207 protein-coding genes, 1 pseudogene and 2 riboswitches (2 of these 210 running past the window's edge) are annotated in these 230,686 nt (G+C 50.5%); of the genes and pseudogenes, 106 read left to right on the forward strand and 102 right to left on the reverse strand.

The annotated features are described in order from the left end of the window. Positions 1 to 315: the final stretch of a class I SAM-dependent RNA methyltransferase gene (locus tag BMZ51_RS03390; RefSeq protein WP_068006040.1), read on the forward strand. Its footprint begins 951 nt before the window's first position; the window shows 315 of its 1,266 coding nt (coding positions 952-1,266); the start codon falls outside the window, past its left edge; its stop codon occupies positions 313 to 315. Positions 316 to 853: 538 nt separating this feature from the next. Next, positions 854 to 1,144 (forward strand): DUF1330 domain-containing protein, encoded by a 291-nt coding sequence (locus BMZ51_RS03400; RefSeq protein WP_068006038.1) that lies wholly within the window; start codon positions 854 to 856, stop codon positions 1,142 to 1,144. A gap of 99 nt (positions 1,145 to 1,243) precedes the next feature. Here BMZ51_RS03400 and BMZ51_RS03405 read toward each other — a convergent pair whose 3' ends face one another. The 6 genes from BMZ51_RS03405 to fabI all read right to left on the reverse strand — a co-directional run bounded on the left by BMZ51_RS03405 (position 1,244) and on the right by fabI (position 7,151). Beyond that, the gene (locus tag BMZ51_RS03405) at positions 1,244 to 1,981 is read right to left on the reverse strand and encodes a class I SAM-dependent methyltransferase (RefSeq protein ID WP_068006036.1); all 738 of its coding nucleotides are present in this window, start codon (positions 1,979 to 1,981) and stop codon (positions 1,244 to 1,246) included. Between the two features lie 156 nt (positions 1,982 to 2,137). After that, positions 2,138 to 2,686 (reverse strand): hypothetical protein, encoded by a 549-nt coding sequence (locus BMZ51_RS03410; RefSeq protein WP_068006035.1) that lies wholly within the window; start codon positions 2,684 to 2,686, stop codon positions 2,138 to 2,140. A gap of 40 nt (positions 2,687 to 2,726) precedes the next feature. Then, positions 2,727 to 4,046: a 3,4-dihydroxy-2-butanone-4-phosphate synthase gene (gene ribB, locus BMZ51_RS03415; protein ID WP_068006369.1), complete on the reverse strand. Its 1,320-nt coding sequence runs from the start codon at positions 4,044 to 4,046 to the stop codon at positions 2,727 to 2,729. Between the two features lie 244 nt (positions 4,047 to 4,290). Continuing rightward, on the reverse strand, positions 4,291 to 5,382 hold the full coding sequence (aroC, locus tag BMZ51_RS03420; protein ID WP_068006034.1) for a chorismate synthase: 1,092 nt from the start codon (positions 5,380 to 5,382) through the stop codon (positions 4,291 to 4,293). Positions 5,383 to 5,505: 123 nt separating this feature from the next. Next, complete coding sequence (locus BMZ51_RS03425) at positions 5,506 to 6,132, reverse strand: histidine phosphatase family protein (protein WP_068006367.1); 627 nt, start codon at positions 6,130 to 6,132, stop codon at positions 5,506 to 5,508. Between the two features lie 206 nt (positions 6,133 to 6,338). Continuing rightward, positions 6,339 to 7,151, reverse strand: a complete 813-nt coding sequence (fabI, locus tag BMZ51_RS03430) for an enoyl-ACP reductase FabI (protein WP_068006033.1) — start codon at positions 7,149 to 7,151, stop codon at positions 6,339 to 6,341. A 176-nt stretch (positions 7,152 to 7,327) separates the two neighbouring features. On the opposite strand from fabI, the gene BMZ51_RS03435 reads away from it, so the two are divergent. Beyond that, positions 7,328 to 8,740 (forward strand): FAD-binding oxidoreductase, encoded by a 1,413-nt coding sequence (locus tag BMZ51_RS03435; RefSeq protein WP_068006032.1) that lies wholly within the window; start codon positions 7,328 to 7,330, stop codon positions 8,738 to 8,740. Positions 8,741 to 8,844: 104 nt separating this feature from the next. Here BMZ51_RS03435 and BMZ51_RS03440 read toward each other — a convergent pair whose 3' ends face one another. Then, complete coding sequence (locus tag BMZ51_RS03440) at positions 8,845 to 9,615, reverse strand: SOS response-associated peptidase (protein WP_068006031.1); 771 nt, start codon at positions 9,613 to 9,615, stop codon at positions 8,845 to 8,847. Positions 9,616 to 9,701: 86 nt separating this feature from the next. Here BMZ51_RS03440 and BMZ51_RS03445 point away from each other — a divergent pair, with 86 nt between their 5' ends. The 4 genes from BMZ51_RS03445 (at position 9,702) to BMZ51_RS03460 (ending at position 11,763) form a co-directional block, all read left to right on the forward strand. After that, positions 9,702 to 10,211: a hypothetical protein gene (locus BMZ51_RS03445; RefSeq protein ID WP_068006030.1), complete on the forward strand. Its 510-nt coding sequence runs from the start codon at positions 9,702 to 9,704 to the stop codon at positions 10,209 to 10,211. Further along, positions 10,208 to 10,615, forward strand: a complete 408-nt coding sequence (locus tag BMZ51_RS03450; protein WP_068006028.1) for an NUDIX hydrolase — start codon at positions 10,208 to 10,210, stop codon at positions 10,613 to 10,615. Before BMZ51_RS03445 ends, BMZ51_RS03450 begins: the two co-directional genes overlap by 4 nt. A gap of 171 nt (positions 10,616 to 10,786) precedes the next feature. Next, positions 10,787 to 11,224 carry a TIGR02301 family protein gene (locus BMZ51_RS03455; protein WP_175484984.1) on the forward strand — a complete coding sequence of 146 codons (438 nt, stop codon included), beginning with the start codon at positions 10,787 to 10,789 and terminating at the stop codon, positions 11,222 to 11,224. Between the two features lie 263 nt (positions 11,225 to 11,487). Further along, entirely contained in the window at positions 11,488 to 11,763 is a 276-nt protein-coding gene (locus tag BMZ51_RS03460; RefSeq protein ID WP_068006022.1) for a hypothetical protein, read from the forward strand. Positions 11,764 to 11,882: 119 nt separating this feature from the next. On the opposite strand, the gene BMZ51_RS03465 is transcribed toward BMZ51_RS03460, so the two are convergent. After that, complete coding sequence (locus BMZ51_RS03465; RefSeq protein WP_208979236.1) at positions 11,883 to 12,515, reverse strand: LysE family translocator; 633 nt, start codon at positions 12,513 to 12,515, stop codon at positions 11,883 to 11,885. 170 nt (positions 12,516 to 12,685) lie between these two features. Here BMZ51_RS03465 and BMZ51_RS03470 point away from each other — a divergent pair, with 170 nt between their 5' ends. Further along, positions 12,686 to 13,351, forward strand: coding sequence for a hypothetical protein (locus BMZ51_RS03470; protein WP_208979237.1), 666 nt, complete (start codon positions 12,686 to 12,688; stop codon positions 13,349 to 13,351). A gap of 61 nt (positions 13,352 to 13,412) precedes the next feature. Here BMZ51_RS03470 and BMZ51_RS03475 read toward each other — a convergent pair whose 3' ends face one another. Both BMZ51_RS03475 and BMZ51_RS03480 read right to left on the reverse strand, forming a co-directional pair. Continuing rightward, positions 13,413 to 14,153, reverse strand: a complete 741-nt coding sequence (locus BMZ51_RS03475) for a class I SAM-dependent methyltransferase (RefSeq protein ID WP_068006021.1) — start codon at positions 14,151 to 14,153, stop codon at positions 13,413 to 13,415. Positions 14,154 to 14,181: 28 nt separating this feature from the next. Beyond that, positions 14,182 to 15,444 carry a BtaA family protein gene (locus BMZ51_RS03480; RefSeq protein WP_068006357.1) on the reverse strand — a complete coding sequence of 421 codons (1,263 nt, stop codon included), beginning with the start codon at positions 15,442 to 15,444 and terminating at the stop codon, positions 14,182 to 14,184. 317 nt (positions 15,445 to 15,761) lie between these two features. Here BMZ51_RS03480 and ygfZ point away from each other — a divergent pair, with 317 nt between their 5' ends. The 5 genes from ygfZ to BMZ51_RS03505 all read left to right on the forward strand — a co-directional run bounded on the left by ygfZ (position 15,762) and on the right by BMZ51_RS03505 (position 20,643). Continuing rightward, positions 15,762 to 16,604: a CAF17-like 4Fe-4S cluster assembly/insertion protein YgfZ gene (gene ygfZ / locus BMZ51_RS03485; protein WP_068006019.1), complete on the forward strand. Its 843-nt coding sequence runs from the start codon at positions 15,762 to 15,764 to the stop codon at positions 16,602 to 16,604. Positions 16,605 to 16,758: 154 nt separating this feature from the next. Continuing rightward, on the forward strand, positions 16,759 to 17,400 hold the full coding sequence (locus BMZ51_RS03490) for a YfbR-like 5'-deoxynucleotidase (RefSeq protein ID WP_068006018.1): 642 nt from the start codon (positions 16,759 to 16,761) through the stop codon (positions 17,398 to 17,400). After that, on the forward strand, positions 17,400 to 17,924 hold the full coding sequence (locus BMZ51_RS03495) for a tyrosine phosphatase family protein (protein ID WP_068006016.1): 525 nt from the start codon (positions 17,400 to 17,402) through the stop codon (positions 17,922 to 17,924). The genes BMZ51_RS03490 and BMZ51_RS03495 overlap by 1 nt, the downstream gene beginning before the upstream one ends. 20 nt (positions 17,925 to 17,944) lie before the next feature. Further along, positions 17,945 to 18,970 carry an NUDIX hydrolase gene (locus BMZ51_RS03500; protein WP_082825629.1) on the forward strand — a complete coding sequence of 342 codons (1,026 nt, stop codon included), beginning with the start codon at positions 17,945 to 17,947 and terminating at the stop codon, positions 18,968 to 18,970. A 509-nt stretch (positions 18,971 to 19,479) separates the two neighbouring features. Further along, positions 19,480 to 20,643, forward strand: a complete 1,164-nt coding sequence (locus tag BMZ51_RS03505) for a cell wall hydrolase (protein ID WP_068006015.1) — start codon at positions 19,480 to 19,482, stop codon at positions 20,641 to 20,643. Between the two features lie 116 nt (positions 20,644 to 20,759). On the opposite strand, the gene acuI is transcribed toward BMZ51_RS03505, so the two are convergent. Both acuI and BMZ51_RS03515 read right to left on the reverse strand, forming a co-directional pair. Next, positions 20,760 to 21,755, reverse strand: coding sequence for an acrylyl-CoA reductase (NADPH) (gene acuI / locus BMZ51_RS03510; protein ID WP_068006011.1), 996 nt, complete (start codon positions 21,753 to 21,755; stop codon positions 20,760 to 20,762). Between the two features lie 130 nt (positions 21,756 to 21,885). Continuing rightward, on the reverse strand, positions 21,886 to 23,148 hold the full coding sequence (locus BMZ51_RS03515) for an MFS transporter (protein ID WP_068006354.1): 1,263 nt from the start codon (positions 23,146 to 23,148) through the stop codon (positions 21,886 to 21,888). 594 nt (positions 23,149 to 23,742) lie between these two features. On the opposite strand from BMZ51_RS03515, the gene nadA reads away from it, so the two are divergent. The 3 genes from nadA to nadC all read left to right on the forward strand — a co-directional run bounded on the left by nadA (position 23,743) and on the right by nadC (position 27,451). Beyond that, positions 23,743 to 24,849: a quinolinate synthase NadA gene (gene nadA / locus BMZ51_RS03520; RefSeq protein ID WP_068006009.1), complete on the forward strand. Its 1,107-nt coding sequence runs from the start codon at positions 23,743 to 23,745 to the stop codon at positions 24,847 to 24,849. A 107-nt stretch (positions 24,850 to 24,956) separates the two neighbouring features. Further along, a complete protein-coding gene (locus BMZ51_RS03525) occupies positions 24,957 to 26,591 on the forward strand; it encodes an L-aspartate oxidase (RefSeq protein ID WP_068006006.1) in 1,635 nt (544 codons plus the stop codon). Continuing rightward, complete coding sequence (gene nadC, locus BMZ51_RS03530; protein ID WP_068005999.1) at positions 26,588 to 27,451, forward strand: carboxylating nicotinate-nucleotide diphosphorylase; 864 nt, start codon at positions 26,588 to 26,590, stop codon at positions 27,449 to 27,451. The genes BMZ51_RS03525 and nadC overlap by 4 nt, the downstream gene beginning before the upstream one ends. A gap of 86 nt (positions 27,452 to 27,537) precedes the next feature. Here the strand turns inward: nadC and BMZ51_RS03535 are convergent, their stop codons facing one another. Next, complete coding sequence (locus tag BMZ51_RS03535; protein WP_068005996.1) at positions 27,538 to 29,217, reverse strand: electron transfer flavoprotein-ubiquinone oxidoreductase; 1,680 nt, start codon at positions 29,215 to 29,217, stop codon at positions 27,538 to 27,540. 389 nt (positions 29,218 to 29,606) lie between these two features. Between BMZ51_RS03535 and BMZ51_RS03540 the strand changes: the two genes are divergently transcribed. The 3 genes from BMZ51_RS03540 (at position 29,607) to BMZ51_RS03550 (ending at position 31,926) form a co-directional block, all read left to right on the forward strand. Next, positions 29,607 to 30,602, forward strand: coding sequence for a uracil-DNA glycosylase (locus BMZ51_RS03540; protein WP_203416157.1), 996 nt, complete (start codon positions 29,607 to 29,609; stop codon positions 30,600 to 30,602). 189 nt (positions 30,603 to 30,791) lie between these two features. After that, entirely contained in the window at positions 30,792 to 31,652 is an 861-nt protein-coding gene (locus BMZ51_RS03545) for a S49 family peptidase (RefSeq protein ID WP_068006352.1), read from the forward strand. A gap of 73 nt (positions 31,653 to 31,725) precedes the next feature. Then, complete coding sequence (locus tag BMZ51_RS03550; protein WP_208979238.1) at positions 31,726 to 31,926, forward strand: hypothetical protein; 201 nt, start codon at positions 31,726 to 31,728, stop codon at positions 31,924 to 31,926. Between the two features lie 96 nt (positions 31,927 to 32,022). On the opposite strand, the gene BMZ51_RS03555 is transcribed toward BMZ51_RS03550, so the two are convergent. Then, complete coding sequence (locus BMZ51_RS03555; RefSeq protein WP_342029897.1) at positions 32,023 to 33,678, reverse strand: FAD-binding protein; 1,656 nt, start codon at positions 33,676 to 33,678, stop codon at positions 32,023 to 32,025. 284 nt (positions 33,679 to 33,962) lie between these two features. Here BMZ51_RS03555 and BMZ51_RS03560 point away from each other — a divergent pair, with 284 nt between their 5' ends. From BMZ51_RS03560 to glyS, 3 genes are all read left to right on the forward strand, one after another. Further along, entirely contained in the window at positions 33,963 to 34,919 is a 957-nt protein-coding gene (locus BMZ51_RS03560) for a glycine--tRNA ligase subunit alpha (protein ID WP_208979239.1), read from the forward strand. A 254-nt stretch (positions 34,920 to 35,173) separates the two neighbouring features. Then, entirely contained in the window at positions 35,174 to 37,450 is a 2,277-nt protein-coding gene (locus tag BMZ51_RS03570) for a beta-glucosidase family protein (protein WP_068005988.1), read from the forward strand. A 204-nt stretch (positions 37,451 to 37,654) separates the two neighbouring features. Beyond that, the gene (gene glyS / locus BMZ51_RS03575; RefSeq protein WP_068005987.1) at positions 37,655 to 39,892 is read left to right on the forward strand and encodes a glycine--tRNA ligase subunit beta; all 2,238 of its coding nucleotides are present in this window, start codon (positions 37,655 to 37,657) and stop codon (positions 39,890 to 39,892) included. Positions 39,893 to 39,951: 59 nt separating this feature from the next. Here glyS and BMZ51_RS03580 read toward each other — a convergent pair whose 3' ends face one another. Further along, on the reverse strand, positions 39,952 to 40,863 hold the full coding sequence (locus tag BMZ51_RS03580; RefSeq protein ID WP_068005986.1) for a LysR substrate-binding domain-containing protein: 912 nt from the start codon (positions 40,861 to 40,863) through the stop codon (positions 39,952 to 39,954). Between the two features lie 108 nt (positions 40,864 to 40,971). On the opposite strand from BMZ51_RS03580, the gene BMZ51_RS24030 reads away from it, so the two are divergent. After that, the gene (locus tag BMZ51_RS24030) at positions 40,972 to 41,142 is read left to right on the forward strand and encodes a hypothetical protein (RefSeq protein ID WP_175484985.1); all 171 of its coding nucleotides are present in this window, start codon (positions 40,972 to 40,974) and stop codon (positions 41,140 to 41,142) included. A gap of 22 nt (positions 41,143 to 41,164) precedes the next feature. Here BMZ51_RS24030 and BMZ51_RS03585 read toward each other — a convergent pair whose 3' ends face one another. From BMZ51_RS03585 to BMZ51_RS03600, 4 genes are all read right to left on the reverse strand, one after another. Further along, entirely contained in the window at positions 41,165 to 41,659 is a 495-nt protein-coding gene (locus tag BMZ51_RS03585; RefSeq protein WP_068005985.1) for an Mpo1 family 2-hydroxy fatty acid dioxygenase, read from the reverse strand. Positions 41,660 to 41,807: 148 nt separating this feature from the next. After that, entirely contained in the window at positions 41,808 to 44,099 is a 2,292-nt protein-coding gene (locus BMZ51_RS03590) for an NADP-dependent malic enzyme (protein ID WP_068005983.1), read from the reverse strand. A gap of 100 nt (positions 44,100 to 44,199) precedes the next feature. Beyond that, on the reverse strand, positions 44,200 to 44,898 hold the full coding sequence (locus BMZ51_RS03595) for a ceramidase domain-containing protein (RefSeq protein WP_068005982.1): 699 nt from the start codon (positions 44,896 to 44,898) through the stop codon (positions 44,200 to 44,202). Between the two features lie 41 nt (positions 44,899 to 44,939). Further along, positions 44,940 to 45,524 (reverse strand): glycosyltransferase family 2 protein, encoded by a 585-nt coding sequence (locus BMZ51_RS03600; protein WP_068005981.1) that lies wholly within the window; start codon positions 45,522 to 45,524, stop codon positions 44,940 to 44,942. A 110-nt stretch (positions 45,525 to 45,634) separates the two neighbouring features. On the opposite strand from BMZ51_RS03600, the gene BMZ51_RS03605 reads away from it, so the two are divergent. Further along, positions 45,635 to 46,762, forward strand: coding sequence for a PA0069 family radical SAM protein (locus BMZ51_RS03605; RefSeq protein WP_068005980.1), 1,128 nt, complete (start codon positions 45,635 to 45,637; stop codon positions 46,760 to 46,762). Positions 46,763 to 46,815: 53 nt separating this feature from the next. After that, a complete protein-coding gene (locus tag BMZ51_RS03610) occupies positions 46,816 to 47,472 on the forward strand; it encodes a ribonuclease HII (protein WP_068005979.1) in 657 nt (218 codons plus the stop codon). Positions 47,473 to 47,483: 11 nt separating this feature from the next. On the opposite strand, the pseudogene BMZ51_RS03615 reads toward BMZ51_RS03610, so the two are convergent. Continuing rightward, a pseudogene (locus tag BMZ51_RS03615) lies at positions 47,484 to 47,783 on the reverse strand (GNAT family N-acetyltransferase); the annotation flags it as partial. A 15-nt stretch (positions 47,784 to 47,798) separates the two neighbouring features. Next, complete coding sequence (locus tag BMZ51_RS03620) at positions 47,799 to 48,014, reverse strand: GNAT family N-acetyltransferase (RefSeq protein ID WP_068005977.1); 216 nt, start codon at positions 48,012 to 48,014, stop codon at positions 47,799 to 47,801. 384 nt (positions 48,015 to 48,398) lie between these two features. Here BMZ51_RS03620 and BMZ51_RS03625 point away from each other — a divergent pair, with 384 nt between their 5' ends. Beyond that, positions 48,399 to 48,917, forward strand: coding sequence for a hypothetical protein (locus BMZ51_RS03625; protein WP_068005976.1), 519 nt, complete (start codon positions 48,399 to 48,401; stop codon positions 48,915 to 48,917). Positions 48,918 to 49,212: 295 nt separating this feature from the next. On the opposite strand, the gene BMZ51_RS03630 is transcribed toward BMZ51_RS03625, so the two are convergent. From BMZ51_RS03630 to BMZ51_RS03660, 7 genes are all read right to left on the reverse strand, one after another. Then, positions 49,213 to 49,698, reverse strand: a complete 486-nt coding sequence (locus tag BMZ51_RS03630; RefSeq protein WP_068005975.1) for a F0F1 ATP synthase subunit B family protein — start codon at positions 49,696 to 49,698, stop codon at positions 49,213 to 49,215. Between the two features lie 11 nt (positions 49,699 to 49,709). Next, positions 49,710 to 50,261, reverse strand: a complete 552-nt coding sequence (locus tag BMZ51_RS03635) for a F0F1 ATP synthase subunit B (RefSeq protein WP_068005974.1) — start codon at positions 50,259 to 50,261, stop codon at positions 49,710 to 49,712. Positions 50,262 to 50,361: 100 nt separating this feature from the next. Next, positions 50,362 to 50,589, reverse strand: coding sequence for a F0F1 ATP synthase subunit C (locus BMZ51_RS03640; RefSeq protein WP_008549639.1), 228 nt, complete (start codon positions 50,587 to 50,589; stop codon positions 50,362 to 50,364). Between the two features lie 74 nt (positions 50,590 to 50,663). Further along, a complete protein-coding gene (locus BMZ51_RS03645; protein WP_068005973.1) occupies positions 50,664 to 51,431 on the reverse strand; it encodes a F0F1 ATP synthase subunit A in 768 nt (255 codons plus the stop codon). A 52-nt stretch (positions 51,432 to 51,483) separates the two neighbouring features. Next, on the reverse strand, positions 51,484 to 51,858 hold the full coding sequence (locus BMZ51_RS03650; RefSeq protein ID WP_068005972.1) for an AtpZ/AtpI family protein: 375 nt from the start codon (positions 51,856 to 51,858) through the stop codon (positions 51,484 to 51,486). 196 nt (positions 51,859 to 52,054) lie between these two features. Further along, positions 52,055 to 55,513 (reverse strand): chromosome segregation protein SMC, encoded by a 3,459-nt coding sequence (gene smc / locus BMZ51_RS03655; protein ID WP_068005971.1) that lies wholly within the window; start codon positions 55,511 to 55,513, stop codon positions 52,055 to 52,057. Positions 55,514 to 55,602: 89 nt separating this feature from the next. Then, the gene (locus tag BMZ51_RS03660) at positions 55,603 to 56,244 is read right to left on the reverse strand and encodes a DsbA family protein (RefSeq protein WP_068006348.1); all 642 of its coding nucleotides are present in this window, start codon (positions 56,242 to 56,244) and stop codon (positions 55,603 to 55,605) included. Positions 56,245 to 56,751: 507 nt separating this feature from the next. Here BMZ51_RS03660 and BMZ51_RS03665 point away from each other — a divergent pair. Beyond that, positions 56,752 to 57,243, forward strand: coding sequence for a hypothetical protein (locus BMZ51_RS03665; protein ID WP_139201333.1), 492 nt, complete (start codon positions 56,752 to 56,754; stop codon positions 57,241 to 57,243). Positions 57,244 to 57,269: 26 nt separating this feature from the next. On the opposite strand, the gene BMZ51_RS03670 is transcribed toward BMZ51_RS03665, so the two are convergent. Further along, on the reverse strand, positions 57,270 to 57,806 hold the full coding sequence (locus BMZ51_RS03670) for a DUF721 domain-containing protein (RefSeq protein ID WP_068005967.1): 537 nt from the start codon (positions 57,804 to 57,806) through the stop codon (positions 57,270 to 57,272). A gap of 137 nt (positions 57,807 to 57,943) precedes the next feature. On the opposite strand from BMZ51_RS03670, the gene mutY reads away from it, so the two are divergent. Then, a complete protein-coding gene (gene mutY / locus BMZ51_RS03675) occupies positions 57,944 to 58,996 on the forward strand; it encodes an A/G-specific adenine glycosylase (RefSeq protein WP_068005966.1) in 1,053 nt (350 codons plus the stop codon). A 58-nt stretch (positions 58,997 to 59,054) separates the two neighbouring features. Here mutY and BMZ51_RS03680 read toward each other — a convergent pair whose 3' ends face one another. Continuing rightward, the gene (locus BMZ51_RS03680) at positions 59,055 to 60,533 is read right to left on the reverse strand and encodes an AMP nucleosidase (RefSeq protein WP_068005965.1); all 1,479 of its coding nucleotides are present in this window, start codon (positions 60,531 to 60,533) and stop codon (positions 59,055 to 59,057) included. A 267-nt stretch (positions 60,534 to 60,800) separates the two neighbouring features. Here BMZ51_RS03680 and BMZ51_RS03685 point away from each other — a divergent pair, with 267 nt between their 5' ends. From BMZ51_RS03685 to BMZ51_RS03710, 5 genes are all read left to right on the forward strand, one after another. After that, entirely contained in the window at positions 60,801 to 62,021 is a 1,221-nt protein-coding gene (locus BMZ51_RS03685) for a glycerophosphodiester phosphodiesterase family protein (RefSeq protein ID WP_068005964.1), read from the forward strand. Between the two features lie 425 nt (positions 62,022 to 62,446). Next, a complete protein-coding gene (locus BMZ51_RS03695; RefSeq protein WP_175484997.1) occupies positions 62,447 to 63,544 on the forward strand; it encodes a site-specific DNA-methyltransferase in 1,098 nt (365 codons plus the stop codon). Between the two features lie 197 nt (positions 63,545 to 63,741). Further along, on the forward strand, positions 63,742 to 64,611 hold the full coding sequence (locus BMZ51_RS03700; protein ID WP_068005956.1) for a hypothetical protein: 870 nt from the start codon (positions 63,742 to 63,744) through the stop codon (positions 64,609 to 64,611). 653 nt (positions 64,612 to 65,264) lie between these two features. Further along, positions 65,265 to 66,116 (forward strand): hypothetical protein, encoded by an 852-nt coding sequence (locus tag BMZ51_RS03705; RefSeq protein WP_068005954.1) that lies wholly within the window; start codon positions 65,265 to 65,267, stop codon positions 66,114 to 66,116. Positions 66,117 to 66,209: 93 nt separating this feature from the next. After that, a complete protein-coding gene (locus BMZ51_RS03710) occupies positions 66,210 to 66,617 on the forward strand; it encodes a cytidine deaminase (RefSeq protein ID WP_068005952.1) in 408 nt (135 codons plus the stop codon). Between the two features lie 45 nt (positions 66,618 to 66,662). Here the strand turns inward: BMZ51_RS03710 and tyrS are convergent, their stop codons facing one another. Further along, positions 66,663 to 67,934 carry a tyrosine--tRNA ligase gene (tyrS, locus tag BMZ51_RS03715; protein ID WP_068005945.1) on the reverse strand — a complete coding sequence of 424 codons (1,272 nt, stop codon included), beginning with the start codon at positions 67,932 to 67,934 and terminating at the stop codon, positions 66,663 to 66,665. Between the two features lie 467 nt (positions 67,935 to 68,401). Between tyrS and BMZ51_RS03720 the strand changes: the two genes are divergently transcribed. Further along, the gene (locus BMZ51_RS03720) at positions 68,402 to 69,304 is read left to right on the forward strand and encodes an alpha-1,2-fucosyltransferase (RefSeq protein ID WP_068005939.1); all 903 of its coding nucleotides are present in this window, start codon (positions 68,402 to 68,404) and stop codon (positions 69,302 to 69,304) included. 35 nt (positions 69,305 to 69,339) lie between these two features. Here BMZ51_RS03720 and BMZ51_RS03725 read toward each other — a convergent pair whose 3' ends face one another. Then, positions 69,340 to 70,023: an HAD family hydrolase gene (locus BMZ51_RS03725; protein ID WP_068005934.1), complete on the reverse strand. Its 684-nt coding sequence runs from the start codon at positions 70,021 to 70,023 to the stop codon at positions 69,340 to 69,342. A 210-nt stretch (positions 70,024 to 70,233) separates the two neighbouring features. On the opposite strand from BMZ51_RS03725, the gene BMZ51_RS03730 reads away from it, so the two are divergent. Continuing rightward, the gene (locus BMZ51_RS03730; protein WP_068005930.1) at positions 70,234 to 71,163 is read left to right on the forward strand and encodes an alpha-1,2-fucosyltransferase; all 930 of its coding nucleotides are present in this window, start codon (positions 70,234 to 70,236) and stop codon (positions 71,161 to 71,163) included. A 70-nt stretch (positions 71,164 to 71,233) separates the two neighbouring features. Here BMZ51_RS03730 and BMZ51_RS03735 read toward each other — a convergent pair whose 3' ends face one another. From BMZ51_RS03735 to BMZ51_RS03760, 6 genes are all read right to left on the reverse strand, one after another. Beyond that, positions 71,234 to 72,418, reverse strand: coding sequence for a glycosyltransferase family 61 protein (locus BMZ51_RS03735; protein WP_208979241.1), 1,185 nt, complete (start codon positions 72,416 to 72,418; stop codon positions 71,234 to 71,236). A gap of 196 nt (positions 72,419 to 72,614) precedes the next feature. Then, positions 72,615 to 74,204, reverse strand: coding sequence for an aminomethyl-transferring glycine dehydrogenase subunit GcvPB (gene gcvPB / locus BMZ51_RS03740; RefSeq protein WP_068005923.1), 1,590 nt, complete (start codon positions 74,202 to 74,204; stop codon positions 72,615 to 72,617). Further along, positions 74,201 to 75,550: an aminomethyl-transferring glycine dehydrogenase subunit GcvPA gene (gene gcvPA / locus BMZ51_RS03745; RefSeq protein WP_068005922.1), complete on the reverse strand. Its 1,350-nt coding sequence runs from the start codon at positions 75,548 to 75,550 to the stop codon at positions 74,201 to 74,203. Before gcvPA ends, gcvPB begins: the two co-directional genes overlap by 4 nt. A 179-nt stretch (positions 75,551 to 75,729) precedes the next feature. Next, positions 75,730 to 76,101, reverse strand: a complete 372-nt coding sequence (gene gcvH, locus BMZ51_RS03750; RefSeq protein ID WP_068005921.1) for a glycine cleavage system protein GcvH — start codon at positions 76,099 to 76,101, stop codon at positions 75,730 to 75,732. Positions 76,102 to 76,171: 70 nt separating this feature from the next. Next, positions 76,172 to 77,314, reverse strand: coding sequence for a glycine cleavage system aminomethyltransferase GcvT (gene gcvT / locus BMZ51_RS03755; protein WP_068005919.1), 1,143 nt, complete (start codon positions 77,312 to 77,314; stop codon positions 76,172 to 76,174). A gap of 199 nt (positions 77,315 to 77,513) precedes the next feature. Next, a riboswitch (glycine riboswitch) is annotated at positions 77,514 to 77,609 on the reverse strand. Between the two features lie 119 nt (positions 77,610 to 77,728). Then, on the reverse strand, positions 77,729 to 78,316 hold the full coding sequence (locus BMZ51_RS03760; protein ID WP_068006347.1) for a hypothetical protein: 588 nt from the start codon (positions 78,314 to 78,316) through the stop codon (positions 77,729 to 77,731). Positions 78,317 to 78,525: 209 nt separating this feature from the next. Here BMZ51_RS03760 and ispH point away from each other — a divergent pair, with 209 nt between their 5' ends. Genes ispH through BMZ51_RS03780 form a run of 4 tightly spaced genes read left to right on the forward strand, consistent with a single transcriptional unit; the run spans position 78,526 to position 81,893 of the window. Continuing rightward, positions 78,526 to 79,521, forward strand: a complete 996-nt coding sequence (gene ispH / locus BMZ51_RS03765; RefSeq protein ID WP_175484986.1) for a 4-hydroxy-3-methylbut-2-enyl diphosphate reductase — start codon at positions 78,526 to 78,528, stop codon at positions 79,519 to 79,521. Positions 79,522 to 79,523: 2 nt separating this feature from the next. Beyond that, positions 79,524 to 80,489, forward strand: a complete 966-nt coding sequence (locus BMZ51_RS03770; protein ID WP_068005915.1) for a homoserine kinase — start codon at positions 79,524 to 79,526, stop codon at positions 80,487 to 80,489. Beyond that, entirely contained in the window at positions 80,486 to 80,938 is a 453-nt protein-coding gene (gene rnhA, locus BMZ51_RS03775) for a ribonuclease HI (protein ID WP_068005912.1), read from the forward strand. Before BMZ51_RS03770 ends, rnhA begins: the two co-directional genes overlap by 4 nt. A gap of 25 nt (positions 80,939 to 80,963) precedes the next feature. Then, positions 80,964 to 81,893, forward strand: a complete 930-nt coding sequence (locus BMZ51_RS03780; RefSeq protein WP_068005910.1) for a diacylglycerol/lipid kinase family protein — start codon at positions 80,964 to 80,966, stop codon at positions 81,891 to 81,893. A 63-nt stretch (positions 81,894 to 81,956) separates the two neighbouring features. Here BMZ51_RS03780 and BMZ51_RS03785 read toward each other — a convergent pair whose 3' ends face one another. The 6 genes from BMZ51_RS03785 to BMZ51_RS03810 form a co-directional block, all read right to left on the reverse strand. Further along, positions 81,957 to 83,015, reverse strand: a complete 1,059-nt coding sequence (locus BMZ51_RS03785; RefSeq protein ID WP_068005907.1) for a D-alanyl-D-alanine carboxypeptidase family protein — start codon at positions 83,013 to 83,015, stop codon at positions 81,957 to 81,959. Positions 83,016 to 83,214: 199 nt separating this feature from the next. Beyond that, positions 83,215 to 86,145, reverse strand: a complete 2,931-nt coding sequence (locus BMZ51_RS03790) for an EAL domain-containing protein (RefSeq protein WP_068005905.1) — start codon at positions 86,143 to 86,145, stop codon at positions 83,215 to 83,217. 39 nt (positions 86,146 to 86,184) lie between these two features. Beyond that, positions 86,185 to 86,853, reverse strand: coding sequence for a GNAT family N-acetyltransferase (locus tag BMZ51_RS03795; RefSeq protein ID WP_068005903.1), 669 nt, complete (start codon positions 86,851 to 86,853; stop codon positions 86,185 to 86,187). A gap of 64 nt (positions 86,854 to 86,917) precedes the next feature. Then, positions 86,918 to 88,189, reverse strand: a complete 1,272-nt coding sequence (locus BMZ51_RS03800) for a M16 family metallopeptidase (RefSeq protein ID WP_068005901.1) — start codon at positions 88,187 to 88,189, stop codon at positions 86,918 to 86,920. Beyond that, entirely contained in the window at positions 88,189 to 89,595 is a 1,407-nt protein-coding gene (gene thrC / locus BMZ51_RS03805) for a threonine synthase (protein WP_068005900.1), read from the reverse strand. Before thrC ends, BMZ51_RS03800 begins: the two co-directional genes overlap by 1 nt. Before the next feature lie 191 nt (positions 89,596 to 89,786). Continuing rightward, on the reverse strand, positions 89,787 to 90,380 hold the full coding sequence (locus BMZ51_RS03810) for a YqgE/AlgH family protein (RefSeq protein ID WP_068005898.1): 594 nt from the start codon (positions 90,378 to 90,380) through the stop codon (positions 89,787 to 89,789). 184 nt (positions 90,381 to 90,564) lie between these two features. On the opposite strand from BMZ51_RS03810, the gene BMZ51_RS03815 reads away from it, so the two are divergent. Then, on the forward strand, positions 90,565 to 91,431 hold the full coding sequence (locus BMZ51_RS03815; protein WP_208979242.1) for a protein-disulfide reductase DsbD domain-containing protein: 867 nt from the start codon (positions 90,565 to 90,567) through the stop codon (positions 91,429 to 91,431). Positions 91,432 to 91,570: 139 nt separating this feature from the next. Further along, positions 91,571 to 92,056 (forward strand): peroxiredoxin, encoded by a 486-nt coding sequence (locus BMZ51_RS03820; protein ID WP_068005897.1) that lies wholly within the window; start codon positions 91,571 to 91,573, stop codon positions 92,054 to 92,056. A 70-nt stretch (positions 92,057 to 92,126) separates the two neighbouring features. Here BMZ51_RS03820 and BMZ51_RS03825 read toward each other — a convergent pair whose 3' ends face one another. The 7 genes from BMZ51_RS03825 to coxB form a co-directional block, all read right to left on the reverse strand. Further along, positions 92,127 to 93,176 (reverse strand): SURF1 family protein, encoded by a 1,050-nt coding sequence (locus BMZ51_RS03825; RefSeq protein WP_208979243.1) that lies wholly within the window; start codon positions 93,174 to 93,176, stop codon positions 92,127 to 92,129. Positions 93,177 to 93,490: 314 nt separating this feature from the next. Next, on the reverse strand, positions 93,491 to 94,372 hold the full coding sequence (locus BMZ51_RS03830) for a cytochrome c oxidase subunit 3 (protein ID WP_068005895.1): 882 nt from the start codon (positions 94,370 to 94,372) through the stop codon (positions 93,491 to 93,493). A gap of 57 nt (positions 94,373 to 94,429) precedes the next feature. Next, entirely contained in the window at positions 94,430 to 95,053 is a 624-nt protein-coding gene (locus BMZ51_RS03835; protein WP_068005893.1) for a cytochrome c oxidase assembly protein, read from the reverse strand. A gap of 9 nt (positions 95,054 to 95,062) precedes the next feature. Next, on the reverse strand, positions 95,063 to 95,218 hold the full coding sequence (locus BMZ51_RS24035) for a hypothetical protein (RefSeq protein WP_175484987.1): 156 nt from the start codon (positions 95,216 to 95,218) through the stop codon (positions 95,063 to 95,065). Between the two features lie 23 nt (positions 95,219 to 95,241). Then, complete coding sequence (locus tag BMZ51_RS03840; RefSeq protein WP_068005891.1) at positions 95,242 to 96,174, reverse strand: heme o synthase; 933 nt, start codon at positions 96,172 to 96,174, stop codon at positions 95,242 to 95,244. Positions 96,175 to 96,331: 157 nt separating this feature from the next. Then, positions 96,332 to 97,924 (reverse strand): cytochrome c oxidase subunit I, encoded by a 1,593-nt coding sequence (gene ctaD, locus BMZ51_RS03845; protein ID WP_068005889.1) that lies wholly within the window; start codon positions 97,922 to 97,924, stop codon positions 96,332 to 96,334. 86 nt (positions 97,925 to 98,010) lie between these two features. Continuing rightward, positions 98,011 to 98,934 (reverse strand): cytochrome c oxidase subunit II, encoded by a 924-nt coding sequence (coxB, locus tag BMZ51_RS03850; protein ID WP_068005888.1) that lies wholly within the window; start codon positions 98,932 to 98,934, stop codon positions 98,011 to 98,013. A gap of 428 nt (positions 98,935 to 99,362) precedes the next feature. On the opposite strand from coxB, the gene BMZ51_RS03855 reads away from it, so the two are divergent. Next, entirely contained in the window at positions 99,363 to 100,004 is a 642-nt protein-coding gene (locus tag BMZ51_RS03855) for an invasion associated locus B family protein (protein WP_420848491.1), read from the forward strand. A 99-nt stretch (positions 100,005 to 100,103) separates the two neighbouring features. Here BMZ51_RS03855 and BMZ51_RS03860 read toward each other — a convergent pair whose 3' ends face one another. Beyond that, a complete protein-coding gene (locus BMZ51_RS03860) occupies positions 100,104 to 100,682 on the reverse strand; it encodes a DinB family protein (RefSeq protein ID WP_068005886.1) in 579 nt (192 codons plus the stop codon). 242 nt (positions 100,683 to 100,924) lie between these two features. On the opposite strand from BMZ51_RS03860, the gene BMZ51_RS03865 reads away from it, so the two are divergent. Continuing rightward, positions 100,925 to 101,467 (forward strand): LysE family translocator, encoded by a 543-nt coding sequence (locus BMZ51_RS03865; protein ID WP_208979244.1) that lies wholly within the window; start codon positions 100,925 to 100,927, stop codon positions 101,465 to 101,467. 116 nt (positions 101,468 to 101,583) lie between these two features. Further along, positions 101,584 to 103,008 (forward strand): metalloprotease TldD, encoded by a 1,425-nt coding sequence (gene tldD, locus BMZ51_RS03870; RefSeq protein ID WP_068005885.1) that lies wholly within the window; start codon positions 101,584 to 101,586, stop codon positions 103,006 to 103,008. A gap of 67 nt (positions 103,009 to 103,075) precedes the next feature. Here the strand turns inward: tldD and BMZ51_RS03875 are convergent, their stop codons facing one another. Continuing rightward, positions 103,076 to 103,825, reverse strand: coding sequence for a transglutaminase-like domain-containing protein (locus BMZ51_RS03875; protein WP_068005884.1), 750 nt, complete (start codon positions 103,823 to 103,825; stop codon positions 103,076 to 103,078). Positions 103,826 to 104,041: 216 nt separating this feature from the next. Between BMZ51_RS03875 and BMZ51_RS03880 the strand changes: the two genes are divergently transcribed. The 5 genes from BMZ51_RS03880 to BMZ51_RS03900 all read left to right on the forward strand — a co-directional run bounded on the left by BMZ51_RS03880 (position 104,042) and on the right by BMZ51_RS03900 (position 110,184). Further along, positions 104,042 to 105,946 carry a monovalent cation:proton antiporter-2 (CPA2) family protein gene (locus tag BMZ51_RS03880; RefSeq protein WP_068006338.1) on the forward strand — a complete coding sequence of 635 codons (1,905 nt, stop codon included), beginning with the start codon at positions 104,042 to 104,044 and terminating at the stop codon, positions 105,944 to 105,946. Between the two features lie 87 nt (positions 105,947 to 106,033). Continuing rightward, the gene (locus tag BMZ51_RS03885; RefSeq protein WP_068005883.1) at positions 106,034 to 107,815 is read left to right on the forward strand and encodes a monovalent cation:proton antiporter-2 (CPA2) family protein; all 1,782 of its coding nucleotides are present in this window, start codon (positions 106,034 to 106,036) and stop codon (positions 107,813 to 107,815) included. Between the two features lie 148 nt (positions 107,816 to 107,963). Then, entirely contained in the window at positions 107,964 to 108,386 is a 423-nt protein-coding gene (locus tag BMZ51_RS03890) for a MerR family transcriptional regulator (protein WP_068005882.1), read from the forward strand. A 6-nt stretch (positions 108,387 to 108,392) separates the two neighbouring features. Beyond that, positions 108,393 to 109,757, forward strand: coding sequence for an MATE family efflux transporter (locus BMZ51_RS03895; protein ID WP_068005881.1), 1,365 nt, complete (start codon positions 108,393 to 108,395; stop codon positions 109,755 to 109,757). 202 nt (positions 109,758 to 109,959) lie between these two features. Further along, entirely contained in the window at positions 109,960 to 110,184 is a 225-nt protein-coding gene (locus BMZ51_RS03900) for a DUF2093 domain-containing protein (RefSeq protein WP_068005880.1), read from the forward strand. Here BMZ51_RS03900 and lpxK read toward each other — a convergent pair. From lpxK to BMZ51_RS03930, 6 genes are read right to left on the reverse strand one after another with little or no spacing between them, the layout of a single operon-like run. Next, the gene (gene lpxK / locus BMZ51_RS03905; protein WP_068005879.1) at positions 110,181 to 111,194 is read right to left on the reverse strand and encodes a tetraacyldisaccharide 4'-kinase; all 1,014 of its coding nucleotides are present in this window, start codon (positions 111,192 to 111,194) and stop codon (positions 110,181 to 110,183) included. The two genes, BMZ51_RS03900 and lpxK, sit on opposite strands and share 4 nt — an antisense overlap. A gap of 3 nt (positions 111,195 to 111,197) precedes the next feature. Further along, the gene (locus tag BMZ51_RS03910) at positions 111,198 to 112,487 is read right to left on the reverse strand and encodes a 3-deoxy-D-manno-octulosonic acid transferase (RefSeq protein ID WP_068005878.1); all 1,290 of its coding nucleotides are present in this window, start codon (positions 112,485 to 112,487) and stop codon (positions 111,198 to 111,200) included. 21 nt (positions 112,488 to 112,508) lie between these two features. Then, complete coding sequence (locus BMZ51_RS03915; protein WP_068005877.1) at positions 112,509 to 113,207, reverse strand: lysophospholipid acyltransferase family protein; 699 nt, start codon at positions 113,205 to 113,207, stop codon at positions 112,509 to 112,511. Positions 113,208 to 113,255: 48 nt separating this feature from the next. After that, the gene (locus BMZ51_RS03920; protein WP_068005875.1) at positions 113,256 to 113,498 is read right to left on the reverse strand and encodes a DUF4170 domain-containing protein; all 243 of its coding nucleotides are present in this window, start codon (positions 113,496 to 113,498) and stop codon (positions 113,256 to 113,258) included. Between the two features lie 50 nt (positions 113,499 to 113,548). Next, positions 113,549 to 114,343, reverse strand: a complete 795-nt coding sequence (locus tag BMZ51_RS03925) for a 3'(2'),5'-bisphosphate nucleotidase CysQ (RefSeq protein ID WP_068005874.1) — start codon at positions 114,341 to 114,343, stop codon at positions 113,549 to 113,551. After that, positions 114,330 to 115,673 (reverse strand): TldD/PmbA family protein, encoded by a 1,344-nt coding sequence (locus tag BMZ51_RS03930; RefSeq protein WP_068005872.1) that lies wholly within the window; start codon positions 115,671 to 115,673, stop codon positions 114,330 to 114,332. Before BMZ51_RS03930 ends, BMZ51_RS03925 begins: the two co-directional genes overlap by 14 nt. Before the next feature lie 316 nt (positions 115,674 to 115,989). Between BMZ51_RS03930 and BMZ51_RS03935 the strand changes: the two genes are divergently transcribed. Then, on the forward strand, positions 115,990 to 116,598 hold the full coding sequence (locus BMZ51_RS03935; protein ID WP_068005870.1) for a DUF6101 family protein: 609 nt from the start codon (positions 115,990 to 115,992) through the stop codon (positions 116,596 to 116,598). Here the strand turns inward: BMZ51_RS03935 and ubiA are convergent. Together ubiA and BMZ51_RS03945 are read right to left on the reverse strand one after the other, a co-directional pair. Next, positions 116,595 to 117,539 carry a 4-hydroxybenzoate octaprenyltransferase gene (ubiA, locus tag BMZ51_RS03940; protein WP_068005868.1) on the reverse strand — a complete coding sequence of 315 codons (945 nt, stop codon included), beginning with the start codon at positions 117,537 to 117,539 and terminating at the stop codon, positions 116,595 to 116,597. The genes BMZ51_RS03935 and ubiA overlap by 4 nt on opposite strands. Before the next feature lie 19 nt (positions 117,540 to 117,558). Continuing rightward, positions 117,559 to 118,047, reverse strand: coding sequence for a hypothetical protein (locus BMZ51_RS03945; RefSeq protein ID WP_068005865.1), 489 nt, complete (start codon positions 118,045 to 118,047; stop codon positions 117,559 to 117,561). Positions 118,048 to 118,166: 119 nt separating this feature from the next. Between BMZ51_RS03945 and purD the strand changes: the two genes are divergently transcribed. Beyond that, the gene (gene purD, locus BMZ51_RS03950) at positions 118,167 to 119,447 is read left to right on the forward strand and encodes a phosphoribosylamine--glycine ligase (RefSeq protein ID WP_068005861.1); all 1,281 of its coding nucleotides are present in this window, start codon (positions 118,167 to 118,169) and stop codon (positions 119,445 to 119,447) included. A 416-nt stretch (positions 119,448 to 119,863) separates the two neighbouring features. Here the strand turns inward: purD and BMZ51_RS03955 are convergent, their stop codons facing one another. Then, complete coding sequence (locus BMZ51_RS03955) at positions 119,864 to 120,628, reverse strand: helix-turn-helix transcriptional regulator (RefSeq protein ID WP_068005858.1); 765 nt, start codon at positions 120,626 to 120,628, stop codon at positions 119,864 to 119,866. Positions 120,629 to 120,841: 213 nt separating this feature from the next. Here BMZ51_RS03955 and BMZ51_RS03960 point away from each other — a divergent pair, with 213 nt between their 5' ends. Genes BMZ51_RS03960 through BMZ51_RS03970 form a run of 3 tightly spaced genes read left to right on the forward strand, consistent with a single transcriptional unit; the run spans position 120,842 to position 124,811 of the window. After that, entirely contained in the window at positions 120,842 to 121,687 is an 846-nt protein-coding gene (locus BMZ51_RS03960; RefSeq protein WP_068005854.1) for a patatin-like phospholipase family protein, read from the forward strand. Positions 121,688 to 121,705: 18 nt separating this feature from the next. Beyond that, on the forward strand, positions 121,706 to 122,470 hold the full coding sequence (gene fdhD, locus BMZ51_RS03965) for a formate dehydrogenase accessory sulfurtransferase FdhD (protein ID WP_244271380.1): 765 nt from the start codon (positions 121,706 to 121,708) through the stop codon (positions 122,468 to 122,470). A 46-nt stretch (positions 122,471 to 122,516) separates the two neighbouring features. Next, positions 122,517 to 124,811, forward strand: a complete 2,295-nt coding sequence (locus BMZ51_RS03970; protein ID WP_068005852.1) for an FdhF/YdeP family oxidoreductase — start codon at positions 122,517 to 122,519, stop codon at positions 124,809 to 124,811. A gap of 23 nt (positions 124,812 to 124,834) precedes the next feature. Here the strand turns inward: BMZ51_RS03970 and BMZ51_RS03975 are convergent, their stop codons facing one another. Both BMZ51_RS03975 and BMZ51_RS03980 read right to left on the reverse strand, forming a co-directional pair. Continuing rightward, positions 124,835 to 125,944, reverse strand: coding sequence for a PLP-dependent cysteine synthase family protein (locus BMZ51_RS03975; RefSeq protein ID WP_082825627.1), 1,110 nt, complete (start codon positions 125,942 to 125,944; stop codon positions 124,835 to 124,837). 278 nt (positions 125,945 to 126,222) lie between these two features. Beyond that, a complete protein-coding gene (locus BMZ51_RS03980) occupies positions 126,223 to 126,963 on the reverse strand; it encodes a helix-turn-helix domain-containing protein (RefSeq protein WP_068005849.1) in 741 nt (246 codons plus the stop codon). A gap of 242 nt (positions 126,964 to 127,205) precedes the next feature. On the opposite strand from BMZ51_RS03980, the gene yddG reads away from it, so the two are divergent. Beyond that, positions 127,206 to 128,102, forward strand: coding sequence for an aromatic amino acid exporter YddG (yddG, locus tag BMZ51_RS03985; RefSeq protein ID WP_068005848.1), 897 nt, complete (start codon positions 127,206 to 127,208; stop codon positions 128,100 to 128,102). Between the two features lie 16 nt (positions 128,103 to 128,118). On the opposite strand, the gene BMZ51_RS03990 is transcribed toward yddG, so the two are convergent. Beyond that, on the reverse strand, positions 128,119 to 129,540 hold the full coding sequence (locus BMZ51_RS03990; RefSeq protein WP_068005847.1) for an SEL1-like repeat protein: 1,422 nt from the start codon (positions 129,538 to 129,540) through the stop codon (positions 128,119 to 128,121). Between the two features lie 124 nt (positions 129,541 to 129,664). Beyond that, on the reverse strand, positions 129,665 to 130,096 hold the full coding sequence (locus BMZ51_RS03995) for a nucleoside deaminase (protein ID WP_082825619.1): 432 nt from the start codon (positions 130,094 to 130,096) through the stop codon (positions 129,665 to 129,667). A 304-nt stretch (positions 130,097 to 130,400) separates the two neighbouring features. On the opposite strand from BMZ51_RS03995, the gene BMZ51_RS04000 reads away from it, so the two are divergent. The 3 genes from BMZ51_RS04000 to BMZ51_RS04010 all read left to right on the forward strand — a co-directional run bounded on the left by BMZ51_RS04000 (position 130,401) and on the right by BMZ51_RS04010 (position 135,078). Continuing rightward, positions 130,401 to 132,452 (forward strand): pseudouridine synthase, encoded by a 2,052-nt coding sequence (locus BMZ51_RS04000; RefSeq protein WP_068005844.1) that lies wholly within the window; start codon positions 130,401 to 130,403, stop codon positions 132,450 to 132,452. Further along, a complete protein-coding gene (gene rsmD / locus BMZ51_RS04005; RefSeq protein ID WP_068005842.1) occupies positions 132,449 to 133,009 on the forward strand; it encodes a 16S rRNA (guanine(966)-N(2))-methyltransferase RsmD in 561 nt (186 codons plus the stop codon). The genes BMZ51_RS04000 and rsmD overlap by 4 nt, the downstream gene beginning before the upstream one ends. 734 nt (positions 133,010 to 133,743) lie before the next feature. Next, a complete protein-coding gene (locus tag BMZ51_RS04010) occupies positions 133,744 to 135,078 on the forward strand; it encodes a porin (RefSeq protein WP_068005840.1) in 1,335 nt (444 codons plus the stop codon). Between the two features lie 103 nt (positions 135,079 to 135,181). Here the strand turns inward: BMZ51_RS04010 and mutL are convergent, their stop codons facing one another. Beyond that, positions 135,182 to 137,167, reverse strand: coding sequence for a DNA mismatch repair endonuclease MutL (mutL, locus tag BMZ51_RS04015; protein WP_244271378.1), 1,986 nt, complete (start codon positions 137,165 to 137,167; stop codon positions 135,182 to 135,184). Positions 137,168 to 137,338: 171 nt separating this feature from the next. On the opposite strand from mutL, the gene BMZ51_RS04020 reads away from it, so the two are divergent. Then, positions 137,339 to 138,193: a TIGR01459 family HAD-type hydrolase gene (locus BMZ51_RS04020; protein WP_068005837.1), complete on the forward strand. Its 855-nt coding sequence runs from the start codon at positions 137,339 to 137,341 to the stop codon at positions 138,191 to 138,193. 121 nt (positions 138,194 to 138,314) lie between these two features. Here BMZ51_RS04020 and BMZ51_RS04025 read toward each other — a convergent pair whose 3' ends face one another. After that, positions 138,315 to 138,989: a protein phosphatase CheZ gene (locus BMZ51_RS04025; protein WP_068005835.1), complete on the reverse strand. Its 675-nt coding sequence runs from the start codon at positions 138,987 to 138,989 to the stop codon at positions 138,315 to 138,317. 180 nt (positions 138,990 to 139,169) lie between these two features. Continuing rightward, a complete protein-coding gene (locus tag BMZ51_RS04035) occupies positions 139,170 to 139,553 on the reverse strand; it encodes a response regulator (RefSeq protein WP_008552155.1) in 384 nt (127 codons plus the stop codon). A 280-nt stretch (positions 139,554 to 139,833) separates the two neighbouring features. Between BMZ51_RS04035 and BMZ51_RS04040 the strand changes: the two genes are divergently transcribed. The 9 genes from BMZ51_RS04040 (at position 139,834) to BMZ51_RS04080 (ending at position 151,221) form a co-directional block, all read left to right on the forward strand. Next, positions 139,834 to 140,280 carry a MaoC family dehydratase gene (locus BMZ51_RS04040; RefSeq protein ID WP_275078208.1) on the forward strand — a complete coding sequence of 149 codons (447 nt, stop codon included), beginning with the start codon at positions 139,834 to 139,836 and terminating at the stop codon, positions 140,278 to 140,280. Positions 140,281 to 140,410: 130 nt separating this feature from the next. Beyond that, complete coding sequence (locus BMZ51_RS04045) at positions 140,411 to 141,412, forward strand: bifunctional riboflavin kinase/FAD synthetase (RefSeq protein WP_068005831.1); 1,002 nt, start codon at positions 140,411 to 140,413, stop codon at positions 141,410 to 141,412. 20 nt (positions 141,413 to 141,432) lie between these two features. Further along, positions 141,433 to 142,362 carry a DMT family transporter gene (locus tag BMZ51_RS04050; protein ID WP_068005830.1) on the forward strand — a complete coding sequence of 310 codons (930 nt, stop codon included), beginning with the start codon at positions 141,433 to 141,435 and terminating at the stop codon, positions 142,360 to 142,362. A 161-nt stretch (positions 142,363 to 142,523) separates the two neighbouring features. Next, positions 142,524 to 143,501: a DMT family transporter gene (locus BMZ51_RS04055; RefSeq protein ID WP_068005829.1), complete on the forward strand. Its 978-nt coding sequence runs from the start codon at positions 142,524 to 142,526 to the stop codon at positions 143,499 to 143,501. A 338-nt stretch (positions 143,502 to 143,839) separates the two neighbouring features. Continuing rightward, the gene (gene ileS, locus BMZ51_RS04060) at positions 143,840 to 146,773 is read left to right on the forward strand and encodes an isoleucine--tRNA ligase (RefSeq protein ID WP_068005828.1); all 2,934 of its coding nucleotides are present in this window, start codon (positions 143,840 to 143,842) and stop codon (positions 146,771 to 146,773) included. Between the two features lie 28 nt (positions 146,774 to 146,801). After that, positions 146,802 to 147,308, forward strand: coding sequence for a signal peptidase II (gene lspA / locus BMZ51_RS04065; RefSeq protein ID WP_068006331.1), 507 nt, complete (start codon positions 146,802 to 146,804; stop codon positions 147,306 to 147,308). A gap of 198 nt (positions 147,309 to 147,506) precedes the next feature. Further along, positions 147,507 to 148,244, forward strand: coding sequence for a hypothetical protein (locus BMZ51_RS04070; RefSeq protein ID WP_208979247.1), 738 nt, complete (start codon positions 147,507 to 147,509; stop codon positions 148,242 to 148,244). Positions 148,245 to 148,430: 186 nt separating this feature from the next. Beyond that, the gene (locus tag BMZ51_RS04075; protein ID WP_068005826.1) at positions 148,431 to 149,840 is read left to right on the forward strand and encodes a M16 family metallopeptidase; all 1,410 of its coding nucleotides are present in this window, start codon (positions 148,431 to 148,433) and stop codon (positions 149,838 to 149,840) included. Between the two features lie 13 nt (positions 149,841 to 149,853). Beyond that, positions 149,854 to 151,221, forward strand: coding sequence for a M16 family metallopeptidase (locus BMZ51_RS04080; RefSeq protein WP_068005825.1), 1,368 nt, complete (start codon positions 149,854 to 149,856; stop codon positions 151,219 to 151,221). 41 nt (positions 151,222 to 151,262) lie between these two features. On the opposite strand, the gene BMZ51_RS04085 is transcribed toward BMZ51_RS04080, so the two are convergent. Next, positions 151,263 to 152,681, reverse strand: a complete 1,419-nt coding sequence (locus BMZ51_RS04085; RefSeq protein ID WP_068005823.1) for an EAL domain-containing protein — start codon at positions 152,679 to 152,681, stop codon at positions 151,263 to 151,265. Positions 152,682 to 153,060: 379 nt separating this feature from the next. On the opposite strand from BMZ51_RS04085, the gene BMZ51_RS04090 reads away from it, so the two are divergent. The 8 genes from BMZ51_RS04090 (at position 153,061) to BMZ51_RS04125 (ending at position 160,710) form a co-directional block, all read left to right on the forward strand. Beyond that, complete coding sequence (locus tag BMZ51_RS04090; RefSeq protein WP_208979248.1) at positions 153,061 to 154,515, forward strand: sigma-54-dependent transcriptional regulator; 1,455 nt, start codon at positions 153,061 to 153,063, stop codon at positions 154,513 to 154,515. A 177-nt stretch (positions 154,516 to 154,692) separates the two neighbouring features. After that, positions 154,693 to 155,268 (forward strand): hypothetical protein, encoded by a 576-nt coding sequence (locus BMZ51_RS04095; protein WP_068005819.1) that lies wholly within the window; start codon positions 154,693 to 154,695, stop codon positions 155,266 to 155,268. Between the two features lie 378 nt (positions 155,269 to 155,646). Then, on the forward strand, positions 155,647 to 155,934 hold the full coding sequence (groES, locus tag BMZ51_RS04100; protein ID WP_068005817.1) for a co-chaperone GroES: 288 nt from the start codon (positions 155,647 to 155,649) through the stop codon (positions 155,932 to 155,934). Positions 155,935 to 155,999: 65 nt separating this feature from the next. Then, the gene (gene groL / locus BMZ51_RS04105; protein ID WP_068005816.1) at positions 156,000 to 157,652 is read left to right on the forward strand and encodes a chaperonin GroEL; all 1,653 of its coding nucleotides are present in this window, start codon (positions 156,000 to 156,002) and stop codon (positions 157,650 to 157,652) included. A 94-nt stretch (positions 157,653 to 157,746) separates the two neighbouring features. Then, entirely contained in the window at positions 157,747 to 158,193 is a 447-nt protein-coding gene (locus tag BMZ51_RS04110) for a DUF4268 domain-containing protein (protein ID WP_068005814.1), read from the forward strand. 127 nt (positions 158,194 to 158,320) lie between these two features. Then, positions 158,321 to 158,983: an NAD-dependent epimerase/dehydratase family protein gene (locus BMZ51_RS04115; protein WP_068005811.1), complete on the forward strand. Its 663-nt coding sequence runs from the start codon at positions 158,321 to 158,323 to the stop codon at positions 158,981 to 158,983. Positions 158,984 to 159,504: 521 nt separating this feature from the next. Beyond that, positions 159,505 to 159,915, forward strand: a complete 411-nt coding sequence (locus BMZ51_RS04120) for a hypothetical protein (RefSeq protein ID WP_068005809.1) — start codon at positions 159,505 to 159,507, stop codon at positions 159,913 to 159,915. Positions 159,916 to 160,026: 111 nt separating this feature from the next. Then, the gene (locus BMZ51_RS04125; protein WP_068005807.1) at positions 160,027 to 160,710 is read left to right on the forward strand and encodes an HAD family hydrolase; all 684 of its coding nucleotides are present in this window, start codon (positions 160,027 to 160,029) and stop codon (positions 160,708 to 160,710) included. Positions 160,711 to 161,234: 524 nt separating this feature from the next. On the opposite strand, the gene BMZ51_RS04130 is transcribed toward BMZ51_RS04125, so the two are convergent. After that, complete coding sequence (locus BMZ51_RS04130; protein WP_068010715.1) at positions 161,235 to 162,587, reverse strand: sugar porter family MFS transporter; 1,353 nt, start codon at positions 162,585 to 162,587, stop codon at positions 161,235 to 161,237. A gap of 213 nt (positions 162,588 to 162,800) precedes the next feature. Between BMZ51_RS04130 and BMZ51_RS04135 the strand changes: the two genes are divergently transcribed. Next, positions 162,801 to 163,268 carry a GNAT family N-acetyltransferase gene (locus tag BMZ51_RS04135; protein ID WP_068010713.1) on the forward strand — a complete coding sequence of 156 codons (468 nt, stop codon included), beginning with the start codon at positions 162,801 to 162,803 and terminating at the stop codon, positions 163,266 to 163,268. 150 nt (positions 163,269 to 163,418) lie between these two features. Beyond that, positions 163,419 to 164,048, forward strand: coding sequence for a peptide-methionine (S)-S-oxide reductase MsrA (msrA, locus tag BMZ51_RS04140; RefSeq protein WP_068010712.1), 630 nt, complete (start codon positions 163,419 to 163,421; stop codon positions 164,046 to 164,048). A 52-nt stretch (positions 164,049 to 164,100) separates the two neighbouring features. Here msrA and BMZ51_RS04145 read toward each other — a convergent pair whose 3' ends face one another. Continuing rightward, entirely contained in the window at positions 164,101 to 165,342 is a 1,242-nt protein-coding gene (locus tag BMZ51_RS04145; RefSeq protein WP_068010710.1) for a PQQ-dependent sugar dehydrogenase, read from the reverse strand. Between the two features lie 284 nt (positions 165,343 to 165,626). Next, a riboswitch (SAM-I-IV-variant riboswitch) is annotated at positions 165,627 to 165,757 on the forward strand. 47 nt (positions 165,758 to 165,804) lie between these two features. On the opposite strand from BMZ51_RS04145, the gene BMZ51_RS04150 reads away from it, so the two are divergent. Beyond that, positions 165,805 to 166,185: a hypothetical protein gene (locus BMZ51_RS04150; protein ID WP_068010754.1), complete on the forward strand. Its 381-nt coding sequence runs from the start codon at positions 165,805 to 165,807 to the stop codon at positions 166,183 to 166,185. 51 nt (positions 166,186 to 166,236) lie between these two features. Here BMZ51_RS04150 and BMZ51_RS04155 read toward each other — a convergent pair whose 3' ends face one another. The 7 genes from BMZ51_RS04155 to BMZ51_RS04185 form a co-directional block, all read right to left on the reverse strand. After that, complete coding sequence (locus BMZ51_RS04155; RefSeq protein WP_208979249.1) at positions 166,237 to 166,686, reverse strand: group III truncated hemoglobin; 450 nt, start codon at positions 166,684 to 166,686, stop codon at positions 166,237 to 166,239. A gap of 73 nt (positions 166,687 to 166,759) precedes the next feature. After that, positions 166,760 to 167,188 (reverse strand): acyl-CoA thioesterase, encoded by a 429-nt coding sequence (locus tag BMZ51_RS04160; protein WP_068010708.1) that lies wholly within the window; start codon positions 167,186 to 167,188, stop codon positions 166,760 to 166,762. A 59-nt stretch (positions 167,189 to 167,247) separates the two neighbouring features. Beyond that, entirely contained in the window at positions 167,248 to 167,661 is a 414-nt protein-coding gene (locus tag BMZ51_RS04165; protein ID WP_068010705.1) for a group III truncated hemoglobin, read from the reverse strand. Positions 167,662 to 167,741: 80 nt separating this feature from the next. Then, positions 167,742 to 168,431, reverse strand: coding sequence for a Crp/Fnr family transcriptional regulator (locus BMZ51_RS04170; protein ID WP_068010704.1), 690 nt, complete (start codon positions 168,429 to 168,431; stop codon positions 167,742 to 167,744). A gap of 216 nt (positions 168,432 to 168,647) precedes the next feature. Beyond that, positions 168,648 to 169,445: a ChbG/HpnK family deacetylase gene (locus tag BMZ51_RS04175; RefSeq protein ID WP_208979250.1), complete on the reverse strand. Its 798-nt coding sequence runs from the start codon at positions 169,443 to 169,445 to the stop codon at positions 168,648 to 168,650. 81 nt (positions 169,446 to 169,526) lie between these two features. After that, a complete protein-coding gene (locus BMZ51_RS04180; protein ID WP_068010699.1) occupies positions 169,527 to 171,032 on the reverse strand; it encodes an ArnT family glycosyltransferase in 1,506 nt (501 codons plus the stop codon). 23 nt (positions 171,033 to 171,055) lie between these two features. Continuing rightward, a complete protein-coding gene (locus BMZ51_RS04185; RefSeq protein WP_068010750.1) occupies positions 171,056 to 172,204 on the reverse strand; it encodes a glycosyltransferase in 1,149 nt (382 codons plus the stop codon). Between the two features lie 235 nt (positions 172,205 to 172,439). Here BMZ51_RS04185 and hisS point away from each other — a divergent pair, with 235 nt between their 5' ends. The 4 genes from hisS (at position 172,440) to BMZ51_RS04205 (ending at position 177,859) form a co-directional block, all read left to right on the forward strand. After that, positions 172,440 to 173,963 carry a histidine--tRNA ligase gene (gene hisS, locus BMZ51_RS04190; RefSeq protein WP_068010696.1) on the forward strand — a complete coding sequence of 508 codons (1,524 nt, stop codon included), beginning with the start codon at positions 172,440 to 172,442 and terminating at the stop codon, positions 173,961 to 173,963. A gap of 1 nt (position 173,964) precedes the next feature. Further along, the gene (locus tag BMZ51_RS04195) at positions 173,965 to 175,086 is read left to right on the forward strand and encodes an ATP phosphoribosyltransferase regulatory subunit (protein WP_208979251.1); all 1,122 of its coding nucleotides are present in this window, start codon (positions 173,965 to 173,967) and stop codon (positions 175,084 to 175,086) included. Beyond that, positions 175,086 to 176,051, forward strand: coding sequence for an ATP phosphoribosyltransferase (gene hisG, locus BMZ51_RS04200; protein ID WP_068010694.1), 966 nt, complete (start codon positions 175,086 to 175,088; stop codon positions 176,049 to 176,051). The genes BMZ51_RS04195 and hisG overlap by 1 nt, the downstream gene beginning before the upstream one ends. A 695-nt stretch (positions 176,052 to 176,746) precedes the next feature. After that, positions 176,747 to 177,859, forward strand: a complete 1,113-nt coding sequence (locus BMZ51_RS04205) for a SagB/ThcOx family dehydrogenase (RefSeq protein ID WP_068010691.1) — start codon at positions 176,747 to 176,749, stop codon at positions 177,857 to 177,859. A gap of 108 nt (positions 177,860 to 177,967) precedes the next feature. Here the strand turns inward: BMZ51_RS04205 and BMZ51_RS04210 are convergent, their stop codons facing one another. After that, positions 177,968 to 178,867, reverse strand: a complete 900-nt coding sequence (locus BMZ51_RS04210) for a DMT family transporter (protein WP_068010689.1) — start codon at positions 178,865 to 178,867, stop codon at positions 177,968 to 177,970. A gap of 137 nt (positions 178,868 to 179,004) precedes the next feature. Here BMZ51_RS04210 and BMZ51_RS04215 point away from each other — a divergent pair, with 137 nt between their 5' ends. Continuing rightward, the gene (locus tag BMZ51_RS04215; RefSeq protein ID WP_068010687.1) at positions 179,005 to 179,580 is read left to right on the forward strand and encodes a bifunctional transcriptional activator/DNA repair enzyme AdaA; all 576 of its coding nucleotides are present in this window, start codon (positions 179,005 to 179,007) and stop codon (positions 179,578 to 179,580) included. A 31-nt stretch (positions 179,581 to 179,611) separates the two neighbouring features. Here BMZ51_RS04215 and BMZ51_RS04220 read toward each other — a convergent pair whose 3' ends face one another. Both BMZ51_RS04220 and BMZ51_RS04225 read right to left on the reverse strand, forming a co-directional pair. Continuing rightward, complete coding sequence (locus BMZ51_RS04220; RefSeq protein ID WP_068010686.1) at positions 179,612 to 180,268, reverse strand: DNA-3-methyladenine glycosylase I; 657 nt, start codon at positions 180,266 to 180,268, stop codon at positions 179,612 to 179,614. A 94-nt stretch (positions 180,269 to 180,362) separates the two neighbouring features. Further along, positions 180,363 to 181,112: a protein phosphatase CheZ gene (locus tag BMZ51_RS04225; protein ID WP_244271428.1), complete on the reverse strand. Its 750-nt coding sequence runs from the start codon at positions 181,110 to 181,112 to the stop codon at positions 180,363 to 180,365. Positions 181,113 to 181,566: 454 nt separating this feature from the next. Here BMZ51_RS04225 and BMZ51_RS04230 point away from each other — a divergent pair, with 454 nt between their 5' ends. Next, positions 181,567 to 182,274 (forward strand): L,D-transpeptidase, encoded by a 708-nt coding sequence (locus tag BMZ51_RS04230; protein ID WP_068010684.1) that lies wholly within the window; start codon positions 181,567 to 181,569, stop codon positions 182,272 to 182,274. A 52-nt stretch (positions 182,275 to 182,326) separates the two neighbouring features. On the opposite strand, the gene glcF is transcribed toward BMZ51_RS04230, so the two are convergent. From glcF to BMZ51_RS04245, 3 genes are read right to left on the reverse strand one after another with little or no spacing between them, the layout of a single operon-like run. After that, complete coding sequence (gene glcF / locus BMZ51_RS04235; RefSeq protein WP_068010682.1) at positions 182,327 to 183,637, reverse strand: glycolate oxidase subunit GlcF; 1,311 nt, start codon at positions 183,635 to 183,637, stop codon at positions 182,327 to 182,329. A gap of 3 nt (positions 183,638 to 183,640) precedes the next feature. Next, complete coding sequence (gene glcE, locus BMZ51_RS04240; protein WP_068010680.1) at positions 183,641 to 184,855, reverse strand: glycolate oxidase subunit GlcE; 1,215 nt, start codon at positions 184,853 to 184,855, stop codon at positions 183,641 to 183,643. Positions 184,856 to 184,882: 27 nt separating this feature from the next. Further along, the gene (locus tag BMZ51_RS04245) at positions 184,883 to 186,379 is read right to left on the reverse strand and encodes an FAD-linked oxidase C-terminal domain-containing protein (protein ID WP_068010678.1); all 1,497 of its coding nucleotides are present in this window, start codon (positions 186,377 to 186,379) and stop codon (positions 184,883 to 184,885) included. A 339-nt stretch (positions 186,380 to 186,718) separates the two neighbouring features. Here BMZ51_RS04245 and BMZ51_RS04250 point away from each other — a divergent pair, with 339 nt between their 5' ends. Then, on the forward strand, positions 186,719 to 187,117 hold the full coding sequence (locus BMZ51_RS04250) for a c-type cytochrome (RefSeq protein WP_068010677.1): 399 nt from the start codon (positions 186,719 to 186,721) through the stop codon (positions 187,115 to 187,117). A gap of 70 nt (positions 187,118 to 187,187) precedes the next feature. Here BMZ51_RS04250 and BMZ51_RS04255 read toward each other — a convergent pair whose 3' ends face one another. Beyond that, positions 187,188 to 187,634 (reverse strand): GNAT family N-acetyltransferase, encoded by a 447-nt coding sequence (locus BMZ51_RS04255; RefSeq protein WP_068010743.1) that lies wholly within the window; start codon positions 187,632 to 187,634, stop codon positions 187,188 to 187,190. A 63-nt stretch (positions 187,635 to 187,697) separates the two neighbouring features. After that, positions 187,698 to 188,354, reverse strand: coding sequence for an oxygen-insensitive NAD(P)H nitroreductase (nfsB, locus tag BMZ51_RS04260; RefSeq protein WP_068010676.1), 657 nt, complete (start codon positions 188,352 to 188,354; stop codon positions 187,698 to 187,700). A gap of 223 nt (positions 188,355 to 188,577) precedes the next feature. Here nfsB and BMZ51_RS04265 point away from each other — a divergent pair, with 223 nt between their 5' ends. Further along, positions 188,578 to 189,393 carry a heterodisulfide reductase-related iron-sulfur binding cluster gene (locus BMZ51_RS04265; protein ID WP_068010673.1) on the forward strand — a complete coding sequence of 272 codons (816 nt, stop codon included), beginning with the start codon at positions 188,578 to 188,580 and terminating at the stop codon, positions 189,391 to 189,393. Between the two features lie 377 nt (positions 189,394 to 189,770). After that, on the forward strand, positions 189,771 to 190,841 hold the full coding sequence (gene fbaA, locus BMZ51_RS04270) for a class II fructose-bisphosphate aldolase (protein ID WP_068010741.1): 1,071 nt from the start codon (positions 189,771 to 189,773) through the stop codon (positions 190,839 to 190,841). A gap of 78 nt (positions 190,842 to 190,919) precedes the next feature. Here the strand turns inward: fbaA and BMZ51_RS04275 are convergent, their stop codons facing one another. Beyond that, a complete protein-coding gene (locus tag BMZ51_RS04275) occupies positions 190,920 to 191,900 on the reverse strand; it encodes a DUF2332 domain-containing protein (protein WP_068010671.1) in 981 nt (326 codons plus the stop codon). Positions 191,901 to 192,098: 198 nt separating this feature from the next. On the opposite strand from BMZ51_RS04275, the gene BMZ51_RS04280 reads away from it, so the two are divergent. Further along, the gene (locus tag BMZ51_RS04280; protein ID WP_068010670.1) at positions 192,099 to 192,770 is read left to right on the forward strand and encodes a glutathione S-transferase family protein; all 672 of its coding nucleotides are present in this window, start codon (positions 192,099 to 192,101) and stop codon (positions 192,768 to 192,770) included. Between the two features lie 26 nt (positions 192,771 to 192,796). On the opposite strand, the gene BMZ51_RS04285 is transcribed toward BMZ51_RS04280, so the two are convergent. Then, the gene (locus BMZ51_RS04285; protein ID WP_068010668.1) at positions 192,797 to 193,621 is read right to left on the reverse strand and encodes an amino acid ABC transporter permease; all 825 of its coding nucleotides are present in this window, start codon (positions 193,619 to 193,621) and stop codon (positions 192,797 to 192,799) included. A 224-nt stretch (positions 193,622 to 193,845) separates the two neighbouring features. Beyond that, positions 193,846 to 194,637, reverse strand: a complete 792-nt coding sequence (locus tag BMZ51_RS04290; RefSeq protein ID WP_208979302.1) for a substrate-binding periplasmic protein — start codon at positions 194,635 to 194,637, stop codon at positions 193,846 to 193,848. A 257-nt stretch (positions 194,638 to 194,894) separates the two neighbouring features. On the opposite strand from BMZ51_RS04290, the gene BMZ51_RS04295 reads away from it, so the two are divergent. Next, on the forward strand, positions 194,895 to 196,079 hold the full coding sequence (locus tag BMZ51_RS04295; protein ID WP_068010664.1) for a Na/Pi symporter: 1,185 nt from the start codon (positions 194,895 to 194,897) through the stop codon (positions 196,077 to 196,079). A 199-nt stretch (positions 196,080 to 196,278) separates the two neighbouring features. After that, positions 196,279 to 197,217 carry a DMT family transporter gene (locus BMZ51_RS04300; protein WP_068010662.1) on the forward strand — a complete coding sequence of 313 codons (939 nt, stop codon included), beginning with the start codon at positions 196,279 to 196,281 and terminating at the stop codon, positions 197,215 to 197,217. Positions 197,218 to 197,268: 51 nt separating this feature from the next. Here the strand turns inward: BMZ51_RS04300 and BMZ51_RS04305 are convergent, their stop codons facing one another. After that, positions 197,269 to 198,168, reverse strand: a complete 900-nt coding sequence (locus tag BMZ51_RS04305) for a LysR substrate-binding domain-containing protein (RefSeq protein WP_068010660.1) — start codon at positions 198,166 to 198,168, stop codon at positions 197,269 to 197,271. Positions 198,169 to 198,362: 194 nt separating this feature from the next. On the opposite strand from BMZ51_RS04305, the gene BMZ51_RS04310 reads away from it, so the two are divergent. Further along, on the forward strand, positions 198,363 to 198,686 hold the full coding sequence (locus BMZ51_RS04310) for a DUF1127 domain-containing protein (protein WP_068010658.1): 324 nt from the start codon (positions 198,363 to 198,365) through the stop codon (positions 198,684 to 198,686). 175 nt (positions 198,687 to 198,861) lie between these two features. Here the strand turns inward: BMZ51_RS04310 and BMZ51_RS04315 are convergent, their stop codons facing one another. The 3 genes from BMZ51_RS04315 to BMZ51_RS04325 form a co-directional block, all read right to left on the reverse strand. Beyond that, positions 198,862 to 199,473: a hypothetical protein gene (locus BMZ51_RS04315; protein WP_068010656.1), complete on the reverse strand. Its 612-nt coding sequence runs from the start codon at positions 199,471 to 199,473 to the stop codon at positions 198,862 to 198,864. 143 nt (positions 199,474 to 199,616) lie between these two features. Beyond that, entirely contained in the window at positions 199,617 to 201,452 is a 1,836-nt protein-coding gene (locus tag BMZ51_RS04320; protein WP_068010654.1) for an adenylate/guanylate cyclase domain-containing protein, read from the reverse strand. 23 nt (positions 201,453 to 201,475) lie between these two features. Continuing rightward, entirely contained in the window at positions 201,476 to 202,204 is a 729-nt protein-coding gene (locus BMZ51_RS04325) for a 16S rRNA (uracil(1498)-N(3))-methyltransferase (RefSeq protein WP_082825752.1), read from the reverse strand. Between the two features lie 195 nt (positions 202,205 to 202,399). On the opposite strand from BMZ51_RS04325, the gene xseA reads away from it, so the two are divergent. Beyond that, positions 202,400 to 203,929 (forward strand): exodeoxyribonuclease VII large subunit, encoded by a 1,530-nt coding sequence (xseA, locus tag BMZ51_RS04330; RefSeq protein ID WP_068010653.1) that lies wholly within the window; start codon positions 202,400 to 202,402, stop codon positions 203,927 to 203,929. 24 nt (positions 203,930 to 203,953) lie between these two features. Here the strand turns inward: xseA and BMZ51_RS04335 are convergent, their stop codons facing one another. The 4 genes from BMZ51_RS04335 to BMZ51_RS04350 form a co-directional block, all read right to left on the reverse strand. After that, positions 203,954 to 204,847 (reverse strand): GNAT family N-acetyltransferase, encoded by an 894-nt coding sequence (locus tag BMZ51_RS04335; protein ID WP_068010738.1) that lies wholly within the window; start codon positions 204,845 to 204,847, stop codon positions 203,954 to 203,956. A gap of 92 nt (positions 204,848 to 204,939) precedes the next feature. After that, positions 204,940 to 206,307 (reverse strand): TRAP transporter large permease, encoded by a 1,368-nt coding sequence (locus BMZ51_RS04340; protein ID WP_068010651.1) that lies wholly within the window; start codon positions 206,305 to 206,307, stop codon positions 204,940 to 204,942. Beyond that, positions 206,304 to 207,032, reverse strand: a complete 729-nt coding sequence (locus BMZ51_RS04345; protein WP_208979253.1) for a TRAP transporter small permease — start codon at positions 207,030 to 207,032, stop codon at positions 206,304 to 206,306. Before BMZ51_RS04345 ends, BMZ51_RS04340 begins: the two co-directional genes overlap by 4 nt. Before the next feature lie 72 nt (positions 207,033 to 207,104). Further along, entirely contained in the window at positions 207,105 to 208,124 is a 1,020-nt protein-coding gene (locus BMZ51_RS04350; protein ID WP_068010649.1) for a C4-dicarboxylate TRAP transporter substrate-binding protein, read from the reverse strand. 448 nt (positions 208,125 to 208,572) lie between these two features. On the opposite strand from BMZ51_RS04350, the gene BMZ51_RS04355 reads away from it, so the two are divergent. Together BMZ51_RS04355 and BMZ51_RS04360 are read left to right on the forward strand one after the other, a co-directional pair. Further along, positions 208,573 to 209,403, forward strand: a complete 831-nt coding sequence (locus BMZ51_RS04355) for a universal stress protein (RefSeq protein WP_068010647.1) — start codon at positions 208,573 to 208,575, stop codon at positions 209,401 to 209,403. A 198-nt stretch (positions 209,404 to 209,601) separates the two neighbouring features. Then, entirely contained in the window at positions 209,602 to 212,319 is a 2,718-nt protein-coding gene (locus BMZ51_RS04360; RefSeq protein WP_068010646.1) for a bifunctional acetate--CoA ligase family protein/GNAT family N-acetyltransferase, read from the forward strand. A gap of 117 nt (positions 212,320 to 212,436) precedes the next feature. Here the strand turns inward: BMZ51_RS04360 and BMZ51_RS04365 are convergent, their stop codons facing one another. Further along, entirely contained in the window at positions 212,437 to 214,110 is a 1,674-nt protein-coding gene (locus BMZ51_RS04365; protein ID WP_068010644.1) for a thiamine pyrophosphate-binding protein, read from the reverse strand. Positions 214,111 to 214,375: 265 nt separating this feature from the next. Here BMZ51_RS04365 and BMZ51_RS04370 point away from each other — a divergent pair, with 265 nt between their 5' ends. The 9 genes from BMZ51_RS04370 (at position 214,376) to BMZ51_RS04410 (ending at position 223,547) form a co-directional block, all read left to right on the forward strand. Next, the gene (locus BMZ51_RS04370; RefSeq protein WP_068010641.1) at positions 214,376 to 215,944 is read left to right on the forward strand and encodes a bifunctional aminoglycoside phosphotransferase/ATP-binding protein; all 1,569 of its coding nucleotides are present in this window, start codon (positions 214,376 to 214,378) and stop codon (positions 215,942 to 215,944) included. 141 nt (positions 215,945 to 216,085) lie between these two features. Then, positions 216,086 to 216,406, forward strand: a complete 321-nt coding sequence (locus tag BMZ51_RS04375) for a FeoA domain-containing protein (protein WP_068010640.1) — start codon at positions 216,086 to 216,088, stop codon at positions 216,404 to 216,406. Next, the gene (feoB, locus tag BMZ51_RS04380; RefSeq protein WP_068010638.1) at positions 216,403 to 218,745 is read left to right on the forward strand and encodes a ferrous iron transport protein B; all 2,343 of its coding nucleotides are present in this window, start codon (positions 216,403 to 216,405) and stop codon (positions 218,743 to 218,745) included. Before BMZ51_RS04375 ends, feoB begins: the two co-directional genes overlap by 4 nt. Position 218,746: 1 nt before the next feature. Next, positions 218,747 to 218,980, forward strand: a complete 234-nt coding sequence (locus BMZ51_RS04385; RefSeq protein WP_068010636.1) for a FeoC-like transcriptional regulator — start codon at positions 218,747 to 218,749, stop codon at positions 218,978 to 218,980. Between the two features lie 118 nt (positions 218,981 to 219,098). Continuing rightward, a complete protein-coding gene (locus tag BMZ51_RS04390) occupies positions 219,099 to 219,476 on the forward strand; it encodes a DUF805 domain-containing protein (protein ID WP_068010634.1) in 378 nt (125 codons plus the stop codon). A gap of 245 nt (positions 219,477 to 219,721) precedes the next feature. Further along, complete coding sequence (locus BMZ51_RS04395) at positions 219,722 to 221,143, forward strand: cytochrome ubiquinol oxidase subunit I (protein ID WP_074881762.1); 1,422 nt, start codon at positions 219,722 to 219,724, stop codon at positions 221,141 to 221,143. Then, positions 221,133 to 222,140, forward strand: coding sequence for a cytochrome d ubiquinol oxidase subunit II (cydB, locus tag BMZ51_RS04400; RefSeq protein WP_068010632.1), 1,008 nt, complete (start codon positions 221,133 to 221,135; stop codon positions 222,138 to 222,140). The genes BMZ51_RS04395 and cydB overlap by 11 nt, the downstream gene beginning before the upstream one ends. Next, positions 222,140 to 222,271, forward strand: coding sequence for a DUF2474 family protein (locus BMZ51_RS23875; protein WP_139201336.1), 132 nt, complete (start codon positions 222,140 to 222,142; stop codon positions 222,269 to 222,271). Before cydB ends, BMZ51_RS23875 begins: the two co-directional genes overlap by 1 nt. Positions 222,272 to 222,728: 457 nt before the next feature. Next, positions 222,729 to 223,547 carry a phosphodiesterase gene (locus BMZ51_RS04410; protein WP_068010630.1) on the forward strand — a complete coding sequence of 273 codons (819 nt, stop codon included), beginning with the start codon at positions 222,729 to 222,731 and terminating at the stop codon, positions 223,545 to 223,547. 57 nt (positions 223,548 to 223,604) lie between these two features. Here the strand turns inward: BMZ51_RS04410 and panB are convergent, their stop codons facing one another. Then, positions 223,605 to 224,411, reverse strand: a complete 807-nt coding sequence (panB, locus tag BMZ51_RS04415) for a 3-methyl-2-oxobutanoate hydroxymethyltransferase (protein ID WP_068010628.1) — start codon at positions 224,409 to 224,411, stop codon at positions 223,605 to 223,607. A 490-nt stretch (positions 224,412 to 224,901) separates the two neighbouring features. On the opposite strand from panB, the gene BMZ51_RS04420 reads away from it, so the two are divergent. Beyond that, complete coding sequence (locus BMZ51_RS04420) at positions 224,902 to 226,284, forward strand: flavin-containing monooxygenase (RefSeq protein WP_068010626.1); 1,383 nt, start codon at positions 224,902 to 224,904, stop codon at positions 226,282 to 226,284. Positions 226,285 to 226,329: 45 nt separating this feature from the next. On the opposite strand, the gene BMZ51_RS04425 is transcribed toward BMZ51_RS04420, so the two are convergent. Next, a complete protein-coding gene (locus BMZ51_RS04425) occupies positions 226,330 to 227,643 on the reverse strand; it encodes an NAD(P)/FAD-dependent oxidoreductase (protein WP_068010624.1) in 1,314 nt (437 codons plus the stop codon). 141 nt (positions 227,644 to 227,784) lie between these two features. Beyond that, complete coding sequence (locus tag BMZ51_RS04430; protein WP_068010731.1) at positions 227,785 to 228,525, reverse strand: glutamine amidotransferase-related protein; 741 nt, start codon at positions 228,523 to 228,525, stop codon at positions 227,785 to 227,787. A gap of 714 nt (positions 228,526 to 229,239) precedes the next feature. Here BMZ51_RS04430 and BMZ51_RS04435 point away from each other — a divergent pair. Beyond that, positions 229,240 to 230,686, forward strand: the 5' portion of a protein-coding gene (locus BMZ51_RS04435; RefSeq protein ID WP_208979255.1) for a type I secretion system permease/ATPase. The gene runs 773 nt beyond the window's last position; only the first 1,447 of its 2,220 coding nucleotides appear in the window; the start codon lies at positions 229,240 to 229,242; the stop codon falls past the right edge of the window.

Genomic DNA, 230,686 nt, shown 5'->3' on the forward strand with positions numbered 1-230,686 from the left:
CTTAAGAAAGTGACGAGTGAGCGTCGCGATTTGTTCCGACGCCCGATCGTTGCCAAAGAGCTGGACAACTTTGGCAAGGGATATGACGGAGTGGTGTTTGATCCTCCACGCGCAGGTGCCCTTGCTCAGGCTCAAGAGCTTGCTAAATCACCGGTGAAGAAGATTGTCGCCGTGTCATGTAGCCCGGCCAGCTTTGCTCGTGATTTACGCGTACTGGTAGATGGTGGCTACAAAATCAAACGCGTGGTCCCGATTGATCAATTCCTCTACTCCCCTCATGTTGAGGTGGTCGCATTGCTGGAACGGGTTTCCTAACACCCTACAAGCTGGCGGCAAAGAAACGCTGATTTGCCGCCACACTCTCATATCTACTTAATACACGCCGCATGTGCGACTGCGTTACACAAGCTTCACAGCCGGTCACTATGCTTGTCTCGTGTTCAAAACGATCAGGCAGGCGAACCTTTGCTCAAAGGGCTTTCAGTTTTTGCAGCGGTACTATGCATTTTACTAGGCGTTCTAACGGTCTGGACGCCCATTCCAACGGGAATACCACTGCTGGCTCTCGGGATCGTTTTACTCATTGCCAGCAGCCGCAGTTTTGCGAAATTCATCAGGCGTCACCGGAAGAATTTCAGCTTTCTAAATCGTGCCCTGCACTGGGTCGAGGTCCGCACCAGTGGGCGGTTTAGCAAAATTATTCGCAGGACCCGCCCACGCTATTTCAAGAAACAACAGGGTAAAACCCCGCCCTCTTCAAAAGATAAATAAGCGTAGTGCCGCATAGCTTTATCGTATTTCCATCACCTGGACGACTCAGTTAAAGTCTCCTTCCCAAAAGCAGGAGCACATTATGCCAGCCTACATTGTTGTCGACACGAAAATAATCGATCCAGTTTCCTATGAAGATTATAAGTTACAGGCTCGTCCGATTGCTGAGCACTACGGTGGCATCTACCGGGCACGTGGCGGCGAGATGGATATCGTAGAAAACGATCTATGGACACCGCACCGGCTTGTTATTGTTGAATTTCCCGATATTGAGAAGGCTAGAGCGTTTCTCAATAGCCCGGAATACGCGCCTGTGGCTGCAATCAGGCATAAAGCTGCGGAGTGTAGCCTGACGATCATCGACGGGGTGTAACTTTGAAAATGTAAGGCTGACTGGAATGCTCTGCACCAGATACGAGCACCGGCAAACTCTTTGTCATCGTCATGGAGAAAAGCGCTTGAGCGTACTTATTTACGCACTCAGCCCACCACTAACGATGATATAGGGCGCAGTATCATTTTGGCTCATTGTCGCCCAATCGCCATAGGACATGGTTGCCTGCAACCCTACAGCCTCTAACAAGTCGCGGATGTGATCTCTGTGAACGAAGCGGCGCATATTGCTCTTTGAGATATGCCTTCCCCCGCTTTTGTAGTGGGTTTGCATAAACACCAGACCGTTCTTGTCAGGCCCGGCAGTATCTTGCCACAGTGAAACGTCCTGACCCTCTACAGAGCGCACTCTAAGCGGTTTACCTTTTTGCCCCCACTTTTCCCACGGACACGCTTTCGGGTTTTCCATACCAAATGCAAACTTACCGTTTGGCTTCAGGTGAGAGGCGATGGTTTGAAGAACAAGGATCTGATCGGTATTGGTTGCGAAGGCCTGAAACGCATTTCCTGTGATAATGATGCGGTCAAACTTTTGAGAGAGGCGCACCATCCGCGCATCGGCTTTCACCCACTTCACATCGTTTGTGCGCTTAACGGCCTGAGCGATTTTCTTTGGATTACGATCAAGACCAACAACACTTACCTTCTCTTGCGAGAGCGCTTCCGAAAGGGCACCGGTGCCGCACGCAATCTGTAGCACGCTTCCATCTGGCTGGCAGGCAAAGTTGAAGAGGTAATCATCATCAGCACCCCAGTCTTTATCAAGGCTTGTAAAGCTTGATGCGGAGTTTTCGATGTTTGTGCGGTTCAGCTGCATGATGATCTGCCTTCCAGCTCCTACCCTTCCTAATAAAAACTAGGTTAAGAGTATTAACGCCATGTAACAGGATAGCTGTATTTGCGGCTAAACGAAGATTTATGACCTACTTAAGTTACTTAACGAGTGTTTATAGATTAGTGTTGCAGATATGCATCATGCAGATTGATAAAATTGCCTAGTCCTTTGCAACAGGATCTCTGGATCACATGCAAGTAGATTTAAATCTAATTCAATTACTGGTGCATTTGACTTACCATTATTTAACCGCCAGTTCTTTCGCATGGCAGCTCTTAGCAATGACTTTTGGTCAGAATGATGCAAACACTCCTCAATCGGCCCTTTCAATTGAATACAAAGCTGGCGAAATTCCATTGACCTGACAGCCGTTGTTTGGATCGACAGGCCTTTGATCGCTGACCATCGTATAACTCCCAGACGCTCCAAATAGAGGCCGGTTTTATTTGCGCCCATTTGCGGACGTTTATCAATAAACGGATACTGCCAATACACGCTGAAAAAAACTGGCAAGGATGCGAGAACAGGGAGCAACATACCACTTACGATGCCGGTTCCAAGCAAAGCTGCAGCCAGCAAAAAACTACCAAGGACAACCGGTTCTGCCGTTCCCTTCTTGTAGCCCAGGGTAAACGGCTCTGGTTCATCATGGCTCTCCGGCCACGGATCAAGACTGAATTGGGACATGCTCCCGGCACTTTCTTTGTTGTGCCGGGAGCCCTGTTTCTTAGTCTGCCAGCGATTCTGTTGCTTCTACTTTAAGGCCAAAACCCTCAAGACCAACGTAATGGCGTGCGCGTGAAGCAATCACCCGGATCGAGTTTGCACCAAGATCCTTCAGAATTTGTGCACCCAAGCCAACTTCACGCCAATCTTCCGAGCGGCCCTGAGCTGAGACATGCTGCTCATCTTCGGCTGCTTCAAGGTTATCGCGTTGACGATGAGGTTTACTGGCAACACCGACTGCACCTTCACGCAGGTACACGAAGATACCACGCCCCCTCTTAGCAAAGTCTTCCAAGGTCTTTTCGATAGGCTTAACTTGCCCGGTCACCGCATCCAACACATTTTCAAGATGAAGCCGTACAGGAATGTTTTGGCCATCACGAATGTCACCATAAACCAACGCCAAGTGACCAATATTGTCAAACGGCGTGGAGTATACAATCGCCCGCGCTTTCCCCGCCGGTGTATCAACATCAAACTCATCAGTGCGCTTAACAAGGTTTTCGTGGCGCTGACGCCAAGCAATCAGATCTGCAACAGAAACCTTCTTCAGATTATGTTCACGTGCAAACTCTTCTACCTGTTCGCCTTGTTTGACAGTGCCATCATCGTTCACCAACTCACTAATGACGCCGACCTCAGGCAGGCCTGTGAGCTTACACAGATCGACCGCAGCTTCGGTATGGCCAGAGCGCATAAGAACGCCCCCTTCTTTCGCCACAAGCGGGAAGACATGCCCCGGGCGAACAAAGTCACCAGAACTAGCATTTGGATTTGCAAGGCCGCGTACCGTTGCACAGCGCTGCTCAGCAGAGATGCCAGTCGTCAAGCCTGGCGCGTAGTCAACCGAGACGGTGAACGCTGTAGCCAACGGTGCATCGTTCGAGCCAACCATAGGATCCAGATGTAAGCGCTTTGCTTCTTTGGGTGTCATAGGAGCACAAACAATACCGGAGGTATGGCGGACGATGAACCCCATTTGCTCCGGCGTAATCAGGCTGGCCGCAACAATGAGATCACCTTCATTTTCGCGATCATCATCATCAGTTACGACAACCATTTCGCCTTTTTCGAAGGCGCGAAGGGCTTCAGCCACTCTCGATTGAGACACGACGTACTCCTTGTTTTCTTTTAGTCCGAGAAAATCGTTTGGCGTCACCTGATGGTCCGTCGCAACTGCGATCTTTTGGGCCATTTCTCGAGAGATCCATGCGCTTGGATCGTTACATAAAGCGGTTACAGATGCAGGAGACAAACAAGCGCGACGTGCAAAAGCACTTCTACTTTCTCCAGTTTTTTCCAACCATTCGGTCAAGCGCATAGCTTTATCCCCTTTGCCATAGAATTTCAGTATCACTGAAATCAACCTTTTATTATAAAAAATCAAGAGGTAAAATTAAAAAGACCTAAGCTACAGTCCTGATCTTTAGTAGCAGATGAGTTCGATATGAATGAAAGGTTTATGGCTTCGTGACAGTCTAAGCTAACGGATAGTGGTTACAAAAAGGGCGTCGGTTCGCCCCAACGCCTTTTCAATAATAGTAAAACTTCAGGAAGTTTTGAGCTTAACGCTCTCCGCACTGGCCTCGGTCACGCAGCACGTGATCAGCCAGAACACAGGCCATCATCGCCTCTCCGACAGGCACGGCACGGATACCAACACATGGATCGTGGCGACCTTTGGTCATCACATCCACCTCTTCACCACTACGGGTGATTGATTTGCGCGGTGTGAGAATGGAGGAGGTCGGCTTTACAGCAAAGCGAACAACGAGTGGTGCACCGGACGAGATACCACCCAGCACGCCCCCGGCTTGGTTAGATAGGAAATCTGGCTTGCCATTCGCGCCCATACGCATTTCGTCAGCGTTTTCTTCGCCAGTCAGGCAGGCAGCTTCAAAGCCATTGCCAATTTCGACACCCTTTACTGCGTTTATGGACATCATAGCCGAAGCCAGGTCTTGATCCATTTTACCGTAAAGGGGGGCTCCTAATCCTACTGGTACATTTTCAGCAATAACTTCGATGACAGCGCCAATAGAAGAACCCGCTTTACGAAGGCCATCAAGGTACTCCTCATAGAAGGCAGCAGCTTCTTTGTCCGGGCAAAAAAACGGATTGTTATGTATCTCGTTCCAGTCCCAATTATCGCGATTGATCTTGTGTGGCCCCATCTGCACGAGCGCACCGCGCACCCGTATATTCGGGATAACCTTGCGCGCCAAACCACCTGCTGCCACACGCGCAGCAGTTTCACGGGCTGAAGAACGCCCACCCCCGCGATAGTCACGAATGCCGTATTTGGCGTCATACGTGTAGTCTGCATGACCGGGACGGTAGCGCTCTTTGATCTCGGAGTAGTCTTTTGAACGCTGATCGGTGTTTTCAATCATCAGTGAAACAGGTGTGCCGGTCGTGCGCTGCACACCTTCTTCATCCACCATCACACCGGAAAGGATTTTCACTTGGTCCGGCTCACGGCGCTGTGTGGTAAACTTGTTCTGGCCAGGTTTACGCTGGTCCAAATACACCTGTATCTCTTCGGCAGTAATAGGAAGAAGTGGCGGACAACCATCCACGACACAACCCAAAGCTGGCCCGTGGCTTTCGCCCCAGGTTGTTACACGAAACAGATGGCCAAAGGTGTTATGTGACATGTTCTACCGGTTCAGTTCTAAAAGGATACAGTGGTTTTAATTTGGTTCACTTGAGAGGTCAATTGAGAGGCTTGCAGCACTTGCGTAATTTTACCAAATGTACAACAGCTCTTCTGGCTACTGTCAGACCCAAGCCTCAGCGCCATCCCGCCATAGTAGGAACTGGTCCTGCGGAGTTTCCAGATCTGGAATCTCGGCTGGTGCGTAACCGCACAACAGCCCGCGCAAAACACGCATGACAACACCGTGCGCGACAATAATCATCGGCTCACTCTGCTCTGACATCCAGTCATTGATACGTTCGGAAACCATTTTATAGCTTTCGCCGCCAGGGTGAACATAACCCCACTTGTCATTGCGACGGTTTTCAATCACCTCTGGGCGCTTAATCTTCATCTCTGGGACAGTCAGCCCCTCCACCTCACCAAAAGTGATTTCGCGCAAACGTTCATCTACCTGGTAGCACTCTGGGTCAAGCCCCAGTTCCTTACGTAAAAGCTCCATAGTTTCGCGGGCGCGGATCATTGGAGAACACACGAAGGTAAACTCGTCAGAAGCCATATTCAGGTCTGACAGAAGGTCTTTCATGACCATGCCATTGCGCCGTGCCTGGTTGCGGCCAGTATCGTTAAGGGGAATATCCTGCCCCCCTTGCATCCGACCTTCAAGGTTCCAGTCTGTCTGACCATGGCGAACATATAAGAATGGGCTTGGCGCTATTTTCGCAAGGGGCATCAACGAACCTGTCATAAAATGGGCTTCCAGCGGTGGTCCAATTGGTAAGTAAGCAGCAATTGTCTCTTTTCTTATGCGGTACATGAGGCATTCATCTTTAGAAATCAACCGTTATGTCGATCTTCCTCACCTTGACCCTACATGTTTTGCGAAGGATTAACGCTAATAAAAAAGGCGCCCAGAAGAGCGCCTTTTCTTATAAGTTGAGTTATTTGGGCAAGCTAAACAACAGAAATGTCAGGCGCATCTACTGCCTTCATGCCAACCACATGATAGCCGCTGTCAACATGATGGGTTTCACCAGTGACCGAGCGGGACAGGTTGGACAGGAAGTAGAGCGCTGAGTTCCCTACATCATCAATTGAAACTGTTTCACGCAGTGGTGCGTTGTATTCGTTCCATTTGAGGATATAGCGGAAGTCGCCGATACCTGCCGCTGCAAGTGTTTTAATTGGGCCTGCAGAAATAGCATTTACGCGGATTTTCTGAGGGCCAAGATCTACTGCAAGGTACTTCACGCTTGCTTCCAGAGCTGCTTTTGCAACACCCATGACGTTGTAGTTCGGCATTACCTTTTCTGCACCATAGTAGGTGAGTGTCAGGATGGAACCACCTTCAGTCATCAGTTTTTCTGCACGCTTGGATACAGCTGCAAGAGAGTAGCAGGAAATCTGCATTGTTTTGTTGAAGTTCTCTGGGCTGGTGTCCAGGTAACGACCAGTCAATTCTTCCTTATCGGAGAATGCGATCGCATGAACAACAAAGTCGATTTTACCCCACTTTTGCTCAAGAACGTCAAATGCTGCATCAATGCTAGCTTCATCAGTAACGTCGCAATCACCCACAACAATTGCGTCAAGCCGCTCCGCCAGGGGCGCTACGCGTTTCTTAAGAGCTTCACCTTGGTAGGTGAGCGCAATTTCAGCTCCGGCATCGTGTAGTGCTTTCGCAATACCCCAAGCGATGGACCGATTGTTGGCCAGTCCCATGATGAGACCACGTTTACCGGCCATCAATCCTTGCGCTTCTGCCATGTTTTTCTCCTGAAGTGAATTTCACTTTATCTAGTAAACAGATCTAACGTGCTATGGCACACTGTTCATTTGGCTACAAGCCGCCGAAAAAAGTCCAATCTAACAATGGACGTGTTCTTGCGCTCCCATTATCTGATAGTGAGAGCCAGATCAACTTCCAACACTGTGATAGAAAAATGACTAATCCAAATTTGGTAAGTGCCTTTCAAGGTCTCATCGGAGACGCAAATGTATTGGTCGATGACCATGACAAGACCCCGTTTCTCGTTGAGTGGAGAGACAAGTTCAAAGGGGCGACACCCATGGTGCTGCGCCCCGGCTCCACATCAGAAGTTGCAGAGTGCGTGAGACTTGCAGCACAGCACGATCTTAAGGTGGTTCCACAAGGGGGGAACACGGGTCTTGTCGGGGGGCAAATTCCTAATCCAGACGGCAGTGAAATCGTCCTATCTCTTTCTAGATTAAACAAAATTCGAAATATTGACCCCGAAGGCTATACGATGGTCGCAGATGCGGGCATCACATTACAGGCCATCCATGACGCTGCGGAAAAACATGATCGTCTGTTTCCTTTGACGCTTGCTTCACAGGGGTCTTGCGAGATCGGCGGCAACATTGCAACCAACGCAGGGGGGACGGCTGTCCTGTCCTACGGCAACACCCGCGATCTTGTTCTTGGCTTGGAAGTTGTGCTTGCAAATGGAGAGGTTTGGCACGGCCTTCGAACCCTTCGCAAAGACAACACTGGTTACGATTTGAAACAAATATTTATCGGATCAGAGGGTACTTTGGGGATCATTACAGGGGCGAGCCTCAAATTATACCCAGCTCCAGCGATTGTTGAAGTGGCCCTTGTGGCGCTAGATTCGCCTTCAAAGGCACTTTCTTTGTTCTCATTGGCAAAAAGCCATGCTGGAAATATGCTGACTGGCTTTGAGTTGATACCTGACACCGGTATGCAATTCGTTTGCGAACATATGGAGCAATCTCGTTATCCGTTTGAAGCACCCCATCCATGGTATGTGCTTATCGAGATCTCAGCGGGAACGAAAGACATAGACGTTGCCAGCCTGACAGAGACAATCTTTACGGAAGCTTTTGAGAACGATTTGCTGCGTGATGGCTTACTGGCTCAAAGTAAAGCCCAGGCAGAGGACTTCTGGCGGTTGCGGCACGGTCTTTCTGAAGCGCAGAAATTCGAAGGCGGCTCCATCAAACATGATGTGTCAGTGCCGATTGCCAAAGTTCCTGAGTTCTTGGAGGACGCGATAGAAGCCGTCCAAAAAGCTGTCCCAGGATGTCGCCCGGTTCCATTCGGTCACATGGGAGATGGAAACATTCACTTTAACATTACTCAGCCGAAAGGTGCGGACAAAGCCGAATATCTCGCCAAGTGGGATGAGGTGAACCGGGTCGTCCACGGGATTGTTGCTCACTATAACGGCTCTATCTCCGCAGAGCATGGAATTGGTATTTTGAAGCGAGATCTGCTCGCTGAGGTGAAGAGTACTACAGAGATGAACATGATGCGCTCTATCAAAGCAGCGCTCGACCCGGCCAACATGTTTAATCCAGGTCGTGTGCTCTAACCTACCTGGATCAGGTGCTTTCAAATAATCTGGAAGCACCTGTCCTTCATCGAACCACAACCAATTCATCCAGTTTTCTTTTGGCACACGCTCCAAGGTCGTCGCTAGAACAAATCGAGCTGCCCACTTCCACTGGAAGATCCACCAGCCACCTTTTTCTTTCGCAGCTTCGGTTTTGCAGGTTCTTTACGTGGCACCGGCGGAACAGTGATTTCTTCTTTGGCCCATAGCGCGGGGTCATCATTCGTCACGCTGTTTACCCGTGTAGACACTGGCGTTGTGATAAGGAGCCCCTCCTGTGCTGGTTTAAGAAGCTGAACTGCCTCTTTGGCCATGACCGTTCCGTTGTCCAGCCACTCCTCAAAATGCTCAGGGGCGATGATTGCGGGCATGCGATGATGAATAGATTTCATCGTCATATTTGCTTCTACTGTGATCACAGCAGCCGTATCTATGTCCCCTCCATCGGGGTGAGAGTAAGTTTCCCACAGGCCAGCGAAGGCAAGTAGGCGTCCGTCTGACGGCGCGATCCAATAGGGTTGTTTTGCCGCTCCCTTGCGCTGCCACTCATAGAAGCCATTTGCAGGTATCAGGCATCTTCTGTGCCGAACTGCGGCGCGGAACGATGGTTTGTCCTCCAAAGTCTCGGCTCTGGCATTTAGCAAAAGAGTGAAACTTGATGGGTCTTTAACCCATGCTGGCACCAGCCCCCAGCGGGCTAACCCAAAGTGACGCCCACCATTTTCGTGTTTTACGAGTGCAATTGGCTGAGTCGGTGCTATGTTGTATCTCGGTGGAAAGTTAGGCTGTTCGATATAATCAAACAACGCTTTGACTTCTTCCGGAGACGCTGACAGGCTATATCTACCACACATGCAGATTACTCTGTTCGAATTTTAGTAAAATTGCAACCAATTGAAAGATAGGTTGCGCGCGACAGATAGGAAGCTGGGAGGCTCTCATGGATATGTATTGCGAGGAAATCGGCGTAGGAGATCTTTCTCCTGAGCTTTTGACGCATGCAAACATCAATCCATCCACGGGCTTAGCAACTGACTACCTCAATCATTTCAATGAAGTCGTCATGCTTCTTGAAATGCTTCCTGATATCCCCGAATGCGCAGAGGATGTCCTAGCATGGGCACCGGCAGACTATATCACACATTTCAGAGCCTCTAGTTTCTCAGAGAAAGAGCTTGCAATTCGCGCTTATGGGGCTGTTGAAGAGCGCCTGCGGAACGCGCTAGAAATGTGCATTGCCGAGATTGACCGCGAAGTTATCACCCTGCAAGAAATGCTTAGCTCAAGCGAACCATCAGAGGAACTGTTGCAAACCGTCCAGGGTAAGGCTGTAACCGCTATTCGACCATTGTTGTCGCAGGCTGGTTCGATAATCCACGGTCAGTTGCCCGACGACACATTCAACCTGCAAGAGAGCACGCAGGCGGATGTTGACGCCCTGTTCTCATGAGCAAAGAAAACGCTCCAACGTATATAGAGGCAGCGAGTGTTGCCTGCGTCCATAACAATCAAGTTCTGCTTATCAAACGCGGTCTTCCTCCCGGCGAAGGTCTTTGGGCCTTTCCTGGTGGCAAAGTTATGCCCTTAGAAAGCCCTGAGCAGGCAGCAAGGCGAGAGCTTCTTGAGGAAACCACCCTTTATGCGCAGGATCTAAAGAGCTGGACGGTAAGCTACCCCTCGCCAGAAGATTGCGATGTCCAATACCGCATTCATGTCTTTACCTGCAACTTGATGGTAGGCCGTGAAGAGGCTGCCTCTGATGCTGCTGAGCTGGGCTGGTATTCTTTGGAGGCATCGATGGGTCTTCCTTTGGCTCCCGGCATGCAACAACACCTCTTAAATCTTTTCAGGTAAAGCTGGCGGTGACCTCAGTTGTTCATCTAGGGAAAACTGAAAATCCCCTAGGTTCCATAGTGGACAGGCAACAGAGACATGGTCATTCTGAAAGAATCTTAAGGCAACCAGCTTACTGTGGGATGCAGCTTGAATGAGAATACAAAACTCAACGGTTGGATGCGACGCTTTATGAAGCCTTCTCGACTTAATGGATCTGGGATTTGTTTTGCACTTTTGCTTTTGAGCATAAATTGCATCCCTTCCGCGCTGGCGCAGAGTTCACCACAATCACCGGGAAAGCCAGATCAGCCAGAACTGAAAGAGCCGCCTTATGAGCAGCAGCTCATTCGTCTTTCTGAAATACTGGGCGCGCTGCACTACCTACGCCCGCTGTGTGGACATGATGAAGATGATGAATGGCGGCAGCGCATGTACTCGTTGCTTGGTGCCGAAGTTCAAAACGAATTGAGACGTCGGCGACTCGTTGAACGGTTCAACCAAAGCTACCGGGGATTCGCCTCCGTATACCAAACTTGCACACCAGCTGCTGTTGAGTCTTCGCGCAGATTCGCAGAGGAAGGCGTGATTATCACCCAAGAAGTCACAGGCAAGTACAGCCGAGATTGATAAAAAAATCTGGTTGCAACCGTTTTCCACAAACAATTATTGCGTGTTTTTTGGATAACTCAGCTTTTCTGCAAATATTAACCATAAGATACGGAAGCTCTGGACGAGTTTACCAAAACACCAGTGAGTCGGTTGTTCTTGCCTCTTTGCATGTTAAGTTCCGATTAACAGTTTAGGCATGCGACGCTTCATTTGTTTTTATTTGCCGTTTAAATACATCGGCACATAAAAGAAGCAGCACATAGAGGGACATGAGAGCCAGCATGATCAAGGACGACGTTATCGCCGGCGAATTTACTGAAGAGATCGATGCATCTGATGCTGACATCCGCCGACTGGCTCTGAGCTTCATTCAGGAAGCTTGGGAGGATGGCCTATCTCACGGCATCGACAGTACAGCGCTCGCACATGCAGCCCTGTTTTCTGCAATGATGGACCTCGTTTCTCTTTATGGAGAAGACGCTGTATCCAAGTTTGCTGAAGAATTGCCACAGCGCGTTGAGCGTGGCGACTATTCACTGGAGCGCCGACTGCACTAATTTCAGTTTAGTAGATTATTCAATGAGCCCCGATTAGTCGGGGCTTTTTTGTTTTTAAGACGCTGTATGGGCTGCACTTTTATTGGTAGGCGTAAGAATAAAGCTGCGTCATAAACTCCTTAGAAGAAGACGTCCTGCGCGACCTTAGCAAGAATGAGCCCAGCAAAGACCAGTAGCACAACACCAGCCGTGTGGTTGATTGCAGCAAGCCACTTGTCATTCATACGATTGCGCAGTTTGGAAACCAGCGCTGACAGGCACGCCCACCACAACAACGCCCCACTCAAGACACCCAGCACCAGCGCAAGCGCGCCGAAGTAGTCGCCCTTTGCCGGCGCGCGCTCACCAAGAGAGCCGAAAATGGCAATGAACCCCAAAATGACGCCCGGGTTTGTAACCGTCATTACAAAGGACAGGATCAGGCCGCGCCATACCGATCCACCGCCATTAATACTGCCTTTTAAGTGCGCTTGGGAGCGGTACACCACAATACCAAATATGATGAGCAGCACTCCACCTACAGTTTGAATATAGATTTCATGTTGTTGGACAAAATCGGAAATAGCCGTCACGCCAAATGCAGCTGCCGTTGCAAAAACACCGTCTGCCAGAAGAGCGCCAAACCCGGCAATGAGGCCCGGCAGAAAGCCATAGTGAACAGCCCTCCTGATCGCCAGCACGTTTACAGGACCAATCGGAGCCGATGTTAGAAGCCCGATGGCTATTCCTGTAATTAAGAGTTCAATGTTCAAAGATTCAATCCAAACTTCCAGTACGCAAAGAAGACTAGTCAGATCTTCTCTTAAATTCGCTAAAGGACCTCTAGCTTGTGCATAGGCAATCCTCCGTTTCTTCCTTGTTTCCCAACAAGGACTTAAACTAGGGGGCAAAATTCAAGCCCATTTCCGTTTCGGAGCACTTCATGTATTTTCGCCTACTCATCATAGGGTTACTTTGCGCCACGACTCCAAGTCTGGCGGCAACACAGGCAATTCAGACCGAAACGATTCGCATCCAACGACCCAAAGCCGAGCAGTTTCCCCTTTTGGATGAAGATTTCAACAGAGATACTAGCCAAGAAGACGACTTGGACAATGAATTTGCCGAGGAGCCCCCTTTACCGAAACTGGATATCTTTTACGATGACGCTGGCCTACCGGAAGCGGTAAAAGCGACACGCGATGCACTTATTAAAATTGCCCGCAGTGGTGATGTCGCAGCCCTGGCACCGTTGTTTGCTAAGCAAGACCAGTCGCCGGAACTTTCGTTTACCCCTGTGAGAGACCCGGTCAGCTTCTTAAAAGACAGTTCTGGGGATGGTGAAGGTCACGAGATCCTTGCAATCTTGCTGGACATTGTGACTGCCGGATATCTACGAGTGAACGAAGGGACAGAGGAAGAAACCTATGTATGGCCCTACTTTGCCCATTACCCTTTGCACGATCTAACCCCTTCGCAAAAGGTTGAAATGTACCAGATCGTCACAGCGGCTGATTACTTTGAAATGCTGGATTATGGCGCCTGGACCTTCTACCGCCTTGGCATTTCCAAGGATGGAGATGTGCGAAGCTTTATTGCCGGAGACTGATTGTCTCCGCCATAACAGCTCCCTGAAAACACAAGGGATTACCGGGTGGGCACCACTATATCTACCCGGCTTTTCGAATTTCACGGTGGCTTTCATTCTGCGTTTCCAGCAGGTCATGGTGCGCAGGCTTTTCCATGAACCGCGTGTAGAAACTGCTGTCCAGTTCCGCATAGCAGGCATATCCGCGATATAGTGGTAGAAAGCGGAGTTTGGCGCTGTTTGCTTGAGCCAGATCACTCATAACTTGCTGCAAGTTCGGGCGCGGCGTGACATGAAACCGGCTGAGCCACTTTTCCAGCAGCAACTTAAAGAAACCTGGCAATCTTTCTTGCTGACCAAAATCCACCAGTGAAAGCTGGCCGCCTTTTGCCAGCAGCTTGGTTGCGTTTTTCAATGCGTCTTCCCATGGTGAGATCATTGAAACACAATAGGAAAAGAACACCCGATCAAAGGTTTCAATACCAAACTTTTCAAATGGATCTACGCGCGTCGCATCCCCCTGGGCCAGATGTATCCTATGAGAGAGATCGGCTTTGTGGATGTTTGCCTCTGCCGTTCTTAACATCTGAGAGGAGATATCAACGCCAAAGAACTTGCAACTGGGGTATGCTTTGGCCGCTTCAATTAGGTTACGCCCTGTTCCACAGCCAAGCTCCAAAACAGTACCTCCACGCGGCGCAGATAGATTCCGGATCAGGTGATCTCGCCCGAAAAGGTAGTGCTTTCTTGTCAGATCGTAGAAATGTCGTTGGTTCTTATAGGTTTTATCCATCAGTGAGGCTGAGGACTTATCTATCGTCATTTCATTTCCCTCACATACTTCTTCTTGTTCAGTTATAGATGTAGAGGTGGAAACCACCGTAAATGGAAGAGCGATCCAACTTGCCGAGGCGCTTGCTTTCTGCCTCATCATAGGTCCACTGCCCCAATATTTCGTTATTCACCCGCCCCGGCAAAATATTGGACACACCGGCTGTCCTGAAGATGACGCGCGCACCTTTACGTGCACAGCGGGATATACCTGCCCATAAATCTTGTAGTTGCCTGTCTGTCATCCAGTCCTGAGCATCAAGCAGGACATAGGCATCAAGGCTGTTGGCATCCTGATTATCCAGATGCTCCGTGAAAGAGCGATTAACAACGCGAACACGAGAGCTTCTTTTACTGAGATCAGGGAAGTGCTCAGCCTGCAAATAAGGCGGCAAATTGCGTGGTAGACTGGATCTGCTGCTCACGTTCAGGGGCGCGTAGCCGCGTGTGAAGGCCTGCCATGCAAAGTAGTTTTCATCCAATGAAAAATCACAGGCCAGCTTTTGGAGGCGTTGCTTGAGAACGCCAGCCATATGACCTCCCCCTTCGGCGGCCAGGCTTTCATATTGTGCGGGCGGAATACCGAGGCCGTAAAGTGATATTTTCCGAGAAAATGCCCAGCGGATCAGTCGCTTATCAAACAATGGAGCGAGCTCCTCGTTAAAATAGCTACGCTGCTCGTTCAAGTCACGTGTTCGCGCAATTCTCGTAAGGTCTACTCCATAGGTGCGGGCAAGAAAGTGCCCCAGACCAATGAAGTTTCCGAGCACGCCATGACGGTACAGATCACGGGCAAACAGAGTGATCCGTTTGCGGCCGCGAGTTGTTACGCCTCGCCCCTCCCAGTAAGCCATCGTTTCTGCATCTATCGCCGGCTTCAGGTACTTTTCGTAGGCCTGAATATTGGCAGATGCATCTGCATCTCCGAAAAAACGGTAGAAGGTTGCGTAATTTGGGAACTCTTGTAGTGCCGTTAGCTTGAGGCGAACCAGGGCGACATGGGCATGGTTTAGATCGACCGCCGTGATTTCCTGTAGGTTCGTCGTTAGATAAGAAAGGACATTGCACCCACCTGACGCGATCGCGACCATTTTGGAGTGCTCTTTCAGTTGCAGTGCCTGCATATCCACCTCTGGGTCCTCCCAGATCTGCGGATATACCAGTCCCTTAAAAACAAAGGTGAACAAACGCTCTAACACACCGTCTATAGAACCCAGTTTTGAACGGTGAACGGCTTGTTTCAAACGCTTATTTGATTGGCTGATGGTTGATGTCACAGGCACCTCCGGAATCAGATACTCAACTGAAACCAAGGGTTACTTCACTTACAAGGCAAATTTACGACGACTTAACACTGACAATATTCAAAATTGAACCCTCTAATATATAAGTATACTTAATTTTACTAATAAGCGCACGCACATTATACGCTTTATATTTATCCAACTCATCTTTATTAATTTATTGCAGGGACCGTCGGTGACCCTTGAGGTGATGGTGTTTGCGTTCACCCACAGAAACTATTCTTTTTACGTGGTGTGAGAATAGCTGATAGGTTATGAAATATTCTTGTTGTTTTATCCATTGAAGGAGCAGGTCTATGGCGTCTCAACGCACCATTCTCACTTCACGTCGGCTCGTGAAGGTTTTTGGCGAAGATGCCAAAGAGTTCCTCCAAAATCTGGTGAGCTGCGATGTGAGCAATGTGAGTCCCACATCCAGCGCTTTTGGTGCGCTCCTCACGCCGCAGGGCAAACTCCTTTGGGACTTTTTTATCTTTGCAGATGAAAAGACAGGTGGGTTCTTGTTCGACGTCGACGCTGAGGAAATGGATGCCTTTGCCAAGCGCCTTGCCTTTTACAAACTGCGCGCCAAAGTTTTTGTTGAACCAGAAGCAGAAACGGTTCGTGTCGTTGCCCAATGGGGCGACACCCTGCGTGAAGACAAGCCTCACGATCCGCGTCATGCGTTAATGGGCTTGCGGTATGAATCCCGCCAAGAGGTTGAGGAAACAGCCAGTGAAGCGGATTATCACGCACACCGAATTCAGCTCGGCATCCCACAAAGTGGGCTGGACTTTAAACTTGCCGATGTGTTTCCCCATGATACGGACATGGACAGCCTGCACGGTGTCGCCTTTTCCAAAGGGTGCTTTATCGGTCAGGAAGTTGTGTCTCGCATGAAACATCGTGGTACCGCGCGCAAACGCATTATTCAGGTGTCTGCGGACCATCCTCTACCTGCTGCAGGTTGCGATATTTTGGCGGATGGCAAGAGCGTTGGAACTATGGGTTCATCTTCTGGCACGAACGGGCTTGCGCTTTTGCGGCTTGACCGGGTTAAAGCTGCAACGGATAAAGGCGCACCACTTACCTGCGATGGCACGGTTTTGACGGCGACTATTCAGGATTGGGCGGGGTTCGACTGGCCTTCATCTAACTAAGCGAGCAGATGAGCGTACCGCTGAAAAAAGTGCGCTCAAGCTCTTTATTCTAGCAGATATCCTTATCCGAAAACTGGTTTCCACTTTTCCAGAATATGCCTTAAGAGATATTGGTAGATACTCTTTTATTCCTGATGACTGGCTTGATTGACCTATGTGTGCTGAGCTTTCCTCTTCTTCACCACGTGCCTGGCAACGAATGCTCTCTGGCAAGAGATTAAACCTTCTCGCCCCTTCTTCTTTAGATGTGGAGCTGAGTGACATAGCACATGGTTTGGCGCGCGTTGCCCGCTGGAATGGACAGACCTTTGGTGATCATGCTTTCTCCGTTGCACAGCACTGCGTTGTGGTGGAAGAAATCGCGTTGATGCTTGAGCCAGACCTTGCAGTGCAGTGGCGGATTGCAATCTTGCTGCATGATGCGCCTGAGTATGTGATTGGTGACATGATCTCCCCCTTTAAAAATGTCATGGGCGGTACGTACAAATCTGTTGAAGAGCAGCTGCACCATGCCATTCATAAGGCGTTTGATCTGCCGGCAGACCTACCAGAGACCATTTCCAAGCTTAGTAAGAGAGCGGACATCATCAGTGCTTATCTGGAGGCAATCCATCTGGCTGGCTTCAGCCGCCAAGAGGCTAATAAGATTTTCGGAAAGCCTGACATGCTCAGCGATCGCCAGCTGGAGCGGCTTGAAGGAAGCCTGCAACCGCTGCCGACAAAAGACGCGCAAGAGGCCTTTCTTGCCAAATTTGATGAACTGAATCTGGCCCGCAAATCTGTCGAGTGTCGCTAATGTTGCATGTCTGCCCACTTTCCAGATTGGAAGGCACCTTAAACAGCGCAAAGCCGAGCCATGTGCTTTCCCTTGTTTCTCCCGGTACTGACGTTCCCTTAGTTGCAAAGCACCAACCCACTGCTCACCTGATCTTGGAATTCAATGATATTGCTGAGGAACGCGAAGGGTTGATTGCGCCATCTGTGATCCATTTGGAGCAGCTGCTTGGCTTTTCGAAGGATGTGGCTGTGCATGGCTCTTTGCTGGTGCATTGCTGGGCAGGTGTGAGCCGGTCCACCGCGGCAGCTTTCATAATCGCCTGCGCTGCTGTGCCTGAGGTTCATGAGCAAACGCTCGGCCAGCATTTACGCAGGATTTCACCAGTGGCAACACCCAATCCGCTGCTCATTTCTCTGGCAGACACGCTTTTGCAGAGAAACGGGCGCATGATACAAGCCATAAAAGAAATTGGTCGCGGGGCCGAAACATTTGAGGGTAACCAGTTTTCCATTGAGCCAAGAGCTTTGATTGAACTGGCATGACGGATACGGAGCAGAACTTGATGAGCAATGCACTGAAACCGGGAAATACGGCACAGCAAGGTGCTGATATGGCACCTGTTCAGCTTGGCATTGGCTTGAATGCCGTCATTGTATCGGTAAAGGATAAGGTTCCCTTTGTGCTCACCGTTCCGCAAAAGGTACCGAACGAACTTGCCGGATTACCCTCTGGCCCATTTGACCCGCGTGTTCATCGCACATTTGAACTTGGCCTACGTGCCTTTGTGGAGGAGCAAACAGCCCTTCATATCGGCCATGTTGAGCAGCTTTACACATTTGGCGATCGTGGACGTTATTCACTTGCAAAAGCTGGCGAGCCGCACATGGTTTCAGTTGGCTACCTTGCTTTGACACGCCAGACACCAGGATCGGAAAAGCTGCTTGCACGGCAGGGGGCGCGGTGGCGTCCATGGTATGATTTTTTCCCATGGGAAGACTGGCGCGGCGGACAGCCGAAGATGTTGGAGGCGATCATTCACCCCAGCATGGATGCGTTCAGCAAAACACCAGATGAGGATGCTAGAACCTATCAGGAACTGAGCCGAAGAGACCGCTATCAGCTTGCCTTCGGTGTGGGCTCACTGAAGTGGGATGAGGAACGTGTTCTGGATCGTTACGAACTGCTTTATGGTTCCGGGCTTATGTATGAGGCCCTGCGCGACAAACAGCCTACAGCGCTGGAGCGTGGTACCTTGCCTGATCTGGGAGAAGGCCTTGCCCATGATCATAGGCGCATTCTGGCAACGGCGCTTTCACGGCTGCGCGCAAAGCTAAAGTACAGACCTGTTGTGTTTGAACTCATGCCGCCAGAATTCACGCTGACCGATCTCCAGCAAACGGTAGAAGCCATCTCCGGCAGGCACTTGCATAAACAAAATTTCCGACGTCTTGTTGAAACCGGACAGCTGGTTGAGCCGACGGGTCGCACCTCGACGTATACTGGCGGACGCCCTGCCGCTCTTTATCGTTTCCGTCGAGACATTTTGAAAGACCGCCTCGCCCCCGGATTGCGTGTGAGTCTGCTTTGATTCACTTTTTGCCCTAGTTGCCGTTAGGTTATCTACATCTATTTTGCGCTTTTTTCCTAGAAGATCAGCATAACGAAAATGTAGTTGTGGATTTTGCGAGGGGGCCAATGGTTAACCTTGTTAAGATTTTGATTGTGTTGATTTCCTAAAACACACTGCATCGCCACTAATGAATTTTGTGGCGGCGTGCCTTTAATATCCTATGATTTTTGGCCCGTGAAAAGAAACACCCAAACAAAAAATAGCCCTCGTTTCTTAGTGAGCATCACACGGAGAAATTAACTATATGCTGGTTGCTAGCCGTGCGTGCTGTGGCAGAAAAACTGGGGTTTTGGTGAACTTAACTTTATATCAAGGTTAAGAGCCAAAAATGCACTCATCCGAAAAATTGACGGGTGGGGATGTGTTTATCGGGCTTCTTCATCCTGTCGACCTCAGAGTTTGGAGTTTCCTTGTTTAGGGAGCTCAGGGGCGCTGAGTTTTGGGCGTTGCTTTGGAGTAAATTGCGTATGTCGGGCCGTGGGATGAAAAAGAATACAGGGCGCAGTGCTGTCCTCATGTACTTTAAGTACCCAATTCTAGCTGCAGGGCTTGCAGTTGGAACGTTTGCCGCGACTCCAGTTGCGCTTCAGGACATTCCTGCACTGACCAGATCGCTGGACGAAGATACTCCGCGGTGGATGCAGTTTGTTTCCGCACAAGACATAGCAAAGCTCTCCAAGTATCTGGTGCCGTCTCCGGCACAGCAAAAATTGGCTCAGCAAGAGGTCATCAATCGCGGTGGTAAGGGTGATATGCAATTCACCAAACTCTCAAACCGGGCGGTTGCATTCATTCAAAATGCTGGCAAGCCAAGGACTTCTGATCGTTTCGTTTCCCAACTTCCACAAATGGCATTCAATGGCCATTATGGTGGGGATGCGCTTGCGGGGCTTTCGCACAACCAGCAGCTTGATATGTCCCCTCTTGGCAAAGCAGCGCGACGTGCTGCATTGGCTGCGCGAAAACATATGGCGCGGAAAAAGGTCGTAAGGCAGCCTGGAACGATTTCCATTGCCCAGCAAAATGCCGCTGCCATGACAACCGCATATGCGCCTGCAATCTCAAAGACAAACAAAGCTCCGTTTGATGCGTTGCTCAACAAGCCAAGGGTTTCCATCACCCCGTCGGGCAAGCCTGAGCTTTCAGATAAAGAACTGGCATCTTATTCAGAGACTAATCCTCACTGGTGGTACATGCGCAAGTTGCCAAGTTCGGCAAAGTCCAAACGTGACATGCGCTGTCTTGCAGAGGCTATCTATTTTGAAGCACGCAGCGAACCACGCGACGGGCAAATCGCTGTCGCGCAGGTTGTGCTCAATCGTTTAAAGAACCCCGCTTATCCAAACACAGTTTGCGGCGTGGTTTATCAAAACAAAGGCAGGAAGAACGCCTGTCAGTTCTCATTTGCGTGTGATGGTATCCCAGAGCGCGTGACAGAGCCAGGTCCTTGGGCGAAAGCGAAGAAAATTGCGCGGCAGATTGTAGATGGGGAAGTGAGCATTCCTGCTGTGGATGCATCCACCCATTATCACGCGACATATGTGCGGCCGAACTGGGCGCCAACGATGCAGCGTAAGAAGCGCATCGGCAAACACATCTTTTACAAAACTTACGGTGGCGGCTGGAGCTAATTTCTCACGGCACCGTGTTCAAGCGATTTTTGGTGGCCTGACCGCTTCCATTTAAGAAACCCGCATCAGCCGAGACGGATGCGGGTTTTTTGGATAATCCTGATAGAAAGCAGGCGCTATGCCACTTCTACGATTGTTCTTCCACGCACTTGCCCTTTGAGCAGCTTCGCAGCGCGCTCCTCAACATCAGCCAGCTTGATCACCTCGGATAGGGAATCCAGCTTCGCAAGGTCCAGGTCCTGCACAAGTCTTGCGTAGGCTTCTTCGCGAAGGGCCATCGGCGCCATCACAGAGTCCACACCCAGCAGTGCTACACTGCGCAGGATGAACGGCATTACGCTGCCTGATAGATCCATTCCCTGAGCCAGCCCACAAGCTGCGACTGCGCCGCCGTAATTAGTCTGAGCAATCAGGTTTGCAAGTGTGTGGCTACCAGCCACATCAACTGCCGCTGCCCATCGTTCCTTACCAAACGGCTTGCCCTTTTCTGACAATTGCGCACGATCCAACACTTCGCTCGCTCCAAGGCTCTTTAGAAAGTCCGTTTCTTCCAGACGACCCGTAAATGCAATGGTCTCAAAGCCAAGCTTGGAAAGAATGCTAATGGCAACAGAGCCAACACCGCCGGAAGCACCCGAGACAGCAACAGGACCTTGCTCAGGTGTGATCCCATATCTCTCCAATGCCATCACGCAGAGCATAGCCGTGTAGCCTGCCGTTCCAATGGCAGCAGCGCGTGCTGGGGAAAGCTCGCTTGGGCGATGCAGGAGGCATTCCGACTTCAAGCGTGCCACTTTTGCATAAGCGCCAGTGTGAACTTCGCCAACGCCATAGCCGTTAAGAATAACCTGATCGCCAGGCTTAAAACGATCACTATCGCTGGTCAGCACTTCGCCCACCACGTCAATTCCCGGTACCATAGGAAATTTGCGGACAATACCTGGAGCGCCAGCCAATGCCAGCCCGTCCTTATAGTTGATTGTCGAGTGAGTGACCTTAACAGTCACATCACCTTCTGAAAGCTGGTCTACCGTTACTTTGTTCCAGCGGGGAGGAAGGGGTTTGCGGCCACTTTCATCGGCTTCAATCCAAAGGGCTTCAAACTCATTCATGGCCACATCCTTTTAACGAAATAAGACGCCTGAAACCTGTCAGAAACCCCGTTTGTTAGCAAGTAAATAACGCTAGGTAACACCACTCAGATCGCGAAACCGAGCTTTCGTGGAATTTCAATTTTTATGTTTACGCTGGCGCGCGCACAAGAGCACTTTTAGAGGCAGATTGCTCGCGAATGGGCCAGTGAACGATTGCTGCAAAAATTCCAAGTGCAATGCCCAGCCACCAAATGGCGTCATAATTGCCGCTCTTTTCATAAAGCACACCGCCAAGCCAAACGCCAAGGAATGACCCGATTTGGTGAAACAGAAAAACGATCCCAAACAATGTGGCCATGAAACGCGGTCCGAACATGATTGCAACGAGGCCAGAAGTCGGTGGTACAGTCGACAGCCATAAGACACCCATTGTTGCCGCAAAGATCAAGGTCGAGGCTTCAGAGATTGGCAAACTGATGTAAAGCGTGATCGCAATTGCACGAGCAAGATAAATGACGGACAGCAGATACTGCTTGGGGACGCGGCTTCCCAGCACACCAGAAAACATGCAGCCAATGATATTGAACAAGCCAATTAGAGCAAGCGCCCAAGCGCCCAATGAAACGCTAAAGCCCTGATCGACTATAAAAGTCGGCATATGCACTGTGATGAATGCAACATGGAAGCCGCAGACGAAGAAGCCGAAAATGAGCAATATATAGTCTCTGGTTTTAAATGCTAATGCCAAAGCCTGAGATAGGGTCATGGTGTTTTGAGGGTCAACAGAACCGCCCGTTTTCGCGGCTGCAGACTGACCGCGCAGAAAGTATGCGAATAAAGGTACAAGGATCACCAGCGCTGCCATGTACACCAGAGCGTTGGACCAGCCGAAGTTGTCAATCAGCCCCAACCCGAGCGGTGCAAACAAGAACTGACCGAATGAGCTGGCTGCCGTTCCTATACCAAATGCAATACCATGATACTTTGGCTGTACTGAGCGGGCGAAGGCAGCCAGCACGAGTGAAAACGAAGTGAACGCAACCCCTAAGCCAACCAGAACGCCGGCTGAGACCTGAAGCAGTAACGGGGTATCTGACATACTCATAAGAAAGAGGCCTGTGGCGTAGATTGCCGCGCCAAGTACCAGAGTTCTCCCGGTACCGAATTTATCGGCCATCATGCCTGCAAAGGGCTGTGCAACGCCCCACATAAGGTTTTGAAGAGCGAGGGCAAATGCAAACACATCTCTGCCCCAACCAAATTCAGAGGACATTGGCGTCAAAAACAGGCCCAAGGTCGCGCGCGGACCGAAAGACAATGCACCAATGATACACCCACTCAGAATGATGAGGGGAACGTTGGGCTGATACCGGCGGGATGAACGTTCCGCAACTTGGGTTGCTTGAGGCATTGCAGCTTTCTTTCTTGTGCCCGGCTTTAACACTTCAAACCGACTTCAAATCTTTGGGGTGAGTTATCTCTGAGTTTAGAAACAATGCTCAGGTTTAAATGAGATTTTAGACTTGGAATAATTGAAATTAGTTATGCGATCCATCAGCAATTGGAATGAGCTTTTATCCTAGGGGCACTCTTTAAAAATGCAGCCTAGAAGCCCTTAGTTACCTGCAGAGAGCTTAGGTAAGTGGTTAATCCTGCCGTATTTCAGATGCACCCTATCTAGTAGGGGAACTTCACTTAGTTCTCAAAAGGTCATTTGCGGCCTGTTCGGTCTCAATGCGCTTTAAAAATGGGTATGCTCTGTTTATTTGTGCCCTGCAAATTTGAACTGATAAGTGGTTATTTTGTATAGAAAGTTTCCTCTAAAACGCCCCGACAATATGCATTGGGCAAAAGAATAGCTTGTTCGCCGCACCGAAGCGCTCTATAAAAAACTCAAAGTGAGCATAATTATCTGAACCGACTTTCCAGTCGCATTTTTTTAACAGCTCCTTATACTCAGTTTGAGTATATTGCGGTTTGAAACCGGAAGACAGAGGAAGAGCACATGTCCACCACCACACTCAGCACCGAAACCGGGGGCATTGCTGCCAATATTCGTGACATTGCTGCGCAATCAGGCTTACCGGCCCAGCAACGTTATGCACCTGTGAAGCGCCCTGATCTGACCTATACGCCAGAAGTCGCGGCAGCGACAGCTGGTGCCTATGAGAAGGTGAAGGACTTTATTCCCGCAATCGAGTGGGCAGCGCTTGCGCCATTAATACATGCGATCAACAAGCTGAAGAAAGAGCGCAACGCGGTTATTCTGGCTCACAACTACATGACGCCGGATATCTTCCACGGTGTTGCAGACATTGTTGGCGATAGCCTGCAGCTTGCCAAAGAAGCTGCCAAAACCGAAGCTGAAGTCATTGTACAGTGCGGTGTGCACTTTATGGCCGAAACATCGAAGATCCTATCTCCCGAAAAAACGATCCTGATTCCTGATATGGACGCGGGTTGCTCACTTGCTGAATCCATTACCGGTGCGGACGTGCGCAAACTGCGCGAAGCAAACCCTGGTGTTCCGATCATCACTTACGTCAACACCTCTGCAGATGTGAAGGCTGAATGCGATATTTGCTGTACCTCTTCCAATGCGGTTCAAGTTGTTGAGGCAATGGGAACTGATAAGGTCCTGCTGATCCCGGACCAGTACCTTGCAGCCAATGTGAACAATCAAACCGATGTGGACGTGCTGACCTATGCTGGCTCGTGCGAGGTGCATGAGCGTTTTACAGCTGAAGAGCTGCGAGATTACCGCGCGGTTGACCCGGACGTAAAAATCATTGCTCACCCTGAGTGCCCGCCAGAAGTTGTTGCTGAGGCTGACTTTACAGGCTCTACGTCCCATATGATTGACTGGGTCAAAGACAACAGTCCAGAAAAGGTGATGATGATTACCGAATGTTCTATGGCTGATAATGTTGCGGCATCAACGCCGGGTGTAAACTACATTCGTCCTTGTAACCTGTGCCCACACATGAAGCGCATCACACTTACTAAAATTCTTGACTGTCTTATCGACATGTCCGGTGAAGTGATTGTTGATGAAAGTGTGGCTGATCGCGCACGCGCAGCCGTAGAACGCATGATCAACTTGAAGAACTAGTGGCTTTCGTGTAGCTCGCTTACACAAAACTCATATGCTCCCCTGCTGCCAACCACAGGCAGCAGGCTTCGAGACCTGGTCCCCATTAGCCTGGAATAATCTCTGAAATGTCTAAGTCCGGTTCTTCTCTCGCCCCCGCTGTTGCCCTGAACGGCGTGGATGATGTTGTTATCTTAGGTGGTGGCCTTGCTGGCCTATTTTGTGCGCTCAAGCTTGCGCCAAGGCCGGTGACGATTGTTACAAACGCCCCAATTGGCGGCGGCACATCCTCCGCGTGGGCCCAGGGCGGCATTGCAGCTGCTGTGGCTGAGGGCGATTGTTACTCAGCTCATGCACAAGATACGATCATAGCTGGCGATGGTATTTGTGACGAAGCGATCGTTGAAGGCATGACACGGGAAGCCTCCGAGCGCATCCATGACCTGCTGGATTATGGCGTTCCGTTCGACAAGGACCTTGCTGGCAAGCTGGCTCTTTCGCGTGAAGCAGCCCACTCCAGCAACCGGGTTGTCCGCGTACGCGGAGACATGGCTGGCCAAGCCATTATGCAGGCGCTTGTTGAGGCCGCTTATAAGACACCGTCTATCCGTATCGTTGAAGGATATATCGGTTGCCAGCTTCTCACCGAAGGCCGGTATGTGACTGGAATTACGGCCCGCCGACGTGGTGGTACACAGCGTATTACCATTCCTGCAAAGGCGGTCGTATTGGCCTCTGGTGGTGTAGGCCACCTGTATTCCACTACAACCAATCCAAGCGAAGCAAACGGGCATGGCCTTGCGATGGCAGCACGCGCAGGGGCGCTGGTGTCTGATGCTGAATTCGTCCAGTTCCACCCAACTGCACTTGATGTTGAGCAGGATCCGGCACCGCTTGCAAGTGAAGCTATTCGGGGCGATGGCGCTATTCTTGTCAACTCCGATGGCCACCGGTTTATGGAGGGGAATCATGGCGACCTTGAGCTGGCTCCTCGTGACATTGTCGCCCGCGCGATCCACACGGAGATTGCACAGGGCAGAGGCGCTTTCCTCGACTGCCGTGAGGCAATCGGAGCAAGTTTCCCAGAACATTACACCCGCGTTTATGCTGCTTGTCAGAAAGCTGGCATTGATCCAGTGAATGGGCTTATTCCTGTTGCCCCCGCTGCGCATTACCACATGGGCGGTGTATTGACCGATGCTTCAGGACGCACCTCTGTAGACAATCTTTGGGCCGCTGGTGAAGTTGCATCAACTGGTGCACATGGCGCCAACCGTCTAGCTTCCAACTCTTTGCTTGAGGCTGTGGTGTTTGCAGCGCGCATTGCAGAAGATATCCAGGCTTTGATGCCTCATCAGCGCGTGCACCACTGGGCCGAGATTGATGACCGCGATGATCAAGCCTCAACACGCAACCCACAAGAACGTGCTGTGGTTTCTTTGGTTCGCTCATTGATGTCTCGTAGTGTTGGTGTCGTGCGTGATGCTGCTGGCCTGACAAACACGCTTGCTCGCTTACATGCAGCTGAAAAGCTCTGCCGAAGAGATTCAATCCTCAACATGGTGATTGCGGCAAAGTTGATTACCGGTTCTGCTCTGCTTCGCGAAGAAAGCCGCGGTGGACACTTCCGCCTCGACTTCCCGCAGAAGGCAGAGGCAGCCAAACGTTCTTACATCAAGCTTGCCCAAATCGAAGCACTTGCACAACAAGCAAGCGCAAGCGACATCGGCCAGAAAGCGATTGAAGAGGAAGACCTGCTATGAGCACCTCGTCCTTACCTGAACTCCCCTTGATCATGGTTGATAATGCCGTCAAGGCTGCATTGCTTGAGGACGTTGGCCGTGCCGGTGATATCACCTCGCAGGCTACTATTCCGGCGAGCGCTGTTGCTACTGGTGTGATCGCCGCTCGAAAAGAAGGTGTCCTGGCTGGCGTTGATCTGGCCCTTTCTGCCTTTCGTCAAATTGATCCGAACCTTGATGTTAATATATTGTCGTGTGACGGGGATAAACTAGAACCTGGGACAATCGTTGCGCGTATCCATGGATCAGCCCGCTCACTCTTGACTGCCGAACGTGTGGCTTTGAACTTCCTCAGCCATCTTTCTGGCATTGCGAGCGCTACCAACGCATTTCAACGCAAAATCTCACATACCAACGCAAAAGTGGTTTGTACGCGCAAAACCACTCCGGGACTTCGCAGCTTTGAAAAGTATGCTGTGCGTTGTGGCGGCGGTATGAACCACAGATTTGGTCTGGATGATGCGATCTTGATCAAGGATAATCACATTGCTGTTGCTGGTGGTGTTATCCCCGCGATTGAAAGCGCCCGCGCCTTTGCCGGACACCTGGTCCGCATTGAAGTGGAAGTGGACACACTGCAGCAGCTCAAAGACGCGCTGACTGCCAGGCCCGATGTGGTGATGCTGGATAATATGGGGCCTAGTCTTTTAAGGCAGGCGGTTGAGATAAATAATAGTCAGGCTGTGCTAGAAGCTTCTGGAACGGTTACGCTTTCAACCGTGCAGGCGATCGCAGAATCTGGTGTTGATATCATCTCTTCTGGCTGGATCACCCATTCAGCGCCCATACTTGATCTAGGGCTGGATATTGAAATCGGGTAGAGCGGTTTCGCAGGCTCATTGATTTAAATGAAAAAGGCCCGATCTGATGACCGGGCCTTTTTCTTGTTCTTATCTTATCCAACACCTTACATGTTTGGATAGTTTGGTCCGCCAGTGCCTTCCGGAACGGTCCATGTGATGTTGCCGTTCGGGTCTTTGATGTCACATGTTTTACAGTGTACGCAGTTTTGAGCGTTGATCTGGAAGCGCGGCGGCTCGCCGTTTTCTTCCACCCATTCATACACACCAGCTGGGCAATAACGGCTTGATGGTCCATCGTAAACATCGTGTTCTGAGAGCTTTTGCAAAGCTTCATCACGCAGCTTGAGGTGGATCGGCTGATCTTCCTCGTGGTTCGTGTTGGACAGGAAGACAGAGGAAAGCTTGTCGAAGGAAATCTTGCCGTCCGGTTTAGGGTAGTCGATCTTTTTACAATCCTTAGCCGCTTTAAGGCTCGCAGCGTCGGACTTGCCGTGTTTCACGGTACCGAAGAAGGAGAAGCCTAGCAGCTCGTTGGTCCACATATCGAAGCCACCGAAAACCATACCCCACAAACTGCCGAGTTTGGATTGCAATGGCTTGACGTTGCGGACCTTTCGCAGGTCTGCACCGATCTCAGAAGAACGCCATGCACTGTCGAACTCGTCCAGCTCCTGATGTGCTTCACCGCGCCCGAGGGATTCAACCACCATGTCAGCCGCCATGATGCCGGAGAGAACAGCGTTGTGCGAGCCTTTGATCCGCGGCACGTTCACCAAACCAGCAGAACAGCCGATGATCAGACCACCTGGGAAGGACAGTTTAGGTACGGACTGATATCCCCCTTCGGAGATTGCGCGGGCGCCGTAGGAAATACGCTTGCCGCCTTCAAACAATTCCTTCTCACCAGGATGGGTTTTAAAGCGCTGGAATTCATCAAATGGAGACAAATGTGGGTTCTGGTAGTTGAGGTTTACAACAAACCCAACCGCAACTTGATTGTCTTCCAGATGATACAGGAATGAACCGCCTTGGGTTTTGCTGTCCAGTGGCCACCCCATGGAGTGCTTCACCAGTCCCGGCTTATGCTTGGAAGGCTCAACTTCCCACAGTTCTTTGATACCGATACCAAATTTAGGGTGATCGCAGTCGCGGTCCAGGTCAAACTTGTCAATCAGGGTCTTAGCTAGAGAGCCGCGAACGCCTTCGGCAATCAACGTGTATTTGCCGAGCAGAGCCATCCCACGCATATAGCCATCTTTGTGAGACCCGTCGCGAGCAACACCCATATCACCGGTCGCAACACCAATCACTTTACCGGCATCATCGTAAAGCATCTCAGCTGCTGCAAAGCCTGGATAGATTTCCACACCGAGCGCTTCTGCTTTTTCGGCAAGCCAACGACAGACATTGCCCAAGGATACAATGTAATTGCCGTGGTTGTTCATCAGCTTAGGCATAAGGAAATTCGGGAGCCGAATGCCACCCGAAGGACCAAGCAGGTTAAACTGGTCTGAAGTGACGGGGGTTTTGATCGGTGCAGTCTCATCCTGACGCCAGTCTGGAATAAGCTTATCAATGCCCACTGGATCAATCACCGCGCCGGACAGAACATGGGCACCAATCTCAGAGCCCTTTTCCAACACAACAACGGAGACTTCCTCACCCTTCTCCTGTGCCTGCTGCTTGATGCGGATTGCTGCGGAAAGACCAGCTGGTCCTCCTCCCACAACGACCACGTCAAATTCCATGGATTCGCGCTCTGGCAGAGTTTCCCCTTCAGACATATTTTTCTCCCTTCACACTTTATCCACCCCATTTCCCAGGAAATGATGTGGCAGCGCACTATTTTTACGCGCATCAAGCGTCAAAACTTTATTTGATATCTGTGTAATTGACCGATTACTCTAGTGCAATGCGTTTTAAGGTGCATTCCTGTTGCTACCCCATCATAATATTTTCGGCCAACTTATGAAGTCATTATGATTTCCTCAATTCTCAGGAATGAATTGGGGGTGATGCGCGCATAGGCTCTTCAAACTTGTTTTTCCAATGGACACGCACGACATCATATAGAATATAGGAGAGGAAGGCGCGTTGCCCTCCCATGGTGCATTGCAAAAGAGCTATTCCCTTTGGCGTTTACCATGCTGTGTGTCACAACTAGTGAATGACTATGTCTGAAGTTCCTGTCGCAAATGCCGCCGAATTAGAGGCTTATCTGGAGTTCTTAAGTGCTGTCGGTGTCGACTGTGCTTTGGAAGATGCTCCAGTAGACCGCTTTGCACAAACGCAGGCGCAGCAGGTTAAACAGTCACCGCATCGTGCAACGCCTCAACAGGTACAATCAGAAGTACCCTCAGGAGCAGCTCCAGCACCGCAGCAGCCCAAAAACTTAAGCATTTCCCCTGCGGCCCTCGCCCGAAACATGCGCGAAAATGGCGTCCCACCAGAGGCAAAGCAGGAAGCGCGTAAAATTCTGGAACGCCAGAAGGCAGCGAAGGAAGCCTCCGTCACCTCCTCATTGCCAACGGCGGTGAGTGATGGAAGTGCTGTTGTTCCCGATGCCGCTGCAGTTGAGTCTGCTCGCAATGCTGCCAAATCCGCACAGTCGCTCGACGACTTACGCCGTATCCTTAGCAAGTTTGATGGCTGTAATCTGCGTTTAACCGCGAAGAACCTGGTTCTTGGAGATGGCAATCCAAATGCGAGGGTTATGTTTGTCGGCGAAGCCCCTGGCCGGGAAGAAGACCTCAAAGGGGTGCCGTTTGTAGGTCGGTCCGGATATCTGCTGGACCGGATGTTGAAAGCGATCAAGCTTAGCCGCTCAGATGTTTACATCACGAATATTGTGCCTTGGCGTCCTCCGGGAAACCGCACGCCAACGCCGCACGAGACCGAAATTTGTCGCCCATTTATTCAGCAGCAGATTGAGCTGGTTGACCCTGAGCTGATTGTTTTCCTTGGAGCAGCTTCTGCTAAGACGCTCAGCGGGACACGTGATGGTATTCGTAAACTGCGTGGACGCTGGTTGACCCTTGGTGAGGAAGGTTTTCAACGCAAAGCGATTGTGACGTACCACCCAGCTTACCTGCTTCGCAGCCCAGCGGAAAAGCGATATGCTTGGCGAGATTTCCTTCAAGCTCGTGCTGAGCTTGAAACAAACGTGTAGCGCTTAGGCCCAGCCCTGTGAGTTCTCATGGCGCCATTTTGTCATAGAGATCACACAGTTTCACTTTCTTGGATATTTTGCCACTTCTTTTGGTCAGCACTCTTCTTTCTTGCTCAATGCTATCTATATTGATTGAAGCTGGATAATCCGGCGATACGTATATGATTGACGTTTGAGGAGAGTTTTGAGTTGTTGAACAAGCTGCGCAGCTACATTCCGGGCAAATGGGGAGAAGTAAAGCCTGTTGTTCCTGTTGTCCGACTGAACGGTGTTATTGGAGCAGGATCTCCGTTGAAACCCGGTTTGAGTTTAAGCAGTGTTGAAGACGCGCTTGAGACAGCTTTTAGCTTTAAAGAAGCTCCTGCGATTGCGTTGAGTGTCAACTCACCTGGCGGCTCACCTGTTCAATCAAATCTTATCTTCAAGCGCATTCGTCAGCTGGCTGATGAAAACAACAAGCAGGTTCTTGTTTTCGTAGAAGATGTAGCAGCTTCCGGCGGCTATATGATCGCATTGGCTGGTGACGATATCATCGTTGATCAAGCTTCAGTCGTTGGTTCTATCGGAGTTGTATCTGCTGGTTTTGGCTTTACGGAGCTTCTCCAAAAAGCTGGCGTGGAACGCCGCGTTTATACCAGCGGAGACAAAAAAGTTACGCTCGACCCGTTTTCGCCAGAAATCAAAGAGGACGTAGAGCACCTCAAGACGTTGCAGCACGAAATCCATGAAATGTTCATCGACATGGTGAAGCGCCGCCGCGGTGATGTGTTAGGCGACGAAAAAGAGCTGTTTTCAGGATTGTTTTGGACAGGAGCCAAAGCACGGGATCTGGGTCTGGTTGACAGTATTGGAGACTTACACTCAACGATCCGGGAACGTTTTGGCAAAGAGACCAAAATCAAAGTTATTGGTGCCAAAAAGCGTTTCCTTGGACGTTTTATTCCCGGTGCAAGCCTTCAAGGCAACCTGACAGAGGCCGCAGGCAGCTTGCCCGCTGCAACTCTTGCAACTTTGGAAGAAAAAAGTCTTTGGGCAAAGTTTGGTCTTTAGCCAATCTCCATATGATTGACAAAATTGACCTTCAATAACAATGCTTCACATAAGTGATGGAAGGAAAATGCAGATGACTGAGGTATTGGGAACTGTTGCCTTGATTGCAGGCGGATACGCTCTTTACAAGGCTGTAAAAAAAGAAATCGCCAACATGGCATTCAAGAAACAGCCTGCCTATGCAACTGCTCGCAAGCGTGCGGTTGACCCAGCATACACTCGTCTGGTTGAAGATCCGGCCACCGGCAAATACCGACCAGTTAGCAACTACTAATATCGCAGTGGTTGCCTTCTTGCCTGACAAGTAAACCCCGCAAGACATTTGGTCTGCGGGTTTATTGTCGATGGGCTGCGCTATTGCGCAAGCGACTTAAAGGCTCCCATCAACCGGAATTGATTGAGCACTTGCAAACCAGTTGTGTGGATTCCAGTTTGATTTGATAGCTCGCAAATTCCGGTCCTGCGGCCCACTGTCATAGTTTTGTAAAAAATAAAGATACATGGCATTGGCGATTCCGGGTGAACTCTGGCCATTCACACCCAAACTACAGTCCGGATAATTGAAGTAACAGCCATCGACGATATCATCTGGGTCATTGCGTGGATCAGGGTAACCGCCATATTTGGCATAGACCGCCGAATACATATCGTTGATCCAAGTTACATGTGCGTGTTCACTTTGAACATCATCTTGCCCAATAGCAGTGTCGCTATCCCAATAGGTTTGATATTGTAGCTTCATTATAGAACTACGCTGAGCGATCGGAGTATCAGAGCTTCCAACTTGGTTGATGGCACACCCATAACTATCGATTTGGCATAAGCTTTGTCTCATATCGCTTAAAGACAGCCCATCAGGAACGCGTTGTAAATGTTCATGCAACGCTGCAACCATATCGGAAGTAAAGCCTTTTTTCATGTAAGCTGATTTGTACTTCCCAAACTGGTTCGGGCCTGAACCATTTGCATTTTGTACGCCTTCAAGAAAAGTAAAGTGACGTAGCTCAGATGAACTATTCACGGGCGTAATGGAGTGAGTTGTACCGTGCCATGGATGACCATTGATAGGTCCCGGCTGAACGGAAAGCTTTGTTATTTCGCTCAGAGATCTTCTTTGCTCTCTAAGCTTATCAGTCAGATACGATTCATATTCCTTGCCCTTTACTCCTAACGAGGGGGCATCAAAGTAATAGGACGCAAATACCATCTGACCAGCAGCTAAATGGTTTGCATGGAAGATTCCGAAGCTCGGCCATTTGGACTTATCCCCGTCCTGACCGTCTTCAGAAAACTTTGTAAACAGTTCAAGTAATTGGCTCATGACCTCTTCTGTGATGAGCAAGTTTCCGCCTGTATCTTTCCAATCAAATGAAAAAGCTGCGGTATACATATATTGAGGGGCTTTAGGTGTATTTTGAAAATAATAGCGTGTGATGATCCCGAAGTTTCCACCACCACCTCCACAAACCGCCCAGAAGATATCAGGATGGTTCACCGGAGAGATTTTTTCATAGAGTTCGGGGACTGACGCTCCTTTAGGTATCATCACAACATCAACCGCAGACAGGTAGTCGACTGTGAGACCAAATGCACGAGAGAGAAGGCCATACCCTCCTCCGGTTATATGCCCACCGAGCCCTACAGAATAGCAACTGCCAGCTGGTAAAGTTGTGTCAAACATGTTGTTAAACATGCGATACATCTCCCAGTTCCCATAGCCCACATCTATAAAATACCCATGATTAGCGTCACAACCAATCCCTCTCAGGCCCGTCAGATCAATGATGAACTTGGTCTCGTGGTTGTACACAAAGTTCTCATAGCAATGACGGCCACAGGTGATTTGCAAGTCACCGGCTCTCCCTCCCAAGGCGATAACTTCCTTCCATGCAACAGCCACCTCAGCTGCACTCGTGGGAGCAAAAACACGTTTCAGGTTATTCGCGTACCAACGTCTGTCAAACCCTTGTCTGTCACTTAATATTGGAAGGCGGGACGTAACCATAAGATGCTCCTCATCTGTCATGCAAACTGCTAAGACAACGCTCACTAGATACGGTTTCCCTCCCCTTCCCTAGCCCTTATATTTTGGAATGCTGTTCGCTGAGACCACACGTGAAATTCTACTTCCCCCCAAAACACCAACAGGCTAAAAAAAGAGTATTTCGCCTTAGTCCCCGCCATTTTTAAAAAATGTCTGTGATTTCTCAGGAATGCTTGACCTTCCCTGTTTGGCATGGCACCTGTGCACCACCTTGGATTTTGCGTAGTTTAAGCGCAGTACATTTTGGATTTTCAGGAAGCACTCCCATGTCTAGTGAAGCCGTTCCGGCACATATGCAGCCAACCAAGTCGTTTCAGGGTCTTCTCATGACCCTCCAGAGATTCTGGGCAGATCAGGGTTGCGTTATTGTGCAGCCTTATGACATGGAAGTTGGCGCGGGTACGTCGCATCCATCAACAACACTGCGCTCCCTTGGACCTCGTCCTTGGAAAGTCGCATATGTGCAGCCATCTCGCCGTCCCACCGATGGCCGTTATGGCGAGAATCCAATGCGCTTGCAGCACTACTATCAGTTTCAGGTTATGCTGAAGCCGTCCCCTGCAAATCTTCAGGAGCTGTACCTCGCGTCCTTACGCGCAATCGGCATCGATACTGACATCCATGATATTCGCTTTGTTGAAGATGACTGGGAAAACCCGACACTGGGTGCATGGGGCCTTGGTTGGGAGTGCTGGTGTGATGGTATGGAAGTCTCACAGTTCACATACTTCCAGCAGGTTGCTGGTTTTGAATGTAAGCCTGTTGCCGGTGAGCTGACCTACGGCCTTGAGCGTATCGCCATGTACGTACAGGGTGTCGACAATGTTTATGACCTGAATTTCAACGGTCTTGAGGGTGATGAAAAGGTAACTTACGGCGACGTGTTCTTGCAGGCTGAGCAAGAATATTCCCGTCACAACTTTGAGCACTCTGATACTGAAATGTTGTTCCGCCACTTCGCGGACCATGAGCGTGAATGTAAGCGCCTTTTGGCAGCAAGCGCAGAAGCAATGGACAAAGCTGGCGATGGCCTGCAAAAGGTTGTTCTTCCTGCGTATGACCAAGCGCTCAAATGCTCTCACGTGTTCAACCTGCTTGATGCGCGTGGTGTGATTTCTGTGACCGAGCGACAGAGCTACATTCTGCGTGTGCGCGAGCTTTCCAAAGCCTGCGGTACAGCTTTCCTTCAGACAGAAGCTGGCGGTGTGGGTTACAACCCATAAGCTTACCGATTACCTGAGTTGAATTTGAAATGCCGAGGCAGAGCTGTCTCGGCATTTTTTGTTGCTACACCTCCCAGCGCAATGACTCCTTGAAAGATGACGGCTGAAAATCAGTAGGTTTCCATGTGTGCTGCCAATTGGATATTTTCAATGCGATATCCTGACTGATTTGCAAGTCCATTCCCCTATTGCCAGCTGCCTGCGTATTGATGTGCAGATCCAAAATGGGGTGCATTCGCGGAGCTCTGTATTCCATGACTGTTGAAAGTGCCAAGGTGCTTGAAGAAGGCGGTGCGACTGCCTCTACTCATTCGTTGCCTGATGATGCGGCGCAGCCCTCTCCCATGCAACATTTGTCTGACGAACAGGTCGCGAGCGCTATTGTTTCCCGTTTGAGCCAAGACGATAAACTGTCGATGCGAGACGGTGACACAGCCTTTTGGCCTGGTGTACGCGAGATGATGAACACTGGCTCACAATCAGCGCCCTGGCCAGCTGGCGCCCTGCCTGAACACCACCTGCCCGGTATTCATTACACTGAAGGTTCTCGCGGTATTGTACATAAGGGAGCTACTACGTTCCCAACAGCAATTGCAAGAGCTGCAACGTTTGACCCTGAACTGGAAGAGCGCATTGGCTCTGTCATGGGTTATGAAATGCGTGCGCTTGGCGGAACGTTGTTCGGCGGCGTTCCTCTTAATCTCATGCGGCACCCTGCCTGGGGCCGCGCACAAGAGTCATATGGCGAAGATAGCTTTGTCATTGGGGCCATGGGAGCAGCTCTGGTGCGTGGTGTGCAACAGCACGGGATGGCCTGTGTCAAAAACTTCGCTCTCGCCTCGATGGAACATACGAAACTAACGTTGGACGTCACGATCGGACAGCGCGCCCTCTATGAGGTTTATCTACCCCACTTTCGCAAGGTGGTTGAGGCAGGCGTTGCAGCTATCATGACCTCTTATAGCTCCATTAACGGCGAACTTTGCGGGCATAACAAAGAGCTCCTCACACAGCTACTGAAGAAGGACTGGGGGTTCGACGGTTTTGTACTTAGCGATTTCATCTTCGGCATACGCGATGCCAAGAAAGCAGCAGCAGCTGGTGTTGATCTAGAGATGCCTTTCCAATTGCATTTCCACCAATCACTCAAGGAGTTAATTGGCGCCGACGAAGAAATCAAAGCGGCCTTGGATGATGCTTGCTATCGCCTCATTCTTCAGCAACTCAAACTGTTGCATCAAGGCACCTCTGAGAAGACGAAGGTCGGCTCCTCAGAGTTTCGTCAAATCGCGCAGGAGGCCGCTGAGAAATCTGGGGTACTGTTAAAGAACGAAGGTGGTATTTTACCTCTTAAGAACATCCAAAGCATCGGCGTTATTGGTCGATTGGCAAGTGTCGCAAATACAGGTGACAAAGGGTCCAGTGATACACAACCGATACATGTCATCACGCCCCTTGCAGGTCTGCGTTCCTGTTACAAGCATAAGGTTGATATCTGGCATGATAGAGGTCAGAACATCATTCGTGCTCTGCAGATTGCGAAGCGCGCTGATGCAGTGGTGCTTGTTGTTGGCTATGATCACTCCTGCGAAGGTGAGAGGGTGGCCACTGATCTGGCAGCGCAATTCCATAAGATGCTTCCCCAACCACGTAGCAGAGAAGAAGCGCAGATCGCCTCCCAGTTTTTGCGCGCCTTCGGTGGTAGCGGCTCCACAGGACGCTCTCAATCCTCCGAAAAAGCAGAGGAAGGGTATGGCGCTGGTGACAGAGACAGCCTTCGTCTGCCTCCTCATGATGTTGAACTGATTGAACAGGTTTGTGCTGTTAATCCAAACTGTGTTGTCGTTGTAATGGGGGGTGGCACGATCCTCATGAATGAATGGCAAGACAAACCTGCCGCGATTTTGCTTCACTGGTATCCTGGCATGGAAGGTGGGCGTGCACTTGCTCGTCTCCTCTCAGGAGAGGTTGCACCAAGTGGAAAGTTGCCTTTTGTCATCCCACGTCATGAAAGCGACCTGCCAGACTTTGACCGAAAGGCACGAAAGGTAATTTACGACCTCTGGCACGGTTACCGAAAGCTAGAGAGAGATGGTGTTACACCCGCGTATCCATTTGGTTTTGGGTTAAGCTATACCCAGTTCCATTATTCTGAGCTGGTTGTTACGCCCCCAGAAGAATTAATCAGCGGGCGTATTCAAGTTGAGTTCTCAGTTACCAATATTGGCAAGGTTGATGCTGACGAGGTTGCGCAAGTCTACATTGCCCCAAAAGGCTCATCCGCCGAACGCGCCAAGCAAGAGCTCAAAGGGTTTCAACGTATAAGCTTGTCTACCGGAGAAAGCCGACGGACTAGCATTTACATACCAATCGAAGAGCTTGCCATTTATGATGGTGAGCGCAACCAGATGGTGGTTGAGCGCATCAACTACGATGTCATCGTGGGCGGCTCTAGTCAGGACCCAAACAGCTTATCGAGCGAGTTAGACTTGTTTGGGGAGCCCCCCAAAAGCACTGAGAAGCCAGCATAATTGGTTCGTACACCTTTGAGCGACCTTTCACCTGAGGATCGACGGCAGCACACTCGCCTGTTGATGGGTGGTGTTGAGCTTGTGTTTTTTGCTCAATAACAGCCCCGTACTGTCTATTGGGGGTGACAATGTCCTTTAGTATTGCTAGGCACTACGCAATCTAGAATTCGCGATTGATTGACCAGTTAAAGGCGTCGTTCTCCAATGCCCGATCTTCTCCTCGAACTCTTTAGCGAGGAAATTCCCGCTCGTATGCAACGTCGTGCGGCGGAGGATTTGAAATCCCTCCTAACCAATGCTCTTGTTGATGCAGGTGTGACCTATGAAGGCGCAAAAGCCTATGCCACACCACGTCGTCTGGCGCTGCATATTGCCGGCCTTCCAGCAGCATCCAAAGCGACACGTGAAGAACGTAAAGGACCGCGCGTCGGCGCACCTGAGAAAGCATTAGCAGGCTTCCTTCGTGGCGCAGGCCTTTCTTCCATTGACGAAGCACAAGTACAAAATGACCCGAAAAAGGGTGATTTTTACGTAGCAGTCATCGAAAAACCTGGCCGCAAGACAGAAGACATTATTGCTGATGTGATGCCTGGCATTATTCGTAATTTCCCATGGCCAAAGTCTCAGCGCTGGGGCACAGGTAGCCTGCGCTGGGTGCGTCCGCTGCATTCGATTGTGTGTACCTTCGGTCCCGAGACGGAAGAGCCTGAAGTCGTACCGTTTGAAGTTGATGGTATTGTTTCTGGAAAAACGACATACGGACACCGCTTCATGGCACCTGATGCTATCGAAGTGCGTCGTCTTGAAGACTACATGTCCAAACTGGAAACTGCCAAGGTTGTTCTGGATGGAGACCGCCGTAAAGACATCATCGAGACAGATGCCAAAAATGCCGCTATGGCTCTTGGCCTTGAACTAGTCGAAGATGCGGGTCTTTTGGAGGAAGTGGCTGGCCTTAATGAGTGGCCTACTGTTCTCATCGGCTCTTACGACGAGAGTTTCCTTGAGCTGCCTGACGAAGTTACTCAGCTTACGATCAAAGTGAATCAGAAAAACTTTGTTCTGCGCGATCCAGCAACATCCCGTCTTTCCAACAAGTTTGCCCTGACATCGAACATTGTTGCCAAGGATGGCGGCACAACGATTATCGCTGGTAACGAAAAAGTTGTTTCCGCTCGCCTATCAGATGCAAAGTTCTTTTGGGAAACTGACCTGAAAACACAGTTGGAAAGCAACGTGACAAAGCTTCAGGATATCGTATTCCATGAGAAGCTTGGCACTGTTGCAGCTCGCGTAAAACGTTTGGAGCGGCTCTCTGCAGAGATCGCCCCACTTGTTGGCGCGGACATTGAACAGACAAAACGCGCTGCCTGTCTGGCAAAAGCTGATCTTGTTTCTGCAATGGTCTTTGAGTTCCCTGAGCTGCAAGGCCTGATGGGTCGTTACTATGCAGAAGCACAGGGTGAAAAAGCTGCTGTTGCTCAAGCGATTGAAGACCACTACAAGCCCGCTGGTGCATCTGATGATGTTCCAACTTCGCCGGTTTCAATTGCAGTAGCTCTGGCTGATAAACTCGACATTCTTGCTGGTTTTTGGGCAATCGATGAGAAGCCAACTGGGTCAAAAGATCCGTTTGCTCTGCGCCGTGCAGCGCTTGGCGTGATCCGCCTCATCTTGGAAAACGATCTGCGCCTGCCGCTTCGGGATGTTCTGATTCAGAGCTTGCGCCGCAACCTTGCAGACATTGCAACGGCTCGTGGAGAGACTGCGCTGTCTGACTTGCCATTCATCGGCAAAGGAAAAACCGGCGAAAGCGTTGTTAAAGACATTTTCTCCATGGTTTCCAAAGCAGCTGATGTCGTGCTTGCGAATGTATCTGACAAAGTCCCTGAAACCTCAATGGAATCAGGCCTTATCGACGACTTGATGAGCTTCTTTGCTGAACGTTTGAAGGTTGTTCTTAAGGACAAGGGCGTGCGTCACGATATGATTGATGCTGTGCTTGCTGTTGGCGGGCAGGATGACCTTCTTCTGATCGTTAAGCAAGCTGAAGCGCTTGCTGCCCTTCTTGGCACTGAGGATGGCGCAAACCTTCTTGCAGGTTATAAACGCGCTGCAAACATCTTACGTGCTGAAGAGAAGAAGGACGGCAAAGCGTTTGAAGGCAAGCCTGATGTGGCATTGCTGGAAGAACAGGCTGAAAAAGACCTCGTCGCAATATTGGATACAGTTCTGACCGAGTTGAAGCCACTTGTTGACGCTGCTGACTATGAAAGCGCGATGGGCGCACTGGCAAAGCTGCGCGGCCCGGTGGATGGGTTCTTTGAGAACATTCACGTCAACTCAGAAAAGGCAGAGGTTCGTGAGAACCGCCTGAAGATCCTGTCTGAGATCCGTGCTGCTGTTCATCAGGTTGCGGACTTCTCCAAAATTTCTGGCTAGCCCAGCCTTACAGAATAAGAAAAGCCCGGCACTCGCTTTGAGTTGCCGGGCTTTTTGTATCAGGACCCGCGAAGGGTTTCATAGTCGACAGCTGCTAAGGCGATTTCTTCCTTAAGCCAATCTCGCAGTTTTCTAACACTTTCGCTTCGTAATGCGCCCTGTCGGCAGAGAAACCAATAAAATCGACCAGTCGAACAGTAATGCGTGAAGGGAACCACTAGTTGCTCCTGCTTTACTGCGTGGGCAACCAATGTATCCCAGCCTAAGAACACCCCATAACCTGCAATTGCTGCATCCATGCAAAGAGACGCATTAGAAAACCCTGGACCTTTTGGAAGCTGGCTTTCTTTCAAACCAAATGGCTCCAACCAGTCACTCCACCTATAATAGGAGTTGTAATCTCGAATGATCACCTCATTTAAGAGATCTTTAGGGTCTCTAAGCCGTTTTGCGACCTCAGGGGAGCAAACTGGATAAATAAAATGCTCGCACAAGCGCTCGGAGTAAACGTCCTCTGGTGCTCGTTTATGGACCCTGACACAGGCATCTACATCTGAATGGTTAAGGTTCAGGAGTTGATCGTTCGCATCAAGCCTAAGATTGATGCCCGGGTTCGCCTCGATGAAGTTATTGAGCCGCCACACCAGCCACTTTTCGGCAAGAAGCGGGGCAACAGACAGAAAAAGGCTCTCCTCCCGGTCCCTGTCAGCTAAGGCCACAGCATCAGAGATCTGCTTCAAACCAAGCGTCAATTCACGACAGATTTCCGCGCCAAGACTAGTTAATTTGAGGCCTCCTGGTTCCCGCATAAAAAGGGGACGGCCTAGCTGGTCCTCAGTTTTGTGTATTTGCTGGCTGATAGCACCACTCGTGATCCCCAGCTCTTCTGACGCATTTTTGAGAGAGCCTAAACGGCCTACAGCCTCTACAACGCGTAGGCCTGCCAAGCTGACCTGACTGAGATTTTTCATCGAGAACGGTTCCAAGAAGTAATTCTAAACTGGGGTTTAGTTATTCCAGATAGCACTGCAAATGCAAATGGCGCATTGTCGCTTCATCAAAAACCAAAGGAATTGAATATGAAGTCTCTTCTGATTAGCCTACTGGGCGGCAAGCCTTCGCGCAGATCAAAAACTCCTGGTAAGGCAAAGCCTTATTGCTCTGATCCGCTTTCTCACCCAGATCTGCAGCGCATGGATCTTCGTGAGATTGGTGATATTTACATCAACCCTGAAAAAACGCAGCCTTAAAGACTGCGTTTTATTTTCTCCCTTAGTAAGGGATACCTACTTTTTTATAAAGAAAATGCATCAACCAGGCAGGTCCGACCATTAGGAACTGCACATCCTTGAAAAAGGAAGGTTTCTTTCCTTCGATGATGTGGCCAATAAACTGCCCTACCCAGGCAATCACGAAGATTGCCAACGCTGCCTGCCAGAGTGGTACACCAAGACCAAACTGTTCATAAGTCACTGTTATCCAAATCATAACGGCAGAGAAAACAGCCATTCCGACTGCCAGAGTGATGGATAGAGACAAATAGTAGATGATGGATAAACCGAGGCCGATCGTACACCAGTTCAGCCATGGTGAAATGGCAGAAAACCCACTGGGAACTGGAATAGACCAGAAAAGAGCTGTCACGGTCCAAAAAATGACCGGCACACAGATCCAGTGGATTGCTTTGTTTTTGTGGTTTTGATGGCTTTCGCCATACTCGCCAAGCAGGCGATCAACCCGACGGCCTGTCGCTTCAGATATGCTCATATCCTCCCCCGTAATATCAAGCAGCACTAATTTAGATAGCATGCCCTATAGGGAAGTCATTATCAAGCCGACAAACTTCGGCGGACACACGAAGCAATGCCCGCCGAAAGTCTAATTTATCGTATTAAAGCGCAGAAAAGGGCGCTCTTTACTTACGGCACTGGGCATCAACTGCAGAGAGCGCAGTCATATTCACGATACCGCGCGATGTTACAGACGGTGTAATGATGTGCGCTGCTTTCTTCGCTCCAAGCAGGATTGGGCCAACATGAAGAGCATCTGTCATTGCCTTGATCAGATTCATAGCAATGTTGGAAGCATCAAGTGTTGGGAATACCAGCAGATTTGCAGGTCCCGAAATATGCGCATTCGGCATATAACGCTTGAGGATCTCCGGCTTCAATGCCGCATCGCCATGCATCTCACCTTCCGCTTCCAGATCAGGTAGCTCTTTCCAAACCATCTGCAAGGCTTCCTGCATCTTCTTTGAGGTTTTGGAAGGCCTAGAGCCAAAGTTGGAATGGGAGAGCAACGCGACACGCGGCGTAATTCCAAATCGTTTGATCTGCTCAGAGGCCAGATGTGTGATTTCTGCAATTTCCTCAGCAGACGGGCACTCAGTTACGTAAGTATCTGCAAGGAAGTAAGCCCCGGTGGTATTGATCAACATCGAGAGGGTTGAGAAATCCGCGACACCTTCAGAGCAGCCGATGATGTTGGAGATATCACGCAGGTGCTTGTCAAAACGGCCTTCAAGGCCTGTTATGAGAGCATCTGCCTCTTCTCTGTGAAGTGCGAGGGCGCCGATAACTGTCGTGTTTGTGCGAACGATCGTTCGAGCTGCTTCCGGCGTTACACCTTTACGGCCCACCAATTGAATCAGCGTGTCGACATAGCTACGGTAACGCGGGTCGTCTTCTGGGTTTACAAACTCAAAATCTTGACCTGGACGAATGCGAAGGCCGAAACGTTCACAACGATTTTCCAGAACTTGCGGACGACCAATGAGGATTGGTGTTGCCAGTCCTTCTTCGATGACGACCTGAGCTGCACGCAAAACCCGCTCATCTTCACCATCGGCATAGATAACACGCTGCTTATCTGCTTTTGCGCGTGCGATGATTGGCTTCATCACCATGCCCGAGCGGAACACAAAGCGGTTCAGCTTGTCCATGTAAGCGTCAAAGTCTTCAATCGGACGCGCTGCAACACCCGTATCCATTGCAGCTTTTGCAACAGCAGGTGCAATACGTAAAATCAGGCGGTTATCAAACGGAGATGGAATAAGGTAGTTCGCACCAAATGTATGGGTAACACCGCCGTAAGCTTTTGCTACCACGTCAGTGGGTTCTTCGCGTGCAAGATCAGCAATTGCTTCAACAGCAGCCAGCTTCATCTCTTCGTTGATCGCCGTAGCGCCAACATCCAGTGCCCCGCGGAAAATATGCGGAAAACATAGAACATTGTTGACCTGGTTTGGGTAGTCAGAGCGGCCGGTGCACATCACAACGTCATCGCGCACAGACAAGGCATCTTCCGGCATAATTTCCGGGTTCGGGTTGGCGAGTGCCATGACCAATGGCTGTTTTGCCATTTTTGCGACCATTTCTGGTTTAAGAACACCAGCAGCGGACAGGCCTATAAAGACGTCTGCGTCTTCAATGATGTCATCCAGAGTACGCTTATCGGTTTTCTGCGCAAACACGGATTTCCATTCATCCATAAGAGCTTCACGTCCCTCATAGACAACACCTTGGATGTCAGAAATCCAGACATTTTCGCGCTTCACGCCTAAGGACACAAGCAAGTTAAGACATGCCAATGCGGCAGCGCCAGCACCTGAGGCTACAACTTTGATATCCTCTAACTTTTTGCCAGCAAGCTCCATGCCGTTTCGGACAGCAGCTGAAACAATAATCGCGGTGCCGTGCTGGTCATCGTGGAAGACAGGAATATTCATCTTCTCACGAAGACGCTTTTCGATCTGGAAACATTCTGGCGCTTTGATGTCTTCCAAGTTGATCCCACCAAATGTGGGTTCAAGAACGGAGACAGCGTCAACGAACTTATCAACATCAGTTTCATCAACCTCGATGTCAAAAACGTCGATGCCAGCAAATTTCTTAAAGAGAACTGCCTTGCCTTCCATAACCGGCTTGGATGCCAAAGGCCCGATTGCGCCTAACCCCAGTACCGCGGTACCGTTGGAGATCACTGCAACAAGATTTTGGCGGGCAGTGTACTCGGCAGCTTTGGCCGGGTCTTTGTGAATTTCTAAACACGGGGCTGCTACGCCTGGTGAGTAGGCGAGCGCCAAATCACGCTGGTTACCCAATGGCTTAGTTGCTTGAATCTCCAATTTACCGGCGCGTGGATACTCGTGATAGAAAAGAGCTTGTTCATCGAGTTCGCCAGAGGTAGGGCGTTTTTTGTCCGTCATTGTCTATTCTTGCCTGACCTAGTAAATGAGCGGCTCGCCACCGGGAATCAGTGTGACTACCGGCTCAGATGTCGCAGTTTGGCAAAACCTAGACCATTGCCTAGGATTCTGCACCGTCTAAGTACGTCTTAAAGCCTATAAATGCGCGAATTAGAATAAACAAAACGGTTGCATTCAAAATATGCCACAGAGAATGTGTGCCAGTTGGCAAAATTGGACAAATTGGTGCGTCTAAGAACCTGAACCCCATCGATATGGCGAAGACGATGCCTGCCAGAAGCAAAGCGCTGGAGGTTTTCCTGTTTTTGGTGTGAGTGAGAATTGCAAACAGCAGGATTGCGAGGAGTGCTGGAGCGTAACCCGCTGTTGAGCCCAGAAGACCTTCAAACAGCCCTGGGCCGACGATCATAGCACCAAGGAAAACAAGCGTTGCCCCCAGTGAGATCAACAGGTTAGCGCCAAGGTACCGTCTGGTTGCAAGGAAGAAATAGGTGAGCATAAAAAGAGCGATTGGGATGACGTCTGCGAGCATTGCCCACCGGGTCGCGAAGGTATGAAAGAGGAACGAGCCAATTCCAATAATGGTAAGCAAACCAATAAGAAACAGGCCTGCGAGGTCATTTGCGTTGGTTTGCGTGGAATGCGTTTTTTTTGCGTTGCTTCGTATTTTCAGCCAGATCTGTAACGCAAATAATGCTGCGATAAGAAAAGCAGCGTTGCTCACCGCGTTGAGTGGCTCAGACCAGAAAGCAGCTGACGTTCTTTCGCAGTACTGGTCCAGATGCTGTTTCCAATCCATGACACCTCCGAGGGTACCGGGCTCACTGTGCTTTCAAACTCTTACTTTTGGAAGACCACTGTAGCGTTCAACCAATGTATCCGGCTAGCCCTTAACACCTGCTTTAGTTGATCGTGTCGGCTCTGGTTCGACGTGGCTCTTAGACAGGATTGCAGGTGCATTTTCTGTATGAGCATTGGAAGATGTGCGCAGGAGGTTTTGATCAGCTTATGGCGCAGATTTTCAAACTTTTGTTTCAGCTGAGCAGTTGCTCCAAATTCTTGTGTGTAGCTTGGGTACATACCGACAAGATTAGATGCCGACTTCGCCGGCCCTGCCCGCTCGATAAAGGCTGTTGCATCATTTTGCCAGCCGCTCTGCAAAAGAGCACCGGGTTCAATTACCAATATCCAATCTGAACGGGTAGTTTGCTCAAGGCCTGCAATCAGTGTGCTGATGCCTGGGCCGGTGGATGTGACAAAGTTTGCTCCGCAGGCATCTGCGACGATTTGAGTTCCGTCGGTTGAGTTTTCGTCGGCAATGACAACTTCTCTTAGAATGCCTTCTGCGGAGGCTGAGACCAAAGCTGACAAGGTGTGTACGAGCTGGTGCTCGTTGTTTTTGGCGGGAATAAGTGCGCTAATCATTCCAACAGTTTACAGTGATTTGTATACCTGCGGGAAGTAATGGCTTGCAAATCTAGTTATTTTTAGTAATGTTCCCACTATGTTCTCATAAAGAGATGAAAGCACACCCCATGCCCACTGCACCCAATCGCAGTGCAAGTCCACAAGAGTCCACCTCTTCTGGATCTGCACTTCCGCTCAACATGACTGGCCGGGGGCGTGCAGCGCACTCAAACAAGGCTGGACGCTTTGAAACTGAGAGTCGTGAACTCATAGATGATGGTTGGGGCACGATTGACGAGCTGCCTCCGGTCAAGACTGAAGTCCAGAGCGAAACAGCGCGCCATGTCATTACCAAGAACACATCGCCTGATCTGCCTTTCGATCGTTCCATCAACCCTTACCGAGGGTGTGAGCATGGGTGTATCTATTGTTTTGCACGGCCAACGCATGCCTATATGGGACTCTCTCCCGGGCTCGACTTTGAGAGTCGGCTGTTTGCAAAACCTAATGCTGCACAAGTGCTTGAGCGCGAGCTGGGCGCTCCGTCCTATCAAGTCAAACCAATTGCAATTGGAACGAACACAGACCCTTACCAACCTATAGAACGACAGCACCAGATCATGCGTGGGATTTTAGAGGTGTTGAACAAAACAGGGCATCCGGTCACGATCGTCACGAAATCGGCGCTGGTCATGCGTGACATTGATATTCTCAGCGATATGGCGCAGCGCAATCTGGTGAAGGTTGCGATCTCGGTGACGACATTGGACCGGAAGATCGCACGAAGCCTTGAGCCGCGAGCGTCCACGCCGCAAAGACGCCTTCAAGCACTCGGAGCATTGTCTTCCGCTGGCATTCCAACAGCAGTCCTGGCGGCTCCAATTATTCCTGGACTTACTGACCATGAACTTGAAGGAATTTTGGAGGTCTGCAAAGAACACGGTGCGTCGGAAGCCAATTATATTCTCTTGCGTTTGCCGCGAGAAGTATCGGAATTGTTCAAAGACTGGCTCCTGCGGGAGGCACCGGGAAGCTATCGACGTGTTCTCAGCTTGCTGCGCTCAATGCGAGAGGGCAAAGACTATGATGCGCAATGGAACAAACGCTTCAAAGGAAAAGGCCCCTACGCCGACCAGTTAGCAAAACGCTTTCAGCTTGCCTGCAAGAGCAAAGGATTAACACCGCGATCTTTGAAGCTCTCCTGCGATCATTTCATTAAACCCACATGTGGCGGTGTCCAGCTTTCATTGCTGTAGAGGAGCGCAGATAGAGTGGTTGAATGCTGCCCGATCACGTGGCAAAGAGGGGCATGTCGTATTATGCAAATTCCCTCTTTGATATCGCCTTTCCTGATGCTCCAGACCTGCGCTTTGAACGCTCTGTTGAGCAAGACCTGAAGGGCCGCTTTGCTGGCATTGATGAGGCAGGACGCGGGCCATGGGCTGGCCCTGTGGTGGTTGCCGCTGCCAGCCTCGACTACAACAATCTGCCAGAAGGGCTGAACGATTCCAAGAAGCTCACAGAGGCCAAACGGGAGGCCCTGTTTGAGCAGATCCTTGAGACGGCGGACGTCAGTGTGTGTGTTCAAAGTGCGCGCACAATTGACCAATTGAACATTCGTGAAGCGACTTTACAGGGCATGCAAAGTTGCGCCCAATCTTTAAGCGTTCCGGTCAAGCAGTTCTTCATCGATGGAAAAGACGTCCCACATAATTTGCAAGAGCAAGGCCAAGCGCTCATCAAAGGGGATGGCCGCTGTCTTGCAATTTCTGCGGCCTCTATTGTTGCCAAGGTGACGCGAGATCGCCTTATGGTGAAAATGGACCGATTTTACCCGGAGTATGGCTTTGCCAAACACAAGGGCTACGGCACCAAACAGCATCAGGAAGCTCTTGCCGCGCACGGTGTCACACCGCTCCACCGCCGCTCTTTCCGCCCAATTCGCGTGATGATTGAGGGAAGCTAACAGAAGCAGCCCTAGTCGCCTGCCAGTCTTCCAAACAGATGAACATCGTGACGGGTCTTTCCAAGAAGGGTTTCTCCGCGTTGCCTGCCTTCCGACAAGGAGCCTGCTTTTTCAAGGACTCTGTTTGAAGCCAAGTTCCCGTTGACGGTCCAGGCTTCGTTGCGACAAAGGCCCATTTCGTTGTGGGCGTGGTCTGTTACTTCCATAAGCGCCTCCGTCATCAGGCCCTGGCCCCAATGTTGTGGGCTGAGTTCGTAACCGACTTCGGCGATGGATGTGCGCTTATCAATTGAGTTTAAGCGAATGCAACCACGAAGTTCCTCACTTCAAGCCTCTCGTATCATCCATGAAAATCCGTTTCCCTGTTCAGATATGCGGACCATCCAACGAAGAAAGCCACTTGCACGCTTTTCAGTCTTAGTACGTGGCAGATTTGAATATTCAGTGGTTTTCGGCGCCAGGAATATTGGAAGACAGCCTTGCAAATCATCTGGCTGAACCGGAGAAAGGCGCAGACGAGATGTGTTCAGTAGTTGCTTCATAATCCCCTCCCCGCAAATCCATATAACGGCGTAAGTTCCAGCTGAATGCAGCTCCTTTTTATAGGGTGCGATGCTTTTAAACCACCGTTGCTGCAAAACCAGAAGTACGCCGGATTGCTCATGCCCACACCTCCATAACGGCCCAAAACAGCGGTCGTGAGACACCGCTTTTGCGGGCTACTGGTCGGGTTTACGTTCCCAGCGAGTAGCATGGATTTCCGCTGGGTTTTCTGCACTAAAGGCCCATAAGTTTAGGTAGACTAGAGTTTAGGTTTCAAACACAATCAATGAACACTTTCCAATACTGATTGGTGCATTCCATCCATTAGGCTCTACGGGCCTGCATATTCACGCCCCGCCAAGTCATCTGAAGAGGTCTTGCATATGAACACACACGACCGACGCTTCGATGTGATTGAAGCTCTCCCCTCATTGGCGTTCCTGTCTTTGCTGCGCCTGGGAATGGAGCTTGAGTTAGCTGGTTGGATTGGAGCTGGCCTTGCTGCTGCAGCCCTGCTTTATCTGCACTGGGCAGGCGCCCGCTACAATCCAATCCTTTTGGGCATCAACGTACACTTGCTCATCGTCACTCCAGTGATCGTGGCTATATTCAAACTGAACGCGACCGCCTTGGGCGAAGCCCTAACGAGCTACTCTTATCAGGGTGTATTGATCACCATCTTCGTTGTTGGAGTTGCTCTCACCTTGACATCAAGACACGGCTTCATTGGTTTGGAAGGGGCGTCGTCCTCGGTAAAACGTCAATCTCTTTTCCTGCTGCTGGCAGCACTCTGCGGCATCGTTTGGAGCTTTACTTATGGCGGAGCCTCCTTTGTAGGTGTGGCTGTGCCGATCATATCGCTATTTGTGATCCAGCGGGTTGTGCGAGCACGGGTAACCTAAAGCCGTAGGAAGGCGCGCATCTGGGCCTTACAGCTTCAGATATCGCTCTTCAGGTGTATTGGTGGATTTATCCATTTCCTGCCAGACAGTCCTTATCTGACTGCCCAGCTGCATCACACCATTTCAATTCAAAGACAAAAATCACGGTTACCGGCAAAGAACATTAAAACACCTGCGCGCCGGTCTCATCGCTTACAGGGTTTACACCAGCAGATCTTTCCAAGCACGCCCACAAAAAAAGGCTCCCGAAATTCGGGAGCCTTTTTTAATATTCTCATCAGAAGTGTCTAGCAGGTCAGTTCAGGTTTGCAGAAACCTGGCTGATGCTCTGCTTGAGCACTTTGTCCTGAACTTCCGCGTTAACAGCGCTGGAAGCGACGATCGTTTCTGCTGCCTTAACTGCAACATCTGCAGCACGGGAGCGAACTTCTGCAATCGCATTTGTTTCAGCCTGAGCGATTTTCGCTTCGGCTGCTTTGGTGCGACGTGCAATCATCTCTTCGAGAGCCGCTTTTGCTTCGTTAGCCAGTCGATCAGCTTCGACTTTTGCGTCAGCAACAATTTGCGCTGCTTCTGCTTCAGCCTCTTTACGCTTGCGCTGGTACTCGGCCATAAGAGCCTGAGCTTCTTCACGCAGCTTGCGGGCACCTTCAAGCTCTTGCTTGATGTTGTCCGCTTGCTGGTCAAGCGCTGCACCAATCTTACCAGGAACCTTCAGGTACCATAGTAAGGCCAAGAAGAGGATGAGACCAACGAGTGCCCAAAGGCTTGCATCGAACATTCTGTCACCCCTTACTTAAGTGCTGCATCAACGGCTTTGGATACTTCAGCTTTTGCCGGAGCACGGCCACCGATGAGTGCCTTCACAAGCTCGCCTGTTGTCTCTGTGGCGATTTCGCCAACATGCGACAGGCTTTCAACTTTGATCTTGGAAATGCTCTGTTCAGCTTCAGAAAGTTTAGCTGCCAGCTGCTCTTCAGCGGCTGCGCGAACGCTTTCTGACTCTGCTTTTACCTTTGCGCGCGCATCCTGAGCCATCGAAGAGGCTTTTTGGCGTGCGTTGGCAAGAGCACTTTCGTAGGAAGCAATGGCATCATCTGTCTCTTGTTTGAGACGGGATGCTTCTGCCATATCTCCTGCGATACGATCCCGACGATCTTCGAGGATACCGCCGATGCGTGGAAGGACCACTTTCGACATTACCCAGTAGAAGACGCCGAACGAAAGAACCAACCACAACAGCTGAGACGGGAAAGTCGTGCTGTCGAACGGAGGAAAGCTACTGCTATCCTCTACAATGCCGACTTCGGCAGTTGTATTCAGGTTGCCTTGAGTATTCGACATCAACTTCTCCGTGAACGCTCTTCGTAACGCTTTGAGTTTTGTAGAGACGGCCTCTACAAGTAGAGACCGTCACTCAAATGCGCTCTAATCTTTTTGTCGATTAAACTGCGAACAGCAGAAGAAGTGCGACAAGAAGAGAGAAGATGCCGAGAGCTTCGGTCACAGCAAAGCCGAGGATGAGGCGGCCAAACTGTCCATCTGCTGCAGATGGGTTGCGCAGTGCGCCGGCAAGGAAGTTGCCGAAGATGTTACCAAGACCGAGAGCTGCACCACCCATACCAAGGCAGGCGATACCGGCACCGATGTATTTTGCTGCTTCTGCTTCCATGACAAGAGCTCCTAAACTAGCAATAGCGTCTATGACTTTGTTTTTGGGTACAAGACCCGGATTCTACACGTTACTTAGTGGCTCGGATGAAGCGCGTCTGCAAGATACATGCAGGTAAGAACGGTAAAGACGTAGGCCTGAAGGAAGGCAACAAGGAACTCAAGAGCCGTGATGGCAACTGTGAGCGCCAGAGGTAAGATCGCGGATGCGATGCCAACAGCACCTGCACCAGTGAGCATAACCACGAAGCCTGCGAAAACCTTCAGAGTGATGTGACCAGCAAGCATGTTTGCGAACAAACGAACGGACAAGCTAACTGGACGGGAAAGGAAAGAGATTACTTCAATGATGGAAACGAGAGGAATAACCCCAATCGGAACGCCACTTGGGACGAACAGCTTAAGGAAACCTGCGCCATGCTTGAAGAAACCGTAGATCGTTACAGTACCAATCACGAGCATTGCGAGTGCAAATGTCACGATGATCTGACTTGTAACGGTGAAGAAGTATGGGAACATCCCGAGCATGTTTGCAACGAATACGAACATGAACAGGGAGAAGACCAGCGGAAAGAACCGCATACCTTCATTTCCTGCTGATCCTCGTAATGTGGCAGCAACAAACTCGTAGGACATTTCCGCCATAAGTTGAGCCCGGCTAGGGACCAGGCCACGTCTGTTTGTAGACAGAACGAGGAACAAGGTCGCTACAGCGACGGTGACAACCATGAACAAGGAAGCGTTGGTAAAGGAGAAATCAACACCGCCAATCTCCACAGGAAAGATCTTGGAGATATGAAACTGGTGGATCGGATCGATCGCGTTGCCTGAATTTCCAGCCACAGGTAGTACCCCTGAAGTGCCAATTTACGAGCGCAAGAGCGCGATGAATTAGTTAGTCCTGCTTATTACCGGAGTTTATCCGTCTTTCAGGTTGGGCGACTTTACCCGCTTCCCGAAGGACGTTTAAAATTCCAGCTGCAAAACCAAGCAACAGGAGAACTATCATTCCCCAAGGCTTGGTTCCAAGCCAGCTATCCGCCATCCAGCCGAGTGCCCCCCCGACAAAGATAGCAGCAATAAACTCGGAAGAAATCTTCCAAGCCTGTGATAAACCCGACAACGCGCTGGTCTTGTTCGGCTCCTCTTTTCCAGAGGTTTCCTCCAAGCGTGTATCCAGCGTTTTACCTAGGTTTTCTAGCCGCTCAGACAGGTGACTATCAGTTTCTTTCATGCCTTCTTTTCTCTGCTCATTCTCGTCGGGAGACATCTACATTCTTCCTCCATAGCAGCAGATAGCTCAAAGACACGGACGCCCCTGAAAGTCGGGGGCACCATAATGCTCGTGATCTGCACTGTCAAGACTAGAGCTACTTAAGCTAAATGTCTGATATTTATAAATTTTTCAGAGTTTCTAACAGGGAATACGTATAAAGGATGCATTCAAGGCCGTATTGTACCCTATTTTAGGCTGTTTCTGTGAATCGCTCGGCGGTCTCAAGATCTACTGATACGAGCTGAGAGACACCCCTTTCGGCCATGGTCACACCAAATAATCTGGACATGCGCGCCATGGTAATCGGGTTGTGTGTGATCACGGTAAAGCGGGTTTGTGTGTTCGCCGCCATATTTTCCAACAGGGCGCAATACCGCTCTACATTTGCATCATCTAAAGGTGCATCAACCTCATCTAAAACACAAATTGGCGCAGGGTTTGTAAGGAAAACTGCGAATATAAGCGCCATGGCAGTGAGGGCTTGTTCCCCCCCTGAAAGCAAGGTCATGGTCTGCGGTTTCTTGCCTGGTGGGCGGGCGAAGATCTCCAACCCAGCATCGAGAGGATCTTCTGCATCCACGAGTTTCAACTCTGCGGTGCCCCCTCCAAACAAGTGTGTGAATAAACGCTTGAAGTGCTCGTTCACATGCTCAAATGAGGTGAGTAACCGCTCACGCGCGTCCCGGTTCAGACCCATGATTCCTGTGCGCAACTTCCTGATCGCCTCAATCAAGTCGTCTCTTTCGGTAATCAGAGTGTCTCGCTGCTCCGTTATTTCCTGCATTTCCTCATCAGCGCGCAGGTTTACTCCACCTAATCTTTCGCGCTCTGCCTTCAGGCGATCCAGTTTTCGCTCTGCCCCTTGTGCATCTGGCAACGGGGCATCTGGGGACAGGCCTGCCATTTCGTGAAGACGGGAGACTCTGGCTTCTAACAGCTCCTCCACCCGGCGCTCGATTTCCACGCGGCGCTCTTTTGCAGCTTCAAGGCGCTCTTCAGCACGGACCTTACGTTCACGCGCTCCTGCAAAGCCCTCCAAGGCTTCCCTGGCTTTTTGGTCGGCAATCAGTTGACGCTTTTCACCTTCGGCCAGCTTATCATCTGATGCCTTGCGGGCCTCTTCAGCCTTTGTAAGAGCGTTGAGCAAGTCCTGACGTTTGTGTTCGATTTCCTCAGGGCTTTCCAAAAGAATCAAACGCTCTTGTACCGCCTCATCTCTGCGTTGTCGTAAAACGGAAATCTGTTTATCTGCATTTTGGGTGCGCTGAACCCAGTTTTGCCGATCACGCTCGATCGTTTCCAATCTCTGTAAACGCAGCTCCCCTTCCCGCTTCACGGCTTCAACGGCACCATTGGCTTCTGCAAGTTTGCTGCGCATGCTGGAAACTTCCTTGGCGGCTTGTTCCAGCTCCCCCGTAACGCCTGCAATGTCTGACAGGTCTGCCAGGGTGTTCTGCGCTTCCTCTAATGAGGCTGCGGTATCAGTATAATCTTCATTTGCGCGGCGGGACTGCTCTTTGAGCGTCGTTTTGCGCACAGACAGTTCTGTCACCGCCCGTTCGGCAGCGGCAAGCTCTTCGCGCAGCGCAACAATGCGGGATTGTTCAAGACGCAGTTTGTGCCGGGTATCTTGTTCAAAAAGCTCGGCTTGTCGGCGTTGCTCCGTCGCGTTTTCCAGCGCTTCACGCTTATCTTCCACCAGCTCTGCGGTTTGCGCGACAAGATCTTCAAGCTCTGAAAGGCGGTTTCGTTGGGCAAGGCGCTGCGCTGCTGGTGTTGGCGCATCGGCTGCTATGATCAGCCCATCCCAACGCCACAAATCTCCCTGCTTACTCACCAACCGTTGACCAACCGCCAGCTCTATCATCAGTGCTGGACCATTTTGGGCCTCGACCAAACCAATTTGCGCAAGGCGGCGTGTGAGCTCATCCGGCGCTTTAACGAATTTGGATAGGGGCTCAGCCCCGTTTGGCAGTTGCGGATCACCTTGCTGCGCGCTGTTTAAGCTCCAACGGACAGGCGCGCTCTCTTCCATGGCAGCATCAAGGCCTTCGCCAAGGGCTGCGCCCAACGCAGTTTCCAGCCCCGGGTTGACGCTTATCCTATCAACTGCTGGCGTCCAATCTCCACTTTGCCCAGCAGAAAGGACGGCTTGAAGGGTTTTGGCTTCGGTTTCAAACCTTGATAAAGCTGAATTTGCTTCACTTAGTGGATTACGGCAGGTATTTTCATCTTCCCGCGCAGATGCAAGTGCCTCTTCGGCCTGGACGGAAGCTTCTTCGGCCTCAGCAAGTTCCTCTAGGGCCAGTTCTAGCTCTTCGCGCTTATCGTCAGGACCACTTGCAGCCTTTATATCTGCTTCGATCACGGCCAACTGCTCTTTAAAGCGCTCAGCCTCTTCCTTATAGCGCGCTGTTTTTTGGCGGATCGCTGAGATCTGGCTTTCCAGCTGAGTGTGTTTAGCAAGAAGGCTGGCATGATCTTGCGTGATGCGTGCATGGGTCATCTCACCGGCATCAAGATTGTCTTCAGCGATCAGAACATGTTCCTGCGCTTGCTCCGCCCGTTCCTCCAACGTTTCAGCCGCTTCAAGCAACTCCTGCTTTTCGGCTTCCAACTCTTCCAGCTGCGTCACATTTTCTTCTGTTAACTGGGCCTCGCGCTCAATGTCCTGCTCCATTTGCACAAGGCGCGCCTGAAGATCCGTCAGTTTTTCCTTAACCCGGCGATCTTCTGATTCAAGGTCATTCTTTGCAATAATCAAGTGTTGCAAGGCAGCAGCTGCAGCTGCGGATGCCTCTCTCAGCGCTGGAATTTCGTGTGCGGCCAGAGCCTGCTCTTTTGCGGTGGAGGCTTGAAGTCCAGCAACATCGCGCATACCGATTTCAGCTTCTGCATATTGCTTGCGCGCCGCTTCCAGTGCTGCTGTTGCTTCATGCCAGCGCAGATACAAAATCGTCGCTTCAGCCTTGCGGATTTCGGAGGACAGATTGCGATATCGTGTTGCCTGACGCGCCTGGCGTTTGAGACCGTCAAGCTGCCCTTCAATCTGCAGAACAACGTCTTCCAGTCGCCCCAGATTGGTTTCGGCAGCTCGAAGGCGAAGTTCTGCTTCTTTCCGGCGACTGTGCAGGCCCGAGATACCAGCAGCTTCTTCCAGAATTTTTCGCCGTGACGTAGGTTTAGCTGAGATCAGCTCGCCAATTTGTCCCTGGCGTACCATTGCCGGTGAACGTGCACCGGTGGAGGCATCTGCAAACAGAAGTTGGACATCTTTAGCGCGTACATCCTTGCCGTTGATTTTATAAACGGACCCGGCTTCGCGCTCAATGCGGCGTGTCACTTCCAGCGTATCGCTGTCATTGTAACCAGAGGGTGCAGTGCGATCTGAGTTTTCGAGGAAAAGGGTAACTTCAGCGGTATTACGGGCCGGACGGTTGAGACTACCTGAGAAGATCACGTCATCCATACCGGAGGCGCGCATGTTCTTATAGGAGTTTTCTCCCATAACCCAGCGCAGAGCTTCTACCAGATTGGACTTGCCACACCCGTTTGGGCCGACGACGCCCGTCAGGCCATCGTCGATAATAAACTCCATAGGTTCAACAAAGGATTTGAACCCAAGGACGCGAAGGCGCTCAAACTTCACAGAGCGCCTCCATACTTAAAGCCGTTAAGCGGAAATGCGCGCACAACTCTGTAGTCAGGTCATTCAGCCCAAATGGCTGCCTGCCGCTTTTACAGATTTTTGTCCACGTATTTGCTGAACTCCTCAATAGAGAGCGCTCCGCTTACTTTTTCACCGTTGATAAAGAACGTCGGTGTTGAATCTACGCCCAGCTTCTCTGAACCGTAGTCACGAACCTTTGTTACTCCGTCTAGTATTTCCTGATTCGTCAAGCAAGCCTTTACAGCATCTTCAGTAAATCCGATCTGCTTACCCAGATTTAACAGGGCGCTGTATGGATCATTTGTGAATGCCCAGTTGCGCTGCTGCGCGAACATCAGGCCTACAATGTCGTAATATTTGTCTTCTGGAGCACAGCGCGCAAGCATGAATCCTGCTGCAGCAACGGTATCAAGCGGGAACTCACGGAAGATAAAACGAACCTTGCCGGTATCAATGTATTTCTTTTCAATTTCTTTGAACGTGGTGTTGTGGAAGTTTGCACAATGACCGCACGTCAAGGACGCATACTCAATTACGGTCACTGGCGCATCTGCATCGCCAAGCACCTTTTCACTGAGTGGACCTGCTTTATTAAGGTCTGCCTCAGAGTAGCTCTGAGCAAGGGCAACAGATGGCATGGCAGCAAAGGCGAGAGATGCAGCTGTAAGCGCACTGGTGCGCTCAAGAAACTTACGGCGAGAGAGTGTCACGTTTTCCTGTCCCAACTTATAATAGTTTCGCCCTGTCCACTGGACTAGCGCTGTTTTATGTTCGCTAGAGGCAGCCAGAGGCTTAATGCGAGTATACACACGCTCTTCCAATAGCCTCAGATCACAAACTGGTGAGCAATCGATTACAAGAGCATCTACCCACAGCGCACTTTCCAACAACTATTGGTTTTCAGAAAACTATGTCAAATGCTTGTCGTAGGCTACCGATAATCCAGCATGGTTATATTAAATTTTTGTAAGGCAAAAATAATTGCGCATTTACGCTGTGAAAAAAGCAAAACCACTGAAATTAGGCGAAAATCTCCTAATTGAGCTCGGCTGCATCGACATTGCTGTATCTCCCACGGGTAAAATTGCGCAAACAAAACATACCCACAGAATTTATGCATGGAAAACAATAATAATTTTGCATGTTGTTTTGTTTTTGCCTCATTAATGAGTTATTAAAGATTTACTCAATTCGACAACAAGATGCTTGGAAACACCATGAAGCGCTTGACTACACTTTTGCTTCTCAGCACCCCACTTATTGCCTGCCAAGCGTCGGTATCCGAAGATTTCGTTGATGCTATACCTGAAACTACTCAGGATGCATCACTTAGCACAGCAGCTATACCTGCCGCCCCTAGTGCTTTCTATACAGGAACCGCAGACTTGGGCGCCCTGACCTCTACAAACTGGATCGTCAGTGAAGGCAGTGGAAACAGCTCTGCGCCTTGTCATGTGAGGTTTAACAAGTCCTCTCCTGCGACTGAGGCCTCTGGAGCTGCCATAACAAGCAGCTTCCGGGCTGGGGAAGCTGCGACAAGCGGATGTGCGAATGAAGAGCTGAGCAGCGTCACGGCCTGGGCGGTGAATGGTGACACGATCGAGTTACGTGATGCGCAGGAAACCACAACGGCCTACCTGCTCATGGAGCGCCCTGACCTGTTGCTTGGCTACACCGCAAAAGGGTACGATCTGGTTGTCAGCCATTAAGAGGTATGTGGGCTTGTAGCGGTCGATCAGGAATTGTTTGCAGGCGTGCGTGCGACAATATTCTTGCCCAGCTTTTCCAGCGCAGCCTTCAGGCGATCATCAGAAACATCAGCGACCTTCTGCTCAATCCGGCGACTTTCAATCTCAGAGAGTTCTCGGAGTGGTTTTGGTGTGGTTTTCTTCGTCTTGAGGGCCGGACGTTGCACAACTTTGATGCGTCCCACAGCATTCCAACCCAAAAAGGCGTTTATGCGGCTACGCAGCTGTGGCGCTTCGTGGGTGAAAAACAATGCGGTCGGACCATCAGAATGAACAAGAAGAGTGGCGGGCTCTGCAACTGGCTCGCCATCAGCGCTTTTGGTCCTTGGCCAGACAAGCCTACCAGGCTGAACCTTTCCGTGATACTGCTTCCCGACAAGTTCAGGCCATGCAGCAAGGAGGTCGGCACTGGCAAAACCGCGTTTGCGCGCGACAGGGTGCATGGTCTTACCGATCAGCTCGTTTAGCTGACGGCTAGATCTATTAGGAACCCGATTTTGCGCAGTTGCTTTCATCGTCTTCATCACGCCATGAGATTAAGGCACATATATGACCATTGCTTTATATTGGTTTTAAAACAGTCCTGTTTTTCGCGGTACCATGAATTACCAAGGGAACCCCAATTATTTAGGGATCAAAACCAAGGTTAACCCACAAAACCATGCAAGATAATCTAGTTCTTCTTTACTGGTATGACAGAAATTCTCGTCAACTACCATGGCGCACACCACCAACTGATATACTTTCCGGTGCAAAACCAGACCCTTATCATGTCTGGCTCTCCGAAATTATGCTGCAGCAGACTACTGTTGCAGCTGTAAAAAGTTACTTCGAGCTCTTCATAAGGACATGGCCAACACTTGCAGATATGGCTCATGCGGAGGAAGAGGACATCCTGAAAGCATGGGCGGGGCTCGGTTATTATTCCCGTGCAAGAAATCTCTATAAGTGTGCAAAACATGTCCAACTGCATCACAATGGACGTTTTCCGGAGGAAGAAGAGCGACTTTTAGCGCTGCCTGGCATCGGTCCCTACACAGCTGCAGCCATTACCAGCATTGCATTTGGCCGACATGCTGCGGTGGTTGATGGCAATGTAGAACGCGTTCTTTCTCGCCGCCATGCCTTATTGACAGAACTTCCTGCCCTCAAAGCGGAGGTAAAGCCACTCATGGCGGAAGTCACACCGCATGATCGCCCAGGTGATTTTGCGCAGGCCATGATGGACCTTGGCGCAACGATCTGCACGCCGAAGTCGCCTGCTTGTGGCATCTGCCCGTGGATGGACGTTTGCGAAGGGCGAAAGCAAGGCATTGCGGACACTCTTCCCCGCAAAGCGCCAAAGAAGGTAAAGCCGACGCGGCGCGGTATGGCGTATTTGCTTACAGATGACAGCGGGCGCCTTCTTCTACGTAAACGGGAAGATAAAGGGCTACTTGCTGGAATGAGTGAGCCGATGACAACGCATTGGGCAGATGATGCTGCACTTGAAGACCTGTCGTCCGCTCCCCTGTCAGCCGACTGGGTGCGGACGACAAAGGATGTAAAGCACACCTTTACGCATTTCCATCTTGAAATGAGCGTCTGGAAAGCGCAGGCCCCTGCTCATTATGCAAAACCAACTGGGTATTGGTGGTCTGCCCCTGAGGAACTGGAAGGGGAAGCCTTGCCGACAGTCATGAAGAAAGCACTGAAGGCTGGTAATCTGATTTAAATGCAAAAAGCCGGGTTGGTGCCCGGCTTTTCTTTTTCTTGCAAATGCTGATTGATGCTTATTGGAACGCTGTTTCCATAAAGCTACGGAGTTTTCTAGAATGGAGCCGTTCCAGAGGCATTTCCCTGAGGATCTCCATGGTCTTAACGCCGATTTCCAGATGCTGGTCGACCTGCTTGCGGTAAAAATCTGTCGCCATGCCCGGCAGTTTCAGCTCACCATGCAGCGGCTTATCGGAAACGCAAAGCAGCGTTCCGTAAGGCACGCGGAACCGGAAGCCATTGGCCGCAATGGTCGCAGATTCCATATCGAGTGCAATTGCACGCGATTGGGAGAAGCGCTGCACCGGTTCGCGGTGGTCTCGTAGCTCCCAGTTGCGGTTATCGATGGAGGCAACGGTTCCTGTGCGCATCACGCGCTTCAGATCATACCCGCTGTATCCTGTTGTCTGCTCAACTGCATTTTCCAATGCCACCTGCACTTCTGCCAGAGGCGGAATCGGCACCCAGGTCGGCAAGTCGGCATCCAGCACCTTGTCTTCGCGCACATACCCGTGTGCTAAAACGTAATCACCCAGCTGCTGGCTGCTTCTTAGGCCTGCACAGTGACCTAGCATCAGCCATGCATGGGGACGCAGCACTGCGATATGGTCGGTGATTGTTTTAGCGTTGGAAGGCCCCACCCCGATGTTCACCATGGTAATGCCAGAGTTATCCTCCCGAAGCAGGTGGTAAGCTGGCATTTGTGGCAACCGTGGCGGCGCCACACCTTCGCTTGGCTCTTTGTCACCTGCGTAGGTAATTACGTTACCCGGCTCCACATAGGCGATATAACCGCTGTTCGGGTCGTTGATCAGCTCTTTGGCCATCTGCGCAAAGCCATCAATGTAGAACTGGTAGTTTGTAAAGAGCACGAAGTTCTGGAAATAACTTGGTGCAGTTGCAGTGTAGTGCTGCAAACGATGCAGGGAATAATCGACGCGCGGAGCCGTAAATGGCGCTAGCGGTTCAAAGCCATCTTTTGCACGGTAAGTGCCATTGGAGATGGCATCATCCATCACAGCAAGGTCTGGCACATCAAAGACATCACGAAGCGGGCGCTCTTCCTTGGACGGGATCGCTCCTTCAACGTGTGTGCCTTCATAAAAAGCAAAATGAAGCGGAATGGTCTGATCACTCTCAGCAATCACCACTTCAAGGCCATGATTTTTAATGAGCAAATCGATCTGATGTTCCAGATATTGTTTAAACAGATCTGGGCGGGTGATCGTGGTTTTGTATTTGCCTGGTCTTGCCACAAAGCCATAGGACAGACGCGTATCAACACGGCTATGGCTGGAAACTTCAAACCGCAGTTCAGGGTAAAAAGCGCGAACCCTATTTGCTGGCATTTTGCCTTGCGATGCAGCTTTGAAGCTTTCGCGCAAAAATTCAGTTGCCCGATCAAATAGGTAAATCAGATGTTCAACAGCCTGCGTTGCATCGGTAAATGAGCGTGGGGGAATTGCTTCAGGCGTACGGATGGAACGGCTTTCCATCACAACGTCGCTATCGGATATAGTCGACACGTTCGGTTTCTCCTCTTTCGTGTCACTATATATCTGAGGGATGTTTGCGACAGGGTCAAGACAATGGGCCGACAAATGTGATTTATTTTTTAGTAACTGAGTAAATCTTCACGATCTATGCAAATTAAGTTCTTCGTGGATACTCGATATTTTATACTACATATTTTCACTTATATGCTTCACAATGTTTCGTATAGACATGAAACGAAAGTAAAAGGTGATCGGGAGGGATCTTTTATGCATTTTGTACGAAACCTTACTCTAGGCCTCATGGCAGGCGCCTGCATGACAGTTGGTGCACAAGCTGCCCAAGTGGGCCCTCGCCCTGCATTCCTCGTAGAGCAAATGCAGGATGGCCCACTTAAAGAAAAACTGCGCGCTTGCATCGGCAACCCTGCCGAAAGCTCCAGTTTCTCTATTGGGCACAGGGGTGCTCCTATGCAGTTCCCTGAGCACACCTTGCAGTCTTATCAGGCAGCCGCACTCATGGGTGCAGGTGTACAGGAATGTGATGTCACTTTTACGAAGGACAAAGAACTCGTCTGTCGTCACTCACAAAATGACATGGCGACAACGACCAATATCCTGACATCGGATCTGGCTGACACCTGCGTGAAACCTTTCACTCCTGCTGCCAATGGTGAAAAAGCCTCAGCAGAATGCAGAACCTCTGATATCACTCTTGCTGAGTTCGAAAGCCTGCATGGCAAGATGGATGCATCTGACCCGACAGCAACGACTGTTGAAGGTTTCCTGAAAGGTACACCTGACTGGCGCACAGACCTTTATGCAGGTGCTGGTGCTGGCGGTACTTTGATGACGCACGCGCAGTCCATTGAGCTCTTCAAAGCTCAGGGCGTTAAGTTTACCCCAGAACTGAAGCAGCCAAGCGTAGAGATGCCGTTTGATGGCTTTACTCAGGAAGATTACGCTCAGAAGCTGATCAACGAATATAAGGCTGCGGGCGTTCCTGCATCTGACGTTTTTGCTCAGTCCTTCTCACTGGATGATGTCCTTTACTGGATTAAGGCAGAACCTGAGTTTGGTAAGCAGGCTGTCTTTCTTGACGGACGTTACAATGACGAGAGCTTTGATGCTTCTAACCCGTCCACGTTCAAGCCTTCCATGGCTGAGCTGAAGGCAATGGGCGTGAACTACATTGCTCCTCCGCTTTGGGTGCTTGTCACTCTTGAAGACGGCAAGATCGTGCCATCTGCCTACGCGAAGGCAGCAAAAGCGGCTGATCTTAATATCATTACGTGGACGCTGGAACGTTCTGGCCTGCTCTCTCACAACAAGGGTGGCTGGTATTATAACAGCATCAGTGATGCAGTGACCAACGAAGGCACCGCGTTAGAGGTACTTGACGTTCTTGCACAGGATGTAAAAGTAACCGGCGTATTTTCTGACTGGCCAGCAACAGTCACCTTCTATGCCAATTGCATGGGATTGAAATAAACCCTCTTCAGAGGCATCTCAATTTGAGTTCGAAGAAGCGCGCCCTATGAGGTGCGCTTTTTTTGTTGCCCTTGCGAGAGGCCTGACCACATTGATTAACCAATTTACCCGCTGTCCCCGCTCTCATTTCCATAAAACGTTTTTCGGCACCAAAAGCTTGACTCTTTGCAAAAAAACTTTGCCGCCCACCTTCCGTCAAATTAACCCCTCATAAATACATTACCTTGGGGAATAGGCCCTCAAACGTTAACGGGCCTTAACTTCGAGACAAATATTCGAATCTGTAAATAAAGCGTTGATTCTAAAAGAATAAAAGATATCCACTATTAACCTCTAGTTTACCATAGTCGGTAACCATAGCACTCATGAATTGCGTGAGGTGTTGCGTCGCAATGAGAGTACAGCGTAAAGAAGGGGTGTCCTTGATGGCACCCCACATTTCCACCAAGCCAGACTGGCTTGATACAATAATTAAGGGCGACTGTGTGGAGGCTTTGAACAAGCTTCCGGACAACAGTGTGGATGTGGTTTTCGCCGATCCCCCTTATAACCTTCAGCTTGGCGGAGATCTGCGCAGGCCTGATCATTCAAAGGTAGATGCCTGCGATGATCACTGGGATCAGTTCTCCAGCTTTAAAGCTTATGATGAGTTCACTCGTGCTTGGCTGCAGGCGGTTCGCCGCGTGTTGAAGCCAAACGGGTCCATCTGGGTTATTGGCTCTTATCACAACATTTTCCGCGTTGGTGCGGCGATGCAGGACCTTGGGTTCTGGATCAACAATGATGTGGTTTGGCTGAAAACAAACCCGATGCCGAACTTCCGTGGCAAACGTTTTACAAATGCTCATGAGACGCTCATCTGGGCCTGCCCTTCGCAAGAGAGCAAGCCGACCTTTAACTACGATGCAATGAAGACGTTTAACGACGACCTTCAGATGCGCTCTGACTGGGTACTTCCTATTTGTACCGGGCATGAACGCTTGAAGGATGACAACGGCGACAAAGTGCATCCAACTCAGAAGCCGGAGAGCCTGCTTTACCGCGTTCTGCTCTCCACTTCGAACCAAGGCGATGTGATCCTTGATCCGTTCTTTGGCACAGGCACCACCGGTGCTGTTGCCAAGAAGCTTGGCCGCCACTTTGTGGGATGTGAGCGTGAAGACTCTTACATTAAGGCAGCGTCTGAACGGATTGATCGGGTTACGCCTGCTAATGATGATTTTCTGGCGATGACACAGGGCAAGCGCTCCCTTCCACGGGTACCGTTTGGCAATTTGTTAGAGACCGGATTATTGACACCGGGCGCGGAACTGACCGATGCCCGTGGACGCTTCAAGGCTACGGTTCGCGCCGATGGGTCTTTGATCTGCGGCGAGCATTCAGGATCCATCCATAAGGTGGGTGCGCTCGTTCAAGGTCAACAAGCCTGCAATGGCTGGACCTTCTGGCACATTAAAAAGGGTAAATCCCTTGAGCCAGTGGACGCGCTGCGGCAAGTCGTTCGCTCGCAAATGCCTAAATAGCGTTTGAAACAGTTCGTGCGGCGACCTCGCCTCACGGTTTACAGGGTTTGTCCCTGCTTCTTATCCATATGACTTGGCCCCTATCGCGACGCGGTGGGGGCTTTTTTTATGGTTCGGTAAGGATGTTTTGCCGCTGTTTTCACGATTGGGCCTACCAAAAGTCTAGCGAGTATCTGGATAAATAAGAGGACCATCAGATGCCAGTGGTACAGGACGATGCAACGCTACAGTTGATTAGCGCAGACAACATCATGTTTGGGACCATCGACTTTGATAAGGATGACCCCGTTCTGAGCAATGACTATACTGTAAAGCAACTTCAAATGCCCAGTATGTACATGGGAAATGACGCCGATGTTGAAGCATCTCGATATCGACCATTTCATAGTAGTGGTTTCATGGTTGGACAGGCACAACAGCGGGTTTTCGGGATGTACAGTGAAGCGGTTTACATACAGAAAGCAACCTTGAAATCTACAGTAGTGGACAACTCCAGCGACAAATCAGCAAGCTTTATTTTGGGAAAAACTCCTAAGGAAGTACGAGACAAGCTCACATCTTTTAAAGCAGTCACAATCAAAATTTCTGACTTGATTGCGGCAAATGACGAATCTCAACCGGAAAAGAAAGCCAAGCATCCACTGAACCAGATTGTTTACGTCGAAGACGGCGCATTTGCAGGAACTTTTTGGATTACTCTGAAAGATAATAAGGGAAATTCGAAATATAATAATCTGCAAATCATGGACTGGGACATTACATCAACAAGTGACATACAAAAATTCCCCAATGAAAGAGAAAAAATACACTGGGGCCATACTTGTATTGAACATAATAAGATCCGAGATTTTTATGCCGCTCTTCCTGACGTCGGATCAGACTCCTTTGACAACTTACTAAAACTTGGAAAATACCAGCAATTTCTGGTTTTGGTTTCTGGTAAGAACGACCTGAAAACCTGGGAAATTCTACCCAATGCAGAATGGCTCCCGCGATCTATGTATAATTTAAACGCAAAGGCTCAACTTGATGCTGTGAAGTTGATGGCGTCTGGATTTGAGAGCTAGGATACACTCCCAAAAAGATGCTGCCGACTTCCGAACTTAAACACTCGTAAAAACGATTACATAGAGCATGTCACGCGAGTGAATATGAATGCAACATGTGTTAGCTGTTAGACTTCAACACATCGCGTTGACACTTACTTTTCTTAGTTCTCACATTTGCGGTTACGTCAATCGGTTGATGTCAGGATACTACAGATAAACAAGCAGCCAGTGCACACACTGGCTGCTTGTAATCAGCATACATTAAACAAACTCCACCAGTACTATACGACATTTTCCGACTGCGCGTATTAGACGTTCGCCTGGCTCGAGGACGCCTTCAGATATTATGCGGTTTCTTCCAGAACGATGGATAAATTCAGGCTGACGCGTCCGCCTCGCGTTAGGCGGTAGGCTTCGCCGTCGCTGCTGGCAAAGCCGGTCTTTACCAGCAAGTTCAGCAGGCCGAGGCTGTGGACGAGAAGTGCTAGAGGAAACTCATGGCTGGCTGACTGAGATCCTCCTTCTTATCCATATGACATGGCCCCTGCCTTTATAGGTAAGGGCTTTTTATTGTTTGTTTACTCTGATCAAAAGGTGCGAGTTCTCCGCTTTCACTAAGTCTCTCCTCCACCGTCATTTTGGTGCGTTCAAAACAATTAAGAGAGATTTCAATGTCCAGTGAGCAAACAAATTCCAGCCTGAAACTCATACAGCCGAAGAATGTTATGTTCGGCTCCTTAGGCCTTACAAAAAGCGATGATAAGGCAGATCTTAAAAACATCAGCCCGACTACTCCGCAAATGCCTAGCCTGTATATCGGTGATAAATCGGCATCGCCAACACTGCGGTATCGCCCATTTCATAACAGCGGCTTTGTTGCCCTTACTAAAGAAGATCGGACCTACTTTATTTACTGCGAGAACCCTGATGTATCAAAACGCAAGATTGCAGAAGGTACATATAAAGACGATCAGAGTTTTGTAGACTATCTTGGGAACAGTGCGACAGAGATTACGCCAATCTTGAGAGACCTATCAACTCAATCCGTTACAAAGCAGCAGGTGTCTGGCTTTAATAACGGGATCAACACCGACGCCTTCTCTGAACTGAAAGAAATTGTTCAGGTGGTCAGTGATGATATCGCGGGGACTTTCTGGGCACTCGTGGAAACAGATAGTGGCAAACTGTATTGCCCGATCCGCGTTGTCGATACCAAAACAAGCAATGTTCAGGACGACAAACTGCCTAAAGAAAGTGGTAAAATTCACTGGGGACATTACCTTCTGCCCAGTGACTTTCTCGCCAACTACTATGAACGTAATACGGTCACGCTGGGATCTGAGCTCCTGCTCCATCTCTTTGGTCTTGGAAACTTCGCTCAAAACATGCCTGTCACATGTGACGGCCTGAGAGCAGAAGTAGTGCCCGGGAAGAAATTCCTTAGCCGCTCCAGTTGCAACAACGATATTGAAACTCAGTTTGACGCGATCAAGCAGGCGATCCTAGAGTTTGATATCGAGTAGAAATTGTGCACCGCCCTGCTAGGTTTTACTAGCAGGGTTTACTCCTGCTATGTTCAATGAACCCAATATATTTGATGAGTAAGTTTTCGCAGTATGACTATTGAGCAAACTCTATACGACGAAGCCAAGCGACTGGTTGAGCGTCGCTACCCCACTGGGTGGGGTGGTGCAGCCTCTATCATGACTGAGAGTGGCAAAATCCTGACAAGCGTTGCACCAGATACTAAAAATGACGGGCTCTCTTTATGCATGGAAGTTGGTGCCATTTTAGAAGCACATAAGCTGGATGAGGTTGTAACTCATTCAACGTGCATCTGCCGCGAAGACGAGAAAAGCCCCTTCGTTATCCTTACACCCTGCGGGATTTGTCAGGAGCGTCTGGTGCATTGGGGTGGGAATGTGCAGGCAGCTATATCCAACGTGGATAACACGCTGACCTTTAAAAGCCTGCGGGAATTGCAACCGTATCACTGGTCGATTGTGAATGGTGAGAGGTTATAGTTTGTGAAGAGGTGACCAACTCCAAGCTGGCCACCAATTTTTCATTTAAACAAACATCACCAGTGCCTTACGCCGTTTGCCGACTGCTAGTGTCAAGCGTTCACCCGGCTTAAGATCTCCTTCAGAAATCATGCGCGCTTCCTCAAGAACGATGGATGAGTTCAGACGGACGCCGCCACCTCGAATGAGACGCCGGGCTTCTCCGTTGCTTTCTGCAAATCCGACTTGGACCAGCAGCTCTAAAAGGCCAAGTGGTTTGGCGAGCAGTGTTAGAGGAAGCTCGTGGGTGGGTTGGCTTAGGTCTTCCTGTCCGCCGAACAAGGCTTCTCCCTGCTGAAGAGCTGCTTCTGCTGCGGCCAGACCGTGCACTATACCGGTGACCTGGGTTGCCAGTATCTTCTTGGCTTCGTTCAGCTCTGGCCCCTTCAAGGATGCAAGGCGGTCAATTTCACCCAGTGGAAGTTCTGTAAACAGTTTCAAGAAACGCGGCACATCGGCATCGTCTGCATTGCGCCAGAACTGCCAGAAGCCGAAGCTGGACAGGCGGGATGGGTTGAGCCAAACCGCACCTTCTGCTGTTTTGCCCATTTTGCTGCCCGAAGCTGTTGTCAGCAGTGGTAGCGTAAAGCCAAACAGTTGATTGCCTGACCGTCGACCGAGATCTACGCCATTGACGATGTTGCCCCATTGGTCTGACCCACCGATTTGCAGCGTACAATCAACCCGCTTGTTAAGCTCCACAAAGTCAACTGCTTGCAGCATCATGTAGCAGAATTCCAGAACAGAGAGCGGCTGCTGCGCTTCAAGGCGAGAGCGGACGCTGTCGAAGGTCATCATGCGGTTGACGGTGAAGTGGGTGCCGAAGTCACGCAGGAACTCAAGGAAGCGGAATTCATCTAACCACTCAGCGTTGTTGATGATTTGGCCCTGCCCTTCTGAAAGGTCAAAGAGGCGCTCTACAGTGGCACGGATGCCAGCAAGATTGTGCTCTATCTGCGCGTCATCGAGAAGCGGACGGCTTTCGCTTCGAAAGCTTGGATCTCCAACACGGGTGGTCCCGCCACCAACCAACAGGATTGGTCTATGTCCGGTTTTTTGGAGCCAGCGCATCGCCATCAGCGGCAGGAGGTGACCAACATGCAGACTGTCGGCAGTTGCATCAAAACCAGCGTAAGCCGTGATTGGGCCAGCGGTAAGCTTGGCGTCCAGCGCCTCAAGATCCGTGCACTGATGCAGGAACCCGCGATCAATCAGCAGCTGGAGGGCTTCAGATTTAGGGCGAAAACTGCGAGTTGTGTCGATAGTTGCGAGGTTCATTTATTCTCTCCTGGCGCCGCGCAGGAGAGCTAGAAACACTAAAGCCGCCTGACGCGGCGGCTTTTGGTTCTGATCTCAAAATTTACATGAGTTTATTGGAACGCGGCCGCCGATATGTCGATCGCATAATAATAAACGCCAGAAATGATGGTCAGGTGCTTGCTCATGGCCGATTGTATGACCTGACTTGCGCATCTGTGTCAAGCGAGTTTTTGGAGGATTATGCTCTTTGAACGCCCCTAAGCCTCGGTAGGGAGCAGATTCAACCCTTAAAAACCAATAGGTTCCTCGCATATATTCTTCTTAGGATGAGATGCCTAAATTTTTGTTTTTATTGTAGCTTTGAGGGAGCCGCGATGAATCTTCGTTAGCAACCGCAACTTTATATTGGCAGTTATCGCAGATAGCTGTGAGCTGGCGGATACACTAGGCTCTGCACTTCAAAACGACTTTGGGGTGAGAGCGATATGATCATTATCAACCTGAAAGGGCGGTTGGGGAATCAGCTTTTTCAGTGGGCTGCTGCCCGTTTTGTTGCTGAAAATCTACAAAGTGAGATTGTGGTTTGTTCAGGTGAAAGCAACCGAAAGGCAGGCATTACACCTTCCTTAATGGGTTTCAACCTGCCCACGCGCGTTGCTCAACCTAAGGACTTTCGAAAGGTCTTTTTTCCATTTCGTAAATTCTCAAAGCAATTGCAGCAGGTTATGCCGCATCTTCGCGCTTATGGCGGCAAACAAATACAGAGCATTGAGGAATTGGAGAAGGCTCGTCAGAATGCAAAAGCGCCGCATCTTTTTCTCAATGGGTACTTTATGTCCTCCCATATTGCTGAGAGGGTGCGGGATAAGTTGCTCATAGATTTGACCATTCCAGAACTCTCTCAGGCACGTCAGCGCTTCCTTGGTGTGGTGGAAGCACCCAATTCTGTGGCTTTGCATATCCGGCGCGGTGATTTTCTGGAAAACTCTACCCGCGAGGCCTATGGGCTTTGCAGCATAGAGTATTATCTACGCGCACTGAGCTATCTGGAAGGTAAGCTGGGGCCTCTAAAACCAGTTGTATTTTCAGATGACATCGCCTGGTGCAAGGAAGCTCTTTCCCATGTTGAAAGGGTTACATTTTTCGATGTTCCTTCAGATGGGAAAGATGTTGAGGATTTGGTATTGATGTCCCGCTGTGCGCATCAAGTGATTGCGAACAGCACCTACAGCTGGTGGGCTGCCTACCTGAACACATCTCCCAGCAAACTCGTCGTGGCGCCTTCTCCCTGGCACGCAAAGAATGATCATCGGAATACGCTCTTCTTGCCAAAGGGCTGGCACAAAATTCATAAATACGCCGACCCCGTCTTGAGCTCAGCATCTTAAATGAACCGATTGGGCAACCCAGGTCAGACGCTAACTTACTTGCTCAGATCTGCGAGAACTGAGGGCAACTGGGTCATACTCTCAAAGATAGCCAGAGGTTTTTGCTGTTGGAGACGCTGATGTAACCCCTGCCCTCCATGGGTTGCTCCCGTAAAGCCAAGCGCATCCATGCCTGCTGCACGAGCTGCTTGCAAACCCAGATGACTGTCCTCAATCACAAGGCATTTTTGCGGGTCAACATTCATCTGCTCAGCAGCTTTTAAAAAGACATCTGGCGCTGGTTTGCCTTTTGCCACCGTTTCCGCTGAATAATACCTGTTCTCAAAGCGGTCGTGAAGATCGGTGAGTTTCAGTGTGTATTCCAGTCTTTCCATAGAGCTACCAGACGCTATGCACATACGCATTTCAGGAAACTTGGTATCCAATTCGTGTAGTGCATCATGGATGCCTGCTATCGGCTGCAGGTGCTGCTCGAAAGCTGCCTGTAATGCCTGCTCTTGATTTATCAGGGCATCATGGAAGCGAATGTCTTTACCAATTTCAGCTTTGATTTGCCCAAAAACCTCTTGGGATGAAACGCCGCAAAAGCGCGCAATCATTTGTTCGGTGGTTATCGGGTATCCGGCTTTTGTGAAGCCTTCTGCCTCAACCTGGCAGCCGATCCATTCGCTATCGATCAGACAGCCGTCACAATCCCAAATAAGCAAGTCGTAGTTCATCACAAATCCACTAGGTTATAGAGTCCGACTCTTATCAATCAGAATGGCGATTTAATGGATAATTGCGTTCAAAATGCAACTTAAACTCGTATTCATCGCGGCCTGTCGGCATTCACTCAGAGATTTACTCCCAAAAACCTAGTAGTGAGCCTTTGACAAAGCTCGGTTAGGTTGAGACACAACAAAGCTGGTTTGTGTTTTGGGGGACGTATGTCAGTTGCTTCTCAAGTGCGAAAGTCTGGTGTTGTTCGTCGGCGAAAGCTCAAGCCTACATTAATTGTCCGTATTCGTGGGGGCATTGGCAATCAGCTTTTTCAATACGCGCTCGGACGTAAAATCACCCTTGAAACTGGGATGAAGCTCCGGTTTGACCGAAGTGAGTATGACAAATACTTCAATCGCTCCTACTGCCTCAACCTTTTGAAGACACAAGGTTTATCGGCGACTGAATCTGAAATACTATCAGTGCTCTGGCCTGCGCAATCCTTTGGGCAAACGGTACGGATATGCCGAAAGTTCTACCCGTTTTATCAACGCAGATACCGGCGGGAAGATGAGTTGTTGCAAAATAGGGAAGTCCCGGTGCTCAAGCAGAGCGCTTATCTTGATGGCTACTGGCAGAAATGGGAGATACCATTTTCGATCGAAGAGCTGCTGCGAAAAGAGATCGTCCTCAAGAAACCAATGGTTATGGATCGATTGAAGTTGTTGCAACGGATCAAGTCCGGCCCATCAGCTGCTCTTCACGTGCGTTATGGCGATTATAGTCAGGCCCATAATCTCCAGAACTTTGGGTTGTGCTCTCCTGGTTATTACAAGGGGGCTATGGATTTCCTGTCCGAACGAATCCCCGGACTGACCTTCTACGTCTTCTCAGACAGCCCTGAACGGGCGCGAGAGGTGATCCCCCAACAGGACAATGTTTATTTTGCAGATTCAATCCAAGATGGAAACGACTTTGAAGATCTTATGGTGATGTCATCCTGCGACCACATTGTAACCGCCAACAGCACCTTTAGCTGGTGGGCAGCATTTTTGAATGAGAATGAAGCAAAGCATGTGATCGCTCCGCTCAAGTGGTACAAAAACCCAAGGTTGGATGACAGTCTGATCGTCCCTTCCCATTGGCAGCGGCTTTAAGACCAATCGCGGTTGCACTTCGATGCCACAATTGGTTCGCGCACAACACGCCTGCGTCTTTTAAGGGTGCTTAAGCAAACTCTACTGCATCTACTTCATTCAAGATCTGCCCAATCGCATTTTGAGACAGAGAAAAATGCTGATGGGCTCTGCTCCTCTCCCCTATGACGGGGGCGTATTTCAGACCCCTGACATGCGCTAGCCATGCATAGGCACTTTGGATGTAGTCAGCTGGAAAAATCTCGATCAATTTGCTACCTGACTGGCAAAACAACACGTTTGTTAGCCCTGCACCATGGGTGCCGACCGTCACTTTCGCATTATTGAACACGTCTACCTGCTCTTCATGGCTTAACTGGCCGGGTATGATCGTTTGGAAACCCCGTGCTTCTAGTTGTTCGATAAGCGATTTTTCATTCAAAATTCTGCGGGTTTTTGCATCCTTGCGCGCAACATAGAGCTTTGTAAGTGGCGTTTTCTGTGAGTTTATGCTGTAGGCAGCAAGATAGTGGGAGGCAACCACAGAAGCTGCCTGTTCGCTGGCCGGGGCCCTGTGTTCGCAGTTTACTGAGGGGGTGCAATGGTACAAAACCTTGCAGTGAACTCGCTCGTTGGCTTTGCATTCTTCAATGGTGAGGCGGGGAAGCGTGCGGGCTAAATGGGCGTAAAACTCGCGTTGAAACTCTGGAAGTTTCTCGCGAACCAGAACCTTTATAGGAAACGATCTTGGTTCCAGATGCTCTAACAAGAACAGCAATGGAAAGACAACATCGCATAAAAAGTGGTAATAATGGCGGTGACCTGCCGCCATCCCGAGCATATTGATTGCCGCTGTCTCGATGGTTCTGTCTTTGAGCTTTGCAAAGCGCATAGTGTTTGGCGCAGCTGCCTCTATTTGGCGATGCTGAGCCTTCAACACCGTTGCACCGGTGCTTCCTAAAACCAGCGTTTCAGCCAGTTTATACAATCGCAGCTTTGTGTGTCCTGCCTGGGTTATTGGCAAGGGGTAGCGACTTTGCTCCAACGCGCCATGCTCTTGGAAAAACGACCGCAACTCAATGGGTAGGTCACGGGCGCTTGTTTCGTGTGTCGTGAGCAGAAGCTTATTAGGCGCGCGCTGCAAGTTAGCGTCATCTTGAAAATAGTTATAGCGATAACCAATGGAAGGGACGTTTCTGACAAGGCTTGATTGCATCGAAAACCGGAGCTGTCGGCCCGTTGGCAGCCAACTGCGCCACTTAGGAGCTTTGCGCATTTCCACCTCATCCATAGATCATTGTAAGGCAAGAAACGACCGTATACCTGCTCCAGCGTGACCAATATCCGCGCTTTATAACCCACGATTTTTCACAGGAGTAAAGCCAGTGACCTCCCTTGAGTTGTGTGGCCTACAAAAAAGCCCAGCCTCTTTGAGAAGGAGGCTGGGCTTTCGTTTTTTAAGTAGCGCTTCGTTAAGCGGTTTCAGGCTGCACTTTGGTTGGCTCTGGAGCCACCCACTTCAGGATTGGCTTGCGCGCTGCAGTGGTTTCATCCAGACGCCGACGCGGAGCAAGATAAGGAGCACCCTCGAAGCGGCCCGTGTCTCCAGCCTTTGCACTCATAACCAGATCGCGCATGGTTGCAACGAACAGGTCGAGTGAAGCCCGGCTTTCGCTTTCGGTCGGCTCAATCAACATTGCACCGCTTACAACCAGTGGGAAGTACATGGTCATCGGGTGATAACCTTCGTCAATCATCGCTTTGGCGAAGTCCAGAGTGGAAACGCCAGTGTCATTGAGGAAGCTGTCATCAAACAGAACTTCATGCATGCACGGCTTTTCGCCAAATGGCAGGGTCATCAGGTCTTGCAGGCCAACACGGATGTAGTTTGCATTCAGCACAGCGTCCTCTGATGCCTGTTTCAAGCCATCAGAGCCATGAGACATCATGTAGGAGAGTGCACGCACATACATGCCCATCTGACCAAAGAAAGCAGTCATACGGCCAAAGGGCTGTTCATTGCCTTGCAATTGATCAGTGGTCTCGACAACCTCAAGTTCCTCGTTATTCTTACGAATGAACGGAAGTGGTGCGTAAGGTGCCAGACGATCAGACAGCACAACCGGGCCAGAACCTGGACCACCCCCGCCGTGCGGCGTGGAAAAGGTTTTGTGCAGGTTGATGTGCATAGCATCGATACCAAGGTCACCGGGCTTTGCCTTACCAACAATCGCATTGAAGTTTGCGCCGTCGCAGTAGAAGTATCCGCCAGCTTCATGGATCGCATTTGCAATCTCAATTACTTCCGGCTCGAATAGACCACAGGTATTTGGGTTGGTGAGCATCAAAGCTGCGACCTGCCCCGCATGGGCTTCGATCTTTTCGACGACCGCATCCACGCTTACCGTACCATCGTCACGCGCTGGAATGGAAACAACCTTGTAACCAACCAAAGCAGCGGTTGCCGGATTGGTGCCGTGCGCACTTTCTGGAACCAGTACGATAGACCGTTCTTCACCCTTTGCAGCAATCGCATGTTTGATCGCCATCATGCCGCACTGCTCACCATGCGCGCCCGCTTTCGGACTCATCGCCACAGCGTTGGTTCCGGTGAGTTCCATCAACCAATCAGCCAGTTCCGAAATCAGCTCAAAAGCCCCTGGAACAGTTGAAATTGGCTGTAATGGGTGAATATCTGCAAACCCCGGTAAACGTGCCATCTTTTCATTGAGGCGCGGGTTATGCTTCATGGTGCAGGACCCAAGAGGATACAGGCCTGCGTCAATTGCATAGTTATTGCGAGACAAGCGCACGTAATGGCGCATCGTCTCTGGCTCTGAGAGCGCCGGCAGGTCGACAATTTCCTGGCGCATATGACTGCCTAAGCGAGGTGCAAAGTCTGCTGTCTCATCCAGATCCACACCACAATTGTCCATGTGGCCGATCTCAAAGATAAGCGGCTCTTCCATGTCCAGTGCGCGGTTGCCTGTAAAGGTCTGATGTGATGCAGAGCGACCAGCTTCACCAGCACTTGTCGAACGCCCCTGATGGTTCATAGTCATGCCAGCACCTCCTTCAGCGCGTCCACAAAGGCCGCACGATCTTCATCTGTGTTGACTTCGGTGTTTGCCACCACAATCAGGTTATTCAGCTCAGGATTGCCCTGTTCCAAGCGAGAGACCGGGACGCCACCAAGAACACCATTCACAGCGAGAGCTTCAATGACATCATTGGCATCTGCTGGTACACGAATGGTGAATTCGTTGAAGAAAGCATCGTTGAGCACATCGACACCCTCAACTGCATTTAACGCATCAGCGAGCTTTACCGCGTTCATGTGGTTGATACGGGCAAGTTTTGCCAAGCCAGAACCGCCAAGAAGCGTCATATGAATTGTGAACGCCAAACAGCACAGGCCGGAGTTGGTGCAGATGTTAGAGGTCGCCTTATCACGGCGAATATGCTGTTCACGCGTGGAAAGTGTGAGCACAAAACCGCGTCGGCCTTCTGCATCAACCGTTTCACCACACAGGCGCCCTGGCATGTTGCGGATGTATTTTTGGCGGGTTGCGAACAGACCGACGTATGGACCACCAAAAGTGAGTGGATTGCCGATGGACTGGCCTTCGCCAACCACGATGTCAGAACCCTGAGCACCCGGGCTTTCCAAAAGACCGAGGGAAACCACTTCGGTGAACACAGCAATAAGCAACGCTTTGTGGGCGTGTGCCTTTTCAGCAATCGGCTTTAAGTCAATCAACTGACCATAAAAGGAGGGAGACTGAACAACCACACAGGAGGTTTCGTCATCGATCTGCGCCAGAATATCTTCTGTACCCATTGGGTCGGCTGGCAGAGAAACAACTGAGCCACCTGGAAGTTTGCGCGTAATGCCTTCAACCACTTCACGGTACTGCGGGTGTAGTCCACCGGAGAGAATTGCCTTTTTCTTGCGGGTCACACGATGTGCCATCAAGACGGCTTCTGCGGTGCCAGTTGAGCCATCGTACATAGACGCATTTGCCACGTCCATTCCAGTCAGGTTTGCAACTTGTGTCTGGAACTCAAAGAGAGCCTGCAGCGTGCCCTGCGTAATCTCTGGCTGATACGGAGTATAGCTGGTCAGAAACTCAGAGCGCTGGATCAGGTGATCGACGGTCGCAGGAATGTGGTGTTTGTACGCCCCGGCCCCGACAAAAAACGGGAGTGATCCGGCACTGACATTCTTGTTCGCTAATGCGCTGAGCTGACGCTCAACCTGCATCTCAGTCTTGCGTCGCGGCAAGGTTGTCAGTTCTTCAAGGCGAACGGCCTCTGGGATATCGGCAAAAAGCTCATCGATTGAGTCTGCACCGATACGCGTCAGCATGTCGGCGCGGTCGTTGTCTGAAAGCGGAAGGTACCGCATGTTCTCTCTCCATCAGATCGTCTGATGCACAATGCAGCAAAAGCGCTCTTTCCACTTTTGCTTGGTCCTGCCACGCACTCACCGGGTTGGAGGCACGCGGCAGAAGATGAAAAGCTGTTCGCCTAGTGCGTCTTTGATCCCATTAAGTTGAGTTCACTTGCCGGGAATACGCGTGAGGCTTAAAGCGTTTCTACGAAGGCTTTGTAGTCGGCTTCGCTCATCAGTTCTTCAAGCTGGGTAGTATTTCCAAGCTTGATTTTAAAGAACCATGCAGCGCCTTCTGGCTCTTCATTTACTTTGGCTGGCTCATCAACGAGGAGTTCGTTGCCCTCGACAATTTCGCCGTCTACAGGTGCATATACTTCAGAGGCAGCCTTCACAGATTCCACAACTGCAACTTCATCATTTTGCGCAACGTTCTTGCCGCTTTCTGGCAGCTCGACATACACAACATCGCCCAACTGGCTTTGCGCAAAGTCGGTAATACCAACCGTTGCGACATCTCCCTCAACCAACAGCCATTCGTGGTCTTTTGTGAAATATGTGCTCATTTTAGTGTTCCCTACACTGTCGTAATTCTGATGAACATTGACACGGGGCAGGCTTGGGCCTGCTCCGTTATTATTTTGGTTTGCGGTAGTAACGCTGTGCCACAAATGGCATTGCAGAGACTTTGGCAGCAAGCGCACGACCACGCACCACGAGTTCCAATTCGGTCCCGATTTCTGCAAGGTTGGAGGGCACGTAACCCATCGCAATTGGGGCGCCCAGTGTCGGCGCGAAGCCACCTGATGTGACACGACCAATAACCTCTTGCGTCCCTGGAACGCGAATTTCTGCACCTTCACGTGCTGGAGCGCGACCTTCCAACTTCAAGCCGACACGAATGGTGTTGGTGCCTTCTGCCAGCTGTTTCAGCACGCGTGCTCCTCCTGGAAAATCACCGGCTTCTTTGCGGCGTTTTTGCATACAGAAGGTGATATTGCCTTCCACAGGAGTGGTGTTTTCGTCTATATCGTGGCCATAAAGGCAAAGGCCAGCTTCAAGGCGAAGGCTATCGCGTGCGCCAAGACCAATTGCCTGCACGCGCTCATCGGCGAGCAGTGCTTTTGCAACAGCTTCAGCTGCACCTGCAGGGATGGAAATCTCGTAACCATCTTCACCGGTGTAGCCGGAGCGCGAGGCGATAACGGAAATGCCATCAAATTCCAGTGGACGCGCTTCCATGAAGCCCATCTGTGCGGCTTCTGGAGCATGAAGAGCCATGACTTCCGCAGCTTTTGGACCTTGCAGCGCAAGCAAAGCACGGTCTTCAACAATCTCTAGCTTCACGTTGTCTGGAAGAGCGGCTGCTATGATTTTGTAATCGTTGTCTTTACAGGCAGCATTCACCACAAGCATGAGCCGGCCATCATCTTCTGCCGCCAAGGGACGAGAGACCATGAGGTCGTCAGTGATGTTTCCATAATCATTCAGCAGAACGGTGTAGCGTTGTTTGCCCGGCTTAAGCTCCTTCATATTGGAAGGAACGAGCGCTTCAAGTGCTCTGGCTGTGGTTTCGTGATCTGGTCCCACAAGCCATGCCTGCCCCATATGAGAGACATCAAAAAGCCCTGCACTCTCGCGGGTGAAGAGATGTTCTTTTAAAACACCAAGCGGGTATTGCACTGGCATCTGGTAGCCAGCGAACGGCACCATCTTAGCGCCTAATTCGTTATGTAGATCGAAAAGTGGTGTTTGTAGCAGATCAGCAGCTTCAGCCATACGGCCCTCTCAAGACAGTAGCGTACACATCATAAGCCGTTCCACAAATTGGAATGGCCGAGCACGCCCCCTCTGTCTCGACAACCTGAGAGATTTCCCGCTCTGATCACCTTTGACCAGAACGATTACTCCTTCGGTGAGTGCCTTGACGCGCGATCCAATTGGACTACGTGCGCCCGGCACTGCTTTCCAGAGTGTTGCTTACTGTGCGGTCCTTTTGCCTGAGAGTTTCCGGGGCGGTTGCTCCTTCGGCGATAACCCAGCTGTATGAGTTATTCTCTCCCGCGCAGTTTTACCACTCGCCAGCTCCTGAGGACCTGGCGAATGTCGTCCTCTCGATGACTGCAACATGTCACCAAGAGCTGCTTGTGCGACATTGTGTCGCCAAACAGTGATGTCTTACTATCCTATTTTTTAGTTTTCGTCGAATCCAAAGACAACACTTTGGCCTCTTTCACTCGGAAGGATAATGTTTTCTTCCACAAATGCCCAAGTAGCTGACGGGGATCCTGACCCCAAAGTTACAGGCACATTAAAGAGTTTGGAATAGATCGTTTTTTCTTCGCCGCCCACATCCTGTGTGACTGCTACTCGCAATGGTAAAAGGATTTCGCCACCCTTCCAAGCTGGGCCCGGAGTGATGTTGCCTGCGATACCAAGCTTCATTGCAGAGTTTGTTCCAGAACGCCGACAGGTGCGCGCCCAGTCCTTAATGATTGCCTGGTAGCTTAGGTTCTCAGGTGTTTTTTCCTTACCGCGCGGGTACTTCGTCAGAATGGTTGTTCCGGAGAGTTCCTGCAAGGTCGGGCACACGGCGGGTGCCTGCAACACGGATAGGTCAAAGGTATTTTCAGCTACAGGCGGTGTTGCTGATGACTTTTCCAATTCACCATCAGACGACATAAAGCTGCCGCAACCGGTCAAAGACACTCCAATTCCTGCCAGAAGAATTGCCTGTACTGTTTTCTTGAGCAGTGATTTTGCCACTAAATTGCCCACCATACGAATCCCAAATGTATCTGCAGTTTTTGTTTCTATATCAGCCACAAACACAATTGGCGAGATACATCAGGTCTCTGAAAGGCCTTGTGAGAAATTAACAGCATTAAAATTGGAGAAAATCGAAGGTTCATACCCGAAAAAAACTCTTTTTCTTGACAGAGGCAGTCAACATCCTTCAATTGCTCAAAGTCAAAATTCAGGGATACATCATGCAGGTTACGCCAACCCAGAAGGCACCGATCAAAATTCTTCTTTGCGCTCCACGCGGTTTTTGCGCCGGTGTTGATCGCGCAATCCAGATTGTTGACCTTGCTCTTGAGAAGTATGGCGCCCCTGTCTACGTGCGCCACGAGATCGTGCACAACAAGTATGTCGTTGAATCCTTGCGGAATAAAGGTGCTGTTTTTGTAGAGGAACTGGATGAAATCCTCGTGGATGATCGTCCTGTTATTTTCTCTGCACATGGCGTGCCGAAGTCCGTGCCAGAGGCTGCCCGGCTACGCAATCTATTCTTTCTTGATGCGACCTGTCCCTTAGTTTCCAAGGTGCACAAAGAAGCTATCTTGCATAACAAACGTGACCGGGAAATTCTGCTCATCGGCCATAAAGGCCACCCGGAAGTGATCGGCACCATGGGACAATTGCCGCACGGACGTGTGACTCTTATTGAGACCGCTGAGGATGCACGCCTGTTTATCCCCAAAACAGCCCGCCAATTGGCCTGGATATCGCAGACAACGCTGTCAGTTGATGACACCAAAGAAATTGTCGATATTTTAGAGCAGCGCTTCCCAACCATTACGAAGCCTCATAAGGACGACATCTGTTACGCCACGACCAATCGCCAGCACGCAGTCAAACAGATTGCGCCTGAGTGTGATGCGATGATCGTTGTTGGTGCGCCAAACTCATCCAACTCCAAGCGGTTGCGTGAAGTTGGCGAAAGAGCAGGTTGCAAAAACGCATATCTTATCCAGCGTGCCTCGGAGATCTCTTGGGGAGACTTTGAGGGTGTAAAGACGATTGGCATCACTGCTGGTGCATCTGCACCAGAAATCCTCGTTGAAGAAATTGTTGAATCATTCCGCGAGCATTTTGACGTGAGGCTAGAAACCGTTACAACTGCTGAAGAAGACATTTCATTCAACCTACCGAAAGAGTTACGGGAAGATCCAGCACCTCGCGGAACAAACCCGTCTGAATAGTTATGGCTGTATATACCGATGTTTCCGATGAAGAGCTGGGCGCCTTCATCGACCGCTTCAACATTGGCAATCTGCTCTCTTACAAGGGCATTGCTGAAGGCGTTGAGAATTCCAACTATCTGGTTCATACGCAGACGGGTTATTATATCCTGACACTCTACGAAAAACGGGTAGATCCAGAAGATCTGCCGTTTTTCCTCGGGCTTATGCAACACCTTGCAGCCAAGGGTCTCAACTGCCCTACTCCGCTGATAAACCGCGATGGGAAAATGCTGGGTGAACTTGCAGGTCGCCCAGCTGCCATGGTGACGTTTCTGGATGGTATGTGGGTGCGTAAACCACAGCTTGTACATTGTACTGAGCTTGGTAAGGGCATGGCACGTATGCATCTGGCTGGGGCTGACTTTGCAATCAAGCGGCCCAACTCCTTAAGCGTTGACGGGTGGGCACCTTTGCTTGATGCAAGCCGTGAGCGCGCTCATGAAGTCAAAACCGGTCTTGCAGAGGAGCTGAGTGCAGAGCTTGAGGAGCTACAGGCTCTTTGGCCTAGGGACCTGCCAAGCGGCGTCATTCATGCGGACCTTTTTCCAGACAATGTGTTTTATCTGGGCAAAGACCTTTCTGGTCTGATCGACTTCTATTTCGCCTGTAATGATGCGCTTGCTTATGATGTAGCGATTTGCATCAATGCATGGTGTTTTGAACATGATGGCATGTTCAATGTGACCAAGGCACGTGCTTTGCTGGAAGGGTATCGCAGCGTACGCCCCTTCAGCGCTTTGGAGTTCGACAATTTGCCACTGCTGTGCCGCGGGGCCGCTCTGCGTTTTCTGCTGACCCGTCTTTATGACTGGCTGTCTGTTCCTGAGGGTGCACTTGTTGTCCCTAAAAATCCACTTGAATACCTGCACAAACTCAGGTTCCATCGCGGCGTAGAAAACGCCAGCGCATACGGGCTGGACAAATGAGCGATACAAAACGTGTTGAGATCTGGACAGATGGTGCGTGCTCCGGCAACCCCGGCCCCGGTGGATGGGGCGTTCTGTTGCGCTTTGGCGAACATGAAAAGGAGTTGTGTGGTGGGGAACCTGCTACCACAAATAACCGAATGGAATTGATGGCTGCTATTCAAGCGCTGGATTCATTAAAACGCCCATGCTCTGTGGATCTTTACACCGATAGCTCTTACGTCAAAAACGGCATTACGCAGTGGATGCATAACTGGAAACGTAAGGGTTGGAGAACGGCCTCTAACTCTCCGGTCAAAAATGCTGACCTATGGCAACTTTTGGATGCCGCCGCGCAACGCCATGATGTTGCATGGCACTGGGTGAAAGGCCATGCAGGCCATGAGGAAAACGAACAAGCTGATGAACTTGCGCGCAAGGGTATGAAACCCTTCCAACCCGGAAAGTAAGTTGCAAAGTCGAGGACAGGTTTTTATGGAGAGCCAGCTTTCCGCCTCTGCTCAAGGTGAAGTGAGAAAGAACACGCGCAAAGCCAAGCGCGTGCTCATTCTTGCCAACCCGACTGCAACTTCTTTTCGGCTTAAAAAAATCACTCAAATTATAAAGTGCCTTGAAGAAGTTGGCATGAAGGTAGAGCTAAAGCTTACCGACCGCGCCAGTGAAATCTCAGAAACCTGCGTTGACCCAGATCTCAACACCGACATACTAGCGATCGCAGGTGGTGATGCTTCTGTCAGCGAGGCTGCTTCTGCCATGCTTGGCCGCGGAATGAAGCCACATCTGGCGATCATTCCCTTCGGCACCGCTAATGTACTGGCTCATGAACTCGGTGTACCCAGTACGCCAGAGGACATTGCGAAAACCATTATTGCTGGCAAGGTGCGCAAGCTTCACAATGGCTATGCCAATGGGCGTCCGTTCTTTCTCTCCACCTCAACGGGTTTTGATGCAGAGGTCGTCCATGTCGTTCCCTTGCGCTTGAAGCGAAAGTATGGACGATTTGCTTATCTCTTTATCGCCATGCAGCTGGCATTATCGCGTCGTAAAGGTAGCTTTAAAGTTCGCGCTGATGATGAGGAACTACAATGTTCCATGGCACTGATCACCAATGGCCAATTCTATGCTGGCAAGCATCTGGTAGCACCTGATGCCTCCATCTTGGAGAGGCAGTTGCACCTGCTCACCTTCAAAGATGATAGTTTGTGGGCATTGATCAAGTATGGGTGCCGCCTGTTGACGGGCACAATTGCAAAGTCGCGCAGTGTTGAATGTCGGAAAATCAAATCAGCTCGCATCGATGCATATCGCGCAGCGGCAGTTCAGATTGATGGAGAACCGTTTGGCGGCACGCCGCTTGAGGTCTCTGTGGGCGACTGCGAGTTGACGGTCATTTCTGGCAAATAGAATAATTCTTCCAGCAGGTTACAAAAAACACCTACCCGAACCGGCAGACTGTTTTACTTCGCGTTATTTCGGTTTGGGATTGGGTAGCGGGCCGCCAAAACCAACAGAGACCTTCCAAGTGTGGATGCTATGGCTTTTGTGCTTTGCTGCTGCTTTCAAGTAACTCTTGTTTCGCCCAATCCCCATTGGATAGCGTTTATTCTGCCGCACTTCGTAGGCGGCACTTTGGCTGCTACAAACCCGTTTACGCATGTCTTCAGGCTGTTGGTGCAGGTTGTTGGCAATTTGATCAAGCTGCCTGCCATCGGGGCTTAGTTCGCCATTTGTCGCTTCAGTTAAGAGCTTAGCTGCCCGTTCACTCCGCTCTCGGCCGGTCGTCGCGCCAAGAACAACAGTCAATAAACGCTGTCCGTTTTCATCTGTAAGCGCAACGATATTGCGGCCTGAGGAACAAACAAAGCCTGTTTTCATGCCAACTGTCCCCGGGAGGCGTGTCAGCAACTCATTGTAAGATTTAATCTCTACGCCATCAATGAGCACTTTTGATGTGGCGAACACATCACGGTACTGCGGGAAACCCAAATAGATTTCGCGCGCCAAAATGGCAAGATCACGTGCGGATATTTGCTGGGTGCGCTCGAACAAGCCATTGGCGTTGACAAAGTGGCTTGCAGTCATGCCAAGGCGCTGCGCTGTGGCATTCATGCGCTCTGCGAATGCATCTTCGCTCCCTGCAACACTTTCAGCGAGCGCTACCGCAACATCATTGGCTGACCCAACGAGCACCGCATAAAGCGCGTCCTCGAGCGTCATAACACTTCCGATTTCCAGCCCAGACTTCAAAGAGTCCTGCCTCATCGCTCTGGAAGACATCACCACTGATGTTTCAAGAAAGACCTCTTTGTTGGCAAGAGCTTCAAAAGTTACTAGGGCCGTCATCAACTTCGTTGTTGACGCCGGGTACCATGGATCGCCAGCATCTTCAGCATAAAGGACTTGTTGCGTATCCAGATTCAGCACCAGTGATGGTGTGGCGCTTGCTGGTATCAGGGCACCAGTTGAAATTAGGACGAAGCCCAAAGCAACGCGGAGTTTTTGACGCTCGTTACCAAAACAAAACATGCAGTTATTAATCTCAGATAGGGAAAAGAGAGCCCGAACAGATGCCCTAGAAATCCGCCTCGAGTATGTCTGCGTCTAAGTTAACAGTGGAAATCGGCATCAAGTGATTAAAAAAGTTTCTTCGGCAAGCATGTGAAAGCTGCGTGCCTACAAATTTTCTTTGAAACCACGCAAAACCTTTTTAAGTTCCCTGCTCGGTTTAGCTCTGACTGCTGCGGTCCTGCTGGGCGAATTGCTCTTTGAGCATACGGCCTGCTTCGGCAGCGCGCATTGGCTGGCCGAAATGGAAGCCCTGCACGTATTCGCAGCCAAGTTGGAAGAGCTCCAGCGCATCTGACTCTGTCTCTGCCCCTTCTGCTACCACCTCCATACCCAGATCATGACCCAGTGCCACGATGGTGCGCAGGATGACCGGACGAGCGCTCTGGCCGTTTGGCCGCACGAAGGACTGGTCGATCTTGATAGTGTCGAACTGGAAACGCTGCAGATAGCTTAGGGATGAGTAACCCGTCCCGAAATCATCCAGCGACAAGCCAGCGCCAAGACCCTTGAGTCGTTCCAGCACCTGGACTGAGAACTCCGGATTTTGCATGACGAGAGATTCTGTCAGCTCAAGCTTCAACGAACCAGGGGTCAGAGCCGTGCGGGCAAGAACGGCCTTCACGTCGTTGATCAAGTCTGGTTTGAGCAGCTGGCGAGATGAAATATTGACGGAAACAAACAGCGGCAGTGCGTGTTTAAACTCTCGCTGCCACTGAGCCAGCTGCCTGGCGCCTTTTTCCATGACCCTCAAGCCAAGTTCATTGATCAGACCGCTTTGCTCAGCAATCGGGATGAACTCAGATGGCGGCACAAGACCCCTGGTTGGATGATCCCAACGGGCAAGCGCTTCAAAACCTGCTGTGGTTTTATCAGCAAGGCGCACGATTGGCTGGAAGTAGACTTTGATCTCGTCCTTCTCCAACGCGGCACGCAAATCATTATCAAGCGTCAATGTATTGCTTGCAACAGGCTTTAGAGTTGGACGGAAGATCTCGATGCGGTCTCCACCAAGGCGTTTGGCATGGTTGAGAGCAATTTCAGCATCACGCATGAGATCGGTCGCCTTTTCAGGACCACCGTCGAAAATCGAAGCGCCAATGGAGGCTGTTAGGAAGACTTCCTGATCTCCAAACGTGACTGGAGTACGCAGGGATTTACGCAGCTCATCTGCAAAGGAGGCGATGCGGGTTGCGTCTTGTTCCGAGATCATCAAAACAGCAAAGGTATCGGCTGAAATCCGCGACAGAGAATCTTGAGGTTTAATCAAACGAGACAGACGCCGTGCGGCCGTCAGCAACATGGAATCGCCAGCTGTTTGACCAATGCTGTCGTTCACCTGCTTAAAACGATCCAGATCGATCAAAATTACGGTCGGATTGCCGCGGCCCTCTGCTTTATATCGCGCTAATGCTGCTACGAAGCGGTCCATAAACAGTTCGCGGTTAGGCAAGCCTGTCAGGTTGTCGTGCACTGCATCGTGCATCAGCCGCTCTTCAGCTGTCTTTTGTGAAGTAATATCCAGAAGTGTGCCAACACAGCGGATCACTTCGCCATCAGAGCCGAGAACAGGGCGCGCGCGCATTTTGAACCAACGGTAATGACCATCTTCGCCGCGTAGACGAAACGACTGGTTCACACGGCCACGACGATGGTCAATTACAGCGTCAAGGGTCCCGCGAAAAAGGTCGCGATCTTGTGGGTGCAAAATTTCCAGCCAAAGCCGTGCAGGACCGTCCAGTAAGCCCGGTTTAATACCGAGCGCTTCTTCCAGACCGCCGCTAGTATGGATCTTATCGCGGTCCACATCCCAGTCCCAGATGATATCACCAGAGCCCGTAAGAGCCAGTGCGCGGCGCTCTACATCGCTGACAACACTATGCGATAGTCCCGATCCGGCGAATGCATGTTGCATGACCGTGAAGCCTAAAAGCAGGACAAAAAGAACGAGGCCACCTGCCAGAGCTGGCTGGACCAGATCGCTTTGTAATATGCCCGTTGTCGCCATCCATGCAGCAAACAACCATGCCAGGAACAAGAACCAGGTGGGCAGCAGCATGATCGCGCGTTCAAAGCCACTTACGGTGAGCGTCAAGATCACACCAAAGCCCGCAATTGCTACACCTCCCATCAAGATGCGAGAGATGCCAGCAGCAATGGTCGGGTCCCAAAGCGCTAAGCCAAACAAGCTCAAAACGGTAATGAACAAACCGATGGCCAAGTGTGTATAGTGGATATGCCAGCGATTGAGGCCAAGGTAGGCGTAAAGGAAGACGACAAGTGCAGCCGTCAAGCTAATTTCTGCAACCGCACGATAAAGCTGATCATCTCCCAGCGTTCGCCCGAAAACGAGGTTCCAAAAGCCAAAATCGATACATAAGTAAACAAGAACAGTCCAGGCCAACGCCGCTGTCGCCGGAAACAGGATTGTTCCCTTCACCACGAACAAGATCGTAAGGAATAGCGCGAGCAGGCCCGCAATTCCAAGCACGATCCCGCGATACAAGGTATACGCGTTGATATTGTCTTTGTAGGCTTCAGGTTTCCAGAGCCGGATTTCCGGTAAGCTCGGAGTGTTCACTTCCGCGATAAAAGTTACGTTTGCACCAGGGTCCAACGTGATCCTGTAGATGTCGGCTTCTGTGCTGCGCTCGCGAATTGGTGAAATGCCCTGACTTGGCGTTAGAGAAACGATACGCCGCTGACCAAGGTCCGGGACGAGAACACCGCCGCCAGTCATTTTGTAGTAGGGCGCAACCAGCAAACGGTCGATTTGCTCCTCTCCCGGATTAGAGAGCGCAAACACGGCCCATGAACTGGCACTATCATCGACGGAGCGCACTTCGATACGGCGAACAATGCCATCTGAATCGGGCGCCGTCGAAACCTGAATGCTCTTGCTGGTATTTGGGTAGATATCGACCGAGCTGGTCAGATCAAGAGCATCAACATCCTTTGGAACAACGATCGCCTCCAAAGCCATCGCTTGCGATGCAACGACAATGAGCAGGAGAACGCTTAACAGAACGGCCTGAAAAATGTTCTGCACGCGCTGACAATAAGTCCCTGACACCGGCTTCTCCACGATCATATCAAGTTAATTGAATTCCTAGAGAAGATCATTACATCGTCACGACGTCGGTTTCATGGTTGAAGCTTCTGTTACAAGCAATTTATCCCCATCTGCCTCTGATTGTGGCAGGACTTTGGCAAATATTGGTTCTGAATCACGGATTTTCCCAAATAAAATATGGTCTTGCCACATTCCATTGATGAACAAATACGAGGGCGCATACCCCAGCTCAGAGAATCCAACCTTCTTCAGGAGTGCTTTGGAGGGTTCATTTGTTGGCAGGCAGGCAGCTTCAAGTCGGTGCAGGTGCAAAGTTTCGAAACAAAACTCGCAAACCCGCGCAACGGCTTCTTTCATAAAACCGTTTCCAGCAAACGAAGCCCCCATCCAGTACCCCATGGAGGTTGTTTGAGAAACACCGCGCCGAACGTTGGACAGGTTCAAACCACCAAGCAGTTCATCGTTCTCGTTGTTGAAGAGGAAAAATGGATATTGGCTACCTTCACGGATATTCCGGTTACTGCGCCTTATCCGCTTTCTAAAGGAGGCTTTTGTCAGATCATCCGAGGGCCATGTGGGTTCCCAGGGTTGCAGAAAGTCTCTGCTTTGAGAACGTAGCTCCGACCATTGCGCAAAGTCTGCCATAATGGGCGTGCGCAAGTACAGGCGCTTAGTGGTTAGTGTTGAAAGGGATTGGGGAGATGTGCTTGTTTTAAAGAATGACACGACTTATCTCCCCAATCCACTAAAGTTGTATTATGCAGAAAGGGTCACCAACTATGCAACAGCCTTATGCCGCTGTTCCTGACAAACGGGCTTTTAATTCAGTATAATCAAGCATCGGGGCTTTTGGGCCCACCTTCACAAATGTCGGGTTATCTGAGGTGAACAACGTTGCGGACAGTTTCTTTAGACGATCTGCTGAAACTGCATTCAAGCGGCGTTCCAACTCTTCCAAAGCCACAGGATGACCGTGAATCATCACCTGACGCGCAATTTGCCCTGCTCGGGCAGCCGGGCTTTCCAGCGCCATGAGCAGACCAGCACGTAACTGGGCTTTTGCGCGGGAAACTTCTTGTTCAGTGACGCCCTTTGCAATCTCTTTCAGCTGCTCAACCAACACGTCCGTGAGTTCTGCTGCATCGTTTGGTCCGGTTGCAGCATGCACGCCGAAGAAACCGGTGTCAGCGAAGGCCCAGTGGAACGCGTAGACTGAATAACACAGGCCGCGTTTTTCGCGCACTTCCTGAAACAAGCGGGAAGACATGCCCCCACCAAGAATCGAAGCCAGCACCTGAACTGCATAGTAGTCTTCGTGCTGATACGGCAGCCCTTCGAAGCCTAAAATGATCTGAAGCTCTTGCAGGTCGCGTTCTATCGAGCCTTCACCACCAACATAAGAGGCGGTGTTGTCTAAATCAGGTGCATCGGCGGAAAGCTTGGAGAAGCTGGAGTTTGCCAGTTCAACAAGGTGCTCATGGTCAACAGCTCCAGCAGCAGCCAACACCATATCAGAGGCGGTGTATTTGCGTGCTACATATTCACGAATGGCGTCAGCAGAAAAGCTATTGACTGTTTCCGGTGTACCCAGAATCGGGCGACCCAGCGGCTGTTTCGGCCACGCGGTTTCCAGCAGAATATCGAAGATCTGATCGTCAGGCGTATCTTGCGCTGCGCCAATTTCTTGAAGGATCACATGTTTCTCACGTGCCAACTCATCGGCATCAATGATTGAATCCTGCAAGATATCGGAGAGAATATCCAAACCCAGCGGAACATCATCTGCCAGCGTGCGAACATAGTAATTTGTATGTTCTACACTTGTTGAGGCATTCATCTCACCGCCAACGGCTTCGATCTCTTCGGCGATCTCACGCGCATTGCGTTTGGTCGTCCCTTTGAACGCCATGTGCTCCAGCAGGTGGGTTATACCGTTCTCATGTTCACCTTCTGAGCGCGAACCTGCTTTGACCCAAACCCCAAGAGCTGTTGTCTTGAGGTATTCCATTTGATCAGTAACAACAGTCAGTCCGTTATCAAGTTTAGTTAGTTTGACCGCCATTAAACGCCTGCTTTCACGGCACGTGCATTGCCTTCAACAAATTTTGCAACTTCCAGCGCATCTGCTGGAAGCACGTCGAATTTTTCCGTCCTCGTCATGAGGTCGGATAAGTGTGCTGGTAGGTCTGGATTGACACCACACGCGTTTTCAACCGCAGCAGGGAACTTTGCCGGATGCGCTGTTGAAAGTACAATCATTGGGATTTCATCTATGCTGTGGCTTTTTGCGACATGGATTGCGACCGCTGTGTGCGGGTCAAGCAGGTAGCCACTTTCCTTCAGCGTTTCAGCGATGGTCTGCGCAGTTTCTTCTTCACTTGCGCGACCAGCTTCGAACTTCTGTTTGATGAAACCCAGAGCTTTTTCCGAAAGCGAGAAACCGCCGGACTGCTTAAGGCTATCCATCTGGCTTTTAACTGTCGCGCCGTCTTTGTCGTTTGCAGCAAACAACAGGCGCTCGAAGTTAGATGAGACCTGAATATCCATAGATGGTGCAGTTGTTGCCACAACACCACGGGTTTCGTAACGGCCGGTTTCCAATGTCCGTGCGAGGATATCGTTGGTGTTGGTTGCGATCACCAGTTTTTCGATAGGCAGACCCATCTGAGCTGCCACATAGCCTGCAAAAACGTCGCCAAAGTTGCCAGTTGGCACGGTGAAAGAGACTTTGCGGTGCGGCGCACCAAGAGATACCGCAGCAGTGAAGTAGTAGGTGACCTGCGCCACAATCCGTGCCCAGTTGATAGAGTTCACACCAGACAAACCAACGCGTTCACGGAACGGGAAGTTATTAAACAGGTCTTTCAGGATGCCCTGACAGTCGTCAAAGTTGCCATTGATAGCCAGTGCATGGATGTTTGCTTCCTTTGCAGTGGTCATCTGACGCTGCTGCACGGAAGACACTCGCCCTTCTGGGAACAAGATGAACACGTCGGTGCGTTCGCGGCCACGGAATGCTTCAATTGCTGCACCGCCAGTGTCGCCAGACGTCGCGCCAATGATGGTTGCCCGTGCATCTTTTTTGGCAAGAACATAATCCATCAACCGCCCGAGCAGCTGCATTGCCACATCTTTAAACGCAAGTGTCGGGCCATGGAAGAGTTCCAGAACGTATGTGTTTGGAGCTGTCTGAACAAGCGGTGTAACAGCTTCATGCGAGAAGCTTGCATAGGCTTCTTCGATCATTTCTTTCAGATCGTCGTAAGGGATGGAATCGCCAACAAAAGGCGCGATCACCTTGAGCGCAACTTCGCTATAAGGTTTCCCTGCAAACCCTGCAATTTCCTCAACAGATAATTGTGGGAACTCCTTGGGAATATATAAGCCGCCATCGCGTGCCAATCCCGTGAGCAGCACCTCAGAGAAATCGAGTTCCGGTGCTTCGCCGCGCGTACTTACATATCTCAAGGTTACATCCCTTCTCGCATAACCTGAATTTTGGGGTAGTTTAGTGCCGTACCCTATTGGTATTTATCAGGTTTTTGCCGGAATCTGAACACAGATTCCCAAATCATCCGCCATTGTATTTTAAGTGCGAACAGGGAAATAGCAGAAATTTTAAGAAGTTGCACGGCAAAATCTTGTTTTGGCCCTTAAGATCACGCGTGACCGATGTCGCTAGACAGCATTCCTGGGTCAATACCTAGGATTTCCAGCGCATTGTGCCACTTCTGATCCCCTTCTCCTTCAAAGATTAAAGAGGGGTCTGACTTACATGTCAGCCAGCCATTTGCTTGCAGCTCTACTTCCAACTGACCTGGAGCCCAACCTGCATAGCCAAGTGCCAGAAGCGACTTCTTAGGGCCATTGCCCGCAGCAATAGCGCGCAGCACTTCAAGTGTTGCTGTGAGTACGACACCGTCCTCAATTTTCAGGCTGGTTTCTTCAAGAAAATAATCTTCTGAATGAAGAACAAAGCCCCGGCCCGCGTCGACTGGCCCACCACGGTATACTTTGCGCTGCGCAACGCCCATGGCCAATGTGCCAGCATCATCCTCGTCAATAATATTCAATTGACCTAAAAGTTGTCCAAATGTGATGTTAGGGGCTGGCTGGTTGAGCACAATCCCCATCGCCCCCTCTTCTGAGTGAGCGCATACATAAACGACGGAATGGGCGAAGCGACCATCCTCCATTGTGGGCATGGCAATGAGATATTGTCCGTCAATGTAACCCGGTTTTTCACCAGACATGTTGGGGGTGCTCTCCTCATGCTTTAAATGGCTTACCTCTGATTGGAGTGTAGAGGCAATTGAGTTATAGGTACTCACGGATTTTCCAGTGATCAATGATCACGGCAAAAAACGTGAGATTGTTCACGGATCATTGATTGCTTAAGAGGCAATCTTAGTAGGAATTCGAAAAGGGACCGTTTAAATGGACTCTATGATTTCTAAATTCTTCAAATCGACCCTCATTGCTGCTGCGGTTCTATCTGCCTCTGTGACGAGTGCATTGTCTTCAAATGTGTCTGAGTGGGTTATTGTTCAAGGCGGCGCTGTGCGCCTCGTTCGTGCAAGCGAACCCAACACCGATGGCCTTTATCGTGGCGGAATTGAATTTCGCCTTGAAAAAGGCTGGCATACTTACTGGCGCTACCCAGGTGAAGCAGGCATTGCCACGGAAGCAAGCTTCGGTAATTCTGTCAATATCGCAAGCGCAGAGGTCATGTTCCCTGCGCCGCAGACATATTCTGACGGCTTTTCCACATCGCTGATTTATTCCGACAAAGTGGTGCTCCCATTCCTGATCAAGCGCCTGGATGACGGACGCCCTGCTATCTTAAATACCAATCTTACGTTTGGCATCTGTAAAGATATCTGTATTCCGGGCACAGCAGAAGTTTCGCTCGTCTTTCCTGCAAATACAATCCGCGATGATGTTGCAGACAAGCTGGTCGACAAGGCTTTTTCGCAAGTCCCCATCGCTCAGGGTGAGATGCCTAGCCTGTTTACAAAGCTGCAAGTGGTTGGCGAGGGTAAGGACCGCAATCTGAATATCAGTGCGAAGGTTCCAGCCAAAGAAACCTCACCGGAGCTGTTTGTTGAAGGGCCTGCCGGCTCGTATCATGGCGTGCCGGAATTAAGCCTTGTAACAAAAGGTAAGGCCAGCTGGACATTGCCCTATATCGGTTTGCCTGAGGATGTGAGCGATATAGAATTACGCCTGACACTTGTCACAAAGGAAGGGGCATTTGAGGAAACGCAGAATCTGAGTGTTCCTCAGCTCAGCGCCTCAAAATAAGCTTGTTAACGAGCTTTAGTTGCATTTGCGAAACAATGAGCTCACAGCTACAACTGGAGCTCATTGTTTTTGTATACAGACCTGAAACTGAAGGGTCTGATGTCTGGTCACTTTTGAAAGCGAATCTGGGGAACTTTCCATGGTTATACAAGTAGGCGACAAACTGCCAAGCTCCACCTTTAAAGTCATCAGCGCAGACGGCCCTGTTGCCGTCACCGGTGAAGACGTATTTGCAGGTAAAACCGTCGTTTTGTTTGCAGTTCCAGGTGCTTTCACACCGACCTGTCACCTGAACCACCTGCCAGGTTTCATCGACAACGCTGAAGCCATCAAGGCAAAGGGTGTTGATACAATCGCAGTTGTTTCAGTGAACGATGCATTCGTTATGGGTGCTTGGGCACGCGAGACGCATGCAGACGACAAAATCCAATTCCTTGCAGATGGAAGCGCTGACTTTACGAAAGCAGTTGGTCTGGACCTTGATGCAAGCGCTTTTGGTATGGGCATCCGTTCGAAGCGCTACTCCATGATTGTTAAGGATGGCGTCCTGACCTCCCTTAACATTGAAGAGGCACCGGGCGAGGCAACTATTTCATCCGCCGAGAACATTCTTTCCCAACTTTAAGCCGGTTGGACAAAAATACAAAAGGGGAGCTTAAGCTCCCCTTTTTTGCGACAATTTTTAAACGTGTGTTTTATTTGCGCTCGCGTTTGGCGGCTTTTGAAAGCCTATCGTAACGATCTTCTTCTGGCTCATCTTCATCATCAAAGTCATCTTCTGTATTGGAGGATGAACCCTTCTTTTGATCCAGCCATGCTTTAATCAGGAACGCAAGATAGACACCGATCAGCGTGAATGCCAGCCCTGCCCAAGTGAATGCATATTGCAAATGATTGTTGGAGAACGTCATGCGCGTTTCACCCGCTTGCGGAAGTTCTCCTGCAAGGTTTAAGGTCTCCTGCAAATCAATCGAATAAGGAGCGGTCTGATCAGGGAGCAGCCCCATTGATTCCGCCATCACCTTCGGCTCGCGTACATACCATTCGTCTTTATCTTGGTTGGGCGCTACAGAAAACGTACTAGGAATCTCAGCCCTTCGCGCAAGGCCTGTTATGGTCACGGTTCCGCGCGGCGGGGCTGAACCCAAGCGTGTACTAAATTCCTTGCGGTCGAGTGGCACGAAGCCAAGGTTAACCAGCACAGTCCAGCCTTCTTCGGTAATGAACGGCGAGTAGATGAAGTACCCCTGCCCGCCTAACTGCCCCTTTGGCTTGGTTAAGGTATCGAAGTAAAACAGCTCACCTAATATAAACTGACCTGAGACTTCTACGGGCATGTAGTCGATCTCATCGCTAGTCAGGTTTGCCCAGGTGTCCGGCCCCGGTGCAGCAACAGGTGGTTCCACGGCGCGAACTTCAGCGCGCTCGATTAGCGCAAGCTTTTGGTCGAGCCGCGTGAGTTGCCACAAACTCAGGTTGACCAAAATGGCCAGGCTAACGGCTACACACAAGTGCAAAATCCAATAGTGCCTGAGAAACTCAACCACGCGAGGCTTTGCCGTTTCTACTTCAAGCTCGTCTTGTTCAAATTGATCCTCGGTCACAGCGATATCTTTTTTTTCTCTGGTGTCGTCATTAGTATCATGCTGAACTGGCTCGGTTTTTTCGTGCCAGTCAACATCGCCTTGCTGGGCAGGCATTGCCTCGGCCGATACATCGCCAACTTCCCTTTCAGCGATCATCATGCTTCCCTTCCGCTGTAACGCTCTTGTGCAACAGTGCAAACAACCGGCCCTGAAGGCACCATGGAGGCACCAGGCTGACTATTGTCAAATATACACATTCAGCAACAACGGTCACTCTAGGTAGAACGAACAAGCCCTAAACTATGAGGAAGATTACCCCTCACGATAGGAGTCGTAAAGACAAACAGGTGCCTGCCTAGCGCGTCTACGTAGTAAACCAAGTGTGCCTCCAATAAAAAAGGCGGCTTTCGCCGCCCATTTCTTTATCGCTTTGCCTGTAAAAACCAGACCTACTCTTGTCTAAGAGGTTGACGTTACGCGCCACCCCAGATGTAGACAGCCGCAAACAGGAAGAGCCAGACAACATCAACAAAGTGCCAGTACCAAGCAGCGGCTTCGAAGCCGAAGTGCTTTGTTGTGGTGAAATGACCAGCTAACGCACGGAACAAACACACAGCCAGGAAGATAGTACCCACGATTACGTGGAAGCCATGGAAACCAGTCGCCATGAAGAACGTTGAGCCATAGATGTTATCTGAGAACCCGAACGCTGCATGCGAGTATTCGTAGGCCTGACAGGCCGTAAAGATTACACCAAGAACAACTGTTGCAATCAAACCCCATTTCAGACCTTCACGGTCGCCGTGAACCATCGCATGATGCGCCCAGGTTACAGTGGTGCCAGACAGCAGCAGGATCAAAGTATTCAACAGTGGAAGGTGCCAAGGATCAAATGTCTCGATACCCTGTGGAGGCCAAACACCACCGGTGTGTTCAACACGGCCAAACTGGGCTGCTTCGCCTGCGAACAAAGAGGCATCAAAGAAGGCCCAGAACCACGCCACGAAGAACATGACTTCGGACAGAATGAACAGCAGCATGCCATAACGCAGGTGCAAAGTAACAACGCGGGTATGATGGCCTTCGCGAGATTCTTTGACTGTGTCACGCCACCACATGAACATGGTGTAAAGGACAATGCCCAGTCCGATTGCAAACATGCCCCAACCGCTGAGATTGAACCCAACTGTTGTCATGCCATCTGCATCGCTCAGGAATGAGAAGCTTACGCCACCCTCACTCATGCGCATGAATGCAATCGCGCCAATCGCCATCACCAGTGTACCCATGGAGCCAATAAATGGCCACGGGCTTGGATCGATAATATGATAATCGTGGTTCTTAGCACCAGCCATATTTTTTGCTCCCCATTTCAAAAAGGTCGCCTCTGCAAAGCAGATCCGTCGCGCAACCTAAAGCTTATCAGTGGTATCGTTGTTTGGAGAAACCACTGCAGCTGTTTCGTCTTCACCGTCTTTCGGCAATTCAAAGAATGTATAGGACAACGTGATTTCCTTGATTTTTTTCAAGTTCTCATCCTTGTCCATTTCCGGATCGATAAAAAACACGACCGGCATATCGATTGACTCTCCCGCCTGAAGCGGTTGTTCCGTAAAACAGAAACAGTCAATTTTGTTGAAGTAACCCCCAACTTCGAATGGGGCTACGTTAAAAGTGGACGTCCCAGTTGAGCGCTGGTCGGCAGTGCTCGTCGCCTGGTACATGATCTCTGTCATCTGACCGAGCTTCACACGAACTTTTCGTTGTTTGGGCTTGAAGTCCCAATCCAGTCCTGGAGCTACGTTGGCGTCAAAACTGACAATGATCTCGCGGTCCAATATAGTGCTTGATGCCTCATCTGCCCGCTGTGTCGTACCGCCGTATCCTGTCACCTGACAAAAGATCTGGTAGAGCGGCACCGCTGCAAATGAGAGACCAACCATTGCAAAGAACACAAAGCCACAAATCGCAGCAACTTTAACGTTGCTTTTGTTGGTTTTCTCTGCGGCTTCAGTTTCAAGTTTTCGATCAGTCATTGGCATCTCTTACATTGGTCGGTCCATGATGCCCGGACCGAGCTTCACAATGGTGATCACGTAAAACATGGCGACCAGAACAGCGAGGGTGACAGCAAGAGCCACAGACCGTCCGCGGCGGGCTTTTACTTGTTCGTCAGAAAGAACTGCTTTTTGCTTGCTCATTTTCTTATCTTTCCAGATACGCGTTAGACCAAACCCATCACGTTCTCGGCCAGCAACCCTGCAAAAATCAGCATCAGGTAAAAGAGCGAGAACTTGAAGAGGGACATTGCAGCTTTTTTAGCAGGTTCTCCTTCGCGAATTCTCCAGACACGCACAGCGTAGCCAAGGAAAATCAGGCCAAGGACTGCAGAGCCAACGCCAAAGACTTCAGTGGCAAAGCCAAGCAGGTACGGAGACATGCCAACCGGCAAAAGCAGCAGTGAATATAGAACAATTTGGTGACGAGTTGCAGTTTCGCCTGCAACAACAGGCAACATTGGCACGCCTGCGTCCTGGTAGTCGCCGTTTTTAACAAGCGCCAATGCCCAGAAGTGTGGCGGTGTCCACGTGAACGTAATCATGAATAAAGCGATGCTGACGAGTGAAACGTCACCGGTTACGGCAGCCCAGCCAACCATCGGAGGGAGAGCACCAGCAGCACCGCCAATTACGATGTTCTGCGGTGTAGAACGCTTGAGCCACATCGTGTAGATGACAACGTAAAAGAAAATTGTGAATGCCAGCAGGGCAGCAGCGAACCAGTTTGCGACCAGACCAAGTGTCAGGACGGAACCGAATGAAAGCACCATGCCAAATGCAAATGCTTCCGCGCGCGTAATTTTACCGGCCGGAATTGGACGCTTCTTCGTGCGGGACATGACAGCATCGATGTCGGCATCCCACCACATGTTAAGAGCGCCAGATGCACCGCCACCAATGGCGATGCAGAGGATAGAAATAAAACTAAGGAATGGATGCTGATTGCCCGGTGCCATGACCAGTCCAACAGCAGCTGTAAACACGACCAGAGACATCACACGCGGCTTCAGCAACGCGATGTAATCAGACACGCTTCCTCGACCACCTAGATCGACTGCGTCTTCATGAAGCCCTTGTGACTGTTCCACCATTGTCATGCGTGTACCTCTGTCGCGAGTTAGAAACCTGTGCCGTGTTTGGCATTCTTGGCCTCTTTCCAGAACTTTGAAGCCTTTCTGGATCTTAGGCTTTGCTTAAACCGGGGGCAGCGCACCGCCCCCGGGAAATTCAAACCAACACGTTGATCTTCGCCAATTACTTGATCTTTGGCAGAGTCTCGAACTGGTGGAATGGAGGAGGTGAAGACAAGCTCCACTCCAAAGTGGTCGCGCCTTTGCCCCAAGGGTTATTGCCAGCAACGCGCTTCTTCGCGAATGCATCAATGACACACCACAGGAAGATCAAGACAGCGAAGCCGGAGATGTACGAACCGATAGAGGACACAAAGTTCCAACCAGCATATGCATCTGGGTAATCAGCGTAACGGCGCGGCATGCCTGCAAGACCAAGGAAGTGCTGCGGGAAAAACACCAGGTTTACGCCGATGAACATGATTGCAAAGTGCAGAGTTCCGAGGAACTCGGAGTACATGTAACCAGTGAACTTAGGGAACCAGTAGTACCAGGCCGCAAAGATCGCGAACACCGCACCAAGAGACAAAACGTAATGGAAGTGTGCCACAACGTAGTAGGTGTCATGCATCGCACGATCAAGGCCAGCGTTCGCCAGCTGCACGCCGGTTACACCACCAACGGTGAACAGGAACACAAAGCCGATCGCCCAAACCATTGGTGTGCGGAACTCGATGGAACCACCCCACATGGTCGCAATCCATGAGAAGATCTTAATGCCGGTTGGAACTGCAATCACCATGGTTGCAAACAGGAAGTATGCCTGCGTGTCTGCGGACAGACCAACGGTGAACATGTGGTGCGCCCACACAACAAAACCAACAACGCCAATCGCAACCATCGCGTACGCCATTCCGATGTAACCAAATACAGGCTTGTTGGAGAACGTTGAGATGATGTGAGAAACAATGCCGAATGCTGGCAAGATCAGAATGTACACTTCAGGGTGACCGAAGAACCAGAACAAATGCTGGAACAAGATTGGGTCACCGCCACCAGCAGCTTCAAAGAAGGTAGTGCCGAAGTTACGGTCTGTCAGCAGCATGGTGATCGCGCCAGCCAGAACAGGCAGGGAGATCAGCAGCAAAAAGACGGTTACCAGCACGGACCATACAAACAGCGGCATCTTGTGCATGGTCATGCCAGGCGCGCGCATGTTGAAGATGGTGGTGATGAAGTTAATCGCACCCAGAATGGAAGAGGCACCTGCAACGTGAAGCGACAGAATTGCAAAGTCCATTGCCGGGCCTGGCTGACCAGACGTGGACAGCGGCGGATAGATCGTCCAACCACCGCCAACACCGTTTCCACCTGGAGGACCTGGCACAAACAGTGACAGGAGCAACAGAATGAATGCAGGTGGCAGAAGCCAGAAGGAAATGTTGTTCATGCGCGGGAACGCCATATCTGGCGCACCGATCATGATTGGAACAAAGTAGTTCGCAAAGCCACCAATCAACGCAGGCATAACCATGAAGAAGATCATGATAAGCGCGTGTGCTGTGGTAAATACGTTAAAGATATGCGGATCTGAGAAATATTGCATTCCCGGTTCCTGCAATTCCATACGCATAGCAATGGAAAGAAGGCCGCCGATAATGCCAGCCATGATCGCGAAGATCAGGTAAAGGATTCCGATATCCTTATGGTTGGTGGAGTAAACCCACCGCACCCATCCAGTTGGATGGTCATGTGCATGCGTTTCAGACGCAGACATAATTGTGCTCCTTCGTAAAGTTCTTGCTTGCATGCGCTGCAGCCCGTGTTGCGCGCATACTCGGCTAAATCAGTGGGTCCCGTCGTTTAACGGGACACGACCTTCACGTCGGTAGCTGCGGTGGCAGCAACCTTCTTCTGTGCAGCGATCAGCTTCGACAGAAGTGTGTTTGCTTCGTCCACGTCTGATCTGGCAGCGTCAGCCCATGCCTTGTACTGCTCCCTGGTCACGACCTGAACAGCAATTGGCATGAACGCATGGTCTTTGCCGCAAAGCTCTGAACACTGGCCGTAATACATGCCGGTGTTGTCTGCGCGGAACCAAGTTTCATTCAAACGGTATGGTACAGCATCGATTTTGATACCAAATGCTGGAACAGCAAAAGAGTGAATCACATCTGCTGCCGTTACCTGAACACGAATGGTCGTATCAACGGGGACAACAAGATTGTAATCCGCAGCAAGAAGACGCGGCACTTCTGCGCTCGTAAGGCCTTTTTCTGCCATGAGTTCAGCACGTTCGTCGTCCTGAAGCATCAAAGCGTCAAAAGAAACCTCCTCCATGCCGTCATCAGCGTACTCATAGCCCCAGTACCACTGGTAGCCCGTCGCCTTGATGGTCATTTCGTATTCAGGAATGTCGAGCTGTTTGAAGAGCAAACGGAAGGACGGAACCGAAATCATAACCAGAATGAGGATTGGAACAACGGTCCAAACAACTTCAATCATGGTGTTGTGAGAAGAGCGAGATGGCGTTGGGTTTGCCTTCTTGCGAAACTTAAACATTACGAGGAGCAGCATAACTGCTACAAACACCGTAATTGCTGAGATAATGATCAGCGTAAAATCGTTAAACCAGCGAATATCTTCCATCACTGTCGTCGCGGCTGGCTGCATACCCATCTGCCACGGCGTTGGCTGTGCTGCATTAGCTGCACCCGCCATAAGACCCGTCAACCCGATTGCCACGATGATGGCAATGGTCGCCAGGTGATGCTTCAAGAGCTTCATCACGTCTTGCGCTCCCTGTCCCTCATTTTGCCGCCGAAGCGGCAATCCTCTTCTTGTCACGTACGTGGAGTGCCCACTCTGGCCCGTCCGACCAGTCCTCACACCGCGTGAACGCCTGCGACATAATAACCCAATAAGAGTATCTACGCGATTCCCCTTAGGTTATAGCGACTATAAGTCGCAGTGCCATTTGACCTGGATCAATGAATGGACAGAAAACATAAGAAATCCGCGGATGCAACGTGATTTTCGGCCCTACTAGCTGTTTTCACCTAGTTACTTTCCAAAATGACGAGAATATGTGCGCACTTTCCCTGCGTTAAAATCTCCTCAAAAAAAGTGGCTTAATTTGCGAAAGATAGCAGTAGTGCGTGTGTAAAACGCGACTCGGCACCCTCTTTTGCTGTCAGTTAAGTGGACAGCTTGCAATGCAGGTTTGCGCTTTGGCACTCGGAGCGGTATTCCAATATCCTAGTGAACAAGTCCTTGCCCCTTGGCAGGGGAAACAGCACAGCCATGTCGGTGAACTGGAGGAAGGTTTTTTGAAGCAGTTTTTACGCACGCTGACTTTAACAGTTGCGATGACTATGGCGGGGACCGTCGGTTTTTCCGGTGCAGGCTATGCTCAACAGGCGCTCGGTGAGCTCGTCGGTGAATACGGCGACTGGCAGCAGCGTTGTGCACAAACTCCTGGATCAAACGTTGAGCAGTGCGCTCTTATCCAAAGCGTGACAGATTCTGCGCGCGATACAGTTGGTTTGACGGCGATCATTTTGAAGACCGCTGACGAGCAAGCAATGGTTTTGCGTATTCTTGCACCACTTGGTGTTCTGCTGCCCATGCAGCTTGGGCTTAAAGTCGACGGCCAGGATGTTGGGCGCATGCCCTTCATTCGGTGCCTTCCAGCACCAAGCGGCTGTGTCTCTGAAGCGATGCTTGAGAGCGACCTGATCAATAAATTGACGACTGGTGGATCAGCAACCTTTATTATCTTTGAGACACCTGAAGAAGGGATCGGAATCCCTATCTCTCTTGATGGCTTAAAAGAAGCAATGGCGGCTCTTCCATAACATTTGCTGCCAAAGACAAGTATTTGAAAGCCGAAGTGACGCGTGTCACCTCGGCTTTTTTATTGGACGCCTGCCTTCACCTGAAAGCTGCGATTTTCCTCATTCCCGCGGTTCCTCTCGTCCGCCCCAGATACCTTCCTCTGAAAAGCCAAGCTCGGCAAAGTCTTCTCTTCTAGCATTTTGCTCCATCTCATTTCCAAGGAAGAACTCGTCCAACTGTGGTGGCTTGACTGAGGTTCCACTGAGCATTGCATGCAACTGTCCTCGGTGGTGGATCTGATGCTGAAAGAGATGCAGAAGAATTCTATCCACTTGCTCGCGCAGTGACTTATCCTCCCGAAGGGTCTGAGTACGCGATAGTTCTGCAGGTTTTAAAGCCTCGACAAATTCGACCAGTTTGCAGTCGCTTAATCGCTGAGCTTCAAAGAGAGGGGCAAATTCTGTGAAAGGGTACTCAGGCTCAAACGCACGGATCCCAAGCGGTTTGCCTTCCAACGCGCTGATATAGAACCAGTCAACCGTTATTAGGTGGTTCAAAGTTAGTAAAATGGACGGGAAAAAGCCTGCTCGCTCAGCAACCAGCTCTTGTTGAGAGAGACCTTGGCAGCTGGAAAGAAGGCGGTAATTTGCCCAGGCATTGTTTTTTGCCTGCGACTGAAAGTAGTGAAGCACTGTCATTTATTTAGCCAAACAAATTTAAGTAAATGCGATCAAGAGCATCAAACGTTATCCGTCGGTCTTCTGCAAGTTAATATTGTCTTTTTGACGCGCCTCTTTATCTAAAAAAACAGAGCCCGCCTAAAACCCTCCGCGCAATTTTGAGGGTTCAAAGCATCCCGTGTATTTTATGAGAAACTCTGATGCTGGTTCGTTGCCCGAAGTCTTAGGAAAGACCAATATTTCGCGAGTAGCAACTCTAGGTGATCAATATCAGCCTCTACCTTGGATTTATTGGAACAACCTTCAACCTGCTCGCCATTCCTTGCTCAAACATCAAGATGATGTTGGCAAAGTCCACCCGCGAAGGTACCGCAAAAGGGCTTTCCTGGGTCGAACACACCTACCCCGATGAATTTGAGATTATTCAGTACGGTGGCCCTACCTATCTGATCTATCTGGGCGCCATGCGTTGGGTTCGCGCCGGAAAACATGACGCGGTGGAAAAAAGAGGTCGCGATTACCTGAAGATCGGGTTTTTCGTGGGAATTTCTAACCCCAAGTCCCTACTGTTTATGGCGGCTTTTTTCCCGCAGTTTATTGATAAGGCCTACCCACCGGACCCGCAGCCGATCCTGATGGGCATCACATATATCATTACGGCAATACTGACAGACGGAACCGTTGCCTTTTTTGGTGGGTATTCACGCAACTTGCTCTCAGCACCAAAAGCCAAACTCCACCTCGACAGGGTTTCTGGTGTGGCGCTGGTTTGCGCCGGAGTTGTGCTTGCGTTTGTGCACTAACGTTCAAATCCTTGGGAGCGTTGTCCTTCCCTGCGTCTTTATTGAATGGTAAGCCTTGAAAGTACTCGGATTGTTCGCCACAACAGAATAAATCCATTTATCTCGGAGTTTTACCCATGAGCGATAAACCGATTGACCTTCTCCAGACCTCAGGACTGGACGAGGAAACAGCGCGCCAGATTACTGCGGCAGCGCTGAAAGGCGCCGATGATGGGGAACTTTATCTGGAATATAGCCAGAACGAAGGGCTCGTATTCGATAATGGGCGTCTGAAGTCATCCAGCTTCAGCACAGATCAAGGTTTTGGACTGCGTGCGGTTGTTGGAGAGTCATCTGGCTACGCTCATTCCGATGATATCTCCGAGGCTTCACTGAAGCGCGCAGCAGAAGCCGTAGCCTCTGTCCAAAATGGACATTCTGGCACCTACGCTTCGCCACCGGCTCGCACAAACCAGAAACTTTACACCGACGAGAATCCGATCGGCAGCCCGACCTTTGCTGAGAAGGTAAAGCTGCTACAGGAAATCGATGCTTACGCCCGCGCAAAAGACCCGCGTGTTCAGCAAGTGACAATTTCTTTGGCAGGCAGCTGGAAGACTGTTGATATTTTGCGAGCAGATGGACACCGCATTCGCGACGTACGCCCGCTTGTGCGCCTCAACGTTTCCATTGTCGCAAACGATGGTGGCAAGCAGGAAAGTGGTTCGTTCGGTTCCGGTGGCCGAGAAGGGTTTGGTGAGTTTGTTGCAGAAACCAGCTGGCAGCATGCCGTTGACGAAGCACTGCGTCAGGCGCTTGTAAATCTGGATGCTATTCCGGCCCCAGCTGGAACGTTTGATGTGGTGCTTGGCAATGGCTGGCCGGGTATCTTATTGCATGAAGCGGTCGGCCATGGGCTTGAAGGTGATTTCAACCGGAAGAAAACCTCTGCGTTCGCGGGACTGATGGGCCAACAGGTTGCAGCAAAAGGCGTGACCATTGTAGATGATGGCACGATCTCCAAGCGCCGCGGTTCTCTCTCTATTGATGATGAAGGCACACCTACTGGACGTACGACATTGATCGAAGACGGCATTCTGGTTGGTTATATGCAGGATCGCCAAAATGCGCGCCTCATGGGTGTTGAGCCAACTGGCAATGGTCGTCGTGAGTCCTACTCTCACCAACCACTTCCACGCATGACCAACACCATCATGGAGAATGGCGATACAGATCCAGGTGAGATCATTGAGGGCCTTAAGGATGGCATCTATGCCGTCTCCTTCGGTGGTGGCCAGGTTGATATCACGTCGGGCAAGTTTGTGTTCTCCTGCACTGAAGCATACCGGGTGCAGAACGGTAAAATCGACGCTCCTGTCAAAGGCGCTATGCTGATTGGTAACGGTCCAGATGCACTTACGCGTGTAAGCATGATCGGTAACGATATGAAGCTGGATCCAGGCATTGGAACATGCGGTAAGGCTGGCCAAGGAGTACCCGTTGGTGTGGGGCAACCAACCATGCGCATCAACGAGATGACAATTGGTGGCACTGCAACCTGATTGATTCAGACAGGTGCTATGAATTTGAAAGGGGCAGAGATGCCCCTTTTCCTTTGTGGTGATGCTTCTAATCCCGCAGAGGGATTACAGGCACTTTCCCCGCACGGATGCGGTTGGTTCTCCAGTTCATCACGTGACGAATACCATTCTCATAAAGCACCTTCATCACTGGCGAAAACGCCTGCATGTGCTCGGCGTAGAAGTCGTCGGGGCTCGTATATGTACCGAAGTCATTGTTGATGCCTGTTTTCTGGATGTAGGTGTCCTGCCCTAGCCAGTTGACTTGTGGCGCGCTGAGGCAGTTGGTGCCAACGCCATAGCCACAGAGAGATTCTCTGCTTGGCACAAACTTCTGCTGCAAGGCAGAGAGAAAAACATCATCCAGAATGAAGCCTTCCAGATTGATCCAGCGGTCTTCCAGATAGATCTCAACCCACGAGTGGAGAATGTTATCCGGGGCGATCTTATAGACCAACTCCGGCACCACACCGCGCTGCAATTCTTTATTAATGGTGAAGCCGTGCAGACGGCAGGGAACTCCAACGGCTCGCATCAGTGCCATGAGGAGAGTGCCTTTCGTGTTGCACTGTCCGATTCCATCAGCCAGCACCTGACTTGCTTGAATATTGTCTGCTTTGTTGTAGCCAAACAGGATTTCATTGCGGACAAAGTCGTAGATTGCTCCAGCACGATCAAAGAGAGGTAGGTCCTTCCATTTGCGCTGATCAACAAGCTGCCGGATTGTTGGCGCTCTAAAGTTGAGTAGTTGGGTTTCCTTGAGCGGGTTTTCTAATTGCGTGTTGGGTTTGTCTAGCATTTCACGCCTCCAATCGAGAATGAGTCGACTGTAAAGGCTCTAGTCACTGTAGGTTCAAGTGTTAAATTGCATCTTGCTTCGCTACAACCTGAGAGCTTCAATGGGCACTTTGTTAAGGGTCCTGAAGATTTACCTCAGCTTGTCTGCAATCCGTTCAAACCGAATTTACGCTGGGCCTGTAGCTTCTTCCAAAACAATTATGAGCTGCTGCCTTCTATGAACAGCCTCCACCAACTGGATTTTGTCACAGATACCATGCTGTTTTTGAGTATGGCTATTCTTGTGGTGCCGCTTGCCAAGCTGATCCGGGTCGGAACGATTGTTGGCTACCTCATTGCAGGTGTGGTCTTAGGGCCTTGGGGAATCGGTCAATATCTTGGCAGCCCTTTCAGCACGCCTGACCAATTGCGCCCTGTCGGAGAGTTGGGTGTGATCATGCTGCTCTTTTTGATCGGGCTTGAGCTCAACCCCAGCAGGCTATGGGCATTACGCAAAGAGATTTTTGGGTCCGGTTCAGCTCAGGTTGCTATGTCAGCCCTGCTGATAGGCGCTGTTCTCTACTTTGCTGGCCTAAGCTGGCAAACGACCGTCATCATCGCTCTATCACTAGCGCTCTCGTCTACAGCCTTGTCCATGCGCATCTTGCAAGGTCGCGGCGAGCAAACGACCCCGATGGGGCAGACATCCGTTGCAATTCTCTTGTTTCAAGACATGATGATTGTTCCCATCCTTGCACTTATGGCAATTGTTGCCCCTGTTGCGTTTGAAACGGGTCAACGCGCAGGTTGGGAAACTGCGCTCATTATGGCCTCAACAGTATTGTTGCTGGTCGCCATAGGCCGTTATCTGCTAACGCCAATGTTTCAATTATTTGCCCGCATCGGTGCAAGAGAAATGATGACGGCATCTGCGCTGCTTACTGTTTTGGGTGCAGCTGCGTTGATGAAGGCTGTGGGGCTATCCAGTGCGCTTGGGGCATTTATTGCTGGTGTGATGCTCGCAGAGAGCTCCTTCCGTCATGAGCTGGAAGCGAACGTTGAGCCATTTCGCGGGCTGTTACTTGGATTTTTCTTCATAACAGTTGGCATGTCGATTGACCTCAATTTCGTCTACCAAAACTGGGTTATGGTGCTGGCATGTAGTTTCGGTTTGATGCTTTTCAAATGTCTAAGTGTTTTCGCCGTTACGCGCGTTTCAGGGCATACTGCGCAAAACAGCTTGGAAATTGGCGGACTACTTGCGCAAGCTGGAGAGTTCGGGTTTGTTATTTTCTCCGCTTCCGTCGCTGTGGGCCTTCTCAACCCGCATCAAAACAGTCTCTTGTCGGCTATTATCTCATTTACCATGGCCTTCACCTTGCTCAGTGTGTACATCACGCAGCGTCTTGGTCCCCTGCTCCGGCCTGAGCCTGTGAAACCAGATATTCCCAACACCGATGGGGATCGCACCAATGTATTGGTCGTCGGTTTTGGGCGCTTTGGGCAGTTGGCCTGCCAAATGCTAATTGCGCAAGGTTCTACGGTCACCGTTTTGGACGTCGATGCCCAGCATATTCGTGAAGCCTCCCGGTTCGGCTACCGTATTTTCTACGGCGATGGCAAACGACTAAATGTTTTACGCGCAGCTGGTGCCGAAAACGCAAGTATCATCGCCATCTGCACTGAACGGGCTGAAACCACCAGTCAGATTGTAAGGATCGCGAAATCCCAGTTTCCCCTTGCGAAGATTTTTGCCCGGGCACGTGACCGGAGGCATGCCATCCAGCTGCTAACGCTTGGCACAGATTACCAGCTGAGGGAGACCCTAGAGTCTGCGCTGGAGTTTGGCCGGGAAATACTCGAAGCGCTTGGAGAAGATGAAGAACATACCTATGAGATCCTTGCTGAGTTGCGCCGCCGGGATGCAGAACTATTGGCCCTACAACAAGTTGGAGGGCTCTATGCCGGATACAAGCAATTCAAAATGCCCAATGTTCCTGTAAAACCGTTGACCAGACCGAAATCTGAGTCCAGAGCACTCAACGAGCCTGCCCGGCGATTGGCAGAAGCTGAAAAGCAGTCTATGAAAGAGCACGCAGAAAGGCCGGAGGAATCACCTTCCCCTAAGCCACCCTCGGACTAGCGTTTTACGGAAAGCTGCAGTTCTCCTCACAAGTCGGCCGAATTCTGTTCGCTCACTCCAGTTTTAGATTTGTTTTTTAAGGTGCCAATGGCAGAAGCTCACGTCCCTCCATTCTTTATTGAAACGATTGTCGTTCTATCGGCAGCTGTTATCGCAGTCCCCATCACCAAACGCTTAGGCCTTGGCGCTGTCGTCGGATTTCTTGCTGCCGGTATGGCTATTGGCCCTTATGGGATTAGTTTTTTCGACGAACCGGAACGTATCTTGGGCTTTGCTGAGCTTGGTGTCGTTTTACTTTTATTTGTGATTGGCCTGGAACTGGAGCCAGCTCGTTTATGGACAATGCGACGTGATATCTTTGGGCTGGGAACGGCCCAAGTTCTTCTTTCAGGACTTGTCTTAACGCTCGGCGCGATGTTGTTTGGCTTCTCTTGGGAAATCGCGTTGATTGCAGGACTTGGGCTGGCACTGTCCTCCACTGCCTTTGCATTGCAAATGCTGCAAGAACGTGGGCATCTAAGCACGAAATATGGCCAGCGGGCTTTTGGGATTTTGCTCCTGCAGGACATGGCAATTGTGCCCTTGCTCGCACTGGTGAGTATTCTGGCACCAGCCAAAGCCGACATTGGTGAAGCCTCCATCGTGATACAAGTGATTACGGTCGTGGGTGCTGTGGGCTTCGTAATCTTTGCAGGTCGATATCTACTCTCACCATTTTTCCAGTTTCTTACAGCATCAGGTGGCCGAGAGCTGATGATTGCGGCGGCTTTGCTCATTGCATTGGGAAGTGCTGGGCTAATGAGCCTCGTTGGTCTTTCAATGGCACTTGGCGCTTTCTTGTCTGGTGTAATGCTTGCTGAATCCAGCTACCGGCATACCTTAGAAGCAGATATTGAGCCATTCCGCTCTCTCCTCATGGGACTCTTCTTTATCACAGTTGGGATGGCGCTTGAGCTGGATCTGATTGTTGCGAACTGGGAGCTTATCGTTGCTGCTGTCATCTTGTTGATGCTCTCCAAAGGCTTTCTCCTTTGGGGACTTTCGCGGTTGTTTGGCTCTTCCAACTCAGACGCACTGCGCGTTGCAGTAACACTTCCTCAAGGCGGAGAGTTTGCTTTCGTGCTGTTCTCAACAGCAACTGCGGCAGCAATCCTACCCGAAGAAACCGCTAATATTCTCAGTGCCGTTGTGATCTTGACCATGCTGCTAACACCGCTTGGAACTGTCGGCCTGGACTTAGTCGCTGAGCGCATGAAAAAGCGCGGGAACACCACCAATCGCATTGAGACCTTTGAGGACGCCTGCCCAAGTGTTCTCATTGTTGGCTTTGGTCGTTTTGGGATGATGGTTGCGCAAATGCTGACTTCCGAGGGGATTTCGGTAACGGCTTTAGACAACAAATCAGAGCGCATCAACTATGCGCGCCAATATGGCTACAAAGTGTATTACGGTGATGCAACGCGGCCTGATGTGCTTAAAGCTGCGGGTGGTGAGAACGCGACATTGATTGCGCTGTGCATAGAAGACGACCGTATAATGAAGCAGGCCATCTTGCAGATCAGGTCAGCTTTCCCCAATGCCGCTTTGTATTGCCGAGCGACCGACCGCGCGCACGCTCTGGACCTGACACGGCTTGGTGTTGATTATCAAATTCGCGAAACATTTGAATCCAGCCTGACATTTGGCAGAAAGGCCTTGGAGTATTTGGGCTTACCCGCGGACCGGATCGATGAAGTGGAAGAAGATGTGCGCAAGCGCGATAAGGAACGCTTGAAGCTACAACTTGACGGTGGCGAGATGGCAGGGTCTGACAAATTGCATCAACGAACACCAAGGGAAGGTCCAAACTCTGATAAGCCAGAGGAGTGAGGGACCTTAGAAACAACAGTACTCCCTCTTGACCCACATTCATTTGAAGCACATTTAGAACGAGGGTGGACAACACCCTCGTTTTTTCACATGGCGTGATCTGTGGCACTGCATTTCCACGAGTTCGCATTAATCTGAATGGTTCAACATGGCTGGCGAATATTCAATTGGAGACCTTGCAAGGAAAGCTGGCGTAAAAGTTCAGACTATCCGGTTTTACGAGCAGAAAAAATTAATCCCAGAACCTCCTCGCACCGAAGGCGGGCAACGCCGCTACAGCGAAGAGCACCTGAACCGACTGTCCTTTATACGACATGGCAGGGATTTGGGTTTCTCGCTCGAAATGATTGAGAGCCTTATGTTGCTCAAAGAACACCCTGAGGATGATTGCCAGGGTGCGGATCAAATTGCACGCTCTCACCTTGCTGAGGTGGAAGATAAGATTATTCGCCTGCAAAGCCTACAAGCTGAACTTAAAAAAATGTTGGAACACTGCTCCAGCGGAAAAATACACGACTGCAGGGTCATTGAGGCCCTCTCCTGCGATTGCTTCCAGCATCGCGAAAAGTGAGTTTTTATGTCCAAACCAATGACTTCCGGCTCTCGGGATGCAAAGTTCACCTATGGCTCGACCATGCGCCATGTTCTGGTGATGACATCGACCGGATCTGTCGGATTAATTGCTATCTTCCTCGTTGACTTTGCAAACCTATTTTACATTGCGCAATTAGGTATTGAAGAACTTGCGGCTGCTATTGGGTATGCCGGTACCATCATGTTCTTCAACTCAGCTATCGGTATTGGACTTTCCATTGCTGCCAGCGCTTCTGTTTCGCGCCGTATTGGGCAGGGTGACGTGCGAAGTGCTCATCGCCTTGTAACGATGTCCCTCATCATATCTACGATTATCTCGCTGCTGGTTGTCGCCGGAAGCATGCCATTTCTGGACGATCTGGCGATGTTGCTCGGAGCAACCGGACAGACACTCGATTACACGATCCACTTTCTTTACATTGTCGTCCCGTCAATGCCCTTCCTCGTGGGCGCCATGGTGCTCTCTGCCCTGCTTCGTTCTGTTGGCGATGCCCGCGGAGCGATGTTTGTCACGCTCTCCAGTGGGCTTGTAGCTGCCATTCTTGACCCCATCCTCATCTTCGTGTTTGACCTTGGACTCACAGGAGCTGCTATCGCGTCCGTTATCTCGCGCGTTTTTATGGTTGGCGTTGGGTTTTACATTTTGATCCTCAAGCACAACATGATCGGGAAGCCTGAATTACCCAAGATTGCCAGCGATACGATCGACTTGTTCAAAGTCGCGACCCCCGCAATGCTAACCAACATTGCAACACCTGCGGGGAACGCTTGGATCATTTCTGAAATGGCGCAATTCGGGGATGGTGCAGTTGCAGGGTTTGCAATCGTTGGGCGTATCATCCCAGTTGCTTTTGGCGCTCTATTTGCGCTTTCAGGAGCCGTCGGGCCAATTATCGGGCAAAACTTTGGTGCACTGGAGTTTGATCGTCTGAGTAAGGTGGTGAAGGATGCGCTTCTGCTGATCGTCATTTACACCCTTTCAGCTTGGGGCTTGCTGTTTATTCTGCAAGGACCGTTGGTCCAGTTCTTCAATGCAGAAGGTGACAGCGCATCACTGGTCTTCTTTTTCTGTACATTCGCAGCTGCTGGTTTTCTGTTCAACGCCGCTCTGTTCGTCACCAACGCTGTCTTTAACAACCTAGGTTTCCCGTTTTACTCCATGTTGTTCAACTGGGGCAGAGCAACATTGGGGACAATTCCCTTCACAATCGTTGGTGCTTATTTCTACCAGGCAAATGGTGTTCTAGCGGGTCAAGCCATTGGCGGTGTGGTCTTCGCTTTTACGGCTCAATATGTTTGTTGGCGAATGATTGCCAGAATGCGCAGGGACAAGCTTGAGGCAGCTTAGCTCCACCCATTATTCAAAGCAGCCTAAGGCTTATGTGAGTTTTTAAACTGCTTTGAATTTGCCATGGATATAGCGCCTGATCGGGCAACGGGATTTACGCGTTTTAGGATGCGTTTTTGAGCAAGGATACAAAGCCTTGCGGCTAGCATTTTTAAAGATTGAGCGTTATGTAGAGAGGAACCGAACAAATCTGGACTCCGAAATGATGAACCGTTTTGAACAACCGAGCATTCCAACACAAGCACGCATCCGCTACATGGATGGTGATTATCAGGTGAAAGCGCCAGGTAACTTTGTTAAGTGTGCGATTACCGGCAAAACGATCATGCTTGAAGAACTCAAGTACTGGAGCGTATCGCGCCAAGAGGCTTATATCGACGCAGACGCAGCGCTAAAAGCCTACGAAGACAACGGACTGAAGGCTTAGGCCTTCCCGTTCTCCAGCAGAGGCTTGAGGTAGTTCATTAGAGCTTCTGGATCAGAGATTTTCATCTCGACTTCTAAAACGCTGACAACGTTTGCGAGCCTTTCAATTGCTGGCTCTTCGCGTCCATCCAGGCGGACATAATCCTTGGTTGTCGTGATTGGAAGTAAATCCTGAGCTTCTGCAATTTTCAGAATTTTGCGCGCATCGTCTTTTTTAAAGTAATGATGGTCTGGGAAAGACATTGCTTCGACCACATCTGCCCCCACTTCTCTCAAGCTTGCAAACAGTTTCTCAGGCCGCCCGATACCAGCGAACGCCAAAACCCGCTCGCCCTCCAACGCATCAGCAGAGATAGGGCGAATTGCTGCAGACATCATGTCGATTCCAGTGCATTCAGCTGCGTTTTTCGGCTGGATGCCACACTCCCCCTCCCCAATTACCATGAGCAGGCTTACGCTTGGCAGCTGCTTTTCAAATGGCATTCTTAAGGGGCCAGCAGGAATGCACTTGGCATTTCCAATACCGGTTTTCGCGTCAAGCAACACGATTGAGAAGTCTTTGTGAAGAGACGGATTTTGGAAGCCATCATCCATGATGATGACGGAGATATCTTGCTGTTCCAGCAGTTTTGCGCCGGCAACACGATCTGCAGAAATAACTGTCGGGCCACGCCGTGCGAGCAAAAGTGCTTCATCACCGACCTCTTCTGCAGCAAAACTGCATTGGTCGACGACCAGCGGGCCTTTATTGGTTCCGCCATAGCCGCGTAAAAGAAAGCCTGGTTTATGACCTGCCTCGAGCAACAAGGCATTTAGTGCCAGCGCGAACGGCGTCTTGCCTGTCCCACCTGCGGTAAAGTTCCCGATGCAAATAACTGGCTTGTCCGCTTTGTACCTTGGCTTATTGCCAAAGCGCTTTGCAGAGAAGTACCCATACAGCGCACTCAGCGGGCTTAAGAGCCTAGATTGCCATGTGCTGTTTGATGTCCACCAGAACTCTGGAGCGTTCATCCCTTACCCCTTCTGTGCAGAGGCACGTTGGACTGGCAGGTATTGCTGTAGCTCACGCTGTGTTGCCGCAAGCGCTCCGCGACCAGATTCCACCAGCACTTTTGCCTTTTCAGACCGGATTTGCACGTCTTCAGGATTAAAGATCAGGTGCTCGACTTGCCTGGCCAGATCAACTGAATCTTGTACAAGAAGAACGCCTCCTTCCTTTGAGAAGTGGCGATAGATCCATGAAAAATTCTGCGTATGTGTCCCTGAGAGGATTGCACAGCCAACCTGCGCTGGCTCTAGAAGGTTATGCCCGCCAATTGGCGTGAGTGAGCCTCCCATGAAAACAATAGGGACTGCGCGGTAAAACAACCCAAGCTCACCTAATGTGTCTGCGATGTATATGTCTGTTGCACTGGTGAGGTCTTCATTTTGGGAACGTAACGCGCACACAAGCCCCATCTGCTCCAACTGCGCCCGAATTTCCTGAGCCCGGATAGGATGACGGGGAACAATGATCGTCAGCAAGTTATCGAATTTTTGCTTTAGCGCTTTGTGTGCCTTTGCAATCTCGACTTCTTCAAAGGGGTGTGTACTTGCAGCCAACCACCTAGGGCGCCCCTTTATCTGACCCTCAAAGCCATCAAGCACTGCTGGGTCACACTCGGGTATCTGGCCATCAAACTTGATATTACCTGTGGCCTTTACGCGGATTGCGCCTAACTGTTTAAACCTCGCCCCGTCCTGTGCAGACTGCGCAAGAACGCAATCCACCGTTCCAAAGACTGAGCGTGCAAATGAAGGCACTTTATTCCACTTGGTAAAGGAGCCTTCTGACATGCGGCCATTGACGATAATGAGTGGGATCTGACGCTTTTCCAGCTCATGAAATGTCGCGGGCCAGATCTCGGATTCTACGGTAATCGCTAAACATGGTGACCAGTGATTTAGGAAACGCTTGATGTTACCGCGTGTATCATAAGGGACAAACTGATGAATGACCCCTTCAGGCGCGGAGGCTTCGACGACTTGTGCTGATGTCAACGTAGCCGTTGTCAGCAGGACTTTGGAGCCATTTTGAACCACTTGTCTGGCGAGGGGGAGAACAGCATTTGCCTCTCCCACACTTGCTGCCTGAATCCAGATAAGCTCTCCAGCAGGGCGGGGTTTTGAAGCAATTCCAAACCGTTCGCCTTTACGGCTCTGATCTTCCTTGCCCTGACGTGCACGAAACTTATACAGGCCCACCAGAAAGGGCGCGGCCAATCGACCGAGACCTTGATAGACTCTGAAGATCACTGAACTCATGGGACCCAGTTCTGCCAGTGTTTATTTTTTGCCTGATTTGGCGATTGCGTAAGCTTTATCGGTAGTCTCATTCATTCTGGTTTCCAGAAGCTGACGAATTTCTTCAAGCTGCTCATCGCTCGCATCAGCTGGAACCGGAATAGGTTCACCAAAGCATAGCGCAATATGGCTGAACGGCAAATTGATGGATGCTTTGTCCCAAGTATCCAGGTCACGATGGCGACTAGTTGCGATCGCAACAGGCAACAGTGGACGACCAGAATGTTTGGCCAGCTGAATGATACCTTTTCCTGCCTTTCGAGCAGGGCCTTTGGGCACGTCCGCCGTCATGGCAACGTTGCCGCCGTCTTTCAGACCACGCAAAGCTTCGATAAAGCCGCGCATGCCGCCACGTTTTTTGATTTGTTTAGCGTTTTGCGCACCAGCGGCCCGGATCAGTCCGAGCCCCAATTTTGATGCGCAAATCGCCTGCATTTCACCATCAGTACTGCGGGAGATCATGACCCGCACATCCCAGCCTTTTGGGCGGGCAAATGGCATCATGAAGTGCTGGCCATGCCACATGGACACGACGTATGGCGTACCTTCCTTGTGATCCTCATAAAAGTTAGGAGGATCAAGTGTGAACTTACTACTCTTACGTACAAAGAGCAGATAATACGCCATGGCATTGCCCACAAGCTTGATCACAAGCGGGTGTTTGCCCAGTTTTTTCAACATGTCAAAGGCCCATATGGTTGCGGGCAAAGTTCCCGGGAGGCGCAGTACTTACTTGGTTTCTGTGCCTGGATCAAGCAAACGGTGCATGTGCACAATAAAGTAACGCATCATCGCGTTATCAACCGTGCTTTGCGCTTTTGCTTTCCAAGCTGCATGCGCTTCAGCGTAGTTTGGGTAGATCCCTACAACGTCCAGATCCTTCAGATCTTTAAAGCGAACATTGCTGATATCTTCTAATTCGCCACCAAACACAAGGTGAAGTAGCTGTTGGTTTTCTTCTTGAGCACTCATGGTGTTCGCTCACCTTCTTCACAAACAGTCCGACCGGATACCGACAAGGACTAATCCTCTACGGATATTCCCTGAAGCCTTTTAAACAGTTTGGCAGAAGATGCCACTAGTCCGGGGTGATTTGTTTTAGTTTTATTGTAGCATAGGGTCGATCCAGACAAGTCTACCAACTGGCCTCCGGCCTCACTGATAATTAAATCCGCTGCGGCAAGGTCCCAGTCCCGGGCTCTTGCGCGTGCTAGACCCGCGTCCAATTTCCCACAGGCTACAAGTGCAAAGCGATAGGCCAAAGACCCAAGATAGGGGCTAAAACGAATCTGTTCGCGCTTTACACCTTCCTTTTCAAGGAAGCTAACCGGGCCAGCGATATAGGATCCCGGCACAGACTGCTTATCTGAAACGGAGATTTTTTGCCGGTTGAGATGACTTCCTGCTCCGCAGACGGCTGTGTAAAGCTCTTCGCGTATTGGACAGTAGATCACGCCAACTGTCGGACGCCCGTTCGTGACCACGGCCAGAGAGAGGCACCATTCATCGCGACCATTTAAGAAGGCTCTGGTGCCATCAATTGGATCAACAATGAAGACGGTCTCGTATTCTTTGCGCACCAAATCATCCGTGGTCTCTTCTGAAAGCCAACCGTATTGAGGGCGTGCTTCCCGCAAGGTAGATGACAAGAACAAATCAACTTCAATGTCTGCGACAGACACTGGTGAATCGCCTTCTTTGGTCCAGTTTTTCGGGGAGTTTCCGAAATAAGAAAGAGCGATTTCGCCGCCCTTCAGAGCTGCTGAGACCAGCAGCTCCAGATCGTCCTGAAGAGTGTGTGTGTCAGCTTCCGGCAATCGTCATTCCTTCGATAACCACTGTTGGCGTTGCAACTGCATATCGATCATCCAGATCGGAAGCCGGTGTCAGATTAAGGAACATGTCTTTGAGGTTCCCTGCAATGGTGACTTCGCTCACTGGATAGGCGATCTCGCCATTTTCAACCCAGTAGCCAGAGGCTCCGCGTGAGTAATCACCCGTTACGCCGTTTGCACCATGACCGATCAAGTCCGTCACCAAGAGACCTTCGCCGATTTCTCTTAAGATTTCTTCTGGTTTTTTTTCACCGGCATGGAGTGTCAGGTTCGTTGCACCTGGGGAGGTGCTCGATCCAGCACGGCGTGCACGACCGTTTGAAAGCAAACCAAGTTCGCGTGCGCTGTAACCATCCAGGAACCAGTGCGCCAACATGCCATCCTCGACCATATCAAGATACTGCGCACCAGTACCTTCGGCGTCAAACGGAGCAGTTCCGCCTCCGCGCGCCTTAAATGGGTCATCCGAAATGGTGATGCCTTTTGCAAACACCTGCTGCCCCATTTGCTCTTTGAGGAAGCTGGTGCCCCGGGCGATCGATGCACCGTTAATTGCGCCTGCAAAATGTCCCAGCAAGGAACGCGCAGCACGAGGCTCATAAACGACAGGTGCTTTACAGGTTTTAATCTGACGGGGATTAAGGCGGCGAACAGTTCTTTCACCAGCGATACGGCCCACGTCCTCAGGCTGCATCAGGTCTTCCCAGTAGGTGCGGGAGTCAAATTCGTAATCGCGCTCCATGCCGGTGCCCTCACCTGCAATCGCAGTCATTGAGAATCCTGAGCGGGAGCGTTGATAGGCACCAACAAAGCCGTCACTGGTTGCCAACACGATCCCGGAGAGCCCCCAACTTGCACCAGCCCCGCCGGATTTGGAGACGCCCTGAACGCCAAGGGCTGCTGCTTCAGCATCCAATGCCGCTTTTGTCAGTTCTTCGGCATTTACGTGGCGCGGATCCATAAGATCCAAGGAAGGGATTTTCTTCAGGAGACGCTCTGGTTCAGCTAGGCCTGCAAACGGATCTTCAGGCGTAACTTTTGCCATCTCAACGGCGCGTGCAGCAAGTTGTGCGGGATCATCGCTGGCGTTGGAGGAAATACTAGCGACTTGTTTGCCGACAAAAACCCGCAGGGTTACGTCATTGCCTTCGGCGCGGTCGGTGCTTTCAACCGCTCCTTCGCGCACGGAGACAGACAGTGACATTCCCGTTACTGCGAGTGCGTCTGCTGCATCAGCGCCCGCTGCTTTTGCAGCTTTGACCAAGCTTAATGCTTGTTCTTCAAGCTTTGAATCGGCAATTGCGTCAGTCATTCGCATGGACCTCCAGTTGTCTTATTCTTCGTGTTTAGGACGAGCCTGTCTGAAGAGCAAGCACACCCACCACGATTAGCGCAGCTTTACGCAAGAATTCAGCTGGACTTTTGATATTGGAGGCTGTGAACGTCAACTCACGTAAGTATGCTTACAATTTTATCATATTCGGAAAACCTTCACTAAGCCTCTTTGCAGTCAGTTGTTTTTAACTATGCAAGTTAAGGAGTTAGGCAGGTTCTATCCTGTAATTTTTCGCTAGTTTGATAAGAGATTGAATTGAAACCTCTGCATATGTAGAGGGAGGGGCAGTTCCGTGATCGACGATAATTCGCAGTTTTCAAGCCATGCAAGCAACGACAACCATGTTAATCGCGTTAACGTGTCTTTGCCGTACCGCCTGCAAGCGGAACTCCCTGACGATCTCCTTGATACCCCAGGCATTAACATTTCTGATATTCGTATAGATCCGGACAAGGTCCTTATACGACGCGAAATGTGTGGCCTTCCGCTCACGCTTACTGTCCCCCTTGGCTCCTATTCAGGAATTGGTGCGAAGGCAACGGTGAACGACAGGAGTGGAGATATTAAGTACGAAGTCTTTTTACTGCACCGCGATCACGCACTAAGCATTCCCATTTATGCCAGTAGCAGCATCGAACAAGCTGCAGACCATTGGGAAGCATGGTCTGGTGCTTTGGTGCTGCCGCTTCTGACGATTGACAGCGATGGGACATCGAAGTTGGCACGACTTGGGCTCAACACCTGCTCTCAAGGCGAACCATTGCCACGCAGAAAACTGCGAGCACTCACTGGGCGCCGACCACATTCTCACGCTGGACGTGACCCTGGCAGACCAACGCGCTTGCAAAAAGTAATTGCAAGCTCGCGTCGATTTACGCGGCTTCGCCGCCGTGAGTTTTAAAGGTAATAGGTAACCAGACCGTCGGACACCAAACCAACGAACAGGATCAGTCCAAAGGTTGAGTTTGACTTGAACAACTCAAGGCATTGATCACCATTATCAATATCCAAAACCCGGATCTGATTGAGGAGGTGAAGCGCTCCCACAACAAGGCCGACGAACGCTAGTGGGCCGCTTCCAGCTACAAAAAAGGCACCAGCAAACAGTAATGCGGTTGCCCCATAAAGAATGACCAGGGCCTGCCGGGTCTTTTCGCCAAACAAACGCGCCGTTGAGCGAACACCGACCAAGGCATCATCCTCTTTGTCCTGATGAGCATAGATTGTATCGTAGCCGATGGTCCAAACGATCCCGCCACAATAAAGCAATAGGGGAGCAAGTGACAGACTGCCGAATACAGCTGCCCACCCCATTAAAGCGCCCCATGAGAATGCAAGACCCAGAACAAATTGAGGCCAGTCAGTAACGCGTTTCATGAAGGGGTAAGCTGCAACAATTGCGAGGGATGAAATCCCAAGTATCACTGTAAATGAATTGAATTGCAGAAGCACAACCAGTCCAACAAGCGCTTGCAGCAGCATGAAGATTTTAGCTTGCCTGCTTGAGACCTGTCCAGATGGAATGGGTCGGGAACGGGTTCGTTCAACCTTGCCATCGATGTCTTTGTCAACGATATCGTTATAGGTGCAACCAGCACCACGCATCGCGACAGCACCAATAAAGAGCAGAAAGGCGTACCAGATGTTCGGTAGCGCTGCTCCTGTCACATTGGAAGCAAGAGAGAGAGACCAGAGGCACGGCCACATAAGCAGCCACCAGCCGATTGGCCGCTCCCAGCGTGCAAGGCGGGCAAAGGGGCGCAAAACAGGCGGCAAAGTTGTATCAACCCAATGACGCTTTACTGCATCTGCAACTGGTCCAGTGTCTTTGGTCTTGAACATTCACGCCCCACCGTATCGGCTAAAAATTGAGAGGAAACTCCTCATTATATGGAATGACCTTTTCCAACAGATCAACACTTTGCGTCAAGAAGCCAAACTCTTCAAAGAACCGTTTTCTGCGCTTCCTTCCCGGCCTTTTCAATGAAACTTCCATCTTTACGACCGATTTTTGTGCCAGATCGTCCTCAAGTTCCTGCAATATGGCTGGCAAAAATTGTTCCACGCCATCGATGGGAGCAAGCGCAACTTGTTCGATAAAACCGACCTTTCCACCAGACCTAACACTAAAGCGATAGCTCACAAGTGCAAACCCGAGACTCTTACCACCGCTTCGAATCAGCCATGCCTGACCGGCACTTGGGTCCACAAGGAGCCTGCGAGCGGTTTCTTCCAGCGACAAAACGGGTTCAGAGAGAGTGTCTTGCTCTCCCCACTTTGCGAGCAATTCAAAGAACTCTCTCATAAACAGTGGCGTAACCAGCAACAGTTCGACTGATAGACGAGGCATTTGGCGTTCTCCAGAGCTGTTGTTCGTTTACTGTCAGCGATACACATGCTACAGGCAGCATCACAATCTAGACGCACAACTGGGGAACCTGTTCCCTTCTAAATTCAGGGTTTAACTCTATGAATATTCTGCTGATCGGTTCTGGCGGGCGTGAACATGCGCTGGCATGGTCTTTGGCAAAGTCTCCTGTGCTTAACGAGCTGTATGTTGCTCCCGGGAATGCTGGTATCGAGCAATTTGCTAAATGCATCGAACTTGACTTGACCGATCACCGCAGTGTTATCGAGTTCTGTCGGCTACACGACATCAATTTTGTCGTGATTGGTCCCGAAGGTCCTTTGGTTGATGGCCTGTCGGATAGCCTCACACACGCTGAACTTTGCGTGTTTGGCCCCTCTTCTGCTGCAGCACGTTTGGAAGGCTCAAAAGGCTTTACAAAGGATATGTGCGCAAGAGCCAACATTCCAACCGCAGCCTATGGTCGCTTTGATAATGCGGAAGCGGCGAAAGCCTATACGCGTAAGCAAGATATGCCGATTGTTGTAAAAGCCGACGGACTTGCTGCGGGTAAAGGCGTCATTATTGCAATGACCATGCAAGAGGCGCTTGATGCGATCGACAGCTGTTTTGATGGAGCCTTTGGTGATGCCGGTGCTGAAGTTGTTGTTGAAGAGTTTCTTGAAGGTGAAGAAGCCAGCTTCTTTGTTCTTTCTGACGGAGTAAATGCTCTGCCTTTGGCAACTGCGCAGGACCATAAGCGGGCCTTTGATGGCGATGAAGGGCCTAACACAGGCGGCATGGGCGCTTACTCCCCTGCACCTGTCATGACCGATGACATGACAGAGCGGGTAATGGAAGAAATCATTCGCCCCACCATTACAGATATGAAAGCTCAAGGCTGCCCGTTCAAAGGCGTGCTTTATGCTGGCCTGATGATCACCAAGGACGGCCCAAAGCTGATTGAGTATAATGTGCGTTTTGGGGACCCTGAATGTCAGGTTCTGATGATGCGCCTAAAAACAGACCTGCTGCCAATTCTTCTTGGCTGTGCGGAGGGTACGCTGGATCTGGTTGACGCTGAATGGCACAATGACCCTGCAATCACTGTTGTTATGGCGACCAACGGCTATCCTGGTTCCTATGACAAGCACAGCGAGATTAAAGGTGTAAATGAGGCTGCTCACGACCCAGATGTTGAAATTTTCCATGCAGGCACTGTGTCAAATGATGGAAAGTTGCTGGCGAATGGTGGTCGTGTGTTGAACATTACTGCACGCGCTGCAACCGTTTCACAAGCACGCGAAAAAGCATATGCCGCAGTTGAGAAAATTGACTGGCCACAAGGTTTTTATCGCAAAGACATCGGCTGGCGGGCAGTAGAGCGCGAGCAACAGAACTAACCTGCCATTTTCAGGCACCAAGAACAGGTATTGGAGCGGCTCATTCAGCCGCTCTTTTTTATGCAGAATGGCGGATAAAAAAAGTCCTCCGAAGCAAGCTTCGGAGGAGTTGTAATTTGCTACACTATTCGTTCGGGCAACGACAGCCTGTGCCCCAACCATCAGATCAAATTAATAAACTACAACAAGCACCTACATGAAGCGCAAAATGTGTCACGCAGGGGCCAAAGTGTAACCTCCAGCAAGCGTAAGTATGCATAAATGCAAGGCTCACAACAATGGGGGATTTTCCCTGAGTGGCAAATGCTGAAGAGTTCAAAAGCGCTGTTTTCTGTGTTTTCTCCGTCGGGCACACTTTAGGTACGGTATACTGCGTACTTCGAAAAGCGTACTAAACCTGCTTTGGGCAATTTATTTCACGGTGAAAGCAACTGGAAGGTCATTGCACGTGCAACAGCATGTGTACGATTGGTCACATGCAGCTTCTTGCAGGCTCGTTTAATGTGATGCTCTACAGTTTTTTCAGAGAGAGAGAGAATATGTGCAATCTCTTTATTTGTTCTTCCCGCCGTCAACCAAAGAAGACACTCATGCTCGCGCGGCGAAAAACCAAAAAAATCACTGAGCGTGTCGGGTTCCTGCACATAAGAATGAAAAATCTCCAATGCACCTTTTAAGATTGGGTACTTGGCAACCATCTGGCTCTCAAACCCCAATTGCGTGCTTTCACAGGACGCAAAACTTGCCCCACCGATCAAGTGGTTGTTCGTACATTCAAGCGGAATAGTCACGCCGTACTTTAACCCGGCAGAATTGAGGTCGCAGAAAAAGTCCTGATCAACTTTCTCTGTGGGGCTGACAGTATAATCAGTCCAGAGTTGATCCTGCTTTTGACCACTTAACAGATGGTCCATACCTGGATCTTTAAAGTAATAATGATTACTGTTGTAGTGGTCGAGCCAGTCAAGGGAATGGTTGGACAGGCAAACCGGCTGACGATCATCCACACGTCCTTCAACGCGCGGCACGATGATATAGGCCCCTTTTTCGAAACCAAGATGCGCAGCAAATTTTGTCAGTTCATCCCAGCGGCTCTGCACACTAGAGCAGTTCCATAGCCCTTGAGTAAATTGTATAAGATTACTGTCCATACTCGCCAGATTGCCCATGGAATAGTTCATAATCTCCACCGTGCGTTTGGAACTACAAAGCTGAAGATTAAGTTGTACAGCTTTGCAGTCAATGAACCAATTGATAGGCTTGCTTCACTCCCAGTATCTTGCTTCTTAGAGATCGCCGCTTATGATTATTACCGTATTTTGCGTGGCTTTCAATTGGAAAGCAGGCAAGAACACTTATATTTTATTGATAGATAATGAAGGGTCATGTGTTCAATGAATAGTCCTAGGATTGGCATTGCCCTTGGTGGCGGAGGTGCACGGGGCCTCTCTCACATTCCTGTTTTACAAGCGCTCGATGACATGGGCATTACGCCGCATGCCATAACCGGCACTTCGATTGGTGCTCTGATCGGCGCCGCCTATGCCGGAGGTATGAGCGGGGATCAGCTTGAGGCCTTCACTCTTGAAACTCTTGGGGAATGGAAAAAAGTGTTGGGCAAGCTTGTGGAAGTAAGCATGCCCAAACGTTTTAAGGATTTGCTTGGTGGAAAATCTCGTTTGGGGCAGTTTGATTCAAAACGCGTGCTTGAGGTTTTCATCGGCAATGCGTTGAAGCATGACTTTTCTGAGCTGGATATCCCGTTTCAAGCCATTGCAGCTGACTACTTTAAGGCAGAGGAAGTTCGCTTTAGTGAAGGGAACTTAATCGATGCGGTTTCAGCAAGCATCGCAATTCCTTTTGTCTTCAAGCCTGTGCACTTGAACAACACCGTTCTTATCGATGGAGGTGTTGTTAATCCCCTACCATTTGATGTGTTGCCGGACGACTGTGATCTGGTAATTGCCGTTGACGTGGTGGGAACGCCCAAAAGAGATGACAAACGCCTCCTGCCAAGTGCGACCGAAAGCGTATTTGGCGCAACACAAATTCTTATGCGGACCATTTCTCAGGAAAAACTGAAGATCCGGGAACCTGACCTCTCTATTTTCCCAAACATAAAACAATATCAAGTACTTGATTTCTTAAAAGCCCGCGAGATCTTAGAGGACAGCGCCTCTTTGCGGGACATGGTGAAGGTTGAGCTTGACCAGAAGATCGAGAACTACCTAAGCTCATAGGAAGCAAAATTGAAAAAAGTGGAGTCTGGGGTGTCTATTCTGGACCCTGAGCAACAAACATTGAGTGATAACAATAGAAAACTGCCGCCTGAAGCTCCGATCGCGATAACGCTGAACGGCGAAGGTTTTGCTGTGTTTATGGCAACGCCTGAGGACCTTGAGGACTTTGCCGCTGGTTTTGCCATTAGCGAGTCAATCGTTTCAAACTTTAGCGATGTACTGGCCATCACGCTGCATGAATACGGTCACGAAGGAAAAAGCGTCAACCTGCAGATTGATGATGAGCTGTTCTTTGTAGCCCTTAAGCGCAGACGTCTTATGACTGGAACCTCCGGTTGCGGTTTATGTGGGCTGGACAGTATTCGTGCTGCCCTGCGCACGCTCACGCCGCTTTCTCCCCACCCAGCCCCAACGACACAGAGCATTGGTGCCACTTTTGAAGCGATGCAGTCCAAGCAAACGCTCAATGGCATCTACGGGGGCGGTCTGCACGCTGCTGCAATATGCTGCGAAGACAATATCTTGGAGGTGCGCGAGGATATTGGCCGCCATAACGCAATGGACAAAGCGCTAGGGGCCGGCCTGCGCAGCGGTAAGCCGTTTGATATGGTTATCACGACAAGCCGGTGCAGTTCCGATCTGGTGCAAAAGGCGGTCAGTGCGCGTGTGGGAACGCTTGCCGTCATGGCAACGCCCAGCGATTTGGCTGTAAAACTTGCCCAAGAGAATTGTTTAAATCTTTATAGTTGCAACCGTGGATACAGCTTCACACGCTACAGCTAGCCTCTGATTATTTTCGTAGGCGATTTGAAAGCCTGAGGAGGCTGGCGTGTCTGACAAAATTATTGTAAAAAAACCAATGGCTTCAGCCGGTGGTTGGGGAGCTGTTTGGAGCTGTGGTCAGGCACTTTTGCAAAGCACGTCGATTCCTTCAAGTTTCAAGACAGTTCTTAAAACCAATCAGCCTGACGGGTTTGTGTGCCCGGGGTGTGCTTGGGGTGTCCCCGAGGAGCCTAGCTCTATCGAATTTTGCGAGAACGGTGTGAAAGCGGTCGCTCGTGAAATTTGCGAAAACCGGGTCACGGAGCCATTCCTTCAAGAGTTTACGGTCTCCGAGCTACAGACATTTTCCGACTTTGACCTTGAAGATCAAGGGCGTCTAACAACACCTTTGCGCTACAACAGGATGACAGATCGCTACAGCGAAATCACTTGGGCTGAGGCCTTCAAGGAAATCGGAGCCGAGCTACGCGCTCTGAAAGAGCGGAAAGAGGCGGTGTTTTACGCCTCTGGACGCACCAGCAATGAAGCAGCCTTCCTTTATCAGCTGTTTGGCCGCCTTTACGGCACCAATAACTTCCCATCAAGCACAGATATGTGCCATGAAGCCAGCCACATTGCGCTGGAGGAAGCAATCGGTAGCAGTTTCGGCACTGTACGGCTCGAAGACTTTGCCAAGTCCGATGCGATATTTATATTTGGCCATAATCCTGGGTCTAACCATCCGCGCATGCTCAATGAACTGCGCAGCGCAAATCGGCGCGGTGCCCAAGTGGTCTCCTTCAACCCGCTTAAAGAGTGTGGGCTTGAGCGTTTTTCCGACCCGAAAAACCAATTGGAAATGATGCGGTTCGGGTCCACCCCAATTGCAAGTCACTTTTTCACCCCCAAGTCGGGCGGGGATATGGCAGCCGTGCGCGGAATGGCGAAAGCGATCCTGACGTGGGAATATGAGCGCATTCTTACTCACAGCCTCATCGACAGGGTGTTTATTGAAGAAAACTGCAACGGGTTTGAAAGCTACGAAAAGGCCATTGAACTTACGCCATGGAAAGATATTGAGGACCAATCTGGCTTAACACGCGATGAGATTGAACAAGCGGCGCTGATTTACGTGCAAGCAGACCGCCCCATCATCACATGGGGGACAGGCCTCAGCCAACACAAACACTCGGTTGCAAGCCTGCGCGAAATCATGAACTTGTTGTTGCTGTGCGGCAATATTGGCAAGCTGGGAGCTGGCGCTTGCCCAATGCTGGGACACTCTAATGCGCAAGGTATGCGCCGGATGGGTGTCAGCTCCTCACCGCAAGAGTCTTTTCTTGAGTCGTTGGAGCAGGTGTTCAACTTTGAAGTGCTTAAGGACGATGGAGCAGGCGCGGCTGCGACCGTTAAGCTGATGAATGAAAACAAGGTGCGGATCTTCCTTGGGCTTGGAGGAAACTTTACCCGTGCGGCACCAGACACAGACCTGACAGAAGAGGCAATGCGTAAATGTCGCCTCACTGTGCATATTGCAACTAAACTGAACCGAAGCCATTTAATGCCCGGGTCTTTGTCCTACATCTTACCTTGTCTGGGGCGTACAGAGGTTGATGAGCAGCGCATGGGTGAGCAGCTGGTAAGCGTGGAGGATTTGTTTTCCAAGGTCCGCGCCTCCTACGGTTTCCGTCCTCCAGCATCTGAGAGTTTGAAGTCTGAGGTCGCAATCATTTGTGGGCTTGCCCGTGCAACTTTGGGCAACAAGGACGTGAACTGGTCCACAATGGAGAGTGACTACGACCACATCAGGGAGAAAATTGAAGAGGTTCTCTCCGGTTTCACTGGGTTTAACAGCCAGCTCCGCTCTCCAAGCGGGTTTGATGCAAGTCCGCGTCATTCAGGAGGCACTTGGGCAACAGGGTCCGGCAGAGCAATGTTCTCTGGCTATCCACTCCCACTTGCAACTACACTGCAAAAGACAGCTAAGGCGAAAAAGCTGACATTCACGTTGCAAAGCATACGTTCTATTGACCAGTTCAACACGAGTGTACATAGCCAAAATGACCGTTACAGAGGGATTTTTGGTGGACGCAAGGTGGTGTTCATTAACCCGACTGATATGCGTCGCGCAGGACTTGCGGCAGGGGCGAAAGTGGATATTGCAACTATAAGCGAAGACGGCAGGAACCGACGCGCACTGGACTTCCAGATCGTGCCCTATGAGATCCCAGAGGGAAGCATTGCCTCCTATTTTCCTGAGGTCAACGTGCTGTTTCCTGTCTACTCAACTGGCGATCAATCAGGAACGCCAACTAGCAAGGCCATTCCTGTGGTTTTGACCAAATCTCGCAGGCGAACGTAACATCACATGAGCCCGCTTACGGTTTACATGCTCTCAATTTCGGCAAAGTCAATCAGCTTGTGCAGGTAGGGGAGAAGGTCCAGATTTTTGCTGGCGACCCATTCATCATTGTAAAGTGTGTCGAGATACCGCTCTCCACCGTCACAAATGAGGGTCACAATCGAACCTTCCTGTTTGTTTTGCATCATTTCTCTGGCCAATGCCAAAGAGCCATAAAGGTTCGTCCCTGTTGAACCTCCGCACTTGCGCAGGATAACGCCCTCTAACCAACGGATCGTGGCGATGCTGGCGGCGTCAGGAACATCAATCATCCGGTCAATCACATCAGGCATGAATGAGGGTTCAACTCTTGGTCTGCCAATCCCCTCAATCAGGGATGATTTGTGCCTGACAATGTTTGGGTCTCTGTTGCGATAGAACTCATGGAACACGGAGTTTTCTGGGTCAACGACACATAGTTGAGTGTTGGAATACTCCTCAATATGAAGCCTGATATAGCGCCCGATCGTGGCTGAGGTGCCACCTGTTCCAGCGCTCGTCACAACCCAGTTTGGAGCTGGAAAGCGTTCCCGGCTCATCTGCGAAAAGAGACTTTGTGCAATGTTATTGTTTCCGCGCCAATCTGTGGCCCGCTCTGCATAGGTAAACTGGTCCATATAGTGACCGCCCAGTTCCTTTGCCAAGCGTTCGGCTTCACAGTAGATCTGGCTGGGCTCCACCAGATGCACCTCGCCCCCAAGCGCCTCTATTTCTCTTATTTTTTCCGAGGCTGTTGCCTTGGGGGCAACGGCTATGAACCGGCTGCCAATAAGGCGTGCGAAATAGGCTTCTGAGATCGCGGTCGAGCCGGAGGAGGCTTCCACAATCACAGTACCTTCACTAATCCAACCATTGCAGATGCCATAGAGCAGTAAAGAACGCGCCAGCCGATGTTTAAGGCTCCCACTGGGGTGGGCGCTTTCATCCTTGAGGTAAAGATCAATACCCGCCTTTGCCAGCTTAGGAATTTCAAGCTTGATCAGGTTTGTATCGGCTGAACGCTGATAGTCCGCCTCAATGTTCTTTATGGCTTGTAAGGCCCATGCTATTTCAGCGGGGGTCCTGATGTTTTCGTGACTGTTTAACTCCAGCATTGTAACGCCTGACTTACCTTTGAAGCTCTCTACCATAAATGCGGCGCATCTCTTCCAGCCAAGCACGACCGGCGCCGCTCGGCTATTACATGGACCTAGCACAGCCGTGTAAAACAGAGAGTAAAGCAGACGCTGAAAATCAATAATTCTCGTAAATTATATTAGATACACCAGTATATTAAAGATAGCATCACGATCAATTGGGACATAAATCAGTCTACGTCGCACCATCCTTACCGGCGTCACCAATCCTGCAGATCGCACATCTTACAGAGACCTTAACAAGGCGTTGAATTTTGCTGATTTCTATAGTCTGATGGCGTCAGACCATAATACTTCTTGAAGATATTTGTGAAGGATGATGCATTCTCATAGCCAATCTCATAGGCTATTGACGAAATTGATTGATTGGATGACCTAAGCAGAACCAAAGCTTGTTTGAGGCGAAGCTCTAGCTGCACCTGTTTTGGTGAATTACCAAAACAGGCTTTAAAATTCTTTTGCAGGCTGCTCACCGAAAACCCTTGTTCTTTCGCCAACTGCGAAATTCTGGAGTGATCCGGAAGTTGAGCTTTTACTTTCTCCAACCGTTTATCGACTGCATTTCTTGCAGATACACCGGTGTTCTGACTCGTCGCCAGCTCTAGGGCCGTGTTGAGAAGGAGCGATGTTTCGTGTGCGTTGACCTTCATGGTTTCTGCTTGAGAGACAAGGAAGGTCACATACTTTTGAGCAAGGGTAGAAAGGTGCAGATGGCTGTCATTTGAAGCACGGAAAAACTGTGTGATCGCGGCCTTATCCCCCACATCAATGACTAGGAAACGGCTGCCGAAGGATGTTTCGCTGTCATGCAAGGTTTGGGGTGCGATGAGGCCAACAGAACCTACTTTCAATTCCTTGAAGTGACCGCCGATTTCTATATCCATTGCGCCGTGCAGCGGAATAACCGCCTGAGCAAAGTCATGGCGATGCCCAAGTTCCAACTTGTCATATTCACGAATAACGGCTTGAAACGACATATTGTATTTCCACGTATCAGAAGGATACAGACCTATCGGCCTGATCGCCCTAAGCGAACCTTTCGCTCAGAGATATAACGTAGTTTTGAAAATCTCAAAAAGAAAATCTATTTCCCATTTTGCCTAAGTGCATTTTCCGCAAAGTGGTTCAAGATCGACGCACTCATGCTGGCACCACCTGCCCCACTTTGGCTTTGGTATCAGACCAACTTACAAGACCTTGTTTTTAGGCAGACTTTCACATGCACACCACCAAACCAACAGGCCCAGCGCGTCCTGCAACAATGATCGGCAGCATTTCCATTTTACTATGGGGCACACTTGCGATTTTGACCAAGTTGACGGGTGATCAGTTTCCGCCGTTTCAATTGCTGGCAATGACGTTTACGATCGCCACCCTCACCTTATCTGGCAAGCTGTTGACTGGGAAAGCCGATGTAAGCTCCATCTTAAAGCTGCCATTGACCGGTTGGCTCCTTGGTGTTGGCGGTTTGTTTGGCTTCCATGCCCTTTATTTCGTTGCCCTGCAAAACGCACCTGCTGTGGAAGCTGGTTTGGTTGCCTATATCTGGCCGCTTCTCATCGTATTGTTCTCTGCTCTGTTACCCGATGAAACCCTCACCCGGTGGCATGTGAGCGGGGCGCTCATCGCACTTGGTGGCTACTGGGTTTTGCTGGGTTGGAACAACGCTGCAGGCAACTTGCAGTGGGAGTATCTGATTGGTTATCTGGCCGCCGCAGGGTGTGCGCTTATTTGGTCCAGTTACTCTGTTTTGAGCCGTCTGATTAAAAACACCTCTTCAGACGCTGTGATTGGCTATTGTGCGCTAACCGCCCTGCTTGGCTGGTCCTCACACTTTTTGTGGGAACAGACAGCCGTTCCTTCAAGTCTCACCCAAATCATCGCGGTTGTTGGTTTGGGTCTGGGCCCCGTGGGCATTGCGTTTTACACTTGGGACTTTGGGGTCAAGCATGGAAATGTACAGTTGCTGGGCGTGTTCGCCTATGGCGCCCCCCTGATCTCAACACTTCTGCTGATAATGTTTGGTGAGGGCACGCTGGAAGCCAACGTCATTATCGCAGCACTTGCCATTGCTGGCGGCTCATTGATTGCGGCAAAGAGAGCAGCAAAGGGATAGAAGTGAGACTGAAGCCTCACTTCGTTTTCATTTTTGAGAGGTACCCTGCCGCTTCCTGCTTGATCTCTTCTATTTCCTCAGATGTAAGCTGCATTGCAACCTTCTCCCTGTTTTGGACAGCATCTTTATCTCCATTTTCAGCTGCAAGAAAAAACCATAAATATGCGTTTTTATAATTTTGTTTTACGCCCCGCCCCAAAGCGAATGATATCCCGATTTGGCTTTGTGCAGAAACATTGCCTTGCGCAGCAGCAAGGCGATACCATTTTGCAGCTTGTACATGGTCTTGCGGTATACCTTCGCCAACCTCGTACAAAATTCCAAGACTGAGTTGGGCATTCGCATCACCTTGCGCAGCAGCGAGACGGTACCATTTTACAGCTTCGACCTTATCCTTAACTACGAACTCTCCGATATCGTACATTGCACCCAGATTATTCTGTGCGTCAGCATCTCCCTGGTTTGCGGCTAGACGCCACCATTGTTCAGCATTGGCTATATTTTTTTGAACACCAAGACCTAAGTAGTACATCCTCCCAAGATTATATTGTCCTCCAGCCAACCCAGCCTCAGCACTCAATTGATACTGTTTTGCAGCTTCAGTATAATCTTTTGACAACCCTTTTCCGGCTTCCAACAACGTGCCGAGGTTATTTTGCGCATAAACATTACCTTGCTCCGCGGCAAGGCCATACCATTTGGCGGCCTCTTTATAACTTTGTGGCACGCCACGCCCATCTGCATACAATTGCCCGAGATTATTCTGCGATGAGGGAAAGCCCCGATCAGCGGCAAGGCGATGCCATTTCGCTGCCTTACTATAATCTTGAGGAACACCAGACCCATTTGAATAAGCCTCCGCGAGGAGAACTTGTGACTTCAAATGGCCCTGTTCTGCGGCCATACGAAACCAGTTAACAGCTTCAACAAGATCTTTCTTCTTAGATTGCCCTTTGACGTACATGCGCCCAAGACTGAACTGAGCCCCTATGTGGCCCTGCTCAGCTCCAAGGCGATACCATTTGGCTGTTTCTGCATAGTTCTGTGGCACCTCTCGCCCACGAATGTAGGCCTTCCCGAGATTGAATTGCGCGACCGCATAGCCTTGGTCAGCAGCAAGGCGATACCATTTAACTGCTTCTTCGTAGTCCTGTGGCAAGCCCTTCCCTATGGCATACAGAACACCAAGACTATTTTGGGCGTTAGGGTAACCTGCGTCTGCAGCTAAACGCCACCACTTGGCTGCTTCTTCATAGTCTCTAGGTACATCATCGCCAGTAACGTACTTTTTCCCAAGTTCAAATTGTGAATTCGGGTTGCCATTCTGAGCTGCCTCTTTGATGACATCGAAATCTGAACCATTGGCAGCGAGCGGCAACAAGACTGATAAATAAAGGAGTGGTGCAACGAAGAAAAAAAACAGGCATTTCCTAAGCATTTGTATTTCCTAAAATAGCAATTTTTAAGAGAACGAAAAATGAAACAGAGCGTACCGTACGAATCTAAAATTTTATCACGACATAATAAATTGAATGAGCATGCAGTTAGTTTAAACGCTCCACTTACTCCCTCTTGCCCTTAAAGAATGTCTTTAGCATTGCGGCGGAGTCGGTTTCGGCGAGGCCGGAGTAGACATCGGGGGCATGGTGACAGGTTGGGGAAGAGTAGAGGTGCACGCCATGGTCTACAGCGCCGCCTTTGGCATCCCCTGCTCCATAATAAAGCCTGCGGATGCGAGCGAAGGAAATGGCGGCGGCACACATTGGGCAGGGTTCCAGCGTTACGTAGAGGTCGCAACCTTCCAACCGCTGAGAGCCGAGCTGCTTTCCGGCTTCGCGGATGGCCAGTACTTCTGCATGGGCGGTGGGGTCGTTAAGTTCAAGGGTTCGATTGCCTGCCGCAGACAAAACCTTGCCATCCTTAACCACAATGCAACCGATGGGGACTTCGCCGCGCCTCTCAGCTGCACGAGCCTCATCCAGTGCCTGGTCCATATATGTTGAGTTCAATGTGGGTGTCTTCATAAGCGCAAGCTAACGTTGATCGCTCAAGCTGTCATCATTTGTGCAAGTGATCCGAGAGTTTACGCAGACAAAAAAATAAAAAAACCTGCTGGACTGCCTTTGTCCCTTTGCCAACCAGTGTTGCTTAGGTTATGAACCGATGACGACACCAATGTATTGTGAGACATCTGACAGACTGCTGGACGGCCAAGGCGGTGACGCCTATGTGAGCCCATCCAGTGTATCTGGTCAGAGTGTAGAAAGTTAAAGGCCCCGGTTCGCCGGGCAAGAGCCAATGAAGAACAGCGGTAAAAAACCAATTAGCTCCCCCCGCAAATCCGGCGAGCAGACCAAAAAATCCTCCAGCGCAAAACAAACGCCAACTGTAACTGTTGCCGGCGAACGGATCGCCAAAGCAATGGCACGCGCGGGCTTGTGCTCCCGCCGCGAAGCAGAAAGCTGGATTGAAGCTGGCCGCGTGAGTGTGAACGGTACGGTGCTCGAAACACCAGCAGTCACCGTAACGCAAAAAGACAAAGTGCTTGTTGATGGCAAGGCATTGCCGACACGTGAGCGCACCCGCCTTTGGCTTTTCCATAAGCCGCGGGGCACTGTTACGACAAACAAGGACCCTGAAGGGCGCAAAACCGTCTTTGACATTTTGCCAACTGACATGCCGCGTGTTGTGACAATTGGACGATTGGACATTAACACTGAGGGCCTGTTGCTGCTGACCAATGACGGCGGCCTTTCCCGCGTGATTGAACTGCCTGCAACTGGCTGGCTGCGCCGCTATCGCGTGCGCGCTTTTGGCAAGGTGACCCAAGAGCAGCTGGATGCTCTTAAAGATGGTATTGCCATTGATGGTGTACTTTATGGCGCGATTGAAGCGACATTGGACACTGAAAAGGGCGATAACGTTTGGCTTACAATTGGCCTGCGTGAAGGTAAGAACCGCGAAGTCAAGCGCATTCTGGAACACCTTGATCTATCCGTGAACCGCCTTATCCGCATTTCATTCGGTCCGTTCCAGCTGGCTGACCTTGGTGATGGCGAACTGCAGGAAATTAAGGGCCGTGTGCTGCGCGATCAGCTTGGTGAGCGCATTGTTACAGATGCTGACCTTGATTTTGATGCTCCTATCATCAACCAAATGGCTTCTCGCACGAGCAAGTCTGCTGAAACTAAGAAGAAGAAAAAGTCTTCTGGTGGTGCAGGCGGAGGCTGGATCAGCGCAAAAGATGCAGCTGCAGTGCTCGCCAAACACAATAAAAAGCCTTTGCGTCATGGCAAAGACCAAAAAGAGGGCGATGGCGAGCGCTCTGAGCGCAACCCATTTGGTGATCGCAAACATGTTGGTGTGAAACCAACCTTTGGCGACCGCAAGCCATCTGGTGATCGTAATAACGATCGTGAACGCAAACCTTTTGGTGACCGTGATCGAGAGCGTAAGCCGTTTGGTGATCGTGACCGTGATCGCAAACCGTTTGGCGACCGTGATCGTGACCGCAAGGCTGGCCCTTCCCGCTTTGGCAGCAACGAACGTGGCGGCCATGCAGGCAAACCTCGCCGCGTCTTCAGTGCTGACGGCAGTGTTGATTCTTACACACCAAGCCCTGATGACTCTGACAACAGGCAGCAAAACGAGAAGCGGAAACCAGAAGAGCGCCGCTTTGGCACCCGCACGAAACGCGGTGGGTTTGATTTGGCCCATGGCGGTACGAAACGCACTGCTGAGGCAGAGGCACCACAACGTGACGGACGCCGCACTGGTGGCTTTAACCCATCAGACAATGCGGGCTACAAAGGTGACACCGGCCCAACCCCAGGCGAGCGCCGCTTCTCTAACCGCCGTTCTCGTGATGATGCACCGACTGATGAAAAACGCGGTGGATTCAATAAAGGCCCACGCGAAGGTGGACGCGATGGCGACAAGCGTGGCTTCAGCAAAGGCCCGCGTGAAGGCGGACGCGATGGCGACAAGCGTGGCTTCAGCAAAGGCCCACGTGAAGGCGGACGCGATGGCGACAAGCGCGGCTTTAGCAAAGGCCCACGTGAAGGCGGACGCGATGGCGACAAGCGTGGCTTCAGCAAAGGCCCACGTGAAGGCGGACGCGATGGCGACAAGCGCGGCTTTAGCAAAGGCCCACGTGAAGGCGGACGCGATGGCGACAAGCGCGGCTTCAGCAAAGGCCCGCGTGAAGGTGGACGCGATGGTGAAAACCGTAGCTTCAGCAAAGGTCCACGTTCTAACAAGGGCTTTGGCGGTGATAAAGCACGCGGAGACCGCGCCGGCGGCGAACGTTCCTTTACTCCTCGCGGTCATAAAGGCGGCAGAAAATCGTGAGAATTGTTGCTGGCCGATTTCGTGGAACTGCGCTCGCTACACCTAAGACACAAGATACGCGCCCAACCAGTGACCGGTTGAGGGAGACGATCTTTAACGTGCTGGCGCATGCCTACGACAACCCAGTACAGGATGCACGAGTTCTGGATCTGTTTGCAGGTACCGGTGCCCTTGGTCTTGAAGCAATGAGCCGTGGTGGCAAATACTGTGTCTTTGTTGAGGACGCAGTAGAGCCGCGTGGGCTCATCCGCCGAAATGTCGAGACTACTGGTCTGATGGGCGCCACAAAGATTTTGCGCCGTGATGCAACGTCTCTAGGTGAAGCCGGCACGATTGCGCCGTTCAGCCTTGTGTTCCTTGATCCCCCCTACCGCAAGGAGCTGGGTGAAAAGGCATTGGCGAGTGCTGTTGCTGGCGGCTGGCTCAATACAGGTGCGCTTTGCGTCTGGGAAGAAGATGCTAGCGTCACTCCTGTGATCCCTGAGGGATTTGAGGGCCTCGATGTTCGCCATGCTGGCGACAGCCAGATCCTCATTCTCAGGTATACCGGTATATAGAACAGAGCCGACACATATATAAAGACATTGAGTAAGCCCTCCGGATTAGATTCGGGAGGGCTTTCTTTTTATGGGCAGTCCGACAACACCGCGCTCTCGCACTCCCTTCAAACGGCAGGCCCACTTTGGATCGCGCTGTGTGAGCTGACATCAGAGCGAGAGAGCCTGCACTCCAACGCTCGACGCCCTCGTGGGTGAGCTGAAACCCAAGGCAATGATTGTTTCTGGTTCACACATAACGAAGCAACGCGTCTGCTTTCTAAAGAGCGCAAATTCCCCAAACCCGCTCAAAACCATAATACATGTAAATACTACCACTTTACTTATCAGTGGTATTCGTATGCTAAGAGACGCCCATTCCTAATGGGCCATTGATTCGACGAGCGCAGACTGCATATAGAAACACGCAGAGATCTACTAAATGATTTTTTAACAAACAATAACAACGACTTAATTCCAACGAACCGTCCCTGATTATCTACTTGTTATTTTTACGGATTTTATTCTAAAAGCGTTGCAGGAATGAAACAGCGGCATCGATTACTTTGATAACTCTAGGTTATTTTGAGAGTAATTATTGCATAAAAGGCATTCTACTGGCATCAATTGCAGCAGGGAATTCGCGTAACAACAATAATATTAGTTTTGCTTAGGCAGCATTGGGCCGCCTTAAGTAGTTTTGTCAATTAACCTTGTTTGAGGAGTGGGTTTCAACCCGATTTAGGAGTCGAATTATGCGCCATTTTACAACTAGCGCGGTAGCAGCGCTTATGATGAGTGCCACTCCGGTCCTTGCAGCCGATCTTCCCGTTGCACCGGAGCCAGTAGAATATGTCCAGATCTGTGACGCTTACGGTACTGGATATTTCTATATTCCAGGCACTGATACTTGTTTAAGAATTCGCGGTCGTGTTCGTGCTGAATACCGTTTCAACAACTTTGGGGCGGCCCCAAGCGACTGGTCTGAGCGTTTCAGAAATTCAACATCCACACGTGCACGTGGCTACATCCGGATGGACGCCCGGACTCAAACAGAATATGGCTTGTTGCGTGCTTATATTGATCTATTCGGTACTGTCGACACGCCTGGCTTCATCCAGGACGACAGCTCCGATCCCTTCGTGAACCGACCAGTAGGTTCCTTTGGTGTTGATCAAGACAACACAGTGATGACGCTTGACTATGCATTCATCCAGTTTGGCGGAATGACTGTTGGCCGCGCCCAATCCTTCTATGACTTCTGGACTGGTTATGCATACGGTGCGATCACCACTGTTGCATATTCTGATCAGAACTTATGGCTTGCTGGTTATACCTTTGACCTTGGCAATGGTTTGTCCACCAGCTGGTCTGTGGAAGACAGAACTGCTCGGCAGCAAGATCTCTTTACTGGTCAGTACCTAAACCAGATAGACTATAGTTCGAGTACTTTCTTCGATACTAATATTTACAATCAAGGCTATGGCGGTATGCGCTTCCCAGATCTGGTCGCCAATATCCGACTAGATCAAGGTTGGGGTTCTGCTCAGATCATGGGTGCCCTCTCAGAGATTCGCTATCTTGAATCTTATCCATCTGGAAAACTCGGATGGGCCATCGGTGGTGGTATCGAGTTTAACCTGCCATGGTTCACAAATTACGTTTCAGGCTTCCAGGCTGTTGTCCAAGCGACATACGCCCAAGGTGCTATGGGCTATGTGAACAGCGATTGGCAGAATGTTAATTGGGACGCAACAGCTCAAACAGATGGCGAAGATGGCATCACAACGGGTTGGTCCGTCGCATGGGGCTTCCAAGCTGACTTCACTCCTGAGTGGAATGCTGCACTCCAGGCTTCCTTTGCTAACGCTCGCCCATACCACCTTTGGAACCAAAACCAGTGGGATGTTGTAGGTAAGATCGGCTGGACTCCAGTGAATGGCTTCGAGATCGGTACCGAAGTCGCATACCGCAACGTAGGCTTGGGTGATCTGTTCCCAGATTACGAACTCAATGATGGAAACCCAACACGCCCACTTGGCCAGCAGGATATCATTTCTGTCCTAATCCGTGTTCAAAGGGACTTCTGAGGCCACATGTCAGAACCCGTCGATTACTGGTGTAATCGAAAACACGAACTGGATGAGGCGGACCATTGGTCCGCCTCATCTGGTTTTGGCTCGCTCAAAACCGCTAATGACGCCCAAAAAGACGCTCTATATCGGAGAGCTTCAGTTCTATCCACGTTGGGCGGCCATGATTGCATTGCCCAGATTTCGGCGTAGCCTCCATATCACGCAGTAAGTTGTCCATTTCCTCAGGTCGCATTCTCCGACCCGCCCTGATTGAACCATGACAGGCCATCGTTGCAGCCACGAGGTCGAGTTTTTCACGAATGCGCGTGGAACTATCAAACTCTGCAAAATCATCGGCAAGATCAGATATCAGCGCTTTAATGTTCAAGCGCTTCAAGATGGAGGGCGTTTCCCTCACTGCAATTGCTCCAGGGCCAAAGCGTTCCAGGACCAGACCAACCTCTTCAAGCTCGGCCGCGCGCTCTTCAAGACGCCCGACATCCTCTTCTGGCAGGTCTACCACTTCAGGAATCAAGAGTATTTGCCGCGGCACATCGCTTTTTGCCAGATCTTCTTTCAGCTTCTCATAGACCAGCCGCTCATGGGCTGCGTGTTGATCAACGATCACCAATCCATCTTTGGTCTGGGATACAATATATGTTTCATGCAGCTGCGCCCGCGCTGCACCAAGTGGAAAATGTTCCCGGTCAGATGTGGGTTCGTGTCCGTGCGCTCTTGCATCTGCCGATGGTGCATCAACAAATTGGTAGGCTTGCTGTCCATCTTGCCCGCTCTTAAAAGCTGCCCCTTTTGGAAGGCCAGGCGCATGGTAGGGGCTGGCAGCTTCCATGAGGCCAAGCTGTGTCTCAGTCTCACCAGGTTCAGGGATATCGGCAGCATTCCATATCTGGCCCTGCACAATTGGTCGATTTGAGGAGTTTTGCCAAGAATAGTTCTGAGTGCTCGTTGTATGGCCCTGCGCACCATGTGCCGCTGCACCGCTATGCACATTAAACCCAGCGTTTTGGCCCATAGGGCGGATTGCGTTGATTGCAGAGTTCGTATTTGCGGTGGAAGCCCGAAAGCCGGACTGAACGAAGGCACTTTTTAGTGCACCGATCAGCAAGCCTCTTACAAGTTGCCCATCTCTGAACCGGACATCAGCCTTAGCTGGATGCACGTTCACGTCTACCTGGTGTGGGTCCAAATCAATATACAAAACAACGATCGGATGGCGATCTCTGGAGAGCACATCGGAATATGCAGCCTTTAAAGAGCCCAGCAGCAGTTTGTCGCGTACAGGTCGTCCGTTTACGAAGAAAAATTGGTGCTGCGAATTTGCCCGGTGAAATGTAGGCAGGCCAGCGTATCCATACAGATGAACGCCCTCGCGCAATGCTTCAATTTCCATTGCATTCTTAGTGAACTCAGATCCCAGAATCTGACCAATACGCGCTAGGTCCGCATCATCACCCGTACATGCTGGGAACTCTAAAGACCGTCGATCTGAACCTGAGAGAGTAAACCTGATGGTTGGATTTGCTAGTGAGATCCGTTTGATAATCTCTGTGATTGCAGTGGCTTCGGCGCGGTCGGACTTAAGAAACTTCAATCTCGCGGGTACGGAGAAGAAGATGTCTTTAACTTCTACACGCGTGCCTTTGTTGAGTGCAGCAGGTTCAATATCGCTGTTTTGGCCACCTTCGACTTCAATTTTCCAGGCATGAGGCTCACTGGCATGGCGTGTAGTGATTTCTAATTTGGAGATCGCACCGATGGATGGCAGCGCTTCGCCGCGGAACCCCATTGTGCGAATGTCCATCAAGTCATCTTCAGGCAGCTTTGAGGTGCAGTGACGACGGACGGCCAGCTGAAGGTCTCTTTCAGTCATACCCGCGCCATCATCGGTGATACGCAGCAGGCTTTTTCCGCCGGATGCTGTGACAATGTCGATACGTGTTGCGCCGGCGTCGACTGCATTCTCAACCAGCTCTTTAACAACACTTGCTGGCCGCTCAATAACCTCACCAGCGGCGATTCTGTTGATTGTCGTATCGCTGAGTTGTTTTACCGCCATAATCGCTCCGTTTAACTTGGTCTGCATCTAATGGCGCATCCAAATAGCCTGCGTGAACACTCGGCGTGTTCATTTTTGATGCTGAGTGAGCGATGATTACACTGACTTGTCACTTCAATCTGCTCAGAGTATGAGGATTTGGCTCAACTCAGCTCATTTTTCAAGAGTGTATCTAAATTTACTCCAAGAGAACAACTTATGAAGCAACACGATCCGATATCAGGCCTCCACCAAATTGCAGAGGAGTTTACCGGTATTTTATGCGATGTTTGGGGTGTATTACACAATGGAGTCAGTGCCTTTCCAGAGGCAATCACAGCTCTGGAGACCTATCGGAAGCACTATGGCCGACCTGTTGTATTGATCACAAATGCACCGCGCCCTGCGCATGAAATTGCAGCACATCTTCAAAGAATGGGTGTACCTGAGAGTTGCTATGATAGCATCGTTTCATCAGGTGATGTTGTGCAGGCTGACCTTAGAGAACTTGAAGGCGCAAGAGTTTATCATATCGGGCCGCAAAAGAATCATGGCCTGTTTCATGGAGTTAACTTTGAATTTGTCGGCCCAGAAGCTGCCGATGTTATCGTGTGTTCTGGTTTGAATGACAGAGAAACAGAAGAGCCAGAAGATTATCGCGACCATTTTGAAGAGCTTTTGAAATTAGACCTCACACTGATCTGCGCCAACCCAGATATTGTGGCGGAACAGGGGGACAAACTGGTCTGGTGTGGCGGTGCACTTGCCAAGCTCTATGAAGAAATGGGTGGGCACGTTGTAATCACGGGCAAACCCTTCCATCCAATTTATGATTTGGCCCGTTCCAAACTCAATGCTCATGCAGGCAAGATGCTTGATAGGAGCGAGATACTTGCAATTGGAGACGGTATTCCGACAGACATCAAAGGGGCATATACACAAGGCATCAGCGCCCTGTTCCTTACAGATGGCATCCATGCAGCAGAACTTGCAGACAATTTCGACGCCGTTCGCCCAACACTTCAGGCAGAAGGCTTAGAGACCCATAGCTTCATGGGGCGCTTGAACTGGTAGCGTAGAAACGGAACGCCCCACGTAAGAGTGAGGAGTTTAGTTTAGAGCACACGAAATACCGCATAGGTTACCCTGTGTGCTCTACTATTTTGCTTATGAATGCGGGAAATCGGTTCACTGATCACGCGAACAGTTTGTCAATTTCGTCCTGCTTCACATCGTTCAAAAGTGCGTCGATCTCATCCTGCGACACGCCCTCACCTGCATGTTGAGGGCCGTGAAGGATCAGCTCACGTTTACGACGCTCGTCCTCTGTCTCTTCAGCATTTTGATCTGCATGAGCTTCTTGCTTGAGGCGTAAACGTTCAACGAAGTTTGAGACACGCTCATCGATCGTATTCAAGGTGCCCACAACCTTTGAAATCCGCTGGCCGGTGATATCTTGAAACGCACAGGCCTGAAAGATCTCCATAACCTGATCATTGACCGTGTTCTGGTAGGCTTGTGTATCATCAGGATCAGCGGCCATAATTGCTTCGGCAGCGGCCATGATTGTGTGGGTCGCCTCCTCTGTAGAAGAAACAATGGCGTCGAGCTCTCGCCCTGCTTCGGGGATATGATTATCTCTCATATCTGCGACCCGAAGCTTGCTGATCTCAGCCTTCATGCGCGCAATTTCTGCGCCAATCTCCGCCAACTCCATAGTCACTTCAGGTTCGACATGTTCAATGATCTCCCCCATTGAACCTGTCATCACCTCTGCGAGTCCCATAACATGGGTTAGAGTGACTTCGCTCGACTTCTCACGGCTTTCTTCCAGAAAATCGATGAGTTGCTGAATATCAATCTTGGTCAAAACAACACTCTTCCCTTTTCTTGAGTGCGGAACGCCTCTTCCTGCAGACAACACAGCCTTACAGGTCAGAGCTCTATCTGGCCTTATTATCGGTCAGTTGGGTGCGCAAAAGGGTTGGGGCGTGCTCGTTATAGCGTCCTCACCCCGGCCCGAAGCATTTTCAATTGTGCGCAAAGCAAACTAGTCAGCAAAAACTGCTTCTATTTTGCCTTTAAGCGTTTGCGCGTTAAACGGTTTAACGATGTAGTTGTTAACCCCTGCCTTCTTGGCAGCGATCACGTTTTCCGTTTTAGATTCAGCCGTCACCATAATAAATGGCGTTTTACACAAAGCTGCATCTTGCCTAACCTGTTTGAGCAGCTCGTAGCCAGTCATAGGTTCCATGTTCCAATCCGAGATCACCAGGCCATAACGGCGCTGCTTCATTTTCTCGTAGGCCTCAGTGCCATCAGCCGCATCATCGATGTCCGTAAAGCCAAGTTGCTTCAACAAGTTCCGAATGATTCGAATCATGGTCTTATAATCATCGACAACCAAAATTGGCATCTGAAGATCAAGGGCCATGTACAACTCCATATTCTCAAGAGGCTGCCGCTGCCTCTCTGCTATACTCACGGCGACCACGACAATTTACGGTCTCACCGGTCGCAGGTGTCCTTCCAAAAGAGAGGGAGACCCGCCAATTCATCTTCGCGAAAGTAACCACGCTACGTTATAGTTAGGTTAATTTCTCCAATACGATTTCAATAATGCTAAAAGCCTAATTGTTTTTTGTGGGCCTACTTTCTAGGTTTTCTGCGCGTTTTACTGGCAATCATGCCTGTGGTTAATCCGAGGAAATATTATGCTCAGCCTGCGTCCACTTGCCTATGAAGACCTCACCGTCGGCATGACTGAAGTTTTTGTTAAGCATGTCAGCTCCCAGGACATCGTCGGATTCGCGGAAGTTTCCGGTGACCGGAATCCGATTCATCTGTCAGAACATTTTGCGGCTAAAACACCATTTAAGAGTCGCATTGCGCACGGTCTGTACACCGCGAGCCTTATCTCAGCCGTACTTGGAACGCGTTTACCGGGCCCAGGTGCAATTTATTTATCTCAATCTTTAAATTTCCGGGCACCTGTGTATATCGGCGATGATATTGAGGTACGGGTGAGCGTTGCTGAATTGTTTGAGAAAGGGCGCCGCGCGCGTCTGGACTGCAAGTGTTTGGTGGGCGAGAAAGTGGTTCTGGAAGGTGAGGCCATGGTGAAAGTGCCTTCCCAGTCAGAAATGGATATCCCCCTTTAATTGGATAAATCCTGCGAAAAGTTGCGTTTCTTGTGTTCGTCCTGTCAAAGATTATCTGAAAAGCTTGACGGGGCGAGCTTCTCACGGCACCGTCTCGCAAAATTCTAGTCATAGAGTGGGAAGTAAATACATGGGTGAGCCGATTAAACAGGCGCATTCTTTTCAGCATGTTACCGATCTTGCGCAGTTTCCAAAAGAACTGCGCGGCGGCGTTGTTGCAATCGGGAATTTTGACGGTGTCCACCGTGGGCATCGGGCTGTACTTGATTTAGCGCGTGATGAGGCTGAAAAGCGCGGGGTTGCTGCTCTTGCGATGACCTTTGAGCCACATCCACGCAGTTTTTTCATGCCAGACACACCTGTATTCCGCCTTACACCTAGCCATATCAAGGCTGAAATCCTTGAGGCCGAACATCTGGACGGCGTCATTGAGCTTCCTTTCACCAAGGAATTTGCAAGTATGGCAGCGCAGGATTTCGTCGAAGACATCCTGGTCGGCAAACTTGGAATATCTCAAAGCATCACCGGATACGATTTTCACTTTGGCAAAGGGCGCCAAGGCACCCCCCAATTTCTGCGGGAAGCTGGTGAGAAATACGGTTTTGCCGTCACCATTGTTAGCGCTGAAGGAGATGAAGGCGGAGACATCATTTCCTCCAGCCGCATTCGTAGCGCTCTTGCACAAGGTGACTTGGCGCTTGCAAATGCTTTGCTTGGCTATCGTTACTTTGTCGAAGCTGTTGTGCAGCATGGTGAGAAGCGGGGCCGCGAACTGGGTTACCCGACTGCAAATCTTAAGCTTGCAGACAATTGTGAGTTAAAAGAGGGTGTTTACGCCGTGCAGATCAAAGTGGACGGCGTCAAGCATGACGGTGTGGCCAGTTTTGGTCGCCGTCCCACGTTTGATGACGGGGCACCGCTGCTGGAAGTTCACATCTTTGACTTTGACGGAAACCTCTATGAGAAGTCTGTCGCAGTTTGCTTCATCGGGTTTATTCGCAGCGAGCTTAAATTTGACGGTATTGACGCCTTAATTACCCAGATGGATCAAGATAGTGCAGAAGCGCGTGCGATGATTGCTTCAATGCGCCCACTTTCACCTCTTGACCAAATGCTGAACACCAACGAATAGACATTGATGAAAGAAACTTCATGGCATCCGTGACCACAGCGGCCCGCGCTGATAATGTGCTGCATGGCGTGTTGCTGATGATGTTTGGCCTTCTCATTCTTTCGAGTATAGATGGTGCCGTAAAGTTTCTTTCCGAGTTTTTCTCTCCTTTAACCGTGTCTTTTTTCCGCTTTGCGGTTCAGCTTCTCATCGTTATGGCAATTGCACTGTTTCATAAGCGCAGTTGGCGAAGCCTTTTGCAAGAAACAACGCTACTGTTGTTCTGCCGCGGCCTTTTGCTGGCGCTGGGGTCGGTCTTTAGTGTCTTTGGCCTGAAGTATCTTTCCCTAACCGATGCAGCTGCAATTTTCTTTTTTCATCCAGTCATTCTGGTGGTGCTTTCAGGCGTGTTCCTTAAGGAAAAAGTTGGACGCCTGCGTTGGCTCGCTGTCTTGGTTGGCTTTGTTGGCGTGCTTGTGATCATGCAACCGGGAACAGAGGTTTTTCAGCCAGCAAGCCTGCTCTTGTTGGCTGCAGCTTTCACCTTTGCCTGTTTTCTGATGTTGACCCGCAAGATTTCCGGTGAAACGTCTCAGCTGACAATCCAGTTTGCAACCGGTTTTGCAGGCGCACTGCTAATCCTTCCAATCATCGTTTATGCCTGGCTGACTGGGTTTGGCGGTGACCTCATCGTCGCAGGCCAGAAGGCAAGCTTCACACTGCCCACGGTGCTTCTTTGCTGTCTTGGTTGTGCAGGTCTTATTGCGCACGTTCTTTTGGTCAAGGCCCTAGAAAAAGCACCGGCATCCGTTCTGGCACCAATCAACTACGTAGAAATTATATATTCGACAACAATAGGTTACTTAATATTCAATGAGATCCCAAACGATTTTGTCTGGTATGGAGTTGGCCTGCTGGTCTGCAGTGGCCTGATCCTTGCGCACACAGAGCGAAGGCCTGCGGCCTCATAATGTCGAGAGCTGCAACACTCACTCTTTAGATAACCGCATTAAATAACAATCAGCCGATACTTTCTTTTGGACGCAAAAGAAATCATGGTGCGTCAAAATAGTGCCTTCCTCTCAGCGCTGCCTCTGATATGTCAGCGTCTTCCACCTTTCGTGAGAGCATCATGACAACAATAACAACTGGCGCACCTGCTAATCACACCTCCAATGCTGAGCTCCACGGCATCCTGCTTATGGTTGCTGGAATGTCTCTTGCTCCCTTGATGGATGGCATTGCAAAGTACCTGAGTGAGTTTATTTCCCCTGTTGAGGTCTCACTTGGGCGTTTTGCGTGTCAGGCGTTGATTGTGCTTGTTATTGCGTTCTTCATGCGCCGCTCTTTTGGCTCACTGCTAAAAGAAATGGACCGTATCCAGTTTATACGCGGTGCGTGTCTGGCCATCTGCTCCATTTTCTTCTTCACCTCGCTAAAATATATGCCGCTGGCGGATGCGATCGCGATTTTCTTTGTTCAGCCGATGATTCTGACCGTGCTTTCCGCTGTTGTGTTGAAAGAAAAAGTGGGCGTACGCAGATGGGCCGCTGTGGTTGTCGGAATGGTCGGTGCCTTGATTATTATCCGGCCAGGTTCGAGCGCTTTGGGGCTTCCCTCTTTGCTACCCCTTGCAGCAGCAACATGTTTTGCGATTTATCTTGTTTTAACCCGCAAATTGTCAGGAAAAGCGTCCTTGCTCGGCATTCAGTTCGCAACCGGTGTTGCCGGTGTTTTAACGCTCATCCCGTTGGTGGTGATTTCCAGTTTACTGGGAATTGAGGCAGCTGCATGGACGACGCCAGAGCTGTCCCATCTGCCGCTTTTCCTGCTTATGGGCATTATCTCGTTTACCTCACACGGCTTCATCGTTTTGGCGTTTGACAGGTTGCCTGCATCCGTTCTTGCTCCGCTTGGCTATACCGAGATTATTAGTGCGACCATTGTTGGCTACGTCTTGTTTGGCGATATTCCTGACAAGTTTGTTTGGCTGGGTGTGGCATTGATTGCAGGTGGCGGGCTTTATATCGCCCATCGCGAGCGGACAGCAGCAAAACGCCAGGCTGAAAGTGAAGAGCTTGTAGACAGCTCCCCGACACGTCACTGTTAGCGCTTTGATTGGCTATCAAGGTACTGGAAAATTACTCGGTGTCTTGAGAATATTGAGCTTTGTTGTTAGAGCCTCTTTATTCCTTGCATGAGCGCTGTTAAAAGCTCTCATTATGTTAGCCAAGTTTGAAGATGACAGGACTTCTCCTTTGACCTCTTTCAAGGTGTGCCAATTTCGAATTATTGGCCCGGCCTTCAGATGAGACGCCGATAGGCGCCCTGAAGTACCGGGAGACCTCCAACCGCCGCACTGGTGGCGGGACTTTCAAGCTTGCGCATTTTCATGTGCTTCACCAAATGCCTATGGGCAACCAAATGCCCACATAAGCGGACTGCCAAATGACCGATACTACGAGCCGCGATTATTCGGAAACGCTCAACCTGCCAAAAACCGACTTCCCTATGCGAGCCGGTCTTCCAAAGAACGAACCTAAGATCCTTGAAAAGTGGAAGCATAAGGATCTTTATAAAGCCATGCGTGAACAATCCGCAGGCCGACCAAAGTTCATTCTTCATGATGGCCCTCCATATGCGAACGGCAATATCCACATCGGCCACTCGCTGAACAAAACCTTGAAGGACATCATCAACCGCTCCATGCAGATGCAGGGCTTTGATGCAAACTATGTTCCGGGCTGGGATTGTCATGGGTTGCCGATCGAGTGGAAGATCGAAGAGCAGTACCGCAAAAAAGGCAAGAACAAAGACGCTGTGCCGATCAATGAATTTCGCCGGGAATGTCGTGATTTCGCGGACAAGTGGATCGACGTTCAGCGCGAAGAGTTCAAGCGTTTGGGCATTGAAGCTGACTGGGCGAACCCTTACCTGACCATGAACTACGACAGTGAAGCTGTGATCGCGAAAGAGCTGATGAAGTTCGCGACATCCGGCCAGCTGTACCGTGGCTCCAAGCCTGTGATGTGGTCCATTGTTGAAAAGACCGCCCTTGCTGAAGCGGAAGTGGAGTATGAAGACCATACCTCTCACACCATCTGGGTAACTTTCCCGGTCGTTTCCGGTGATGAGGCCTTGCTTGGCAAGAAGGTGGTCATCTGGACAACCACTCCATGGACCATTCCAGCAAACCGCGCGATCTCGTTCTCAAACGACATCAGCTACGGCCTTTATAAGGTGACCGAGGCTGCTGAAGACAACTGGGCGAAGGTTGGTGAAGAGTTCATCATCGCCGATAACCTCGCTGGTTCTGTGTTTGAAGCGTCCCGCGTTGATGCCTATGAGCGCCTCAGCGATGCTGATGTCAGCAAGATCGAGTACTGTGCTCACCCGTTACGCGGTGCTGAAGGTGCTGGTGACTACTTTGATTTCAACGTGCCTATGCTGGCTGGTGATCATGTGACGGATGATGCCGGTACGGGCTTTGTGCATACCGCGCCAGGTCATGGTCAGGAAGATTTCCAGATGTTCCTGGACAACCGGGAAGCATTTGCGAAAGCTGGAACTGAGCAGGTTCCAATGACCGTTCAGCCGGATGGGTCTTACTACCCGCATGTGCCGCTGTTTGAAGGCAAGTACATCCTTGACCGGAAAGGCAAAGAAGGCTCCACCAACAAAGCTGTTATCGAAAAGCTGACTGAAATTGGCGCGCTGATGGCTCGTGGGCGTGTCAAGCACTCCTACCCGCATTCCTGGCGTTCTAAAGCTCCTTTGATCTTCCGTAACACGCCGCAATGGTTTGTTTACATGGACAAAGAGCTTTCAGAGGAAGCCAAGGGCGATACTTTGCGTGCCCGTGCCCTGAAAGCGATTTCAGAAACCCGCTTTGTGCCTGCAACAGGTCAAAACCGCCTCAACGCGATGATTGAAGCGCGTCCTGACTGGGTTCTCTCCCGCCAGCGGGCATGGGGTGTACCAATCACCGTGTTTGTCAACAAAGAAACCGGTGAGGTACTTAGGGACGATGCTGTTAACGCTCGCATCTTTGACGCCTTCCAGAACGAAGGTGCAGATGCATGGTTTGAGGACGGCGCGACACAGCGTTTCCTTGGCGATGCTTATGATGCTGAGAACTTCGAAAAAGTCACCGATATCCTTGATGTTTGGTTCGATTCCGGGTCAACACACGCATTTTGCATGGAACGGCGCGCAGACCTGAACCCGAACCGTAAAGGCTTGGGCGGGGATGATTATGTTCTTTACCTTGAAGGAACAGATCAACACCGTGGCTGGTTCCACTCCTCCCTTCTGGAGAGCTGTGGTACGCGTGGCCACGCGCCTTACGATGCCGTCCTGACCCATGGCTTCACCATGGATGAGCATGGCCGTAAGATGTCCAAGTCTTTGGGCAATACAGTTGCCCCTCAGGATGTGATCAAACAGTACGGCGCCGATATCCTGCGTTTGTGGGTTGGTTCTGTCGACTATTCTGAAGATCAGCGCATTGGTCCTGAAATCATCAAGACCAACGTGGATGCCTACCGCAAGATGCGCAATACCCTGCGCTTTATGCTCGGTTCGCTCTCTCACTATAAGGGCGAGGAAGTTGCCCTTGCTGATATGAGCGAGCTGGAGCTGCTGATGCTGCACCGCATCGCTGAGCTGGATATTCTGGTTCGTGAATCCTATCAAGCATTCGACAGCAAGCGTGTTTTCTCAGCATTGTTTAACTTCATGACTGTTGAACTGTCTGCGTTCTACTTCGATGTTCGTAAGGATGCACTTTACTGTGACGCACCATCTTCGAAAAAACGGAAGGCGTCTTTGTATGTGATCGAACAATTGTTCCGTCACCTGACCATGTGGTTGTCTCCTATTCTTCCGTTCACCATGGAAGAAAGCTGGAGTTATCGTTATGGCGATGCAGCAACGTCTGTTCATCTTCAGCAGTTCCCAGAGGTTTCCTCTGCATGGCGCAATGATGAGCTCTCCGCGAAGTGGGAGAAGATCCGCATTGTCCGCCGTGTGATCACAGGTGCTCTTGAAGTTGAGCGCCGTGAAAAACGTATCGGCTCCTCGCTTGAGGCGCACCCTACCGTTCACGTGACGAATGCAGAGTTGATGACTGCGTTGAACGGCTTGGATATGGCGGAAATCTCGATCACCTCTCAGATCAACCTATCTGCTGATGCTGCACCTAGCGGTACCTTCACTTTGGATGATGTGGAAGGTGTGAGCGTCGTTCCGGGGCTAGCAGAGGGTAACAAATGTGCGCGTTCCTGGAAGATCCTTCCAGAAGTTGGAACCGACACTGAGTTTCCTGAACTGACATTGCGTGATGCAGACGCAATGCGCGAGCTGGAAAGCTCTGCCGTTTAAGCTGAAAGATGCGACGAGGGAATTTACTTTGAAGAAACTGAAGTTTTGGGGAAGTTATAGCTCCCTCGTCCTGTTCCTTGCCAGTGCTGGTCTTATTGTAGACCAGCTCGCCAAGTTCTGGGCTGTCGGTCATTTTTCCGGTACCGGAGCCTCGCCAATTTCTGTTGGACCGTTTTTGGACCTGGTTCTGGTTTGGAATAAAGGCGTGTCCTACGGTCTGTTTCAGCAGACAACAGAGATTGGCCGCTGGGGGCTTGCAGCGTTTACCGTTGTGGCTTCAATTTTCATCTGGTTATGGAGTACCCGTGTTACAAAGCGCAGTGAAGCGCTGTGTCTCGGGTTGATTTTATCTGGTGCATTGAGCAACGGGTTTGATCGTCTTTATTACGGTCAGGTTGTTGATTACGTTTATTTCCATGTCGGGGAATTTTCTTGGTACGTCTTCAATCTAGCCGATGCTTGGATTGTGCTTGGAGCAGCAGGTTTGTTGCTCGAAAGCTTATTTATTGGCAGAAATAAGGATAGCCGGCCCTAAAGTTGCCCTATTCCAAATTATATGTGGGGAAGATCGGGTGTTTCTGGGCATAACTACACATTTAAGGCCTTCATGGTTCCGTGATTCCTGTTTTATGGTGGCCTCACTGGAATATGAGGACTACAGATTTCGCAGGCTGAGATATTGCCCGTGATACCTGTCAGACATTGTTTTGTGGGTGATCGGGAAACAAGGGTAATGAAATTGCAAAGCCGTAGCAAAAAATTCGTTGTTCGCGCCACTTTCGTTTGCGCGCTTTCTTTGGCTGTGTCTGCATGCATGACAGGCGACTCAGAATTCAGCGAGGACACTGAAAGCACTGATGCCGGTTTGGTCGCAGGTGTTTTGAGCGTGGTTGGTCTTGAGTCACAACGTAATGCTGACATCCAATACAAAGAGCGCGCGCCACTTGTTATGCCAACGCAAGCCAATGCTCTGCCACAGCCTGATAGCCGCGAGCTTTCAGAGGTTGCAAGCAACTGGCCAGTGGATCGATCCAAGGAAGAGCTCGAAGAGATCCGCGCCTTTTACAAGGTAGAACCAGGTCAGCCGCTGAGTATTGAACAGCTGCGTGGTCACCCTTCCGTGCAAAAGGCCTCTGCGCGTCCGCGTGATTTTGAAGCTGAAAAACGTCAGCGCCAGCTGCTTGATGGTGACAAGCTCACTCCAGCAGAGCTGGCAGCGATGGGCAAGAAGTATCAGGAAGCGAGAAAGCAGCTTGGCGGCAAGGATATGGAAACCCAAATCTGTGCGCCTGGCGACGAAGCTTGTGTCCCGACACGCAAATACCTGACTGAGCCTCCAGTCGCTTACTCCACTCCAGTGGCAGGCGTTGCGTTTGCGACACCAGACGTGGATGAGAGCGAGTTGGTTCGCCAAAAACGTGAAGCCGCGGCCATTGAAGATGGCGCTCGGATCGATATGGGCGACCAGTAGATCTCTGCTGCAATAAAGTGATATAACTTTATTGAATGCCTTAGCAAATTATGAAGCAAGCGCGACATCGTTCGCGCTTTTTTCATTATAATCGCAATAGATTACGAATATTTCACGAGGAGATTAACCACAATCACGCTATAGATATGGGGCTGTGTCCTGCTCATTTTAAAGGGAGCCCCCTACGTGACTGGTCGATCTCTCACGCTTAAAGCTCTGGCTTTGAGCCTCGTTGTATTTGCGAGCCCTACCTTATCGTTGGCTGCCAGTACAACAGGGAAAGCTTCGATTGAAGACTTTTCAAAAATCCGTATTGGCGGAACCGACGTTTCTCAAAGCACCCTTGCCAATGGCCTTCAGGTGGTTGTCATCCCTGATCGGCGTGCCCCTATTGTCACGCATATGATTTGGTACAAGGTTGGCGCTGCGGATGAAGCTCCCGGTAAATCGGGTCTTGCTCATTTTCTGGAACATTTGATGTTTAAGGGAACCAAGAATACGCCGGAAGGTGAATTCTCCCAAAAGGTTGCCCAGGTGGGCGGACAGGAAAATGCGTTCACCTCGCAAGACTACACGGCTTACTATCAGCAAGTGGCCAAAGAGCACCTTGAAATGGTGATGGGCTATGAAGCTGATCGCATGTCCAACCTCATCCTTACGGAAGAACAGATCATTCCTGAGCGAGACGTGGTGCTGGAAGAACGCTCGCAGCGTGTTGACCGCAGCCCAGCGGCCCGATTGTCAGAGACCTTTGATCAGGTTCTGTTTCCAAACAGCCCCTATGGTATTCCGGTCATTGGCTGGAAGGACGAAATTCAATCCCTTAATAAAGACGATGCAATCGCCTTTTACGATAAGTATTATACACCAAACAATGCGGTCTTGATCGTTGCTGGCGATGTGTCGGCTGATGAGGTTCTCAAACTTGCCAACAAAACCTATGGCAAAGTTGAACAGCGCGCTGAGCCTGGTGCACGTCTTCGCCCTCATGTTCAAATCGTACCTGGTAACCGTGCCGTCACACTGGAAAGTGATCAGGTCGCACAGCCAAGCCTAAAGCATGGTTGGATCGTTCCTAGCTCAACCACAGCAGATGCTCATGAATCTGAGGCTCTTGGAATTCTTGCTGACATTGTCGGTGGCGGAGCTAATAGCCGTCTTTACAAAGAGCTTGTGGTCAAAGGTAAAATGGCGACAAGCGCGGGCACCTGGTATCAATCCACGACATTGGATGACACGCGCTTTATTCTTTATGTCGCCCCCAAAGACGGCACCAATCTTGAAGAGCTTGAGCAACAAGCGCTCACCGTGATTGATGATGTGCTTGAGAACGGAGTGAGCGCGGAAGAAGTGGAACGCTCCAAACGCTCTATGCTGGCCTCTGCAATCTATTCTCAAGACAAGCAGGATGTCCTTGCAAGGATCTTCGGGTCTGCACTGGTCACTGGCGGGTCTGTTGAGAAGGTTCAAACTTGGCCTGAGCGCGTTGCGCAAGTTACACCTGAGCAGGTTCAAGCCGTTGCTCAAAAATACCTCAGTAAAACAAGCGTGGCGAGTTATCTCAGTCCTGCTCCAAAACCAGAAAACGTAGAGTGAGAGGCAACGCTCCATGAAAGCTAAAATTTCTGTCGCTGCTTTTGTCCCTGCTTCGCGCCTTGCTGCAAGTTTGTTTGCATTGTTAGCGCTGTCGCTGCTGTTCATCGTCAGCTTTGCACAAAACAGCCATGCAATCGAAATCCAGGAAGTTAAGAGCTCTAAAGGGATTACCGCCTGGCTTGTTGAAGATTACACTGTTCCAATTATTGCTCTCAATTTCGCATTTGAAGGCGGAAGCTCTCAAGATCCAGATGGAAAGCTGGGTCTCACCAACTTGCTCAGCACAATGCTTGATGAGGGTGCAGGGGAGCTGGATTCACAGGCATTTCAAGCACGTCTTGAAGACCTGACGATGAGCCTGTCTTTTAGCGCAGGACGTGATTTCTTCTATGGGTCTTTTCAGAGTCTGCAATCCAACAAGGATCACACCTTTGAGATGCTGCGCCTTGCGTTGAGCGAACCTCGGTTTGACGATGTTCCGCTTGAGCGCATGAAATCACAGACAATCTCCGGCATTCGCAGGGGCCTGAAACGCCCGGACGCTTTGGCTGGCCTTACGCTTGCCAAGACAGTGTTTCCCGATCACCCTTATGGGCGTCCAAGCCGCGGCACAGAGGAAACTGTCACTGGCCTCACCAGTGAGGATCTTAAGATCCAGCGCTCTAAAATCTTCGCAAAAGACACTCTAAAAATCGGAGTTGTGGGTGCGATCAGTGCAGATGAGCTGTCCGTGTTGCTCGACAAGGTGTTTGCTGGGCTGCCTGCGAGCGGAGACCTGATCAAGATCCCTAATGTTGAGCCGGTTGAGGATAAAAGCGTTCACGTTGATTTTGAAAGCCCTCAGACTTCCATCCAGTTTGCGATGCCAGGTTTAAAGCGGCATGATCCTGACTACATGACGGCTTATGTCATGAACCATATTCTCGGAGGTGGCTCTTTCACATCCTGGTTGTACGACGAGATCCGTGAAAAGCGCGGTCTGGCCTATTCGGTTGGCTCCTACCTGTTGCCTTATCAGCACTCAGCACTGCTCATGGGATCCACAGGAACGCGGCCAGATAAAGCGGGAGAGACTGTCGAGATCATCAAGCAACAGATGCAGCGCATGGCAAAGACAGGGCCTACCCCAGCAGAGCTTGAGGAAGCAAAATCCTATATCACAGGCTCATATGCCCTCAACTTTGATAGTTCCGGCAGCATTGCACGCCAGCTCACTGGCATTCAAACTCAGCAATTGGGCATCGATTACATCGACAAGCGCAATGACATGGTTGAGGCAGTGACACTGGAAGGTGTGCGTAAGGTTGCTCGTGAGCTCTTTGAAGGTGTTCAACCAACCTTTGTGACAGTTGGCATGCCGATTACACAAACGGCAAATTAACTCTCAAACACTTTGGAAAACGGCAGGCGAGTTGATTAAAATCAGCTCGCCTCTTTCTTGAGCGGGCGCGGGTTTGGCGCTCCTTGCAAAACATCGGCCCGTACAGGGCGCGGCGGGGAGAACAAGAAGCCTTGCGCGCAGCGAATGTCCATTTCCAAAAGCTCCAGAACAGCACCTTCGCTTTCAACATGATCAACGATCAGCTCAATCCCGTAGCGCTGCAACAAGCTGCCAAAGTCGGCCGGATGAATGTTGCTTTTTGCCAGATCCTCTTCCTGCAAAAGCAGGCGAGAGGCGTGCAGCTTTGCAAAGCGGAAGCCGCGATCAGCAAGCGCACGGAAGTCCATGCGCAAATCCGTGATACGGTCTACCGAAAAGCGGAAGCCCAGGTCAGCGAGTGCAGCAAGGCTTTCATATTCAAGCGCGCTCATGACAGCCACATCGGCCTGCGAGAACTCAAAGATCAACAGGTCTGAGTAGGTATCGTTGGCACGCACGAACTCCAGAAAGCTCGGGAAGAAGTTTTCGTCTACCAGCGTGCTGGTCGACAGGTTGCAGAACAACCCTGCTTCTCTGTTGCGTGTTGCCAAGCGTTTCAGGATCTGAAGGGAGCGGAACAACAAAATATTGTCGATGGCTGCCATTTGCCCTGTACGTTCTGCTTCCTGCAAGAACTCAATCGGCTCCAACGTGTCGCCGTTGGCTTTGCGCAAGCGTGTAAGGGCTTCGTAATAACGAACGCGGCGCTGCGGCAACGTCACGATCGGTTGCAGGTAAAGGTCCACCCTGCCTGCTTCAATGCTTGCACGTATTTCTTCAGCAAGCGCTGCATTGGGGTGGTGCAAGCGCGGCGCAGGTCGCTTCACCTCTGGTGAGCGCAAATCGGCGTATGGCTCTTGAGCGCGCGTTGCGGGCTTGGCTGCCCCTGTTGCAAACGCAGCAGCCGCCTGACTGGCCAGATCGGATGCAGGTTCATTCATGGTTTGAGGAGATGCAAGGCGCTGTGCTGGCTGAGGTTGAAGCATTGCCTGCTTGGCACGCTGATCCTCAATCGCAACTCCCTGATCCTCGATACGGCCTTCCATGTCAGCCATGGCTTCAGCCATTTGCTTCACAAGAGAGCCAATAACTTCCACCTCTGCAAACAGCGGATCGATTTCTTCACGCGTTCTGCGAGGAATGTTGTGCTCAACACCGGCCAGACGGCCTTCCAGGTTACCAACATCGTCATCGATCACTGTTAGGCGCTCTTCCAAGCGATTAACAGCATCTGAGACTGCCGATTTCTCTTGCGAGCGGGTCAACATGAAATGGATGAAAATCATGGTGCACATCGCCGTAAAAGACACGGTGATGGCTTCGCCAACTGGACGCGCGAAAAGATGGACCATCACGATGCCAAAGGAGGCAGCAATGGCCGATATAGAAAACAGAATGGAAATGTTCGCCAAGCGCGTCATAACCTCATGAGTACCTACTGGTCCGAATCACAAGCAACCTACCTGAATTTTGCCGCATTTACCGAGGCTCTTCGAACCCTATACCCATCATATTTCAGGGAAAACCCGTGTTGTCCCCGCAAGATTGCCAGTAGAGCAAGATATATCGGCAATGTAAGCAATTTTCCGCATCCTAGAGAGACGGTGTTGGCTATGCGATTCTGCCATGTTCTCATTTTTGTCATCTAACAATGTTGCCCGAAGCGTACGTGCTGTTAGATTTTAACTGCATAATGCAATCAATCTGAAAAACGAAAAGGGTTTGTTTACCCTGTTTGCACAAACTCACGAGGTCGGAAGTTATTCGACCTGATGTGTTGATTTTTGAGGTTGCCTGCCAATGGGATCCCCCAAAGCTAAGAATAGGTTTTTGAATGCCTGTATCGTGGACACCAATCGTTCCGATCTGCGCAAAACCAGTAGTGCATTAGCCAAGCATGTGACCGAGGGACAGCCCGCACATACCGTTTCCAGCAAGGAACACGCGATCGCTTTCTTGCGGCACACACCGATCAACATCATCATTGTCGACCTTGAGTGTATTGGTGGTGCAGCTGAGCTTGCTGAGATTGTTGCAGCCGCGCCGCGCGCTGTGATGATAGCCGTCAGCGCAAAAGGTTCTGTCAGTACTGCTATGAACGCAATGCGAAACGGAGCACATGAGTTTTTGATCAAGCCCTACACCAGCGAGATGCTGATGGAAAAGCTTGAAGCACACCTTGACCTCTTCCGCAGCTCAGCGACGCCCTCCTCTTTGCCAACAGCTCCCGCACCTACCAGAATCGGTGCTTCCTGCAAGGAGCAAAAAGCAGCGGTGCAGTTTGAAGGCTTCATCGGCAGTTCCAAACGGATGCAGAGTGTTTATGCGCAGATAAGCCGTATGGCGACTTCCAGCGCACCTGCATTTATCACCGGAGAATCAGGAACAGGTAAGGAATTGTGCGCTCAGGCCCTTCGCGCTCAATCAGCGCGCAAAGCTGGGCCTTTTGTCGCAATCAACTGCGGGGCTATTCCGGCCAACCTAATGGAATCTGAGATCTTCGGCCATGCACGCGGCGCTTTTACCGGAGCCGATGAAGCACGCGCCGGAGCGGCAGAGCTGGCTGATGGTGGCACCTTGTTTCTTGACGAAATTGGCGAAATGGAACTCTGCTTACAGAGCAAGCTTTTACGCTTTTTGCAAACCGGCACAATCCAGCGCGTTGGCGAACACAAAACACGCTCATTAGACTTGCGGGTGATCTGCGCAACCAACCGCGACCCGAAGACAGAAATTGCGGCCGGTCGTTTTCGTGAAGATTTGTTCTACCGTCTTCATGTCTTACCGATCCGCCTACCTGCCCTTCGTGAGCGCCGCGAAGACATTCCAACACTCGCTCTCAGCTTCCTAAAAACGTATTGTGCAGAGGAAACCCGTAGATTTCAGCGGTTTTCTTCAAGCGCTGAAGCTCTCCTTCTGCAACATAACTGGCCTGGGAATGTGCGCGAGCTTGAAAACGTCATCCGGCAACTGGTGGTGATGAACGATGGGATTGAAGTCAGCGAAGCGATGCTTTCGCCTTTGCTGTGCGAACAGAACGTTCCCATCTTAAGTGAGATTGCATTTGGGCCAGCTGATCTGCCCCCTTCTATGGGCCGTTCAATTGAACCTTTATGGTTTCAGGAAAAGCAGATTATCGAAACCACACTGGAAACGTTCGACGGCAATATCGCACTTGCGGCGGCCGCTCTGGAAATCAGTCCATCCACCATCTATCGCAAAAAGCAGTCCTGGGCAGAGCGTGCAAACGGTTAAGTTCAGCGGCTGGTGATTTTCCAAGTCCTCCCATCAAAAGCGCCATTTTCAGACAGGATGATGCTGCCTTGAGACATCGAGGCAGTATTGTCTCCCTTAGATTTAAGAGTTATACCACCGCCAAGAATCAGATGAGTACCGCAGATTTTGTGTTCTGCTGGTTCCAGGGGGCTAAGAATGTCATTTACAATAAGAGGCATGCGAGCTTTTGCAAAAGCTGCGACCTGTTCTATTTTTTCAGTAACTTTGTTGGGAAGTGCCGCATCTGCTGAAGACGCAACAACGCTGAGCGCTGACTTCAACGGCGCACGAGAGGGCTACGCCGCCGCATGGCAGCAGCAACCGCTTGCGTTTACAGCGGCCAAATTCATCGCCTTGCCGGCTGAGAGCTATGGTTCTTACACACCTTTAGAAAACACTGAGTTCCAAAGTGGCGATCCACTGATTGTGTATGCTGAACCCGTTGGCTTTGCCATAAAAGAGATGAATGGCGAATATGCGATTGATTTGAGCGTGGACTTTGAACTGATTAATACGACTGGTCAGGTTCTGGCTTCGCAGGAAGGGTTCACCACCCTTCACTCAAAGAGCTTCAATCAGATCCGCGAGTACCAAAGTTCACTCAGCTTCAACCTGACGAGCCTGCAAGCGGGTGAATATAAACTTAAAATTCGGTTCAACGATGTGAACTCGAATAAGACAGGAAGCTTCGTGCTGCCATTTTCCATGAAAGAAGCGCCTCTTCAGAACTAGATTTTAAGCGAGACTTCTTGAATTACCAAGCCGGCTTTTTTTCTGAAGGCCGGCTTTTCTTTTACCCCCGAATCCGTTTGAAACAGACAAGCATCGCAAACCATCAATTCGTCTAATCCGGACTTAAAACTGCCAGCCATTACCCCCAAGTTCTCGCAGTATTCAAGGATTTATTGCGCTCCAGTAAATTTTTTTAGTGGCCGCTCCTTGACTAAGACAAGGGGGGAAACTACATCATTTCTCAGTTGTTAGCACTCTGCCTTTGGGAGTGCTAATGACCGTGGGGCCAATAAGGTTTCACCCACTCTCAAAGTTTTTAACCTTCGCGTCCGGGCGTTGCCTAAAAGGGACGCTCGCGTATGAGAGGAAGAGCCAATTATGAAATTTCGTCCACTACACGACCGTGTTGTCGTTCGCCGCATTGAGTCTGAAGCTAAGACAGCTGGTGGCATCATCATTCCTGACACAGCACAAGAAAAGCCGCAGGAAGGCGAAGTTGTTGCTGTTGGCGCTGGCGCACGCAAGGACAATGGTGAGCTGATCGCTATCGACGTTAAAGCTGGTGACCGCGTATTGTTCGGCAAATGGTCCGGCACTGAAGTTAAGATCGACGGCGAAGACCTGTTGATCATGAAGGAATCCGACATCATGGGTATCCTGGCTTAATTCCAAGCCAGTGTTGAGACCCTACGTTCCCTTCTGTTACTCAAGAATTTAAGTGAGACAAAACCATGGCTGCTAAAGAAGTCAAATTCGGCTCTGACGCCCGCGAAAAAATGCTCCGCGGTGTAGACGTCCTTGCAAACGCTGTAAAAGTAACACTCGGCCCTAAAGGTCGTAACGTTGTTTTGGACAAAGCATTCGGCGCACCACGCATCACCAAAGATGGTGTTTCTGTTGCGAAGGAAATCGAACTTGAAGACAAGTTCGAAAACATGGGCGCACAGATGGTGCGTGAAGTTGCTTCCAAAACCAACGACATTGCTGGTGACGGTACAACAACTGCGACTGTTCTGGCGCAGGCTATCGTTAAAGAAGGTGCAAAGTTCGTTGCTGCTGGCATGAACCCAATGGACCTGAAGCGCGGTGTTGACATGGCAACTGCAGCTGCTGTTGCGGACCTGACTTCCCGTTCCAAGTCTATCTCTTCTACCGACGAAGTTGCACAGGTTGGCACAATTTCTGCTAACGGCGACACTCAGATTGGTGAAGACATTGCTGAAGCAATGCAGCGCGTTGGCAACGAAGGTGTTATCACCGTTGAAGAAGCTAAGTCCCTTGAGACTGAGCTTGAAGTTGTTGAAGGCATGCAGTTCGACCGCGGTTACCTGTCCCCTTACTTCGTAACCAACGCTGAAAAGATGATTTCTGATCTGGAGAAGCCACTTATCCTTCTTCACGAGAAGAAACTCTCCAACCTGCAGCCAATGCTTCCAATCCTTGAAAGCGCTGTTCAGTCTTCCCGCCCACTCATCATCATCGCTGAAGATGTTGAAGGTGAAGCACTGGCAACTCTCGTAGTTAACAAACTGCGTGGTGGCCTGAAGATTGCTGCTGTTAAGGCTCCTGGCTTCGGTGACCGTCGTAAAGCAATGCTTGAAGACATCGCTATCCTGACTGGTGGTACTGTGATCTCCGACGATCTCGGCATCAAGCTGGAAAACGTGACTGTTGACATGCTCGGCACTGCTGACAAGGTGAACATCACCAAGGAAACCACTACCATTGTTGATGGTGCTGGCAACAAAGCTGACATCGAAGCACGTGTTGCTCAGATCAAAGCTCAGATCGAAGAAACTTCTTCCGACTACGACCGTGAAAAGCTGCAGGAACGTCTTGCTAAGCTTGCTGGCGGTGTTGCAGTTATCCGCGTTGGCGGTGCAACTGAAGTTGAAGTTAAAGAGAAAAAAGACCGCATCGACGATGCCCTGAACGCAACACGCGCTGCTGTTGAAGAAGGTATCGTACCAGGTGGTGGTTGTGCTCTTCTTCGCGCTAAAGCTGCTGTTGAAAAAGTATCTTCTGACAACGTTGACATTGAAGCTGGTATCAAGATCGTTCTTCGCGCTCTTGAAGCTCCAATTCGCCAGATCGCTGAAAACTCCGGCGTTGAAGGTTCTATCGTTGTTGGTAAGATCCAGGACAACCTGGCTGACGAAACTTTCGGCTTCAACGCGCAGACCGAAGAATACGTCAACATGGTTGAAACCGGCATCATCGATCCAACTAAGGTTGTTCGTACAGCCCTTCAGGACGCAGCTTCTGTTGCTGGCCTGTTGATCACAACCGAAGCAATGGTTGCTGAACTTCCTAAGTCAGACAACGGCCCTGCAATGCCTCCAATGGACGGCGGCATGGGCGGCATGGGCGGCATGGGCTTCTAAGCCAAGCCAACCATCTGCTTAAACAGATCAGGGCACCTCTCGGGGTGCCCTTTTTTGCATTGTCACAATTAACTTCAACTGGGAATTAATACTCATGAGTGACCTAAAACAAAAACATCATGATATTTGGCAGTCAGTCAAAAACCAAATGTCTGACACCAAGCTTCCAATTAAACTGAGAAATAACGTTCCAGACGGAAGCTATTACGACATCAAATTTGGCATACCGAACGCTTACCTGAGCCTTCACTACGTTGATCAGGAAAACTGCGCGAAAGTTATGATCAACTTTAGGAATGAGCGCGGTGAGGTCTGTTTCAAAGAACTGCAACGCCAAAAAGAACATGTAGAGTCAGAGATCGGTGCATCACTTGATTGGGACCCTGCTGAACATGCTAACTATTGCAGCATCGTTTTATGGAAAAGAGACGTTGATCTTGGCACCAACACCACAGTGTCTGAGCTTGCGGACTGGTACGTGACCTGGCTAGGCAACTTCCACAAGGCGCTCTTCCCTCTCCTTTCCGCAATTCCGAAGTAGCAGTCTTAAGTAGAAACACCCTAAGTGGCGCTCACCGTTTTTCTGCATTACAATTCAAGTTGTTCAACCCTTAAGCAGTCACCCGGTTCTGCCAATCTGCTTTAGCTGACAATTGAAAGAGTCTTAGATGAAAAATCGCGTGGCGTTAGTTTTTGGTGCAACTGGGTTGATTGGTAGCGAGGTCGTCCGGCTGCTGCTTGCCAGTGACGAGTATGCTGAGGTTCATGCCGTTACACGCAAAGAGTTGGGTATTGAGAGTAATAAGCTGCGTGCGCATTTGACCGATTTCAGCGACCTCTCCTCCCTCCAGCTGCCAGATAACATTAGTGATGTGTTTTGTTGTCTGGGGACCACTCAGAAGAAAGCTGGCTCAAAAGAGGCGTTCTACGCGATTGATTTCCAGCTTGCCTTCGACCTGTCGCGGCTGGCACGTGAGGCTGGTGCGCAGCAGTTTCTCATGGTGTCTTCGATTGGTGCTGAAGCCGGCAGTTCCAATTACTATCTGAAGGTCAAAGGGGAACTGGAAGAGGCAGTTCGCGGGTTGTCTTATACTTGCACAAAAGTGTTCCGACCATCCTTGCTGCTGGGTGAGCGTGCAGAGCAGCGCTTTGCGGAAGGGCTAGCTGGATCGGTACTGCCACACCTTTCGTTTCTCTTCCAAGGCCCATTGCGCAAATATCGCCCAATCGAGGGCACTGCTGTTGCACGCGCATTGGTTGCTGGTGCCCTTGAAGGCGGGAACGGGTTTTGCGTTCTGGAAGGTGACGAGATTGCAAAGTTGGCTGGCTGAGCGGCAACTCTTACCCGCCCTCCTCACACCACCCCATGCGAATCCTGTGTCCACATACACAGCGGCTGGCGGTGTGCTCTTTGCTGTTGCCTGAACCTATTTTAAGTGCTCTCTTATCTTCACTCTTTTATTATCTTAGTCGGATTGGGCAGTGTGTGCGGCATAATGGGGAAGAGAGACGCGAAGATGGAAGGCCAGAAGAGCATGACATATATGCAAAACTACATCGTTCAGTAGACGGCCTCCACAAAAGCAAAAGTCGGCACGGCTTGAGACAAGCGTTCAGCAAGATCGCAGCAAATTGGATTGCAGTTTTTTGCAAAACACCCGATATTCAAACAACTATGCGATAAAATTAAGAACCGTAGATATCTCCGCGACACTCATTGAAGCAAAAACACAACCATAAGTATATACAATTTTACCCATGCCATTTAGTATGTAAACGGCAGCGAATATGATCGTAGCATTTGGCTCGACGCTTGGAAGTTGTTCTTTTTTCTCTGAGGATCAGAAATATTATGGTTATGCCTAACTCTATTAAGTTATTTGAAAAAATCACTATATGGTCACTTGTCATCTCGGTCATTAGCGGCCTTATTTCCCCGCTTCAGCCTTCTCCAATTGAAACGACTCCCTCATTAATGTTTGGTGCCGTATTGTTCACTTTTGGCTTAGGAATAGGACTAATATTGCTGGTGAGTAGGGGGCGTAGCGTTATCGCAAAATGGATTTGGATCATTCTACAAGTATTGGCTGTGATACTGCAGATCTATGATTTTCCTACCAATGATTATTCCAACCCTTCCGTTTTCATTGGTTTGATTGTTGCTGCGGTGGGCATATTTTGCATTTTCCTGCTTTTTACTGATGAAAGCAAAGAATGGTTTCTAAGCAAGGAACACGAAAGAATGCAACGCTTACTTCGATAGGCTTTGAAGTTATAATTTGTGTTTGTTGTAGGTTTAGCTGTGTTGATAGCTGCGTAAAATGATGACTGTTGCCAGCTAAACCGCCCTTGTTACAGTGTAGTGAAGAAAAAAATGTACAAAGCCATCATTTTTGACCTTGATGAAACGCTCCTTGACCGTACCAGTTCCCTAAGGGATTTCTTTTGCGCCCAAGCTCAGCGATTGGAACTCAGCTATTCTTGTGGTGTTGAGCAAGCGCAGGAAAGGTTTTTGGAGTTGGACCAGCGTGGTCGGGTCTTGAAAGTTGATGTCTATCGCCAATTGCTCAAAGAGCTACTGCCAAACTCACCATTCTCTGAGAACGTGCTTGCCGAAGACTGTGAAAGAAATTTCTGGCGCCATGCCAAAGCCTTTGACGGTTTTGATCGTCTGTTTGCTACTATATCGAAGCTTAATGCAAAAACGGGTCTTATCACCAACGGTCGCACGCACATTCAGCTCCGCAGCCTATTGGCGCTTGATCTGGACCTTTTGGTGGACGCCTATCTGATTTGCCAAGCCGAAGGGCTGCGCAAGCCGGATATCGCTATATTTCAGCGAGCGGCAAATCAGTTGGGTGTTGAAGCTCAGGATTGCTTATTTGTTGGAGATAATCCGAAGGCGGATATACTGGGTGCGCAGAGTGCTGGCATGAAGGCTGCATGGTTTGATAATGGTGCCCTCCCTCCAGCGGGAACAGATTTCACTCCTGAGCTGGTCATACATTCACTGGGAGATCTACAGTCGCATTTGAATGAGGTTTACCAGCCCGCTTAAGCAGATTGGTCCGTAAGCTAAGAATTCTTATCCCCCTCCTGTCTCACGCCCCCATACTAATTCCATGTCCACGTACACGGGCAGCTGGCGGAGCGACCGTCAGTGTGGCGTGGGCTGGGCGGGGCTACCGGGAGACATAACGCATCCTCCGGCGGGTTCGTTGAAACACCCCTTGAAAGTCTTTAGTGCAGGGACCAAGCGGAAGCTGGTCACCCGATGGGCGTCTACACTGGCAGCTGCAGCTGTCAGGGACAGGTCAAACTGTCCTTTACAGCAACTGCCCTGAAAAGTGAGTTTCGAAGCAAAGCCTTGTGTTTTGTGAGGGCTCACCGTGATGGGTAGGCACCTGCTCCCAATGCCTTTCGGTGGAGACCTTGTTTCATACAAAAACGCCCGGGCGAGGCGAGCAGCCAATGCCGAAGAAACTAATTTAACAAGTAGCGCAGGCACTGCCTGCTCGCCTTGCTCACCCCATATCTTTGGGGGATCACCGCTTCAACACTGCATGGCATACCCATGTGGTGCTATTGGTGTTTTTTGAACAATTGCTGGATGTTCTCCAGCGTCAATGTGTTTGTTTCGGGTGCTTTACGCACCATATAAACTGCGCCAAAGAAACTCGTCACGACGAAAAACAGCAGTATTTGATTGACTGAGACAAACTGGTAGATCTTGGGAAATGCAAAAACAGCCAGAAATGTCAGGATCCAATTGAGGGAGACTGCCAGCGCCATGCCTTTGGCTCGTAGATGGCTTGGAAACAACTCAGCCATATAGACCCACGGTAACGGCCCGATAGAGAACGCGAAGTTTACAACAAACAAAAAGATACCAGTCAATGTGATCCAGATGCCATCTGGTGCAGGCATGTCCATACCCCAGATGATCAGGAGCAGCGTTGCAGCACAGCACGGATACCCCATAACCATCAACGGCCTGCGCCCAATGCGGTCGATCAAAAACACGCTTAGCGCAGAGCCCAGGATCAACGCAGCCGCGAATCCGAGTGTGGTTAGAGTGTGAACGGAACTTTCAGGAAGGCCGAACTCCTCCAAGATAGAGGGGGCATAAAACAGCAGAACATAGACGCCGGACAGTTGCTGAAGAAGGAAGCACATGAGGGCAAAACCTGTGATCGGGCGCATATTGGCAGACAGCAGTTCTCTCCAGCCCCGCTTTTCTTGGGTGGCGATGGCATCCTGCCGCAACAATTTAACCTGCCGGATTGCCCAGTCTGGCGTTTGAGTTGGCTCCAACTTGATAAAGGTGGCTTCGGCATGTCCGGCCTTGCCCACCATGGCAAGCCATCGCGGGCTTTCAAGAGAGGCCAGACTGCCTGCAAGCATGGCTACAGCCGCGATGCCAGACATTAAGTACAAAAGTTGCCAATGATTGAAGGGATCACCTGTCAACGGCACGCGGTTGATTAGGGCTTCAGACAGGTAGGCGCTCAAAATTCCTAGTGAGACCAAGAGCTGAAAAGCGGCGAGCAGGCGTCCTCGTGCTTTGGGCGGCGAAATCTCAGCGAGATACTGAAGTGCTGCCAGACTAGAAATGCCAATCGCGATGCCGACCAGCAACCGGGCACATGAGAGCAAGTAAAGCTCAAGAGCCAAGCCGGACAAAAGCGAGCCCAGGACAAATAACAGGCCAGAGATGATGAGAGCAGAGCGACGACCATATGCGTCGCTTAGATGAGCACAAAGAAAGGCTCCAACTAATCCACCCAGCGGCAGCGCAGCAACAAGTATCCCGCGCCAATAAGGGGGGAAGACAAAATATGCCTCCAGCAAATCGTAGGCACCGCCCACAACTGCCTCGTTGTAGCCATACAGGAAGCCGCAGAGCACTGCGACACAGGCCAAACGGGTGACCATCAGCACTCCCCTTTCATAACCCATGTTATGGTAGTGGATGCTTCCTAAATAAGCAGCGGATGCACAGCAGGAATTGCACCGGTTTTGGCAAGCACCTAATAAGGTTTTACATTGTTTTGCTAAATCACCCTTGATATCAGGGATCAATCTTTAGGTTAGCTCTGCGCATTCGCCCCTTGTAGTTTCCAATTATTAGTTCTTCAGGAATTCGTCATGATTCAACTTCAAAATTACGATCCAGCACAGTTCTCACAGTTTAAGAAAGTCTCCACTACAGAATATGTGAAGGACATAATGTCCAATCACCGAATGGAGGAGCAAGCCGCAATGGCGAAGGCAAGTAACGCAATCACTGACGCTTTCCCTGACGGCATGAATACCGACCAAAATAAATTGCTGAGCATTGTGCTGGAAACCGACGAGGGACCGACCTCAGTCGGGCACCTTTGGTATAGCTACACCAATGAAACCACCGCTTTCATCATGGATTTCCTGGTTGATGCTGAACACCGCGGTAAGGGGATTGCGACTGAAGCTTTAATCATTTTGAAAGCTGCCTTGAAGGCAGATGGTCTTTCACGAATTGGGCTTCGCGTTGAGCCGACAAACAAAGCTGCCATCCGTGTTTATGAGAAAATCGGATTTTCTGTGACCGGTTGGAACATGGTGAGTACTCTTTGATCGCGTGCCAGGTGAGTTTGAAGGAGGCTGTATTTTTGAATTGCGCACCATAGCTGGTGACAAAATGGTGATGCAACTTCATTTCCTTTTCAGGATTACCCCTGTTAGTTTTCAACTCTCCAAATGTGCGATGTGACCTAAGGACCTATGATGATCGCTAGAAATGCAGTGAAAGCTCTTGCCGCGCTCCCTCTTCTCTTTGCTGTTAGCCTGCCCGCCCAGGCAGCCAAAAGCGAGACTGCAATATTTGCAGGCGGTTGCTTTTGGTGCATTGAATCAGACTTTGATAAGATTGACGGCGTCCTGAAAACCACCTCTGGCTATACTGGTGGCCGAACCGAGAACCCGACCTACAAGCAGGTTTCCGCTGGTGACACAGGTCACTTAGAGGCGTTGGAAATTAAATATGATCCAGCGGTGGTGTCCTATGAAGAGCTGTTAACTGCGTTCTGGCACTCGGTCGACCCAACAGATGCCGGTGGCCAGTTTTGTGACCGCGGTGAGAGTTATCAGACGACAATTTTTGCAACAACACCTGAGCAACTTGCAAAAGCGAAGGCCTCCAAGAAAGCACTTGAACGCTCTCAGGAGATTGGCGCGCCGATTGTTACCCCGATCCGTGCTGCGGCCACCTTCTATGATGCTGAGGGCTATCACCAGAACTATTATGAAAAGAACCCTGTACGCTACAAGTTTTACCGCTATCGCTGTGGCCGAGATCAACGGGTCAAACAAGTTTGGGGCGAGAACGCCTACAAAGGTATTCCCGGCGCCCACTAACGGGCTATCATGATGTGAGAGCGGACCAGCGGTGGCTTTGTGGTCTTACTCCCTACTCCTCATAGGAAAGACGGTAGATACCACCAGCACTATCGTCTGAAATGAGCAAGGAGCCGTCTCCAAGCTCAACCACATCCACCGGTCGGCCAAGATATTCGCCGTTGCTATCAATCCAGCCCGAGGCGACGATCATTGGCGTGCCCGGTCTTTCTTGTTCATCAAGCGGCACAAAGACCACACGTGCACCAATGGGGACTGAGCGATCCCAGGACCCATGCTGAGCGATAAATACACCGCCACGGTAGGCCTGTGGGAACATGTTGCCTTGATAGAACGTCATGCCCAGGCTTGCCGCATGTGCATCTAGCTCAACTTGGGGGTTCACAAGTGCGGGTGGAAGCGGATCACCAGCATACTCGGGTGTGCGCACTGTACCGCCGCCATACCATGGGAACCCGTAGCTTTTGCCCGGTTCCACGCCCTTGTTCAGCTCCTCAGGTGGGATGTCGTCGCCCATGCGGTCGACCTGATTGTCTGTAAACCAGAGATTGCCGGAACTTGGATGAAACTCCATTCCAACTGAGTTTCTGATCCCTGTTGCATAAACCTGGCGATCGCTGCCGTCATCGTTAATGGATATAATGCCACCAATTCCAAGGCGCTCGTAGAGCTCTAGCTTATTCTTTGGAGACACATTGTAGGGCTGCCCGAGTGAAATATAAATGCGGCCATCAGACCCCTGATCACACACCCGTGCGGAGTGGGAGTAGCTTTCTTCTGCTGCGGGAATCAGATCACCCAGAGCGACGAGTACATTGAAGGCGGGTTTGCTCAATTCTTTGCTTTTCAACGCATCAGGAAAGCTCAAGATTCGGTTCTGTTCTGCAATCACCAGTGCGCCAGCGCTCGTAAAGCAAACGCCGTTGGGTATGGTGAACCTCTCAGCAGGTGCAAACTGGCGGACCTGTTCAACTTTATGGGTGTTTTGATCTTGCGTCAGAACCCACACCCTATCGCTGGTCGTGCCAACAAAAACGGTTTTGCCATCTGGGGCGACGGCCATGTGGCGTGCATCTGGAACCACCGCATAGGGCTCAATATGGAACCCTTTGGGCATCACAACAACATTAGCGTTACGTGCAAGAACCCTCATCTGAGCCGCGTCTTGCTCGACAAATTCAGTCGGGACATCATCAACATCCCTTGTCGTTGGTGCTGCCAGTGTCGCAGATAGGAACAACGTACATGCACACGCTGTCACTGCGCCGTAGACAACAGTTTTTATGGTTTGCATCCGATACCCTCCCTTGAAACCTTGGGCACTGGACTACAAAGTCCCACCTGGTTCCTTGATAATTTTCTTGATCGAGCTGTAAGTATGCATGGTTTTAAAGACTGAATCTAACACTCAGATCTAACAGGACTTCGGTTTATAGGACCGGGAAAATTGGATATTTTCATTTAGCGGAAGGTGCGTTTTGTGGTGCTAGGCTATGACATAACATGATTTTGGAAGTGTGGACAAAGCCCACAAGTAAGGAGCGCTCTTGCATTTGCCTCATTTTCGTGCCAAATCCTACGCATCATCAAGAGAAGGGCTGGCGCCCTCGCCAACCTGCCTAACCGGGCAAGGTGGTTTCCGCCGAAAGGGATGTGGTTTCGAAATGAGGACTCAGTCTTCACCATTCGTAACAACCAAGCGGTAAATTCAATGGATTTTGCGCCAGTCCTCCTCGGGAAACCGAAGGAGGATTTAATGTTTGATCTTGCTAGTCAGCCACAATCGGCTTGGCAATCATATGTGTCTGAATGTGTCCCCCCCTCATTGCGAGAGGCGGTCGCACATATTGCAGATGATTTCACTGCTGACTATTTGCTCGACTGTCTAATACTGGAAAAAGGCTTACATAGCCGCTTACTCGCCAATTGCACGCGCCAAACCAGTATTGCATTGACAATGGAAGAGCGGACTGACCGCTTTGCAGTCTTGTTGCGCCTTTGGGCCGAAGGTTGTCACACTGTGGTTGATGAGCGCTTGTTTGCAGACACCGCACGCCGACGACCAGAGGAGTTAGAGGCGCTTCGCGAACATCTCAGGCAGAATGCTCTACGCTTGAAGACATCCTCTAGACGTTAAGTTCTTCGGATCGGCGTACGGCTTCGTCACCGATCAGACACAAAATTTCATTCAGGACGCCCGCGTCCCGAATTTTGCAGGTGGTGTTGAGAACGGATCTGAGAACATGGCAAGCCATAAACTCTGCGCAATGCGTTGCGCTGTTGCAAGAAGGAGTGGAGCTGCCTCGGGAGTGAAAATAGCATGGACTTCTTCTTCAAAAAGATCCATCCATTCATGAAAGTTCTCAGTAGTTACACCTTGAATTCTAGCATGCGCAGGGACAGGTTTACCCTTATAGGATCCAGTCTTTAAAAGAACAGAGGCCCAGAAGTGCTTCATCTTATTGAGATGCGGACCCCAATTTTCGCCCATCTCTCGTAGAAAGATCGGACCAAGCGTTTCATGCTGGCGCACTCTGCCATAAAAGCTCTCGACCAGTAAATTGATCTGGGCAGGTGTGATGGAAGAGTCGAGCGGTGTCCGCTCACGCGCTGATACAACAGGGATTTCGACAGACACAGCTAACTTCCTATTCCTAAACCACGTTGCGCTTTAAAACCGGAGACCTGAACAAGACAATCGCAAGCTCAAATCAAGTATTTTCATACTTGGCGCGCTGCTCCTCAGAGATTTCAACCGGCTTACCGTTATCATCAACGGCAACAAAGGTGAATTGCGCATTGGTTACTTTTTCGCGAACGCCAAAACGATGGCGCAACGCCCAAGCTTCAATCGCGAGTGTCACTGACGTTCTGCCAATACGAAGGACCCGCGTGTAAACACACATTACATCGCCCACTTTTACAGGGCGAATAAACGTCATGCTATCAATTGCAACGGTAACCACGCGCTCCATGGTACACTGACTTGCTGCAATACCAGCTGCAATATCCATTTGGGACACAACCCAACCGCCAAAGATGTCGCCGGAGGCATTTGTATCCGCTGGCATCGCCATCGTGCGTGTGGTTAATTCACCCACCGCTTCATCGACATCGCCAGCGTCATTTATATCAGTCATCCTATTAAGGCTCCGTCCGTACTTCTCGCAAAATGATATGCATGGAGAAAGTTATCTGCTCAAGCTCGAAACATCGCCATGTGGAAGCAATCAACAACCTGGGTCGCACATTTCATCGTGTTGGTCCGAGCCGTCGCAGTCACGCAGCTTTCAACTGCATCTTCGAACAATTCCAACCAGTTGGCAATATCGTCACGAGATAACTGCTTTGCTGCCTCACGATATTTATTGACTGGGCGTCCCGAATAACTCTGATCTTTCATCAGAGCCGAACACCAAAAACGGACGGCCTGCGACTCATAATCCTCCCAGTCGCATCTCATGCTAGTTTGATAAACCGCTCCCAGCTTCTCGTTCTGGCGCAGCTTTTGTGAATGTGCAGCAACCAGTGAACGTACTTGGGTATGTGTCAGATCAGGATGGACCGGGGTACACTCGTCATGCGGACGGATGTCAAAGTTATGGTAAGTCATCTCGCTATTTCAGGAGCCTTGTTGGGACAAGGCTCATGCCCTTATTGTTACTTATGGTCACTTTTACTCAAATACCGAGCTTAAAGCTCTGCGGCAGCTCGTAGCACCTCTGGCTTTTCTAGGCAGTAATATCCAGAGAGGCGACTAATCACCCCTTCTCTTTTCCAAACATTGAGGACCCGACTCACATTCTCACGAGCCCCACCGGCCATATTCGCAATTTCCGCCTGAGAGATTTTGTAGTGCACCAGGATCTTGTTGTTATCGACATTTTTACCAAATGTTTCAGCAAGTTGCAGCAAGGTTTGGGCGACACGTCCATTCAATGGAAGGAAAGAGCGTGCGGCTAAAGCATCATTTGAACGACGCAAGCGCTTCGCCATGATTTGAAGCATATGGCGATATACAGCAGGGTTTTCATCTGCATAGCGGTAAAATGCCGCCTTAGAAATGAATGCAAGCTGACATGGCTTGAGAGCGGTAACCGTGGCTGAACGTTCGCTACCATCCAGCAAAGCAATTTCACCAACCAAGGAGCCTGAGCCCAGTACAGCAAGCAGTTGCTCGGTACCATCGAGTGAAACGACTGAGACCTTCAGACTTCCTTCAATGATTGCATAACAACCGTTACCTGGATCGCCAGCCTTGAACAAAACTGATCGCGACTTCAACGACATAGGCTGAGCTAGCTCAGAAAGCCCATGTGCGTGTTCTTCTGTCAAACCAGCGAGCGAGAAACTGTCTTGTAGGAGTTCTTTGAACTTAGTCATCTTGCCACAAGGTCCTGACGCACTATGGATGCAGTTATGTGTTTATGCTGCATCAATATAATCGATAATTTTAATTAGGTCTATCATGCGGTCATTTTGTGACCAAGATCACAGAGACATGTCTCGGTTTTCCGCAAATTAGGAGCGTCATAAGTACCCCAACTTCTATGGCAACTACATAAGAACGATCTCTTCCACCGCAGGAAGAGATCGTTCTTAGAACAAGAAGATATCTTTTTCCATTAAAAGAAATGGAAATTCCTCACTTATCAGAAATTTGAGCTGGTTTTCACGTGAGGATATCTGCCGTATATTTTGCTTCTTTGTAAGCGGGCGTTCCCCATCGGGATAAGAAGGCCGACACAAAACCATCGCCGAATCCTGCGCTTCGTTGATGCCATGCCAGAAGAAGTCTCTTAAATCTGTGTCCTCATCTGCCATGGGTAAATCAGGCCCTGAGACAATGGACTTTAAACCTGCTTTAGCAGCACGTTTTGCTATTGCTTCCGCCCCCCTACTCGCACCGCCGGGAATCACGAGAGCTGGTTCCCTCCCCTTCATCATACTCAACACCGTAATCAATGCTGAATTCACCGCAGTGTATTTTGCAAGGTTTCCCTGAATTGCGACAAAGGCAGGCGGACGAGCATAGACTTCTTCAAAGAGGTCAACTTGTGCTGCAATTTCAGCAGCAATGGCTTCTTCGGGAAGCATTTTGAAAGGACTTCGTAACGCATACCACCAGGGAGCTGGGAACACCTTCCCGAAAACAGTACCACCGAAATCAGTAAGAGGGCTTACTGGCTTTGACAGGGTGACGGTCAGACCAACCATCGTTTCATGTTCGGCCCAGGCGACAACATCACGGAGCTGATAAAACTCTCTGGACCACATTTTTCCAGTGACGACACAGCCCACAGCAGACAGGCGACCCGCGATAATTAAATCGCAGATGGCCCGGTCTACACCGTAGCTCTGTCCAAATTCCAAGCTCGTCAAGAGGATGCGCTTCATCGCGCGTATCTCCCAATCCCAAAGGTTCAGGAGCATATTTAACAAAGCCTGCGATTTTAACGCAACGGAATCTCAGCGCTTTCACTGAGATTTCAGGGGTTTTTTGCCTCCCGACAAACGATAAATCCGTACATTCTCAATAGATGTTTTTCCGAATACCCCCTTACTTTCTCGGGAGATGGTCTTCAGCAGCTCGACATGTTCGAAGTGGGATTTCAGCTTTTGAGACTGATCTCTTCTTTCTTCAGCGACATAAAGCATGTCGTCTTTTTCGGGCGTTTGAAGATTATCGGGAATCATTGCGTACCGCATTCGCTCTGGAACAGCGTAGACGGTGAGGTCCGTATTTTTGAGCGCGTTTGCCATTTGGCCGGTTAAACCATAGCTGCTCGTAGCAACCCAGTTGATATGGTTTTGATGTGCCACCTCGGCAACTTCATCGCCAATTTGCTGCCAGCTGCGCATTTGGTGTGTCGGGTCTTTGCGTCCTAGTGAGGTATAAAGCGGCGTGTAAGCGTGGATATAAACAACGGCTGCGAGGGCAACCCCCAAAACGACCGCGGCGGGTCCAAGTGCCCGAAACCAGCGACCAACGTTCACAGGTGGGTGGGCTGCTGCGATCCCTGCGAACATTGCCAGAGTTGGGTAAATTGGAGCTGGCCAATTGCCTTGTACTCGCGAATGCAACGAGTGGAAGAAGAGGTAGATCAGGAATGGTAAAACTGTAAGCACGAGCAGGCTGGCAGAATTATCCTGTTTGAGCGTTTGCCGGATGGCGTTCCATGCTCCAACCAGCGCAATGACAAACACGAGCGGGTTCAACAAACCAGCGACAGCCCCAATAAATTCGCCAATATACTTGAAAGAGTACCCTTCTGGAACAGAGCGGCCAAATTGTTTGACAAAAGAGATCCACTCATGCTGAGCGTTCCAATAAAGCACAGGTGAGAAGATCGCGAGCGCCAATGCGCCTCCGAGCCACAATTGCCATGAGAGCACGTAGCGGCGGTTTTGCGGGACCCAAAGAACCCACAGCACAATCCCGGCACCTAAGAACAGCACAGAGTATTTTGAGATCAGGCCCAAGCCAGCAAATATTCCAACAGCAAGCCACCAATTGGCGTTTTTGGAAACACTTAGCTCCGCCATCGCCCACAAGGAGAGCCCCCAGAAAAACACCGCTGGCGCATCTGGAGTAGCAAGCAATGAACCAACACCGATCAGCAGGCTGGCGTTAAAGAACAGGACCGTCCAACCTGCAACATGCACGTCATAAAGGATCTTAGCAGTTCTCCAGAGCGCCAGAGATCCGATTGCAGCTGAGAGTATGCTAATGAAACGTACGCCCAGTGTGGTGTCGCCGAATAGCGCCTGCCCCATCCAGATCCAATAGGCGACCATCGGGGGATGGTCGTAGTACCCCAATGCCGGATAGAGGCCCCAAAGACGGTAATAGGCTTCATCCTCAACCAAATCAACGTTCATGCCCATCGCGAGCCGTACCAAGGAGAGCACAGCAACGATGAGGATCAGGTTGGTCGGCCGTAACCAGAAGCTCAACGGCTTTTCTAAAGAGTTCTTATGCATTCCTGTGCTTTCCGCTGGACCTATCAGCCTTTACGCCATGTGAGAGCGTTGGAAACAACATAGTTCCATACGGCACCCATCAGGGCGCCAGCAGCGCCTGCGAACCACCAAATCGGTTTGCTCGTATAGATCAGCTCTGCCACACCAACGTTTGCCAGAATGCCAAAGCTACAAATCACATAGAATGTGAGCAGGCCTCTCACCCAAACAAGGCCCCTTAATCGGCGATCCCGGTAGGTCAGGCGGTTGTTGAGGAAGAAATTTGAGGTCATCGCTACAAACGTTGCAATTAGCTGAGCAAGACCAAACTGCAACCCAAACGTTGCAAGCAGGATCTTCAACGCAATGAGATGCACAACAACGCCTGTGCCGCCAACCATGGAGTACATGAGGAAACGAACAGAAATCGTATCATTAAAGATTTTGGATACCAGCAGGCCGAGGTAATCCATCGTAACAAGGGTATCAAGTTTACTCTCGCCGTGTTGGCGCTCACGGAAAACAAACGGAAGTTCTTTTACCCGCAACGCACCTTTTCCGCTGGCGACAATATCAAGCATGATCTTGAAGCCCTGTGAAGACAAGCGAGGAGCGAGTTCAACAAACCTGTCGCGGCGAAGCATGAAGAAGCCGCTCATCGGATCAGAGAGTTCTACCTTTAAGAAATCGCGCGCCAGCGTATTTGCAAGGTTTGAGCCCCAGGCCCGGATAGAGGACAGACCAGTCCCCACATCGCCGCCTTCCACGTGGCGGGAGGCAACACAGATATCGTAGTCTTGCGAGCGAAGTGCTTCCAACATCTTTGGTAGCAGGCTTTCATCGTGCTGTAAGTCCGCATCCATCACTGCGACGTAATTGGAACTAGAGGCCAGCATGCCCTCAATACATGCGCCAGACAGGCCACGACGGCCAATACGCTGAATAATGCGCACGCGTGGATCCATCTGTGCAATATCTGCGGTGACCTGGGAGGTGCCATCTGGAGAATTATCATCAACAACGATAACTTCCCAAGCGACGCCTGCGAGCGCTTTATCCAGCAGCTCAACAACGATTGGGACATTTTTGCATTCGTTATAGGTCGGCAAGACAATTGTTAGCTCTGCAGGTCCGGTCACTCGACCAGCAGGGCTGCCAACTTCAGATCGTTCAATGCTGGTGATCGACACCATGTTTTCTCCAGAGTTCAGACCTTCCATCGCATTTGAGAGGGATTGGTCCTTTCATTTTTGGGCGACCTTAGCTTCTCTTGATACTATTGCAAGTATTGATTGGGAATTTTGCGCCGGATTGCATCAGCTTCGCGCCTTGCTCTCCCCTGCTCAATGAGCTAGGAGACTGACAACAGCACACTTCCCTTGGGAAGCTCTTGCAACCAACTTATTATTTCATGGATGAGACGGCCTTATGGCAAAAAAGAAAAGTGCCAAGCTCAAAGCTCGTTTACCGCGCGGTTTTGTAGATCGCGGACCAGCTGAACTTCTTGCTATGGAGAAAATGCTCTCCGTTATCAAGCAGACCTATGAGCTCTATGGCTTTGAGCCGGTGGAAACCCCGCTGTTCGAGTACACTGATGCGCTTGGCAAATTTCTGCCAGATCAGGATCGCCCCAACGCTGGAGTATTTTCTCTTCAAGATGACGACGAGCAATGGATGAGCCTGCGGTATGACCTGACCGCGCCCCTCGCCCGTCATGTAGCAGAAAACTTCGAAACGCTGCCAAAGCCTTACCGCAGTTATCGCGCAGGCTATGTGTTCCGCAATGAGAAGCCAGGACCTGGCCGTTTCCGTCAGTTCATGCAGTTTGATGCCGACACAATCGGTGCGCCTTCTGTTTCTGCTGATGCTGAGATCTGTATGATGGCATCTGACACGATGGAGCGCCTCGGCATTGCTCGTGGGGATTATGTGATCCGCGTGAACAACCGCAAGGTTCTTGATGGTGTCATGGAAGTCATCGGTCTTGCTGGTGATGAACATGCTGAAACCCGCCTGACGGTTTTGCGAGCTGTCGATAAGCTGGATCGCCTTGGTGTTGATGGTGTTAAACTTCTCCTTGGTGAAGGCCGTAAAGATGCTTCTGGTGACTTTACGAAAGGTGCAGGCCTTGGCGATGCTGAAGCTGAGAAAGTTATCGCCTTTGTAGAGGCGGGCGCTGAGACCACGGACCAGACCATTGAAAACCTTCGTAATTTGATTGCAGACAGTAAAACTGGCGCAGAAGGTGTTGAAGAACTGGCAACCATGGGCAAGCTGTTTGATGCAGCTGGCTATACTGATGGCCGTGTTCTCATCGACCCATCTGTTGTGCGCGGTCTGGAATACTACACCGGCCCTGTTTACGAAGCTGAACTGACCTTTGAAGTCAAAGACGAGAAAGGCCGCCCTGTGCGCTTTGGCTCTGTTGGTGGTGGAGGACGTTACGACGGCCTTGTTTCTCGTTTCATGAGTCAGCCAGTGCCTTCCACGGGCTTTTCCGTTGGTGTGTCTCGCCTGATGGCAGCGCTTACCACTCTTGGAAAGCTTGGTCAGGAAGAGGTTGCAGGCCCTGTTGTTGTGTGTGTGATGGACAAAGACGTTGATTCCCTTGCACATTATCAGGCGATGGTTCAGGAATTGCGTACCGAAGGCATCCGCGCAGAAATGTACCAGGGCAACCCGAAGCAGTTTGGCAAGCAGCTGCAATATGCTGACAAGCGCAATTCGCCTTGTGCCATTATTCAGGGCTCTCAGGAGCGTGAAGAAGGCGAAGTTCAGATTAAGGATCTTATTGAAGGCAAACGTCTTTCTGCTGAGATCGAGGATAATAAGACATGGCGTGAGAGTCGGCCTGCGCAGTTTGCTGTTAAGCGGGGGGATTTGGTGGCAAGAGTGAAAGAGCTTCTTGCTGCTCAGGAAGACGATCGCACAAAACGGAGCGAGAATAACTAATATGACATTGGGGGATAACCGCAGCTTGGCACTGAGCCAGCTTTTTCGGGATGCGGGTTATGAAGAGGCAACCCCGCCAATCTTGCAGCCAGCCGATATCTTTTTGGATCTGGCTGGTGAAGATCTTCGGCGTCGCCTGTTTTTGACCAGTGGGGAAGATGGACAAGAGCTTTGCTTGCGTCCTGATTTTACTATTCCGATTGCCCGACATTATCTGGAAACAGGTGAAGCGGGTCGTACTGCGGCATTCTCCTATGTTGGGCAAGTTTTCCGACATCGACCTGGGCAACTGGGTGAAACGATGCAGGCTGGTGTTGAATCCATTGGTCGAAGCGATGAAGAGCAGGCTGATGCGGATATGCTGGGCCTCGCTCTTGAAGCTGCGGGCAGTCTTGGCTTATCCGCCCCTCGCATTCGCGTTGGGGATGAAGGCCTGTTCACCTCCGTACTGCAAGCGCTTGAGATTCCAAAGGTTTGGCAGCGCCGCCTGCGGGATGTGTTTGGTGAGCGAGATCGGCTTGATCAGGTCATCACACGCATGAGCGGTGTTGAGGCCAAGCCGGATGCGAAGCTTGGCTTCCTTGCTGCACTTGAAGGACGGGACCCGGAAGCAGCTGTTGCTGTTGTTGAGGATGTGCTGTCCCTTGCCGGTATTTCTGCGGTTGGTGGGCGTACGGCTCATGAAATTGCAGAGCGGTTCATGGAGCAAGCGGCCCTTTCGGCTGGTTCCGGCGTGGACAAAGATGTCATTTCACGTTTGTCTGCTTACCTCAATATTTCCGGCCCTCCTCCACTGAAGGCGGTTGAAACCTTGCATGAATTTGCAAGGGAGACCGGCCTTGATCTGGATGCCTCGATCGAACGGCTGGCAACGCGTTCTGATCTTATGGCAAAGCGCGGTATTGATATCGCGCAGTTGGAATACTCCGGTGATTTTGGCCGTCGCCTTGATTATTACACCGACTTTGTCTTTGAAATTCATCATCAGTCCAGTGCACATTCTGGACAGGTGATCGGTGGTGGTCGTTACAACAAACTGGTTGAACGTCTTGGTGCGCCAAGTACTGTTCCGGCTGTTGGCTTTACCATCTGGCTGGATCGTGCTCTTGAGGGAGATGTCTAATGGCTGGCAATCTTATTCTTGCTCTTCCCTCTAAAGGACGCCTGCAGGAAATGACCCATGCGTTCTTTGCGCGTGCTGGCTTGACTGTGAAGCGTCCAGGTGGTGACCGGAACTACCGCGGAGCCTTAAAAGGCGTGGATGGCGTCGAAATCGCGTTCCTTTCAGCCTCTGAAATTGCACGTGAGATCGCTGCTGGCACCGTGCACTTCGGTATCACGGGAACGGATCTGGTCAATGAGAATATTGACCGGCCCGAGGAGAAAACGCATATCATCACCGCGCTTGGCTTTGGTCATGCAGACGTTGTGATTGCGGTTCCAACTGCTTGGATCGATGTGTCTACAATGGCTGATCTTGCTGATGTTGCTTCTGATTTTCGGGCACGCCATGGTCGCAGATTGCGCATTGCAACCAAGTATGTGAACCATACACGGCAGTTCTTCGCTGCAAATGGCATTGCAGATTACCGCATTGTTGAAAGTGCTGGCGCAACTGAGGGAGCGCCTGCGGCAGGTTCTGCTGAGCTGGTTGTCGACATCACCTCAACAGGTTCCACGCTCAAGGCTAATAACCTAAAGATCCCAGAGGATGGCGTGATCGCGCGGTCTCAGGCTCACCTTGTGGCGTCTACAACAGCCAACTGGGATAACAGTGCCTTGCAAGCGGCCCGTTTGATGCTGGACCGCATTACCGCACAGGACAATGCTCATAACTTTAAAGAGATGCGCACGGTTGTTGCAAACCCTGAGCAGGTCCTTAGCAAGGTTGCTGCGCTTGGGTGTGTTGCTCCGTTCGGTGTTGAGGGCTCCTCTCTGGTCCTGCATTGCCCAGCTTCCAAAGTCCCTGAATGTGCGGATAAGTTGCGCGCAGAAGGGGCACAAATGGTCACAGTGACGCCGCTGGAGTACGTGTTCCACACTGCAAACCCACTATTTGAGCCTTTAGAGAAAAAAGTTTCAAATTAGGCCTAATCTACTGATATATAATGCAAAACGCACTCCTCGCCGGAGTGCGTTTTTATTGCGTTGGTTTGCGTTTTTTGCGTGAAACTTGCGTTATTACGGGCCTCGTTTTTTTTGCCGCAAAGCGCCTTTTCGGTGCGCCACCCCCCAAAAAGCTGCGTCAGATTTTTCGAGACCTGCTTTCGGTTAGCTCAACTCTGCCGCCGTCAAAAGGCACACATAATGGCCTTAATCGATGCCTATCTATTTACCCGTGAACATAAGAAGGAATTCGCTTTAGTGAGAATTTCGTTCGAACTGAAGAAGATGTAGTCGCCCGTCGACCAAGTTCACTCATAGGGGTTGTCCTACAACCCTAAGGCGTAAAGGAATGGATCAATGAAAACCATCTCCAAAAACTTCGCAGATAAAACAGATCTAGCCACATTTGGGCTCTGCCAGAAAGTAACGCCGAAATAAGGCGTTCGACCGCCGAGGCTTCTTATGGCCGCCCCGGCGGTCGGCTCTTGAAACAGTAAGTGCCAACCTGATGCTAATGCATAAAAGTGTCCTGCGTTGAGCACCAGTGCCCCACCTCGTGAAGGCTAAAGGAGGCTATGTCATGAAAAAAGTCTCTGTAAATTTTGCAAAAAAGACAGAGTTTGCATCATTTGTCATTCTCCAGAAAGTCTCCCACAAATAACTGCGAGGAAAGAAGAATGTTAACCTCACCGAATTGGGAAAAGACCTCAAACAAACTTAAAGTATCTGAGGACGTATTTATCTACTTCAAAGATAACACCCCATTTTTGGTTGATACGCGCAAGCATGAAGAATATGAAATAGACGATCCAGCGGTAATCACCGAGATTGCAGGCTTTTTAAATGGCGCTGAGATTTCTCCAGAAACGCTTCAAAATTTCAAAGAAGTCAATATTCTCACGCCAGAAACTCAAAAGCCCCTGTTTCGAAATTTCCAAAATGACATTCTCGACCTGTTTCACGAGGCCTGTAAAGACGTACTGGATCAAACCGACGTTTGCAGCCCCACGGAATTCTCAGATGCCTTCGTCGCAACCTGCGAAAAAATAGATGGAGAAGAACCGCCCGCACGCAGCAAAAGTGTTGCCTTGAGCGGCGTTCAGCCGATTTTTCTCCCTGAATTTAATAGAGATTCTTTAAATGAGACCTCGCTCTTTTCCGCGTTGGACAGGCGTAAAACCATTCGCGAATTTTACCCACACACGTTGAGCCAACAAGACCTTTCAAACTTTCTCTTTTCTGCATTTGGTTATTTTCATGACTACAAAAAGGAGGAGTGTAAAGAATATACTCCCTTCAGACGCCGTAGCTCTCCAGCAGGGGGCTGCCTTCAGTCTACCGAAGCATTTCTCACAGTGTTCAATGTGGAAGGTGTTGCACCTGGCATTTATTGGTATGAACCAGAGCAACACGCGCTGCTTAAGGTTCGCGACGCAATAAGCTACGAAGAGCTTTCGAGCCTGCTCATATCGCAGTATTTTGGAGCCAATTGCTCAGTGGGTGTCTTTATCGCGTCAAATCTGGAGCGCTTTGGTTGGAAATATCAAACAACCCGTGCTTACCGCGCCCTTTGCCTGGAAGCTGGGCACTTCTCTCAAACTGCTCAACTTTGTGCAACGGCATTGGGATTGAACACATGGATTACCGCTGCATTTAAGGATGTACGCGTTGAAGAGCTTTTAAGCATCACAGAAGAGCGGACTATCCCTCTTATGTTTTTGGGTATCGGCAAAGGCAGATACCACCCTATGAATTCAATCATGGAGAGCCGTCTGAAAAGATCCACCTAGGCATCACACCCGACAGTTCCCAAGAAGCAGCCCGAGTTGATAGGCACGCAGACATGACTGCAACTCCGACCAGCTACGAGCGTATTCTTTTATGTAAGTGATTTTAGATTAAGACGGCGCGCCCTTTTTAACAAACATGAGTACGGGCTCCATAAGCCCTGCCATCGAGATTAAGGTTATGCCTATAACCTCACGGGTGCCAAATGGTTCTCCCGCCCATAAGGCTGCGGTTGCCACTCCTGCACTGATTTCCGTCATAAACAATATTCCCAAAAGCCCAGGACTTATCAGGGTCGCGCCCCACATCACTGCAAAGGCTGGGGGGACCACAAGAAACAAAGCAACGGGTAAGAACCAAGGCAATACGTTTTCCACGCTCTGCCAATCAGGAAGAGTAGTAGAGCCTTCTAGCGGTAGGAAGGTCAATGCCAGTGCTGCAATGCTGCCCCAAAAGAAGTAGGACAATGTGAAATCAACGCTGTCTCCTTTTTTATCAGATCGCATGCAGACTGCTGCGCATGCCCATATGATGCCGGAAGCAAAGCCCATCAAAGTCCCGGCATTGATGGAAAGGTCAAGTCCTAGATCTACCTTGAGTATGACCAGAAGCCCCATAAGGCCGAAGATCATTGTTCCCCAACGGACCTTTGTGATGGGTTCTCCAAGTACCATCCGTGCTAACAATGTGCTCCATAAAGGGGTTAAATAGTAAAGAAGCAGCGCTTGAACAACGCTGGTATACACCAAGGCACCGGAGTATAGCACCAGTGAAATTCCGGCAAAAAGACCTGCTCTATGCAAAGACCAGGCGTCTACCGTAAAGGCGCGCCAACGCCATATAAACAAAGGTAAAAGTAAAACAGTCGGGGCGACATAAAACAACACGACTGCCCATATGCCCGTGATTCCGTCATGACTAAGCTCACGCAGAGGGATCCAAAACACACCCCACATTAATCCTGATATTGCGACACACAACGCTGCCACTTGCTCTACTCTTGTGCGCATATTTTCTTGGACTCTCCGCCTGTATTTTTAAGTTACAAGAGTTCAGTCGCACGTTTTCTCACAAAGTTCTGGCGGAAATCAGACCTGTAAATCGATTATCTTTCGACGACCGTGCTATCAAACAGTAAGGTCATAGGATGATAGATTTTCAGAGGTGCGAAAAAGCCAGATTGAGTCGTGACCCTTGTTTTGACGGTATTTTCTTTGTTGGGGTCAAAACATCTCGCATCTACTGCCGCACTGTTTGCCCTGTGCGTCAGCCGTTAACGAAAAACGTTGTCTACTTCCCAAGTGCGCCTGCAGCCGAAGCAGCAAACTACAGGCCCTGTTTGCGGTGCCGGCCAGAAGCTGCCCCCAATTCTCCAGCGTGGAACGGGACGCTCACGAGCGTACAACGGGCATTAAAGCTTATTGATAGCGGAGCGTTAGATAATGGAAGTGTCTCACAACTGGCAGAAAAGCTGGGCATAGGCGAGCGCCATCTTTCACGGCTATTCAAGCAACATATTGGAGCTAGTCCACTCCAGAGCGCAAGAACGGTGCGTTTGCAGCGCGCCAAGCGCCTTTTGGACAGCAGCAATGCAAAGATTTCTGAGATTGCATATCAGGCAGGTTTCGGCAGTGTGCGCCAGTTTAACGCCCTATTTTTGGAAACCTACCGACATTCGCCGACTCAATATCGCAATAAGTTCTCAAAGGCGGGTACGAAATAAGCTTGCTGCCCTACCCGATACCAACATTCCTTCAAGCCTTCACAGGCCTGACGAGCGCATTTCGCTTGGCTTCCACTATCTCACGGCAGCAGCAGCCTTCGATGTGGTCGTTGACCATGCCCATGGCTTGCATAAAGGCGTAGACGGTGGTTGGGCCAACGAAGGACCAACCGCGTTTTTTCAAGTCTTTTGAGATGGCCGTGGAGATATCAGTTTTGCCGAGTTGTCGAAGGTTTGCAAAGTCAAACACTTGCGGGCGCTGGTCTGGCGTTGGTTCCCACTTCCAGAAGTAAGCTGCAAGGGAGCCAAACTCTTTTTGCATCTCCAACGCACGGTTGGCGTTGTTGATGGTGGAGTTGATCTTTCCGCGATGACGGATGATGCCAGCATCTTGCACGAGGCGCTCAATATCCTCTTGCGTGAAGCGGGCGACCTTTTGGAAGTCAAACCCTGCAAACGCCGCGCGAAAATTTTCGCGCTTGCGCAAGATGGTCAGCCAGGACAATCCGGCCTGAAAGCCTTCGAGGCAAATTTTCTCAAACAGGCGAATATCATTTGTGACCGGATGGCCCCACTCATTATCATGATAGGCTTGGTAAAACGCATCGCCGCCATACCACTGGCAGCGGTCTTTGCCATCTTGCGCGCGAATAAGGCCTTCTGGAATGGGTGTGGTGCTGTCGCTCATCTGATTGCCCGCGCAAATGTTTCTGATATGTTCTCATATAGAGCATTGGCTTGCCAAAATAGCAAGCCATCTGCAAATCTCTTTTTTGGAGCAATCAGTCAAACAGAGCGTCAATATCGTCCTGTGTCACCGTACCTGCGTCTACATCCAAAGATGGGCCGTGAAGCAATGCGGCATCGTCCTCGCGCTTATTGATGGCAAGGTTTTCACTGAACTCCTTGAAGCTCTCGATACCGCCCCAGATCTCAATCATACGAATGATGCGTTCTTCCACAAAAGACAGGGTGTTGACCACTTTGCTGATCCGCTGTCCTGTCAGATCCTGAAAGTTACAGGCTTCAAAGATTGAAACGACTTGTTCGTGAATATCACTAACAAGGCCTTCATGTTCTCCTGGCACCATTGGCAAAACGGTTGCAGCGTTCTGATCAATCATTTCGGCAGCAGACAGGATTTGTTCCGTTGCGCCTTCAGTACCGGAAACAATGGCATCAAGTTCCAGCGTCACGCGGCCACGTTCGTCATGTTCGACGCTCGCTTTGGTGTGAAGAGCTGCTATTTCTGTTTTGGTTTCGGCGATGGCTTCATAAATTGCATCAAGCTCGCGTTTGAGCTTGGCAGCCTCACCGATTTCTTCGCGAAGCTCTTCAGCAACGCGCCTGGACAGTTCCTGCGGATCGGTTCCCGGCGTCGCCAGCATCTCTTTTAGGCCAGCGATTTCTTCCATGACCTGATTGTGACGAACTGCTTCACCATTGTCCTGGATCGGAGACCCCATTTCGGCGCGTGCACCATGCACTGCGAATTGAGCCTCTGCACGAAAGGTTTTTCTTACAACTGACATCCCAACCCCGAACTCATAAAGCAAAAATGCTTCAGACTTTAAAGCGGATCGCGCTCCCGTTAGTCCTGCGAAACGCACTTCCTATGTATTTTCTGCCTCTCCTTTACGAACTGGCACAGGTTCGCATAGGCAAGCTCTAAATTACCGATTTTAAAAAGCAATTTTGATTGCGAAATACGCTGCTTCACGCACCCTCAATCCAACTCGATTCGCATTGCTGCGCCCCGTGTCATCACTCACATACTTCTTAGAGTGTTAATTATTAGCTTAGATTTATCTGTATCAAATTTTACCTATTTTTTTTCTAATCCAAACGCGTAGTGGGGTAATAATCGATTAACCCTAGTTCGGACTAGGCTATTTTATATCGCTAATTTTAACTATTGTTTGAGCCGCAACCCCTATTTTTCGCTAGGTAAATCGAGTCTTTGGCACGACCGAGGGGGAGCACAGCATGTTCGGGGCAAACGCAAGAGGCAAGGCAAACTGGCTTGTCACATTTTTGGGTATAAGTGGAATGGTGTACGCCTGTGTGACAGCCGCTCAGGCCGAATATAAACCCAGAGCGTCAGCTCCACCACCAATTCTCAGCCCTGACCTTTCCAATCCCTGGATTGTTCAAATCCCTCGTTCTCAAGCGCGCGCAGTTCAAAACCTTGAGCGCTCCAACAAGAAGAAGCGCGCTCAGGCACATTCTAACCGGTATAGCCGCCGCATTCCCAAGCAGTACCTGCCTGCAATTGTAAATTACAAAACCTCCCATGCGCCCGGAACCGTGGTTATCGATACCACGTCGCGATATCTGTACTTCGTACAAGGTCATGGCAAAGCACGTCGTTATGGGGTTGGTGTGGGGCGGCCAGGCTTTGAGTGGGCTGGCGTTCATAAGGTGACTCGCAAACGGGAATGGCCAGATTGGCGACCGCCTGCGGAAATGCTGAAGCGTCAGCCAAACCTGCCGCGTTTCATGCCCGGTGGACCACGGAACCCATTGGGCGCCCGTGCACTCTACCTTGGTTCCACACTCTACCGTATCCATGGGTCAAACGAGCCGTGGACCATTGGTCAGGCTGTGTCTTCTGGCTGTATCCGCATGCGCAACGAGGATGTGGCGGAGCTGTACAACATGGTCCCTGTCGGCGCGAAAGTCTTTGTGCGCTAACAACGCCTCCTGTCATACAGCACTCAAGAAACGAAGTGGCTCAAATAAACGGTCAGCGGCCGCTTATATGCTCCGGCTTTGGGCCGCCGTAGGCCCAGTCTAGTAACTCTACTGTGTGGATGACCGGTATTTGTGTTCCGCTTGAGATTTGGGTGATGCAGCCGATGTTTCCTGTGGCGACGAGGTCGGGCTTTGTGGCTTCCAGATTATTGACCTTACGGTCCCGCAAAGTGGTCGCGATTTCTGGCTGCATGATGTTGTAGGTGCCTGCAGAACCGCAGCAAAGATGGCCTTCCTGAGGTTCTTTGACAGTGAAGCCCGCGTTTTGGAGCAGCTTCTTGGGTTGGGAGGTGATCTTTTGACCATGCTGCATGGAACATGCGGAGTGGTAGGTGACTGTCAGTTGTTCTTTGAGCTGGGCTTCTCCCAAATCCTGCTCAATGAGAAACTCAATAATGTCCTTTGCCATTGCTGAGATCTGTTCGGCCTTTTGTGCATATTCCGGGTCGTCACGCAGCATGAAACCGTAGTCTTTAATAGTGGTCCCGCAGCCAGAAGCTGTGATGATGACCGCATCCAGCCCCTCACCTGCCATCTCTTTCATCCATACGTCAATGTTGGCTTTGGCCTGTTCGTTGGAAGCTTCCTCTTTGCCCATATGGTGGACCAGCGCCCCGCAACAGCCCTCCCCTTTTGGGAAAACAACCTCATAGCCGATGCGGGTAAGCAGGCGCGTGGTGGCATCGTTAATAGATGGGGCCAGTACGCTTTGCGCACAGCCTTTCAGAATGGCAACGCGTCCCTTTCGCTGCGTTTTTGGCGCAACTGTATCTTGTCCAACAAACTGAGAGGGGTGTGATGCTTTTGAAGGGGTAAGTGTCAGCATGGCACCAAGCTTGGCGAGTGTTCCGCCACATTTCTTTAAAAGACCTGCCAATGGGCGAGCATAAAATGCAGCTGCAATGGCGAGACGGAAACGGCCAGGCCGAGGCAGGATGGCCTGTAACGCAGCTCTGAGAATCCGCTCTTGCAGAGGGCGCTTAAAAGTGCTGTCGATATGGATGCGGGCATGGTCTACCAGATGCATGTAATTTACACCTGATGGGCATGTGGTCATGCATGACAGACACGACAAACAGCGGTCGATATGCTTGACCGTTCTGGCATCTGCTGGCCGATCATTTTCAAGCATTTCTTTGATGAGATAAATGCGTCCTCTCGGACTATCCAATTCATCCCCTAGGAGGACAAACGTGGGACAGGTGGCTGTACAAAACCCACAATGAACGCACTTGCGCAGGATATCTTCTGAAACAGCCGTGGCACTGTCTTTGAGTTGTTCTGGCGTAAAGTTGGTTTGCATGAACTAAATACTCGCGTACATACGGCCTGGGTTAAGGACACTATGCGGATCGAACTGTGCTTTGAGGCGCCGTGTAATGCCGCGCAGAGCCTCTGGCTGTTGCTGAAAGACATCAATGCTTGCACGTAGTTCCGCGCTGGCTCGCAAAAGCGTGGCATGACCGCCGCCATTGTCAGCTATAATCCGGCGTAAAGGAACATCGTGTGGTTCGTTGCCTTGCATTTCTATCCAGATCAAACCACCGGCCCAATCTGCCATCCAGCGGATCGCAAATCTCTTTTCAAGCTCAGCAATAACCTTATGTCCTGCTGTTGGGCTGACGGAAACTTTCCAAAGTGGGTTTTTGGCACCGACAAATGGGCTTAAATCTCTAAGATTGACCCAAATATTCTTAGAGTTCTGCTTATCCAGCACGTCCTGCGATGTAAATCGTGCAAGGATACGGCGCAGCTTTTCCAGCCGATAGTCGATGGACACCGCAATCCCCTCCAGCCTGAGCAATGTTGCGGAGTTGTGGTGGGCAAGCGAACCTATTCCTTGTGGCAGGTGCGCGGCAGAAGAGACTTCTGCAGAGGAGCCCATCGCCTCAGACATTGCGCCGGATGCCTCCTGAGCTGTCAAACCCCAAAGGACTAAGGTGCATTCTTTGGCAGCCCGCGGAAGAACCTTTAAAGAGAAGCTGGTTGCCACAGCCAATGTGCCCCAAGAGGAGCAAAAGCCGCGTGACAAATCATACCCGGTTACGTTTTTTACAACACGTCCGCCGGCTTTGAAGATTTCACCACGTCCCGAAACCGCCTCCAACCCCAAGACATGATCGCGCGCAGCTCCAGCCTTCAATCGCCTGGGGCCAGACAGGTTGGTGGCCAACACCCCGCCAATGGTACCCGACTGACTGGGTGTGGTGCCCAAAACAGCACTTAGGTCTGCCGGTTCGAATGGAAGTTCCTGATTGTGTTGTTTGAGTAGCTCGTTCACCTCTTGCAAAGGAGTGCCAGCCTTTACCGTCAACACCAGTTCAGCTGGGTCATAGTCGATGATGCCAGTGATCCCAGAAACGCGCAATGTGTGGGCGCTCTGTACAGCCCTTCCCCATTTGCGTTTGGACCCGTGGCCAATCACCTCCAGCGGCGTGCGCTCGGCGGCAGCCCATTTGATCACGGCTTCCAGCTCCTGAGCCGTGCCTGGGTGGAAACCCTCTCCCTTGGTTTCTTCCATATCAATTCTCTTTGTTTGGTCTGCGGCCTAAAAGCGCGGAATATCCGGGAATGGCAGTTGACCCTGATGCACGTGCATGATCCCCAGCTCTGCACAACGGTGCAACACAGGGAACACCTTGCCCGGATTAAGAAGTTGCTTTTCATCAAAAGCGCATTTAATGCGCTGCTGCTGTTTCAAGTCGTCTTCGGTGAACATTTCCGGCATGAGATCGCGCTTTTCAATACCAACACCATGCTCTCCCGTGAGCACGCCGCCGACCCTGACACACAAACGCAATATGTCTGCACCGAAGGCTTCGGCAGCAGCCAGTTCTCCGGGCTTGTTGGCATCATAAAGGATGAGTGGGTGCAGGTTTCCATCGCCTGCGTGAAACACGTTAGCGACGCGCAGGCCGTGTTTTTTGCTCAGCTCTTGCATGTCTTGCAGAACTTGCGGCAAGGCTGCGCGCGGAATGGTGCCATCCATGCACAAATAGTCCGGCGAGATACGACCAACCGCTGGAAATGCAGCCTTACGGCCTGCCCAGAAGGTGTTGCGCTCTTCCTCTGACTGAGAGACGCGCAGGTATGATGAGCCGTTTTGCTCTGCAATGGTACTGACACGCTGCAACAGGTCATCCACCTCTGCCTCAGGACCATCCAGCTCCACAATCATCAGGGCGTCCACATCTAATGGGTAACCGGCATTTACAAAGTCTTCAGCCGCCGAGATTGCGAGCTTATCCATCAGCTCCATACCACCTGGAATGATGCCTGCTGCAATGATATCAGCCACACATTTTCCCGCCTGCTCGGAGGTTGGAAAGCCGATCAAGGCTGCGCGTGCGGTCTCTGGTTTTTGCAGAACGCGCACGGTCACTTCCGTCACAACGGCGAGCAGGCCTTCTGATCCTGTGAGCAGCGCCAGCAGATCGTAACCTTCACAATCTAAATGCTTGCCGCCTAACCGGATGACCTCTCCAGTGATGAGGACTATTTCCAAACCCAGCAGGTTGTTCGTGGTCAGGCCATATTTAAGGGAGTGCACCCCACCGGAGTTTTCAGCAATGTTGCCGCCAATTGAACAGGCGATCTGGGAGGACGGATCGGGGGCATAATAAAACCCCTCATACTCCACAGCCTTCGTTATGCCAAGGTTGGTAACACCTGGCTGTGTAACAACTGCCCGATTTTCAAAATCAATTTCCAAAATACGGTTGAACTTCATCATGGAGAGCAGCACACCGTCTTCCAAGGGCAAAGCGCCACCAGACAACGAAGTTCCAGCACCACGGGGAACCACTTTTACATCATTATCGTAACAGTATTTGAGGACTCTTGAGACCTGATCGACACTTTCTGGCAAGACCACAACAAGAGGGAGTTGGCGGTAGGCTGTAAGAGCGTCAGTCTCATATGGGCGCATCTCGATTTCGTTGCAGATAACGCCTTCTCCGGGGACGATTTTCTGCAGATCGGCCACAATTTTTTCACGCTTTGCAAGCGTTTCCTGTGACGATTTTGGCATAGCAATCGCTGCCATCAGGCGTCCCTCCAACATCACGGCTCGTAATTTTATTTCCAAACAACATACTTGTTTGTACTTAGTGCGCACAATGTGTGAGACTGTCATAATTTATGCAAAGATAAAAGCCGCATTAAGTCTATTGTGCCGTAAAAACAAATGCTTCACATTCGCGTGAATTTGATCCAAGACAACAAGTCTACATTGGTTTGTGCTTATGATCACTTCAGTCCGCGACAATATGCCGTAACAATATATACGCAGGTAACGTCGAATCTATGGAAACTCTCCCATGAGTTAGACTATGTTGTTGTCTATTCGCGGTTACCTATATGATTTAGTTGAAAGGATAAAAATATGAAGCAGTTGGGCGTCGTTGCAGCGCTAGCATTGCTGGTAAGCTCAGGTGCGGCATTCGCTGAAGGCGATGTCACTAAGGGTGCTAAAGTTTTCAAAAAGTGTAAAGCGTGTCACTCTATTGGCGAAAAAGCCAAGAACAAGGTTGGCCCACAGCTTAACGGCATTGTTGGCGCAGGCTGGGGCGAAGTTGAAGGCTACAAGTACTCCAAACCTCTTCTGGCTGGTAAAGCAGAAGGCAAAGTTTGGGACGTAGCTACACTGAACGCCTACCTTGAAAAGCCAAAGAAAGTTATCCCTAAAGGTAAAATGGCTTTCGCAGGTCTTAGAAAAGAAGGTCAGCGCGAAGACGTTATCGCGTACATCGCACAGTTCAATAAAGACGGTTCTGAGAAATAATTTATTTCCGGATCTGCTGAAAATAAAGGGTCGCACGAATGCGGCCCTTTTTCATTTATCCAGACATGCTCTAGCCTGTCACACGCCGCACCATCATACTCGCTGAAACTGGAATACCGTTGTAATCCGTCATGAATTGCTTGGTAAGCGCAAATCCAAATCGCTCATAAAGGCGTATGGCGGGCAGGTTTGAGCTGACAACGTATAGTATTGCCTCGCCTTTTATTTTGTCCAGGACATGTTGCATGAGCGTTTTGCCAATGCCGGCTCCACGGCCTTCAGGATGCACAAACAAAGCTGTGATTTCTGAGTGCTTTCGAGCGGCATATCCGACAATTTCCTGCTGCTCGTACACGACAATCTGTGAGGCTAACAGGCCCTTGAAACGCCTGTTGTCCTGATCAAGAGGAAGAAACTCAAACGTTTGATCCTCGAAGGTTAGTTCATCCAGTTTGGATCTGGCATAGATCTCCTGGATACGCGGAAAATCTGTTTCTCGAAAAGGTCTTATGGTCAATTGCATTCCCCTGAAGAAGGGCTAGAGGATACAGCCCTCCTTGTATTTGGCAATGCGGTTTGATCAGGCCAGTTGTGTGATGATTTCGTCTTCTGGCAGACGTGATTTTGGCAAGGCTGCATTGAAGTCATCTTCATGACGGTAACCAAGCGCGATCAAAGCAACAGCGCGGTAGCCCTTTTCAATCAGGCCGAATTCTTCGTTCAGAGCCTGTGCATCCACACCTTCGATTGGCACTGCATCAATGCCCAGCGCACCTGCGCCCAGCAGCACGGTTCCCATGTTCAGGTAGACCTGCTTTTCCATCCAGTGGTCTGCGTCTTTCAGCTCGTCGCGGTGGATACCAACGAACTTGGAACGCCCTGCTTTGACGGTTTCCTTGACTGCCGGATCTGTAAAGCGTTTGTCGTTTTCTTCTGCTTCTAAAATGCGTGTCAGATACTCATCCGAAATCTCAGTTTTAACGCAGAATACGATGACGTGAGAGGAGTTGAGAACCTTGGCGTTGTTGAAGGCAAACATGCCTTGCGTGCCTTTAGAGACGCGCTCGCGCCCACCTTGCGTATCTGCGATGATAAAGTGCCATGGCTGCGTATTCACACTGGACGGGCTGAAGCGCAGCAGGGATTTGATGTGGTCGAACTGCTCAGCCGAAACGCGCTTGGTCGGGTCAAACGCCTTTGTTGAGTAGCGGCTTAGTGCAACATCTTTCACGTTCATTCTTATTTTCCGATTTATTGTCTTTTGGAGATCTTAGCTGATAAATAACAATAAGTTTTTCTTAAACAAGTATGCAGGGCGCCAATTTTTCATGTGCCATATGCACTTTATGAGCATGGCCCTCACTGCTGAAGGAGCATTGCGGTCTGTTTAAAATTATGGCACGCAGATAACATCGATTGAAATTTTGTGTTGCTCTGAGATTACAGGATTTCCAGTATTCATGGCCAAACAGAGACGCCCCAAATTTAAAAAAGACGCGCGGGTCGGTTTGTTTGTGTCGTGTACGACAAACCTGTTCCGGCCTTCCTTGATCAAAGCGGGCGTACATCTGCTTGAAAAAGCAGGATACATCGTAGAAGTTCCTCCCCTTCAAAACTGTTGTGGCCTTATCTCGCTCCGCTCCGGTGAACCGGAGGATGCAAAGGATATGGCCAAGCAGGTCATTTCTCAGTTTGGTCACTATGATTTTGTTGGCGTACTCTCGCCGTTTTGCGCTGCGGTTTTTGACCGGGCTTACCCTTCTCTCCTTGGTGAGCAATCAGAGGAACTAGCGACACACGCCAACCGGTTTCGCAAGAGCTGCTTTGAGGTATCTGACCTTGTGCTGGCATCACCGTTTGCTTTAAAGGCCCTCTCGGAATTTACGGGTAGCATAGCGTTTCTCGATGTTTCTGGAGAACCAAATCTTTTTGGCAGTCAGGTCTCCTCACGCCTGTTACTTGGGCAAATGAAGCAGGCGCACATTGTTGATTTGCCGCAGATCTGTGCCTCGCAGGTCGACGGCGCACCAGATGGCACAATTTCACCAGAGCTTGGAAGCAAAGGTTTGGACGGTGTGCTGCGTACAGTTCGCTCTTGCGGGGCTGGCACATTGGTTTCGACAGACCTTGCGCTTTTGATGGAGCTGTCCAGCCATCTGCGCAAATTTGGATCAGCAATCGAACTGCGCCCTGTTTTGGAAGTGCTGGCCGGTGACCTAGGCTCCATGCCCATAGGAATTAGTGCGCGCGCAATGGCTGGACAATCGCTTTTCTGATTCCCAAACATTGGTAAAATCGCGGTTTGATTTGCCCGAGAGTTTAAAACCTTGTGAAAAATACGAATTCTGCGTGATTGGAATTACTAGGTAGGAACAGGGATTTCGTGCTTAAATCCATTAAATTAGGCAGACCAACCATAGAAATGTTGTAGTTCTGCGTATTGCTGAGTAGTGTGCGCGGCAACTGGGCAAGCCATGGTTCGGCCATGGTGCCAGTGCACATTGAGAGGCACTTCGCTTCTCACAAGCAGTTTGCCATCCAACAGGATCGTGCAGAGTGTTTGAAGCCTTTATTTTTGCGTATTCTTGAGCGAGAACCAGTGTCCACTTTTCGGGAATACGCGTTATCTGCTGTTAAACGGGAGCCTATAGAAATGGGAAAGCTCAAGCCGGGCGTCATCTTTGGTGAAGACTATAAAACCCTGATTGAAGCATGCCGGACAGGCAAATATGCATTGCCTGCGGTAAACGTTGTTGGAACAGACTCCGTCAACGCAGTTCTTGAAGCAGCAGCTGCAAACAAAACAGATATTATCATTCAGCTTTCCAATGGTGGTGCTCAGTTCTATGCCGGTAAGGGCATCAAAGACGGCTTTCAGGCAAAAGTGCTTGGTGCCGTAGCGGCGGCACAGCATGTGCACCTGCTGGCAGAGCACTATGGTGTAGGCGTTGTGCTTCACACTGACCATGCGGACAAGAGCCTGATCCCATGGCTGGAAGAACTCATCAAGCACGGTGAAGAGTTTTACAAAGCACACGGCAAGCCTTTGTTCTCCTCTCACATGCTGGACCTTTCTGCAGAAGACATCGAGTTCAACTTGTCTGAAAGCGAACGCCTGCTGAAGATGATGGCTCCTCTTGAGATGAGCCTTGAGATCGAACTGGGCGTGACCGGTGGTGAAGAAGACGGTATCGGCTCTGATGAAGACATTGGCGCAGATAATCCTAAGCTTTACACCCAGCCAGAAGACGTTTTGCAGGCTTATGACCGCCTCAATCCGCTTGGCCACTTCTCCGTTGCAGCTTCGTTTGGTAACGTGCACGGCGTTTACAAACCGGGCAACGTAAAGCTTCGTCCAGAAATTTTGCGCGAAAGCCAGAAGCTCGTGAGCGAAACCCATAAGCTGGGTGAAAACCCGCTGGCGCTGGTGTTCCACGGTGGTTCCGGTTCTGAGAAATCCAAGATTGCAGAGAGCCTAAACTACGGTGTGTTCAAGATGAACATCGACACTGACACACAGTTCGCGTTTTCCGAGCGTGTTGGTGCCTATGTGCAAGCCAATGCGAACGCCTTCCAGTACCAGATCGACCCGGAAACCGGCGCTCCAACGAAGAAGGCTTACGACCCGCGCAAATGGCTGCGTGAAGGCGAGCTGGGCATTGTTGATCGCCTGAAGGAAGCTTGTGAAGACCTTGAGTGTATTGGCAAGAGCCTTTGCCAGTAAGCTAAACTGCTTTTATGAGATTAAAGAGCCCGGTACATGTGTGCCGGGCTCTTTTGTTGTGATTGGACACGTGGCAGATTATCCGATCCACTCAATCGACTGACCGTGAGGCCCAGTCCATGCGCGGTGCTTGCCGTTTTCGCAAAGGAGGAAGCGGCCTGCTGGGTGGGGTTCGGCGACCTTTGCGGCGAAGCGAGGAAATACGCTGCGAGCTTCGTTGGAGATCCAATGGGCGTTTGAGTCCAGCATCATGTTGACGAAGGCGTCGCGTTTGTCGGTGTCGCGCACATAGACGAGGACAGCGCTATGGAAGACGACTGGCGTGGTACCAATAGGAACCTGCTCCAGCAGGGCTGGCAGATCGTCAAGAAGGTCACCTTTGATGAGCTGAGGCTTGTGTTGTTTGGCCACTGCAATGGCTTTTTGCAGGCGGTCGAGGCGCGCCTCCTGCCCCGGCCAGATGAGCGTTTGCAGCCATTGGACTGTATCGTCATCTTGAAGGTCTAACGGGTTCAGTTCCAGCCCAGCACGCCAGACAACGTCTGGCCGCTTCATTGGCAGAGGTGCATTTCCGCCCACAGCGCATTGCAACACTGGCGTATCAGGTGCGGCAGGGTTCTGACCGAGCTGATGAACGCCGCTGTTGTAGTCGTAGGCGTAAAGATCGGGAAACAGGCAGAGACCGGCAGAGGCGCCGACTTCGATCAGTGCAAGAGGTTGAGGGAGGCGGGCCAGAAGCGGAAGCAGCGCTGCACATCGACCGGGTTCGTTGGTCTGCGTGCTGCGGTTCATCATTTCCTGCCTGATTACAGGCGCATGATTGCGCAGGGCCTCCTCTAGCTCGGAGACTTCGGGAATTCGGCCCATCACCCATCTGATCGCGGCAAAGAGCAGGTTGGGTTGTTGCTTGGCTTCCGGCAGTGCTGCAAGGAACTCGTGATACTCTGGAGACCCCGCAATATGGTGTGCCCATCGTTCATAGGTTGGCGAGTTGTCTCTAGCCTCATAGGAAGCAAAACCCAGATAACGATGTTCAAGCGTGTGGTCTAATACTGCCATCTCTGCAATTCCTTATCTTAAATATACTCTCTGCAATTTCTTCAGGCTGCTGAACATGTGCCCTTTGTCGCCAGAAATCTAAAATTCAATATATGATTGTTATTCAGAGCCATTGCTTCATGATATTTTACAGGTCGAATTTTTAGCAAATATACTTAAGTCTTAAGGGTTCCATAGGAATTCAGCAGAGGGGCGGACATGATTACAGTTCATAATTTGGAGAATTCTCAGAGCTTTCGCGTGATTTGGTTGCTTGAGGAGCTGGGCGTTCCCTATGAAATCAGGCAGTATAAACGAGACCCGGAAACAGGGCTTGCACCGGTCGACTATCGTGGCCTACACCCGATTGGTACTTCGCCCACTATCTCTGATGGAGAGCTTGTTCTGGCGGAGACCAACGCAATTATAGATTACATTTTGGACAAACACCCGAGTGCAACGATGAGACCTGAAGCAGGGACACCAGAGCGGGTGCGCTACCTTTTCTGGTTTCACGCGGTACCGGGAAGTTTCACACCACTCTTAACTGATAGCCTGATTTTCAATATGATGGATTCCAAATCCCCCTTTTTCATCAGGCCCCTTGTTTCCCTGATTACGGGGAAAGTCCGTGCAAGTTTCCTTGAGCCACGCCTTGAACGGTTGTTTGCCTATATAGAGGAAGAGTTAGGGCACTCAGAATGGATCGCCGGAAGCAATTTGACCGCAGCGGATACGTTGCTGGGGCATGCTTTGATCCTATCAGAAGTTCGCATCGGCTTTGGTGACCGCTTTCCGCGCATAAAGGCCTACCTTAAGAGAGTACGGGAGCGCCCGGCCTTTCTCTCTGCGTTGGAAAGGAGTGGCGGTTTCACCCCTTTTGGGTCGTGAGACCATAGGAGCGCTCTAAGCCCCCTTTAAGCTTCGTTCTCAAAGGCTCTTTTCAGACGGCGCTCCAAACCACGAACGACCAGAGACAGCGAGACTGTCATCACAAGGTAGAGATACGCAACCACGTTGTAGGTTTCAAAAAACTGGAACGTAGAGGCGGAATATATCTTGCCGAGCTGCGTGATGTCTTGCACGCCAAGCACTGAAACAAGGGCACTATCTTTAATGAGGGCAATGAAGTCATTGCCCAATGGCGGCAGTATATTCTTGAACGCCTGCGGACCAGTGATAAAGCGAAAGGTATGCCATCTGGAGATCCCCAGCGCCCGGCCTGCTTCGATCTGCCCGTCATCAACGCTTTCAATGCCTGCCCGGAAAATCTCTGCAATAAAGGCGGAATAGCCAATGGAAAGAGCAATAATCGCCCGCCATATCATGGAGAGGTCTCGCACCCGCATCCTGTCAATGATGTCCCATTCGATCAGAGGGCTCATCACCCAATTGTAAAGTGCAACGAGCTGGGGTGCGCCAACAAAAGCAATGTAAAAGAGCAGCACCAGCATCGGTACGCCGCGCAGTATCTCGGTATAAAACGAACTGATTTCGCGGATAGTGCGGTGCTTGGAGCCACGGCCGATGGCAACGATAAGGCCTAAAACACTTGCAATGCTGAATGAGATAAAAGTGACAAAAAGTGTGATACCGACCCCTTTGAAGAGGATCATAAATATCTGCCGGTAGTCACCATTTTCAGCAATCAGCCAAAGAAAAAAAACAGCAAAAACAATAGATGCCAGCAACCACCATGGAAGCTTATCCAATCGGGATTTTGTGGCAGAACGCATGCCCATCGTCGTTCCTTTAACTCTCTTCTTTGAAACTGCTGGTAAGGAGCTGAAATCCAGTATCGTACCCGCAAATGAAAGAGCGGGTCATTTTCACCCGCTAAGTTCATTGGAATATGAGCCTTGAGCAATCTGCGTTTGTTTTCACGCCCGCAGCTTACTCCTGCGACTAGTAAGTAGGCATATCCTGAAGTAAAATCGGCCCATACTTTTCTGGATCTACGTTAGTTTTAATACTTATAGTCAACAAACCATTTTTGGTTCAAGCGATCAATCGTGCCATCCTCATGCATGGCAGCCAGTGCAGCGTTAATTGGCTCACGCAGGTCAGAACCCGGCGTTAAAATAAAGCCGAAATCTTCCGACCAAACCGAGCTTCCAACCACTTTAAAGCTGTTTGGGGATGCACCCATGTACCCAGCAGCACTCGTTGCATCCATCAAAACCATATCCACATCACCAGAGTGCAGACCCATAACGGAGGCGCCGAATGTTTCGAACAGCCGGATACGCTTGTTGTTTTCATCGCCATCCAATACCGCGTAAACTGCAGTGTAGAAGTTTGTGGTCCCTGGCTGTGCGCCAATGAGAAGTTCGGGATCACTTGCAAAGGCTTTTGTGCTCTTGAAACGATTTTCATCAGCACGCACCAGCATGAACATTTCAGAGGTCATGTAAGGATCAGTAAAGTCGATCTGCTTTTCACGTTCCTCATTGATGTTGATACCATCCATGCCAACATCAAACTGCCCCTGACGCACCGCTTCAATCATGGTGTCCCAGGATGCCAGACGCCAATCCACCTTCAGGTTGAGGCGCTTTGCGATCTCGTTGAATGCGTCATACTCCCAACCGATGCCCTCACCGGTTTTCGGGTTTGCAAAATTCAAAGGCGCATATGCATTTTCGGTCACCGCAACAACCGTACGTCCTTGCAGATCTGGTAGGTCTGATGCACAAACGGCTGCCCCAAAGCCTGCGGAAAGAGCAAGAGTTGCTATCGCTAGTTTAAATTTCTTCATCATCGGGTATGTCCCCTCCAAGGAAAATTTGGCCACCGCGCAGAAAAAACTGGCAGAATCGCACCCAGCGGATGTTGACAGCTTGCCGATCTGTGAGCAATAGGATGCGGGTGGCCGACCGGTAAAATACCTTAGTCGGCCCGATTATCTACTCCGCAAATGTAGAGGCGGTCAACGAAAGCCTTGGTATTTTGGTGACAAACTCACTGGTGTTAGACGATACGGCTAAATGTCGTGGTGAACTTTTATAGACGGATATGTCGGTGCAAAAAGATTCCCTGAACAACGACGAGCCATTTCACGACGATGAGCATCACATGCCACTCGGCATTCGTGTGCTGAACTGGATCTCCGTGGGATTCCTGATCTATTTTCTTCTTTGTGCCGTTGGCCTCATTGAAGCTGGTTTCCTCGCCGTTGGTCAAAAAACCGCTGAACAGATTTTCTCTTATGCCACCAACCCGATTGCCGGGGTCTTTGTGGGCATCTTGACCACATCGCTGGTGCAAAGCTCTTCTGTCACCACATCCATCCTGGTGGGCCTTGTTGCTGCTGGCCTTCCAATTTCCATCGCGGTTCCAATTGTCATTGGCGCTAATTTCGGGACGACCCTTACCAATACCTTCGTGAGTTTGGGGTATGCGCGAGATCGCTCAGACTTCAAGCGTGCTTTCAGTGCCGCGACCGTGCATGATGCCTTTAACCTCATTTGCCTGCTGATCTTTTTACCGCTAGAGATCGCTTTCGGGTTTCTTCAGAAAATCGCGGTCTTCGTGGGCGAATTACTGTCTGCATTTGCGCCCACAGACAGAATCCTTACAGCAAATTTTAATTTCATCAACGCGTTGACCGACCCCTTGATTGAAGAAATCAAAGCACTGGCCTCTGGTTTAATGCAGCCCTGGAATGGGCTTATGGTCGCTGCCATTGGTTTTGTCATGCTGATTGTCAGCATCACCTTTGTCAGCCAATTGTTGAAGTTGTTGCTGGCCAATCATGCGCGCCGCCTAACTGAAAAGATGAGCACAGCAGCGCCGTCCTCCGGCATCATTACTGGCCTCTTCGCAACACTGCTGCTGCAGTCCTCATCTGCCACGACCAGCTTGCTTGTTCCACTTGCAGGTTCTGGCGTTTTGACAACCAAACAGGTTTACCCCTTCACACTGGGTGCCAATGTGGGCACTTGTCTGACTGCGATCCTTGCCGCGTTTGCTGTCACTGGTCAACGGGAGCTTGCCTTCGAGATTGCCATCGTTCATCTGGTTTATAACCTGCTCGGTGTACTGTTGATCTACAGCTTGCCATTCCTGCGGTACTTGCCGGTCCAACTTGCCGAATATGTTGGCGACCTCGGCTCGCGGCGCTTTGTTGTTGCGACCACTTATGTGATTGGCATTTTCTTCCTGGTTCCAGCTCTGGGTATCTTCCTTCTGAGCAGATAAACTAGGAAGAGATCTCCTAGTTTGGACGCCTGCCCGCATAGGGCGCGGACAACTTCTTCAGGGCACTGCCAACGCAACCGTTATGCTTCCCTGAACACATCAATATATCAAATAATTTGATGACATTTATTCATTTGATTCTTGGTGGCAACTCGTGCAGGACAGCCTTCGTATATAGATAGCATAGCGGATATAATGCATGGCAAATGCAAACCAGATCGATTCTGTGGGAGCTCTTGCACCCTCCCCACATGCGCTTAGCATGTTCGATTATTTTCTTTACGCAGTGACCGTGTTTGCATGGGGTTTCAGTTGGTACGCCCTCAAATTGCAAGCCGTTATTGCGCCTGAGGTTGCTTTGTTCTGGCGGTTTTTATTCGCAACCTTTTTGATGTGGGGCTGGGCCAAGTTTGGTGGCCATAAGATCGCATTCCCATTGCGCGCCCACCTTCTCTTTGCCGCACTTGGCTTCCTGCTCTTCTCATCCAACTTTCTTTTGTTCTACCATGGGTCACGCGAACTGCCGTCGGGCTTGCTTTCCGTCATCTTCTCTCTTGCTTCGGTCTTTAATATCGTGCTTGGTTTTGTGCTCTTCAGACAAAAGGTGAGCGGGGCAATCTTACTTGGTGCTTTGCTTGGATTTCTGGGAATTTGCCTGATGTTTTATCAAGAAATCGCTGGCAGCACGTGGAACATTGCCGCTCTTTGGGGGCTCGGGCTATGTGCTTTGGGGACCTTGAGTTTTTGCTTCGGCAACATCGTCTCATCGACAGCAACCTCCCAGAATATCTCGGTCATCTCCGCCAGCGCGTGGGGCATGGTCTACGGAACCGTTTTACTTGGTGTGAATGGCTATCTATCGGGTGCCAACTTTGAGGTGCCGTTTACCCCAGAGTTCCTACTAAGTCTTCTTTACATGGTAGTCGTCGGCTCCATCATTGCATTTGGTGCCTATCTCACCTTGCTCAGCCGGATCGGCTCTGCGCGGGCGGGGTATGCCACGGTGATGTTCCCAATTGTTGCGCTTGGAGTTTCCACGGTCATGGAAGGCTACGTTTGGACCATAACGTCAATTCTTGGCCTGCTCTGTGCGCTCAGCGGAAACTGGATTGTTTTGAGCCGTTCTGCCAAAAAATAGGCCCGGTGCTTATTTGGCAGCGGACCTTATACTCTGTTGACCAGAAGCCGCTTATTCTGCGGCTTCTGCTAGGGCATCATTATACTCAATCGAGACATTGCCAATCGAAGTTACGATGTGATGACAGAGTGCATCATGAACTGGTTCAATTGCCACCGGCGAGCGGATAATTGTAATGTCGCAAGGAGGAAGTGGCGGCAAACCCTCTTTCTCTCCCAAAATCCGCTGACCCTGTCGCAACGCGCTGGCAGGCAAGATCGCGATAGCGAGACCTGCATTGACTGCACCAGAAAGCGCAGCTGCGCTTGAGCTGGTATATACAACTTGATGTTGGATTTTCTGCTGATCGAGCGCCGCAATACCATCTTTCCTCCACGAACAGGTGGTTGGGCCAACAGCAAGGCGTAGAGGGCGTTGATCATGAACGATATGTTCACGCGATCCCACCCATTGCAACGGTTCGCGGCGTACAATCTGACCCGGCAGAGAAGAACAGTCACCGCTCGTTACGATACCAACATCCAGCTCTCCCTTCTGGATTCGCCGACCAATCTCATTGGAACTGGAGCATTCCACATCCAGATTAATACAAGGGTTCAACCTGTTAAATGCTGCAAGTACTTGTGGCAATAGGCGTTCTGCGTAATCGTCAGGCAAACCTAACCGAATGCGACCAGCCACCTCTGGCTCATGAAACGCAGAGAGCGTTTCGTCGTTCAAAGTAATCATTCGTCTTGCATATTCAACAAGACGTCTTCCGTGCTCGGTTATCCTAGAGTTACGTCCGTCCTTAACAAAAATCGGTTGCCCGATACGCTCTTCAAGCTTCTTCATTTGCATAGAAACAGCGGATTGGGTTTTATGCACTGCATCCCCAGCCTTGGTAAAGCTTCCCAATTCTGCAACGGCTAGAAATGTTCTCAGCTGATCAACATCAATCGAATATGGCATAGCTTCCCTCCGGCTTGATCATGATCAATTGATCACGATCTTGAATGAATTTCAATCAAAAACATTCTCTTGTTTGCCTACAACTTTTAGGTGATATTTGACTGACAGAACGAAACAGTTCCCTTTGTTTACAAACCTCTAGACCAGTTAGACCGGATAGTGTGAGCCGCTTATCCGAACGGGAGAGTAGTACCATGACGCTTGCATTCCCTACCCCTTCTGAATTTCGCAATGCCAATCGCGCAAACGCAGGCACGTTTGAACCGCTTACTCTTTCGCACACCTTGCATGTGCTGGTAGCGATCCCAATGAAGCTTTGGAAACACTATCAGGATCGCCGTGCCATGATTGAACTGGCTGGCCTTGAAGACCGGATGCTAGAGGATATTGGAATTACGCGCGCTGATGTGCACAGTGCTCTTTCTGCGAGTGATGGCCACGACCCGAGCTGGCACCTAAGCGCCCGTGCCCGCGAGCGCCGCTGTGCGGAACTCGAAAAGCGCCGCCGTCACATATAAAAATTGTGGGAGCCTCTTTTTGGCAGCTCGCCCCTACTTGAACTGCCAAGATTCCATTGCCCACCACCTAAAAGGCCTGCATTTTTGCAGGCCTTTTTTTGCTGAAAAGATCAGTTCTTCTTGGCTGGATAGACAACCAGCTCGCATCAGCCTAGAGACCTAAGGCTTGTGTGCTTTACACCTTACGATGAGTGCTCGGCATGGTGCTTTGAAACGCCTTAGTCCAAAAATCCAACACAGGGTTTTCCGCTGGCATCATCTGCGACCAGAACACTTCCTGGGCACTGCGTGTTTGATCTTCTGCATTTTTTGTTTCAGAGCCTAGATCTGGACAACCCTTTGCAAAGCCTTTGAGGAACGCTTCCATCATCACCTTTTGCGGGCCGACGAGATAATTCATAAGCATTTTGCCCTGCAATAATGCCAGTAGAACGGGCATCAACTCCATCCAACTGTCGATATTCATTGCATCTTTGCGCTTAAAGTGACGCTGCACGGCTAAACTGATGTTTTTGTCACTGGCAAGCACAGTCATAAGATATGTGAGCATTGCTTGTTGTGAACCACCCGTCATTTGCTGCCAATTTGCAGGGTCAGTGAAATTCATATCTGGAAGCTTTGGCGTTTCACTAGCTGTTTTGGAAGGCTGTGGTGCAGGTGTTTTTTGAGGCTGCATAAATGGAAGAAAGGCATGGCCATTTTGAAAATAGTCTTGGTAGGCTTTCGCCTGATTTTGACTAAGTACTTCCATAAGAGAAAACATGTTATTATTGGAATGTTCTGTCATTTGGCTTCCCGCTCACAAGCTTATGGCGGCTATTTACCACCCAATATACGTTGATTCATCTTGATCGTTTTGGATGTAATATTTGTAAATATTATGACCATGAGTTCCATTTTATTGAAACTCCTAGCAAAGCTGAGCGTTCCTTAAACGATGCGGTAAACATCGACGGCTTCATCCCGCCCTCTTAACTTGAAATCACCAAGATGTTTTACATCGGATTTGTCTTTCAGTTCCCGGACGGTTTCATCAGTGGCCAGCGCAATAACCTGCGCCTTGGGGTCAATTTTCTTGCCCAGCTCCTGAAGTCTGGCTGCAACATTGACCACATCCCCAACGACTGTGTAGTTCAGCCGCTCCACAGCGCCAATATTTCCAACAACGACCGTTCCTGTATGAACACCAATGCGAACTCTTAGTTTTGCGAGAGGCCCTTCATCGTCTCCAAGGTCGTGTTCCAGCTTTTCTGCAATTAAGCGAACAGCATCAATGGCAGCTTCTGCATGGTCCTTCATGACTTCCGGGGCTCCCCAGAACGCCATGCACCCATCTCCGATGTATTTGTCGATTGTGCCTCGGGTCTGGCTTATGCAATCTGCAAGTTCCTGAAAATGGGTATTGAGCATCGTGGTGGTCTCCTCTGCCGTAAGCTTAGAGGCAACACTGGAAAAACCCGCAATGTCTGAAAAGAGAATAGTCATCTCACGCAGCTCAGTGTTGCAAAGGCCATCGAAGTCTCGCTCTAACAAAACACGGACAAGATCTTTGGGCACGTATTTTGAAAAGGCACTTATGGCAACGCTGGCTGAGTTGAAAGATTGGTTCGCATCATCAATCTCTTGCAAGCGTGAGGATGGCAGGGCTTTCAGGCCTTCCATATTTAGGTTTTTGATCGCAACCGCCTGATGAGCCAGTGCCACAATTGGGTCTGCCAGTCTGCGACCAATCAGGAACATGAGAAGCACACCAACGGCAAGAAAAGCCGCGGCACCGAGATAGACCTTGTGCAGGCTCTCAAAGGGGCTGCTGAATTCAGAAGCCAACGTATAACTGCCGATAGTAAGAGGTAACCGGCTGCTTTCCGCCAACACATCATAAAGAAACAGATAATCGCCTTCCGGTGTTTTATCGATATGCGCATTATATGCGGTCTCAATATATTCACGGGTGGTTTTCTTATCCCAGATATAATTAAGCGGCGTTCCCTTCAAATCTGACAGTGTTGGAATTGGTTTTGCAGTACTTGGCTTAAAGTCGATGAACTTTTGCTCTGTACTTGCAAGCACCTGATCCTTACCCAGCAGAATAAAGGGGGACTGAGACTGACGCCATTTGATGCGTTCCATCAAACCGCCTAGCAACGTCACCGGATACGCCAACTCAAGGTGAGATATCGTGTTATCGACGGGGTTGGAGATGTAAACGGACAGGTCCATATAGGTTTCGCCCGCCATGCTATCGTAATAAGGTTGGGACCAGTGCATATGCCCCTCGCGCATGTCTTGCGCATTGGGTGGGCGCACTGAGGTTTCCTTTATGGGTTCATCTGCATCATCCAACTGCGCACTGAACATCTGGCCACTGGGAAACGTATAGGCAATCTTTTTGATGCTTGTTTCGCGTGATAGGATCGTAACCAGCTGCTCACGCAGTGTTTCTGGAGCTTCGTGCACCAGTGGGTCAGAGAGTATCTGGGCGACCAGAAGGCCAAGCCTTTCCTCACTTTCAAAGAAGTCCTCGACAACTTCCAAGCCCCATCCCACAATAAGTGCACCGGTTTCGCGCATGATAGCGGTTGTTTGCTGGTTTGCCGCGCTGGAGACATACAGAAGGACTGTTCCGCCAATCAAAGCCAGTGAAAAGGCGGCGCCTATGCTGAAAACAGTAGAGATGGATAAGCGCCAGGCGGACCAGCCTTGGCGCTTTGAACTCTTTGACTGCGGCTTTGTTCGGGCGCGAGTGGCGTCTTCGTTCCGGTCCATACCGTCCTCCATTTGGAGGTATCTTAGAGCCAATCTCCCAATTTTGCCTGAACAACGGCCAAAGCAGCAACGGCTGCGGTATCAGCCCTCAAAATTCGGGGACCAAGCGGGATTGAATGAACAAACGGCAGGCTTTGCAAGAGCTCACGCTCATCTTCTGAGAAGCCACCCTCAGGCCCGATAAGCACGGCCAGAGGTGCTTTGGGAACATCCTTGAGAGCGTCAATTGGATTCAGTGAGCCATGGCCTTCATCGCAGAAAATGATCTGGCGTTCACCTTCCTCCTGCACCCACGTGCTGAGAAGCTTCTTAAGCTGTGTTGGCTCCATCACCGATGGAATGGACAGGACACCGCACTGCTCGCACGCCTCAAGCACATTGGAGTCCATGCGCTCCTGCTTGATCTTTGGGTTTTGGGTAAACTGCGTGATTACCGGGCGCAAACGACCTGCACCCATTTCAACGGCCTTTTGAACCATGTAGTCCAGCCGGGCAAGTTTAAGCGGGGCAAATAGGTAATCCAAATCCGGCAAAGGTGTTTGTTCACGCATTTGCTCGGTGACAATCAACTGACAGGCCTTGCGCCCGGTTGGAAGGACTTGGGCGCGCCATTCGCCATCCCTGCCATTGAAAACGAGAACTTCTCCCCCCTCCTTCATGCGCAAAACGTTGAGGAGATAGTTGGCTTGGGCGCGGTCTGCTTGCAAATGGAAGCCATTGCGCAGATCCTGATCAACAAATAAGCGTTGCATACGAAACTCATAGTGGGACATTGAGGCACCATATGCCAAGCGCGTGACTGATACCACTTGGCCTGCACCTATTTATTGGTGAGAACTTAAAGTCTCAACAGGAGGAAATGCGTCTTGTGGTTCCCTTTTGCAAGGGTCACGGTCTACACTAAGTAAGACTGGTTTAATTTTGCTGCATCTGAAAGAAGCCTGACATTGTCTGAACGCCCGAACATTGCTGAATATACCGTCTCCGAAATCTCCGGTGAAATCAAACACACCGTGGAAGATAAGTTTGACTATATCCGCGTACGAGGCGAGCTTGGCCGTGTCAGCCGACCGGCATCAGGACATATCTATCTGGATGTGAAGGATGATAAGGCCGTTCTTTCTGGCCTGATTTGGCGGGGCAACGCGGCACGGCTGAAAGTACAGCCAGAGCAAGGCCTTGAGGTCATCGCAACCGGTAAGATCACCACGTTCCCCGGTCAGTCGAAGTACCAGATGGTCATTGACAGTCTGGAGCCTGCTGGCGCTGGTGCATTGATGGCTTTGCTGGAAGAGCGCAAGCGGAAACTAGCGGCAGAAGGTTTATTTGCTGAAGAGCGCAAGGTTGCTCTGCCGCGCATGCCAAGAGTGATCGGCGTTGTCACCTCACCGACCGGCGCGGTTATTCGCGATATCCTTCATCGTATCAGCGACCGTTTCCCGCTGCATGTGTTGGTATGGCCTGTACGTGTGCAAGGTGAAACATGCGGCTCTGAAGTTGCAGCAGGTATCCGTGGGTTCAATGCGCTTGAAGCTGGCGGTGATATTCCTCGCCCTGACGTGCTCATCGTGGCCCGTGGTGGTGGTTCTATTGAGGACTTGTGGGGCTTTAACGACGAGGAAGTTGTGCGCGCTGCTGCTGAGTCACAAATACCCCTCATCTCAGCTGTTGGCCATGAGACAGACTGGACGCTGATTGACCTGGCGGCGGACGTGCGCGCGCCAACACCGACAGGTGCTGCAGAATTTGCCGTTCCGGTCAAAGCAGAAATGACGGCACAGGTGGATGACTTATCGCGCCGCCTCGCAACAGGTCTTTTGCGCCTTGTGCAAGCACGCCGGACAGAGTTGCGCGCCGCCAGTGCAGCCCTTCCTGCTTCCCGCGATCTGCTTGCACTGCCTCGGCAGCGGTTTGATATGGTGGCTGGCCGTCTTGAGCATGGGTTGAAGGTAAACACCCAAATCCATCGCAATTCTCTGGCGGCCGTTTCTTCTGGCCTTCGCCCTATTACCTTGCAGCGACAGATTTCTCAGGGAGCGGAGCGCCTCCAAGTCTTAAAAGCTCGTGCGATTGCAGCCTTTTCCAATCAGGTCCAACGGCAGCGCCTGAGACTAAGCAACTCTGCTGGTCTTTTAAATTCTTTGAGTTATGAGCGTGTAATTGATCGCGGTTATGCTGTGGTACGTGATGCAGATGGTGTTCCATTGGCAAGTGCGCAGGCGGTACAGGGCGGGCAAGTGTTGCAGCTGGAGATGAAAGGCGGGATTATCGGTGCAGTTGCCGATAGCGGCGGCGTTATGCCAACGCCACCCCCTCACAAACCTGCTAAGGCAAGCGCACCTGAAACAGATGTGGTTCCTACACCTGCAACATCGTTGGATGAGCATGTGGCGCTAAGCAAGGCGAAGCAAGCAAAGAAACCTGTTCGCAAAAAGAAAGAACCCGCAGACCCGGGCGCACAAGGTAGCTTGTTTTAGAGCGATCGGGCAGCTTGCCGCTTTCTAAGCCAGAGCCATCTTGTTCTTTAAATCCCATGGCTCCTTCAGCAACGCCAAGTGAAAGCACCCGTTTTGTTGGTAGCCGATTGCTTCGTAAGCTTTGACTGCTGCGGCGTTGTCGGTGAACAGGACCGACTTTTGCACGCCTCTCTCTTTGGCTGCTTGCAGGGTCAAAGCAACGATTGTTCTCGCATATCCTTGACTGCGATGTTCTGGAGGCGTCCAGACTGGACCGACCTGTACAATTTCAGGGAGTGTTGCGTTAAACCCGCTTAAAGAAACCGGCTGCCCCTCATCCAGTAAAACCCACGCACTGTGGCCAGCCTGCATCTGCTTTACCCTAGTGCGAATGTGCTCCTCATGCTTTTGCGTGGGCTCTGCACCAAGGGCTTCCAGCTCGTGGTCTTTCAGCCAGGAAGACAACAAGGACTTTTGGGCCTCAGCTGCGCTAATGAGTTTAAACCGTGCGCTTGAGGCGCCTTCAGGGAGGTGAAGTTTATCCAACTCAAGCTGATAAAGACCTTCGCTGCGGTTGGTATTGAAGGCGTGATCAGGCAAATTGAGAGTGTTCAGAATGGGGCGGGCCTGCTCACTATCACCAAGCACTCCGGCGAGCGGACGCTCTGCATTTGCTAAAAAATGTGTGGTCAGAGCTTGTCTTGCTTCTGGGTCTGGCGCTTGGGCCATCAGGTTTCCATTCCAGAAGTGAGCAAAAACGCCTTGTATCTCATTCGCCTTGTCATAAGCGGCCCAATACTCTCCAGAAAAGGCCTCGCCTGTATACTCAAGGCCTGCCTTGTCCATATTGCTCAGTAAGAACATGGAGCTAAAGGCTCGGCTCATCAAGAACGCCTCTACAGCATAGGCATCATCGTTTGATAGTTTTCTGATCTGCATTGCAACCGCTCCCATTTGAGCTGGCAAGTATGGGGAAACAAAAAACCCCAGTCCACTGACCGGGGTTTTCTTTTTCTCACGTTGTGTTCTGCTTACATCAAGGATGGCAGGAAGGTGATGATTGATGGGAACGCCACCAATACCGCCACTGTCAAAACGTCTGCCACAAAGAACGGAGTTGCACCACGGAAGACTTCCTGAACTGGAATATCAGGGCGAACACCAGACACAACAAAGCAGTTCAGCCCTATGGGCGGTGTAATCAGGCAGAGCTCTGCCATCTTCACCACGATGATGCCGAACCAGATCGCACAAGCCGCCCCGGACATGCCAAGCGTGCTTTCTGCTGCGCTGACATCCAGCCCACCATTGAGCGCCATGATTGCCGGGAAAACAACAGGCAAAGTCAGCACCAGCATGCCAATCGCATCCATGAACATGCCCAGCACGGCATAGCCGAGCAAGATGCAGACAATGATCATCATCGGTGGGAAATCCAACGAGACGATAAACTCACGGAATGCATCGGGAAGGCCAGCAAAACCAAGGAAGCGCACGTAAACCAGCACGCCCCAAATGAGCGTGAATATCATCACGGTCAGCTTTGCAGTTTCATGAAGCGCTAGGAAGAGCTGTTTGGTGCGCATGCCTTTGTAAAATGCGGCCAAAAGCACGACAAACGCGCCACAAGCGCCTGCTTCTGTTGGCGTTGCAAAGCCATAGTACAGGCTGCAGAAGATGATCAGGATCACGCCAATTATCGGAAATGTGCCTGGCACTGATTCAAAGCGCTGTTTCCAGCTGTAGCCGCCAATCGCGGGTGCGCCGCCGGACCATTTAGCTATGAAATAGATGATCCCAGCATAGATAAGAACGGACACAACGCCTGGTAGGAAGCCAGCCATCAGCAGTTTACCGACGCTTTCTTCCACCAAAATTGCATAGATCACGAGGATCGCACTTGGTGGAATGAGAGAGGCCAGTGTTCCCCCAGCAGCAACCACAGCAGCAGAAAGGCGTTTGGAATACCCTGCTGCCAACATCTCAGGAATAGCGACACGCGCAAAGACAGCAGATGTTGCTGTTGACGCACCAGAAACCGCAGCAAAGCCAGCTGTAGCAAAGACCGTGCCGATCGCCATGCCACCTGGCAACCAACCAAGCCAACGCTTGGCTGCCTCGAAGAGTTGCTTGGTCAGACCTGCGTAATACGCCAGAAAGCCGATCAAAATAAATGTCGGCAGAACTGAAAGCGCATAGGTGACTGACTTGGAATGAGGGATGGTGCCGGCCATTTTTGCCGCAGTCAGAACACCACGCTCAAATCCCATACGCATGGAGAAGATCGCGATCATGCCCACAATGCCGACAAAGGCGGCAGCAAATGCAACACGAACACCGATAACAACGAGGAGCAATAATACTCCTGTCATAATAAGGCCGATATCAAACGGGGTCATGACGCACCTCCATGCGCGGGTGTTCCCATTTCTGGGCCCTCTTCACCATTTTCAGCAGAATGGAAGGTTTCCTCAATCTCAGCACTTGCGTGAGCTGCAGCATCCATCACGTGCGGCAGGTCCAGGACTGATGCAGTCGGGTCAATGACAAGGCGGCTGTACCCAAACAACTGAAGCACAAGGCGAAGCCATAAAAGGGCCAGCGCGCAGGGAACGACGATCTTGGACGGCCAGGTAGGGATGGAAATATCCATAGTACTGTCGCCAAAGGTCCAAGATCGGTCAAAATGCAAATACGAGCCGTAGATCAACACAGTAACAACAACAAGAACGGCAAGAACGCCGAGAACTTCAGCGATCCATTGGGCACGGCCTTTAAAGACACCGATCACCAGCTCCATGCGGATGTGGCCGCCGACACGTTGACAATAGGCGATGCCCATAAAGGCAAACACCGCCATGGCTTGCTCTGTAATATCAATAAAACCGGGTACGGGCTGATTGAACAGATTACGTCCAACAACCTGAACGACAGCTAGCAACATCAAGACAAGAATGGATGTCGCGGCAATGAGGTTAAATAGATTTTCTATTTTCCCCAGCGCTCCATTAAAGCGAAGATAGGCCAGATCCGACGCCGGATATGTAGGGCCGTTTGGTTTGGACATTTTGGCAGCCCGTTCGTAAGAGGAATGTTTGCCATGCTCATTTTCGGAAGGGTTCATGAACCCTCCCGCAAGCATTGCTCAGAAGAACAAAAAGGCGCACCAAATCAGGATGCGCCTGTTCTGAGGCAATTACTCGCCGGCAATTGTATTTTGAACCAGAGCCAGAAGTTCTGCAGCAGGGAGACCCTTAGCAGACATATCTTTGACCCACTGGTCCCAAATTGGCTTACCAGCAACAGACTTGAAAGCTTCAAGTTCTTCGTCAGAGAACGTAATCTGCTTTACGCCACTTGCTTCTAGAGCCGGGTAAAACTTGTCGTAAACCTTTGCATAGGTGTCCAGGTAGTGCTGGATTGCAGGCTCGACGCTTTCGTCCAGTGCAGTTTTGAACTCTTGCGGCAAGAATTCGTAGGCATCTGTGCTCACAACAACAGGGCAGCTGACGGTGCCAGGGTTCAAGTTGGCTGTCCACCAGCTACCAGCTTCAATGGTTTTGAATGACAGATGTGCATGCGGTGCAAAAGCAACGGCCTGAACTGTACCAGAATCGATCGCCTGATACGCTTCAGCAGCCGTTACGGACGTTGGTACAGCGCCGATGGTTTTCATGGCGTTGCCAATACCACCGAGTGCACGAACGCGCATGCCTTCAAAGTCTGCCAGTTTTGCAGGCTCGTCGCCTTTACCAAGCAGGTTGTACTGCGGCATTGGCGATGGCATCAGCAGCTTCGCGTTCCAACGGCCCAAGTCTTTTTGAACAGCAGGATGGTTGTAAAGTGCAAAATCAACTTTAACCTGGGTTTCCAGATCCGGCACGCCCAGGAACGGCAGATCAGTGGTTGTCAGGGATGGGTTTTTGTCAGCGTGGTAAGATGCGCAGAACTGAGCCATTTCGAAAGCACCGATGGCAATGCCATCCAGGTTTTCACGAGACTTAGACAGTGCTCCACCATAATGCAGTTTAATTTCAAACTTACCGTTGGTACGTGCGGCGACCTCTTCAGAGAGCTTTTCTACGTGCTCTGTAAATGCACGACGCTTGCCCCAAAGTGATACGTTCCAAGTGACATCAGCAGCAAGAGCTTCACCAACGAATGTGGTGCCCATTGTTGCTGCAAGTACAGCGGTTGCAACCTTAATATTTTTCATTATTCTACTCCCGAAAAAGAATGACCGTTCTTGAAGACAACACAAATCCGGCCACTCCAACAACTCTGTCACCAAACAGAAATATCATAATTTACTCAGTAATAAACCTAGGATCATCGAAGATTTAGTGAATATACACATGCCGCAAGGGTTGCTAATCCAAAATATGTTTGGAGGCAGCAAGTCTATAGAATATCTATTTTTTCTCCTATAAGCGGCTCTTCTTTGTCTAAAGTATAACAACGTCAAGTATACCTTTATAGGTAGAAACTGAGCTACCTTACACCTCCTTACATGTAATATTACTGAAACTGCATTATTTTTCAGAACCTTATCCCTAAGTGTAAGGTTGACAAGGATCAAAGCGACAACTGTAATATTGGCCTAATATTTCAGTCAGGGACGACCTCCCATATCGCTTAGAGATAGAGGGCAAGGAGATAGGCTTATGGCAATCAAGGACATTCTTACAATCACGGATCTGAACGGCGAGCAAACAGCCTCCAAGGTCGCTGTGGAATTTGCGCGGCAGGCAGGTGCACATGCGACAGGTCTTGCGCTTGCGTTTGAGCCAATTGTACCTGGTTTTCTAGCAGCTCCAATGCCAACTGATTATCTGCAGGTTGCCAAAAATCAGGCTATCGACGCTGCGAAGGCATCCACCGAGAAGTTCAAAAATTACTCCAAGCTGGCCGCAATCTCCACAGAAACGCGGATAGAGGAGATCATCACGGGTGGCAATCTTGATTCAATCATGGGGCATTGCCGTCTCAGCGACATGGTTGTGATTGGGCAGGACAATCCAGACGCACCTGAGCCGATGCGCGAAATGCTTATTGAGGGCCTGCTTTTTGAATCTGGCGTGCCGACATTGATTGTCCCGTTTATTTCCAAGGGCAATTTTAAGCCAAGCAAGGTTGTTCTCGCTTGGGATGGCAGTGCAACCGCTGCACGTGCAGTGCACGCTGCACTTCCCATTCTTGAAATGGCGGAACAGGTAACAATTGTTATTATTAACAAGGGTCTACCGCTTGAGGGCGAGCCAGGTTCTGATATCGCAACGTATCTTGCAAGGCACAACCTAGAGATTAACGTTGACGTAATCAACAACCCACCAATTAGTGTCGGTGATGCTTTGCTGAACTACGTCTCTGAGAATGCAGTCGATCTGTTGGTGATGGGCGGCTATGGCCATAGCCGTATGCGTGAATATCTGGTGGGTGGAGCAACCCGCGATATTCTCCATTCCATGACTATTCCGGTCCTCATGGCTCATTAATGCACTTGGGAGGTAAGACATCTTATCTCTCAGTCCTTGCTCTTATCAAAATGGAGAGAGGTGTCGCCTTGCTGTCGCACCTCTCTCCTATTTTGGGTCTCAGACTTATATTTTCGATCTGTAAACGGGTCATAGATCTGAGTTGAAACCCACTCGTACAGCAACTAAAACTCAGCCGAGTTTGACGGGAATTGCGCTATGACGATCTGCAATTTGGAGGGCCTGACCTCTCCACGCTCCATTGCCATTGTTGGCCCTAACAGCAAGCAGGAAATGGTCCTGCAGCGTCTCATAGACAGCCTGACGACTTGCAAGTTTACGGGGGTAAAGACACTCGTTGGGCTTCCTGAAACTGAAGCAGACGGCTTCGCCAGTGCTCCTTCCATATCCAAGGTTGACGGCAATGCAGATCTAGCAATTTTGCTTGGTGACCCGACAACCGCAGCGGAGAGTATCAACCAGCTTGGCGCGCAAGGAACGCGGGCCGTTGTCATACCTGCAAGTGGCTTTGACAGCTGGAGTGAGGTACATCTTGATGCGCTTTTAAAAGCTGCACACCCCTATAATATTCGGATTCTTGGTCCGGGTAGTTTGGGGTTGGCCTCGCCGTATTCCAACCTTTCAACACTTCTGACAAGCGAGCAGGCTCTTAAAGGCGATCTTGCTCTCATTTCCCGCTCTGGCACTATTTTTAACACCACCCTTTCGTGGGCCAAGGCAAACTCGATTGGTTTTTCGGGCGTGGTTTCGCTTGGCCGCAGGCTGGATGTGGACGTCTCTGATTTATTGGATTGGTATGCTCAGGATTACAGAACCAAGGCAATCCTTGTCCACCTTGAGACCATAGCAAACCCTCGCAAGTTTATGTCTGCTGCACGTGCTGCTGCCCGCTCAAAGCCGGTGATTGTTCTTCGCAGCGGTGCAAGCCGTGACCAACATATCTCCGGAATGGCACATTCCAGCCGTCTTGCCACACGCGACTCCGTCTATGACGCTGCTTTGCAACGTGCTGGCGTTCTGCGGGTTTATGATCTTGATGAGATGTTTGAGGCAGCGGAAACCATCACGCGGGTTGCCCCGTCGACTGGGCGGCGTCTTTCCATCATCGCGAATGGCCGCAGTCTGGCGACACTTGCTGCGGACCGCCTTGCCAAGGTTGGCGGAAAGCTGGCGCCGATCAGCAGCGAGACCAAAGAAAGCCTTTTGTCGCTGACACGTGCAGATGCAGTGGCAGACAACCCGATGGTGTTATCTGAAGCGGCCAGTCCTGAAGAGTTTAAAGAAGGCATCAGCGCCCTCCTTAAAGACCCAAACTCCGACGGCGTACTGGCGATTGCAGCACCAACAGCCTTTGTTGATTTTGAAGAGGTTGCCAAAGCCATTGCTGAAGCGGCCAAAGAAGACCGCAAGCGGTTTGGCAAACATCAAGCCTTTGTCACCACGCTTGCTGGGGGCGCGAACATACCACGTCAATATCTCGATGAAGCGCGCGTTCCCTGTTATCCAAGTCCATCTGGCGCAATTCGCTCCTTCATGCATCTGGTGCGTTACAAAGAGGCAAAGGACCATCTTTCAGCTGTGCCTGACAGTCTGCCAAGCGACTACAAGCCTAACCTCAGACTTGCAAAAGAGACAATTAGCGCGGCTTTAGAGAATAGGCAAAAGTGGCTCACACCTGTTCAAACCCGCGAACTGCTGCGCGCATATTCCATCAATCAGGTAGAATTGCATCTGGTTAAAACGGTGGAAGAGGCTGCCAAGGTTGCCGAAGTTATGTTCGGCAAACATAATCAGCTGGTTCTTAAAGTCAGTAGTCCAGATTTGACATTCAAGTCAGACATTGGCGGCGTCCACCTTGGTGTCGACAGTGTCGAGGATGTGAAGGCAACCTTTGAAAAAATCCTCCAGAACGTGAAACACTCGTTTCCCGATGCTGAGATTACTGGAGTTGAAATCCAACCCTTGGTCTCTCGCCGCTTTGGCCTTGAGACCTATGCGGGGCTGGCTGACGATCCGGTGTTTGGCCCTGTCGTTGTATTTGGCAAAGGCGGCACCTCGGTTGAGGTGATTGGAGACCGGGCCATGGATCTGGTGCCCATTGATCTGAACCTTGCCAATGCGATGATCTCACGGACCAACACCTCCAAACTCCTTAAAGGTTTCCGCAACCGACCTTCCGTGAATATTGGAGAGGTCGAGCAGTTGCTGGTTAAACTCTCGCAGATTGCTGTAGATTTTCCAGAGGTGCGCGAACTTGACCTTAATCCGGTTGTTGCAGATGAAACCGGCATTGTCGTGCTTGATGCACGTGTTGCCATTAGTGCTCCGGAAAAGCGCCCAGGCCGTCAGGGGAGATCCCGCCTTTCAATTGTGCCCTACCCTGTTGAGTGGGAGCACACTCACAAGCTGAAAGATGGCAAGACAGTTCTTATCCGCCCTATCCGCCCAGAAGATCAGGGGATCTTGAAGAAGTTCTTTGAGAAGGTTTCCGTTGAAGACCTAAGGCTGCGTTTCTTTGCTCCGGTCAAAGAGTTTTCGCATACGTTTTTAGCCCGTCTTGTACAGCTTGATTATGCGCGGGCAATTGCTTTTGCTGCCATTGATCCTGAAACAGGGAATATTTTGGGCGTGGTGCGGCTTCACGCCAACCCAGATCACACCGAAGGCGAATATGCCGTGATGGTACAGTCCAACCTCAAAGGGTTCGGTCTAGGCTGGATCTTGATGAAGCTGATTATTCGTTACGCCAAAGTCGATGGGATTCAGACCGTAAAAGGCGAAGTTCTGCGCGAGAATACCACTATGCTGGATATGTGTCGCAGTCTGGGGTTCCGTGTAAAACGTTCGCCTGACGATGATGCACTTGCTGATGTTGCCCTTGACGTGACAGCCCTTGACCGTGAGACCATGAGTTAGAGCCGATTTGATCACGTCGGACGGCGATCTTTACTCCTACAAGTGTTTGAGAGGTTTGAGGAGCAAAGCATTCACTTTTTTAGCGGTTTGCTTTGCGCCTCAAACGTTTACAACTTATTAGCCCTCAGCCAGAGACGCATCACGAATTTGCGTGAGTGAACGTGCAGGCGTGATTGCTTCCGGGTCCAGATGAAGGTGGAGAAGTGCGGGCTTGCCGCTTGCTTTTGCCGCTTCAAATGCCGGGCCAAACTCTGCTGCCGTTTTTACTGTGCTTGAATGGAACCCATAGGCTTTGGCGAGCTCTGCAAAGTTGGGATTGTGCAAAGTGGTCGCGCTAACGCGACCAGGGTATTCGCGCTCCTGATGCATGCGGATGGTGCCGTAAATACCGTTATCGACAACGACAACGATGATGTTAGCCTCTTCCTGCGCAGCTGTACCCAGCTCCTGAATGGTCATTTGCAGACAGCCGTCACCAGCAAAGCAAATGACATCACGCTCTGGGAATTTTAGCTTTGCAGCTACAGCTGCTGGCAGTCCGTAACCCATGGAGCCACAGGTTGGAGCCAACTGAGTGTTGTACTTGCGGAAACGATGGAAGCGGTGCACCCAAGTGGCATAATTGCCTGCGCCATTGGTGAAAATGGTGGTGTCTTCAAGATTGTTCTCAATCCACTCCATCACTCCCGCCATTTGCAGGTCGCCTGCGACCTGGGGACGGGCACCAGACCAAGCCATATAGTCTGCGTGTGCTTGGTCTGCTTGCGCTTTCCAGCCGGTTTTTTGCGCTACATCCAGTTGAGCCAGTGCATCACAAAAGCCAGTTGGGCTTGCATTTATGCCCAGTGTTGGCACGTAGATGCGGCCCAGCTCTTCTGCCCCTGGGTGGATATGAACGACCTTTTGAGCTGGTACAGGAATGTCCAGCATCGAATAGGACTGGCTGGGCATTTCAGAAAGTATGTCGCCAAGTAAAACAATGAGATCTGAGTTCTCAATGCGCTCTTTCAGCTTCGGGTTGATGCCGATACCGACATCCCCTGCATAACAAGCGTGAGTGTTGTCAAAAAGCATCTGCCGACGGAAGGATACACCAACCGGCATGTTGTTGTTTTGCGCAAAAGCCATGAAGGTGTTGCAGGTTTCCTCTGACCAGCGCGACCCGCCCAGGATGAAGAACGGACGCTCCGCCTCTTCCAACAAGCCTTTGAATTCTTCCATCTGCTGATTGGATGGGTGCGTTTCGATCTGACGCATCGCAGGAACGCGTTGTGCCTCGGCCATTTCAATCAGCATATCTTCTGGTAGGGCCAAAACAACCGGGCCCGGACGGCCAGACGTTGCAACATGATAGGCGCGGGATATCATTTCCGGGATACGGTCCGGCTGGTCAATCTCGGCGACCCACTTGGCAATACTGCCAAACATCTGACGGTAGTTAACTTCCTGAAAGGCATCGCGCTCGCGCATGTCCCTTGCGATCTGCCCGACAAACAAGATCATAGGCGTTGAATCTTGCTGAGCTACGTGAACACCAGCAGAGGCGTTGGTGGCGCCAGGTCCGCGGGTAACCATGCAGATGCCTGGCTTACCCGTCATTTTACCCCAGGCATCTGCCATCATGGCAGCTCCACCTTCCTGACGGCAAAGCGTGACCGGAATGGAAGCATCATACAACGCATCCAGCACAGCGAGATAACTCTCGCCCGGCACGCAGAAGACACGCTCTGCGCCCTGATCTTCCAGCGCATCTACGATTAACTGACCACCGGTCCGTTTTGTCTGGCTCATCCCTCACTCCGCTATCAATTCAATTGGGGAGAAGATACGCGGATTATCGTCCCATGAAAATCTGCAGTATTTCCCTTTATTATTCCAGCTTGGAATGAACTGGACAAATCCTGACGGTTTTAGTGCGCGGTGCATGACATATCGGGCCATATGCAGGCGTTCTCTTCCGCCCCCCTTATAAACCTTAGCCCGATTGATTGATTGGCACTTACAATGCAAGGATGCACAAACAGCTTTAGATTTGTGCCGTTGTAATGGGGGTGTCATGACCGCTAACAGTTTTGACGTTGATACCATAGAGCAAAGCGAGATTATTGACTTCTTCTCTTCTGCCGCCGCGCACAGGGGACAAGAGGTTAAACGCATCGACACCCATGCAAATATTGCTTTTCTGGTGGGCAATGACGCTTACAAGATGAAGCGTGACGTGAAGTTTCCATTCCTGGACTATTCCAGTTTGGAGAAACGCAAAGCGGCCTGCGAAGCAGAAATACACCTCAACAGCCAATATGCGCCTCAAATCTATCGCAGCACATTGCCAATCACTCTGCAACCAGACGGTTCTTTTGAACTCGCCGGGAGAGGCCAGGCTGTGGAGTGGGTCGTTCATATGAACCGCTTCAATGAACACCTAGGCTTGGATCGTATCGCGGAAGAAAAAGGTATCAGCTCTGAGCTTGCGATTGATCTGGCTAAGCTTATGGTCAACGCTCACAGCCGCACAACCCTGCGAGAGGCACAGCCCTGGATTGATGATCTGGCATCGTATATGGACCAGAATCTGGACGCATTTTTAGAATTTCCGCAGTTCTTCCCGAAGGATCAAGTTCTAGCGCTGGATAAAGCTGCTCGCCAAGAACACCACACCATTGAGCCGACTATTCAGCAACGTGGTGCGTTGGGATTCGTTCGTCTGAACCATGGGGATGCGCACCTATCCAACATCGTTTTGCATGATGGCAAGCCGCTTTTGTTTGACGCCGTTGAATTTGATGATGCGATTGCAACGGGGGATGTACTTTATGACCTTGCTTTCCTGTTGCTTGACCTTTGTGAGCGCGAAGAACCGGTCGCAGCAAATATTGTGCTCAACACCTATCTCAGGCTGACACATCAACCTAAGCATCTGGAAGATATCCGTGTCCTTCGGTTTTATCTGATGATGCGGGCTGCTATTCGAGCAAAGATCGCAGCTGCCTCCTCTCTTCATCAGGACGGGGAGACGCGTAAAAAGACCGAGCATCAGGCAAGGGCTTATTTTCAGATTTGTCGCCGTGCCCTTGAGCCAACTGCTCCAGTGCTTTGTGCAATTGGCGGACTGTCTGGGACAGGCAAAACAACGCTTGCTCAAGGCCTTGCTCCTCTTCTTGGCCGGATGCCGGGAGCAGTCCATTTGCGAACGGATGTTATACGCAAAGAACTGCTGGATATTGGCGAGACTGACAAAGCGGGGAAGGCAACCTACACACCAGAGTTTTCTGCCAGGGTTTATGGTGAACTGTTCACGCGTGCGGGCCAGGTCCTTGCTGGCGGGCATTCTGTCATCATTGATGGTGTCTACAGCAAAGCTGAGGAGCGCGACTCAGTTGAGAAACTGGCGGCTCAGGAAGCGGCCGAGTTTTACGGCATTTGGCTTGAGGCTGAGTTGCAAACGCTTATCAACCGCGTTGAAGCGCGACACGGCGACGCATCTGATGCAGATAGTGATGTGGTTCGAAAACAGCAAACGTACGCACTGGGTTCCATTGCGTGGCCTAAGCTGGACAGCACTGCCCCCAAAGAAGCTGTTTTAAAACAAGCTTGTAGTCGTATGGGGCTGAAACACGGAAGCTGAGATTCCGTTTTTTATAATGATTACAAAGTGATAGTCTAGGTTCGGCAACGCTCAAAGCCGCTTTAAAATTGATTGCTGTCAATGCAAGTCATTCGCAATTGCATTTTATTGTCTTCAAGAACTAAGATTTTTGGAGGCTAAATGTCTTTGCAAGCCAGAGAAACATTCGAGCAGGCTCCCCATAGGGAAGTTTTTGCACCGTATCGTGAGACATTCGTTCCTCCTGTCCAGGCTGTGCCACTTACGCAAGCACGCAGCGGCGTAGAGTTAAAGGTCGTTCGCCTTGGAAGAAGCCGGGCGGATGCACTCAAACTTAGATCACTTGGGCTCACCAGTGACCGTCCCCTCACTATTTTTGAAGGCAGCGGAACGCGCGCGCGCATCCTTTCTATCGGGTCCCAGCGTGTGGCTGTTGGAGTTGACCTGGCTGGCACCATTTTGGTGGAAGAGGTTGACCAATGAGCTGCCACGATACTAAGAGCTGCAGTTGTGAAGGCAAACCTCAGGTTCACCTTCTGGGGACAGCAAACTCCGGGAAGTCCAGTCTCTTTAATAAGCTTACCGGCCGCAGTCAGGTGATTGGCAACTGGCCGGGCGTGACTGTTGATCGCAAAACCGGCATTTGTGAAACGCCTGGCCTTGATCTGGCACTGATGGACTTGCCCGGCGTTGCGACGCTTTCTTCTCCAGAAGATGACCGCATTGATGAACGGATCACCCGCCAGGCCCTGCTTAATGACCGTCCTGCCGCATTGGCCGTGGTGCTTGACCCAATTGCGCTGGAGCGTTCACTTGCAATCTTGATGCAGGCGCTCGCCTTTGATGTTCCTGTCATCGCGGTTATGACGAAAGCTGATCTGTGGCCACAAGGTGTTCTTCAGGACGCAGCAGATCGTCTTTCAGCTGCTTTGGCACTTCCTGTTGTTGCTACGTCTGTTCACGATGCCCCTTCTCTGGCTGTTTTGCGAGAAGAGCTTTTAGTCGCGATCAACGAACCTCATGCCCCTTCCCGTTTGCTGACTGATCCGTTTGACCTGATCAAGCCGGTCCAGACACTTGCAGAAGACATCGCTCGATTGGCGCCTGAACTTTCTGACAGCGCATTGCCTCTTGCTCATCGCCTGATGGAAGGGGACAAGCTTGCGCGTGAGATGGTTCCCCCCAGTGTTCTTGTTAAAGCAACGCAAATTTCCGATGAGTGCGCCGAACGTCTGCAAGACCCGACCGAACTTGTGATGGCAACAAGCTATTTCAATCGCGCCTTTTCTCTTGCGCAACTCATGGAGTTGCCTGAACCACACAATGTGCGCAGCTTTTCTGACAAGATTGATCGCTTTGTACTTTCCAAGTGGGCCGGACCATTTGTCTTCCTTGGCATCATGTATGTCATGTTCTTCGTTGCTATCAACGTGTCCTCCTATTTCATTGATCTATTTGACGGGCTAGGAGATGCCCTGTTCATTCAAACACCGCTCAGCTTACTGTACGCCCTTGGCCTTGAAAGCGGTGCTGCGGAGATGGTGATTACAGCCATTGGCGGAGGTTTGCAGACTGTCGGTACGTTCGCCCCTATCGTTGGTTTGTTATTCCTCTGTCAGATTTTCCTTGAGCAAAGCGGGTATATGGCCCGTGCAGCCGTGGTTGCTGATGGCCTGATGCGCCGGATCGGACTGCCCGGACGGGCCTTCCTGCCGCTCATCCTAGGCTTTGGCTGTACTGTTCCTGCTGTGATCGCCACCCGCACGCTGGCGACTGAGCGCGAACGAGTGGTTACCTCCATGATGGCACCGTTCATGTCTTGTGGTGCGCGCTTGCCTGTTTACGCACTGTTTGCTGCCGCTTTCTTCCCAGTTAATGGCCAGAACATTGTTTTTGCTCTGTACCTTTTGGGTGTTGGCGTTGCGATCTTTACTGGCTGGGCGTTGTCCCGATCCTTTTATAAGGGACAGTCTGCAAGCCTTGCCATCGAGCTTCCAACCTATCAAATGCCTCAGTTGTCTCAGGTTATGAAACTGGTATGGACCCGCTTAAAGATCTTCCTTTTTGGTGCAGGTAAGATCATTGTTACCGTCGTTGCGGTCCTGACAATTTTGAATTCGGTGGACTTTACAGGGAACTTCGGCAATGAGGCCAATGGGCGGTCGGTATTGGCTGTTGTATCTAAACAAGTAACGCCGATCTTCTCTCCCATGGGGCTTAGCCAAGATGACTGGCCAGCAACAGTTGGTTTGGTCACCGGTATCTTTGCAAAGGAAGCCGTGGTTGGAACGTTGCAGACCCTTTATGTCACCACTGAGGATGAAGGCGACGCACCTGCTCCGCTGGAGACTGCCAAGGCAGCCATCGACACCTTCACAACAAGTATCGTTGACCTGACCTCGCAGATGCTTGACCCGCTTGGTGTCGATATTGGTGATATCTCCACTGTCGAAGCAGCTGCGGAAGAGCAACAAGTCGAGGTTGGTCTGTTCACTGCACTTGCTTCTCACTTTGATGGAAAAGTCGGCGCGTTTGCCTACATGATTGCTGTGTTGCTTTACATTCCATGTACTGCAGCGCTGGCGACCATCTGGCGCGAAGTTGGGCGTAACTGGGCTTTGTTTGCAGCAGGCTGGACCACGTTGCTGGCTTATTCTGGAGCCTCACTATCCTATCAGATCGGCACATTTGCCAGACATCCCGCCTCTTCAGCGGCGTGGATTGTTGGCTTGCTTGCAGCGATTGTCGGCGTGCTGTTTTATATGCGCCACAAAGCTGACAGCCCCATTGTGCCCCAGGCAACACTGGAGGCAGCAGAGTAGGATGTTGCAGAAAATTGAAGGTGTTTTGGCAAAGCGTGGCGGCGCGACAATCAGCGAGATAGCCCAGGATATGAACATTCCCGGCGATTTTGCAGTGGCGATGGTTTCCCAGCTCAAAGCATTAGGCCGTATTGAAGAAGTTGGATGTTCTTCCAGCGCTGCGTCCAGCAGCTGTGCAAGCTCTTGTGGGGGATGCAGTTTTGCGCCCACGGTTCAATACCGCTTGAAAGACTAGCGTACTCATGTGGGCTTGGATCAAATCTGAGCCCACTTGTTGTACCCCTCAAACCTGACAGGTTTGCGCCGTTGTCCATGAGCTTTACTCTCTTAGCACCGCAAGGAGGGAACAAAACGTGGACTTTCAAAGCGCTGTCAGAACTTGTTTCGAAAAGTATGTCCAATTCAAAGGTCGCGCACCACGCTCAGAATACTGGTGGTGGACGCTTTTCGTTTTTATCGCGATGGTTGTTTCTCACATCATCGATAACTTTGTGATCGCACCTTTACTCGGCTTACCTGCTGGCAGTATTCAAGATGGGGCCCCTCTCAGCTCCATTTTTGGCCTTGCGTTTTTTCTACCCAACATAGCTGTCGCTGTGAGGCGCTTGCATGACGTTAATCGCTCAGGCTTCTGGCTGCTTATAGCCTTCATACCGCTCTTGGGCGGATTGCTATTGCTCTACTGGTTTGTGCAACCTTCTGACGAAGGCACAACCGAGTATGACGCTTAGAGCTGCCGCAATCAGGTTAGGCTTGGAGTGAATCAGGCATAAGCGTTCGTTATGCGACACTTTGCATAGCGGAAACTATGTAATGCAACCAGTTTTTTCAAGAAACCAGTTACTACAGCAAAGACAAGTGCTCTATCTTTTGGGGCGCACAGGTTATGAGCCCCGAAAAAAACACAATTGTTAAGAGTGTTCCGCTACGTGAAGTCATAATCTAAAATCAATACACCCCATCGACAGGTGGTCACATGGACAGTTTTGCAGACGGTTTAGCAGTTGATCTGGCTCGGTTTCAGTTTGCCTTTACAATCGCGTTCCATATCATTTTTCCAGCCTTCACCATCGGCTTAGCAAGCTTTCTTGCCGTACTGGAGGGTTTATGGCTATGGACAGGACGTGATGTTTACTTGCGGGTTTTCAAGTTCTGGCTCGTCATCTTCGCTCTCTCTTTTGCCATGGGCGTGGTTTCCGGTATCGTCATGGTATATCAATTTGGAACCAACTGGTCTGTCTTTGCGGAGAAAACCGGTGCTGTCGTTGGCCCCCTCATGGGCTACGAGGTCCTGACTGCATTCTTCCTTGAAGCTGGCTTCCTTGGCATTATGCTTTTCGGCATGAACCGTGTTGGCAGAAAACTACACTTTTTCGCGACGGTGGTTGTTGCGCTTGGTACAGCTCTTTCTGCATTCTGGATCCTTTCCGTGAACAGCTGGATGCAAACGCCAGCCGGATACGCCATGAATGAGTTTGGCCAGTTCGTTCCTGAAGACTGGTTGCAAATCATATTTAACCCCTCCTTCCCTTATCGCCTCGTCCACATGGTGCTCGCTGCCTACCTTACCACCGCATTTGTCGTTGGTGCCGTGGGTGCTTATCACCTGCTGAGAAACCGGTTTAGTGAGGGTGCGCAAGTCATGTTTTCTATGGCGATGTGGCTCATCATTATAGTGACGCCGATGCAGATGTTTGCTGGTGACCTGCATGGTCTGAACACTCTTGAACATCAGCCAGCAAAGATCGCGGCAATGGAGGGTCACTTTGAAAATCAGGGACCAGCACCGTTGATTCTGTTTGGCTGGCCTGATGAAGAAGCAAGAGAGATGAAATATAAGGTCGAAATTCCCTACCTTTCCAGCATTATTCTAACACATAGCCTTGATGGTGTTGTGCCGGGGCTCAATGCATTCCCTCGCGAAAACTGGCCACCTGTAGCGAAGGTATTTGTTTCTTTCCGCATCATGGTTGGTATCGGCTTCCTTATGTTATTTATCGGTTTATGGGGGCTGTGGTCTCGGCTGAGAGGTCGCCTTTACGAGAGTGACTGGCTCCACCGCGCCGTTATGGTGATGGGCCCTGCAGGCTTTATCGCGGTGATCGCAGGCTGGACTACTACCGAGGTGGGCCGACAACCTTTCACTGTATTTGGTTTGCTACGAACGGCAGATTCTATTTCACCGGTTGAAGCGCCTGCGGTTTGGGCTTCTCTGGTTCTGTTTGTTGGCGTGTACTTTATCGTCTTTGGTGTAGGAATTTTCTACATCCTGCGTTCGATGTCGAAGTCGCCAGATAATAGTCATGGACTGAAAACTGGCGTGCCCGTCAGGAGTGCAGGGATTACGCCAGCGCAAGCCCTTGAACCGAACGAGGGAGATCGTACCGATGATTCTTGATTATCCACTTATCTGGGGCTTTCTCATTGCTGTGGCGATCTTTGCCTATGTTGTTCTGGATGGTTTCGATCTTGGTATCGGCATCCTTTATCCAACAACGAAGGACAGCGATGAACGCACCTTAATGATGAACAGTGTTGCCCCTGTCTGGGATGGCAACGAAACCTGGCTCGTGCTTGGCGGTGGTGGCCTGTTTGCCATGTTCCCGCTGGCTTACTCAGTGATTATGCCTGCTGTCTACGCGCCCATTATAGGCATGTTGATCGGTCTGATTTTCAGAGGTGTTGCCTTTGAATTTAGGTTCAAGTCATCGGTAGAACGGCGACCGTTCTGGGATCTTTCGTTCTTTGCAGGCTCTGTCGTGGCAGCGTTCTGTCAGGGCTTGGTACTGGGCACACTTGTGCAAGGCATTGATGTGGCTGACCGGGCATATGTCGGCGGTTGGTGGGACTGGCTCACACCGTTTTCCGTCATGACAGGTCTGGCAGTTGTCGCAGGTTATGCCTTACTGGGCGCAACCTGGCTGGTGATGAAGTTGGAAGGCGCTCCTCAGGTGCATTTCCGCCGCGTCTCCAAATACGCAGCCGTTCTTATGATTGGTTTTCTTTTGCTAGTGAGCATGTGGATGCCATTCATCAATGTAAGCATTATGGAAAAGTGGTTCAGCTTCCCATACTTGCTTTATACGCTCCCAGTTCCGATCCTTGTTGCCGTTACAACGCTTGTGTTATGGCGCGCACTTATGAGTGACAAGGATTACACACCATTCGTTGCATCCTTGGTGTTGTTCTTGCTCACTTATGTGGGTCTTGGGATCAACATATTCCCGTATGTGGTGCCCAATGTTTACACATTGTGGGATGCTGCTGCACCCGAGAGCAGCCAGAAATTCCTACTTGTGGGCGCGGTCATCCTAATCCCGATGATCCTGATCTACACCGGGTATGCCTACTACGTGTTCAGAGGGAAAATTAAGTCTACGGAGGGTTATCACTAATGACAACTGACAGAACTGGCGATGTTGAACAGCCCCTGTGGAAGCGCTTGCTTTGGTTTGCCGCCCTTTGGGTCGCTGGTGTCATCTCTATAATGGTTGTTTCTTATGCACTGAGAAGCCTTATCATCTAACGAGACAAGTCCGGGTCACAAAAAGGGCGTGCTATCCCCATAGCACGCCCCGCTCCCAACGAACCGATCGCGGTTCCTCCTCCGCTACGGCTCTAAATTACTCCGAAACGCAATGTCCATCGCCATACGCCTCTCATATTTCAGGGCTGCACTGTGATATGTATTTGGTCACCTTTCAATGCGTCAAAACCCTAGGTCTGGTTTATTTTTGAGCAAAACCGCCAAAATCCAACACATTTTATATCTGCGACTGTCCTGGCCTTATTGACTCCACCTGAAAGAGAGAAAAATCTGCCTACGAGTTAGTGGGATACGTGCCTTGCAAGTTTGCAAGTCTCATGCAAAATTCCCCTGTTGTTTGAGGCATATAGAATATTCAGAGATTCTGTTTCTGAATGAGTAGATTCACACGCTTTGGCTTGTCGATATTTGCAAGTATCTCACCGGAGTAGCAGACATGAATTTTGCACAACTCACTGACACGCACCTGATGGCTGATGGGCAGTTGGCCTATAGCTGCGTTGATACGGCCACGCATTTATGTGCGGCGATCGATCACCTGAACGCATTTCGTCCGCGTCTCGATTTCGTGATTATCAGTGGTGATTTGGTCGATCTTGGCGACGCGGAAGAGTACAAGCTGTTTCGGCAGAAAATTGAGCAGTTAGAGATGCCATACTACGTTATTCCTGGGAACCATGATCATCGCGACGTGATGCGCCAGGCTTTCGCAGATCATGAGTATCTGACCAAAGACGGGGCTTTGCAGTTTTCCATCGAAAAAGAAGGTCTGCGGATCATCGGGCTCGATACAACCATTCCTGGGGAGCATGATGGCCATTTCGACGCCAATAAACAGGCGTGGTTGCGAGAGGAGTTGTCAGCCCATAAGGAGCAGCCAACGCTGGTATTTATGCATCATCCTCCATTCCAGACGGGCATCGCTCACATGGATGAAATCATGCTAACCCGCGCTAATGAGGATTTTTGGCCGGTTCTCCAAGGGCAATCACAGGTCCGTCATATTGCTTGCGGCCATGTGCACCGCGCAATTGAAACATTTAAAGGCGGAATACCTATTAACGTCTGCCCGTCCTCAGCCCACCAAGTTACTCTTGATCTAAAGACCGTGGGAGAAGCAACTTTCATAATGGACCCACCAGCGGTGCGCATCTTTGTTTGGGATGGCGTTCACTTGATAAATCACCTCAGTTTTATTGGTGATTATGGAAAACCGCGTTCATTTACCGATGGCGCAGAGCTGTTCGCGCTTTAGGCGAGGCGCCTAACTCAGCACAACAGCTCTCTGACAGGCTTTTTAGCAGATGAAACCTTAATAGGTTTCATCCACTGCAGGGAACTGTTCCCGGCGTACGTCGTCTGCATACTGTTTCACACCCGTCTCAATTTGAGACTTCAACTCTGCATATATGCGAACGAATTTTGGTGTGCGGTCAAACATGCCCAGCATGTCATCCGTAACCAGAATTTGGCCGTCGCAGTCAACAGATGCACCAATGCCGATGGTTGGAATGGGGATGCTATCTGAAATTTCGCGGGCGACTTCATCCTTCGTACCTTCAACGACAACACAGAATGCACCGGCCTCAACAACCTGCTCGGCGCATTCAAGCTGTTCCTTACGGCTTTCCTCGCTTTTACCCGCAACCTTGTAGCCGCCTTCGACATGCAGATATTGCGGGCGTAAACCGATATGGGCCACCACAGGAATCCCGCGATCGACGAGAAAACGAATGGTTTCAGGTGCCGCTGAATTGTACTCCAGTTTGACCGCCTGGCACCCGGTTTCCTGCATCACACGCAATGCGTTGCGATAGGCAGCTTGCGGGCTTTCTTCAAAAGAACCAAATGGCATATCGACAACAACGAGTGCATTTTGAGAGCCGCGCATCACTGCTTTGCCATGCATGATCATCATGTCCAAAGTAACTGCGGTTGTGTCCGGCAGGCCATGAAGCACCATACCAACGCTGTCCCCTACCAGCAGCAGATCACAATGCTCATCTAGGATCTGTGCAACTGGTGCTGTGTACGCGGTTAAACAAACCAGCTTGTGGTGCCCTTTCGCCTTCAAAATGTCTTTGACGGTTTTTCGGCGAATTGCAGCGGTATGAGACATGGTATTTGGTACCCGTTTCGTTTCTTCAAAGCAGCCTGCCCTAATTCCGGTCAATCCGACTGCTTTAAGCCTTCGTTATCTCGCGCACTCTGCGAGGAATCCCATTCAGCGCTTATGGGAGTGCGCTTTATTATTGCGAGGTTTCTTAGGTTCTCGACATTTTCAACGCAAGAACCCTGCCCCTGTGCGCCTTAATAGCGACTTTTATGAGAATATGAAATAACGCTGAGATACCCAATGGAACTTTTGGTGCGGTATGCGCCACTCACAGTTGATCCGCTGGTGTTTTAAACCACGATTAACTCCTAGCGTGCGGCCCCCACTAGGCGCGGACAAATAAGAGACTGCCGGAATTTCAGTGCTTTCTTTCGCGATTCAGCAGAGTTAGCTGCATGATGCGGGCATTTTTGTCTGCCGACATCCATAAATATCCTTTTAATCCTACCAATGATTACCGTAAGGTTAGTTTTCACAGTTCAGGGAGGGGACGGTGGATATTATTGATAGGGGTGATGCGGTCTGTATTGCAGGTGCGGGGCCAGCGGGGCTCGTTATGGCTCGCGCCCTACAGCACAATGGCCTTGCTTGGGATCAGTTTGACCCTAACCCAGACGTGGGCGGTTTATGGGATATCAAACACGAAGGCACGGCGATCTATGAGAGTGCGCATTTCATAAGTTCTCGCAGTCTTTCTGGGTTTGCAGATTTTCCTATGCCAAAGCAGTTTGCAGATTACCCCAAGCACAGCGAGATCAGAAAATACCTTCGTGACTTTGCGCGGGCGTATGGCTTGCGGGAGAAAATCCAGTTTTCAACCAGCATCGTGAAGCTGACCAAGACGGATCGCGAGCGCTGGCAGGTCCATCTCTCCAACGGGCAGTGCCGGGAGTACAAGGCTATTGTTTGTGCAACAGGCTCGCAATGGCAGGCCAACATGCCCGATCTAAAAGGCACATTTGACGGTGAGATCCGTCACAGCCAGACCTACAAGCACATGAGGGAACTTGATGGAAAACGTGTGCTTGTGATCGGCGCTGGCAACTCCGGTTGCGATATTGCCTGTGACGCGGGAAGTATAGGCAAACAAGCCTTCCTTTCCATGCGCCGGGGCTATCATATTGTTCCCAAACACGTATTTGGTATGCCAGCTGATGTCTTTGCCGATAACGGTCCTAACTTGCCGATTTGGATGATGCGGCCACTTTTTACGTTTTTGCTACACTTGCTGAATGGCAACCTACAGCGGCTTGGTATTGAGAAGCCAGATCACAAGCTGTTTGAAACACACCCGATCTTAAACACCCAACTCGTGCATTCCTTGCAACATGGAGATGTGAAGATAAAGCCTGATGTGGAGCGGTTGGACGGCAAGTATGTTGTCTTTAAAGATGGCAGTCGGGAAGAGATTGATTTGATCTTATGTGCGACCGGATACAACCAGTGTGTGGATTTTGCTGGCGATCTCTTCAGTTACCAAGGAGGCAGACCTGAGCTGTTTATTCAAGCAGCCTCGCGTGAGCATAAAAACCTGTTTGGGATCAGCTATATCGAGACGAATGCTGGCGCGTATAAAAGGTTTGACTACATGGCGGGTCTGGTCGCCAACTACCTAAAGGACCAGGAAGAGACCCCGGAACGCGCTGCCAAAATGGAAGCAATCATCCAAACTGAAAAGCCAGATCTGACGGGAGGCATTCGTTTCCAGGAGACAGGGCGACATGCTGGTTATTGTGATGCCAAATCGCATAGTAAATATGTCGCGAAACTCTATAAGCGCCTAGGTTGGACGCTTCCGCAGGATATCAGCTTTAAACAGGTTACCAGCGCGGCCGAAGAGGCTGACAGCTTTAAAAAAGAAACGTCGGCCGCCTGAGTGTCTTTGCATTCTTAAAGACACAAAAGCCAGTTTCAACAAGCGTTAGAACCTGTCTCGCAGGCTGTAATAGAGCATACCCAGTACCATGAGCGGCCATCTCAAGTGACGGCCACCGGGAAACGCGCGGGTTGGAAAATTCTCCATCACATCAAACCGGCTGGCCTGTCCGTCAATCGCCTCAGCCATGAGTTTGCCGGCGAAGGTGGCCATTGCAACACCATGGCCTGAAAAGCCGCTGGCGTTGAGCATATTTGGCGAGAGCTTTGCAAAATATGGCATGCGGTTGAGGGTGATACCCAGCGTTCCGCCCCAAGCAAAGTCAATCTGCGTCTCTTGAAGCTGCGGATAGACCTCGAGCATCGGTTTGCGAACAAAGGCTTTGATGTCATCGGGGAACTGGAAACTGTAACTTTCGCCGCCTCCAAACAAAAGTCGATTGTCTGCCGATAAGCGGAAATAATTGACTACAAACCTTGAATCGGCCACGGCCACATCATCTCTGATCAAAGACTTCGCCATGTCCTCCCCTAAAGGCTCCGTGGCAATGATGTAATTGTTGATGGGCATCACCCGCGCCGCAACCTTGGGCTCCAATGTATCAATGTAGCCATTGCAGGCAAAAATCACATAGCGAGCACGAACCTGAGCCTTTGCAAGCTTCAGCAGTGCAGGCTCTCCTTTCTGGATTTCCAGCACCTCAGAGTTTTCAAAGATTTCGACGCCCGCCGACACGCAAGCCTGCGCTAAGCCCAGTACAAAATTCAATGGATGCAGGTGGGCAGCTCCCCTATCCAACGTTCCACCATGATACGCCTGTGTATCAAGCATCTCTTGTATCTCAGCGTTGTCTACGAACCTGATTTGTTCGTAGTCATAGTTTTTCGCCAGCTTCTCCGCATAGGCCTTGCTGTGGCTGACATAGCTTTGCTTATGGTCTGCGTGAAGAATGCCCGGTTTCAAGTCACAGTGAATCTTGTGTTTGTCGATGAGGTTTTTGGTCAGGGATTTGGCGGCTTCAGACAGATCCCAAAGCTCTCTGGCCCGGGTTTGACCGACAAGGGTTTCCAGATCATCCTGATCCATCCTTTGTCCGCTGCCAAGCTGCCCGCCGTTGCGTCCAGATGCGCCCCAACCAACACGGTGCGCCTCCAGAACTTGCACCTTGTAACCGCGCTCCGCCAAATGAAGAGCTGAGGACAGGCCTGCGTAACCTGCACCAATCACACACACATCACAGCTGCTTTCGCCTTCCAGTTTGGGAAAGTCGAGTTGCTTGTTGGCTGTTGCACAGTAATACGACGGCGGATATGTTCCGGCCTTATCATTGGCATGGAGGAATCTTTGGGAAATAGCCATTTACATCCTTGGAGAGGCTTACTGTTACTCCCAAAAGCCCCTGAACCTACACTGAGCACTCGCGCTTGAACTGGGTATCGGGCTCAGGACAGATTGTCTGTCGCCACCGATATTCAAGCTTACACGTTAAGCGGGACCACTTTAAACCTCGTGCCTTTTTTCCCGCACTGCAGCTTGCTGAATAAAGCTCACAATCATATGGGCGACTTGGCCAGATTGCGTGGGTGCCTTCGAAGATTCGATCGCATGGTCAGCAATTTCTTCTGGCAAGGAGACACCGCGCCGCTCCTTAAACAGTGCCACCGAATAATCCTCGCCGAACTCTGGGTGGCCCTGGAATGAGAGGGCTCTGCCATTGTAGTCGATTGCTGCAAACTCGCAAAAGTCTGAGGACGCAATGACTTCTCCATCCTCTGGAAGCCTGACGACCTGATCTTGATGATAAGCCTCAATCGAGAAGCTTGTCACACCTTCCGGCATCCATTGCGGGCTCTGCAATACATAATAAGTAAAGACCCCGCAGCCCCAGCCTTTTTCGGATTTCTCGGCCTTACCGCCCAGCGCTTCAGCCAAAATCTGATGCCCGAAGCAAATACCAATGATAGGCACATGCTGGTCGTAGGCATCTTTCAAAAACTCTTTGAGCTGCTCGATCCATTCAAGCTTGTCGTAAACGCCATGCTTGGAGCCTGTAATCAACCAGCAATCGCAGCTATGGACAGATTGTGGCAGTTTGCCATCCATCACAGGGTAGGAAACATAGTTCCAGTTTGCCCCCTGATCTCTGAGCAAACTCTCAAACATTGAGGGGTAATCGCCGAATGTCTTGCCCAGATTTTCGGGTGGACGGCCTACTTCCAGAATTCCAAGGTTAAAAGTCAAAGAGCACTCCAAAATTCCAAGATGCAAAAGCCACATAAAGTGTCAGGACCGAATACTCAATTATAGGCTGCCAACTTCACCTGTGTAAACTCTTGCAGCCTGTGTCCGACCAATTCCCTTAGCGCTTTTATATATTGGTTCAGCAGGTCTTAAGCGTTCACTTTCAATACAGGTGAGTGAGTCAATGCTTATCGGGTTGTTCGCCTGCCGGCCTTACCTCAAAATCTCCTCCCAAGATGGCAGCACCAAGATCACCATTGCGAATTCATAGCCCCTCAAAAATCACGGAGCATTCTTCCCCTACGTCATTTACCCCGCAATCCCCATAGAGATCTTCCGGTTTCCTAAAACTTTTGGTTATGTTGAACTAGAGATAGACGCTGGATTCGCTAAGAAACGAAGGTTTCTGCCTAACTAATTTTACCGGCGCAGATTCTATAGGCAATTCTCTACCAATAACATTCCCGCAATTTTTGCCCCCTTATTTGACGGTACAACTTCCCTAGATTGCCACATTTTACTCAGGGTGTTTTCTTAGGTCCTACAAGAACGCTGAGGCTTTCTTGCAAAAACAGAGAGACAAGCAAAATAGATGTAATGCGTTGTATTTGCTTGTTTTTCTGTCTTCTGTGAGAAGACCTTACAAAGCGTGGCCCCTCAAATTATCACGATCATATAATTAGAAATTGCTTTCAATAATCAAGGGTACACGCTGTGAGTAATTTTCGATTGTCCAGCCCTCATGCCCTCAATACCGAGGAAGGTAGCCATCCAATGCGTGAGGTGCTGGACGCTCTGGTTGAGAGCATCGCGTATATTTGCCGAGCTCACGGTAACTTCCTTAGCAAAACCGCAATTACAGCGGCCCTGCCTCTTACAGGAGGCAAGTTGCAATTCTCACAGGTTGAAAAAGCATCAGAGAATTGCGGGTTGTTGGCTCAAAAAAAGCAAATTGTGCTGAGTGAAATTTCCAGTAGCAACCTTCCATGCTTACTCGTGCTTCATGACAATTCACTGCGCCTGCTCGTCGGTTATGACGGGTCGACACGCCAAGCCCATTTGCTTGATCCGCTGGACCAGCAGAAGCCGCAGTATCTCAGCTTGGATATTCTGCAGCGCATCTATTCTGGTCATGCAATCTTGTTTTCCTCTTTACATGCACGAGACAGCAGCGGGCAAATTCAAGACAAAAGCAAACATTGGTTTTGGTCCGAGTTCATTCAGTTCTGGCCAGACTATTCAACAGTTGCAGCAGGCACACTGTTCATTAACGGCCTTGCTCTGGCATCGCCGCTGTTCATCATGAATGTCTATGACCGTATCCTGCCAAACTTTGCCGTTGCTTCCCTGTGGGCACTCACAGTCGGCGTGGTGCTCGCCCTGACAGGGGACAGTGCTTTGAAGCTGGCACGCGCTTCCATCCTCGATAGCCTCGGCAAAAAGGCCGACCAGAAATTGGCATCGAAGATCTTCTCTCACATGCAAAACATAGATTTTTCGACCAAAACAAAAAGTGCTGGAGAATATGCAGGCACGGTTCATGAATATGAGAAGCTGCGCGAGTTTTTCAGTTCAACAGCTTTGATTGCATTTCTAGATTTCTGTTTCATTGGTGTTTTCATTTGCATTTTGTTTTTCATTGTTGGCCCCATCGCCTGGATACCTTTGCTTGCTGTCCCGCTTGTTTGCCTCATAAATCTCGCGGCTCAATTGCCCCTTGAGCGCACGGTGCAAACAGCAAGTACTGAGGGAAACAAAAGACAAAACATACTGATGGAAACCCTGTGTGGTCATGAAACGGTACGCGCGTTAAACGCTGAGGCCCACATGCAGGCTCGCTGGGAAAAGTCTGTTGAGAAAAGCAGCGAGATTTTGCGCCAAAGCCGACACTGGTCCAACCTTGCCATGGTTGGAACCGGGCATGTACAGGCGATGGTTTCGGTGCTCATCATCGTGTGGGGTGTTTACCGGGTAGAAGCTGGGGCGGTTAACATGGGTGGTTTGATTGCCGCCATGATGCTGTCTACGCGTGTGCTTGCGCCAATCTCATCCATCGCCAATGCTTTAGTGCGTTTACGGCAAGTCCTTCACAGTTACCGCCAGCTGAGCGACCTTCTTAAGCAGCCGACTGAACGCAAGGCTGGCCGGGCAACATCAAACC

The organism is Pseudovibrio axinellae (genome assembly GCF_900110875.1).
GTDB classification, from domain to species: Bacteria; Pseudomonadota; Alphaproteobacteria; order Rhizobiales; family Stappiaceae; genus Pseudovibrio; species Pseudovibrio axinellae.

Excerpts from the sequence above, each read along its gene's own strand:
- BMZ51_RS03400 (WP_068006038.1), top strand. The coding sequence starts at position 854 with ATGCCAGCCTACATTGTTGTCGACACGAAAATAATCGATCCAGTTTCC.
- BMZ51_RS03405 (WP_068006036.1), bottom strand. The coding sequence starts at position 1,981 with ATGCAGCTGAACCGCACAAACATCGAAAACTCCGCATCAAGCTTTACA.
- BMZ51_RS03410 (WP_068006035.1), bottom strand. The coding sequence starts at position 2,686 with ATGTCCCAATTCAGTCTTGATCCGTGGCCGGAGAGCCATGATGAACCA.
- ribB (WP_068006369.1), bottom strand. The coding sequence starts at position 4,046 with ATGCGCTTGACCGAATGGTTGGAAAAAACTGGAGAAAGTAGAAGTGCT.
- aroC (WP_068006034.1), bottom strand. The coding sequence starts at position 5,382 with ATGTCACATAACACCTTTGGCCATCTGTTTCGTGTAACAACCTGGGGC.
- BMZ51_RS03425 (WP_068006367.1), bottom strand. The coding sequence starts at position 6,132 with ATGACAGGTTCGTTGATGCCCCTTGCGAAAATAGCGCCAAGCCCATTC.
- fabI (WP_068006033.1), bottom strand. The coding sequence starts at position 7,151 with ATGGCAGAAGCGCAAGGATTGATGGCCGGTAAACGTGGTCTCATCATG.
- BMZ51_RS03435 (WP_068006032.1), top strand. The coding sequence starts at position 7,328 with ATGACTAATCCAAATTTGGTAAGTGCCTTTCAAGGTCTCATCGGAGAC.
- BMZ51_RS03440 (WP_068006031.1), bottom strand. The coding sequence starts at position 9,615 with ATGTGTGGTAGATATAGCCTGTCAGCGTCTCCGGAAGAAGTCAAAGCG.
- BMZ51_RS03445 (WP_068006030.1), top strand. The coding sequence starts at position 9,702 with ATGGATATGTATTGCGAGGAAATCGGCGTAGGAGATCTTTCTCCTGAG.
- BMZ51_RS03450 (WP_068006028.1), top strand. The coding sequence starts at position 10,208 with ATGAGCAAAGAAAACGCTCCAACGTATATAGAGGCAGCGAGTGTTGCC.
- BMZ51_RS03455 (WP_175484984.1), top strand. The coding sequence starts at position 10,787 with ATGAAGCCTTCTCGACTTAATGGATCTGGGATTTGTTTTGCACTTTTG.
- BMZ51_RS03460 (WP_068006022.1), top strand. The coding sequence starts at position 11,488 with ATGATCAAGGACGACGTTATCGCCGGCGAATTTACTGAAGAGATCGAT.
- BMZ51_RS03470 (WP_208979237.1), top strand. The coding sequence starts at position 12,686 with ATGTATTTTCGCCTACTCATCATAGGGTTACTTTGCGCCACGACTCCA.
- BMZ51_RS03475 (WP_068006021.1), bottom strand. The coding sequence starts at position 14,153 with ATGACGATAGATAAGTCCTCAGCCTCACTGATGGATAAAACCTATAAG.
- ygfZ (WP_068006019.1), top strand. The coding sequence starts at position 15,762 with ATGGCGTCTCAACGCACCATTCTCACTTCACGTCGGCTCGTGAAGGTT.
- BMZ51_RS03490 (WP_068006018.1), top strand. The coding sequence starts at position 16,759 with ATGTGTGCTGAGCTTTCCTCTTCTTCACCACGTGCCTGGCAACGAATG.
- BMZ51_RS03495 (WP_068006016.1), top strand. The coding sequence starts at position 17,400 with ATGTTGCATGTCTGCCCACTTTCCAGATTGGAAGGCACCTTAAACAGC.
- BMZ51_RS03500 (WP_082825629.1), top strand. The coding sequence starts at position 17,945 with ATGAGCAATGCACTGAAACCGGGAAATACGGCACAGCAAGGTGCTGAT.
- BMZ51_RS03505 (WP_068006015.1), top strand. The coding sequence starts at position 19,480 with ATGTCGGGCCGTGGGATGAAAAAGAATACAGGGCGCAGTGCTGTCCTC.
- acuI (WP_068006011.1), bottom strand. The coding sequence starts at position 21,755 with ATGAATGAGTTTGAAGCCCTTTGGATTGAAGCCGATGAAAGTGGCCGC.
- BMZ51_RS03515 (WP_068006354.1), bottom strand. The coding sequence starts at position 23,148 with ATGCCTCAAGCAACCCAAGTTGCGGAACGTTCATCCCGCCGGTATCAG.
- nadA (WP_068006009.1), top strand. The coding sequence starts at position 23,743 with ATGTCCACCACCACACTCAGCACCGAAACCGGGGGCATTGCTGCCAAT.
- BMZ51_RS03525 (WP_068006006.1), top strand. The coding sequence starts at position 24,957 with ATGTCTAAGTCCGGTTCTTCTCTCGCCCCCGCTGTTGCCCTGAACGGC.
- nadC (WP_068005999.1), top strand. The coding sequence starts at position 26,588 with ATGAGCACCTCGTCCTTACCTGAACTCCCCTTGATCATGGTTGATAAT.
- BMZ51_RS03535 (WP_068005996.1), bottom strand. The coding sequence starts at position 29,217 with ATGTCTGAAGGGGAAACTCTGCCAGAGCGCGAATCCATGGAATTTGAC.
- BMZ51_RS03540 (WP_203416157.1), top strand. The coding sequence starts at position 29,607 with ATGTCTGAAGTTCCTGTCGCAAATGCCGCCGAATTAGAGGCTTATCTG.
- BMZ51_RS03550 (WP_208979238.1), top strand. The coding sequence starts at position 31,726 with ATGACTGAGGTATTGGGAACTGTTGCCTTGATTGCAGGCGGATACGCT.
- BMZ51_RS03555 (WP_342029897.1), bottom strand. The coding sequence starts at position 33,678 with ATGACAGATGAGGAGCATCTTATGGTTACGTCCCGCCTTCCAATATTA.
- BMZ51_RS03560 (WP_208979239.1), top strand. The coding sequence starts at position 33,963 with ATGTCTAGTGAAGCCGTTCCGGCACATATGCAGCCAACCAAGTCGTTT.
- BMZ51_RS03570 (WP_068005988.1), top strand. The coding sequence starts at position 35,174 with ATGACTGTTGAAAGTGCCAAGGTGCTTGAAGAAGGCGGTGCGACTGCC.
- glyS (WP_068005987.1), top strand. The coding sequence starts at position 37,655 with ATGCCCGATCTTCTCCTCGAACTCTTTAGCGAGGAAATTCCCGCTCGT.
- BMZ51_RS03580 (WP_068005986.1), bottom strand. The coding sequence starts at position 40,863 with ATGAAAAATCTCAGTCAGGTCAGCTTGGCAGGCCTACGCGTTGTAGAG.
- BMZ51_RS24030 (WP_175484985.1), top strand. The coding sequence starts at position 40,972 with ATGAAGTCTCTTCTGATTAGCCTACTGGGCGGCAAGCCTTCGCGCAGA.
- BMZ51_RS03585 (WP_068005985.1), bottom strand. The coding sequence starts at position 41,659 with ATGAGCATATCTGAAGCGACAGGCCGTCGGGTTGATCGCCTGCTTGGC.
- BMZ51_RS03590 (WP_068005983.1), bottom strand. The coding sequence starts at position 44,099 with ATGACGGACAAAAAACGCCCTACCTCTGGCGAACTCGATGAACAAGCT.
- BMZ51_RS03595 (WP_068005982.1), bottom strand. The coding sequence starts at position 44,898 with ATGGATTGGAAACAGCATCTGGACCAGTACTGCGAAAGAACGTCAGCT.
- BMZ51_RS03600 (WP_068005981.1), bottom strand. The coding sequence starts at position 45,524 with ATGATTAGCGCACTTATTCCCGCCAAAAACAACGAGCACCAGCTCGTA.
- BMZ51_RS03605 (WP_068005980.1), top strand. The coding sequence starts at position 45,635 with ATGCCCACTGCACCCAATCGCAGTGCAAGTCCACAAGAGTCCACCTCT.
- BMZ51_RS03610 (WP_068005979.1), top strand. The coding sequence starts at position 46,816 with ATGTCGTATTATGCAAATTCCCTCTTTGATATCGCCTTTCCTGATGCT.
- BMZ51_RS03620 (WP_068005977.1), bottom strand. The coding sequence starts at position 48,014 with ATGAAGCAACTACTGAACACATCTCGTCTGCGCCTTTCTCCGGTTCAG.
- BMZ51_RS03625 (WP_068005976.1), top strand. The coding sequence starts at position 48,399 with ATGAACACACACGACCGACGCTTCGATGTGATTGAAGCTCTCCCCTCA.
- BMZ51_RS03630 (WP_068005975.1), bottom strand. The coding sequence starts at position 49,698 with ATGTTCGATGCAAGCCTTTGGGCACTCGTTGGTCTCATCCTCTTCTTG.
- BMZ51_RS03635 (WP_068005974.1), bottom strand. The coding sequence starts at position 50,261 with ATGTCGAATACTCAAGGCAACCTGAATACAACTGCCGAAGTCGGCATT.
- BMZ51_RS03640 (WP_008549639.1), bottom strand. The coding sequence starts at position 50,589 with ATGGAAGCAGAAGCAGCAAAATACATCGGTGCCGGTATCGCCTGCCTT.
- BMZ51_RS03650 (WP_068005972.1), bottom strand. The coding sequence starts at position 51,858 with ATGTCTCCCGACGAGAATGAGCAGAGAAAAGAAGGCATGAAAGAAACT.
- BMZ51_RS03665 (WP_139201333.1), top strand. The coding sequence starts at position 56,752 with ATGAAGCGCTTGACTACACTTTTGCTTCTCAGCACCCCACTTATTGCC.
- BMZ51_RS03670 (WP_068005967.1), bottom strand. The coding sequence starts at position 57,806 with ATGAAGACGATGAAAGCAACTGCGCAAAATCGGGTTCCTAATAGATCT.
- mutY (WP_068005966.1), top strand. The coding sequence starts at position 57,944 with ATGCAAGATAATCTAGTTCTTCTTTACTGGTATGACAGAAATTCTCGT.
- BMZ51_RS03680 (WP_068005965.1), bottom strand. The coding sequence starts at position 60,533 with ATGGAAAGCCGTTCCATCCGTACGCCTGAAGCAATTCCCCCACGCTCA.
- BMZ51_RS03685 (WP_068005964.1), top strand. The coding sequence starts at position 60,801 with ATGCATTTTGTACGAAACCTTACTCTAGGCCTCATGGCAGGCGCCTGC.
- BMZ51_RS03695 (WP_175484997.1), top strand. The coding sequence starts at position 62,447 with ATGGCACCCCACATTTCCACCAAGCCAGACTGGCTTGATACAATAATT.
- BMZ51_RS03700 (WP_068005956.1), top strand. The coding sequence starts at position 63,742 with ATGCCAGTGGTACAGGACGATGCAACGCTACAGTTGATTAGCGCAGAC.
- BMZ51_RS03705 (WP_068005954.1), top strand. The coding sequence starts at position 65,265 with ATGTCCAGTGAGCAAACAAATTCCAGCCTGAAACTCATACAGCCGAAG.
- BMZ51_RS03710 (WP_068005952.1), top strand. The coding sequence starts at position 66,210 with ATGACTATTGAGCAAACTCTATACGACGAAGCCAAGCGACTGGTTGAG.
- tyrS (WP_068005945.1), bottom strand. The coding sequence starts at position 67,934 with ATGAACCTCGCAACTATCGACACAACTCGCAGTTTTCGCCCTAAATCT.
- BMZ51_RS03720 (WP_068005939.1), top strand. The coding sequence starts at position 68,402 with ATGATCATTATCAACCTGAAAGGGCGGTTGGGGAATCAGCTTTTTCAG.
- BMZ51_RS03725 (WP_068005934.1), bottom strand. The coding sequence starts at position 70,023 with ATGAACTACGACTTGCTTATTTGGGATTGTGACGGCTGTCTGATCGAT.
- BMZ51_RS03730 (WP_068005930.1), top strand. The coding sequence starts at position 70,234 with ATGTCAGTTGCTTCTCAAGTGCGAAAGTCTGGTGTTGTTCGTCGGCGA.
- BMZ51_RS03735 (WP_208979241.1), bottom strand. The coding sequence starts at position 72,418 with ATGCGCAAAGCTCCTAAGTGGCGCAGTTGGCTGCCAACGGGCCGACAG.
- gcvPB (WP_068005923.1), bottom strand. The coding sequence starts at position 74,204 with ATGACTATGAACCATCAGGGGCGTTCGACAAGTGCTGGTGAAGCTGGT.
- gcvPA (WP_068005922.1), bottom strand. The coding sequence starts at position 75,550 with ATGCGGTACCTTCCGCTTTCAGACAACGACCGCGCCGACATGCTGACG.
- gcvH (WP_068005921.1), bottom strand. The coding sequence starts at position 76,101 with ATGAGCACATATTTCACAAAAGACCACGAATGGCTGTTGGTTGAGGGA.
- gcvT (WP_068005919.1), bottom strand. The coding sequence starts at position 77,314 with ATGGCTGAAGCTGCTGATCTGCTACAAACACCACTTTTCGATCTACAT.
- BMZ51_RS03760 (WP_068006347.1), bottom strand. The coding sequence starts at position 78,316 with ATGGTGGGCAATTTAGTGGCAAAATCACTGCTCAAGAAAACAGTACAG.
- ispH (WP_175484986.1), top strand. The coding sequence starts at position 78,526 with ATGCAGGTTACGCCAACCCAGAAGGCACCGATCAAAATTCTTCTTTGC.
- BMZ51_RS03770 (WP_068005915.1), top strand. The coding sequence starts at position 79,524 with ATGGCTGTATATACCGATGTTTCCGATGAAGAGCTGGGCGCCTTCATC.
- rnhA (WP_068005912.1), top strand. The coding sequence starts at position 80,486 with ATGAGCGATACAAAACGTGTTGAGATCTGGACAGATGGTGCGTGCTCC.
- BMZ51_RS03780 (WP_068005910.1), top strand. The coding sequence starts at position 80,964 with ATGGAGAGCCAGCTTTCCGCCTCTGCTCAAGGTGAAGTGAGAAAGAAC.
- BMZ51_RS03785 (WP_068005907.1), bottom strand. The coding sequence starts at position 83,015 with ATGTTTTGTTTTGGTAACGAGCGTCAAAAACTCCGCGTTGCTTTGGGC.
- BMZ51_RS03790 (WP_068005905.1), bottom strand. The coding sequence starts at position 86,145 with ATGATCGTGGAGAAGCCGGTGTCAGGGACTTATTGTCAGCGCGTGCAG.
- BMZ51_RS03800 (WP_068005901.1), bottom strand. The coding sequence starts at position 88,189 with ATGGCGGTCAAACTAACTAAACTTGATAACGGACTGACTGTTGTTACT.
- BMZ51_RS03810 (WP_068005898.1), bottom strand. The coding sequence starts at position 90,380 with ATGTCTGGTGAAAAACCGGGTTACATTGACGGACAATATCTCATTGCC.
- BMZ51_RS03815 (WP_208979242.1), top strand. The coding sequence starts at position 90,565 with ATGGACTCTATGATTTCTAAATTCTTCAAATCGACCCTCATTGCTGCT.
- BMZ51_RS03820 (WP_068005897.1), top strand. The coding sequence starts at position 91,571 with ATGGTTATACAAGTAGGCGACAAACTGCCAAGCTCCACCTTTAAAGTC.
- BMZ51_RS03825 (WP_208979243.1), bottom strand. The coding sequence starts at position 93,176 with ATGATGATCGCTGAAAGGGAAGTTGGCGATGTATCGGCCGAGGCAATG.
- BMZ51_RS03830 (WP_068005895.1), bottom strand. The coding sequence starts at position 94,372 with ATGGCTGGTGCTAAGAACCACGATTATCATATTATCGATCCAAGCCCG.
- BMZ51_RS03835 (WP_068005893.1), bottom strand. The coding sequence starts at position 95,053 with ATGACTGATCGAAAACTTGAAACTGAAGCCGCAGAGAAAACCAACAAA.
- BMZ51_RS24035 (WP_175484987.1), bottom strand. The coding sequence starts at position 95,218 with ATGAGCAAGCAAAAAGCAGTTCTTTCTGACGAACAAGTAAAAGCCCGC.
- BMZ51_RS03840 (WP_068005891.1), bottom strand. The coding sequence starts at position 96,174 with ATGACAATGGTGGAACAGTCACAAGGGCTTCATGAAGACGCAGTCGAT.
- ctaD (WP_068005889.1), bottom strand. The coding sequence starts at position 97,924 with ATGTCTGCGTCTGAAACGCATGCACATGACCATCCAACTGGATGGGTG.
- coxB (WP_068005888.1), bottom strand. The coding sequence starts at position 98,934 with ATGAAGCTCTTGAAGCATCACCTGGCGACCATTGCCATCATCGTGGCA.
- BMZ51_RS03855 (WP_420848491.1), top strand. The coding sequence starts at position 99,363 with ATGCAGGTTTGCGCTTTGGCACTCGGAGCGGTATTCCAATATCCTAGT.
- BMZ51_RS03860 (WP_068005886.1), bottom strand. The coding sequence starts at position 100,682 with ATGACAGTGCTTCACTACTTTCAGTCGCAGGCAAAAAACAATGCCTGG.
- tldD (WP_068005885.1), top strand. The coding sequence starts at position 101,584 with ATGAGCGATAAACCGATTGACCTTCTCCAGACCTCAGGACTGGACGAG.
- BMZ51_RS03875 (WP_068005884.1), bottom strand. The coding sequence starts at position 103,825 with ATGCTAGACAAACCCAACACGCAATTAGAAAACCCGCTCAAGGAAACC.
- BMZ51_RS03880 (WP_068006338.1), top strand. The coding sequence starts at position 104,042 with ATGAACAGCCTCCACCAACTGGATTTTGTCACAGATACCATGCTGTTT.
- BMZ51_RS03885 (WP_068005883.1), top strand. The coding sequence starts at position 106,034 with ATGGCAGAAGCTCACGTCCCTCCATTCTTTATTGAAACGATTGTCGTT.
- BMZ51_RS03890 (WP_068005882.1), top strand. The coding sequence starts at position 107,964 with ATGGCTGGCGAATATTCAATTGGAGACCTTGCAAGGAAAGCTGGCGTA.
- BMZ51_RS03895 (WP_068005881.1), top strand. The coding sequence starts at position 108,393 with ATGTCCAAACCAATGACTTCCGGCTCTCGGGATGCAAAGTTCACCTAT.
- BMZ51_RS03900 (WP_068005880.1), top strand. The coding sequence starts at position 109,960 with ATGATGAACCGTTTTGAACAACCGAGCATTCCAACACAAGCACGCATC.
- lpxK (WP_068005879.1), bottom strand. The coding sequence starts at position 111,194 with ATGAACGCTCCAGAGTTCTGGTGGACATCAAACAGCACATGGCAATCT.
- BMZ51_RS03910 (WP_068005878.1), bottom strand. The coding sequence starts at position 112,487 with ATGAGTTCAGTGATCTTCAGAGTCTATCAAGGTCTCGGTCGATTGGCC.
- BMZ51_RS03915 (WP_068005877.1), bottom strand. The coding sequence starts at position 113,207 with ATGTTGAAAAAACTGGGCAAACACCCGCTTGTGATCAAGCTTGTGGGC.
- BMZ51_RS03920 (WP_068005875.1), bottom strand. The coding sequence starts at position 113,498 with ATGAGTGCTCAAGAAGAAAACCAACAGCTACTTCACCTTGTGTTTGGT.
- BMZ51_RS03930 (WP_068005872.1), bottom strand. The coding sequence starts at position 115,673 with ATGACTGACGCAATTGCCGATTCAAAGCTTGAAGAACAAGCATTAAGC.
- ubiA (WP_068005868.1), bottom strand. The coding sequence starts at position 117,539 with ATGTTCAAGACCAAAGACACTGGACCAGTTGCAGATGCAGTAAAGCGT.
- BMZ51_RS03945 (WP_068005865.1), bottom strand. The coding sequence starts at position 118,047 with ATGCCTCGTCTATCAGTCGAACTGTTGCTGGTTACGCCACTGTTTATG.
- purD (WP_068005861.1), top strand. The coding sequence starts at position 118,167 with ATGAATATTCTGCTGATCGGTTCTGGCGGGCGTGAACATGCGCTGGCA.
- BMZ51_RS03955 (WP_068005858.1), bottom strand. The coding sequence starts at position 120,628 with ATGAACTATTCCATGGGCAATCTGGCGAGTATGGACAGTAATCTTATA.
- BMZ51_RS03960 (WP_068005854.1), top strand. The coding sequence starts at position 120,842 with ATGAATAGTCCTAGGATTGGCATTGCCCTTGGTGGCGGAGGTGCACGG.
- BMZ51_RS03975 (WP_082825627.1), bottom strand. The coding sequence starts at position 125,944 with ATGCTGGAGTTAAACAGTCACGAAAACATCAGGACCCCCGCTGAAATA.
- BMZ51_RS03980 (WP_068005849.1), bottom strand. The coding sequence starts at position 126,963 with ATGTCGTTTCAAGCCGTTATTCGTGAATATGACAAGTTGGAACTTGGG.
- yddG (WP_068005848.1), top strand. The coding sequence starts at position 127,206 with ATGCACACCACCAAACCAACAGGCCCAGCGCGTCCTGCAACAATGATC.
- BMZ51_RS03990 (WP_068005847.1), bottom strand. The coding sequence starts at position 129,540 with ATGCTTAGGAAATGCCTGTTTTTTTTCTTCGTTGCACCACTCCTTTAT.
- BMZ51_RS03995 (WP_082825619.1), bottom strand. The coding sequence starts at position 130,096 with ATGGACCAGGCACTGGATGAGGCTCGTGCAGCTGAGAGGCGCGGCGAA.
- BMZ51_RS04000 (WP_068005844.1), top strand. The coding sequence starts at position 130,401 with ATGAAGAACAGCGGTAAAAAACCAATTAGCTCCCCCCGCAAATCCGGC.
- BMZ51_RS04010 (WP_068005840.1), top strand. The coding sequence starts at position 133,744 with ATGCGCCATTTTACAACTAGCGCGGTAGCAGCGCTTATGATGAGTGCC.
- mutL (WP_244271378.1), bottom strand. The coding sequence starts at position 137,167 with ATGCAGACCAAGTTAAACGGAGCGATTATGGCGGTAAAACAACTCAGC.
- BMZ51_RS04020 (WP_068005837.1), top strand. The coding sequence starts at position 137,339 with ATGAAGCAACACGATCCGATATCAGGCCTCCACCAAATTGCAGAGGAG.
- BMZ51_RS04035 (WP_008552155.1), bottom strand. The coding sequence starts at position 139,553 with ATGGCCCTTGATCTTCAGATGCCAATTTTGGTTGTCGATGATTATAAG.
- BMZ51_RS04040 (WP_275078208.1), top strand. The coding sequence starts at position 139,834 with ATGCTCAGCCTGCGTCCACTTGCCTATGAAGACCTCACCGTCGGCATG.
- BMZ51_RS04045 (WP_068005831.1), top strand. The coding sequence starts at position 140,411 with ATGGGTGAGCCGATTAAACAGGCGCATTCTTTTCAGCATGTTACCGAT.
- BMZ51_RS04050 (WP_068005830.1), top strand. The coding sequence starts at position 141,433 with ATGGCATCCGTGACCACAGCGGCCCGCGCTGATAATGTGCTGCATGGC.
- BMZ51_RS04055 (WP_068005829.1), top strand. The coding sequence starts at position 142,524 with ATGACAACAATAACAACTGGCGCACCTGCTAATCACACCTCCAATGCT.
- ileS (WP_068005828.1), top strand. The coding sequence starts at position 143,840 with ATGACCGATACTACGAGCCGCGATTATTCGGAAACGCTCAACCTGCCA.
- BMZ51_RS04070 (WP_208979247.1), top strand. The coding sequence starts at position 147,507 with ATGAAATTGCAAAGCCGTAGCAAAAAATTCGTTGTTCGCGCCACTTTC.
- BMZ51_RS04080 (WP_068005825.1), top strand. The coding sequence starts at position 149,854 with ATGAAAGCTAAAATTTCTGTCGCTGCTTTTGTCCCTGCTTCGCGCCTT.
- BMZ51_RS04085 (WP_068005823.1), bottom strand. The coding sequence starts at position 152,681 with ATGACGCGCTTGGCGAACATTTCCATTCTGTTTTCTATATCGGCCATT.
- BMZ51_RS04090 (WP_208979248.1), top strand. The coding sequence starts at position 153,061 with ATGGGATCCCCCAAAGCTAAGAATAGGTTTTTGAATGCCTGTATCGTG.
- BMZ51_RS04095 (WP_068005819.1), top strand. The coding sequence starts at position 154,693 with ATGTCATTTACAATAAGAGGCATGCGAGCTTTTGCAAAAGCTGCGACC.
- groES (WP_068005817.1), top strand. The coding sequence starts at position 155,647 with ATGAAATTTCGTCCACTACACGACCGTGTTGTCGTTCGCCGCATTGAG.
- groL (WP_068005816.1), top strand. The coding sequence starts at position 156,000 with ATGGCTGCTAAAGAAGTCAAATTCGGCTCTGACGCCCGCGAAAAAATG.
- BMZ51_RS04110 (WP_068005814.1), top strand. The coding sequence starts at position 157,747 with ATGAGTGACCTAAAACAAAAACATCATGATATTTGGCAGTCAGTCAAA.
- BMZ51_RS04115 (WP_068005811.1), top strand. The coding sequence starts at position 158,321 with ATGAAAAATCGCGTGGCGTTAGTTTTTGGTGCAACTGGGTTGATTGGT.
- BMZ51_RS04120 (WP_068005809.1), top strand. The coding sequence starts at position 159,505 with ATGGTTATGCCTAACTCTATTAAGTTATTTGAAAAAATCACTATATGG.
- BMZ51_RS04125 (WP_068005807.1), top strand. The coding sequence starts at position 160,027 with ATGTACAAAGCCATCATTTTTGACCTTGATGAAACGCTCCTTGACCGT.
- BMZ51_RS04130 (WP_068010715.1), bottom strand. The coding sequence starts at position 162,587 with ATGGTCACCCGTTTGGCCTGTGTCGCAGTGCTCTGCGGCTTCCTGTAT.
- BMZ51_RS04135 (WP_068010713.1), top strand. The coding sequence starts at position 162,801 with ATGATTCAACTTCAAAATTACGATCCAGCACAGTTCTCACAGTTTAAG.
- msrA (WP_068010712.1), top strand. The coding sequence starts at position 163,419 with ATGATCGCTAGAAATGCAGTGAAAGCTCTTGCCGCGCTCCCTCTTCTC.
- BMZ51_RS04145 (WP_068010710.1), bottom strand. The coding sequence starts at position 165,342 with ATGCAAACCATAAAAACTGTTGTCTACGGCGCAGTGACAGCGTGTGCA.
- BMZ51_RS04150 (WP_068010754.1), top strand. The coding sequence starts at position 165,805 with ATGTTTGATCTTGCTAGTCAGCCACAATCGGCTTGGCAATCATATGTG.
- BMZ51_RS04160 (WP_068010708.1), bottom strand. The coding sequence starts at position 167,188 with ATGACTGATATAAATGACGCTGGCGATGTCGATGAAGCGGTGGGTGAA.
- BMZ51_RS04165 (WP_068010705.1), bottom strand. The coding sequence starts at position 167,661 with ATGACTTACCATAACTTTGACATCCGTCCGCATGACGAGTGTACCCCG.
- BMZ51_RS04170 (WP_068010704.1), bottom strand. The coding sequence starts at position 168,431 with ATGACTAAGTTCAAAGAACTCCTACAAGACAGTTTCTCGCTCGCTGGT.
- BMZ51_RS04175 (WP_208979250.1), bottom strand. The coding sequence starts at position 169,445 with ATGAAGCGCATCCTCTTGACGAGCTTGGAATTTGGACAGAGCTACGGT.
- BMZ51_RS04180 (WP_068010699.1), bottom strand. The coding sequence starts at position 171,032 with ATGCATAAGAACTCTTTAGAAAAGCCGTTGAGCTTCTGGTTACGGCCG.
- BMZ51_RS04185 (WP_068010750.1), bottom strand. The coding sequence starts at position 172,204 with ATGGTGTCGATCACCAGCATTGAACGATCTGAAGTTGGCAGCCCTGCT.
- hisS (WP_068010696.1), top strand. The coding sequence starts at position 172,440 with ATGGCAAAAAAGAAAAGTGCCAAGCTCAAAGCTCGTTTACCGCGCGGT.
- BMZ51_RS04195 (WP_208979251.1), top strand. The coding sequence starts at position 173,965 with ATGACATTGGGGGATAACCGCAGCTTGGCACTGAGCCAGCTTTTTCGG.
- hisG (WP_068010694.1), top strand. The coding sequence starts at position 175,086 with ATGGCTGGCAATCTTATTCTTGCTCTTCCCTCTAAAGGACGCCTGCAG.
- BMZ51_RS04205 (WP_068010691.1), top strand. The coding sequence starts at position 176,747 with ATGTTAACCTCACCGAATTGGGAAAAGACCTCAAACAAACTTAAAGTA.
- BMZ51_RS04210 (WP_068010689.1), bottom strand. The coding sequence starts at position 178,867 with ATGCGCACAAGAGTAGAGCAAGTGGCAGCGTTGTGTGTCGCAATATCA.
- BMZ51_RS04215 (WP_068010687.1), top strand. The coding sequence starts at position 179,005 with ATGATAGATTTTCAGAGGTGCGAAAAAGCCAGATTGAGTCGTGACCCT.
- BMZ51_RS04220 (WP_068010686.1), bottom strand. The coding sequence starts at position 180,268 with ATGAGCGACAGCACCACACCCATTCCAGAAGGCCTTATTCGCGCGCAA.
- BMZ51_RS04225 (WP_244271428.1), bottom strand. The coding sequence starts at position 181,112 with ATGTCAGTTGTAAGAAAAACCTTTCGTGCAGAGGCTCAATTCGCAGTG.
- BMZ51_RS04230 (WP_068010684.1), top strand. The coding sequence starts at position 181,567 with ATGTTCGGGGCAAACGCAAGAGGCAAGGCAAACTGGCTTGTCACATTT.
- glcF (WP_068010682.1), bottom strand. The coding sequence starts at position 183,637 with ATGCAAACCAACTTTACGCCAGAACAACTCAAAGACAGTGCCACGGCT.
- glcE (WP_068010680.1), bottom strand. The coding sequence starts at position 184,855 with ATGGAAGAAACCAAGGGAGAGGGTTTCCACCCAGGCACGGCTCAGGAG.
- BMZ51_RS04245 (WP_068010678.1), bottom strand. The coding sequence starts at position 186,379 with ATGGCAGCGATTGCTATGCCAAAATCGTCACAGGAAACGCTTGCAAAG.
- BMZ51_RS04250 (WP_068010677.1), top strand. The coding sequence starts at position 186,719 with ATGAAGCAGTTGGGCGTCGTTGCAGCGCTAGCATTGCTGGTAAGCTCA.
- nfsB (WP_068010676.1), bottom strand. The coding sequence starts at position 188,354 with ATGAACGTGAAAGATGTTGCACTAAGCCGCTACTCAACAAAGGCGTTT.
- BMZ51_RS04265 (WP_068010673.1), top strand. The coding sequence starts at position 188,578 with ATGGCCAAACAGAGACGCCCCAAATTTAAAAAAGACGCGCGGGTCGGT.
- fbaA (WP_068010741.1), top strand. The coding sequence starts at position 189,771 with ATGGGAAAGCTCAAGCCGGGCGTCATCTTTGGTGAAGACTATAAAACC.
- BMZ51_RS04275 (WP_068010671.1), bottom strand. The coding sequence starts at position 191,900 with ATGGCAGTATTAGACCACACGCTTGAACATCGTTATCTGGGTTTTGCT.
- BMZ51_RS04280 (WP_068010670.1), top strand. The coding sequence starts at position 192,099 with ATGATTACAGTTCATAATTTGGAGAATTCTCAGAGCTTTCGCGTGATT.
- BMZ51_RS04285 (WP_068010668.1), bottom strand. The coding sequence starts at position 193,621 with ATGGGCATGCGTTCTGCCACAAAATCCCGATTGGATAAGCTTCCATGG.
- BMZ51_RS04290 (WP_208979302.1), bottom strand. The coding sequence starts at position 194,637 with ATGAAGAAATTTAAACTAGCGATAGCAACTCTTGCTCTTTCCGCAGGC.
- BMZ51_RS04295 (WP_068010664.1), top strand. The coding sequence starts at position 194,895 with ATGTCGGTGCAAAAAGATTCCCTGAACAACGACGAGCCATTTCACGAC.
- BMZ51_RS04300 (WP_068010662.1), top strand. The coding sequence starts at position 196,279 with ATGGCAAATGCAAACCAGATCGATTCTGTGGGAGCTCTTGCACCCTCC.
- BMZ51_RS04305 (WP_068010660.1), bottom strand. The coding sequence starts at position 198,168 with ATGCCATATTCGATTGATGTTGATCAGCTGAGAACATTTCTAGCCGTT.
- BMZ51_RS04310 (WP_068010658.1), top strand. The coding sequence starts at position 198,363 with ATGACGCTTGCATTCCCTACCCCTTCTGAATTTCGCAATGCCAATCGC.
- BMZ51_RS04315 (WP_068010656.1), bottom strand. The coding sequence starts at position 199,473 with ATGACAGAACATTCCAATAATAACATGTTTTCTCTTATGGAAGTACTT.
- BMZ51_RS04320 (WP_068010654.1), bottom strand. The coding sequence starts at position 201,452 with ATGGACCGGAACGAAGACGCCACTCGCGCCCGAACAAAGCCGCAGTCA.
- BMZ51_RS04325 (WP_082825752.1), bottom strand. The coding sequence starts at position 202,204 with ATGCAACGCTTATTTGTTGATCAGGATCTGCGCAATGGCTTCCATTTG.
- BMZ51_RS04335 (WP_068010738.1), bottom strand. The coding sequence starts at position 204,847 with ATGCAGATCAGAAAACTATCAAACGATGATGCCTATGCTGTAGAGGCG.
- BMZ51_RS04340 (WP_068010651.1), bottom strand. The coding sequence starts at position 206,307 with ATGACCCCGTTTGATATCGGCCTTATTATGACAGGAGTATTATTGCTC.
- BMZ51_RS04345 (WP_208979253.1), bottom strand. The coding sequence starts at position 207,032 with ATGAACCCTTCCGAAAATGAGCATGGCAAACATTCCTCTTACGAACGG.
- BMZ51_RS04350 (WP_068010649.1), bottom strand. The coding sequence starts at position 208,124 with ATGAAAAATATTAAGGTTGCAACCGCTGTACTTGCAGCAACAATGGGC.
- BMZ51_RS04355 (WP_068010647.1), top strand. The coding sequence starts at position 208,573 with ATGGCAATCAAGGACATTCTTACAATCACGGATCTGAACGGCGAGCAA.
- BMZ51_RS04360 (WP_068010646.1), top strand. The coding sequence starts at position 209,602 with ATGACGATCTGCAATTTGGAGGGCCTGACCTCTCCACGCTCCATTGCC.
- BMZ51_RS04365 (WP_068010644.1), bottom strand. The coding sequence starts at position 214,110 with ATGAGCCAGACAAAACGGACCGGTGGTCAGTTAATCGTAGATGCGCTG.
- BMZ51_RS04370 (WP_068010641.1), top strand. The coding sequence starts at position 214,376 with ATGACCGCTAACAGTTTTGACGTTGATACCATAGAGCAAAGCGAGATT.
- BMZ51_RS04375 (WP_068010640.1), top strand. The coding sequence starts at position 216,086 with ATGTCTTTGCAAGCCAGAGAAACATTCGAGCAGGCTCCCCATAGGGAA.
- feoB (WP_068010638.1), top strand. The coding sequence starts at position 216,403 with ATGAGCTGCCACGATACTAAGAGCTGCAGTTGTGAAGGCAAACCTCAG.
- BMZ51_RS04385 (WP_068010636.1), top strand. The coding sequence starts at position 218,747 with ATGTTGCAGAAAATTGAAGGTGTTTTGGCAAAGCGTGGCGGCGCGACA.
- BMZ51_RS04395 (WP_074881762.1), top strand. The coding sequence starts at position 219,722 with ATGGACAGTTTTGCAGACGGTTTAGCAGTTGATCTGGCTCGGTTTCAG.
- cydB (WP_068010632.1), top strand. The coding sequence starts at position 221,133 with ATGATTCTTGATTATCCACTTATCTGGGGCTTTCTCATTGCTGTGGCG.
- BMZ51_RS23875 (WP_139201336.1), top strand. The coding sequence starts at position 222,140 with ATGACAACTGACAGAACTGGCGATGTTGAACAGCCCCTGTGGAAGCGC.
- BMZ51_RS04410 (WP_068010630.1), top strand. The coding sequence starts at position 222,729 with ATGAATTTTGCACAACTCACTGACACGCACCTGATGGCTGATGGGCAG.
- panB (WP_068010628.1), bottom strand. The coding sequence starts at position 224,411 with ATGTCTCATACCGCTGCAATTCGCCGAAAAACCGTCAAAGACATTTTG.
- BMZ51_RS04425 (WP_068010624.1), bottom strand. The coding sequence starts at position 227,643 with ATGGCTATTTCCCAAAGATTCCTCCATGCCAATGATAAGGCCGGAACA.